This is a genomic window from Yersinia frederiksenii ATCC 33641, assembly GCF_000754805.1.
GTDB classification, from domain to species: domain Bacteria; phylum Pseudomonadota; class Gammaproteobacteria; order Enterobacterales; family Enterobacteriaceae; genus Yersinia; species Yersinia frederiksenii.
Genome location: NZ_KN150731.1, coordinates 113392 through 344077 on the forward strand (window position 1 = coordinate 113392; position 230686 = coordinate 344077).

Below are 230686 nucleotides of genomic sequence, written 5' to 3' on the forward strand. Positions count from 1 at the left end.
TATATCTTGGATGATCTAAATGGACTGTGGGGAATACGCAGGACTATAATTTAGCGGCAGCGATATTTTATCAAAACAGTACCCGGCTATTATTGCTGGGTATTTATATTCATTTTATTCTGGGGTATTTATTTTGTTAAAGAAAAGCATTTTTCTATTATTTGCAGCAGTGATTGTTCTGGCCGGTTGTTCTGATCCAGAACCGACGGGTACTAAAGTCTTTGGTGGCAAAGCTTACATTGATATGCCAGCTGAATTTACGTTGATGTCTAAAGAAATGTTAGCAATTAAGTATCCTCAAGCTAATGCACCGAAAGAAGCTTACTTTGTTGAAGATGGTAGTGTGTCCTTTGCATTTAGCGATACCAATAACGCAATACCTGAAGGTAAGCTTGGTGATGTCGTCAATATGATGAAAACACAATTCGCTGCATTTAAACCTACTCTGGAAGAGAAGGATATTGATGGGCGTAAAGCTTATCTCCTAACCATGGATACGCCAGCTATGGATGGAACTATCAAAAATGTCATGTTGCTGACGACAATCGATGGGAAGTTGGCTATTGCTACATTTAATAGTACCGAGGTATTAGCTGATAAATATATGGCTGCTGGCAATAATTCATTGCTTTCTTTGAAGTTTAAGAAATAGTCATAAAATAATACAGTCATCTTAAGCTTGGATCGATGAGTAGTCATAAAATTGCCATGAGGTTTATGGCAATTTTATCATTTCTAAACCAGTGTTAGTATACACCTAAAGAGAGGCATGCAGCCTATCTGCCTCTTTCTTACATAACCATAAATTGGCATTATGTCAGTATGTTAAGTTTTAGGGTATATAATGAAACAGTTTCCATTTGATAAGCGTTATGAGATTGAAGATGCTCAAGGCACCATTGGGTACTATATTGATGGCGATGAATATATTCGTGGACAGGATGGCATCCCTGGCTACCGCATCGCAGGTTATGAAGTGTACGAGCATAATGTCGGGGCCAAACTGGTCGGCTTCCTTGAGGGGAAACATATAACCACCCCAGATGCAGATATCTTGTTAACGATTTTAGATGATTAATAAGTAGCGGATTAATTTTCTCAATATACCCACGTGGAGCCCTAATGAGTCATCAAACTATTATTCTGTACAGTGATGCAGCATTTTTCAGCCCCTATGTGATGTCCGCATTTGTTTCACTGACAGAGAAAGCACTTCCTTTCTCATTAACACCCATCAATCTGTCTGCAGGTGAAAATTTACAGGCAGGCTATGGTCAGTTATCGGTGACTCGGCGGGTTCCTACACTGGTTATTGATGATTTTCAATTGTCTGAATCTTCAGCTATTTCCGAATATTTAGAAGAGCGTTTTTCTTCTCCTGAGTATGCACGAATTTACCCGCAAGACAGACAAGAACGAGCCAAAGCACGTGAAATTCAGGCGTGGTTGCGCAGTGATTTAGTGCCTATTCGTGCCGAACGTCCCACTGAAGTTGTTTTTGCCGGGCTAAAATTGCCGCCACTGTCTGAGCATGCCCAGCAGTCAGCGAATAGGCTCATTTCGGGGCTGGAGCGTTTACTTTCAGATGGTCGGAAAAACCTATTCAGCGAATGGTGTATTGCCGATACTGATTTGGCACTCATGCTTAACCGGTTGGTGCTAAATGGCGATGCACTACCAGAATATCTTCGTCAGTATGCAAGCTATCAATGGCAGCGACCGTCAGTGCAGCAATGGCGCGCATTGTCGCAAGATTAACAGCATATGAAGCATGTGATTGAAGTTGAGACCGAGCGTCTATGGCTACGGCAGTGGCTTCCTTCTGATAAGGACCTATTTGCTGCGTTAAATGCCGACCAACGGGTGATGGAGTTCTTTCCTGCAACCTTAACCCGTGAGGAAAGTGATGCAATGGCTGACAATTATCAGCTACTGATTGCGCAACGTGGTTGGGGAATGTGGGCGGTTGAACTCAAAGCATCCAGGCAGTTTGTTGGCGCTTTAGGGTTACATATCCCTACAGCTAAACTCCCTTTTTCACCTTGTATCGAAATAGGCTGGCGTTTTGCTTATCCATTTTGGCGGCAGGGATTGGCTACGGAGGCGGCATTAGCAGCTTTAGAAGTGGGTTTTAAGCAATTAAATTTGGCAGAGATTGTTTCATTTACTGCGCTAATTAATTTGCGTTCACAAGCACTAATGGCACGAATAGGTATGGAGCGAGCGCCCAAGATTTTTCTTCATCCTAATGTTAGCCCGGATAGTCCCCTCAGCCAACATTGTTGGTATCACATATCAAGTCATCAGTGGCATCGTCTACATGGCGCTTAACGACGCAGAGAACGTCTTACTCATTAAATCAAGTGTCTATCCGGCGGGTTATATCAGGTCGAATAGCGGTAGCGACCCATCAACGACGGCTGCAGTGATATAAATAATAAAAAGTGAATAAAGAAAGATATTGCTGATCATTTGATACCTCGGTTATCTACTTCGAGTAGAACTTTTGGTTATGACAGAGCAATAACAATATAGCACGACAATTGAATGAAAATCGCACAATAAATGAATAAATAATGAATGTTATGTTACTTGATTATGATGATAGAAGTTTTTTAAGAAAAGATGCTGATGTTTGGTCGCGTTTTTATGATCGACTAAAACTGAAATTAATCTGGCTCAAGCAACTAGCGGCTGATAAGTCACCCATGAATCTTTATTTTTATCAATCGGTTAGCGCGAATTGAAAACAATTTAGCCAGCATATGATCAGAGAGGCAGTAATTGTGCTACACTATGCGACCGATAATCAAGGATAAAACATGAAAAAAGTCTCAATCATTGCTCAGTGCTTAATAAACGCTAAGAGTTTCAGTGAGATGTCTGAAGCTGAATCCTCGATAAAAAAGGTTTTCAGTGACAGTTACGCTGATCACTCTTTTGATGAATGGAACACCGACGTTTCTACGTTGAGTGCTAACCGTATTATTAGCCTGGTTGCCGGTGCTTCCAAGGTTCGGGTCAGAGGGTTGATCCAAGAATTATGGAATCACTGATCCCCGACCAAGGGTTTCCAATAACCTGCCTACCATTTCACTACGCCAAGCATGCCAGCCATGCTGCGTGGTGAATGTTCTCCCTCGTATTTTTCTATTTTCCGCTTGTTTCTTTCCATTGTCTCCTGCAAAACCGGTTCTTTCCTGTAAACGAAATCTGATCCGGCACAGATAATCTGAGTAACGCTGACCACACCACGGTTTAGTGTTGTCGATTAACGTAATCTAATAGGGTTGTACAACTGAGAGGCGGGAATATGTCATTTCTTGATAACGTCAGAAAATGGGTTAGCAGTGCCAAAGTGAAAATTACGTGCCCAGACTGTGGTGCGACTTCGGAGCAGAGCACAGATAAAGTGCATAAAAATACGGCATTAGTTTGCCCAAAATGTGGTTGCTTATTTTTGCCTAAAGACAAACGCTAGCGGTGATAGGGTCAGCCAAAAATCATTGATGCCCACCGTAGCAGCATTAATGCGCCACAGATACAAAGTAACACCAAGAACATTTTCCAATGCTTTGTATGCAAGCGCTTGGTCACTATAAGGTCCTTATTTTTATCTGAATATTGTTGTTCGACTTGAAATGCTTCTGCGGAGTTTATTTGTTTGCCGCAACCTGAGTTATAGTAGCGAAAATTTATATTGATGCGAGAATTAGTTCGTAGCGATAAAGTGTAATATGCGCTGCATCAATAATATTACGAATAGGAATAATGAAACCATGGCTACCATTCCACAAAAATATGAAAACGCTGAGCGTTGGGCTTTTGGCGATACAGAGCAAGTCGCAGATGATTTATTGGCGCTGGTACTGGATGGCACTAAAACCGCGACCTGTGCGGCATTAGATGAAGATGGTGTCCCGCAAGTGGGGGATGTATTTGTTGTGGTTAATGGCCGCAATGAGCCGGTATGTGCTGTCGAGTTAACCGATGTTGAGTTGAAAACCTTTGATCAAGTGGATGAGGCTCACGCCTTAGCTGAAGGTGAGGGTGATCGGACGCTGGCTTACTGGCGTAAAACGCAGCAGCGTTTTTTCGAGGAGTACGATATGTTTTCCCCGGACATGATGCTGATTTGCATGCAGTTTAAAGTGTTAGAAAGGTTCTGATAACTAATTTTTGCTGATCGGTCTTCTGATTTATCATGGATTGAGTGGCACAACCGAATGGTAAAAGAAGAAACCGTCACTCATATATTTAGCTATGGGCTGACGGATCTTCCAATGATTCAATCAAGTTACCCTCATCACCCAGGCATCCTGATGTCGATCATAATGCTTCTTATATAGCAGTCGGTCTTTACCATCTAACGTTGCTGGAATACTGGTCTGCTCATCCCATCCATCTAGCTGCATACACAATTCAGGGTCCGACTTGCAGGGGATGCTGAGTGTATTTTCACCCTTCGCCAGGGGTGCGGATAACACGGCGTCATCAACTTCAAAGTCTCGGATTTTTACTACCGTTTTTCCCATAAAGGCTCCTTTCCACTTCCAGTGGTATGAGGTGTGACCAGATTGGTCGCCTTATTGAGAATAGCTGAGCTAAAAAAAAGTGCCAGAAGAAGCTACCAAAAAAAAGTCGCGCCACCCTTAGTAAGGAAGTTCGGCCAAATTAAATTGGTTGCGCCCGTTCTTTTTCGAATAATAAAGTGCTTGATCTGCAGTCAGCATCAGGTCGGCCTGATCAGTAATAGTGGTGTGCTGATGAGCTTGATACACGGTTACGCCAAGGCTGATGGTCACTTTGCGAAATTTACTGTCGCTGTGCTTGATCCCCATAGCGCGGATAGATTGTAAGATATGTTCGGCCACCAGACTGGCTCCTTTCTGGTCAGTGTCCGGCAAAATAGCCGCAAACTCTTCACCACCATAGCGGGCGACAATGTCAGTGCTGCGTTTTAATGATTTGCGCAAGGCTCTAGCGACCAGACGCAGACAGGCATCACCTGAAATATGACCATAACAATCATTGAAATTCTTGAAATAATCGATATCAATCATTAAGACTGATAATGGGGAGCCTGAGCGCTTAGCTCGCATAAATTCATGAGCCAACACTTTTTTGAACTCTCGGCGATTAGGCAATTTAGTCAACGAATCGGTTCTGGCTTGAATTTCCAGGCGTCGATTGGCCTTAATCAGTTTCAGTTCTAATAGCTTACGTTCATGGATATCTTCGGCAGTGCCATACCAACACTGCACATTACCCTGAGTATCTACACTAGGAACGGCGCGGATACGCATCCAGTTCCAGCCTTTTTCCACGTGACAAAAACGAATTTCAACGTCGAGAGGCTCCTGAGTTTGGAGAGAATGCTCCCAACTTATCAGGGTAGGATGGCGGTCATCAGTATGAATCGTGCGTAACCATCTATCTGCCAAAGCTTCTTCACGAGTCAATCCGGTAATTCTTTCAAAACGGGAACTGACATTGGTGATCATCCCGTCAGGGGATGCGGTCCAGGGAATCTGTGGGTTCAGTTCGACCATGTTGCGGTAATGCTGCTTGCTGCTGCGCAGTTTTTCTTCCATCTCTTTTAATGGCGTAATATTTATCATGGCAACAGACAAACCGCTAACTTGGCCACTGGGGTATCGGGCGGCTTTCATCCGCATGAAAAACACCCGCTTTTTATCCGGCATCTGAAACTCAGCATCAGGGATACTGTCGTTGCAATAGGCTTTTAATAGGGCACTTTGCAAAATAGGGACAATGCTGGGTAAGAAATCGGCCACTTTGCGGCCATTGATCTCTATCGTATTTTTACCTAATAACTTAGCAAGGTAATCATTTACCGTCAGGTAGCGCATGGTCGTGTCGATAAAGCACAGACCCGCGGGAGCATTGGAATAAATGGATTCGAGCTCAAATAAGCGTTTACCCGCATCATAAGGTAAGTCACTGAGATTACGGTCAATACCTCGGTAACCTTTGAACTCACCATTATCGTCAAACAGTGGGATACCACTGGTTTCAACTAATACTTCGCTGCCATCTGCACGAGTATTACGGTTTTGCAAACCAGCAAAAGGGATACGAGCAGCCACAATCTCGGCAAATATCTTTCCTACTCGATTAGCCTCATCTTTGGGCATAAAATCAAAGGGAGTTTTGCCGATAACTTCATGAGGAAGACGGCCCAACAGCTCGACAGACTTTGCCGATGAAAAGGTGTAACAGCCGGTAGCATCAACTTCCCAGATCCAGTCTGAATTATTTTCGATAATATCTCGCAAGCTGTTCATTTCTTTTAATAGAGCAATGCCAGCTGATTTTTCCCGATTATCATAATCAGTCATGATGTCCACTCCTGTTTAATCGCGGCTTTCCTTAGGTAGAATTCTGTCGGCTATTATTTAAGCCCGCAGATTGTATAACAGGGACAGATTTAGTACAGCTCAATCGGAATTTTCTTAACTACAAATTATTTTTTGATTTCTATTGCACTAATAAATAAGGTGAAAATAATAATTTAAAAATGTGTTTTTTACCCTCAGATAAAACTTGCATTTAATATACCAGCACCAAACTTACGTTATCCTGATAACTGCCTGGGGTGCGCTGACTCTGGTTGGGATTAACCAATGCATGGAAAGGGACCAGCTGTTGTGTGCCAGTGCCTGTTCCGGGCAGCATTGAGGTTGCATTCCACAGCGTAGTACCCGAGGTCCCTTGATAGAGCTGATATTGCAAATAGTCAGTGGCGGTTGAAGATGTCAGTTTCATTTGCTGCCAATTAGTTACCGGGTTATCGCCGGTCGTGACATAGGTATTAAAGGTCGAGCCTTTGGTGCAGGTGAGGGTAATAGTTTGGCTGATGGGATTGAACTGACCTACTAAGGCGAAGCTGCCGAAGTTAACATCTTGCGCACTATTAATGGCGCAATTCTTACTGACCACTAATGTGACCGTCACTGTGGAGATATCGGTTCCGGTTCCAGTTCCTTGCCAAGAACCGACACAAGCTCCCAAGACACTCAACACTTTGCAAATATTGTAGTTCCAGGCCAGATTAATCACATCGGTATAGGTACCGGCACTGATGTTCACATTAATTGCGCCATTATTGCCGGTGCGGATGTAGATAGGTAGATTAGCGTTTAAGTTTCCCAGGCTAATAGATAAAAGATTTGAGCCGCTATAATCCAATTTGCCCCCAATTCCCAAAGCGGTACCAAAAGCACCGGTGGCATAAATAGAATAAGGGATAAGATCGCCTGCCGCATTTTTGAGGTTTAGATTATTGGTTGTGCTAGTGATAGTTGCTGACAAGGTATATGAACCTAATAACCCAATAGTGATTAATGCACCGGGACAGGTCATTGCCGTTGTCCCTTGGGCATTTACGGGTGTGGTATTCGCGGCGACAGAAGAGCTGGGAGGTAAAGTCACTGTACCCGCGTTAAAAGTGCAGGAGTCAGCCTGAGCGGTTGACGTCATAAATACCGTCACTAATATCAGTAAAGTGGCTATAGCCAAGAAGATGCGGCTATGGTGTATCGCTATTTTATTCCGGCTCATTTTTTCTCCTGTTATTTTATGCCCATTCATTTGCAGGCCACGGTGCCGATATTTTGTATTCCACTGCTGGCTTTGAGCGCAAATTGCACATAACAATTAATGCCATTATCAGCTCGGGTTATTCTTAGTCTATTTTGTGACTTAATTTGTTCGATATATGCAATGCCATCCCAGCCAACATAACTGGCTGGTTTGGCCTCAGTGGCAAATATCGGGCTCCCTTTCGGTAAATCTTTACCTGACTCATCAACAATATGCAGTGTTGCTGCCGTAATTTGCTCTATTGGGAAGTCGATTAAATAACCGCTACGCTCACTGATGGCCAGACGGTGCTCAACTTCAGGCATGGAAACATCCGCAGGTAGACTCATCGGGTCAATCTGGAATTTCGCCTGATAATAGGAAGTGACATTCGGAATTAATAAATAGCCGTCATCGTTGGTAGTCCCTATGAGCTGATTTTCATAACTGACCGGGATTTGGCTGAAGCCATGGGTTGAAACCAGTGCAAAGGCATCATTGATAGTATTACTAGCATAGAGCCCACGGTTCATCATGACCAGTGAGCCACTCATTTCACCCCAAGTTCGATAGTCGCTATCATTGCCATAGATACCCACCCGACTCTCCATGACCCGCGTCCGCCATGTCAGGTCGGCCTGCTGATAGCTACTGCTGTCACCACTGCCATTGGCATAAGCTAAATTCCAACCCAGTCCACCATTGGTCGGAGTTGATCGGCTATAGTTGACCCTCTGGCTCCAGACATTATTGGTATCACGCACGCTGCTGATACTGCCAGCCCCCCAATCGCCGAGTGGGATACTGAAAACCATCTGCGCGTTATAGCCTTTGCTGCCAATTTCCCGATTTACTGAGAGATAAAAGCTAGTATTACCAAAAACAGAATTACTGTAACTAAGGTTGACCAATCGAGTCCGCTCCCCTAAAGCATCCAGAACATCAAAGTAACCGGAGCCAATAGACCCATAGGCCCCCAACCCCAAACTGCCGGTGATTTGGTCAGTACGCCGGCTGGGGCGGTATTCACTTTTATAATTTCCCAAATCGCCATAGTCAGTGCTGCGAGTAATGCGCTGCGCATTTAGACTGAAAAAAGCATTGCTATAGCTGTAACCGAATGAATACTGATTACCATTACCCCCGTATCGCGGTGAGGATGGCGCGATTGAAGCATCGATATTGATGTCTGGCGCAATGCCGCTGCCTAAAACATCATTACCTGCGTGACTGAGACTGTAGGAGCCATTCAGCACACCGTAATTTCCGGCACGTAGACTGATACCACCGCCAGCGACATTCAGCTGCTTGGCAATATCTGCCCGACCCTCCAGTGTTAGCCAAGGTGTCGTGCCATAACGGAGCACACCGGTGGCGACAGGATCACCATAGTCAGCAGACCGAATGCCATAGTTGCGACGTAGCATGCCGCTGGAAACACTGAAGTCCCATAGACCAGGCTTGAGTAGATCACTGGCAACATAGAAGGGAATTGAGGTGCTGACTTGCCGCCCTAAGGCATCGGTGGTGACAACGGTTGCTTGCCCCGCACCATTAATTCTTGGACCATTATCAATCACAAAAGGCCCTGGATTAACGGTTGCTGATTGCGTCCTAAAATTATCTATATACAGGTCTACGGTACTGGGGATTGCAGCCTGACCCGCAAACTGGGGGAGTGGATAGGTCACTAAGTCCGGGCGGATGGTAAAATTGCGGGATAACTGCAGCCCGCCAAGGCGCACTGAACTGCTCCAGGCCAGAGACCCCGTTATCAGGTCACCCGCCGTGGTGCTCAGCATATGATCTTCATCATTTGACCGCCACTGGGTATCGTAGCGGACATACCCTTTCTCTACGGTGACATCAGCGGTATCTGTCAGAGTCGAACGATACACACCGGTATTACTGATGACACCGAAGCGGTCAAAGAGGCGTTGCTCGGTCCAGGCTGAGAGATTACTGGGTTGACTACTATTGTTCCCCTGGCTGGCATAAACATCGTAATTGAATAACAAGCCAAGACTGCTTTGCGCCAAATTGTAGTCAGGTGCCGCGGCGGTATTAACCCGCTGTTGGGGGAGCCACTCGCTGGGGATATCAATGAGCAGTTGCTGGCTGTCGCCTTGATAGGTGACTTTGACTTTATCTATCGAATCAATGGCAACTTCCTGCGAGTGTGCTTCAGGCAGCGGCAAACCCACCGCTTTTAGTTGCTCAGGTGTCAGATAATAATGCCCACCGCGAAAGATCACCGGCACCGCTTCATCGAAGTTACGGCCATTAACCACCAGCTCAAGATATAGCGTGGCGTCAGGCATCACCGCGGCAGATGGCGGAGGCGGCAAATCCCCCCCCCTTGCCATTTGAGGCATTAATATGGGGGATACCATTGAGGCATACATCAATGTCAAAATTGGCGATAGCCTGAGTTTGATCATCATTCCAAACCTTATATTCCTGTTTATCAATGCATAGAGATGCATCAATCAATAGATATTCTTAGATAAGAACAATCTATTGATGAGGAATAACGATAGGCTTGGCATTGCTGTTTACTGATGCCATTAACTGCCCGGCGCGGGCCGATGGCGGAACTTGGAAGCGCATTTCACTGCCCGGCAGTACATAACCCATCAACCCACTATTGATATTATTATTCTGCAAGCTGACCCGAGAGATTCGTGCGTGAGTCTGGCCCTGATTGCGAATCGCTAGCCACTGTTTACCGCCATCCGAAATGAGCTTGTAGCTTAGGTTTAATGGGAAAAACGTTGCGGGATTATTGGCATCTTCCGATTTCAGACCTTCACCATAGATAAACAGTGGGACGGAGTAGCGCATTTGAAACTTTAACCCCATATTCAGGGCTGGGGTGGGCGCGTCATCATTAGGATCTTTGCGAGGAATTTCATCAATCAGTATCCGAAAAGCCTGCTCTTGGCCTGCCGGAACTTGCGTGTTTTTAATCAGGCGAACCAGTTGACGTTTACCCGGCAAGATAGTGGCAACCGGCGGGCTGGCAAGGATAGCTGTTTGGTTACTGTAATCTTCCTGTCCCTCTTTTTGCTGCCATCCTAATACCCTGATTTGCATATAAACCGGTTGGCTGTCTCTATTTTCCAACCACAAGGCGGTGGCTTTTTCATGACTGTTGATCACCGGATCAATCGGCCAAATAAGAACCGAAGACGCAGCGTAAAGTGGGCCGCTGGTTAATGCCATTGCCAGTACAACCATCGATGAGAGCGATGTTAATTTCGTCATAGTGAACTCCTTGTCGATAAAGTACCCACATTCAATAAAAGGTCGCTTAATAGGTGATAGTGACTAAAAGCGTATCTGTGTAATTCCCCGCAGTGGGTAGAGTGCTGCTGGCAAATAATTGTGCGTATAAAATAACTTGTTGCAGGGTGCTATTAGCGGTGATCACTTGCGCCGAACCACCATTGCTACCATTGCCCCAAACAACACTACGGGCGCTATCTTGAAATATTTGATAAAACAGATACTCGCCGGTGGCACTATTGAGTAGTCGCCTACCGGAGGCGATATTGCCTGAGGTGTTGGCTCCGCTATTGAGCGCTAAGCTGAGGCTGGGAGTGCCGCTACATTGAATAATGATTGAGCCAGCATTTTGGCTAGAGGCAACATTAATCGCCGTCGAGAGTGAAGACACATTGCCAAAATTCAACGTACCGAAACTGCTGCTATCAGCAGTACCGCTGCCCAAAATACAACCTGGCAAAATGGTGGCTTTAACCGCAAATGGCCTGCTCAATGTATCCCCATAACTGCTGGCTCCAGGCAAGCCCAGCAGGGCCAGCACCAGTAACTGAACACAGGCGGGATAGAAACAGTAATGCGCCATAGCCTCCTCCCTACCAATTGACCGTGACTTGCACGGTGTCTGTGTATATGCCGACCGGCGGTGTAGTTTGTGCGGGTATCAATCCATAGACGGGAAGGGTGACGGGCTGTCCTGTGGCTACTTGTGAAACCCCCACGGTGTTATCCCAAATATGGCTATGTGCCGCGTCGGTATACAGGTTGTAATTCACATGCTGGCTACTGGTCCCACTCGCCAAATAACGACTATTGACGCTACCGCTTTGCCCGGCACCGAGTAGTACGGTAAAGCTGGTGCTCTTGCTGCATTGCACGGAAATTGCTCCGGTGTTGGCCTGCCCGGTAACGGCAATCGGTGTGTTTAGTATGGTGGCAGAACCAAAATTCAGAATGCCAAAACTGGTGGCACCACCGACAACAGTGCCAGCAATACAGGTTGGCAATAAGGTGGCACTAACAGTGATGTTGGCATTTTTTGAATCGGCGTGGGCCGGATAAACTTGCAGTAATAACAACGCGACGAATAGCGATAAAAAAGCTATTTTATAAATCATTATCAGTGAGTTATCCGGCATGATGCCCTGCGCCATACCCACTACCAACTGACGGTTACGTTGACACTGTCGGTATAAGCACTGACGCTAGGGGTGCCCTGTGTCGGAACTTCACTATAAACCGTCAGTGGAATTGCTGTGGTGATGGTGGTTGCAGTACCAGTGAGAAGGTCAGAACCTGCTGTTCCCCATGGTTGGGCATATCCGGAGTCTTTATACAGGTTATAGGTGACATATTCTGAGGTGCCACCTAACAAACGGCGCTGGGTACCTGAAGCATGTAAGCCATTATCTATGGCAATACTGTAGGCTGTATTAGCGCTACAGTATAAATTCAATGCGCCACTGGACGTACTGCTGTAGGGCACTCTTATCCCGGTATTCAAGGTCGAGACGGTACCAAAGTTGATGGTGCCTAAATTCGTCAACCCACCAGTGGCGGTGCCATCATTAATATAACAGCCAGTTATAATCGTTAATGTGGCTCCTAGCGTCCCAGTTACAGAACCTGCACTTTCTGCTGGTGGAGCAGCGGCTAATAAAGTCAGCGAACCTATAATAAGTAAGGTTTTCTTCATTATTTCTTCCTTAATCATATAATTTGCAACCAGGTAATCTAGACAGAGGTTGAGCCAATAACGTGGCGCAACCGAGGTTCATGACCGTAATCATTAAAAAATCTAGACATTTAATTAATAGCAGCAAGATTCAGAAAGTCTCTAACATTAAGTAAAAAATCACTTATCCATCTCATATTTCTGACTTATTGCTGCTATGAGTGAAAAAGCAAGCAGGGCAGATTCACCCTTAGATTAAAGAGAAATTGATGATTAAGGGCCTGAAACCTTTAATTTGAATCCATTCAGCCGAATAATGAATGACAATCGCTGTTCCCCAAAAAATCTTTATTGGTAAGGTTTGTTTTTCAAATTAATTGCAGCTATTCCTAAAGCTATTAGCGCTAGTAGCGCAGCAACCTGATAAGTAAATTGCATGCCACGAGTGATATCCGCAACTGTGACTAACGTGGTGTTTTGAGCGGCGGAGGCGATGAAGAAGACCGTCCCCATAACTGATGCTCCCGTAATAAGTCCAAGGTTGCGGGAAAGATTCAACATGCCGGCAGTCACGCCTCGTTGATCGATGCCAACTGATTTAATTAATAGAGTGTTGTTGGCGGTTTGGAAGATGGCATAACCTGCAGTAATTAAGCAGACCGGTATGACGTAGCCGAAAACCCCCGCCGTCGGTGGGATGACTGCCAATGCTATGGCGCTGATGGTGATCCCCAATAACCCGAGAGCAACCATCATGTTAGCGCCCAGTTTATCTACCCAATAACCGGCTGGAAAACCACAGAGTGCCGCGACCATCGGGCCAGCAGACATGGCTAATCCAACCCATTGCGCAGGTAAACCGAGTGCAGATGAAAGATAGAATGGCCCAACAATGAGGGTGGACATCATGATGGTGGTGACTAATGCACTCATGATTAACCCATTACGTAGCACGGAATGCCGCAACATCGTCATTTGAATTAAGGGAAATGCAGCTCTCTTCTCTGCCCAGATAAATAATCCAATGCCAGCAGCGGCTCCCCCCAGTAAGATAAAATTGAAGGCATCGAAAGTGCCCTGTCCCAAGGTCATAGCGAGTGTATACAGTGCCAGGATTAGGCCCAGTAACAGCATCCCGAGTGGATCAAATCCAGACTGAGATTGACGTGGTGGCAGAGCGATTTTAGGTAAATAGCGCGATGCTAACCATAGAGCTAAAAGTCCCAAAGGAATATTGATGAGAAACATGGCTGACCAGCCAAAGCCTGAAATGAGCATGCCGCCGAGCGAAGGCCCAAGCGCGGTGCCAATAGCGGATACCGTGCCGAGCATCCCCATCGTTCGTCCGGTTTTTTCCTGGCTAATTGTTTCACTAACCAGCGCCAGAGCTAGAGTCATCATGGTGGCAGCCCCCAGCCCTTGTAGAACACGTGCGGCAATCAAAATCCCAATGGTTGGCGCAAGTGCGCACCCTAGGGATGCCAGAGTAAACAATCCAATTCCAGTTTTTAACAGTTGACGTTTGTCGGTGATATCCCCCAGGCGACCAATACTGATAGCTGATGTAGTCACTGCCAGTAAATAGGCTAAAACCACCCATTGCACATCTTGAAAAGAGGCGCTGAAAGCCTGTGTTAACGTGGGTAATCCGACATTAGCAATACTGGTGGCGAGTGAGGAAAGCAGCATTGGCAGTGAGAGGCTGATAATCTTTTGCCGCAGACTGCTGTTGTCAGCGCGGTGTAAATTAATGCTGCTAGTATCGATTTTCATTTATGAAGCACTCCTGAAAGACATTAACAGGAGACTATTTCATTGCCTCATAAGGCGGAAGACGCACCATTTGCAGTTTATGCATGCATCTAACGCCATGTCATGATCCTGTGCTAGAGTCAGAGCATGACAAAACCTGATCTCAACTTATTAATCACACTCAATGTGCTGTTGGCGGAAGGCAGTGTGGTTGGTGCTGCCCAGCGATTGGGACTGAGCCCGTCAGCAATGAGCCGGGCACTGGCCAGATTACGTAAGACCACTGGCGATCCTTTGCTGGTTAGGGCTGGGCGGGCATTAGTGCCAACACCAAGAGCGCTTGAATTACGTGAGCAGGTCAGTCAACTGGTGCAGGACGCAACATCTGTTCTGCGCCCTGCGGAGAAACTGGATCTTGCTCAATTGACCCGAATTTTCACCTTACGAACCAGTGATGGTTTTGTCGAAAACTTTGGTGCGGCACTGTTAAAAAGACTGAACCAAGACGCGGCAGGTGTACAGTTGCGTTTTATGCAAAAACTGAATAAAGACAGCCTGTTACTTCGTGATGGTAGTGTTGATCTGGAAACTGGAGTGGTCGGCTCTTCGGCCAGCCCAGAATTGCGTACGCGCGCGCTGTTTCGTGATAGTTTTATTGGTGTGGTCAGGGCGGGGCATCCCTTAAGCGAAGGGGCAATAACCCCTGGCCGTTATGCCACTCAGCAGCATATTATTATTTCACGGCGTCAGGGCCATAAAGGGCCGATGGATGATGCTTTGCAATTACTGGGGCTGGATAGAAATAGGGTCACTTACGTTGATAGCATTTCAACTGCACTAGCGTTGGTGAAAGATTCTGACTTAGTCGCCACCGTCCCCGAACGACACACTCTAAATTTACGTCAAGGCATGTATAGTTTCCCGCTACCCATAACCTCGCCATCCATTACCGTCTCTATGTTGTGGCACCCACGAATGGATGCCGATCCTGCACATCGTTGGTTGCGGCAATGTGTACTCGACGTTTGCCGTAATGGCTCTTAGGGCAGCCCATGACGGGCTACCCTGAAGATCAATATTAACTAGAAACGTGGTATCGCGGTGCCCCAATTGCGCCAGTCTTTCGGCTCTTCGGCGTTGAGTAAGAAGTGTTGATTCACATTGGCTTTCGGGGCCAGTGGGGTGGTTGGTGGGGTGGCAAAAGCAATACCACCGCGAATAAACTGTTGGAAAGTACCGCTTTTCACTACGCCACCGGTCAGGCCGAATTCAAGGTTATAACCCGATGCCAGCCAGAACACAGTATTTTGTCGCACCAATTGATGAAATTTTTGACTGATACGTAGCGAGACTTGCACCCGGTCAGACATCGCTCCCAGATTGAACCCTGTGACGGTACCCACCTCAAGGCCTCGGAACAGCACCGGAGTGCCAACTTGCAGCGATCCTGCTTCGGCGGTATCGAGAATAATGCTCAGCCCATCAAGATAACGAGAATCGGTGATCGTCGCAGTTTGTAGCTCAAAGGTGCGCAATATCCCGCCTTTGCCCGGCTCTACATTAATGTATGGCTGGAACAGTGTATCGAGGTTGTTCACCCCTGCGGCGGAAATCTCTGGTGAAACAATAGAGAAGCGGGTCCCTGCGCGAGCAAAGCTTTGCACATACTCAGGATAGAGCACGGCTTTGGCTAACACTTCATTGCGTTCTGGTGCCAGTTTCAGTGACTCAACCTGGCCAATATTGATGCCCAGATAGCGAATTGGCATACCTGTCGCCAGTTTGCTGGCATCAAAAGTACGTAAGATAATCTGGCTACCGACCGCACGAGCCGCGGTTTCATTGCTATAAAGTGTCCGCTTGGCCCCTTTATCTAGCGTCACTCCTTCAAGGTTATCAAAGCTGATAGCCCCTTTTAGCGCTCGATTGAGTGGCGAGGCTTGCACGGTCAGGCCACTGCCGTTCAATTGCACTTTCGCTCCGCCTTCAGCCCAGAAAATACTCTTATCAGTGAGTAGGTTACGGTATTCTGGCTGGATATAAACATCCACTTCGAACTCATTGGCTTTCGGCCTGACGCGGGTAATTTCACCAACCTGAAACTTGCGATACAACACTACGGAACCCGTTTGCACATCAGGCAAGCTGTTGGCGGTGAGTGTTAATGTGGTGGCCGGGCCATTACCTAAAATCCCGTCGGTGGCTTTTTCCACACTGCTATATAACGGATATTTACCCAGAGGTTCACCTTTACTGCCCGGTAGAATCAGAATGCCGCCATCAACCCACTCTTGCGCACTGGCACCTTGCACTTCAATCCCATCAATACCGAGTTTCACGTCGATGCGGCTATTTACTACGAATTTGCTGTCTTTATGTACTAAATCGCGGTATTTCGCTTCAATAGCTGCAGTGAAATTGACGCCATTGGCGGATAACTCACGGGTTAATACCTGGCCAATTTTAACGCCATGCAAGGCGATAGGCTGGCCGACATCAATGCCATAGCTTTGTGGTGCGGTTAATTGCACTTCCAGCACATTGGGCTGCTGTAACAGACTTTTGCTGCTGGGTAGGACGGTAAAACGTTGTTGCGGTTCACCTTCTCCGGGAATGAGCTCCAATGTATTGCCGGTCAAAAGCTCACTTAGGTTGGCATTATTAAGACTAATTCGTGGGCTATTCATTTCAATGCGGGTACCGGTACGCATTAAATCGACCACTGACGGATCAATGGTGAGCTCTCCGGTCACTTTGCTGTCCGGTTGGAGTATCATTTTAGTCAGGGTACCTACTTGTAACCCTTGGTAAATCAGTGGGGTGCGGCCTTCACTCAGGTTGTTCCCATTAGGAAGGTCCAAGGTAATGGCCACGCCACGCTGGCTGTGGGCTAAGTCGGCATAAAGCTGGAAAGGCTGGTCTGATTTGGCATTTTGACTGTTTGGTGGTGAATCAAAGGCAATGGCACCATTAACCAATGCCGCCAGACTTTCCATTTGCACCGATGCGCCACTCAGACTGAAATCTCCTTTGAAACCAGAGACGTTCCAGAAGCGAGTATCATTTTTAACCAGCTTGGCAAAACGTCGATCAATCAGCACATCAATTACAACGCCAGTATTATCAGATGCAATATTGTAATCATATACTTTACCGACTGGAATTTTACGATAGTAAACCAGTGAGCCGTTATTCAGAGATCCCAAATCAGGCGCATGCAAATGAACCATTAACTCGCCGGTATTCATCCGAAATTTAGGCTGGGTATCCAGTGCACTAAAGTGGTTCTGAGGTTTGCCTTCGCCCGGCATCATGCCGATATAGTTGCCCCCGACCAATGCATCCAGCCCGGAAACCCCGGCTAAGGATGCTTTGGGTGTCACTAACCAGAATTGAGTGCCTTCGCGTAGCGAGTCTTCCATATCATTTTTGATACTGGCAGTAACTTTAATATTACGCAGGTCATCATCCAGACTGATGGATTGCACCATCCCGACTTCAACACCTTGATAACGAATCGGGGTTCGCCCAGCCACAATCCCGGCCGCAGACTGAAAATCAATCGTGACCTCGGTGCCGCGCTCTTGCCAGTTGTTATAAACCAGCCACCCGGCAATCAGCAGGGCGATAAAAGGCAGCAACCAGAAAGGCGATATCCGGCGTTTATGCTTAATTTGTGCCTCAGTCGGTGTACTCGGCGTTTCCTGTTGCATGTGCATCCCAAATCAATCGGCTATCCAGCCATTCAACAGCAAGGATAGTCAAAATAACCGCAGACCCAAAATAAAAGGCTGCTGGCCCCATAGTGAAAGAAAGGAGCTGATCGCGATTAATCAGCGACATCATGAGCGCAATAACAAAGAGGTCCAGCATCGACCAGCGGCCAATCCAAGTAATCAACCGCAGCAATCGCATGCGAGTTTTCAGACTGTGCTGGGTCTTTAGATGAATACTGAGCAGCAATGTTATCAAGACAATGACTTTAGTAAATGGCACCAGCACGCTGGCGATAAACACCACGGCGGCTATCGGCAAATTGCCCGATGAGGCCAAAGAAACCACACCAGAGAAAATAGTATCTTCCATGCGAGTGCCGTTGGCATACACAATTGATATCGGCAGTAAGTTTGCGGGAAGCAACAATATTATAGAGGCGATTAGCGCCGCCCAGGTTTTTTGGATGCTATGACGCCGCCGGTGGCGCAATGGGGTATGGCAACGCGGGCAGCGCCCCAAAGCATCAGGATGCCCGGTATATTGGCAAGACAAGCAAACGCGCAGTGTTTCTCTTGGACCGGGAGGCTGCTCTTGTGGATAAAACCGTTCCCACAATTGTTCCAGATTCAGGTGTACCAGTGCCAAAATGCTGAGCAAGGTGAGTGTCAGGTAAGCGATTAATCCGCTGCCTGGCATGATGTCGGCGTATTCTTTGACTTTTATACAGGCCACTGCCATGCCGATAAGATAGATATCCAGCATGACCCACTCTTTTAAACGTTCCAGCATCAGCAATATTGGGCGTAGATTCATGCCAATCCGGCTGCCAATGCGCAGATAGAGGATAGAGACGGTCAGTGTAATGGGGGCACCAAGGGTACAAAATGCCACGATGCTTGCGGTGATAGGGTCACCTTGGCTGCTCATCTGCCAGATACCCTCTAATAAGCTGGCATCAATGCGGGTACCGAGCAGGCGGATAGTGATAAGCGGTTCGATAAAAGCAAATGGCATCAGTAACAGCATAGCGGCAGCTATTGCAGTCAGACGGGTGAGTGACCAATCGCGCCCACTGGTAATTTTCGCACTGCAACGCGGGCAATACGCCGTTTGCTGGCCATTGAGCGGCGGCAAGCTAAACAGGGCATCACACTGGCAGCATCGTTGAACCCGTGCCGTGGATAAGGGGCGTTGAATGGCATTTATCTTCATTATGTAAAACCCTGACACCGACACCGGTTTATAAAGAATAGCGCGGATGGTAGCAGAGCAATCACTCAAAACAAGGGGTAAAAAGGCTCAAACTGCCAATGTTGATAACTCTTTTGCTTTATTAGCGCGGAATAACCTTGTAGCTAAGAGCATTTAATGATTATTTTATATAAGCTACGCGTATCTATTGCCTCTGGCTATTCTTAGGTTTCTAACGGTCATTACATGAAAAAAGCAGAATTCTACGCGGAATTAAAACGTGATTTGAGTGCCCTGATTGCCGGTGAAACCAATTTCATCGCTACATTGGCTAATGCTAGCGCCTTACTTTATGAACGCCTTGATGGTTTAAATTGGGCTGGATTTTACTTGCTCGATGGTAAGCAATTGGTGCTGGGTCCTTTTCAGGGGAAAATTGCCTGCGTACGTATTCCTGTCGGGAAAGGCGTATGTGGAACCGCGGTCGCAGAAAACCGTGTTAAACGAGTCGGTGATGTGCATGCATTCCCCGGTCATATAGCCTGTGACGCTGCCAGTAATGCTGAAATTGTGCTGCCAATCACGGTTCAGGGGAAAGTTATCGGCGTTTTGGATATCGACAGCATAGTTTATGATCGCTTTGATGAAGACGACGAATTGGGCTTGATCTCAGTTGTGGCGGGGCTTTGCGAGCATCTGGAACTGTGTGACAGTTCAAAATATGTCATACAGACTGCAAGTTGATATACGGATAACGTGGCAATTGCTGATGGCGTCATTATAATGACGCCTGTTCATGCCTGCGCTGGTTGGCAAACCCGTTGTAATCAGGAAATTTCATGGAAAATCAACCTAAGTTGAACAGTAGTAAAGAAGTCATAGCCTTTTTGGCTGAGCGGTTCCCGCTTTGCTTCACCGCCGAAGGCGAAGCACGTCCACTGAAGATCGGTATTTTTCAAGATCTGGTCGAACGTGTTCAGGGGGAAGAGAATTTAAGCAAAACGCAATTGCGTTCTGCGCTGCGTCTCTACACCTCAAGCTGGCGTTATCTTTATGGGGTCAAAGTCGGTGCTGAACGTGTTGATTTGGATGGCAACCCTTGTGGTGTGCTGGAAGAGCAACATGTCGAACATGCCCGCAAACAGCTGGAAGAGGCGAAAGCCCGTGTTCAAGCACAACGTGCTGAACAACAAGCTAAAAAGCGCGAAGCTGCCATTGCTGCGGGTGAAACCCCAGAACCACGTCGCCCACGTCCGGCAGGTAAAAAACCTGCGCCGCGCCGTGAAGCGGGTGCTCCTGTGGAAAACCGCAAGCCTCGTCAGTCACCTCGCCCGCAACAAGCTCGGCCACCTCGTCCACAGGCTGAGGAAAACCAGCCACGCCCTGTGCCGGTCACAGATATCTCTAAACTGCAAATTGGTCAAGAAATCAAAGTCAGAGCAGGTAAGAGTGCGATGGACGCAACCGTATTAGAAATCGCTAAAGATGGCGTACGGGTGCAGCTATCTTCCGGTCTGGCGATGATTGTGCGCGCAGAACACTTGCAGTTCTGATACGGAGGCCAACCTAGGCATGAACAATTTTGTCAGACTAACAGCAATCGCAGGCTTGTTACTGGCGGGGGCGAGTTACGCGGCCGATACTACATATCGTATCGATCAACTTCCTCAATTACACCAGGAACCAGAGCATGCAACCGTGAGTGAGCGCGTAACATCGCGCTTCACTCGCTCTCACTATCGTCAATTTGCATTGGATGATCAGTTTTCAGCCAAGATATTTGATCGTTTTCTCAACATGCTGGATTACAGCCACAACGTGTTGTTGGCATCAGATGTGGCACAGTTCGCGGATAAAAAACATTCGTTGGACGATGAGTTAAAATCAGGTCAGCTAGATACACCTTATGCTTTGTTTAATTTGGCGCAAAAACGCCGCTTTGAACGTTATCAATATGCGCTGTCAGTATTAGACCGGCCGATGGTCTTTACCGGTAATGACACCATTGATATTGATCGCAGCAAAGCCCCATGGCCGACCAGCGAAGCCGAGCTGAATAAGCTTTGGGACGCAAAAGTAAAATACGATCAGCTTAATTTGAAGTTAACCGGTAAAACGGATAAAGAGATCAAAGAAACGCTGACGAAACGCTATCAGGCAGCCATTAAGCGTTTGACGCAGAGTAATAGCGAAGACGTCTTCCAGTTGATCATGAATGCGTTTGCTCACGAAATTGACCCACATACCAATTACCTCTCCCCACGCAATACTGAACAGTTCAATACCGAGATGAGCTTGTCTCTGGAAGGTATCGGTGCTGTCCTGCAAATGGATGATGATTACACGTTAATCAATTCTATGGTTCCTGGGGGCCCGGCGGCGAAAAGTAAAACTATCGCGGTGGGTGATAGGGTAATCGGCGTTGGTCAAACGGGTAAACCTATGGTTGACGTGATTGGCTGGCGTCTTGACGACGTCGTCGCGCTAATCAAAGGACCAAAGGGCAGTAAAGTCCGTTTGGAGATTTTACCTGCGGGTAAAGGAACTAAACCTCGTACTGTTACGCTGACCCGTGAACGTATTCGTTTAGAAGACCGTGCGGTGAAAATGTCGGTGAAAACCATCGGCAAAGAGCGTGTCGGTGTATTGGATATTCCCGGTTTCTATGTTGGCCTGACTGAAGACGTCAAGGTGCAATTACAGAAGTTGGAGAAACAGAACGTCAGCAGCATTATCATTGACTTGCGTAGCAATGGTGGTGGCGCACTGACTGAAGCAGTTTCGTTGTCCGGTTTGTTTATTCCGAGTGGTCCAGTGGTTCAAGTTCGGGATAATAATGGCAAAGTGCGCGAAGACAGTGATACTGACGGTGTGGTGTACTACAAAGGCCCGCTAGTGGTCTTGGTTGACCGCTACAGCGCATCCGCCTCTGAAATTTTTGCAGCGGCAATGCAGGATTATGGCCGAGCACTGATTGTCGGTGAACCGACTTTCGGTAAAGGTACGGTGCAACAGTATCGTTCGTTGAATCGTATTTACGATCAGATGCTGCGCCCTGAATGGCCTGCATTGGGTTCATTGCAATACACTATCCAGAAATTCTACCGGGTAGATGGCGGCAGTACTCAGCGCAAAGGTGTAACCCCGGATATTGTGATGCCAACAGGTGTCGATCCGGCGGAAACGGGTGAAAGTTTTGAAGACAATGCCTTGCCATGGGACAGCATCAATGCTGCCAGCTATATCAAGAGTGGTGATCTGAAGCCGTTGGAGCCCGAGTTACTCAAAGTTCACGCGGCACGTATCGCCGCTGATCCTGAGTTCCAACATATTCAGCAAGACATTGAACGATATAAGGCTTTGAAGGATAAGAAAAACATTGTTTCTCTCAATTATGCTCAACGCGAGAAAGAGAACCATGATGATGATGCCACTCGCCTGAACCGCTTAAATGAGCGTTTCAAACGTGAAGGTAAAAAGCCACTGAAGTCATTGGAAGATCTACCAAAAGACTATCAGGAGCCGGATCCTTATCTGGATGAAACTGTGCATATCGCCTTGGATTTAGCCCATAAAGAAAAAGTACAGCTACAGGTTGAGCCTCAACCCGCAACTGCGGCGGCAACAACTGCCAAATAATGGCGGCTGATATTAATAATCCGGGTTCTGTTGAGCCCGGATTTTTTTTTGCGTTCTGTCAGAGTGAAACTTATTAATTGGCGAAAAAATAACAAGATATGTAATGAAAAGTATCCAAATTTGTAAAGTTATGTTGATTTACTCTCTTAGAACTTAACAAGCCTTGAAAATTTATCAGATGCCCATACGATCAGCATATCTCAGCAGTAATTTGGCTAAGTCATCATCCAGATTTATGGCAATTATGACTTAATACCTATTTTGACTTAATGCAGTGTCGATTTAGTACGATCGCCAATTAACACAATAAGGAAATAAATTTTTATGATGCGTATCGCTCTGTTCCTTCTCACCAACCTGGCCGTTATGTTGGTGTTCGGGTTGGTACTTAGCCTGACAGGTATTCAGTCCAGCAGTGTGCAGGGGCTGATGATTATGGCCGGTCTGTTTGGTTTTGGCGGCGCATTCGTTTCGTTGCTGATGTCCAAATGGATGGCTTTGCGTTCAGTGGGTGGTGAAGTTATTGAACAGCCACGTAATGAGACTGAGCGTTGGTTGCTGGAGACCGTACGTCGCCAGTCTCAGCAGGCTGGCATTGCTATGCCACAAGTCGCTATTTATCAGGCCCCGGATATTAATGCCTTTGCGACGGGGGCTCGCCGTGATGCTTCACTGGTCGCCGTCAGTACTGGCCTACTACAAAATATGAGTCGTGATGAGGCTGAAGCCGTTATTGCCCATGAAATTAGTCATGTGGCTAACGGTGATATGGTCACCATGACCTTGATTCAAGGGATTGTGAATACATTTGTTATCTTCATTTCACGCCTGATTGCGCAAGTTGCCGCTGGCTTCTTGTCTGGCGACCGTGACAATGAGGGCAGCAGTTCCGGCAACCCAATGGTTTACTTTGCCGTATCAATGGTATTGGAGTTAGTGTTTGGTATTCTTGCCAGTATCATTACCATGTGGTTCTCGCGTCATCGTGAGTTCTACGCCGATGCGGGTTCAGCAAAATTGGTAGGGCGCGAGAAGATGATTGCCGCATTGCAGCGTTTGAAGACTAGCTATGAGCCCCAGGAAGCAGGCAGCATGATGGCTTTTTGCATTAACGGTAAATCTAAATCATTCAGCGAGTTGTTCATGTCACATCCACCGTTGGATAAACGTATTGAAGCGTTGCGCTCTGGGCAATATCTGAAATAGTCACAATAGCAGTGAAATAATAACGTTCGCATTTAAACCAGCGGAGAGTGTCGCAAGAGACTCTCCGCTAATGTTATATAAGGCAACGCTCACCTGGATACAGAGCCATTAGTTTAATCCCTCAGTAGCCATCTCCTCTCCTCACGCTAAAGACAGTATTGCCCGCCTTATCTGTAATGATAAATAAGGCATGAGTAATAGAAAACAGTATGAATACTATGTGATATGACTATCATAGAATTGAAAGTGACTTTTAATTAAATCAACTTTGTTAAATTAATTTGCTAGTGCTAGCAATAACACAGTCATGCATTAATTAAGGTTAAAACATGAGTTATTTATTTAATGAAAAGTGTAAAAATGTCAACTTTCAATACTCTTCTGTCGATAGCGCTAATCTTGCTATGACTCAATAAATTACATTATTTTATATGGATTAATTATGAAGAAACTTATGTCATCATCATTATTGTTATTTATGGGGGTTATAGGCAGTGGCATACCCCATTTTGCAACCGCTGATATGTGGCGAGAACCTACACCAGAAATTAAGGAAGGGAAGTATTACAGCCTGATTGTTGACCGTGGCGAATTGAAAAAAGCGGTCAAAGACTCCAATAATGAATATCTCTTTTCTGAGAAAGGGGCTGGGACTAAACCGCTGGTACTGGTGGGAACGGCCGTTGAGATCGCAGATTTCCTGCTTAGTAATGAAACCAGTGGGATTGAGAATCATATCTCTGATTTACCTGATATCTATATGGGTATTGCCCCTTACGTGGTCAAGGAACGGTTTACCGGATTGTTCCCTCTTAATGATCTATTAATACAGACCGTTGAACAGGCACAGAAATTTTTACCATTCAATACTATCATTACTGATGCCGCAGGTATTCCGAATGATCTTAAAAGTCTGCAGGATGCACTACATAAATTAGATGAAAAGCAAAGAGAAAGTGGCCCAATTCTGTATGTTAAATTCAGTTATTTACCGGAAGATGGCATGACTAAAATTGGAAGGAAAACGATTAGTTTTGGGAAAGTATTAAAAATTATGCAAAATAAATAATAGAGACATATTTAAATAAATGTTTATTGTAAAGATAATAATATGCTTGCGAGTCATTACTTAGCAATTAAGTAATTGACGGATAATAACTCGAGAATTTATGGTAGAAATAATTGATAGATATAAATAAAAACCCCCGCACCGGAGGGGGTTTTTATCGTGACGATTAGGTTAGCTTCGTTTTTGGCTTACGCGCAATAGACTCACTAACGCCGCGATAGTGGCAAAACATCCAGCCAGAACCAATGAAGCATGTGTTCCACTGGTTGAAAATAGATTAAACATCAGCGCAACCAATGCTGCGCCAGTGGTTTGCCCCAATAGTCTTGCGGTCCCCAACATACCACTGGCACCACCACTGCGCTGCTGGGGGGCGGCGGAAATAATCGTGTGGTTATTGGGTGACTGAAATAGACCAAAGCCTGCGCCACACAGCATCATCCGCCAGATAATATCGATGTCATTAGGATTGGCAGGTAATATAGCCAGCAGGAATAAACCACTGGCAAAGAGAGCCAAACCAATCCCACCTAGTAACCCAGCATGGTAACGTTCAACTAAGCGCCCTGCGATAGGTGCGACCACCATGGTGGCTAGTGGCCATGGCGTTAGCAGCAGCCCGGTGGCGACTTCATCACGGCCCAGCACGCTTTGTAAGTAAAAGGGCAGTGAAACCATCGCCAGCATCTGTGCTGCGAAAGAACAAATTGATGTGCCAATTGATAGTGCAAAAATAGGAATGCGCAGCAAATCGACTGGAAGCAAAGGGAAGGGCTGGCTAAGTTGACGACGCACAAAGAAGAAGCCGATAAACAGTAATGCGATAACTTCCGCAGCAATCAGTGTTGGGCTTTCCCCTTGAGCAAAACCGCTGATGGCGGTGATCAGCAGGCCAAATGTCAGTGCATTCATGATGCAACTGGTGATATCGAAACGATTGCCATTGCTCTTCATATTATTGGCAGGTAAGAACTTCATACCCAGCCCCCATGCCAGCAATCCGATTGGCACGTTAACCGCAAATAGCCATTGCCACGATGCAACCGATAATATAGCGGCAGCAATGGTGGGGCCAGCCGCGGCAGAAACCGCCACGATCAATGAGTTGATGCCAATACCCCGGCCCAACTGCGCTCGGGGATAAATAATACGAATCAGTGCGGTATTAACGCTCATCAACGCCGCAGCGCCAAGTCCTTGCAGCACTCGGGCAAATGTCAGTGTCCATAAAGAGTCCGATAGGGCACAAAACAGCGATGTGACACTAAATACCAGCAAACCGGCTTGATATACCCGGCGATAGCCAATGATATCGCCCAGCGAAGCCATAGAAAGCAACGATACGGTAATGGCTAACTGATAGGCATTTACCACCCAGATAGATGTGGCTGGGCTGGCATTCAGGTCACGGGCAATGGTCGGTAGCGCGACGTTAGCAATAGTGCCGTCCAGCACTGCTATCGTAATACCTAATGCGATAACCAGTATTGCCGCATAGCGCTGAGGAACCGGCATTCCATCTGTTGCTGATGGGTTCATAGGTTTTATCTGTAAAAATAATAAGGTAGGGGAATTTTTCTATGCTAACGATTATTGTGCTTGAATGCATCCCTACCAGCAGGGTTATTTGTAAAAGACAATTATTTTCAACAAAGAGTACACAAGTTGCGATCAAAGCAACATTAACAGTCTGATAATGACAGTAATTTGTGTAAATCAGTAAAAATAGAACCACGATCACGGAAAAATGAAACATCGTTTCTATAATGTGAGATAGTAATAGCCGAACAGGTTCCCCTGCGGGCAAATTTTAATTCTCTGATGATTTTAAGGACTTTCCGGATGGCCAAAGGTAAACAAATCCCCCTGACATTTGATACTTATCAGGATGCCTCTACCGGTGCACAAGTTACACGTCTGACGCCTCCTGATGTGACTTGCCACCGTAACTATTTCTATCAAAAATGTTTCACCCGTGATGGCAGTAAATTGTTGTTTGGCGGTGCTTTTGATGGCCCTTGGAACTACTATCTGCTGGATCTCAATACCCAGGTGGCAACACAGTTGACAGAAGGGCGTGGCGACAATACTTTTGGTGGTTTCTTATCACCGGATGACGATGCGCTATTTTATGTGAAAGATGGCCGCAATCTGATGCGTGTTGATCTGGCCTCTTTGGAAGAGAGTGTGGTTTATCAAGTACCGGAAGAGTGGGTGGGTTACGGCACTTGGGTGGCAAACTCTGATTGTACCAAGTTAGTGGGTATTGAAATTAAACGTGAAGATTGGCAACCACTGACTGACTGGAAAAAATTCCACGAGTTTTATTTCACTAAACCCTGCTGCCGTCTAATGCGTGTTGATTTAAAAACGGGCGAATCAGCTGTTATTTTGCAAGAAAATCAGTGGCTTGGTCATCCAATTTATCGTCCATATGATGACAATACAGTGGCGTTCTGCCATGAAGGCCCACACGACTTGGTTGACGCACGCATGTGGTTAATCAATGAAGATGGCAGCAATATGCGTAAGGTGAAAACCCACGCCGAAGGCGAAAGCTGCACTCATGAATTCTGGGTGCCAGATGGTTCTGCCTTGGTGTATGTCTCTTACATGAAAGGTAGCCCGGACCGCTTTATTTACAGTGCCGATCCAGAGACACTGGAAAACCGCCAGTTGACTTCAATGCCAGCCTGTTCTCACCTCATGAGTAACTATGATGGCACTCTGATGGTTGGCGATGGTTCTGATGCGCCAGTAGATGTCCAAGATGATAGCGGCTATAAGATCGAAAACGATCCTTTCCTCTATGTCTTTAATATGAAGAATGGTACCCAGCATCGTATTGCTCGCCACGACACTTCATGGAAAGTATTCGAAGGCGATCGCCAGGTAACACATCCGCATCCTTCCTTTACACCTGATGATAAACAAGTGCTGTTTACATCTGACGTTCACGGTAAGCCGGCATTATATTTGGCCACATTGCCTGAGTCGGTCTGGAAATAGTTGAATTTTGCACTAGCCTCTTTCATGGGAAGAGGCTAATTTGCTGTCTGCAAGGCTTTTATCCGATTATTCACATTGGTTTATTGCACAGTCTCGCGACTTCCCTTTATAATAAAACCACTGTTCTATTTTTTTTAAAACATATTGTTTTATGAAACACAGAAAACTGAGTAGGGTAACCAAAAAATGGCTATTGCAGATCTAGATAAACAACCCGACTCTGTTTCGTCGGTTCTGAAGGTTTTTGGCATCTTACAAGCATTGGGCGAAGAACGGGAAATTGGTATTACCGAACTTTCTCAACGTGTAATGATGCCTAAGAGTACAGTATACCGCTTCCTCCAGACCATGAAGTCCTTGGGCTATGTTGCACAGGAAGGCGAATCAGAGAAATATTCCTTAACTCTGAAGTTATTCGAGTTGGGGGCTAAAGCACTACAGAATGTCGATTTGATTCGTAGCGCTGATATACAAATGCGTGAATTATCCAATGAAACTCGTGAAACTATTCACTTGGGTGCTTTGGATGAAGACAGCATTGTTTATATACATAAAATTGATTCTATGTATAACTTGCGGATGCATTCTCGCATTGGGCGTCGTAATCCACTGCACAGTACTGCCATTGGTAAAGTGTTGCTGGCATGGCGTGACCGTGGCGAAGTAGAAGAAATCTTGTCTCATATCGAGTTCACCCGTAGCACCAAACATACTTTGGGAAGTGCCGCAGAACTGTTGCCTGTATTGGATAAGGTTCGTGAGCAAGGCTTCGGTGAAGATATTGAAGAGCAAGAAGAAGGTCTGCGTTGTATCGCGGTTCCTGTTTTTGATCGTTTCGGCGTGGTCATTGCCGGGTTAAGTATTTCCTATCCAACATTGCGCTTTTCTGAAGACAGTAAGAGCGATATTGTGAAATCTTTACATCGTGCCGCTCGCAATATTTCAGAGCAGATGGGCTATCGCGATTATCCTTTCTGAGGAATTCTTTAAAGGGTAAATACTGTATAATTATTGGATATTTCTAATCAGCTGTTAATTATAACTATTTATTCCTTTCCCTCTCAAACGGCTCCTATACTCAGGAGCCGTTTTTATTGACAATCATACCTCGTGACGGCAACGTCAGGCACTCAGTGCATAACTCTTATCAAATCTTAATGGTTATTATTTAGAGATATTGTTTATAGTCCATTTAGGTCGGTAGGGTCACTATAACCGTGCTTAAGCATATTATAGGGAGAAATATGATGAGGAAGTTATTAAGCGCGGGGCTGTTACTGCTGCTGGCGGGTTGTAGTAGTTCCTATCGTGACAATCAGCATAAATTGATCGACCGGGGTGAATATAAGGTTGATAGCAGCATGCCTTCGATTGCCCAGAATGAACGAGTGCGGTTCTTGGTGCTCCACTATACTGCGACAGATGATGCAGAATCACTGAAAATACTGACACAAGGTGAGGTTAGCGCCCATTATCTGGTAAAAACACACCCCGACAGTTTTGATGGTAAACCTGTTGTTTTACAATTAGTTCCTGAATCTCAACGTGCCTGGCATGCCGGAGTCAGTTCTTGGCATGGGCGTAGTAGCCTGAATGATACCTCGATAGGTATTGAAATCGTGAATAAGGGCTTCACTGAGAGGATGTTGAGTAGGGAATGGTATCCTTACAACGAATCACAGATTAAATTGATTGAGCGGCTAACTAAGGACATTGTTGAACGTTATAATATTGACCCAACTGATGTTGTTGCTCATAGCGATATTGCCCCGCTAAGAAAATCCGATCCCGGTCCACTCTTCCCATGGAAACGGCTGGCACAGCTTGGTGTCGGTGCGTGGCCAGATGACGCGACGGTCACAAAGTATATTGATGGTCGAAATAAGCAAGATATAGCCTCAGTAAGTGTTATTCAGCAGGCGCTGGCTCGATATGGTTACCAAATCCCGCAAAGCGGTGAGCTGGATGATGAAACACTGCAAGTGATTAAGGCCTTTCAGATGCATTTCAGAGCACAGGATTTTAGTGGCGTGCCTGATGTAGAGACGGAAGCTATTGCACTCGCGTTGGTGGAGAAATATCGTCCCCTGCGTTCTTGAAGCTACAGGGGGTTGGCTGCTTTCGTTACTCGTCCCATCCATGGGCCTCACCTCTACGAGGCCACGGCAAGCGGCGTTCAAATCTGCTCCCGGAATATTTGTCACCTGAATCACTGACTTGGGTAGCTCATCTGGACTGGTTCAATTGCCGCCTACCTGTCGCTCCAATGACTTTGCGGATGTATTTGAAGTTACAAGATGGGCGTGACTAGAAATAAAAAAGCCCGTCACTTATGACGGGCTTTCTCGGGTTACCACAACTCAGCACTAAAATGCTTATTGATGGGCTAAATCGCCATCATCATCACTATTAAGAATTTCTTTATCTGTTTGTTTCATCAATTGACTGGTAACAGTACCAGCAGTCATTGAACCGCTGACATTCAGTGCGGTGCGGCCCATATCAATCAATGGCTCAACAGAGATAAGCAGTGCAACCAATGTGACCGGTAAGCCCATCGCAGGTAGAACAATCAGTGCGGCGAAGGTCGCACCGCCACCAACTCCGGCAACACCGGCTGAGCTAATTGTGACAATCCCGACCAGTGTCGCAATCCATATTGGGTCCAGTGGGTTGATCCCAACCGTTGGCGCGACCATGACTGCCAGCATTGCAGGATAGAGCCCCGCACAACCATTTTGGCCAATAGTGGCACCAAAAGAGGCTGAGAAACTAGCAATAGATTCGGGTACACCCAGGCGACGAGTTTGAGCTTCCACATTCAGCGGAATGCTAGCAGCGCTAGAACGGCTGGTGAATGCAAAAGTCAGCACTGGCCATACTTTGCGGAAGAATCTCAGTGGGTTGACACCGGTGAAAGACAGCAGCACAGCATGCACCACAAACATAATGGCCAAGCCCAGGTAGGATGCAACAACAAAACTACCCAGCTTAATGATGTCTTGAATGTTAGAGCCTGCAACCACTTTGGTCATCAATGCCAGCACACCGTAAGGGGTCAGTTTCATGACCAGACGCACCAGTTTCATCACCCAGGCTTGCAGGGTATCGATAGCCACCTGCACACGTTGGCCTTTCGCGACGTCATCTTTTAGTAATTGCAGTGAAGCCACACCAAGGAAAGTCGCAAAAATCACTACACTGATGATTGATGTCGGGCTAGCACCGGTTAAATCGGCAAATGGATTTTTCGGAATAAAGGATAAAATCAACTGAGGTACTGACAGGTCAGTCACTTTGCCAAGATAATTACTCTCTATCGCACTCAATCGCGCTGATTCTTGTGTGCCTTGCACCAAACCTTCAGCAGTTAAGCCAAACAGATTAGTGACCAAGACCCCCACCAGTGCCGCAATTAATGTGGTAAACAATAATGTACCGATGGTCAGAAAACTGATTTTGCCAAGTGACGAAGCATTATGCAGCTTAGAAACTGCGCTTAAGATCGAGACAAATACCAGCGGCATAACAATCATTTGCAGCAATTGTACATAACCATTGCCAACAATGTTAAACCAAGTGATAGACTCTTTCAGTACCGGATTGTCTGCACCATAAATCCATTGCAGGCCCAGACCAAATAGCACACCCAGCCCCAGACCAATCAAAACTTTTTTAGCCAGACTCCATTGCTTATGCCGGGTTTGTGCCAACAGTAATAGCAGTGCCACAAATACCAGCACGTTAATCACAAGCGGTAGGTTCATCCCCAAATCTCCAAATTATTATTTTAAATACTGGCTACGCACTCTATTTCTATTTTTTATAGAACAGAGCCAGATACAGTCAATGGTGTAATTAGCCGTGTATGGTAGCAGTTACCCTATGGCTCACTTATATCCAAAAAGAATTGTTTATAAATTTTTGCCATAATTTGTATGGAATGTATTCAGATTGATTATGTTTTGCCCATTAAAGTGTGATCACAATCTAAAATTTTTCAATTGCTCCATATAGGATAGCAGTGGGATTGTCGTATCAGTCTGCCAATAGACGGAAAAACAAACTAATAACACACATAATACTCGCTCCAATTGATTGCCTTTCTGGGGCCGCAAGATTGGGATAGAAAAACGCCAACGGCAAGGCCACAGGAGCGGAACTCCGGCTGGCGTTATCATGTCTGCTAACAGGTGGCTGAAATAACCAATAATCATAGCGTGGAATACATCCGGGGGAACAATCCAATCCCGCGAAATATCCATTTGGAATAGCGTAATACCGCCAATCACCGCTAACAGGCTATGGGTGAAACCGCGATGTCCAAATGCACGGGCAATAGGTGTTGATATCCATTTTAATCGTTGGCCTAAGATAGACTTTGGATGATCAATATCTGGCAGCAGGGAAGTTAGCAGGGCGCCAGGTATGATATGCCACCAGTCGCCATGTGCCAGTTCAGGGGTAAGGCCGACTTTTTTGGCAAAAATAACGCAGGCGACAGAAAAAATAAGGTGTCCTTCCCCTGTCATACTTGAATTCCGATATCTGTAGCTGTTGATATATCCAGTGTATGAGATTTATCTCGCTTTAGATAGCCGTTACGCTGTAACTAAATGTCTCATTTTCTCTGACTGAGAGCGGTAAATCTCGCTTTGGTATTCAGATGGGTAATATCATTTCTTCGGCAAAAGCTGGGGGACGAAGTGTGGGGCTATTGACTGTATATCGGCGCTATTATTGTGAGGCAAAAAAAGGGGAAAAGCGACCGGGAGTCAACTTTTCCCCAAAATAATACGGGTATGGGCATAATTTAACAAATAATGATGAGGGTACTCATAACGACACGTCTATTTACAAGGTCAAAATTAGAAACTGTACTGGATACCTACACGGTAACGAGTTTGACGTTCGTCAGTTGTTTTGCTGCCAGCAACGTTGCCGATAGCAGCATAAGGTTTCCAGTTCTTATCCCATTTGTAAGCCACTTTCAGGTCATGGCTCCACTCTTCTTTCTCTTTATTTGCCAGAATTTCGTCTTCAGATTTCTTGTAGTTCAATTCATATTCAGCTGAATAGTTTTTCAAGAAGTTATAGGCGAACAGCATAGTAAATTCATGGCCTTTCTCGGTATCTTTGGTCTGAGCTGGCTGGTTACGTTTGTAATATGGGCGATAACGCAGTGATGTTGAGAAATCATCAGTGAAGGATACTTTGCCACGCAGGTAAGGGCGGTAGTTGTTAGAATCGGAAGAAGACTCTAATGAGAAACCTGGCTCCAATGAGAATGTTTTATTAAATTGGTAAACATAGCTGGCAACGACTTCAGTACCATTACTAACTTGCTCATTGAATGGCTTATTAGGTGTAGAGTCAGAGCTGTGCTGGCCCCATTTCCCTTCTAAAGACAGACCAAAACCATTAGCAAAGCGATTGGAGATCAGTAAACGGTCTTTATGATCGGATTTACTGGTGTCTTTCATTTCATGTCGGTAATCAATTGTTGTTGCCACAGAACTAAAGCTAATTACAGATGCCACTGCCAGAGTCAGTAATTTAAATTTCATTTTTTATATAATCCCAGGGTTATGGTTATTTAAATCAACAGTTATTAACAAGTTTATAAAGAATCAACATACGATTGAAAAACAATTTCACGAATAAAGAAACAATGTTTCATTTGTTGTGGATGTACATTCTATTTATATTTATAAATAATTGTGTGATCCAGATCTTTGTTGATGATTAATTTTTTAAACAAATATTAATTTGTGATGTCGGTCTAATTGGCTATTATTATTTTTTGTATAAAACAAAATAACCCCGCCAAATTAATGGCAGGGTTTATTAAAGGCTTAAGCTAAATTAAACTAATTCATTAACGCATTGCGCGTTTCAGAATACGGTCACCTTGTTTATTAAAGTATTCTGCAGTTTCTTGTACGGTCTTCTGACCATAATCGATATATTGAATTGCATCGCCGAACAGAGAAACAATTTGTGGGTCATCAAAGTATGGAGACGTTGTCATTTTATGTGGCAATTCCAACGCCATATTCAATCCAGCTACAGAAGGATCTTCATCTTTAATGACACCGCTAGCACGTAACTGGGTCACCGCAGCGGCACTTAATGGTACACCACGCTCCAGGCCTAATGCCTCAACCCCTTCTTTGCTGTTCAATAAGAAGTTGATTAACATTGCACTTTCTTTTGGATGCTTGGTTGATTTACCAATTGAAAGCATCTGTGCTGGTTTAAAGAATAGGCCGGCATCTTTCGCATCTGGCAACATTGGGTATGGGCCAAGATCCAGTTTTGCAGGCTTGGTCAAGTTATCGGAATACTTAGTTATAGTGGAGTTCCACATATAAGTACCCGCCCACTCACCATTAATCCACGGCTTCATTTCATACATATTACTTTTGCCAAATGAGGCATAGTATTTGGTGGATGGCATAACATGGCTATCTACCATGGTTTTATACATGGTAAAGAATTCAACCCACTGTTCAGGTGTATAGGCAAATTTCTTACCTGCTTCATCAATAGTAGGAATATTGTATTTCTGCGTCATATAAGAGCGGATTAATGCCAATGTATCCTGATGCTCTAATACGACAGGGTAATATTGGTCACCCAGTTTTTCTTTAAAGACTTTACCCGCAGCCAGTAATTCATCCCATGTCTTAGGATATTCTAAACCTGCTTTAGCCCAGGTTGCATCATTGAAATAGAAAACACGAGCAGTGACTGAAATTGGAATACCATTCAACTTGCCATTAACCGTGGTTTGTTGCAGTTCTTTAGGATCAAATTGTGCTAAATCTAATTGTTCTTTTACGTTAAACAGATTGTAGAAACCCGAACCGTCTTTAGAGAAAATAGGCAACCAGTTCCAGTTAGTCTGCATAACGTCTGGCTCAGTACCACCTGCAATCTGTGTCGTCAGACGAGATAAGTGACCATCCCAGCCGGTATACTCCGATTTAACATTAATATTCGGATGTTGTTTGTGGAATTCTTCAATCGCTTTCAATGTTACCTGGTGACGGCCATTACCCCCCCACCATGACATACGCAAATTTACTTCGTCCTGAGCGGCAAAAGCTTGGTGTGATAATACCGCCAGAGTGGATGCTATTAGCGTGTGTAAAATCGCTTTTTTCATTGGGTACTGCTCCTGTTAAAGAGAGATGTTTTTTTCTGTTTTTGCATCAAAGATATGGCATTTATCCATATCAAACTGGAAATACACGGTGCGATGCAGGCCATTTTCGATAATTGGCCGAGCTTCGTCGGACGGTAAGCGGCAGGTCAATTCAAAGTCGTCAACCTTGATATACATGAAGAATTCATGACCCATGTTTTCCACGCGCACCAATTCACCTTGTGAGTGATTTTCAACAAACGGCTGCATAGACATGCTGACAAATTCAGGACGTACACCAAAGAACACTTTTTCTCCGGCGTGGGCGGCCACTTTAGCCTGCTGTTTATCATTAAGTACTAGGGTGTATTGGCCGACGGTCAGGCCAATTTTCCCGTCTTTCTCTACCAGCATGCTCGGTTTGATATTCATTTCCGGCGCGCCAATAAAACCGGCAACAAACATATTGGTAGGGTAGTGATAGAGATTATCTGGCGTATCCACTTGCATTATGTGGCCCAGCTTCATCACACAAATACGGTCACCCATGGTCATTGCTTCGGTTTGGTCGTGGGTAACATAAACAGTGGTTGCTGCTTTGCCGCTTTTTTTCAGTTGCTTATGCAAATCTGAGATACGAATACGCATGGAGGCACGCAGTTTGGCATCCAGGTTTGATAACGGCTCATCGAATAAGAAAACATCGGGCTTTTTGACAATGGCGCGGCCCACGGCAACACGCTGTGCCTGACCACCGGACAGCTGACGCGGTAAGCGGTCCAGCAGGTCTTCCAATTCTAAAATCTTCGCAGCTTCAGCAACTTGCGCTTCAATTTGGTCTTTTGGCAGTTTGCTTAACTTCAGGCCAAATGCCAGGTTCTCTTTGACTGTCATATGTGGATATAGCGCATAGTTTTGGAACACCATGGCGATACCACGAGATTTCGGCGCCAGGTTATTGACCACCCGGTCACCAATGCGGACTTCGCCATCACTGATAGTTTCCAGGCCTGCCAACATGCGCAGGGTCGTGGATTTAGCACAGCCAGATGGGCCAACAATCACCATAAATTCGCCATCATGGATCTTCAAATCAATGCCATGAACCGCGCGGAAACCGTTGGAGTAAACTTTGCCTAATTTATTGAAAATGACTTCAGCCATGATAAATCCTCTATTAACCTTTAATTCCGCTGCTGGTTACGCCTTGAACGAAGTAGCGTTGAGCCAGGAAGAAAACAATGATGGACGGCAGAATGGAGATACTTGCCATTGCCAGAATTTCGTTCCAAGGTGCGCCTTCGGTCACGTCAATTGACATCTTCAGAGCCAGCGCTATCGGGTACTTATCCACGCTGTAGACATAAATCAGTGGGCCGATAAAGTCGTTCATTGACCACATGAACTGGAACAGCGCCACGGAGATAATGGCTGGCTTCAAGATTGGCACTACCACATACCACAACACTTGGAAGGAGTTGCATCCGTCGATTTGTGCTGCTTCTTCCATATCGCGAGGCACGCCACGTAAGAACTGGATAAGCATAAAGACGAAGAACCCTTGTGTAGCGAATGCCAGTGGCAGATACAGTGGCATGTAACTATTCAGCATGCCCATTTCACGGAACATGATGTATTGCGGAATCAATAACACAGTACTTGGCAGCAACATGGTGGTAATTAATGTTGCGAACCAGAATTTCTTCCATGGGATCTCAAAACGTGCAAATCCATAGGCCACGATTGTGGAAGAGATAATGGTCAAAATGACTTTCGGAATAACAAACTTAAAGGTGTTAAGCATGTAGTGACCGAAATTATATTCAGTACCTGTTTTCCAACCATTAACAAAACCATCCGATGTTGGGTGCTCCGGCCATAGCCCTAATGTGGTGAAAATTTCATTATTAGGTTTAAATGCCGCTGAGAACATCCACAGCAAAGGATAAAGCATCATCAGCCCGACAAATATCAGCACGACATAGCGGATAATGGCACTGACTTTAGCTTTACGTAATGTGCGGCTAATTTCCGCATCAGCAATATCCTGCGCCAGATCTAATTTCTTCTGGTTGGAGTTTTGTTGTACGTCAGTCATTTTTTCCTCCTTTATCGGCGGAGTAGAAGACCCAATATTTGGAAGATTTAAATGCAATTGAGGCGAAGAGGGCGACTACCACGAATAATACCCAGGCCAGTGCAGCACCATATCCCATGTCAAAATATTTAAACGCTGTATCGTATATATAGAGCGAGAATAAATAGGTGTAATGGGTTGGCCCACCACCGGTTATGACATAAGGCGCGGTAAACTCTTGGAATGCCTGTGTGGTTTGCATAATAAAGTTGAAGAAAATAACCGGCGTGATCAGTGGCACGGTGACTTTCATAAACATTTGCCATTTAGAGGCACCATCAATCATGGCGGCTTCATATTGTGACTGTGGTACGTTCTGCAAAGCGGCCAGGAAGATAACCATGGCAGAACCAAACTGCCAAACACGCAGTAATGTAACAGATGTCAATGCCAGTGCCGGCTCTCCCAGCCAGTTGACTGGGTCAAGCCCAAATACACCGATGAAACCATTCAGCAAACCATCAATAGCGAACAGAGCACGCCATAAAACCGCAATTGCTACGCTACTGCCCAGAATTGACGGAATATAGAAAGCGGTACGGAAGAAGCCGATACCACGTAATTTGAAGTTCAGTACAAAAGCGATCCCCAGAGCAAATGCTAATTTTAATGGAATAGTAAGAAACACATAAGCGAAAGTCACGCCCATGGATTTCCAGAATAAATCATCTTCAAGGAACATATGACGGTAATTCTCGATCCCGTTATAGACGGGAGGGTTCATTAAGTCATACTCAGTAAAACTGAGAAAGAAAGATGATACAAAGGGGAAGGCCGTAAATATTATCAACCCTAATATATAAGGTGATATATAGGCTAACCCCAGCATTCTGTTTTCATTCATAATGCTTACCTATTTTTAATAACATGAAAGATAAATAAAACTACTGATTCAAAAGCTTCGGATAAATAAAATTAATATCATATAGAGTGCGGCTTTCACCATTCACCCGATAATCTCCATGGATGTAACCACCATTGGTAATAAATTGAGGTATGGCCGCTAACTTATTTTGTTTGGCGGCAATTAAGGTTAATAACGCTAATGCAATTGGGTTATCGAGACGAAAATAACGATGATTTTCTGATTCGACAAACAGGCCGCGATGATAATGTTGCTTAAATAAGGTATTGCCAGTTTGCCAGGCCAATTCAAATAATTTGGCACATTGACAATGCTCAGCCAGTTCCACTAAGGCCAGCAGCAGGTAGGGGGTGGCGGCTGGTTTTTTGCCGATCATCAGTGTCGCACGGCGCTTTTGCTTATTTAATTCTGCCAACTGCCAGCGATGCAACAATACGCTAATCAGATCTAACAGCTCGTCATCTTCACTTAAGCGCCAGGCTCGCACCAGCGGCAGTAAATAATCAACCTCTAATGAGAAGGGTGAAATGACAGTGCCTTTGGCACCATAATAGCCATCACGTTGCAAGACATAGCCGCTCATGTCCTGGCCGTCGTTCCATAATGGGCGCAATGTATTACTTTCGACGTCATAGGCGAAACGGTAGTAATTCTTCAATCCATCAATCACCCATTGCATCACTTCAGCATCGGGTTGCTGACGCAAAATATCTAACATGGCTAATGGGTTATCAATCAGCAGCGGGCGCATATCGCGGAACAAGACATTCGCTTCGCGAGCAATTTCACCAAACTCAGGGCCAAACTGGCGCTTGGCGCGATCGCCATACCAGGATTGGGTCTGGTTATCATCGGCCGGTATCGGCCGGCGTTGTTGTGGTGAACTGAACTGATAAACCGGTAAGCCAGTGTCAGGATGACGGGCTAAAACGTATTGACGATATAAATGTTTACCCCAGGCCGCCGCCGCAATGTCACCGGTATACTCCGCATATTTATAAGCAGAATAAATGAGATCGGTTCCCGCATTCACAAAAGTCAGGCCTTTAGTTTCAGGTAGTTGTGGCCATTGCTCAGGCTTAACCACATCGTGACGCAGATGAGTGAAAACATGTGGGTCACGTTTTTTGTCATAGCTACCATGACGACCTAGATCCAGCGCTTGCCAGTCTTCTACATGGGCATGCCAGAACCCTTGCAGGAAATTAAGAGTTTTTTCCCGGTCAACATTAACCAGCAAGTTGTAATAGGGCAGATGGTGTTTGAGTTCATGCACTTGCGCTTTTGATTCTGGCCCTTCGGTTTGTAAGGTATCCAGATTCAGGAAACGATGCCCGCCCCAGTAAAACAACCCACTTTGCTCATGAACCCCCAGTTGCATGAAATAGTGTGTTTGCACTCGGGCTTGTTGGTGATATTGCGGGTCTTGCGTTACCAGACTGAGAGCATCTAATGTGCGCAACCAGTTTTGTTGACTGGCAAAGTTAGATATCGGAGTATTACGGCCATCAGGGAATGCCCAGACTACCGGTTGGTGGGTCTGGACATCAAAACCATCAGCCATCAGCGGGGTAGGGTTTTGATTGCTATGGCCAACAGACTGGACTAAATCAACATAGCTGCGGATAGCGCTGAGCCAGTTAATCATCATTGCGTCGCTGCCTTTAATGTTGCCTACAAAATCCATCACCATAACCCCATCATCTGAACGTCGGTACGGAACCGGATTTAGGTTCCTTATAAATAGAAACATCGTTTCAATCCATTATATTTGTATTTACTGGCGAGTCATTGAGCGAATGACAAAAGTGTGATCGGAGTCGGAACGTTGTTTTGAATTTTTTATTTTTGCATTTTTGGCAGGATTTTTAAGATGAGTTTATTTGTTAACTATTTGATAAATAACTAATAAAAAAGGCACAACTTCTGTTGTGCCTTAAGGTGGTGATGAGTCGGTTTATTGTCTATAGCCTTGAACAACAAACCTTAACTCAAATTAATCGTGATTATAGGTTTAGCGGGCCAACCAGCCGCCATCAACGGCGATAGTGTAGCCACTGATATAATCAGATGCTTTAGAGGCCAGGAAGACCACTGGACCTTTCAGATCATCAGGTAAGCCCCAACGGCCTGCCGGGATACGGTCCAGGATTTCTTTACTGCGCTCTTCATCTTTACGCAGCTGCTGGGTGTTATTCGTAGCCATGTAGCCAGGTGCTACCGCATTCACATTGATGCCGTGTTTCGCCCATTCGTTGGCTAACAGACGGGTAACACCCATGACTGCGCTTTTTGATGCAGTATAAGAGGGTACGCGGATACCGCCTTGGTAAGACAACATTGAGGCAACGTTGATGATTTTGCCGCCATGGCCTTGTTTGATGAATTGTTTGGCAACCGCTTGGGACATAAAGAACACGGTTTTGATGTTGACGTTCATCACATCATCCCAGTCCTTTTCGCTAAAGTTGATAGCATCTTCACGGCGAATAATACCGGCGTTGTTGACCAGAATATCGATTTGACCAAATTCCTTAACTGCACGTTCTAATAAGGAAGGGATACCATCAATTTTGCTCAGGTCAGCAGTCAGGCTCAAGAAACGGCGGCCCAATGCAGTCACTTTTTCGATAGTCTCTAGTGGCTCAACGATGTTTATGCCAACGATATCACAACCCGCTTCGGCCAAACCAATCGCCATACCTTGGCCTAAACCCGTGTCACAGCCGGTAACCAGAGCAACTTTACCCTTTAACTCAAAGGAATCTAAGATCATAGCTAACATCTCTCTCAAGGCGGTCAATGATTACCGCGATTATAATATTGGGGAGAAAACCGCCAAATGACGGCTTTGGTTGGTGACGCTTAACGCTGTTTGCAAACATTTAGCGCAGTTCGCTCACGGCGATGTGGTCCATATCACCGAAGACTTGGTTTTCACCAACCATGCCCCAGATGAAGGTGTAACGCTTAGTGCCCACACCCGAATGGATAGACCAACTCGGTGAAATAACAGCCTGTTCGTTGTGGACCAATAAATGGCGAGTCTCTTGTGCCTGGCCCATCATGTGAAAGACTGCTGTCTCTTCGTCCATATCAAAGTAGAAATAAACTTCCATGCGACGGTCATGGGTATGGCAAGGCATAGTGTTCCAAAGGTTGCCGGGTGCCAGCTTGGTCAAGCCCATAGTCAGTTGGCAGGTTGGTAACACATCGGGCACAATGTATTTATTGATAGTGCGGCGATTACTGGTAGCGTCATCACCCAATGTTTGCGGTGTGGCTTCTGCCAGTGTGATTTTTTTATTAGGATAACTGGTGTGTGCGGGCGCGCTGTTGTAGTAGAACTTGGCTGGCTGCGCACCATCGACACTGCTAAATAGCACTTCTTTTGCGCCTTTACCTACATACAAGGCTTCTTCATTACCGATTTGATAACTCTGCCCATCAACGCGGATAAGACCTGGACCACCAATATTGATCACCCCCAGTTCACGACGTTCAAGAAAGTAGCTGACCCCTAATTGCTGACCCACGTCATCACCAATACTGACGACTTTGTTGACCGGTAAAATGCCACCGACAATGATTCGGTCAATGTGGCTATAGGTCATGGTGTATTCATCTGCGACAAAAATATTCTCAATCAGAAATTCACGACGCAGACCCGCAGTATCAAGTTGTTTTGCGTGGTCGCTATGGATGCCTTGACGAACTTGCATGTCGGTGCCTCTCTTTCAGAACAATATCCAGGAGGGGGTGACCCCAGTCAGATAGCCCGTCAGATGAGAAAATTCGCATGAAGCCGGAAATGATGTTGACCGCTTACGAAGGTTTAACTTCTGACCGAGTGTTTCTTTAATGCGATGATGATAGTATTTGCGGGAAGTTAATTCAATAAAAATGAAATGATGTTTTATTATTTTTTGAGGGATGTCATGATTTTTGGATTAAATATGATCAAACTGTGGAATTTGGCCGTAGAATAGGCTGAATTCAACGTAAAACTGTGACTACGCTACAGACAATTCTGCATAATAATGAGGAGAAATGATGAAGATGTTCTTTATTAATGACGAAACGCCTTGGGAAGAGCTAGGTAATGGCATTAAGCGCAAAGTAATGACGTGGAGTGATGAACTGATGATGGTCTGCGTTCATTTTGACAAAGGCGCTATTGGTACGGCACATAAACATGACATTCATGACCAGATTGCTTATGTTGCTGCGGGTAGCTTTGAAGTCGAAATTGAAGGGCAGAAACGTATTTTGAAAGCTGGAGATGCCTATCGCGCCGTTAAGAATGAGATGCACGGAGCAGTATCCCTGGAAGACAACAGTATTTTAATTGATACCTTTACCCCTAAGCGGGATGATTTCCTCTAACCTATATTTTGGCGGCTGAGTGGCAACGTCAGCCGCCTTTATTGTCATTGCCTCGACAATTATTCATCTGTGATCAACGAGCAGTCAGCAAAGACTGTCGGTCATGAAATATCTTCTCTGCGTAATTGCTCTAGCGAATCTAACTGAATATCCGCCAATGCCCAGCGCGGGTCGGTACGATACTCTTCGGATGGAATAACAATAGAGCGCATGCGAGCGGCTTTAGTTGCAATCATCCCATTGACCGAATCTTCTAAAGTGACACATTGCAGCGGGTCAACACCCAAATCAGATGCGGCATTCAGATAGACTTCAGGATGCGGTTTGCTGTAGGGCAGGTATTCTGCAGAAACCAGGCGGTCGAAGTAGGTTTCGATACCTAACAGCGCCAATACACGTTTTTGCATATGCAATGGTGAGGCTGAAGCCAAACCAATTTTTAGCCCTTGTTGGCGGCAAAGATTCAACGCATATTCCACTCCCGGCAGTACCGGGCGTTTCTCTTCTACCAACTCTATCGCCCTGGCGATAATGAGTTTGCATACTTCTGCCTGGCTCGGTCCTTGCCATGGCATGGCCTGGAACCACATTTTTACCACTAAATCGATACGTAACCCCAGAGTATCGGGCAAGGTATCGCGTGAGGTGGTATCCAGCCCCAGTGAGGTGAAAATATCCAGTTCAGCCTGTAGCCATAGTGGCTCCGAATCAATCAGCAAGCCGTCCATATCGAAAATTGCGGCCTTAATTGTGTTAGGGATCGCCATTTGTCATCACTCCTGTTGGTGTCTAGCTACGGGCTTAACACTTTATCATTGGTTCATAATGATTAAACGGGGGGAGCGCAATTCTTTCTCTTTCTGATAATTTAATTTATCAACGTAATGATAATCCTCTGGATGAGCTAGGCTTGAATCGGAGTTAGTCGCAAGTATGGCAACAAAATTTTGCACAAAAGCGCGATGTAGCGGGTAAACTAAGGCCACATAAGTTGTGGTATTTACAAGGAGAAGTCATGACCTATCAACAGGCTGGGCGTGTCGCTGTTATCAAACGGATCGCCGGGTGGCTCGTTTTTATTCCAGCACTGCTGTCAACATTGATTTCAATTATCAATTTTGCCTATCAATATAGTCAAAAAAGCACTGGGGTGAATGCGGTCATGCTGGATTTTATCCACGTCATGACTGATATGATTCGTTTTAACACCACTTTTCTGGATATCTTCTGGTACAACTCACCGGTACCGAATTTCGAACAAGGTTTTTCGGCATCGAACATTATGTTCTTTATTATTTATATGCTGATTTTTGTTGGTTTGTCGTTACAGGCATCCGGTGCCCGTATGTCGCGGCAAGTACGGCATATTCGTGAAGGTATTGAAGATCAACTGATCTTAGAGCAGGCCAAGGGTAGCGAGGGGCGCACGCGGGAGCAGTTGGAAGAGAAGATTGTCCTACCGCACCACACGATATTTTTGCAGTTTTTTACCTTATACATTCTGCCATTTTTGATCGGCGTGGCATTCTATTTTGTTATTAAGCTATTGGGATTGATGGCTCAGGGATAGTGGTGGTATCTAACATAACAGTGTAATGCATAAATTGGCCCAGTTATCAGGGCCTTTTTATATTTATCGCAATGATAAATAACCAAATTAATCTCTTGAAAGAATTTTCTGACCACCGAGATATGAGACTCTTCTTGCACTCACAATTTTGTCTGCGCAATTCCCTTATGCTGTAGGTCTCTTTTCACTGCTATATCAGTAAAGTAATGAACGTTTTCATCTCGAAGAAAATGCGTAATTTTATTATTTTGGCTCAGACAAACAGCATGGCGAAAGCCGCCGAAAAATTACACATGACTGCCTCGCCTTTCGGTAAAAGCATTGCAGCTCTGGAAGAGTTGGTGGGATATTCGCTATTTACGCGTAATGAGAAAAACATCAGTCTTAACAAAGCGGGGCAAGAGCTTTATCAGGAGCTATTCCCTATTTATCAACGGCTTTCTGCCATTGATAATACTATTGTCTCGTTGTCCCAGCGGCAGAAAAATATTGTTATTGGCATTGATAACACGTACCCAACGATTATTTTTGATCAGTTATTCAGCCTCAGTGATAAATACGATGGTATTACCGCGCAGCCTTTTGAGTTTAGCGAAAACACGGTCATTGATGACTTACTGGATCGCCGTGTCGATTTTATTATCTCACCACAGCAAGCCTCGCCGCGTGTGACTCACATTGATAGCTTGCAGGTCACCGAGCTTCCTCCGTTACGGCTCGGTTTTTTAGTTTCGCGTCGCTTTGAAAATGGCCAGGCACTCGAGTTATTGAATACATTGCCGTGGTTACAAATGCGTTTTCAGAATCGGGCTAATTTTGAATCTTTACTAGATGCGCATTTTCGCTCAATTGGGATTAACCCAACCATCATTTATCGCCCTTACAGTTTTATGGCGAAAATCAGCGCAGTAGAGCAGGGGCAGTTTCTGACTGTCGTGCCTCACTTTGCCTACCGGCTGGTAAATCCGGCCAAGTTGAAATATTTTGATGCACCAAATCAGCCCATGTACATGCGAGAGTATCTTTATTCACTCAAAAATAATCACCATATTGAACAAGTCATGGGCTATATACATTCTGATCGTAATGGTGACTAAGGTACTAACATGGATCCATGCTCGAACAGATTTTGGTGAAGCTGAAAGGCTTGCGCCAGATTGTGATGCAAATGCCCCCCTTTAGCCTGCGCCAGATATTGATGCAGGTAATCACGATACATTGGGTGTGCGCAGTTATTGATGATGGCCGCAGCACGCTGCATGGGTGATAGCCCACGTAAATCAGCCACACCTTGCTCGGTGACGATAACTTTAACGCTGTGTTCACTGTGATCAACATGGGTGCACATTGGCACAATGGTAGAGACTTTGCCGCCCTTGACGATAGACGGGGCCATAAAAATAGATAAGTAGGCATTGCGTTCAAAATCGGCACTGCCGCCAATGCCATTGACCAACTCCGTGCCCGCAACATGGGTGGAGTTGGCGTGGCCGTAGATATCAAACTCAAGCCCGACATTCAGCGCAATGACACCCAAGCGACGAATGATTTCTGGATGGTTAGAAATCTCCTGTGGGCGCAGCACAATTCTGCTCGCGAAGAAATCCATATTGTCATAAATTTTTTTCAGTGACGTAGGTGAAATGGTCAAGCTGGAGGCACTGACACCCAGCACTTTTTCGGTTTCGACCAGCCGGATAACTGACTCCTGCAACACCTCGGAGTACATCATAAAAGGTGGAATGTGTGGGTTTTCACCCAGGCGCTTCATGACGGCATTATTGATATTCCCCACACCACTTTGAAGCGGAAGAAACTCTGGTGGAATACGGCCTAGCTTGAGTTCATTGAGTAAAAAGTTCACTACATTGTCAGCGATTTGTTCACATAGTGGGTTTTCCCGATCGAGGCTGTTACTGGCATCCGGTAACGCGGTTTCGACTACGCCAATAATCTTGCTGGAATCGACTTGTACATAAGGTTGCCCCACTTTATCCAGTGTATGGAATATCGGCAGAGTATTGCGCCGGGGCGGGGCACCCAGCATCACAATATCAGCTAATTCAGCCACGCGCGGGCTGTGATAATGATTCAGCTCAATAATGATTTTTTTAGCTTTATGCAAAAAAACCGGCGAATTACCAATACCACTGGTGAGGTAGACTTTGCCATCGGCACTGAGCGCCGAGGCTTCGATCACGGCCACGTCAATGTCACCAAAGAAACCATAGTTGACCATTTGGGCGACTTCGCTCAGATGCAGATCAACAAAACTGACCGCCCCTTGGTTGATTTTTTCACGAAGTAGCGAGGCGGTTTGATAAGGTGCTCGCCATGCAATGGCGTCCGCTTGTGCCAACTCATCATCGGCTTGGGCACTGATTGATGCGCCCGTCAGCAAGCGGATTTGAAACTCTTTTTGCTGCTCATGATGGGCCATGGCACGTCTGGCGATAGCACTGGGTAGCACTTTCGGCGCGCCAGCTGGGGTGAAACCGCTGAAGACCACCATATTTCCATGTTCAATACACTCGGCGGCATCATCCGCGCTCATGATGCGATATGACCGTTTCATCGCGAAATCCTCTGTCTGAGAAGGCTTAACGCCCAAGAAAATTAGGTTTGCGTTTCTCCATAAAGGCGCTCATACCCTCGAGATAGTCGTCGCTATCGTAGACTGCCCGCCGCATACCTTGGATGCGCTCAAATTCATCAGAATTCATGGTATGGGCTTCACCCAGCACGCGAAGTTCTTCTTTAATGACAGCAATGGCCAGTGGGGCTTTTTCGGAAATGACATGGGCCAATTTTAAGGTGAAATCTTCCAGTTCTTCAGGTTCAACCACATGATTGAGAATGCCCACTGACAGTGCACGCTGGGCGGTAATTGGGGCGGCGGTAAAAATCAGCTCTTTCACAATGTGAAAACCGGCATCACGAATCAGGTTATGAATACCGACTAAATTATAGGGAACCCCCAAATTTACCGGTGTCATTGAGAAGGTCGAATTACTGCAGGCGATGATAATATCTGAACTCATAATCATCTCGAATGCACCGCCCCAGACGCTACCTTCAACCATAGAAATGATGGGTTTCGGATACTTTTGAATGACACGCGTGATCTGGCGTAATGGGTCGTCATAGGACAGCGGATCCCGTCGGCCGGTGGGTAATTCGTGGATATCATGGCCGGCGGAGAACACTTTGGAACCTTCAGCCGCGCGCAAAATAATGCAGCGAATATCGGTGTTATTGAGGTCATGCAATGCCTGCATTAAATCATCCATAAATACTTTGCTTAAGGCATTGAGCTTGCGGGCATAATTGAACTCAATGATGCCAACCCGATTGGCAATCAACACTTTGACATACTCATAAGACATAATCATTTCCCTCTAATGGAAGATTTTTTGTGTAATGAAATCGGTGATGGTGCTAATTCCAGCCCGCGGTGAGATTTGGTTTTGATGCAGTAAGGTTGCAATGTGCTGATAGTGTTGATGTAAATCAGGGCGGGCAAACAGCGCCGCCAGCGCATTGGCCTCAATTTGTTGGCGAACCCAAGCCAAATTTTGCCGCTCGCGCAAGGCCGCCAATTGCCCACTGTTTGCCATAATCGGCCAGAAGGTTTGTACTGCTTGCCAAACGTCACGAATACCGCGTTTTTCAAGAGCACTACAGGTGAGAACTTGTGGCTGCCATAGCGGATATTTTCGTCGGATAATTTGCAGTGCGCTGTGGTACATATGGCGGGAAATTTCAACATTGACGTGATTCTCGCCATCATCTTTATTGATGATAACGAAGTCAGCCATTTCCATAATGCCTTTCTTGATGCCTTGCAAATCATCGCCAGCACCGGCAATTTGCAGCGATAGAAAGCAGTCCACCATGGCGGCAACTTCTGTCTCCGACTGACCAACACCGACAGTTTCTACAATAACGATGTCGTAGCCTGCCGCTTCGCACAGTAAAATCAGTTCTCGGGTGCTTTGGCTGATCCCGCCAAGATGACCTCTTGAGGGGACGGGCCGGACAAAAGCGTGCTCGGCACGAGACAAATTCAACATGCGCGTTTTGTCCCCTAAAATGCTGCCGCCACTGACTGGGCTGCTGGGGTCAACAGCAATTACCGCCACCTTATGTCCCTGCGACAATAACTCCTCACCCAGTGCCTCAAGAAAGGTACTTTTCCCTGCACCGGGTGTGCCAGTGACGCCTAATCGTTTGGCCTGTCCGGTATAGGGCATGATGCCATCCAGCATTTGGGCACTGAGCGCTCGATGCTGGGGGAGGCTGCTTTCCGCCAGTGTCATGGCCTGCGCCAGGGCAACGCGCTCACCTTGGCGCAAGCGGCAGATATAATCGTCCAGATTGTCGCGGCTAATCATGATGGCGACTGATGAGTTGTAAAACGTCACGCACGCTGGCGAGCATTGGGGTGCCCGGCCCATAAATGGCGGCAACGCCACGTTCACGCAAGAAAGCATAATCTTGTGGCGGAATAACACCGCCTGCGACCACACAAATATCCTGACGTTGGTAATGACGCAAAGCTTCAATCAATTCAGGAATCAATGTCTTGTGGCCTGCTGCTAATGAAGAAGCACCAATGACATGGACATCGTTCTCTACCGCCAGCCGGGCGATTTCATCCGGTGTCGAGAACATCGGGCTAAGGTCAACATCAAAACCAAGGTCAGAATAAGCGCTGGCAATCACCTTAGCGCCACGGTCGTGACCATCCTGCCCCATTTTGGCGATCAGAATTCGTGGGTGGCGGCCATTCTCGGCAAGGAAATGTTGGGTTTGAGCCAGTATCTGATCAAACTCTTGTGCATCTTTTTCACTCTGATGGTAACTGTGTGCAATCACCCCGGTAACACATTCGCTGGGGACCAGATAGCGATTAAACTCCACTTCCATGGCATCTGAAATTTCACCCAGAGTGGCACGCAGGCGAGCAGCCTGAACGGCGGCTTCCAACAGATTTTCATCATGCCCGGCGGCGTGGCGCAGATTAGCCAAGGCTTGCTGCACTGCCTCGTTATCACGTTCGGCACGAATGCGTTTTAATTGCGCAATTTGTTCATTGCGCACTTTAACGTTGTCAATTTCCAGTACTGGCGTTTCGCTTTCTTTCTCCAACTTGTATTTGTTGACGCCAACAATGACTCGCTTCCCTTGATCAATCAGCGACTGCGCACCGGCGGAGGCTTCTTCAATCATGCGTTTGGGCAGCCCGGCCTCAATGGCTTTTGCCATACCGCCAACATCATCAATCTGTTTGATAATGGTTCTGGCCTGTTTAACCATTTGATCTGTTAGTGACTCGACAAAATAGGAACCAGCCAGTGGGTCGATAGTGCGGCAAATTTCGGACTCTTCCTGAATAATGATTTGCGTATTACGAGCAATACGTGCTGAAAAGTCAGTGGGGAGACCGAGGGCTTCATCAAAGGCATTAGTATGTAAAGACTGCGTCCCGCCCAGGGTTGCGCCGAGTGCTTCGATAGTGGTGCGAATAATATTGTTGTAAGGGTCTTGCTCGGTCAGACTCCAGCCCGAAGTTTGGCAGTGAGTCCGCAGCGCTAATGATTTAGGGTCGGTAGCACCAAACTGGCTCACGGCCTCACTCCAGAGATAGCGAGCCGCGCGCAGCATGGCGATATTCATAAACAAGTCCATGCCAATGCCAAAGAAGAATGAGAGGCGAGGGGCAAAGTCATCGATATTTAAACCGGCACTCAGTGCCGCTTTGATGTACTCAATACCATCGGCAATAGTAAAGGCCACTTGCTGTACACAATTGGCCCCGGCTTCCCCCATGTGGTAGCCGCTGATGCTGATGGTGTTAAAACGCGGCATATTTTGGGAGCTCCAGGCGATGATGTCTGAAATGATACGCATGGAGGGTTTGGGCGGGTAAATATAGGTATTGCGGCACAGATACTCTTTCAGAATATCGTTCTGAATAGTGCCCGTGAGCAGGGCGGGAGCCACTCCTTGTTCTTCTGCTGCCACAATGTAAAACGCCATAATAGGCAGCACTGCACCATTCATCGTCATGGAGACAGACATTTTGTCCAGCGGGATTTGGTCGAACAGGACTTTCATATCTTCGACACTATCAATGGCGACGCCGGCTTTACCGACATCACCAGAAACTCTCGGGTTATCAGAGTCATAACCGCGGTGAGTCGCCAAATCAAATGCGACCGACAGGCCTTTTTGCCCGGCAGCCAGATTTCTGCGATAAAACGCATTTGATTCTTTTGCGGTTGAAAAACCGGCATATTGACGAATTGTCCAAGGCTGAGCGGCATACATGGTGGCACGCGGTCCTCGGACATAGGGAGCAATCCCAGGGAGCGAACCGGTTACCTCAAGTCCATCAAGATCTCTGGCGGTGTACAGTGGTTTTACTGCAATACCTTCCGAGGTTTTTGTCACTAAATCTTCGATACGCTTTCCGCGCCTGCTGAGTTCTTTATTAGCCAGGCTTTCCCACTCGCGAATATCCGCCATTTGTCTTACTCCCAATTTCTGGCAATAGAATTCCTATTGAGGAGAGTAAAAATTTCCTCAATGAAGGCTTTTGATTTTATTTAAGTAAGCGCTTTTTGACGGAAATTGTCGCGGGCAAAAAAGAACAGGGTTAACAGTCATTATTAGACGGCGGCAATACGTCTAATCTGTGGTTTTGTTCAAACTTTTTTAGACAAAGTTGATTTCATCGCTGAATATTCAGGCATAAAAAAGCACCCTGACTTGTTGGTTATCCAACTTTTGGGGTGCTGTTTACGATATTCTGATCAAAGCTTACTGTGGGTTAGCGAATTAGAACCGTTCTGGATGTAACAACTGTTCGACGGCTTTCTGTGCATTAAGCCAATGTTGCCCGCCAAATAAATTACTGCGGTTCAATAAATAATAAAGTTGATAAATGGGCTGGCGTTCAATAAACCCAGCAGGCAGCGGCCAGACACTCTGGTAGCCATCATAGATCTGCGCGGGTAATGCAGGGTAGAGCGGTAACATGGAAAGATCACATTCTCGGTCACCCCAATAACAGGCGGGATCAAAAATAACCGGCCCATTAGTACTGGCGGCACAGTTAGCAGGCCATAAATCGCCATGTAATAAAGAAGGTTGTGGCTGGTGGCTTTGTAACCGCTCTTGAACGAGGTGGGTGATATGGTCGATATCACCAAACGACATTCCTTTTTCAGCCGCCAATTGTAATTGCCAACCAATACGCTGTTCAGCAAAAAATTGTGCCCAGCGACGTTGCCAACTATTAGGTTGCGGCGTGGTGGCTAAATCATTATCAAAATCTAGCCCAAATTGCAGTTGCTCACTCCATTGATGTAAATGCGCTAATTGTTGCCCGAGGCAATAGGCATTATGGGCATCGAGTGGTTTGAGTGGAATATATTCAAGTAGCAGGAAACTATAATCACGGTCGCTACCGACACCATAAACTTCAGGTACCTGCACGGTTTTGCTGCGAGCTAATAAAGAGAGTTGGTCTGCCTCGGCAGTAAATATGGGCAGCATCTCACGAGTATCACATTTGACAAAAACCTCAGTTTCACCATAACTGAGACGCCAAGCTTCGTGAATATCGCCGCCAGGTAATTCGGTTCTTTCCCGAATTTCTGCGGGGCCAAGATATTCACCTAACAGACGATTCACTGCTTGCCACATGATTCACCCCCTATTAGCTACCTACCTGCAAATCTAGTTTCGTGGGTATAGATCATTAGGTTAGCGTCTTTATCCTGTAAATAACAAGAGCTGATGCACTGAGATACCCGTACGGGATCAAGTAAAAGACAGATTCTGCGCTTAATTCGCGACATATTTTCGATAACGTCAATGAGTTATGGCTACAGAAATAACACAGCGAAAAATATGCTAAGCAATATCTAGAGTAATAAATAAGCCGTAAAGTTTGAATGCTGTATGGCCTATATTTAATTGTAGCGAGTCTAATGACTCAATTGATTATAGCAGGTTACTCTTTGCGCTGTTTTCAGCGCCTTCATCTGATGTTTTAGTGGCTATTGTGCGGCCTTTCAGCGGTTTTATATGGTTATAAATCAGTGCGACGACAAAGAATAGAGCCTGAATAATCACAATACAGGGACCAGTGGCACCATCAATATGGAAGCTGATCAATGTCCCTAATACGCACGCACTGACAGAGACCAGTGTGGCTACCACCAACATTTGATCAAAACTGCGACAAACCAGAAAGGCGATAATACCGGGCGCTATCAACATGGCGATGACTAAAATAACCCCAACCGCCTGCAATGAAGCCACGATAGTCAATGCTAACAGGCAAAGTAAACCATAGTGCAATAACTTAACCGGCAAGCCAATTACACGGGCGTGGTTTGGGTCAAAGCAATACAGCATGAAATCTTTACGTTTTAACAGCACCACCAACAGAGTGAACCCGGCTATCCATAAAGTTTGTTTGAGCTCAGCCAGTGAAATACCCAGCATATTGCCGAACAGAATATGACTAAGATGCTGATCAGTATCCATACGGGAAAACAGCACCAGCCCGAATGCGAACATACCGGAGAACACAATTCCCATAACCGTATCTTCTTTGACTCTACTGTTTTCCTTCAAATAACCGGTCGCGACGGCACAAAAAATCCCTGAGACAAAAGCCCCAATAACCAGTGGGATGCCGAGCCAAAAAGCCAATACGATACCGGGTAATACAGCGTGAGAGATAGCATCTCCCATCAGTGACCAGCCTTTTAGCACCAGATAGCAAGATAATATTGCGCATACCACGCCGGTTACGATAGCGGCAACTATCGCCCGTTGCATAAAGGGATAGGCGAAAGGTTCACTGACCAGACTGAACAATGTATTCATACATTATCCTCCGGACGCGCCGTGGCAGGATGACGGCGCTTCTGGCGAGTTTGATAACGAGTTGCCAGTAAGCCGTGTTTAGGGGCAAAGAAAAAGGCTAACAAGAAAACCAGTGTTTGCAATGTCACAATCACGCCACCCGTGGCGCCATCAAGATAGAAACTGAGATAGGCACCAAAAGCACTGGTGAAAGCGCCGATGGCGATAGCTATCACTAATAAACGGCCGAAACGGTCAGTGAGTAAATAGGCGGTCGCACCCGGCGTCACCACCATGGCAATGACCAGAATTGCGCCAACGGTCTGTAAGGCCGCCACCGTGCAGGCACTTAACAAGGTGAAAAATAGAATTTTTAGCCGCAATGGCGATAATCCTATCGACATGGCATGGCTTTCATCAAAAAACACCGCCAGCAAGTCTTTCCAAATCAGACAGAGAATCACAAAGGAAACCAAAATAATAATTTCCACCTGCAACACATCTTCATCGGCTATCCCCAAAATATTACCGAAAATAATCGACTGCACATTTACTGACGTTGGATTGAGGGAAACAATTAATAGCCCGACGGCAAAAAAGGTAGAGAAAATAAAGCCGATGATGGCATCTTCACGCAGGCGGGTGATGTGGCGTACTAGTGTCATGGCCAATGCTGCCAGCATGCCGGTAAAGAATGCTCCTGCAGCATAAGGTAGCCCAAGGGCGTAAGCGCCGGCAACACCGGGAACGACTGAATGCGAAAGTGCATCGCCCATCAACGACCAGCCCTTCAGCATCAAATAAGCCGATAGGAACGCACACACAGCGCCGACAATCGCACTGACCCAAATGGCCTTGACCATGTAATTGTAATTAAAGGGTTGCAGTAAAATTTCCAGCATCAGGGATTTTTCTCCTTCGACTGGCTTTGTGCCGGCGGATCATTTTTAGTATGACCATAAAATACCGCAGGGCGCTCATCATCGGTGATGACCGTTACGGTACGCGGGTCGTTATCATCATGCAATGTATTGCCAGACAAGTTGATATGGCGCAGCACACCACCAAAGGTCATTTCAAGGTTCTTTTGGGTGAAGGTAGTTTCGGTTGGGCCTGCCGCCAACACCGTTTGATTAATTAGAATAACGTGATCACAAAACTCTGGCACACTGCCGAGGTTATGTGTTGAAACTAAAATCAGATGACCTTCATCGCGTAGCGCGCGCAACAGATCAATAATGGCATTTTCTGTTTTGACATCAACACCGGTAAACGGCTCATCCAGCAATAAAACCGAGCCTTGCTGGGCGAGCGCCCGCGCCAAAAACACTCGTTTTTTCTGCCCACCGGACAGTTCGCCTATCTGACGTGATCGTAATGCCGTTAAACCCACTCGCTCGATAGCTTTATCCACAATAGCTTTATCTTCACGGCTCGGAATACGCAGAAAATTCATTTTACCGTAACGGCCCATCATCACGACGTCTTCCACTAATACCGGGAAGTTCCAGTCCACATCTTCTGTTTGCGGCACGTAAGCGATAGTGTTTTGCTTCAGGGCATGGCTAATCGGTTTATTGCTTAACTCGACTTTGCCTACGCTGGGCTTGACTAAGCCCATAATGCTTTTGAACAGGGTCGATTTACCACTGCCATTGACACCGACTAGTGCGCAGATAGTCCCGCCAGTGAGTGAAAAACTGGCGTCATAAATAGCCGTATGCCCATTGTTGTAGGTGACAGTGACATTATCCACGATCAACTCTGGGCGGACAAAAACAGCAAGACTCATTGACCAAATCCTTTCGCGATAGTTTGCACTGTGGTGTTAATTAGGTCGATATAGGTAGGAACGGGTCCTTTCTCATTCGACAACGAATCAACATATAACACCCCACCGTATTGCGCACCGGTTTCTTTACTCACTTGTTTGGCCGGCTTATCAGAAATAGTGCTTTCACTAAATATCACCGGAATTTTATTCGCCCGCATAGTATCAATGACGTGCCGTACTTGTTGCGGAGAACCTTGTTCTTCGGCGTTGATTGGCCATAAATACACTTCTTTAAAACCATAATCTTTCGCCAGGTAACTGAATGCTCCTTCACTGGTCACCAACCAGCGCTGTTCTTCTGGAATACGGGATAAACGCTCACGTAATGGGGCATCCAAGGCGGCAATTTTTTCCGCATAAGTTTTGGCATTGCGGTTATAGGTTTCAGCATGAGCAGGATCATGTTCAACCAGTGCTTTGCGAATATTTTCAATATATATCAATGCATTTGATGGCGACATCCAGGCATGGGGATTAGGAATACCTTTATAAGGCCCTTCACGAATAGGCAATGGCGTAATGCCATCGGTGACGACGGCCGAAGGGACATCTTTAATATTTTCGAAGAATCGTTCAAACCAACGTTCCAGATTCATACCGTTCCAGAGTATCAAATCCGCAGATTGCGCTTTAACAATATCCCGCGGGGTAGGTTGATAGTCATGAATTTCAGCCCCTGGCTTGGTTATTGACTCAACGATGGCGGCATCACCGGCGACATTCTGTGCAATATCCTGAATAATTGTGAATGTCGTCACAATTTTGAATTTTTTATTGTGATCGCTGGGCTTATTTTCTGCCAACACCGAGGTGCTAATCAGTGATGCAATTGTCACGAGCATAAACAGGGTTACGGCGTGTAAAAAACGAGGTGTTAAGTGGCTAATGGGGTGCAGGTAGGGTATTTTTTGCTTAGTAAACATGGCGATGTTCCCTTTCTTTAAATGAAAATGATTATCAATATCATTAGCGATAATGTCAAGACCTGCCATACAATAAACTAAAACTTACCGATAGTTACCGAATATAGCCTGATCATTATCTTGATAATGGTCAAACTAGCCCAAAAAATCTATTTGGACGAGGTGACAACTTGTATATGCTACAAAACGGCTTATTAGCACGGGGAATACTGTGAATCCAAAAGTCGGTTGCCTAATGGCAATTTTATTGCTGGCGGGGTGTGCCAAACAAACCCCTCCACCGCAATCTAATAACGGGTGGCTGAAGAACGCGCCACAAGGTGGTTTCCTTAATGCACCGAAAAGCAGCGCCGGTTCAAGTACAGTTGCGTATAGCGATGTAATTAAACAAGCAGCCAGCCATTATGGTGTTGATGAAACTTTAATTAAAGCCATTATCCAAGTGGAGTCGGGTTATAATCCTGATGTGGTGAGCACCTCAAATGCAGTGGGTTTGATGCAAATTAAAGCTTCTACTGCAGGTCGTGATGCGTACCGAATGAAAGGGCGCAATGGTCAACCGAGTTCTGGTGAATTAAAAGATCCGGTGAAGAATATTGATATTGGGACGGCTTATATCAATATTTTGCAAAACCAGCAGTTAGCGGGAATTAGTGATCCGCAGACATTGCGTTATGCAACTATCGTTTCTTATGCCAACGGGGCGGGTGCGATGCTGCGGACTTTCTCATCAGATAAACGTCTGGCAGTGAATAAAATTAATAGTCTTAGCCCGAACGAATTTTATCAGCATATACAGAAGAAACATCCGGCCGCACAAGCGCCACGTTATTTGTGGAAAGTGGATACTGCTTACCGGGCGATGTCAGAGTAATATTAAAACGCTAACCGATGTAGTCGATAGATGCTGTAACTTGGTATTAATAAGTATCAACATCGGCTAGCGTTTCTCTCTTAACTCGCGTTATTTGTTATGCAATGGCGGAGGGGTAGTTTGCGATAATATCCAGAATGCCATTAATAATAAACTGCACGCCCATACACACTAGTAAAAAACCCATCAGACGTGAAATTGCTTCAATACCACTTTTACCGACCCAGCGCATAATGGCGCCAGAGCTGAGTAGCGATCCCCATAAAATTAGCGACACACTCAGGAAGATCAGTACCGGTGCAACCGTTACAACCCACGGACTGAACAGGGTATCGCCTTTTATTGACGCAGCGGAACTGATAATCATGGCAATAGTTCCCGGCCCCGCAGTACTAGGCATAGCTAATGGCACAAAAGCAATATTGATAGATTTACGCTTTTTTAAATCCTGCGATTTTGCTTCAAGCTGTGTGTCTTCCGCCGATTGTTGAGGAAAAAGCATCCGAAAGCCGATAAATGCGACAATCAACCCGCCCGCAATACGCAAACCTGGTATCGAAATACCAAAAGTATTCATGACGACTTGCCCAGCATAATAAGCAATAGTCATGATAAAGAAGACGTAGATTGATGCCATCTTTGACTGCTGATTGCGCTCTTCGCTGGTCATATTACCGGATAACCCGAGCAATAAGGCCACTGTCGTCAATGGGTTTGCCAAAGGCAGTAGCAATACTAAGCCTAAACCTATGGCTTTAAATAATTCAAGAATACTCTGCATCAATCTTGCTCCGAAAATAACATCAAACGTACCCGATAAAAGAAAAACATCTCAGGCAATTAATCGTATAGCGCGTAAATATACCCATATACGAAATTATCACTTTGCTACTCTACGCGATACGTTGGGCAAAAGGCCACACCCAAAGCCATTGGTGTTACAACAGGGTAGTGAACCAACCTATCCCAATGCATTCACTAAGGTTGGTGATTTGAGTGAGTTAGAACAGGGGTAACGATAAGGGATTGGGGGATATGTGATGCAGATCAAATCCCTGGCGAGCAACAGTTGGTTCAATACTGCAGATCCAGAATAATCATAGCAGCATCAATTTCAGCAAGGAATAGGGTTTTGTGTATTTGTGATATCAGCGTTGAAGATGAATATATTCGCCAGCCCTTATCGGCTTCAGCGGCATGGGTGTTAGATACACAAGCTGCGCGTACGCGTGGGCGTTTGCGTTTTTTAAAACCGAAACGCGAAGCTCGCCCGCGCTGGCGCTTAGCACCACTCAAAGATACCTACGAAATTCGCTTTTATCCGAATCGTTTACCCGAGCTTTGGTTTTTTAGTGCGGAAAACGCATCACGAAAGCGGCTCTGAATGATGTTCCATAACCGGGTATTCTCGCAGTTTTGTTTGACAGTAGAGTAAAGTGAATTTATTGAAACCACTTGGTTCTATTTTAAATAAATCGTCTTTTTATTCGCTATAGCGCTACTTTAACTGGGAGCCCAGCATGGCATTCTCTGATAATGAACGTAATATGTTGCTGGCTGTAAAAGGGGTAGGGCCAACGGTTATTACGCGGCTGGAGCAGCTCGGTTTTACTACTTTGGCTCAACTGAGTCAGGCCGATATGAATGAGATTGTTAGCAGCGCTGCAGCTATGGTGGGGTCAACATGTTGGAAAAACAGCCCGCAAGCGCGCTCGGCAATTCAGGCTGCAATAGATTTGGCTAAAAAACACCCACTTGGGTAAATATGTTTCAGCCATGATCATCTTCCTTAATTTCTCGTTTTTAAATCTTTGTTTTATCTCGTGCTACTTATTTCTTCTCTTGCGGTTTAGTGGAGTAGGGCATCAGTAGCTCATCTAATACCTGCATTCTTTCCTCTATTGGAATATACAGCCAGCGCGTAAACCATGATGTTTCTTCCGTGCATTGTTGATGCGTTTGGCGAAAGTAAACTTCGAGACCTGACAGAACCTCGGTGATTCTTTTCATCATATATCTCCCCTTGTTGACTAGTGAGTAAATCATAGGCAACAAAATGCGGAAGAAAAACGGATGGAATCTATTTTATTGTTCAGTATTTATCAGTGCTTGGTTGATATGAGTAGGTAAAAATATTTGTGGGGGGGAAAGTGAGGTGTAAGGTGCCGCGTATTGTACAGGGAATGACCAAATAAAACGCCCCGACTGCGTAAACAATCGGGGCGGCGTTCCAGTAACCATTGCTACACGGAAACGGAAATTGATTATGGGCACTTCCTGTAGAAATAGCAATACACCCAGTACTACTCAAAAGCAATAGATCATAATGTAAATCATTGTTGGTGATGATAAACACCTTTACACAACTGACACCAACAATATGTATGATAAAATCCATGTCATCTTGTCTGCAAAAATTGCCTTGGCGATTCAGTTGTTTGTGTTTAGCTATTATTGGTGAATTGCTAATTCTAAAACAAATACATTTTAACCCTTCAGAACGCGTTTTAGCGATTGGGAGCATGCTATGGTCGGCCCGTTTATTAACAGTGCTGGGATAATCCTCGGCGGTATTGTCGGTGTATTACTCGCTCGACATGTTCCCAAACGGTTGCAAGAGGGATTACCGGCCACATTTGCCTTGGCCTCAATTTGCATTGGTATTGTGATGGTGGTGAAAGTTCATTTTATGCCTGCAGTGATTTTGGCATTAATTATTGGAACAGCGGTGGGGGAGTTATTATCACTTGAGCAAGGCGTAAAATGGGGAGCAAATAAAACTCGCGGTTTGCTGGAGCGAGTTATCCCATCACGTAGTACCTTGCCACCGCAAGAGTTTGCCCAGAGCTTTACTGCCATGATTGTGTTGTTTTGCGCAAGTGGCTTGGGTGTTGTCGGTTCTTTGACAGAAGGTATTACTGGTGATTTTCAGCTGTTATTTGTTAAAGCGCTGATGGATTTTTTCACCGCGTTAATATTTTCTATTTCGCTGGGTATTGCGCTGGTGGCAATTGCTATTCCGCAATTACTCATTCAAATCGCATTGGTTTTACTGGCAAAGCTCATTATGCCCTTTATGGATGACATCGCCTTTGCCGATTTTTCTGCCTGCGGTGGGATTATTATGATCGCAGTGGGTTTACGGATTGCTCAGATTAAGATATTTGCTGTAGTGAATTTTCTGCCGGCCTTACTTTTCGTCGTGCCAATATCTTACTTATGGCGTTATTTAATGGCATGAGAATTTTAGGGAGTGATATTGCCAGTTTCTGAAACGGTGAACTTCGTTGCAAATACCTGTCATCGAAGTAACCGTTTCAGTGTGGTGTAATGATATGTTTTTATTTGATTATTTTTTATTTAACCAATTTTCCGGCACAAAAACTTACCTTTAATCACGCCATCAAAAAAACGACCTTTTGAAACCACAGACATAAAATTCTGGTGAACACGCTCAGGGACGCCAAGATATTGATAAATCCCTTGTTCACGGAATTGTATCTCCAGCATGCGATTTTCAGGATCATAACCAATCGACAAAATTCTGGAGGATGTAACAGGTTGTCGCTGCAATAGTTGACCCTCAGTTATACGGTGTTGATATTATGGTGATCATAAAGCATTTTAAGCATGATAACTTTGTCGGCGATCATTATCACTGTTTAGTGAAAATATCGCTGATGTATTTTCACGAGGCACTTCATTTTGATGTCAGGTGCTGGATAAATCACAGTGGCGGATAACCGTGATAGTGTTTGTCATTATATTGAGTAGTGATAATATGAATTCCCTTTGCGACATGATCTCTGTCACAAAGTAGATTGTGTACACAGTTGCGGACCAATATAACAAACGTGGGTTAAATTGATGTCGCAACTTTTTGAAATTAAACAATAATTACGTCTTGCATGTGATCTGTCGTGTGGGTCACCACTGTAGATAAGGAATTAGAATGCCTGTTATTACCCTTCCTGACGGCAGTCAGCGTCAATATGATCACGCCGTTTCTGTGCTTGATGTTGCTTTAGACATCGGTCCCGGCCTGGCAAAAGCCTGTATTGCTGGCCGTGTAAATGGCGAACTGGTGGATGCCAGTGACCTGATCGAATCTGACGCGCAACTGGCCATTATTACTACCAAAGATGCTGAAGGTTTGGAAATTCTCCGCCACTCGTGTGCCCACTTATTGGGGCATGCTATTAAGCAACTTTGGCCTGATACTAAAATGGCTATCGGCCCGGTTATCGACAACGGTTTCTATTACGATGTAGATATCGACCGCACTCTGACGCAGGAAGATTTGGATCTGCTGGAAAAGCGGATGCACGAGCTTGCCGATAAAGATTACGATGTCATCAAGAAAAAAGTGAGCTGGCAAGAAGCTCGCGATACTTTTGCTGCGCGTGGTGAAGATTATAAAGTGGCTATCTTGGATGAGAATATCAGCCGCGATGATCGCCCTGGTTTGTATCACCATGAAGAATACGTTGATATGTGCCGTGGTCCACATGTGCCCAATATGCGTTTCTGCCATCATTTTAAATTGCAGAAAACATCTGGTGCCTACTGGCGTGGCGACAGCAAGAATAAAATGCTGCAACGTATTTACGGCACGGCTTGGGGTGATAAAAAGCAACTAAATGCTTATCTGCAACGTCTGGAAGAAGCGGCCAAACGCGACCATCGCAAGATTGGTAAGCAATTGGACCTTTACCACATGCAGGAAGAAGCGCCTGGAATGGTGTTTTGGCATAACGACGGCTGGACTATCTTCCGTGAACTGGAAACTTTTGTGCGTACCAAGCTCAAAGAGTACCAATATCAGGAAGTAAAAGGGCCGTTTATGATGGACCGTGTATTGTGGGAAAAAACCGGACATTGGGAGAACTATGCTGAGCATATGTTCACTACATCGTCGGAAAACCGCGAGTACTGCATCAAGCCAATGAACTGCCCAGGACATGTGCAGATTTTCAACCAAGGGTTGAAGTCATACCGTGATCTGCCATTGCGTATGGCTGAATTTGGTAGCTGCCATCGTAATGAGCCATCAGGCGCGCTACACGGCTTAATGCGCGTCCGTGGTTTTACCCAGGATGATGCTCACGTCTTTTGTACTGAAGAGCAGGTTCGCGATGAAGTGAACAGCTGCATTAAGATGGTGTACGACATGTACAGCACCTTTGGCTTCGAAAAGATTGTGGTCAAGCTGTCTACTCGTCCTGAAAAACGTATTGGTAGTGACGATTTATGGACCCGTGCTGAAGACGATTTAGCGGCTGCGCTGACTGAAAATGGTATTCCATTTGATTATCAGCCGGGTGAAGGTGCCTTCTATGGCCCGAAAATTGAATTTACCTTGCATGATTGTTTGGATCGTGCGTGGCAGTGTGGTACCGTACAGCTCGATTTCTCATTACCGGGCCGCTTAAGTGCGTCTTACATCGGCGAAAATAACGATCGTCAGGTGCCAGTAATGATTCACCGGGCTATTTTAGGGTCAATGGAGCGCTTCATCGGTATTTTAACCGAAGAATATGCAGGCTTCTTCCCAACTTGGTTAGCTCCGGTACAAGTCGTGGTGATGAATATCACCGATAGCCAGTCTGATTATGTCCAACAAGTGACCAAAAAACTGCAAGATGCAGGGATTAGGGCAAAAGCGGACTTGAGAAATGAGAAGATTGGCTTTAAAATTCGTGAACATACGTTGCGTCGGGTTCCATATATGTTGGTCTGTGGCGATAAAGAGGTCGAATCAGGCAAGATTGCCGTTCGTACCCGCCGTGGTAAAGACTTAGGAAGCTTGGACGTCAACGTGGTCGTAGACCAGCTGCTAACAGAAATTCGCAGCCGTAGTCTTCATCAACTGGAGGAATAAAGTATTAAAGGCGGAAAACGAGTTCAACCGGCGCGTCCTAATCGCATCAACAAAGAGATTCGCGCCACAGAAGTTCGCTTAACAGGCGTCGATGGTGAGCAGATTGGCATTGTCAGTCTGAATGAAGCTCTTGAAAAAGCTGAGGAAGCTGGTGTTGATTTAGTAGAAATCAGTCCGAATGCCGAGCCGCCGGTTTGCCGTATTATGGATTACGGCAAATTCCTCTATGAGAAGAGCAAGTCGACAAAAGAACAGAAGAAGAAGCAAAAAGTCATTCAGGTCAAGGAAATCAAATTCCGTCCTGGTACCGATGATGGCGACTATCAGGTCAAACTACGCAACCTGATTCGCTTTCTGGAAGATGGCGATAAAGCCAAAATCACCCTGCGTTTCCGTGGGCGTGAAATGGCGCACCAACAGATCGGCATGGAAGTTCTTAACCGTGTCAAAAAAGATCTGACTGAGGATTCTGATCTGGCCGTTGTGGAGTCTTTCCCGACTCGTATCGAAGGTCGTCAGATGATCATGGTGCTCGCACCTAAGAAGAGACAGTAAGGCATACAAGTAGCAGGCTTCTCTGCGTTTACGCAGCAAGGAGTCTGTTCGCCTAGCTAGCTCGTTGTAATTAACAATGCGAAGTGGATATATTCAATGCCAAAAATTAAGACAGTACGCGGCGCCGCTAAGCGCTTCAAAAAGACCGCTAATGGTGGTTTTAAGCGTAAGCATGCTAACCTGCGTCATATTTTGACCAAAAAAGCTACTAAGCGTAAACGTCATTTACGTCCAAAAGGCCTGGTATCTAAGAACGATCTGGGTCTGGTCGTGGCATGTCTGCCGTACGCATAAGTAATTTTGGTTTGAATTAAGACGATAGGAGAAGTAAATGGCTCGCGTAAAACGTGGTGTGGTAGCACGTGCACGTCACAAAAAAATCTTAAAGCAGGCGAAAGGTTACTACGGTGCCCGTTCGCGCGTTTATCGTGTTGCTTTCCAGGCAGTAATCAAGGCAGGCCAATACGCCTACCGTGACCGCCGTCAACGGAAGCGTCAGTTCCGCCAATTGTGGATTGCACGTATCAACGCAGCTGCTCGTCAGAATGGTCTGTCTTACAGCCGTTTCATCAATGGTCTGAAAAAGGCTTCTGTTGAAATTGACCGTAAGATCCTGGCTGACATCGCAGTATTCGATAAAGTGGCATTCTCTGCACTGGTCGAAAAAGCGAAAGTAGCTCTGGCGTAAGTCAGAATTGAAGAGGGAGCTTGTCTCCCTCTTTTAATCTTTATCTTCTTGGAAAGAAGGTCGCTGTTATGATGCATGCCGTTACTTTTCGCTTCTTTTTTTACTTTAGCGCCTGATTTCAGGAGGCTTGCGCGTAAGAATAGAAACGAAAAATAGCGCCTAAGCCTCCCATCGTGGAGGCTTTTTTGTTTGTATTTCAGGGGCCTACTCGAGCCTTTGAGCTGGAACTACTTGCGGTGTTTTGCTTAAGCCAGCATTTTTAGGTAAACCGGTAGATTCTTATAAGAGTGTTGAGTATTAGATTTTTAGCTATTGAGCTTGTGTCAGCGGCTTTAAATGGCTGCATTTCTATATAGTTAACAAATTATATAACATTAATTTATATACCCAAAGGATGCGGAGTTGCAGCTAACAAGCTTGTGGCTTCAAGTTCTAAGGGGATAACTACAAGCGGGCCATACCGGCCAGAGGAAGAGGAAACAATGCCACATCTCGCAGAGCTGGTTGCCAAAGCTAAAGCAGCCATAGAAGATGCCCAGGATGTTGCCGCGTTGGATTTGGTACGCGTCGAATATTTAGGCAAAAAAGGCCACTTGACCCTTCAAATGACATCGTTACGTGAGCTGCCAGCTGAAGAGCGACCAGCAGCAGGCGCCGTCATTAATCAGGCTAAACAAGAAGTACAAGAAGCACTTAATGCTCGCAAAGATAAGCTGGAATCAGCCGTTCTGAATGCTAGATTATCAGCTGAAACTATTGATGTCTCTTTACCAGGGCGTCGTATGGAAAACGGCGGGTTACACCCGGTAACCCGCACTATCGATCGTATCGAAACCTTCTTTGGTGAATTGGGCTTTTCTGTTGAGTCCGGCCCAGAAATCGAAGATGACTATCATAACTTCGATGCATTAAATATCCCGGCTCATCACCCAGCTCGCGCAGACCACGATACTTTCTGGTTTGATGCTACCCGATTACTGCGTACGCAGACCTCTGGTGTACAGATTCGTACCATGCAAGGCCAACAGCCGCCGATTCGTATTATCGTGCCGGGCCGTGTTTATCGTAATGATTATGACCAAACACACACACCGATGTTCCATCAAATGGAAGGGCTGATTGTTGACCGTGATATCAGCTTTACTAATTTGAAAGGCACTTTGCACGACTTCTTGCGTAACTTCTTTGAGGAAGATCTGCAAATTCGCTTCCGCCCGTCTTATTTCCCGTTTACGGAACCCTCCGCTGAAGTGGATGTAATGGGTAAAAATGGCAAGTGGCTTGAAGTGCTAGGTTGCGGCATGGTGCATCCAAATGTATTGCGAAACGTTGGTATCGACCCTGAAGTTTATTCAGGTTTTGCATTCGGTATGGGGATGGAGCGCTTAACGATGTTGCGTTACGGTGTCACCGATCTGCGTGCATTCTTTGAAAATGATCTGCGTTTCCTCAAACAGTTTAAGTAAGGCGGGAATATCTCATGAAATTCAGTGAACTTTGGTTACGCGAATGGGTAAACCCAGCCATTAGCAGTGATGATTTAGCCCATAAAATTACTATGGCCGGTTTAGAGGTTGATGGCATAGACCCAGTAGCCGGCGAATTTAATGGTGTAGTTGTCGGCCACGTTGTTGAATGCGGCCAACATCCAAATGCCGATAAATTGCGCGTCACCAAAATTGATGTAGGCGGTGACCGTTTATTGGACATCGTTTGTGGTGCGCCTAACTGTCGCCAAGGCTTGAAAGTGGCTGTTGCCACTGTGGGTGCTGTGTTGCCGGGCGATTTCAAAATTAAAGCGGCAAAACTGCGCGGCGAGCCATCCGAGGGCATGCTGTGCTCTTTCTCTGAACTGGCTATTTCAGAAGATCACGATGGTATTATTGAGCTCCCAGCTGATGCGCCGATTGGTGTTGACCTGCGTGAATATCTGCACCTGGACGATAAAACCATCGAAATCAGTGTTACACCAAACCGTGCTGATTGTTTGGGTATTATCGGTGTAGCGCGTGATGTGGCGGTGGTAAACCAACTGCCATTGACCGAACCGGATATGAGCCCGGTTGCAGCCTCTATAAGTGACACTTTCCCTATCCGTGTAGATGCTCCACAAGCTTGTCCACGCTATCTGGGCCGTGTAGTTAAAGGGATTAATGTCACAGCGGCGACACCACTGTGGATGCGTGAGAAACTGCGCCGCTGCGGGATTCGTTCGATTGATCCGGTTGTCGACGTCACCAACTTCGTTTTGCTGGAATTAGGTCAACCGATGCATGCGTTTGACCTTGACCGTATTGATGGCGGGATTATTGTCCGCCTGGCGGCAGAGGGTGAAGAGCTCACGCTATTGGATGGTACTAAAGCTAAACTGAATGCCGATACTCTGGTTATTGCTGATCAGCAGAAGCCTTTGGCGATGGCCGGTATCTTCGGTGGTGAACATTCTGGTGTTAATGAAGAAACTCGCAATGTATTGCTGGAATCGGCATTTTTTAACCCACTTTCAATTACTGGGCGCGCGCGTCGACATGGCCTGCATACCGATGCTTCTCATCGCTATGAGCGTGGTGTGGATCCTGCGTTGCAACATAAAGCCATTGAACGTGCAACACGTTTGTTGATTGATATTTGTGGCGGTGAAGCGGGCCCGGTTATTGATGTGACAGCAACGGCTGAATTGCCAAAATGCGCCACTATTACTTTGCGTCGTGAAAAACTGGACCGCCTGATTGGTCACCATGTGCCGTCAGAGCAAGTCAGTGACATCCTGCGCCGTCTTGGTTGCCAGGTAACCGAACTGGGTTCTGACTGGCAGGCAGTAGCGCCAAGCTGGCGTTTCGATATGGAAATCGAAGAAGATCTGGTGGAAGAAGTTGCCCGCATCTATGGTTATAACAATATCCCGGATGTGCCTATCAAAGCTGATCTGGTGATGACGAAACATCGTGAAGCTGACTTACCACTTAAACGAGTGAAGACAGCTTTAGTCGATCGTGGCTATCAAGAAGCAATTACTTACAGTTTTGTTGACCCTAAAGTGCAGGCGTTACTGCACCCGCAACAAGACGCCTTAATCTTGCCAAGCCCGATCTCTGTTGATATGTCTGCAATGCGGTTGTCATTGTTGACAGGTTTACTGTCGGCGGTAGTGTATAACCAGAATCGTCAGCAATCTCGCTTGCGTTTATTTGAAAGTGGCTTACGCTTTGTACCTGATAGTAAAGCAGATCTTGGCGTTAGACAGGATCTCATGCTAGCCGGTGTGATTGCAGGGCATCGTTACGATGAACATTGGGATCTGGCGCGCCAACCGATCGACTTCTATGATTTGAAAGGTGATTTGGAAGCAATTCTGGAACTTACCGGCAAATTATCTGATGTTCAATTCCGTGCCGAAGCTCATCCGGCACTGCATCCTGGACAAAGTGCTGCAATTTATTTATCAGGGGAACACATTGGTTTCATTGGTGTAGTTCATCCTGAACTGGAACGTAAGCTTGATTTAAATGGTCGTACTGTGGTGTTTGAAGTGCAGTGGAACAAGCTTGCAGACCGCGCCGTGCCTCAGGCCAGCGAGATTTCGCGCTTCCCGGCAAACCGTCGTGATATTGCCGTTGTAGTGGCTGAAAACGTTCCCGCAGAAGATATTTTGGCGGAGTGTAAGAAAGTTGGCGCAAATCAGGTAGTTGGCGTAAACTTGTTTGATGTGTACCGTGGCAAGGGCGTAGCAGAAGGTTATAAGAGTCTGGCTATTAGTCTGGTGTTGCAGGATACCGCCCGTACACTGGAAGAAGAGGAGATCGCCGCTACTGTCGCAAGATGTGTAGAGGCGTTAAAACAGCGATTCCAAGCATCCTTGAGGGATTGAACCTATGGCGCTTACTAAAGCTGAAATGTCAGAACATCTATTTGAAAAGCTAGGGCTTAGCAAACGAGATGCCAAAGATCTGGTTGAGTTATTCTTTGAAGAGGTACGTCGTGCTCTTGAGAATGGCGAACAGGTCAAACTGTCTGGCTTTGGCAATTTTGATCTGCGAGACAAGAACCAACGTCCGGGCCGTAATCCGAAGACGGGTGAGGACATTCCTATTACGGCGCGCCGTGTGGTGACTTTCCGTCCAGGACAAAAGCTAAAAAGCCGGGTAGAGAGTGCCACTCCAAAAGAGTGAGTATTTTCAGAACAAAAGGCCGCGCAAGCGGCCTTTTTCTTTTTGGCCTTACTCCCTAGAAAGTTGAGGTCGTTATTGTTACTGGATCGGATTCTGTCTATCAGCAAACATTCGAGGTTCGGTTCAAGGTTCGAGAGAGTGCTATCTGAACACTGGCCTGATGCGCTTTGGCTATTTTCATAGAGGACTAGGGAGAGGATATATTATGGGTAAGTCACTGAGTGACGAACTAAATAAGGACTAATCTTAATTTTTAATAAAACAGGCAATCAACAATTATGAGAGATACATTATAAATAAACATGATGAAAGTGCCCATTATAATAAATTATTGATGCTAAAAGAGATAAGTTAACTTTTTATTGAAAATGATTTAATACGCTTTGGGTACATTTAGCCTGAAATAACTCGTTATTATAATGCATACTTGATCCCCCTCAATGACCAATACCGCCATGCTCGCGACCCGGTGGCGGGAAGATACAGCAAGCGGAAAGCACCGAGCTCAATAAAAGTACGGTTAGCATTAATGTCATTCGTCGCGTCATATCTGCCTCATCGTTCAATTATGTGGAAGTATAACCATTATTATTGTAATTCAATATGGATATAGCCACTGTCAACTCAGTGTTAAGAGGTGTTAGGAACAGTATTAAATAATAATATTAAGCATGAAATGATTGTATGGATATCGTCAGCGTTATGAAATGAAATAGAAAATGCGAAGTTATCTCATAGAAGAGGATTATTTTCGCTGATATAAATTTATTAACTGTTAATAATATATTCGGATTTATATGAAAAAATATCTCTTGCTACTGAGTGTTCTGTCATTAATGCCGCTGGTCGTGCAGGCAGATGTGTCACTTGATATCAATATACCCGGCATCAGCTTGCATTTAGGCGATCAAGATAACCGAGGCTATTACTGGGATGGCTATGATTGGCGTCCGCCACAATGGTGGCATGAACATCGTGGTGCTCATATTGGTGATCGTAATGAACGTGGCTATTATTGGGACGGAGGCCGCTGGCAGCGCCCATCAGTGCAAGATGGCCGCAATCCATTCCGTGGGCAAGAACATGGGGAACAACGGAATAATGACCGCAATGAGCATGGTAATCAGCCAAGGCGTAATGAAAATAATGGGCGTGGACAACCCGGCAAGAATGTTGGACAGGATAATAATGGCCCACAAGGTGGTTCAAATAATCATGGCAAGCACAATAATAGCGGTGGCGGCCAACTGGTTTATCCGCCACAGAATAAAGGCAACCGCTGATATATCTGGCCTCTTCTAGGATGCTGGTGGCCGTGTGCACAGACCCACAATTCAAAACCTTTTGGGCATAGCCAATAATAGATAAGCGCTAATTTTGCCGCTAAAATCGGTGGCAATATTAGTGACTTTTATCAAAAAAAGTCATATTTTTCATGCAAATCTTCCCCTTCTTACGTTAACACCCTAGTATATATCGCATCTTGCAAGTTGCAGATGTGTTGGCTGTAAACAATCACCCAAGTCACGGACTTGAGGTTCTCTTGTTGCCGCCTTCTATATACTGCAATCCATTGGGTCTCTCAGTGCCTAATGGGAATCTGATATCTTCAGGTAAATTCTGAGGTAATGGCCGAGGATGTAATGCAGACCAGTCAGTTATTTACCGTACTTCAACAGCGGCAACAGCAACGAGACCAACGTTACCTCAAAGGATTGGTTGTCACATTGATATTTGCGCTGGCTATCAGCTTGTGTGCCGGTGACATTTGGCTTTGGCCCACACAGTGGTTTAGTGAGAATGGACAATTATTTGTCTGGCAACTGCGTTTGCCCAGAGCCTTGGCTGTCATGATGGTGGGAGCCAGTCTTGCTGTATCTGGTGCGGTTATGCAGGCTTTATTTGAAAATCCGCTGGCAGAACCGGGTTTGTTAGGCGTCGCAAATGGCGCAGGTGTTGCGCTGGTTATGGCCGTATTACTGGGTCATGGATTGCTGCCTATCTGGTTTCTAAGTGCTTGTGCTATTGCCGGTGCTCTTTTAATGACAGCGCTGCTACTGGGTTTTGCACGGCGGCGTTTATTAACTAATGCTCGTCTGCTATTAGTTGGGGTCGCATTGGGGATCGTGTGCAGTGCCATTATGACTTGGGCCGTCTATTTCAGTACCAGTCTGGATTTACGCCAGCTAATGTACTGGATGATGGGGGGATTTAGCGGTATTGACTGGCGACAGCAAGGATTGGTGATAGCACTATTACCTATTGTGGTATGGCTCTGCTGTCAGGGCCGGGTACTTAATTTCATGTCGCTTGGTGAGCAGCAAGCAAGGCAATTAGGTATTTCTCTTCATCTGTGGCGTAATTTATTGGTGCTGGCCATTGGCCTATTGGTCGGTATCAGTGTTGCCTTGGCTGGCGTTATCAGTTTTATCGGACTGGTTATTCCACATATCCTGCGGTTAACGGGTTTAACTGATCAACGCCGATTATTGGTCGGATGTGCATTGGCGGGGGGAGGGATATTGCTACTGGCTGATGTTGTCGCGCGTATCGCGTTATTCTCTGCTGAATTACCTATTGGTGTTGTGACCGCCACATTAGGTTCGCCACTCTTTATCTGGTTGCTGACCAGAGTGAACCGTGTAAAGTGATCTGCTTAGCGCAGATTTATACCCTATAGGTTCATTTGTTTATCATTGCTGAATAAGGATTCTTCCTGATGAGTCATTCAATTTATTCCATTCCGGTAAAAACCATTGAAAGCCAATCAGTTAAACTGGAAAAATATAAAGGATCAGTGTTGTTAGTGGTTAATGTGGCCTCTCAGTGCGGCCTAACTAAACAATATGAAGGCTTGGAGAATCTGTATAAGACATACAAGCAGCAAGGGTTTGAAGTGTTGGGTTTCCCAAGTAATGAATTCGCCGGGCAAGAACCGGGGAGTGATGAAGAGATTCAGGCATTCTGCCGTGGTACGTTCGGCGTTGACTTCCCTATGTTTAGCAAGATTGAAGTTAATGGTCCGCAGCGTCATCCTTTATATCAGCAATTGATTGCGGCGAAACCGGTGGCAGTAAAACCGGAAGGCAGTGAGTTTTATCAACGGTTGGCGAGTAAAGGCCGCGAGCCGAAACAAGCAGGTGATATTCTGTGGAATTTTGAAAAATTCTTAATTGGCCGGGATGGTGTAGTACTTGAACGTTTTGCTCCAGATATGACGCCAGAAGATCCTATTTTGATTAGTGCGATCACTCAGGCATTGGCCGCTCACTAATCACCGATGGAAAAATTATTCTGATGCTATTGCAACTCAGCGATGTCAATGTAGGAACCCGCCTGGCACCTTTTTCTTCTCAGGTAAAAGCTGGGTTGCAAATTCATTTGATTGGCCCTAATGGAGCAGGGAAAAGTACTTTACTGGCTTCACTGGCTGGCCTGTTACCTGCAGGGGGCGATATTGTCTTGGCAGGAAAGCCGTTACCGCGCTATTCAGGCCATGAATTGGCTCGGTTGCGCGCATATTTATCTCAGCAGCAATCCGCTCTGACAATGATGCCGGTTTTCCAATATCTTTCTCTCTATCAGCCTGCGGGGGTTGCTGTGGAAGCCGTGGCAGAGACGATTGGCTATCTTTGTAACAGGTTACGATTAACGGATAAATTACCTCGAATGTTGTCACAACTTTCCGGTGGAGAGTGGCAACGAGTTCGTCTTGCTGCCGTGTTCTTGCAGGTTTGGCCGGATATTAACCCAGACAGTAAATTATTATTACTTGATGAGCCTTACACTGGTTTAGATGTGGCACAGAAAGTTGCGTTGGACAGCTTATTGCGCAAGTTTTGCTCCACCGGACGCAGTGCAATCATTAGTGCGCATGATCTGAATCATACCTTGCAACAGGCTGATCAAGTTTGGCTAATGGCGGGTGGAAAGGTGCTGACACAAGGGGGCACTAAGCAGGTTATGGCGGCGAATATATTATCTGAAGTGTTCGAAGTCGATTTTCAAATTCATAGTTTTAATCAACAGAATTGGATTATTACAAAAAGCGTTTAAAATTTACATTTACCTATTTATCTGAATTCAGTTTATCCAATAAATATTCTTTAATTATGATTTTCTCGTCAATTATTATAGTTCCGGCAGCTACCCACCTTAAACGATCAAATAGCACAACCCACCAATATAGTCGCAGATGTTAATTCCTGCCATTTGCTTGATTTTTCATGTGAAAAAAATAATTTCAATTTAAATTAATGACTGCAAATATATTTATAAAAAATCCTATCTTAAGGTTTGTTTAAGGTTAGTGGACTAAAGTTATTCCTAGAAAATGAAGAGTCTATCTGAGTAGCGTTTAGTTTTCGTTAACTTATGTAGGCATATAGTTGCCAAAAGCTCAAAGTGTATCCTAGGGATGTTTATCAATGCAGAATTTTATGCCTTTTTCTCGTCCAGCAATTGGTCCGGACGAAATTAATGCGGTAGTAAATGTGCTAGGTTCCGGTTGGATTACTACAGGCCCGCAGAATCAGCAGCTAGAAACTGATTTTTGTACAGCATTTGGATGCAAGCATGCTATCGCGGTCTGTTCTGCCACCGCAGGGATGCATATTACGCTGATGGCGTTAGGAATTGGCCCCGGTGATGAAGTTATTACACCGTCCCAAACCTGGGTTTCCACGCTCAATATGATTGTGCTGCTGGGAGCGGAACCCGTTATGGTTGATGTTGACCGTGATACTTTAATGGTCAGTGCGGCTAATGTTGAAGCGGCAATTACAGAGAAAACCAAAGCGATTATTCCAGTCCATTATGCCGGTGCACCTTGTGAGCTGGATGCTTTACGTATCATTGCCCAGAAATACGATATTCCATTGATTGAAGATGCGGCCCATGCTGTTGGCACCCGTTATGGTGATAAGTGGATTGGTGGGGAAGGCACCGCTATTTTCTCTTTCCACGCCATTAAAAATATCACTTGTGCTGAAGGGGGTTTAATTGCAACAGATGATGATGAATTAGCCGCCAGAGTTCGTCGCCTCAAGTTCCACGGTTTAGGTGTTGATGCCTTTGATCGCCAGATTCAAGGGCGTAGTCCGCAGGCTGAGGTTGTTGAGCCCGGCTATAAATATAATCTATCTGATATTCATGCCGCTATTGCCGTGGTTCAGCTTCGGCGTTTGCCTGAAATCAATGCTCGCCGGCAAGAATTGGTGGCTCGCTATCATTCGGCATTAACTGATTCTCCCTTACAGCCATTAGCTGTTCCTGATTATTCTCATCAACATGCATGGCACCTTTTCATGGTGCGTGTTGATGAAGCGCGCTGTGGTATTGACCGGGATGCCCTGATGGCTCGCCTGAAAGAGTTCGGTATTGGTACTGGTCTGCATTTTCGCGCAGCGCATACCCAAAAATACTATCGCCAACGCTACCCCTCTTTGCATTTACCTAATACCGAATGGAATTCTGCCAGATTATGCACATTGCCCCTGTTTCCCGACATGCTGAACAGCGATGTTGATCGGGTGGTTGATGCATTAACAACTATTATAGGGCCGCGCCGTGTTACAGAATGAACAAATCAAGAAAGTCTCAATCGTTATTCCTGTTTATAACGAGCAAGAAAGCCTGCCCGCATTAATACAGCGAACATCAGCTGCCTGTAAATTACTCAGCCAACCATACGAAATTATTCTGGTTGATGATGGCAGTAGCGATAATTCAGCCGAACTTTTGACGGCAGCCGCTAACGAACCAGACAGTGGCATTATTGCTGTTTTGCTTAATCGGAATTATGGTCAACATTCAGCCATTATGGCGGGATTCAATCAGGTTAGTGGTGATTTGGTTATTACTCTGGATGCTGACTTACAGAACCCGCCAGAGGAAATTCCACGGTTGGTGAGTGTCGCGGAAGAGGGTTATGACGTGGTGGGGACGGTACGTGCCAACCGGCAAGACTCGCTGTTTCGTAAAACCGCCTCTCGCGTAATCAACATGATGATTCAGCGCGCCACCGGGAAATCAATGGGTGACTATGGCTGTATGTTACGAGCCTATCGCCGGCACATTGTCGAAGCGATGTTACACTGTCACGAGCGCAGTACTTTTATTCCTATCTTGGCAAATACCTTTGCCCGCCGCACGACAGAAATTACCGTACATCACGCAGAGCGTGAATTCGGTGATTCGAAATACAGCCTGATGAAGCTCATCAATCTGATGTATGACCTGATTACTTGCCTGACAACAACACCATTACGTTTATTAAGTCTGGTTGGCAGTGTTATTGCACTTTCGGGTTTCACTCTTGCTGTGCTGTTAGTGGTTTTACGTTTGGTATTTGGTCCTGAATGGGCTGGCGGTGGTGTCTTTACCCTATTCGCCGTGTTGTTCATGTTCATTGGTGCCCAATTTGTTGGTATGGGGTTACTCGGTGAATATATCGGTCGTATTTATAACGATGTACGTGCGCGTCCACGTTATTTCATACAGAAAGTGGTCGGCGCTGAGCAGACCGAAAATAATCAGGAAGTAGAGAAATGAAAGCGATTGTATTTGCCTATCACGATATTGGCTGTGTTGGACTGAAAGCACTGGTTGAAGCTGGGTATGATATTCAGGCGGTATTTACCCATACAGATTCCCCCAATGAGAATCGCTTTTTCTCTTCAGTGGCCAGAGTTGCCGCTGAACTAGAACTCCCGGTATTTGCTCCAGAAGATGTTAATCATCCACTGTGGATTGAGCGGATCCAGCAAATGCAGCCTGATATCATTTTCTCTTTCTATTATCGCAATATGATTTGTGATGAGATTCTGTCATCAGCCCCACGTGGAGGATTTAATCTGCACGGTTCTTTATTACCAAAGTACCGTGGACGCGCACCTATTAATTGGGCGTTGGTCAATGGAGAGAAAGAAACCGGTGTCACTCTCCATAAAATGGTCAAAAAAGCTGATGCAGGCCCAATTGTTGGGCAACATAAAGTGATTATAAGTGAGGCAGACACAGCCTTAACATTGCATGCGAAAATGCGCGATGCCGCGCAAGAGTTACTGCATGACTTATTGCCTAAAATGAATAGTGCATCACTGCATTTAGTGCCGCAAAAAGAAGCCGATGCGAGCTATTTTGGCCGTCGCACTGCCGCTGATGGTGAAATACATTGGCAAAAATCCGCATTAGAGATTAATAACCTGGTGCGTGCGGTGACTGAGCCTTACCCTGGTGCTTTCAGTTACCTTGGGCAGCGCCAACTGATTATCTGGCGTTCACGTCCACTGGATATAGCACACGAGAAGTTGCCCGGTACGGTATTATCAACTTCTCCACTGATTATTGCTTGTGGCAAAGGGGCATTGGAGGTTGTTACCGGGCAGGGTGAGGCCGGCTTGTATGTTCAGGGCAGCCGTCTGGCACAAGATATGGGCATTGTCACGGATGTTCGTTTAGGCAACAAACCCAGCAAAGTCCAGAAAAGACGCACTCGCGTGTTGATCCTTGGAGTGAACGGTTTTATCGGTAATCATTTGACTGAGCGCTTGCTACGTGATGACCGTTACGAAGTTTATGGTTTAGATATTGGTTCTGATGCTATTAGCCGTTTCTTGGGTAACCCTTATTTCCATTTCGTAGAGGGTGATATCAGTATTCATTCCGAATGGATTGAGTATCACATAAAGAAATGTGACGTTATCCTGCCATTGGTTGCTATTGCGACGCCAATTGAATATACCCGTAATCCGCTGCGTGTTTTTGAACTGGACTTTGAAGAGAACCTCAAGATTGTCCGAGATTGTGTAAAATACAATAAACGCATTGTCTTCCCATCCACGTCTGAAGTTTATGGTATGTGTGATGATAAAGAGTTTGATGAAGACAGTTCTCGCTTGATTGTAGGGCCAATTAATAAACAGCGTTGGATTTACTCAGTATCTAAGCAATTACTGGACCGCGTTATTTGGGCTTACGGCGCAAAAGAAAACCTCAAATTCACTTTATTCCGTCCATTTAACTGGATGGGGCCGCGCTTAGATAACCTTGATGCCGCGCGTATTGGTAGTTCTCGTGCCATCACACAACTTATTTTAAACTTGGTTGAAGGTTCGCCAATTAAGTTAGTTGATGGCGGGGCGCAAAAACGCTGCTTTACTGATATTCATGATGGTATTGAAGCGTTATTCCGTATTATTGAAAACCGTGATGATGCTTGTGACGGTCAAATAATCAATATTGGTAACCCAACCAATGAAGCCAGTATTCGTGAACTGGCAGAAATACTGCTGAGCAGTTTTGAACAGCATGAATTACGTGACCATTTCCCGCCGTTTGCTGGCTTTAAAGATATTGAAAGCAGCGCATATTACGGCAAAGGATATCAGGATGTGGAATATCGCACGCCAAGTATCAAGAATGCGCGCCGTATTTTGCATTGGCAGCCGGAGATTGCGTTGCAACAGACGGTTACTGAAACATTGGATTTCTTCCTCCGTGGGGTGGTCCAGGAACAGCATCAAACCTCAAAGGATGACGGTCACGTATGAAGCAGGTTGGTTTAAGAATCGATGTGGACACCTACCGGGGAACCAAGGAAGGTGTGCCATCGTTGCTTGCAGTGCTTGAAAAGTATGATGTGAGTGCCAGCTTTTTCTTCAGTGTCGGGCCGGATAACATGGGGCGTCATTTATGGCGACTTTTCCGCCCTCGTTTCTTATGGAAAATGCTGCGCTCGAATGCCGCCTCACTGTATGGCTGGGATATTTTGCTGGCGGGCACCGCTTGGCCGGGTAAACAGATTGCGAAAGATTTCGGCCCTCTGATGAAAGAGACTTTACAGATGGGGCATGAAGTCGGCTTACACGCTTGGGATCATCAGGGGTGGCAAGCGAAAGTCGCATCATGGTCAAAACAGCAACTGGCTGAACAGGTACAACTGGGGGTCGATGCATTACAACATAGCATTCAGCAACCTGTTACTTGCTCGGCAGCCGCGGGCTGGCGGGCTGATGAGCGTGTTTTAGCCATAAAACAGCCGTTCTCTTTCCGCTATAACAGTGACTGTCGGGGTACTCATCCTTTCCGCCCATTATTACCTGATGGCAGCCTGGGGACAGTGCAAATTCCGGTGACGTTACCCACTTATGATGAAGTGGTGGGCAGCGAAGTTCGTGCTGAGGATTTTAATGATTTCATTATGAATGCCATATTGCATGACAATGGAACACCGGTTTATACCATCCATGCTGAGGTTGAAGGGATGTCGCAAGCTGGAATGTTTGAACAATTATTGGTCATGGCAAAAAAATACGACATTCAGTTTTGTCCCCTTGGCGCTCTATTACCTGAACACGCGGATTCACTGCCTATAGGTAAAGTTATTCGAGCCACCTTTCCGGGACGAGAGGGCTGGTTGGGATGTCAGTCAGATATAAAGGATGCGCAATGAGGCTGTTAAAAGAAAGCGGGGCAGCCCTATTGGCGTTGTTCTTTGCTTTGGTCTATTTATTACCTGTTAATAGCCGCCTCTTATGGCAACCCGATGAAACACGCTATGCGGAAATTAGCCGGGAAATGCTGCAACGTGGCGACTGGATTGTGCCCCATCTATTGGGTATCCGATATTTTGAAAAACCTATAGCGGGATATTGGTTTAATAATATTAGTCAGTGGATATTTGGCGACACTAATTTCGCCGTGCGATTTGGCTCAATTTTTAGCACGGCGTTGAGCGCAGTGTTAGTTTATTGGCTAGCAACCTTATTATGGCGTAACCGCTCGACGTCGGTATTGGCGACCTTAATTTATCTCTCGATGTTGTTGGTATTTAGTATTGGCTCTTATGCCGTGCTAGATCCGATGATTTCATTGTGGTTAACCGCGTCGATGTTCTGTTTCTACCTCACTTTGCGAGCTGAAACCACGAAACAGAAAATAGTAGCTTACCTTTTGCTCGGTTTAGCTTGCGGCATGGGCTTTATGACCAAAGGTTTTCTGGCTTTGGCCGTGCCGGTTATTTCGGTATTGCCGATTGTCATTCAGCACAAAAGAGTAAAAGAACTTATTATTTTTGGCCCGCTAGCGATAGTGAGTGCGGTGATAATAAGTTTGCCGTGGGCATTAGCCATTGCTCAGCGGGAGCCTGATTTCTGGCATTATTTTTTCTGGGTTGAGCATATTCAGCGATTTGCAGAAAAGGATGCTCAGCACAAAGCCCCTATTTGGTATTACCTGCCAATATTGTGTTTGGGTGTTTTGCCGTGGTTGGGGTTGTTACCCGGAGCATTACTCAAAGGGTGGCGCGAACGAGTGGCAAAACCTGAATTATTCTTTTTGCTCTGTTGGGTATTAATGCCATTGCTATTTTTTAGCGTGGCGAAAGGGAAGTTACCGACATATATACTGCCCTGCATGGCTCCTTTATCTTTATTGATGGCCGCCTATGCAACGGATTGCGCCAATAATATGCACATGCGCGCGTTGAAGATTAATGGTGCAATAAATCTTATTTTTGGTCTGGTCTGCGCATTAGCAGTGCTGGTTATTGGTATGGGCCTGGTAGCACATCTGGTCGCTTACGAACCGCACGAGCATCAGAAGGTTATTCTGGCGACGCTTGCTTTTGCTGGGTGGGGGCTGGTGGGCTTTGTCACCTTACGCAATAATGCTCATCATTGGCGCTGGGCAGCAGCGTGCCCACTACTGTTTATATTGCTGGTAGGTTATTTAATTCCACAACAGGTGATTGACTCTAAACAGCCGCAGAACTTTATCCAGAAGAATTTTGCTGAGCTTAATAGCAGCCGTTATGTCTTAGCTGATAGTGTAGGTATTGCGGCAGGGCTAGCGTGGGAATTGAAACGTAGCGATATTCTGATGTTCAGTGAAAAAGGCGAGTTGGCTTATGGTCTGAATTATGCAGACAATGCCACTAGCTATATTAATGGTAAAGATTTCGACCAATGGTTAGCTCATGCGAGGAAGCAAGGTGATGTATCGCTGGTGGTTCAATTATCTCGCAGCGAAGAGCTGCCAGCCCATTTACCGACAGCAGATAAGGTTAATCTGATGAATCGCCTGGCACTTTTGTGGTACCAAAAAATACCATGACAAGTTACCTGCTTTTGATAATGGTCAGTTTATTGACCTGTGCGGGGCAATTATGTCAGAAGCAAGCCGCACAATGTTGGCAAGGACCACAAGAAACACGACTGGCTCCGACACTGCGTTGGTTCGCTTTTGCGGTGCTGCTCCTCGGTTTAGGGATGTTGCTGTGGCTACGTTTATTGCAACATCTTCCGCTGAGTGTGGCTTATCCCATGCTCAGTTTTAATTTCGTCCTGGTAACCTTGGCAGCTCAACTATTTTATGGCGAGGAGACAACGTCTCGCCATTGGTGGGGTATTGCCGCTATTATGTTTGGTATCTTATTGATTAGTTGGCACTTATGAAAGGTTATGGCTGGGGGGTAGGGAGTGTTGTGTTGGTGACGATTGCCCAGTTAATGCTGAAATGGGGCATGATGAATATGCCATTAATATCTTTAGCTGATATTAATGGGCAATTTTTAATGAACCATCTAACACAGTTAATTGCCGTAATAGGCGGGCTGGTTGGTTATACTTTATCCATGTTGTGTTGGTTTTATGCGCTAAAATATTTACCGCTTAATCGAGCCTATCCTTTATTAAGCCTCAGTTACGCATTGGTCTATTTAGCCGCGGTATTACTGCCTTGGTACCATGAACCTGTCACTTTATTAAAAACAATGGGGTCAGGGTTTATTCTATTCGGCGTATGGTTGATACATACAAAACCGAAAAAAAGTAATTAAATTTATTATCTCATTCATATAACTTGTTTTTTCCAAACTCGATAGCTAAATTAACCACACAGATGTCTTTCATTAGCTTATTGTCTGGTGAACTGGCTAAGCCTTACCTTTGGTGAATTATCGATGCGGATACGTTTCTGGATCTTTCTGGTCAGTATGATCCTGGCAGGTTGTAGCAGCCATGCCCCGACACCAAGTGGTCACTTGTCTGATTCTATTGTGGTGGTCGCGAAACTGAATGAACAGCTACGCCAGTGGGAAGGCACGCCATATCGTAATGGTGGGCTGGATCAAAGTGGTGTGGATTGTTCTGGTTTTGTTTATCGCACCTTCCGCGACCGTTTTGATATGCAATTACCTCGAACAACCGTCGCGCAAACCACACTCGGTACTAAAGTGTCGCGTGATGAGCTGATGCCGGGGGATTTGCTCTTCTTTAAAACCGGCAGTGGTCAGAATGGATTACATGTCGGTATTTATGATACCAATGATGAATTCATTCATGCCTCCACCAGTAAAGGGGTTATTCGCTCGTCGCTGGACAATGTTTATTGGAAGCGTGTTTATTGGCAGGCTCGCAGAATTTAAATATGGTATTGAATCGATAGGCCGAAGCTAAAGTTATCTCTGCAGGTTATGTTATCTTAGTGGCTGCTTATTTTGGTTCGGAGCCGCGTTTATGTCATCCCTTCGCTTACTCATTTCTGATTCTTATGACCCTTGGTTTAATTTGGCAGTGGAAGAGTGTATTTTCCGCCAAATGTCGCCGGATCAGCGGGTACTATTTTTATGGCGTAATGCCAATACCGTGGTCATTGGCCGCGCTCAGAATCCGTGGAAAGAGTGTAATACCCGGCGTATGGAACAGGACGGCGTGAAACTGGCTCGACGCAGCAGTGGCGGCGGGGCTGTATTTCACGATTTGGGCAATACCTGCTTTACCTTTATGGCCGGTAAACCTGAATACGATAAAACCATATCAACTCAAATTATTCTGAATGCTCTGGCTTCTCTTGGCGTGCAAGCCACGGCCTCTGGTCGTAATGATTTGGTGGTGGCTAAAGATGATGGTGAGCGTAAGGTTTCTGGCTCGGCTTATAAAGAAACGAAAGATCGCGGTTTTCATCACGGTACGCTATTACTGAATGCTGACCTTAATCGTCTGGCGGATTACCTTAATCCTGACCCCAAAAAATTGCAGGCTAAAGGCATTACATCGGTACGTTCACGTGTCACCAATCTGGTGGAGTTATTGCCAGGAATAGACCACAAGAAAATTTGTGGTGCCATCGAACAGGCTTTTTTTGATTATTATAATGAAAAAGTTTCCGCCGAAGTTATCTCTCCTCAAGCCTTGCCGGATCTACCCGGTTTCACTGAGCAATTTGCCAAACAGAGTAGCTGGGAATGGAATTTTGGCCAGGCCCCCGCATTTAGTCATTTAGTGGATACCCGCTTTGTTTGGGGCGGAATTGAGCTACATTTTGATGTATTACACGGTGCAATTGATCGCTGTCAGATATTCACTGATAGCTTAAATCCAGCACCGCTGGAGGCACTGGCTGAGCGACTGCAAGGTGTAGTTTATCGCACCGACGCTATTAATGCTGTTTGCCAGCAGATCAGTGATGATTTTCCCGAGTCACAAGCTGAGTTATTGCAAGTTCGCCACTGGTTGTCGGAGGTATTACGTTAATGTCCCCTTTAAATACCGCTGAATCCGGTCAAGAGTCTGGTGCTGATAATACGCCTGAGTTTGATAACGCTCCTCAATTTGATAACAGCTATGGGCAGCAACTGAGCGGTTTTTATACCCATTTGCAGCCAACACCGTTAAAAGGGGCGCGATTGTTCTACCATAGTGAGCCGCTAGCACAGGAACTCGGGCTGGATGCCAGCTGGTTCAGTACGCCGAAATCAGCCGTATGGGCTGGGGAGCGATTATTACCCGGTATGGAGCCATTGGCACAAGTCTACAGTGGTCACCAATTTGGCGTCTGGGCGGGGCAGCTTGGTGATGGTCGAGGCATTTTACTGGGGGAGCAGCAACTCAGTGATGGTCGCAGTATGGATTGGCATTTGAAAGGTGCCGGACTCACGCCATATTCCCGTATGGGAGATGGGCGGGCGGTATTGCGCTCAGTGGTCCGAGAGTTTTTGGCCTCGGAAGCATTGCATCATTTAGGGGTTCCAACCAGTCGGGCGTTGACTATCGTGACCAGTGATCATCCGGTTTATCGTGAACAACCGGAACGTGGGGCCATGCTATTACGCGTCGCTGAAAGCCATGTGCGCTTTGGCCACTTTGAGCATTTCTACTATCGTCAGCAGCCCGCGCAAGTTAAGCAGTTAGCCGACTATGTTATTGCACGGCACTGGCCGCAGTTTGTCGGGCAAGAAGAGTGTTATTTGCTCTGGTTTACTGATGTGGTTAAGCGGACAGCCGGTTTGATGGCCCATTGGCAAACAAAAGGTTTTGCCCATGGTGTTATGAATACCGATAATATGTCGATATTGGGTATTACTATGGATTATGGCCCATTCGGTTTTCTGGATGACTATGCGCCAGGTTATATCTGTAACCATTCCGACCATCAAGGGCGATATGCTTTTGATAATCAACCGGCTGTTGCACTATGGAATTTGCATCGGTTGGGGCAAGCGCTGTCTGGTTTAATGTCTACGGAGCAATTGCAACTGGCGCTAGAAGCTTATGAGCCAGAATTGATGGCGGCCTATGGCCAGCAGATGCGTGCTAAATTAGGATTCTCGCACAGTGACAGTCAGGATAATGATCTATTGACTGGGTTATTGAGTTTGATGATTAAAGAAGGGCGAGATTATACTCGCACATTCCGCTTATTGAGTGAGGTTGAGATGCACTCAACACAATCACCATTGCGAGATGACTTTATCGATAGAGCCGCTTTTGACAGTTGGTTCAGCCGTTATCGCTTGCGTTTGCAACAAGAGTCTATTGATGATGTTCAGCGCCAGCAAGCCATGAAAGCGGCTAACCCGAAATATATATTACGCAATTATTTGGCTCAACTTGCCATTGATCATGCAGAAAAAGATGATATTGAATTTTTGCAGCGCTTACATCAAGCCCTACAGCAACCTTTTGCTGACCAACCTGAATTTAATGATTTGGCTGAGTTACCACCTGATTGGGGAAAACATCTGGAAATCTCCTGCTCCAGTTAATTTACTCTAACAAGATAGTATCAATTCAATAAAATAGCGGTGGCAGGGGGATTTCCCCACCACCGCCTTTCTATGATATCTCTTTCCTCTCAATTTGATTCTGCTGCCGAGCGCAGTTGCTTGAGGATATCCGGTGTTTGCAGGCCAAAACCGAGCAAGGCAATATCGTCAAGCACCAACAGCCGTTTTTGTTTACCTGCGGGCGTCAGTGCTATGCCGGGTAAACGCCAAACGTTGTCTACACCATTCAGTGATTTCACCCCGTGGGTGGTGACAACCAGCAAGTCTGGGGCGCTGGCGATAATTCCTTCTTGTGACAGTGGACGGTAGCCGCTAAATTCTTGAATGGCATTGTTAAGCCCAGCGGCTCTAAACATACTATCGGCGGCGGTATTTAAGCCCGCGGCTAGCGGCGGGATCCCAGCGTGACTCATGATAAATAACACTTTTACCGGCAGCGGGCTCGAAACCACCGTGGCTAACTGCTGTTGGTAATGTTGTATCAGCTGCTGGCCTTTCTCTTCTTGATTCAACGCAGTGGCAATCACCCCTATTTTATCTATCACCTTATGCGGTGATTTATCGGCTGGAACATAAATAAGCTTAATCCCAATATCGGTAGCCTGAATCAGTGCTCTTGACGGTGCCGCACGTGCAGTGCTCAGAATGAGAGTGGGCTTGATGGCCAGAATACTTTCAGCATTAAGCAGACGCATATAGCCAATATCGGGCAAGGATTTCAGTGCTTCAGGATTCAAACTGGTACTGTCCCGCGCCACCACGCTGTCACCTGCGCCGAGTGCGTAGATGATCTCAGAGACATCGCCACCAATGGTCACGATACGTTGGCTGGCAGTGGTATTCAGCGATATTGCGAATATGAATGCCGCAACCCATTTATACATCTAGAGAGAGCCTATCGCAGTCAGCTGATTTAATTGCTGATGCCATTGATTCTGTTCTGGTTGGCCTTCAGCACGTTGGCCAAAGACCTGCAAGATATGTTTACCCCGGCTATCGAGTAATTCCAGACTTGAGACAAAGCCATCTTTAGTGGGCTTACGTGTCACCCAACTTTCAGCGATAGCTTTCAGGTCCAAACGCAAACTAAAGCGCTGATTCAGAACATTTATCCAATGATTATCAGACGGCTGTTTATCTTGAATTAGGGTAAATTTCTCAATAACACCCGTGAATATTTGCATGCAGCCACTGTTGCCGACGAAGAGCATAATTTCATTCTGACAAGTTTGTGCGACGTCGAGTATTTGCTGTATTGACTGGTTATCTACTCGATAGGCTAAATCATCCCCGACAGCTCGGAAGGCTTGCTTGCGCGTGATTTTATTGCGTTTCAACAGCATAAAGAATTGGTGAATATCACTCATTTTGCGCCATTCGGCATCAATTGCAGCATTGTCGATGGGCAATTCTGGACTGGGCTCTTCATCCACCGGTTGCAGCACCAGAGGTTCATTATTAAGCGTGCGATATTTTGCCACCAATGCATGCCAGGCATTGGGGTCGGTCTTATGGGTATAATAAATTTGATGGATTAAATGTCCTTGAAGATCAAAACACTGAATGCTCAGTTGTTCACCTTGCGATGTTGTTTCGTGCAAACTGAAAATCGCATCCCATTGACGAAAGAAGAGTCTTAAGTCCAGCGCGCGAGGGTTGAGGATTAAGCCCAGATGCCCATGTAAACGTAAGTTCTGATATTCGCCCATGTGTTCGTGTACGGCATAGTGGTTGGCGGTGACTGAGCGGATCACACCCACACTCGCTAACTCGGTAAGCAATGTGCTGGCATTGATATCTAAGCGCTCTGTATCTTTGCCGACACGGGCATAGGCCAGCTCTGCCTCACTGATATTCATCTTCTGCGCGAGATCAGCCGCGAGAAGTGCCGGGTTTTCTTGCTTCATTGATAGGTAGCGTTGATACAATGGCATTTCCATAGATTTTTTCCTTTAATATTATGCCTTAAGCGGGTTAGTCGTTTACGGCAGAGTTCCATTAAGCCATTTGAGGATGGCTCGCTCATAAATAGGGGGCTATAGACAAAACGAGTGAAATATCACCACTGATAACTGATCAGGAATTTGGCATTACGTCCGTCTTGGGGGATCGCCTGTGGGGAGTAATATTCTTTATCAAAAGCATTACTCAGTACCGCAGTGGTGGTAACGTCCTTGAATGCACCTTGTCCACGGTAACTCAGATAAAAGTCATGTAAGGCATAGCCGGCTTGCGGTTTATGAGACGATTTTTGGGCATCATTATTTTTCATGAACTTGGTATTTTCGGCCATTGTCATGACCCAACCGGCACTAAACCCAGTGTTAGCAATAGGGATGTTTAGACTGCTGGTGACGGTATCTGGGTTGATGCTGTTTATAAATTGACGGGTAGCGAGATTGATGCCCCGGGTGCGGTTATAGGCCAGATTCCAACTAAACCCAGGGTTTTGATAATCCAATGAGGCATCCCAACCCCAAGTTTTACTCTGTGGAATATTGATATAAGTCGACGTTAGCATTGTAACTTTACTGGTAATGCGGTCTTTGGCATCGATATGGAAGTAGCTGGCTTTCAATTTTATCGTGTCGTTATCTGCCAGTAGGTCATCGAAATGCACACCCAAACCGGCTTCACGGGTGACGTTACTCTCGGGCTTTAAATCAGGATTGGGGTGCCAGCGATTAGTCATCTCCAGCCATGTACCTTTACCTATAATGAAATGCACCGAATCATTATAAAGCTCTGCCAGTGTCGGGGTGCGGAAAGCCTGACTATAAGCACCAAACATCATCAGCCAGTCGGTGGGATTAACTGTCATTGCACCACGTGTTGACCAACTTTTAGCTTCTCTATCGGCAAAGTCAGCACGGCTGTTTTCATAATGATCAAAGCGGGTACCTGCTAGTAAGGTTACGGGCAGGTCACGCAAAGTGATTTCATCTTGTAACCAACCCGAGCTAAATTTGATGGCCGCTGGTGGGAAACTGCGAGTAACCCCGGTGGGAATTTGCTGTTGGTGATAGGTTTCAGCACCATATGTGAATAAGTGTCCCGCCGGGCTTGAGGCTAATAACCGGCTGCGATTTTCCAGTTTTAAACCGCGAGTGATTTGTTTACGACTGCCGTACCCTTCGCTGCGTACATCATCGTTTACATTGATCTCGGAGGCGTAAAGCTGTGTGGTGACATCCAGCCAATTTAGCTGTTGTGGTTGCAGGCGGTAGATGAGTTCGGCATCACGCTGGATCGTCGAACGTTTCATCATCGGACTTCTATCATACATTAGGTCTGAGGCGCTCTGATGAGCCATCCTCGGTTCTAAGGCGCGATTATTGTAATAGCGCAGGGCAGTGGTTAATGATTGGCTGCCAGAAAGGTAGGCGGTGCTCTTAATCATCAGGTTATTAATGTCTTCATGATTTGGCGCTTCGAAACCATTACTTTGGCGTATATTACCGACCTTACGTGTATTTAAGGCAATGATTCCGTCCAGACTGTCAGTGCGACCAAAAACAGATATCCCGATACCTTGGCTATGATAAGCACTCGCGCCATAGCTACTGATGCGGAGACCGACGTTTTGATTATCATCCAATAAATCAGCTGGATTCACGGTTTGGTAGGCAATAACCCCCCCCATAGCGCCGCTGCCAAATAATGAGGTCGATGGGCTACGAATGATCTTAATTTGCTTGATTAAAACGGGGTCAAGAAAGGTGCCATTAAAATGTGCGCCATTAATCCCCTGGCGGATGCCATCAATTAATACCAATACACCATATTGGTCATAGCCTCTGATATTGACGTTCTGTCCATTAGTCCGTCCCACACCAGTAACATTAACACCGGGTACGTTTTTGAGCATTTCTGCTGCCGTGGTGGCTGTTTGTTTTGGGGGCTGTGAAACATCAATAACAGTCAGGGTTCCAGGGGTATTAAAGCTGTCTGTCGCTGCTTGAACCCCCTCAATAACCATCTTATCGTTTTTAGGTTTTGCACCCAGACTGGCCGTTGCTACCGAAGATAGGGCAAAGGTGACCGCCAAACAGCATGAGGATAAACGAAAGAAACGAGACATAAGCAACACTCCATATATTGTTTAATATAATCAATGGATTGCTGGCTGCCTTGGTGGTGAGTATTAGGTGGCTGGCGAAATAATATTTGATGAATGAAGGTGACTGAAATTATTTAGTCAGTATGAGTTTTCCGGCTTTGGTTTGGCGTAAATAGTAGAGTTGGCCTTGGTGATTGATCGCCACAACATCATGTTGCCCAAGCAATTGTTGACTGTTAACACACGGATATTTCCCCTGCGGCGGTGTTTGGTCTGTGGCGGCATTTAGCGTTTGAGTCAGATAAGTTGCAATATGCATAAGGTTTTTTACAGTTCATATCATCATTTATTTGATAATGATTATCATCTGCGTTTGTGTGTGACTACAAGGTAATCGCTATTAGTTACTATTCAAAAGTCTTGTTTTTCATTAATCGCTGGCACTATTAACGATTTTGGCAGGATTGGTCAGGTAAAAAGAGGTAAGTGCAGAGAGGATTAATTTAGTGATTGAATAGCAATAAAAGACCATTCAATCACTGTTTTTATTTTAGCAGAGCGGCGCGGTTAATTAAAACGGCTGCTAACAGCATCAGCTAGCAAACTTAATAGTTGCTCTGTATCTGCCCAGTTCAGGCAAGGGTCGGTAATGGACTGCCCGTAAGTCAAAGGAATACCGGCAACAATTTTTTGAGTACCTTCAACCAAGAAGCTCTCGGCCATGACTCCTACAATAGCAGTTGAACCGGCGCGGATTTGCTGACCGATATCAGCGGCAACTTCTAACTGACGGCGATGCATTTTCTGGCAATTACCGTGGCTAAAATCCACCACCAAATGTTCAGGTAAATCGAATTCACGCAGGCTATCGCAGGCAGCAGCGATATCAGAAGCACCGTAATTTGGCGTTTTCCCACCGCGCATAATGATGTGCCCGTATGGGTTGCCGCGCGTTTGATAAATGGTCATCTGGCCAGTTTTGTCCGGCGATAAGAACATATGACTGGCTTGCGCGGCACGGATAGCATCAATCGCAATACGGGTATTGCCGTCGGTCCCATTTTTGAAGCCGACCGGGCAGGAGAGGGCTGATGCCATTTCCCGATGAATCTGGCTTTCAGTGGTCCGGGCCCCAATTGCGCCCCAGCTAATCAGATCGGCAATATATTGACCGGTCACCATATCGAGAAATTCAGTGGCTGTCGGTAGCCCCAACTCATTGACGGCCAATAGCAACCTACGCGCCATCTCAATACCCAGGTTGACCTGACACGAGCCATCGAGTGCCGGGTCAGAAATCAATCCTTTCCAGCCCACTACGGTGCGGGGCTTCTCGAAGTAAGTGCGCATCACGATTTCAAGACGGTCTTGATAGCGCTCACGTAATACATTCAGCCGGGTTGCATAATCAATAGCAGCATCAAGATCGTGAATCGAGCAAGGGCCAACTATCACCAATAGGCGTGGGTCTTCACCGGTCAGTATTTTTTCAATTCGCTTGCGTGACGCTGTCACGTTGTCTGCTACCGCCTCTGAAATCGGTAACTTCTGCGCCAGTTGTTGCGGCGTGACTAAGCTATCGATGCGCGCGGTCCGCAGTTCATCAGTTTTGTGCATGAAGATTCTCTAAATCTGTTCTTCTCTACGGCAGGAATACCGGGAAGTGATGGCGATCACAATAAACCAAAATTAAATGAATTCAACCGCCACAGTCATGATTCATAGAAATTCTGATGAAATAAACCATAAATAATACCATTGGTGAATGCTTCCAATCAGAACATCCGACGACTCATCCCTAAAATATCCAGAATTTTGGTGGAGATCTCTTCAACCGAGTAGTTAGTGGAATTCAGATAGCGAATCTGATTTTTACGGAACAGCGCTTCGACTTCGCCTACCTCCATGCGGCATTGACGCAAGGAAGCATAACGACTGTTTTCACGTCGCTCTTCACGAATAGCGGCCAATCGTTCTGGGTTAATGGTTAACCCGAACAGTTTATGCTGAAAGGGTTTTAATGCGGCAGGGAGCTGTAAATTGTCCATATCGTCGGCAATAAAAGGATAGTTCGCGGCGCGGATACCAAACTGCATCGCCAGATAGAGGCTGGTGGGGGTTTTACCGCAGCGAGAAACGCCTAATAAAATTACCTGCGCCTGGTCCAAATTGCGCAGAGAAATACCGTCATCATGGGCCAGCGCATAGTCGATAGCGGCGATGCGCGCATCATATTTGCCCAGATTGCTTTCGGTTAAACCGTGAGTACGGTTGAGCACCGGTTGGGGAGGTAGGCCCAATTCACCCTGAAGTGGTGCAACCAGTGCTTGCACGATATCTTGGCAAAACCCTTCACTGTGCTGAATAAGTTCCCGCACTTCAGGACTGATTATTGAATAGAAAACCAATGGTCTGACGCCGGTTTCCCGGTATATTTCATTGATTTTCTCACAAACTTCTTGAGCGCGGGCAGCACTCTCCACAAAGGGTAGCGTAAAGGTGGTGGCTTTAATCGGAAACTGCGATAAGACGGCATGGCCGAGGACTTCTGCCGTAATTGCCGTGCCATCTGAAATATAAAACACACTTCTTTCCACACTAACTCCTGAGTATTTGCTGATTGAACCAGGCTACTGACTAACCGCTGGTGCCATAAGTGTAGCGTAGCCAGTGTGCCTTATTCGTCATAGCGGTAAAGCGTTTGCTGTCAGAATAGCCTGAAAAAAACTTTTCTTGTTGGGTTGATCGATTCACCTGTCCATGGGCTATGGATCAATGTGCTAGTCTGACACTGGTGCTGCTGATTCGTCAGCCCCGATAACCTCTAGCTGTACCCTACTGAATGTTCGTAATTAACGATAAGTCCGTCATTAACGATAATGTAAAAGGATTGTTTCGATGTCCAACAATGGCCTAAATCTGTGTAATGTGCTTTGGTACAACCAGCTTGGCATGCACGATGTTGATCGGGTTGGCGGCAAGAATGCCTCCCTGGGTGAAATGATAACCAATCTCTCTGAACTGGGTGTTTCGGTGCCTAATGGCTTCGCCACTACAGCTCAGGCGTTTAACGACTTTCTGGAGCAAAGCGGCGTTAACCAGCGTATCTATCAATTATTGGATCACACCAATGTGGATGATATTGCGGCGTTAGCCAAAGCCGGCGCGCAGATCCGTCAATGGGTGATTGAGACACCATTCCACCCTGAGTTCGAACAATCAATCCACGAGGCTTATAAGCAGTTGGCCGAGGGCGAGCCAGAGGCTTCTTTTGCGGTTCGATCTTCTGCAACTGCTGAAGATATGCCCGATGCTTCCTTTGCTGGTCAGCAGGAAACATTCCTTAATGTACAAGGCATTGATGCGGTGATGATCGCCATCAAACATGTCTTTGCTTCACTGTTCAACGATCGGGCCATTTCTTATCGGGTACATCAGGGCTATGACCACCGCGGTGTAGCGCTGTCGGCGGGTGTGCAGCGCATGGTGCGGTCAGATCTGGCCTCTTCCGGCGTGATGTTCACTATTGATACCGAATCGGGCTTTGATCAGGTGGTCTTCATCACCGCCGCCCATGGTTTGGGGGAAATGGTGGTGCAGGGCGCAGTAAACCCAGATGAGTTCTATGTGCATAAGCCCACTTTGCGTAATGGCAAACCCGCTATTGTGCGGCGTAATATGGGCTCGAAAAAGATTCGGATGGTTTATGCCGATAGCCAAGACCATGGCAAACAAGTCCAAATTGAAGATGTGCCAGAGGTGCAACGCAATCGTTTCGCTCTGAGTGATGATGAAGTTGAAGCGCTGGCCCACCAAGCTTTATTGATTGAAGAACATTATGGCCGCCCAATGGATATTGAGTGGGCAAAAGATGGTCATACCGGCAAGCTGTATATTGTGCAAGCCCGTCCAGAAACTGTGCGCTCCAACGAGCAGGTGATGGAGCGCTACCAGTTGAATACTCAAAGCAATGTGCTGGTTGAAGGCCGAGCTATCGGGCATCGCATTGGGTCGGGGCCGGTTAAGGTGATTCATGATATCAGCGAGATGGATCGCATTCAGCCCGGAGATGTACTGGTAACAGACATGACTGACCCTGATTGGGAGCCCATCATGAAAAAGGCTTCTGCCATTGTGACCAACCGGGGGGGGCGCACCTGCCATGCGGCCATTATTGCGCGTGAATTGGGGATCCCGGCGGTCGTAGGTTGTGGTAATGCCACTGATATTTTGCAAGAGGGACAAAACGTTACGGTTTCCTGCGCGGAAGGGGATACTGGCTACGTTTATCATGAACTCCTCGATTTCTCGATTCAAAGTTCACAAGTGACAGAATTACCAGACTTGCCGTTGAAAATCATGATGAATGTCGGTAACCCAGACCGGGCTTTCGACTTTGCTCGCCTGCCAAATGAAGGTGTCGGATTGGCTCGGCTGGAATTTATCATCAACCGCATGATTGGCGTGCATCCGAAAGCACTGCTGGAGTTCGAGACTCAGTCGCCGGCTATTCAGGCCGAAATCAAAGCACTGATGAACGGCTATGACGACCCCGTCGAGTTTTATGTGGGTCGTTTAACCGAGGGGATCTCTACATTGGGCGCGGCATTTTGGCCGAAACGGGTGATTGTGCGCTTGTCAGATTTTAAATCTAACGAGTATGCCAATTTAGTCGGTGGTGAAGCTTATGAACCACATGAAGAGAACCCAATGCTGGGCTTCCGTGGGGCGGGCCGTTATGTTGCAGACAGCTTCCGAGATTGCTTCGCACTGGAGTGTGAGGCAGTGAAACGGGTGCGTAATGTGATGGGGCTGACTAACGTTGAGGTGATGGTGCCCTTCGTGCGGACAGTGGCTCAGGCCGAGGCCGTGGTCGCTGAACTGGCGAAACAAGGCCTAAAACGCGGCGAGAATGGCTTGAAGATCATCATGATGTGTGAAATCCCGTCGAATGCGTTGCTGGCTGACCAGTTCCTGGCGCATTTTGATGGCTTCTCCATTGGTTCTAACGATATGACTCAGCTAACGTTGGGGCTGGATCGTGATTCTGGCGTGGTGTCTGAACTATTTGATGAGCGCAATGAGGCAGTAAAGGCCTTGTTATCAATGGCAATTACCGCGGCTAAACGGCAGGGGAAATACGTCGGTATTTGTGGTCAGGGCCCCTCAGACCATGAAGATTTTGCCTTATGGTTGATGGAGCAAGGGATCGACAGTTTATCTCTTAATCCAGATACAGTAGTGCAAACCTGGTTGAGTTTGGCACAACATACCCAGCACTGATTTTCCAATTTAGTCATTAATCCGCAGCGAAGGTTGCGGATTTTTTTCATCATTTTGTAATGGCAATCAATTGCATCAGGAAGATAAAGTCAGCGAGGATTTAATTGGGGGAAAAGGGAAATAAAAAGCCGGTTAAATGATAATTAAAAGTAATAGTAAAAAAAAAGCCCGTCTTAGGTGACAGGCAAAGACTACACACAGCAATACGTGTATTCGATTACAGATATTTAAATAAGTCATTATGAAATGATTTATTTAAATGTCTTAGGGGAGATCACTACTACGTCATAATAGTAAATAAATTCCGTAAGTTAGTCATTGAGATTTGTCTGAATAAAATAGATTAAATAAATATTTATGGCAGAAGTAATTTCATCTGGTTATTAATAATTACCTTATTTAATAACTGATATAATTGACCATCAAGAATATGAATATGGGAGTTTAAATGGATATTACTTATTTCTAATAGCGGATATTGCTGAATAATAGGGGTTCAGTAGCATAACTACCAAACCCGCTATCGCCGTTATTTTAAAATTGACCGAGTATAAATGTTAAAGTTCTTCTAAATGTTTAACGACTTCGGTAATGCTTTCTTCTGGCTCAGGCGCTTCGCTGACCCAGGCCGCGGTCAAGCGATAGGAAATAGCCAACACCACTGGGCCGATAAATAATCCAATCATACCGAATGATAGCAAGCCGCCAATAACACCGGAGAGGATTAGAATCATTGGCATATCGGCTTCCATACGGATCAGATAAGGGCGTAATACGTTGTCCATTGTTCCGACGATACAGCTCCACACTAACAAAATAGTGCCCCAGGTTGAATCGCCAGTCCAGTAGAGCCAAATGACCGCAGGAATAAGTATTAACAATGGTCCAAGCTGGGCGACGCAACAGACAAACATCAACACTGTAAATAATGTGGCATATTGCACTCCGGCAAGCGCTAAGCCAATACCGCCGAGCACCGACTGAACCAGCGCGGTCACCACCACCCCTAAAGCCACTGCGCGAATAGCTTTGGCTGCCAGTACCACTACGGCATCACCGCGTTTATCCGCCGCCCGCACGGCGAAATGTCGAATAGCCAAACCGACTTGCTCGCCATGGAAATAAAGCAAGATGCTGAACAACAACATCAGTGCCAGATGAATCAAGAAGTAGCCAACATGCGCGGCTTGCGCTACTAACCAAGTCACGGACGCACCAATATAAGGCTGAATTTTGGCGATTAATACATTGCCGCCACCGGCAATCAATGTATGCCAGCCGCTATACAGTTTGTTACCTACCATTGGGATAGTTTGCAGCCAGGTGACATCCGGCATGCGCAAATTAGAGGGACTGGAGGCCCACTGGATAAGCGGGCCACTATTCTCGACCAGACTACTGACCAGTAGCGCAATGGGGATAACGAACAGTAAAATCAGCAGAAGGGTCATCACCATCACGGCCAGCCAGCGCTTACCCCAGAGCAGTTTTTGTAATCTGACCAGCAGCGGCCAGGTGGCAATAACCACCATGCCTGCCCAGGCAAATCCCATCACGAAGGGCTGCACTACCCAAAAACTGGCGACAATCATTATCATAATGAATATCACCCCAAACATCAGTTTAGGTAAATCGAAACGACGTAGCTGCGGGTAATTCATCAGTGGGTTCTCACTTCGGAAATCATGGCAAGGTGGCCATCGCACTGTAACTCATTAGAGTTTGCACTAATGAGTCATTTGCACAATCTAATTAAGTATCAACAGTAATCATGGTGTATTTCCTCAGTTTTTAACAGATAAGCTGAAGTTTTACTGCCGCGTTTTTATCAGAAAAGGCTGATATTTCTGAAATAATAAGAATCCGATAGTTATAAATATGCGGAAATAATACGCAGTCGCCCTGTGTTGAACATTATTTGTGCAATATAAAATTTTGATACTCAAGAGTTTATAGTCGTATTTATCCTTGGTCGATACCCATCACTTTCCCATCATTCTGAATTGGCATAAATTATTCGACAAAGGTTGTCGCGACCAGATAATCTCTCAGGGAACAGTTCTTAAAACAAACACTCATATAGATAGGGTCACACTAATGATCCCACAGATTTCTCAGGCACCCGGTGTTGTTCAGTTGGTGCTGGATTTTTTGGATGCTTTGAAGCAAAACGGATTCACCGGCGATACTGCCACTCACTATGCTGACCGCCTGACCATGGCGACGGATAACAGCATTTATCAACTGTTGCCCGATGCTGTGGTCTTTCCGCGATCGACGGCAGATGTGGCATTGATTGGTCGTCTGGCCGGGCAGGATAATTTTAAAACCCTCGTCTTTACGCCACGCGGTGGCGGGACGGGGACCAATGGTCAGGCACTGAATACCGGTATTGTGGTGGACATGTCGCGCCATATGAATCGCATCTTGGACATTAACCCGGAACAAGGTTGGGTGCGGGTTGAGGCAGGGGTGATTAAAGACCAGCTTAATGAATACTTGCGGCCATTTGGCTATTTCTTCTCACCGGAATTATCAACCAGTAACCGCGCCACATTGGGTGGCATGATCAACACTGATGCCTCCGGTCAGGGTTCGTTGGTCTATGGCAAAACCTCCGACCATGTTCTGGGGCTGCGTGCCATTTTACTCGGCGGTGAGATGTTAGATACCCGCGCGATGCCGACGGCACTGGCGGAAACGATTGCGCAGGAGGATTCCGTCATTGGCCGAATCTACCAGACGGTACTGAATCGTTGTCGTGACCAACGGGTGTTGATCCTGGAGAAATTCCCTCAATTAAACCGTTTCCTCACCGGCTATGATTTGCGCCATGTTTTCAGTGATGATTTGCAAACTTTTGACCTCACGCGGATTTTAACCGGGGCCGAAGGGACTTTGGCGTTTATCACCGAAGCCACGCTGGATATCACGCCATTGCCTAAAGTTCGCCGTTTGGTGAATGTGAAGTATGACTCTTTTAATTCAGCACTGCGCAATGCCCCTTTTATGGTGAACGCTAAAGCGCTGTCCGTCGAAACGGTAGACTCAAAAGTCCTCAATCTGGCGAAAGAAGATATTGTTTGGCACTCGGTCAAAGAACTTATCACTGATGTCCCTGATAAAGAGATGCTGGGGCTGAATATTGTTGAGTTCGCGGGTGACGATAAAGCGCTGATCGATAGCCAAATGGAGGCACTTTGCCAACGTTTGGACGATTTGATGTCTAGCCAAGAGGGTGGGGTTATTGGTTATCAGATTTGCAGCGAATTAGCCGGTATTGAGCGTATTTATGGTATGCGCAAAAAAGCGGTGGGTTTGCTCGGTAACAGTAAGGGGCAGGCCAAGCCGATCCCCTTTGCCGAAGATACCTGTGTGCCGCCGCAACATTTAGCCGATTATATTGTTGAGTTCCGCCAACTGCTGGATAGCCATAATCTGGCTTATGGTATGTTTGGTCATGTGGATGCTGGTGTGCTGCATGTGCGCCCGGCGCTGGACATGTGCGACCCTCAGCAAGAGATGCTGATGAAGCAGATTTCTGACCAAGTGGTGCAGCTGACGGCGCGCTATGGTGGGTTGTTGTGGGGCGAGCATGGTAAAGGCTTCCGTGCCGAGTACAGTCCGGAATTCTTCGGTGAGGTGCTGTACAGTGAACTGCGCCGCATTAAATCCGCGTTCGATCCAGATAATCGTCTGAATCCAGGGAAAATTTGTTCGCCATTGGGCAGTGATGCTCCGATGATGAAAGTGGATACCTCGGATAAGCGCGGGACACTGGACCGACGCATTCCTTTGGCGGTCAGAACCTCATTCCGTGGTGCAATGGAATGTAATGGCAACGGTTTATGCTTTAATTTTGATGCTCGCAGCCCAATGTGCCCGTCAATGAAGATAACCGGCGACCGAATTCATTCACCGAAAGGCCGGGCAACGTTGGTGCGCGAGTGGCTACGGCTACTGTCCGACCAGGGTGTTGATCCTGTCGCGTTGGAAAAAGGGCTGGCTACTCAGCGCCCAAGTCTGCGTGGTTTGATTGAAAAGACCCGCAATACCTGGGCTGCTCGTCAAGGCGATTATGATTTCTCGCACGAAGTTAAAGAGGCGATGTCTGGCTGTCTGGCATGCAAAGCTTGCTCGACACAGTGCCCGATAAAGATTGATGTGCCGAGCTTCCGCTCCCGTTTCCTACAGCTATACCACACCCGTTATCATCGGCCACTGCGCGATTATGTGGTTGCTGGGGTTGAAAGTTATGCACCGCTAATGGCTAAGACGCCCAAACTGTTTAACTTCTTCCTGAAACAGCCTTGGGTCAGTGAGTTAAGCCGTAAAAGCATTGGTATGGTGGATTTACCCCTACTTTCCAGCCCCACACTAAAGCAGTCTCTGTCGGGTCATTATGCTAGCACCATGACACTGGAACAGTTGGAAAAACTGTCGGAAGCGGAGCGACGCCAACATGTGTTAGTCGTGCAAGACCCGTTCACTAGTTACTATGATGCTCAGGTGGTCGCCGACTTTGTCCGGCTGGTGGAAAAGCTGGGCTTTAATCCAGTATTACTACCATTCTCGCCGAATGGTAAAGCTCAGCATATCAAAGGGTTCCTGCAACAATTTGCGAAAACCGCGCGTAAAACAGCGGATTTCCTGAATCGCATCGCGCAATTGGGTATGCCAATGGTGGGTGTTGACCCGGCACTGGTGCTTTGTTATCGCGATGAATATAAAGAGATTCTGGGTGATAGCCGTGGCGACTTCAATGTGCAATTGGTCCATGAGTGGTTACAGGTAGCGCTGGCAGAACAGCCGGAGCATCCGGATCAACAGATGAGTGGCGAGTCCTGGTATCTATTTGGCCATTGCACGGAAAGCACGGCGTTGCCAGCCAGTAGTCAGCATTGGGCATCGATATTCTCCCGTTTCGGTGCCAAACTGGAAAATGTCAGTGTGGGATGCTGCGGTATGGCCGGGACCTATGGCCATGAAGCAAAAAACATCGATAATTCATTGGGTATCTATGCACTATCCTGGCAGCAAGCATTGCAAAAACTGCCGGGGAAACGTTGCTTAGCCACCGGTTATTCTTGCCGTAGCCAAGTAAAGCGTGTTGAAGGAAGTGGCTTACGACATCCATTACAGGCTTTGCTTGAGCTGGTTTAACGTGTGATTTCAAGTGAGTGAGAGCAGCTAACATCGCTGCAATTTCAAGAACGAAGGCTAAAGGGGAGACAGAATGCTCTGGAAACGCACCGCGACACTAGAACAGCTAAATCAGCAAAGTCAAAACTGCATGGTAGGACATTTGGGTATTGAGTTTACCCGATTCTCGGATGATGAACTCGAAGCCACTATGCCGGTCGACCATCGGACAACACAGCCTTTTGGTTTGCTGCATGGTGGGGCGTCGGTGGTGCTGGCTGAGTCGTTGGGTTCAATGGCTGGCTATCTGTGTACTGTTGAGGGACAACAAGTGGTGGGGCTGGAAATTAATGCTAACCATCTTAAGGCAGTCAGATCTGGCAAAGTCCGTGGTTGTTGCCGAGCGATTCATGTTGGCCGCAGCCATCAGGTTTGGCAGATTGAAATTTATGACGAGCAGAATAACCTGTGTTGTACTTCTCGCTTAACCACTGCGGTATTAACTCGTTAATAAGAAATAACCCTACACTATACAAGTTATTATCATGCTCAGGGTGATGTGCTAGCCTTGAGCAACTCAACTTCCTACCACTCCTTTTTCTCTCCATTGACTGACAATATTGTTTATCTGATAAATGCGGCGAATCTCTACGATAGGTTTCCCCTGCCGAGGTTTTCAGCTAAAGTTAATGGATAAATAGGTATTTTTTATGAATGTTTAAAAAACTCGGAGACTGATTGCTATTAGCCTCTGAGATAGCAAGGGATTCGAGTATCACTGTAGAAATTATTGTTTTATTTCATAGTGATGAAAGTGTATTTATTCCTCTTGACCTCTTCGGCCATCGCAGCATGCTCTCTTCGTTGCCGCCTCATTCGGGGTTTAAACGACACTTTTCTTAATATCCCTGCAAAACAAACGGTTGAAGTGATAATTATTATCACTACCATTGTGAGCAATCTGTGTTGATTTATCAATTATCAGCGAGAAAAGGTAGGCATATGCAACAGGAATCAGTCGGGACATTCTCACTCGACGATAATGTCTGGCAAGGCGTTACGATAACCGACAGCGCGGCTGCGCAAATTACACGGCTCATGGAGCAGGACCCGGAAATACAAGGGTTACAGCTTGGGGTTAAGCAATCCGGTTGTGCCGGGTTTGCCTATGTCTTGGATATGGCGAAAGAACCCGCCAGTGATGCTCTGGTTTTTGAGCATGGCAGGGCCAGACTTTACGTCCCCCTCAAGGCGATGCCATTTATCGATGGCACCGAGGTGGATTACGTCCGTGAAGGGCTCAATCAAATTTTCAAATTTAATAACCCTAAAGCTCAGCATTCCTGCGGATGTGGCGAGAGTTTTGGCGTTTGAGCGATGTAAACGAAATGACACGAAGCAATGTAGAAGTTCCAGATGATGTGCAGGCTTGGGTCAGCGACGGTCGCTACAAAGAAGGATTCTTTACTCAGCTTGCTACTGATGAGTTGGCGAAAGGCATCAATGAAGATGTCATTCGCGCCATTTCCGCGAAACGCAATGAGCCTGAGTGGATGTTGGAGTTTCGCCTTGGAGCTTATCGAAGTTGGCTGCAAATGGAAGAACCGCACTGGCTGAAAGCACACTATAAGAGCCTGGATTATCAGGATTATAGCTATTACTCTGCGCCATCCTGCGGCAGTTGTGATGATAACTGTGATTCACAGCCCGGTGCGGTGCAACAGTCGTCAGCCGATAGCACCACCTCTCAGGATATGTCGCAGCACAATATCAACGAGTACCTCACCGCTGAGGTCGAGTCCGCTTTTGCCCAATTAGGTGTTCCGGTACGTGAAGGGGCAGAAGTGGCGGTAGACGCGATTTTTGACTCAGTTTCTGTTGCAACCACCTATCGCGGGAAGCTGGCTGAACAGGGCATTATTTTCTGTTCATTTGGTGAAGCTATTCAGGAATATCCGGATCTGGTACGTAAATATCTGGGGTCGGTGGTGCCAGCAAAAGATAACTTTTTTGCTGCACTCAATGCGGCGGTTGCCTCTGACGGTACCTTTGTTTATGTGCCCAAAGGTGTGCGCTGTCCGATGGAGCTATCGACTTACTTTCGCATTAATGCCGCGAAGACCGGCCAGTTTGAGCGCACTATTCTGATTGCTGACGAAGACAGCTACGTCAGCTATATAGAAGGGTGCTCGGCACCGGTGCGTGATAGCTATCAGCTGCATGCGGCGGTGGTTGAGGTCATTTTGCATAAAAATGCAGAAGTAAAATACTCAACCGTGCAGAACTGGTTTGCTGGAGCTGACAGCACCGGCGGTATTCTCAACTTTGTCACCAAGCGCGCCTTGTGTGAAGGTGCGGGTTCGAAAATGTCCTGGACTCAATCTGAAACGGGCTCAGCCATTACCTGGAAATACCCCAGTGTGATCTTGCAAGGGGATAATTCAATTGGCGAGTTCTTCTCGGTAGCGCTGACCAATGGTCATCAACAGGCAGATACCGGCACCAAAATGATCCATATCGGCAAAAACACCAAATCAACCATTATTGCCAAAGGGATCTCTGCCGGTCATAGCCAAAATACCTATCGTGGTTTGGTGAAAATTCTACCCGGTGCAGATAATGCCCGTAATTTCACCCAATGCGACTCAATGCTAATTGGCCCAGATTCCGGCGCGCACACTTTCCCGTATGTGGAAGTGCGTAATAGCTCAGCGCAATTGGAGCATGAAGCAACTACCTCAAAAATTGGCGATGACCAACTGTTTTATTGCTTGCAGCGCGGTATTAGTGAAGATGATGCCATCTCAATGATTGTTAATGGCTTCTGTAAGGATGTGTTCTCCGAGTTGCCGCTTGAGTTTGCTGTCGAAGCACAGAAATTGCTGGCAATCAGCCTGGAACACAGTGTCGGTTAAGTGTTCGCTGCATAAGTAAAGTTTTGCGCTCAGGCGCACCAAGGAAACCTATGTTAAGCATCAAGAATTTGAAAGTCAGTGTCGAAGGTAACGAAATCCTTAAAGGGTTAGATCTGGAGATCAAACCCGGTGAAGTGCATGCCATCATGGGGCCGAATGGCTCAGGGAAAAGTACCTTGTCAGCGGCGTTGGCTGGGCGTGAAGAGTATGAAGTCACCGAGGGCAGTGTGACGTTCAAAGGCAAAGATTTACTCGAGTTGGACCCAGAAGATCGCGCTGGCGAAGGGGTGTTTCTGGCTTTCCAATATCCGGTGGAAATTCCTGGGGTGAGTAACCATTTCTTCCTGCAAACGGCGGTTAATGCCGTGCGTAAATATCGTCAACAGGAGCCTTTGGATCGCTTTGATTTTGCCGACTTTATTGAAGAGAAAATAGAGTTACTCAAAATGCCCGCCGATCTACTAACCCGGTCGGTTAACGTAGGTTTCTCGGGCGGTGAAAAGAAACGCAATGATATCTTGCAGATGGCGGCACTGGAACCTTCTTTATGTATCCTGGATGAAACAGACTCAGGTCTGGATATCGATGCACTTAAGATCGTTGCAAACGGTGTTAACTCGCTGCGTGATGAAAACCGCGCATTTATTATTGTGACTCACTATCAGCGCATCCTTGATTATGTCAAACCTGACTTTGTCCATGTGCTGTATCAGGGGAAAATCATCAAATCGGGTGATTTCACACTGGTAAAACAGTTGGAGGAGCAAGGTTATGGCTGGCTTACCGACCAACAGTAAAATGCAGGAACCGCAAAATATCCTGGAGCAACAGCGTATTGATGCATTAAAGCATTTCGGCCTACTGTTTAAGCAGCGCCAAAGTGGTTATTCCACAGCGGCGACCGCACATTGGCAACAGGTGCTGCAATTAGGCTTCCCCAGTGCTAAGCATGAAGACTGGAAATACACGCCGCTAGAGCGTTTATTGGCTCATAATTTTGATTTTGCCTGCGCCCCGGCGGTGACACCCGCCCAGCGCGATGCCCTGTCATTGGTGCAAGATGCTCATCGTCTCGTCTTCGTAGATGGGCGGTATTCTCCTGAATTAAGTGACAGTGAGTGTGGTCCGTATCAACTGACCTCAATGACAGAAAATACACAGTTTCCAGCAGCTATCCAGCCGGAGGTCTTTTTACATTTGACCGAAAGTTTGGCTCAAGAGGGTTTGCACATTCGTCTGCCTGCAGGGAAACAGAGTGATAAACCGCTTTATCTACTGCATATCAGTTCAGGTAATGATTCCGATGTGGTGAATACCAGCCACTATCGTCATCATTTAACGATTGAGGTTGCAGCGCAGGCCGAAGTGATTGAGCATTTTGTCAGCCTCAATGAGCAGCCGCATTTTACCGGTGCGCGGCTGACCATAGCTGTTGGTGATAATGCTGAATTGAGCCATTGCAAACTGGCGTTTGAAACAACTCAAAGTTACCATTTTGCACATAATGACTTAGTGCTAGAGCGCGATGCGCGAGCACGGAGTTATAGCTTCCTGCTTGGTGCCGGGTTAACCCGCCATAACACCAGTGCTCAGTTGAATGGCGAGGGCGCAACACTTGCCATTAACAGTCTGTTGTTACCCATAGGGCGTGAAATTTGCGATACCCGCACTTATCTGGAACATAACAAAGGCTACTGCGAAAGCCGCCAATTGCACAAAACCATCGTCCGTGAGCGGGGCAAAGCCATCTTTAATGGCATGATTAAAGTGGCTCAGCACGCACTGAAAACTGACGGCCAGATGACTAATAATAATTTGTTGCTGAGCAAGTTGGCGGAAGTGGATACCAAGCCACAGTTGGAAATCTATGCTGATGATGTGAAATGCAGCCATGGGGCCACGGTTGGGCGGATTGATGCAGAACAGCTATTTTACCTGCAATCACGCGGTATCAATCATGCTGATGCACAACAAATGATTATTTTTGCCTTTGCGGCTGAATTAACCGAAGCCATTCATGACGAAACTATTCGCAAAATAGTCTTGGCGCGTATTGCTGAGCGCCTGGCCGAGGCATCACTATGAGTATTCCTGTTGAATCATTTCCTATTGAGCAAGTAAGAGCTGATTTCCCACTGCTTAGCCGTCAGGTTAATGGGCAGCCTTTGGTGTATCTGGATAGCGCTGCTAGTGCGCAGAAGCCACAGATAGTCATTGATAGAGAACTTAATTTCTATCGTGAGGGTTATGCGGCAGTTCATCGGGGTATTCACACCCTGAGCGCACAAGCAACGGAACAGATGGAAGCGGTACGTAGCCAGGTTGCCGACTTTATTAATGCCGCATCTGCTGAAGAAATTGTCTTTGTTAAAGGTACCACGGAGGCCATCAATCTGGTGGCTAACAGCTATGGTCGCCATTGTCTGAAAGCGGGCGATAGCATTATCATTACCGAAATGGAGCATCATGCCAATATTGTGCCTTGGCAGATGCTGGCAACCGATCTCGGTGTTGAAATTCGGGTATGGCCGTTGACAGAAAGTGGGGAGTTGGCGCTAAGTGCATTGGCGGATTTGATTGATAATACCACCCGACTGCTGGCGGTCACCCAGGTTTCCAATGTGCTGGGAACGGTTAACCCCATCAAAGAGATCGTCGCGCAGGCCAAAGCGGCTGGCTTGGTGGTGCTGGTGGATGGTGCACAAGCTATCATGCATCAGAGCGTCGATGTGCAGGATTTGGACTGTGATTTCTATGTCTTCTCCGGCCACAAGCTGTATGGGCCGTCGGGTATTGGCATCTTGTATGGCAAGAGTGCGCTGTTACAGCAAATGCCACCTTGGGAAGGCGGCGGTTCGATGATCAAAACGGTCAGTCTGACTCAAGGCACCACTTTTGCCGATGCACCGTGGCGCTTTGAAGCCGGCTCCCCCAATACCGCAGGAATTATGGGGCTTGGTGCGGCTATTGGCTATGTGAATCAGTTGGGGCTTGCACATATCCAGCACTATGAGCAATCACTCATGCAGTATGCATTGGAGCAGTTGGGTAAAGTTCGGAGCCTGAAAATCTACGGACCGGCAAAACGGGCTGGGGTGATTGCCTTCAATCTTGGGTCGCATCATGCTTATGATGTCGGGAGCTTCCTCGATCAATACGGTATTGCTATTCGTACCGGCCACCATTGTGCTATGCCGCTGATGGCATTCTATCAGGTGCCCAGTATGTGCCGTGCATCACTGGCACTCTATAATACCCCTGAGGAAGTCGATAGGTTGGTCAGTGGGCTACAACGCATCGAAAAATTGCTGGGCTAAGCGCAGACAGTCCGCGACAGTGCCCCCTAAAGCCGACTATCATTTTAAACAGTCGGCTTTTATTTTGGCGTTTATTCAGTAATAGGAAGCATGTTATGGCAGGTTTGCCAGATAAAGATAAATTGATTCGTAACTTTTCCCGTTGCTTAAATTGGGAAGAGAAATACCTGTATGTGATCGAACTGGGTGCACAGTTGCCGCCGCTAACTGAGCAACAGCGCCAGCCAGAGAATGTTATTTCTGGTTGCCAAAGCCAGGTCTGGATCGCTATGACTCTTTCAACTGACGGGCAGGTGATTTTTGCCGGGGACAGTGATGCCGCTATTGTCAAAGGTTTGGTCGCGGTGGTCTTTATTCTCTATCAGGGTTTGACTCCGCAACAGATCGTGAGCCTGGATGTTCGGCCATTTTTCGCAGATTTAGCCCTCAGTCAGCACCTGACGCCTTCGCGCTCCCAAGGGCTTGAAGCCATGATCCGCGCTATTCGTGCTAAAGCAGCGGCGCTAAACGCCGGCTGATCCACGCCAACATTTTGTGCTTTATTCACTAGTGATGGGGCCATTTTGCGCCAGGAGTCACAGTATTAAAATGGTGAAATTTCAGCAGGTTAAATCGACCTCCCTGCTGGAATAAGCATAATAAATTACTTTGTAACACCTTGATTTTTAGAGATATAAATTGCCTTTATAATAATGGCTGTTACTATATGGTGGCCTTATTATTGGCTGCTAAAATTAACGTAGATAGCCGTGTAAACCGAATTTTAAGAAGTGATGTAGGAACTAAGCATGAAACGTGCATTAACTTTGATTGGTATGTTATTCGCAACTTGTATGGCGGGAAGTCTCACCGCTGCCAATGCGACCGAGTATCCTCTACCGCCAGCCAATAGCCGTCTGATTGGTGAAAATACTACTTATATCGTTCCAAATGATGGTCGTCCACTTGAGGCTATTGCTGCCGATTACAAAATCGGTTTGTTGGGGATGCTGGAAGCAAACCCAGGTGCTGATCCATATCTGCCATTACCGGGTTCAGTACTAACGATCCCGACCCAGATGTTGCTGCCAGATACTCCACGTGAAGGTATCGTCATCAACCTGGCGGAACTGCGTCTTTATTATTACCCTAAAGGCCAGAACAAAGTGATTGTGTACCCAATCGGTATCGGCCAGTTAGGGCGTAATACCCCAACTATGACAACGTCTGTCAGCCAGAAGATCCCGAACCCAACCTGGACCCCAACGGCGAACATCCGTAAGCACTACCTGGCGGAGGGCGTCACCTTGCCAGCAGTGGTTCCTGCGGGGCCGGAAAACCCTATGGGTCTGTTTGCCATGCGTTTGGCTGCGGGCGGTGGTGAGTACCTGATTCATGGTACTAACGCCAACTTTGGTATCGGCATGCGTGTTAGCTCGGGTTGTATTCGTTTACGCCCAGATGATATTGAAGCGCTGTTCAAATCAGTACCAAAAGGTACTCGCGTGCAGATTATCAATGAGCCGGTTAAATATTCTGTAGAGCCTGATGGCAAACGTTATGTGGAAGTTCATCAGCCGTTGTCTCGTGTAGACAGTGATGACCCACAAACGATGCCAATTGCTATCAGCAGCAGCTTGCAGAAGTTTATCAACGACAGCCAGACTGATGCCCAAGTGGTTCAGGATGCGATTGTGCGCCGTGCTGGCATGCCGGTTATCGTAACTGTGGGTGAGACTGCCCCTGTGCAAGCTCCGGCTGCTGTAGAGCCTCAGAACGAGCCTCAGGCACAACCGCAGGACGCAGAGCAACAACCGAGTGAAGAAGCGACTCCTAAGCTGGTTCAACCAGGCCCGGTTTACTCCGCTGCCAATTAAGTCTTAGCCGCACCTTTGCCATGGCAGCCAGATGTTTGCCATGGCAAAGTTTATCGTGCCACCGTATTCTTTATGGCCCCACGTTCACCTAAATGCGCCAGCCAACGCTAATTAACCGTCAGGGAGCCATCTGGCTACCTTTTCGCCAATCACAGTTCACTCCCTCCCTCGCTCTAGGTAGCAGCAATCGCTGGCCACTGGCGCATAAAGATATCCACCAGCCCGGAAAGTTCGTCGTAGGTTGCACCATTACGCGCTTGCACTGACATGCCCTGAATGACGTTAACGATGTACTTGCCTAATAAAGCACAATTCGTGTTGTCCGGAAGTTCTCCTTTGTCGACACGACATGCGAGGCATTCAATCACCTTTCTTTCGGCAGAATTTCGCTGTTGGCTAAGTTGATGGAATAAGACGTCATCTGCGGCAGACATACCAAAGGTTGCTGCTACCATAAAACAGCCGGGAGGCATCTCGGCGTCAGTGAACCATTCAACGCTCGTACGCAGCAGTTGTTCAATCACCTGCTGCAATGGCAGTTCGTCCTGATCGAGGATCGCATCTCTGGCTTGGCCATAAGTTGCCAGATATTTTTCTACCGCCGCACAAAATAACCCCTCTTTGCTGCCGAACTCCGCGTACAGCGAAGAGGGTTTGACTCCCGTGCCTGCAATCAATTCAGACATCGATGTAGGCTCATAGCCAAAGCGCCAAAATAGGTTCATGGCCTTTTCCAATACGTTATCGCGATCAAATTTTTTTGGTCTGCCACGCACGCTCATCTCTTTTAGATTTTTACTCATATCCACGGCTCTTGAACCCTTTATGTAACGATCATTATAAAACCTCATTTTGAGAGTAAACGCTATTTTAAATTAAAATAATGATCATTACAAAAAAACATTGCACAAGCCTAACTCTTCACGTAGGGTTTAAATAACAAACGTTTCAAAAATTGAAAGGTAACGCATCTTACTGTTTTAACGATTAAAAGGATATTTTACATGAAAAAAACCACTGTAAACCTAGCCATTGCCGCCAGCCTGTTCTCAGCATCGGCTTTGGCGGCACAGCCGCAACTGCAAAATATGCATTGCGCGGGTAGCGTAGCGGTTTCAGCGATGACAACGCTGAGCGAGGTTGAAAAGGGCATTGCGGAACAAGCCAAAGCGAAAAACGCCAGCCATTACAGAGTTATTTCTGTCTCCGGCAATAACAAATTTCCTGTCAGCGCAGTGATTTACCGCTGATTAATTGTAACGTGAGGAGTGGAATGATGAGACTACAGACATTACTAGGTATTGATACACCAGTTATTCAAGCTTCTATGGTGTGGCTAAATTCGGCTGAACTTGCTGCTGCGGTTTCCAACGCCGGCGGCTTGGGTGTATTAGGCCCGAATGCCGGGAGAAAAAAGGTCGGTGGTGGGATCGCTAAAACGACAGAAGACTTTCGTCAGGAAATCATAAAAACCCGAACATTAACGGATAAACCTTTTGCCGTTAACTACCTGCTACCGATTGAGGGTGTCGAGATCAGTTTTCAATATGCAGAACCGTTACTGGAAGTGATCCTGCAGGAAAAAATTAATATCGTCATTACCAGCGGTAAAGACATCACCAAAGGCGAGAGGTACATTCGCAGTCTGAAAGACGCCGGTATCATCGTGATCCACCGCGAAATTTCCCCTACGGTTGAGAACTCGATACGGGCAGAAAAAATGGGGGTAGACGCGATTATCATCACTGGACATGAGGCCGGGGGCCACCTGAGCGAACACCGCATCAGTACCCTGGCCCTGCTGCCTCAGGTCACCGATGTGGTCAAGATCCCGGTGATTGCCGCAGGCGGTATCTATAATCAGAAAACAGCAAAAGCCGCCACGGCAATGGGCGCTACTGGAGTTTATGTCGGCACGCGTTTTATCACCACCTTTGAATCACCTGCCAGCCTTAACACCAAACAGGCGATCGTTAATGTTTTGTCTGAGGAACTGATCGAGATTAATACTCCGGCAGGAGATGTGCGCGTTATTGCCACCGAGAGCATTCGCGCAGGGCGAGGAGACAGTGAAATTGGCGTCATCAAAAAAGGCATGCTGGACGGCGATCACCAACACGGTGTGATCACCGTTTCCGAATCGGCGGGAGGCATTGAAAATATCAGCAGCGCAAAAGACGTGGTTTGTGAGCTTTCTTATGCTTTTAATTAACAGTAAAACGCCCAAACCATAAGGAAGGGGGCGCAAACCGTCAATCCCGATATCCCTCACGTGGATGGTGCCTAGACACTTCCAGTAGGTTGTTAATGCGTAGTAAGGTGGTTTTACCGGAGTCACTCGGCCCGATAATCACCCCCTCTAGTAATAACATTCAGGTGGGTTCCGGCTTACAACGTCAAGGAAGGTAACAGTCAGAAACGGGTTTCAGCGAAGCAAAAAAAATGGCGCACAATGTGCGCCATTTTTCATTCAGGAAGTAATATTACTTCTTGTAAGCGTGAGCTTGGTTGTCAAGACGTTGGTTAGCACGTGCTGCATCGTCTTTAGCTGCTTGAACGTCAGAACGGATTGCGTTCACGTCGTTGCTCAGTTGGTCAACTTTAGCGTTCAGAGTCTGAACGTCAGAAGACAGTTGATCGATTTTAGCATTGCTTGAACAACCAGCCAGCATAGTAGAAGCCAGAATTACCGCGCCCAGTACAAGTTTAGTACGATTCATTATTAACACCCTCTAGATTAAGTTAATCTCCATGTAGCGTTACAAGTATTACACAAAGTTTTTTCGAAAGAGAATAAATTTTTAGTATTAGAGGGGTTTATTTTGATCGTTCGCTCAAAGAAGCATCTTGTTTTAAAAAAAAGTTAAAAAAACGAGGCAAAACAGCCGGATTCTTTCAGATAAGTCTTACTGAGAAAAAAACTTTCGAGCTCTTAGGATAAAGTGGATTTTTCAGAAAGTTTATTTTGCGGTGGTTTAAAAAGAAAACGCCGCTATTGAAAGCGGCGTTTTTAATTAAAGTTCTAGCGTGCGGTTTGGATTATAAGACGTGCACGGAAGAAGTGTTGGTCGTACCACTTGGAACCAAAGCACCAGAAACCATAACGACAACGTCGCCTTTCTGTGCCAGGCCGCTAGCCAGAGCTGCTTCTTTACCGATGCGATAGAAATCATCCGTTGAAGCAATCTCGTTGACCAACTGAGTGACAACGCCTTTGGTCAGAATTAACTGGCGAGCAGTGGTTTCATTGGTCGTCAGTGCCAGAATAGTGGCAGTTGGGAAGTATTTACGTACTGACTTAGCTGATTTACCGCCGCCAGTTGCCACGACAATCACTTTGGCTTCCAGTTTTTCTGCAGTTTCTACAGCACCACGGCAAACGGCTTCAGTGATACGCATTTTGCGATTGTCATTCAGCGTTTCGATGCGGCTAGGCATGATGCGGTCTGTGCGCTCACAGATGGTCGCCATGATGGTAACAGACTCTAATGGGTACTTACCCTTAGCACTCTCACCAGACAGCATCACGGCATCGGTACCGTCCAAAATGGCGTTAGCAACGTCGCCAGCTTCTGCGCGGGTAGGGCGTGGGTTCTTGATCATGGAATCGAGCATTTGAGTTGCAGTAATAACAACTTTACGGGCGCGGTTACATTTCTCAATCATCATCTTCTGCGCGAAGATAACTTCTTCTACTGGGATCTCAACACCCAAGTCACCACGGGCAACCATGATACCGTCAGAGGCTTCCAGGATTTCGTCGAAGTTATTCAGACCTTCCTGGTTTTCAATTTTGGAGATGATTTGGATGTGCTCGCCACCATGTGCTTTCAGGTGTTCGCGGATTTCCAGCACGTCAGAACGTTTACGAATAAAGGAAGCCGCAACGAAATCTACGCCTTGCTCACAACCGAAGATCAGGTCAGCTTTATCTTTTTCAGCTAACGCTGGCAGTTGGATAGACACACCTGGCAGGTTAACGCCTTTGTTTTCGCCCAAATCACCGTTGTTCAATACTTTACATACCACAGTATTCTCAGTGACTTCAGTAACTTCCATGCCGATCAGACCATCGTCAACCAGCACAGTGTTGCCAATTTTCAGGTCAGCAGCGAAGCCAGGGTAGGTCACAGCAACGATGGTGTTGTTGCCAATAACACTTTGATCAGTGGTGAAAGTGAAAGTCTGACCTGCAACCAGCGCAGCATCTTTGCCGCCATCCAGTTTCATGGTACGGATTTCAGGACCTTTGGTGTCTAACAAGATACCGGCTTTCAGGCCAGTTTCTGCCATAACAGCACGAATATTCTTAATACGTTGACCATGTTCTTCATAGTCACCGTGGGAGAAGTTTAAACGCATAACGTTCATGCCAGCATTCAGCAGTTTCGTCAGCATTTCTTTAGATTCGGTTTTTGGACCGATAGTACAAACAATTTTAGTCTTTTTCATGACGGATTTTTTCTACAAGTTGTGATGGATAAAAAGCGAAAGTTCCGTTACGTACCGCAACGGAGTGGGATCTGATTAGTGTCTGGTGTAGCGAAACGTGACCAAGAAGCAAAACATTACTAAGAATAGATGACAGTTGCGGAAGTTGAGCGGAAAACTTTAGCACGAGGCTAAACGCATGATCGGAGTACGATGGCGTAAATGCGAGTTGTATTTTTTTAGCGTATCTACAGATCAAGATGCTGAAACCATTCAACTGAAACGACGGTTCGTATTATAGGCGGTAAGTCGCCGGAAATGAAATAGAAAACAGGAACTCATTGCCGTTTTTTATAAAAAGGGGTGATTCGTCGCGCAAACAGTGAGAATAATTCCTAGTTTGTTGCGCAACTGCTATGCGTTTTAACATTTTTTGCGAACTTTTTATCATAAATAGCGAAAGTGACAGAAGGTAAAATATAACGATGTCATAGGGAGATGATGGCATTGGGAGATTGCAGAGTGGTGCGTTCTAATGGACTCGAACCATCGACCCCCACCATGTCAAGGTGGTGCTCTAACCAACTGAGCTAAGAACGCATAGAGAATCTGAAGCAAGAATAACTGAGGATTGCAAAGTGGTGCGTCCGAATGGACTCGAACCATCGACCCCCACCATGTCAAGGTGGTGCTCTAACCAACTGAGCTACGGACGCACATCATACTCTTCACAAATCATACTGCAGATAAAGCCAAAATAATGTTGGTGCGTCCGAATGGACTCGAACCATCGACCCCCACCATGTCAAGGTGGTGCTCTAACCAACTGAGCTACGGACGCATCCTTTATTACTTGCCATCAATGCTGACAGCGGGGACGAATATTAACGAGCTGCCCGTCTGCTGGCAAGGGGAAAAACATAATATTCACCGCAAACTCACGTAATTGCTGCGCTTTTGCCCATTGCGCTGTTTTTTTCTCCATCTTTTTGCTCTGGCAGGCGCTAATTGTCAGAGGTGATACCAACCATTAGCGCCGGAGACTTTAAGCCACTAGTGAGCCGCTTTTTGCAGGATAAAAGCGGGCGGTTGTTTTTGCAGCCAACGGATACGCAGCGCCATCAAAATGGCCGCCGATGTTAGGCCGATAACAAACCCTATCCAGAAACCACTTGGCCCCATGGCGGGAACAATATAGTCGGTCAGCCCCAGTAGATAGCCACTTGGCAACCCCAACAACCAATATGCGGTAAAAGTAATAAAGAAGATGGAGCGAGTATCTTTATAACCGCGCAACACACCACTGCCGATGACCTGAACCGCATCAGATAATTGATAGATAGCCGCCAACAACATTAAGTGCGAGGCCATCATCACCACTGCAGGGTTTTTGTTATACAGCAGAGCAATGTGTTCACGGAAAGTCACGGTAAATATCGCGGTGACACAGGCCAACATTAAACCGACCGCAATACTGGTATAGGCTGCGACTTTCGCTTGTTCAACCGACCCCTGACCAAGACGGAAGCCGACCCGAATCGTTGCCGCCACACTCAATGACATCGGCAGCATAAACATGAGTGAACTGAAGTTGAGGGCGATTTGGTGCCCAGCCACCGCGACGATGCCCAGCGGAGAAACCAACAAGGCGACGACAGCAAACAGTGTGACTTCAAAAAACAGCGCTAATGCTACAGGCAACCCCAGGCCACCAAGGCGTTTCATCACCTGCCAGTCGGGTGCAGCAAACCCTTTTTCTAGTTTGATATCTTGCTGAGAGCGGGCACGGTTGACGTACCAGCGCATCATCAGGAACATGACCCAGTAAACTGTCCCGGTTGCCACCCCGCAACCCACGCCCCCTAAGGCAGGCGCACCAAACTTACCGTAGATGAAGATATAGTTAACCGGAATATTCACCAGCAACCCAATAAAACCAATCACCATCCCAGGTTTGGTTTTGGATAATCCTTCGCACTGATTGCGCAGAACTTGGAAAAATAGGTAACCGGGCGCGCCCCACATAATGGCATGCAAGAAACCAACGGCTTTATCGGCCAGCACCGGATCAATATTATGCATCTGCTTAATGACGTGGTCGCTATTATAGAGAACCACCATAATGAGCAACGAAACAGATAATGCCAGCCAAAATCCTTGTCTGACTTGATGCGCGATCTGACTCCGCCGTCCAGAGCCGTTAAGTTGAGCCACTGTTGGGGTCAGAGCCAATAATAGCCCGTGACCGAATAAGATGGCGGGTAACCAAATTGAGGTACCAACAGCCACGGCGGCCATATCCGTTGCACTGACAGAACCGGCCATAATAGTGTCAACCACGCCCATGGCAGTTTGAGACAATTGCGCGATGACAACGGGAATAGCGAGAGCCAATAAGCTACGCGCTTCGACAATATACTTCTGCACGTATGCACCTTTCATCATTTTAATGGCGATTATTTATCGTGCAATTTACGATAAATAAAATAGCGGGAAATCAATATATAACCAAAGTAATTGGAGTTACAGGTAGACAGTAAACGAACGAATCCCGATGAGCTTACTCAAGTCAGTGAGCGTAGCTAACACCCCTGTAACTTCAAGTACAAAGGGTATAAAGATTGTACCTGCTCGCCAAGCTTAAGCAATCCTTGTAATTAAATATCAATGAAACACCACAGAAGTGCCTTTTTCGTTTAAGTGGTTTGGTTTTCCTCATTTTCTGAGGCAAAATCAAGGCATAGCATTTTTCTTTCTATAGATAACAGATAAGAGGCATGGCGTATGTTTACTGGTATTGTTCAAGGCACCGCGCCAGTGGTTGCCATCGAGGAAAAATCCAACTTCCGCACCCATGTGGTGGAAATGCCAGATGAGCTATTGCCAGAATTAGCTTTAGGCGCTTCTGTTGCCCACAATGGCTGCTGTCTAACAGTGACTGAAGTGAATGGAAATCGGGTCAGTTTTGATTTAATGAAAGAAACGCTGCGTATTACTAATCTGGGGGATATTAAGGTTGGTGACGTTGTTAATTTGGAGCGAGCCGCTAAATTCAGTGATGAAATTGGTGGGCATCTTATGTCCGGGCATATTATTTGTACTGCGGAAATCGCCAAGATATACACCTCAGAAAATAACCGTCAGATCTGGTTCCGCATGCCCAGCGACGATTTAATGAAATATGTACTGCATAAAGGTTTCATTGGTATTGACGGTATTAGCCTGACAATCGGTGAAGTCGTGGGTAATCGTTTCTGTGTACATTTGATCCCCGAAACGCTGGCGCGGACCACATTAGGTAAAAAGCGCTTAGGGCATCGGGTTAATATCGAGATAGATCCGCAGACACAAGCGGTGGTTGATACTGTTGAGCGGGTTTTGGCACAGCGCGATATTGTTTCTACGGCAGCTGCGGTAGAAAAAGTGGTGCGGAGCTAGTTAAAAGAGAGCAAAGCAGGGGGTTGATGACCCGCTGCCTTGCTAACTTAAGATAAGGGATTAACGAGGAACCCGAATACCGCCCTCGACACCATTGGGGCTGAATAATACTTGCCACAATTGAATGTCTCTGGCGCGGAATGCACCTGCGCAGGCATTCAGATAATAGCTAAACATCCGCTCAAAACGTGGTGAGTAATTCTCTGCCAGACTTGGCCATGCAGCTTGAAAACGTTCATACCATGCCATCAGTGTTCGGTCATAATCTGCACCGAAATTATGCCAGTCTTCCATAATGAAATAAGGTTCGCTGGCCTGCGCAATATGCTTCACTGACGGCAGGCAGCCATTGGGGAAAATATACTTATTAATCCACGGATCAATACTTAAATCAGTACGATTGGCCCCAATGGTATGTAACAGGAATAGTCCGTCAGGTTTTAAATTGTGATTTACCACATTAAAGTAGGTGTGATAATTTTTCGGCCCGACGTGCTCGAACATCCCGACAGAAACGATGCGGTCGAATTGTTCATTCAGGTCACGATAATCTTGCAGCAAAATAGTGACATCCAAACCTTCGCAGCGCTTTTGGGCCAATTTTTGCTGTTCAGCGGAAATGGTAACACCGGTGACAGACACCCCGAAGTGACGGGCAGCATAAGCAGCGAGCCCACCCCAACCACAACCAATATCAAGCAACTGCATACCCGGAGCCAATTGCAGTTTCTCGCAGATCATCTGCAATTTATTTTCCTGCGCTTGCTCAAGTGTCGTAGCATCTTTCCAGTAGCCACAAGAATATTGCATATTGGGGTCGAGCATTAAGCTGAATAGGTCATTGCCGAGATCATAATGTTCTTTACCGACAATCCAGGCTCTTTTCTTTGACTGCAAATTGATAATGCGTGCGGCGGCAATACGTAAAGTATCTTTGAGATGGTGTGGAAGTTGTTTTTCCAGGCCGGCTCTGAGGACACGCTGGAAGAAAATATCCAGGCGGTCACACTCCCACCAGCCATCCATATAACTCTCACCTAATGCCAAAGATCCTTCTTGTAATACCCGCTTAAAAAAGTCCGGGTTATTAACTCTAATGTCGAAGGGGCGTGAGCCATTGATTTCAATATCAGCCCGATTCAGCATTTCTTGCACAATGCGGAACCACGGATTTTCTTGAATACTCTGGTCTTCTATACAGGATGAACTCATAGCTTCTCCATCACTTTCTTCTGACTTATGACCCGCGCCATGGTCTATATACGCGAATACATACCAATTAGGTTATTGTGACCTTGGTGTCTGATGTCCTTTACGGACATACCCTAGTATTTGAAGTTGCAGTGGTATTGCAGCTTCCCTTACTTTGGGTTAAGAGGAAGATTAAGAAGAAACCCTAATAACTCTTTGAGTTAGGGCGACTCATCCATAAGAGTAAATGTGACACAATCCACGCGCACAGAAAATGTTTAAGATAATGCTTTTTTTTGATGCTATCGTAATTGGTTAAATTGAGTATAGGCTTGCCGGGGCGCTTTCTCAATAATAAATCTCTCCCGGCAAGCATGTACGTTAGTGACTATTTTTATTGGTAATTATGACTCTGCGCAATTATAGCTAGCACTATTCGTGTGGCCTTTTTGTTGGCGCAAAGCGTAGCAATGAATACCATAACCCAGGAATGCCAAAATAACCGTCGATAACATCACTGTCACTGTGGCGAGCAAGGGCTGGCTGATATAAGCCGAAACCGCCATGCTGGCGACAAAACACAAACCGAGTTGAAGCGTATTTTGCAGCGCTGCAGCTTTGCCTGTATTGGTCGGAAATGGGGTTAATGCATTTGCTACGATAATAGGGTAGCAGGCACCATTGACAAGCGCCATCAAGCAGAAGGGAATAAGTAAAGTCATCAGTGTTGGCGTGGTCAAAGTCGCTATCAGATAGAGAGCAACCATACTGACGGCATAACCGGCCAACAGCCAAGGCAACAGGGTATTACCTTTAATCCGAGTCAGCGCACTACGACAACCAAAGCCCCCTAGCAGGAAGGCCAGAGTCTGCGGGACGTAACTCAAGCCAATCACATTTGGGCTATAACCCATCTCCCCCAGAATAAAAGGCGAACCGGTTAACCAGGCGAAAAAACCGGCACTACATGCAGCAAATATCATCACGTTGCCGCTAAATACCGGTGATTTCAGTAGCTGCCAGAAACTAATGGCACTTTTGTTTTGACCGGCATTATCTGATGCCGTTTTCTTCCGCTCTTTCAAACACGCCGTTGGGATGAGCAGCAGCAGTGTCACGACCAACAGTACGACGAAAATTGAGCGCCAGCTAAAGTGGTTCAATAGCCAGGCACCCAGCAATGGGGCCAGCGCTGGAGATAACGCCACTAAAGGCATAATGGTGGCAAAAACCCGGTTAGCTTTACCATCGCGATAGCGGTCTACCACTAATGCTTGCCAACTCACTGCCGCTGAGCAGACCCCCACGGCTTGAATAAAGCGCAGCACCAAGAGCTGTGTTGCTGTTTCAACCCACAACACCCCCAAACAGCCGATGGCAAATAACCCCAACCCAGCTAATAGCACCGGTTTACGGCCTAATTTGTCGGAGATTGGCCCCCAAATAAGCTGGGCGATGGCGAAACCGGCGAGGAAGATACTCAGACTGGCGCTGATGGAACTGGCGGAGGTTTGTAATTCTTGTTGCATGGCACCAAAGGCGGGCAAATACATATCGGTGGCCAAGTACCCCAACATGCTCAAACCCGCCAGATAGAACATGAAACTTGCAGACGTCTTCATACTTTATTTCTCTTTATCATAATTTTGCAGGCAATTTACTGTCTTTAGACAGCTTTATAATTAGGGGATTGTAGCGGGGGCATTCTATCCGCTGCGATATTCAGTTGTGAAACGTTAATATTTGAGACAAGCTATCAAAAAAATTGATATCAAATAATTGAGTAAAAAGAGGCAAAGAATAATGTGGTCTGAATACTCATTGGATGTGGTTGATGCCGTGGCGCGCACAGGGAGCTTCAGCGCAGCTGCTCAAGAATTGCACCGTGTGCCGTCTGCCGTCAGTTATACTGTGCGCCAACTGGAAGAGTGGCTGGCAGTTCCACTGTTTGAACGGCGTCATCGGGATGTCGAGTTGACTCAGGCTGGGGTGGTTTTTATTAAAGAAGCTCGAGATGTTATCAAAAAAATGAATAACACTCGCCGTCAGTGTCAACAAGTGGCGAATGGCTGGCGTGGGCAATTAAATATTGTGATCGATAAAATTGTCAAACCGCAGCGAAGTCGCCGCTTAGTGTTGGATTTTTATCGTCATTTCCCTGATGTCGAGTTACGGGTGCGCTATGAAGTCTTTAATGGTGTCTGGGATGCCTTGGTCGATGGGCAAGCCGATATGGCGATTGGTGCCACCCGAGCCATCCCGGTACGAGGGCGCTTTGTCTTTCGCGACATGGGTTTTTTGACGTGGCACTGCGTGGTGAGTGTGGACCATCCTTTAGCCAGTTTAACCGGGCCACTTAACGACAATCAGCTACGACCCTATCCTTCACTGTGTCTGGAGGATACGGCACGAAACTTGCCTAAGCGTGATACCTGGACATTGGATAACCAGCAACGGTTAGTGGCACCGGACTGGACAACAGGGATCGACTGCCTATGTGAAGGGCTCTGTATTGGTATGGTACCGGCCCATATGGTGTCGCCCTTGATTGCCCAGGGGAAGTTGGTGGTATTGACGTTAGCTGAACCATTACCAGATAGCCTATGTTGCTTAACTTGGGAGCAGAATAACCACTCCCCAGCTTTGGCGTGGCTACTGGACTACCTAGGTGACAGTGTCACGCTAAATGACGAATGGCTGAAAGATGACAATGCCGTGGTTAATGCTGGTGTGCAGAATTAGCGGCCAGTCACGAGCAATGTAACTGGCTGAAGAGAATTAACGGCGGTAATCACGGAACGGGCCATCAGCGACAGAACGGCGCTCTACCAATTTCGGATGTACTTCAATAGTTTGTGGGTCTTCGCGCTTGCTGACAATGCGATCAAGTAACATGGCAAAGGCGGATTCACCTAATCGCTCTTTTGGCTGGTGGATGGTGGTCAGCGCGGGTGAGAAATAGCGAGCATTACGTACGTTATCATACCCGATCACCGAAATATCTTGCGGCACACGCAAACCCAGCTCATCAGCTGCACATATCGCACCCATCGCCATGATATCTCCGCCACAGAATACGGCGGTCGGGCGATGTTTTTGCGTCAAAATCTGATGCATGGCTTTATAACCAGACTCGGGCTCAAAATCGCCCTGAACCACCCATTCATCCCGTAATGTGATATTGGCTTCCTCTAAGGCTTTCAGGAAGCCTTGATGGCGACCGCCCCCAGTATTACGTGATAACTGGCCTGGAATGGCACCAATATCACGATGACCGCGCTCAATCAGATAACGGCCAGCTAAATAGCCACCCTCAAAGGCATTATCGATAATTGAATCGGTAAAATCGCCGCGGGCAGTGCCCCAATCCATGACCACCATTGGGATATTACGATAATCCTCCAGCATCCCTAGCAGTTGTTCGGGATATTCTGAACACATCACTAATAGCCCATCGACTCGTTTTTGCGCCAGCATGGCCAAATAAGCTTTTTGCTTATCCAGATTATTATGAGAGTTACATAAAATCAGAGTATAGCCTTTGCTATAGCAGCTATTTTCAACCGCTTCGATCACTTCAGCGAAATAAGGGGCTTCACTGGATGTCGCCAGCAAACCAATTGACTTAGTGTGATTCACTTTCAAACTGCGGGCCACAGCACTAGGCGAATAATGCAGTTCTTTGATGGCAGCCCACACGGCGGCCTTGGTATTTTCGGCGACGAAACGAGTTTTATTGATCACGTGTGAAACGGTGGTGGTGGACACACCCGCGTGTTTGGCCACATCTTTAATCGTTGCCATAAAAAGAATGACTCCTAAGCTTACCTGTTACAGCAGGTAAGCATGTTGTTAATCGTTTGCCTGCATTACTCGAAAACCGCTCAGACAGAAGCACGATAGTAGGCTGGATGGTTGAGTCAGCTGGTCGTCTGAGAGTATTTATTGGACGTTATTAGTCGGTATGCAGTTATGAACTGCGAATTTTGTCTGATCTGGAGGAAAAGTGGAAGAGCTAATCAATGTTATAAAGTGCGTAATGAGCACAAGATTTTTTTTCCTAACTGTGGGAAAATAATTTAACGCACTATTTATGTGCCTTTTCCCTACTAAAATTAACCGGCTGAGGAGTTTTTATGGATACCAATCTGAAAATGTCGCTGATTACGACTGTTGGTGCGCTGGCAATGATTATTGTCTTTAGCTTCGTGGCGGTAATGAATTAATTACGCCGCGTGCCGGTGATAATTAAGGGCGGTTTACCCGCCCTTAATTATTGTTATGCTATCAAGCTAAATTCTTCTCAACAAAAGACCAGTTAACCAGAGACCAGAAGTTCTCCAGATATTTTGGCCGAGCGTTGCGGTAATCAATATAATAAGCGTGTTCCCACACATCCACAGTTAACAAAGGTTTATCGCTGGTAGTCAGTGGTGTCGCCGCATTAGATGTACTGACAATTGCCAGAGTGCCATCCGCTTTTTTGACCAGCCACGTCCAACCTGCACCAAAGTTTTTCACTGCGGCATCGGTAAATTGCGCTTTAAATTCAGCAAAAGAACCAAAAGATTGATTAATGGCATCGGCAACTTTGCCCGTCGGTTCGCCACCGCCATTCGGCGACAGACAATGCCAGTAAAAAGTGTGGTTCCAGACTTGGGCTGCATTGTTAAAGATACCTCCGTTGGCGGTTTTTATAATCTCTTCCAAGGTCTTACCGGCAAACTCGGTATCTTTAATCAGGTTATTAAGATTCACGACATAAGTGTTGTGATGTTTGCCGTAATGATATTCCAGTGTTTCAGCCGAAATGTGCGGTTCCAGCGCATTTTGCGCATAGGGTAATGCAGGTAATTCAAAAGACATAGCTCTCTCCTTTCGGGGTTGCTCAGGGTGTTTGCTCCTCAAATCCGGTCATTGGTCGTAGCCATGATGCGGCGAAGAGCGGTTAAATCGTAATTGTTGAATTTTTGTTGTGGGTCATAATCTTAACAACTTTCAACAAGAATGACAGATATAACCACATTATTAGATGGGATATTGCGTGAAAGTTAAACAGATTGCGTCATGTATTTGATGAGAATGTGGTGATGTAGGCACCCAGTAGATTTACTGGGTGCTAGCGTAAAGATTAGCGGATGGTTTTTGGTGTCACTACGCGACGCGCGCCGACATAGTGATCTTGCCAGTAGTCATTATCCATCATGCTGATTCGGATTTCTTCGCCCGTTCGCGGGGACTGAATAAATTTGCCGTTACCTAAATAAACACCGACATGGTCGGCAACACCGCGATTAGCAATATTGAAGAACACCAGATCGCCACTTTCTAATTCAGCTCGTTTCACTGGCGCAGCATCGCGCAAATGATACATTTCGTTAGCCGTGCGGGGCATTTTTATTCTGATAACATCTTTATAGGCGTAATAAATAAGCCCGCTGCAATCAAAGCCGGTATTAGGGGAGGTACCACCCCAACGATAAGGCTTACCGACCTGTTTCATCAGTTTACTCATGGCAGTCTGCTTGGCGTGCTGGTAGCGTTTTTTATGGGCAGGGCTGAGTTTTATCTTATTATTTGCGGCTAACTCGGTGCTTGCTTTCCCTTGTGCTTTATTTCTATGTCGGCCATAAGCGACTTTTTCTGTTTTTTTAACTGCCGCTTTTTTATTGGCTGCAGTTTTAATAACGGTTTTTTTACTTTCTGTTGCTTTGCTACTGTTTGATTTTTTGCCGGTAGGTTTGCTGACTGCTTGTGCTTTCTTTTTAATAGTTTTGCTAGCCGTGGCGGCTGTTTTCTTTTTATCGTTATTAGTTGCTATTTTATTTGTGACGTTTTTACGCGAGGGGGTTTTATTGTTGTCGACTTTAACTTTCTTAATGCTTTTATCTGCTTTACGTTTCTTGCGGTCATCAGGACTGGCCTGACTAACCTGACCTTTCTTTTGCTCAGCAGAGACGTGAGCCTGCGGCGACGCATGCGCCAGGTTTAGAAATAGCTGGGTAAACAGCAGCACAAACAGCGTAAGAATTAAACGCATAATAACGCTACCAACCTTGGCCCTGAAATGAATATGAAGAGTCACAGTATTGCCGAAACTCCGGATATAAAAAAGCGCAGAGCTACAAGAATCTAATCGATATTGTGAGAAAACGTTAATGGCGTCGCAATTGTTGTTTTTTCACACGTCAAATGGCCTTAAATCAACCATACGTCAACGAGTTAATCACCCGCTATTTCCGGCATTCCTTGCAGAAGATAATAATGAAGTAATGGGATCAAAAATGTTATTATAAATGTATATATTTGTAGCTGACAATATAACCATTTGCTGACAGAGTAAAGCCCCTGCAAAAGATGGCGTTTTATTCCTGTCGTGACAGTCGCTACAATGGGCCGTACGCAATAATTAAATTGAGTAATAAGTATTGTAGCCACAGGGCTTGAGGAAGCAAGAAATGACGACGATTGATAAAATTCAGCGCCAGATAGCGGAAAACCCAATCCTGCTTTATATGAAGGGTTCACCTAAGCTGCCAAACTGCGGTTTCTCTGCTCAGGCTGTGCAGGCGCTGTCCGCTTGCGGCGAGCGTTTTGCTTATGTTGATATTCTGCAAAACCCAGATATTCGTGCCGAGCTGCCAAAATATGCCAACTGGCCAACTTTCCCACAGTTATGGGTTGATGGTGAATTGGTTGGTGGCTGCGATATCCTGATGGAGATGTATCAGCGCGGCGAACTGCAACAGTTGCTGAAAGAAACTGCCGATAAATACCGTGCAGAAGAAGAAAAACCCGCCGCAGAATAATGCGTTGGCTGGTGAGTGCAACAAACAAAAGGTGGCTTGCAGGCCACCTTTTTTAATCCTGAAATCTGATTATTCAGATTCAGATTCACCCGCCGGAACCGGCCAGCCACCCAGCTTTTTCCAACGATTAACCAGCTCACAGAATAATTTTGCGGTTTGCATCGTATCGTACAACGCGGAGTGAGCCTGGCTACTGTCAAATGGAATACCCGCAGTCAGACAAGCTTTAGCCAACACGGTTTGCCCTAGCACCAATCCGCTAAGCGCGGCGGTATCGAATGTGGCAAAAGGGTGGAATGGATTGCGCTTCAAACTGGCTCGCTCAGCTGCAGCCATCACAAAGCTGTGATCAAAGTGGGCATTGTGCGCGACAATAATTGCCCGGTTACAGCCTTGATCTTTCAGGCCTTTGCGCACCGCTTTAAAAATGGCATGTAAGGCGTCATATTCACTGACTGCACCACGCAAAGGGTTGGTCGGGTCTATGCCATTAAATGCCAAAGCTTCAGGTTGCAGATTGGCACCTTCAAAAGGGTCAACATGAAAATGCAGTGTTTCATCTGGCAACAGCCAACCTTCCTTGTTCATTTGCAAGGTAACGGCGGCAATTTCTAATAATGCGTCAGTTTGAGCATTAAAACCGGCGGTTTCAACATCAATTACTACCGGGTAATACCCACGAAAACGGCCACTCAGGGCGTTAAGGTCACTTTTATCTGCCATCAGTTTCTTATCTTCATCGAATTCAGCGCGCATTATGTCAAATTTTAGCGCGGGATGCAGGGGGATATCGCGATGAGAAAAAAGGCACCTTACCGGTGCCCTTGACGTTAATCAGTTTCCGAGGCCATGTCCGGCACTCTTATTCTCGATTAACTCGATTTTATAACCGTCGGGATCTTCGACAAAAGCAATAATCGTGTTACCGCCTTTGACTGGGCCGGCTTCACGAGTCACTTTACCCCCGGCCTGACGAATTTGGTCACAAGTGGCGGCAACATCATCGACACCCAACGCTAGGTGACCAAATGCGGTCCCCATTTCGTAGCTATCAACGCCCCAGTTATAAGTCAGCTCGATCACTGAGCCTTCACTCTCATCACTGTAACCGACGAATGCCAACGAGTATTTATACTCGGTATTTTCACTGGTGCGCAGCAAACGCATTCCTAATACCTTGGTATAAAAATCGATGGAACGTTGTAGGTCACCCACGCGGATCATGGTATGGAGTAAGCGCATTTACAAAGCCCCTTATAATCAATAAGTTAATTTACAAGTCATTATAAATCAAAACTAATTTATAATCATATAGCAATATTATCACACTCACTAGCTCGGTAATCCTCTACTACCCAAAAACAAAACAGCCAGTCAGAATTATCTTCTAACCGGCTGTTATTGAATGAATTACACTAAAGAGTCTTACAGTGTTGGGTAGTCAGTATAGCCTTTAGCACCACCGCCGTAGAAAGTTTCGCCATCGGGTTCGTTCAGTGGCGCTTTTTGTTGTAGACGAGCGACCAAATCCGGATTGGAGATGTAGCTGCGGCCAAAGGCGACAGCATCAATAAAGCCTTTCTCAATCAGATTTTCAGCTTTCTCTGCGGTATAGGCACCAGCACCGACAATCACACCGTTGAAGCGCGCGCGCACGGCGTCACGGAATGCATCGGAATAAGGTTTGCCGCCGGCCCAGTCTGGCTCGGAGATGTGCAAATAAGCAATCTGGCGTTTGTTTAGCTCATCAATCAGATACAGTGCTGCTTCTTCTTGATCTTCACCATTATCCAGTCCATTGAACGGCCCCAGTGGTGAAATACGAATACCAATATGCTCAGCACCCCATTCAGCGGCAGTAGCATCGACCACTTCCAGTGTCAGGCGCGTGCGGTTTTCAATGCTACCACCGTATTGGTCGGTACGTTGGTTTGATGCAGGAGACATGAATTGGTGCAACAGATAACCATGGGCGGCATGCAGTTCAACATAGTCGAAGCCAGCTTCACGGGCATTCGCTGTTGCCTGACGGAAATCATTGATAATGCCAGGGATCTCTTCGGTTTCCAGTGCTCGCGGAGTAGAGCAGGGAACACGCACCCAAGCACCGGTCTCGTCACGGATAGTGGTGCGGGTATCGGCTGCAATAGCAGAAGGCGCAACTGGCGCTTGTTGACCCGGTTGCAGGCTATTGTGCGAGATACGGCCTACGTGCCATAACTGCACGGCAATATGTCCACCTTCTTCATGTACTGCCTGAGTGATTTTTTTCCATGCGTTTAACTGCTCTTGGGTATGTAATCCTGGAGCACCGGCATAACCTTTCGCCTGGAAAGAAACCTGGGTCGCTTCCGTAATAATCAAACCTGCACTGGCTCGTTGGCGATAATATTCAGTCATCAGAGGGGTTGGGATATCTCCTGGCTCAATGCTACGTAAGCGAGTCAGTGGTGCCATAAATACGCGATTTGGCAAAGTGAGCGCGCCAACCTTCAAAGGGGAGAACAGTTTAGCAGTTGTCATGGTGCGTCCTATATTAATAGACCAGTCGACTAGTGACTGGGTAAATCCTGAAGATAAATAATATCAACTTCAGAATCATTGGATTATGAGATCATTAAGTGGGTTGTAAAATCAATTCAATACTTTCCAGCGCACAAGTCAGCGGAGTCACTGATCGTTTCACCTTGGCTCGCAATGAAGCACCCAGCCACAAGGCATAGAGTGTTTCTGCGGTTGCGGCGGGGGAAAGTGTGATACGCAGCGAACCCTCTTCAATACCGGCTTCGATGGCATCTTGTAAACGACCAATGACGCGAGCAGTGCCGATATCCAACGCGTGACGCATCGGTTCGGATAAATCACTCACTTCGGCTGATAGTTTAACCGCCAGACAAGCATTGTGGCATTCACTGCCACAATAGTTAGCAATAGATTGAGCAAAATAGTGCAGTAGATGGTGGCGTTTATCCCCTTGCGGCTGGGTTAATAAGCTTTCCATCGCAGCATCGTAACGATCAAAATAACGCTGTAGCATCGCCTCACCGAAAACTTCTTTTGAACGGAAGTAGTGATAAAACGACCCTTTCGGAATACCCGCAGTGGTAAGTAACTGGCTAAGGCCCATACCATTGAAGCCGAGGTGCAGGCTGAGACTCTCGCCCGTTGCCAATAGATGCTCGCGGGTATCTACATGTGCATGTTGTATTTTGTTCATGCCAAAGAGCGTAATAGACCGATCGGTCTAGGTCAAGAAAAAAAATGCCAGCGGAGGGGGGCTGGCATCAATATTTGGGTTATTGGTTTTCTAACAGCACTTTTTGTTTACTGGTTTGGGTTGCGACATTTCTGTAGCAAATCCATTTCAGTCTGATACTCAGTCGTTTGAATATTCATCATGCCCAACAGGGTGTGGAAAAGATTATCCTGAGAAACTTCATTCTGTTGCGCGCTGTCGGATAGACATTGATGGTCAATGCCATAGCTTTTTGTATATTCGGGAGACAACCACATTAAAAAAGGTATGTGTGTTTGCTGGCTAGGGGCGAACATATAAGGAGTGCCATGCAAATACATACCATTTTCCCCTAAAGACTCGCCATGATCGGAGAGATAGACCAGTGCGGTATTAAATTTACTGCTGTGCTGTTGCAGTAACTTAATGGTGCTATCCAGCATCGCATCAGTATAAAGAATAGAATTATCGTAAGTATTTACCAGCTCTTGCGGGGTGCAATCCTGAATTTGGTTGCTATCACAGGTTGGGGTGAACGGGCGCATTTCTGGGGAGGTGCGGCGGTAATATGCTGGGCCGTGGCTGCCCATCTGATGCAAGACAATGACAGCATCCCCTTGTAGCTCATTGATATGGTTATCTAATTTATAGAGCAATGCATTATCTAGACAGACACCATTCTCACAATCAGCGGTCAATTGCAGTTGCGTCACATCCTGATGAGGAATGCGATCACAGGCACCTTTGCAGCCACCATCATTTTCTCGCCACAAGACATTCAACCCCGCGCGCGCCAGGATATCCATCAGACCCTCCTGATGACTCGCCAGCGTAGCATCATAATTTTTGCGCGGCATATTCGAGAACATGCATGGCACCGACACCGCCGTTTCAGTGCCACAGGATGAGGCATTTTTGAAAAAAATAACGTTTTGTTTTTGCAAGCGAGGATTGGTTTCTCGCCCATAACCACCGAGTGAAAAATTCTCTGCTCTGGCGGTTTCGCCGACCACTAAAATGACTAATGTTTTCTTCTGTTGTCCACTAATGATAGGGCCTTTATGGGCATCTTCACCTATCGTCACCAATGCCATGTTACTGGCAAAATATTTATGTTTGGCAAACTGAAAACTGCCGCTGACAAAATTGGACGGTGTGAGCATCTTGACGATGCTTTTATTGTTACGAATCAATGAGGCGTAATCTTTATAAAAGAGAGCGGCCACCAATAGAATAACCACGGTGGAGAGCAAAATATTGGCGGCACGTAACCCCAGCATATACCACCACGGGCGGCTTGCCCGGATGTGTACAAAACAGATAATAATGGCAGGAAAAATACCTAACACCAACAGCCATAGAGCCATGCGAGGGGTGAAAAGGGCGGTGGCCTCTTGTGAATTGGTCTCAAAGGCATTTTGCATCATATTGGCATCGATAACGGCACCATAGCTGAACATAAAATAGTTAGCGACCGCACTGCCGAGCAGAAAAATAATGATAAGGGGCTTGCGCAATAAGGGTACCGCCAGCAAGCTAAAAATAATATTGAGGGCGCAGAAAATCACGAGCGGTATGGTTGCGGCAAAGAAATAGCTGTCACTGCTATCAAAGTGAATCAGCGACCAGGCTTTATATATAAAGAGTGCATTCTGGAATAGGGTAAAAAACAGCGCGCTGGCCAGAATAAAAACCAATCCGTTACACTGTAACTTGCATCGTACATTCATTATGAAAATCAAACTCTACAGTTCACTCATTGCCAGCAGAGTAACGAATGAAACTTAAGATAACCTTAGCGGTTGAGGCGCACACAGGGGGCCAATACCACCGAATTCTCTTACCGACAGAAATCGGGACTTGCCAGCGGCGATGAAGCAGTCTTCAATTAAGGGACCAGCATCAGGAGATTATGTGGCTCAGCAACTTGAGTTTTTTGACATTCCCAGCCCATGCCGCGGTATCTGCCAAACAGATGACCGTGGTTTTTGTCGTGGTTGTATGCGCAGCCGGGAAGAGCGCTTTAATTGGATGAAGCTGAGTGATCCGCAAAAGCGGGATGTATTGCGCTTGTGCCGCCAGCGGCTATTGCGTTTGCAGCGCGCTAACAAACCCCCCGATGAAACCTTGCCGGAACAGCCTTCGTTATTCTGATTTTTTGCGGGTTTTTTTAACGTTTATGGCGATTTTATTGCTCAGCCCCCAATTGACCCTCAATTCATTGAACAGGGAGGATGATCCTTTTTGTCGGTTGTGTATGCTTATGAGCAAATAAACAAATGAGGTAGCTAATAATGAATACACGTAGCCAACTTGCTCCGCAAGGGCCTGAATTTTCACGTATGATTTGCGGTTATTGGCGCCTAATGGAATGGGGCATGACGCCGGAGCAATTGCTGGTCTTTATTGAGCAACATATTGAATTGGGCATCACCACTGCCGATCACGCAGATATTTACGGTGGCTATCAATGCGAGCAGGCATTTGGGCAAGCATTACGTCTTAAACCCTCTCTGCGTAGCCAGCTTGAGTTGGTCAGTAAATGTGGTATTGCGACCACCGCAAAACCGGAACATGCACTGGGGCATTATATTACTGATCGCTCGCACATCATTGAAAGTGCTGAACAATCACTGACTCATCTGCACACCGACTATCTTGATTTATTGCTGATTCATCGCCCAGACCCATTGATGGATGCGGATGAAGTTGCAGAAGCATTCACTCAATTGCACAAAAGCGGCAAAGTAAAACATTTTGGTGTTTCAAACTTTACCCCGGCTCAATTTAGTTTACTGCAATCGCGCCTGCCATTCTCGCTGGTCACTAATCAGGTCGAGATTTCGCCACTACATCAGCCAGCGATTGTGGATGGTACGCTCGATGCTTGCCAACAACTGCGCATCAAGCCAATGGCGTGGTCTTGTTTGGGGGGCGGCCGCCTATTTAGTGATCCTGAGTGCCAGACATTGCGTGACGAATTGCACGCCGTTGCGGATGAAATTGGTGCTGAAAGTATTGAGCAAGTGGTTTATGCCTGGGTGCTGCGTCTACCGTCAGCGCCACTGCCAATCATCGGCTCTGGCAAGATTGAGCGGGTAAAAACCGCCTGGGCGTCGCTCTCTCTGACGATGACTCGCCAGCAGTGGTTCCGTATTCGCCGTGCTGCGTTGGGCTATGACGTGCCTTAAGGTTTTTCTTGGCGCCAGCTTTAGGTTGGCGCCGTTTTGCTTCCCTCGTCAGGTACCGCCAGTTGTAGCTGCGTTAGTGAGCAATATAGCCGCCAGATAAGCCCGGCCAGTTCTCGGCCTGAGGCATCCGGGTATTGCCCCAAGATAGCGCTCATCCGCTGCAATTCTTGCAACGTGGCTTGCAGCGACGTCGGTTGAATCCCTTTATCGGTCATACAGCCCTTCAAACAGTGAATACACACGTCACGCACTGCAGACAGGGGTGCTGACGTGGTTTGCCAATCACGGAGTTGCCAGACCACATGGCTGCAATTGAGCAGTACCATCCCCCAGCGCAGTAGCCACACCCGGGCGGGTTGGTCCTTGCTAAGATTAAGCTGACTAATACGGTGATAAATCAGAGATTCAAATTGATTCTGACTCTGTTGCGGATAACTGCTCAGTTGATCGATAAAGTCACGGCGCAACATGCGGATAATGCGGCGACTTTTACGTTTATCAGAGCTGGGGCGCAGAACCTGGAATGCGACACCGGCCAACATCACACCCACCAATTTACCGATATTATCATTCAGAAACTCCTGATAATTATAGCTGGGTGGGTTGGTTACACTCAAAAAAGACCCCATAAATACAATCAGTTGCCCCCACAGTGAAGCATAAGATGGATGTTGGAGCTTCATCATTTGCATAGTGATTAAAATCGGGAACAGCAACACGGCAAATTGCCAAAAATCATCTATTTGCACCATCACGCCAAATTTCAGAATAAAGCAGCCGATGGAGAGCAAAACAATGGCTTTCAATAGGGTGGCGATGCTGTCGGTTGGCGAGGGGGTGGCAGAGTAGAGCACGCAACTGACCGCCGCTAATGCTAATGCCGCACTGCCAGAACTCCATTGCGTATTTATCCAGAACGCGCAGCCGATAACGATACAAACGAAGGTTCTCAGCCCATTATAGGCCGCTTCATAGGTGTCGGTATGGCGGGCCAACGATGTCACTGGCGGCGGTGATAACATGCCACTTTCCGGCTCTTTATCCAACTGTGCCAACCAACGATTCACTTGCAAATATAGCCAGCAAAAATGACGTAATCGTAACCAGAAGGCCCGGTGACGATAGTCAAATTCATCATGAGGCGCGATTTGTTGCAGTATTTTGGCAAGCTGATATTTGTCACAATCCGGTTGTTGCAAAGCCGCCAATAGTTGCGCCAGCACCGTGGCCAAATTGTCCGGTGGGGAGGGCCAGTTAACCAACATACGGCGCAAACTGGTCATCACGCTGGTGATGCGTAGCTGGCGATGCAAAATAAAATTCAAAACGTTATTTTGTCGCCGCAGACGATAATGGCTCCAAAACGCCTGAATTCGCAGCAGATTCATGGTGAGGATCTGGCCAATCAGCCCCTCGTGTGAGGTACGAATCTGTGGCGTCAACTCGGTTTGCCACAATAATTCGGCATGTTCCAGTAGGCGCGCTTGCATCCGACGCAGGGATGTCAGCAATGTTTCACCGTCTGAAGTGCTGGGCAGCAGCATCATCATCAGACCACCACAGACAATACCGGTAATGACCTCACAAACCCTGGCTTGGGCAATATCGAAAATTTGTTGTGTATCAGTGGTGTTGACAGTAGAAAAGGCAATGATGGCGGTAGTGTAACCGGCTAATGCAAAAGCATAAGAAACGTTGTTCTGGTAATGATTTGAGACAAAAGTACATAAACCAATCCAGGCGGCAATGACAAAGGTAAATAGCCAAGGGTCATTGAGGCAATGGCCAGCAATAATCAACGATGCCGTAGCACCCATGAGGCTACCCATAACCCGGCCAATACTTTTACTGATGACACCACCGACAGTCGGGAAACTGACCACTGCGGCAGAGGTCATCGCCCAGTAGGGTTCATCCAGATTCAATGCAAAGGCGACCCACAGTGATAAACACATCGCCAGCGAATTGCGCAGTGCGTAGCGCCACTGACCTGCACTGGCCTTACCCCAAGGGGTTTGCTGCCACGAGGGGAAAGTAAGGCGCATGGTTTACTGCACCAAGGAAATGGTACAGGTGGTCCCGGCAATCAAGGTGACATCGGCAGGAACATCCAGCAATTTAATCCTCACCGGAACGCGTTGTGCCAAACGCACCCAAGGGACATTTGGCTTCACATCAACCAATAAATTGCCGCTGGTATCGACACTTTGGTCATAAATGGCACGACCAATACTTTCTACCACTCCCCGTAAAGGAATGTTGCCATTATACAGCACAATTTTGGCTTCATTACCTTCCCTAATGTGTCGCAGTTTGGTTTCCTCAAAATAGCCCATCACATAGAATGAGTCGGTATCTATTAGCGCGACTAAAGGAGTACCGGCGGTGGCATAGTTGCCTACGCGAGTCTGTAAGTTAGTGATATAGCCATTGGCTGGCGCATAAATACGGGTTTTGCTGAGATTCCATTTCGCTTGTTCAAGGTTGGCGAGTGCTCCTTGATAAGCCGCTTTCATACTCTCTGCGGTTAAATTGGCAATATCGAGATCTTCGCCAGAAATGATATTTTTAGGCAAGTTTCGGCGTCGTTCGGCCTCATGATTAGCTTTAGCTAATTCAGCCTGAGCCCTGACGACAGCCGCTTGGGCATTATCCAGCGCCAACTGATAGGGTTGTGGGTCAATCACAAATAATAAGCTCCCCGAGCTTACCAACTGGTTATCATGAACTAGTATTTTAACCAACCGGCCGGAGACCTCCGGGGTGATGCTGACTAATTCTGCCCGAACTTTGCCATCGCGAGTCCAGGGCGATTGCATGTAATAATTCCACATCCACCAGCCAGCACAAATTGCGAGGGCGAATACAATGACTGAGGTGAAGTATTTAAAAGACTGATGATTCATATCAATTTACCAACTGGCTAATATCCATAAAGAAATGCTGACTGCGATGACAAAAATTGACAGATCCATTAATATTGGATGCCAGATATCACCAGAGTAGATCCAATTCCGTAGCACATGATGGATCAATAGCCATAACACCAAACCTAGCATAACCGCCTTAAACATCGGCGGGAAATAGATTGAGGCACCTAAAACCAAGTCTGAAAGTGGTGCGTTAGTGGATAATATAGATACATACATAAGGTTAATCCTTAAGAGGTAATTTTAGTAAATACATCATTTTTTCTAAAGGATTCCCCGTATTTATTGCTATTGTCCTAGCATCGACGGTATATATACATTTGTGTTTTTAATGTTAATTACCCAAAATAGACGGGACTCTGGTAGTTATGCTAGCACGCTAAATAAAAGGAGGGGCAATTGGAATCGACATTAGGATCTGATTTAGCACGATTAGTTCGCGTCTGGCGCGCACTTATTGACCATCGGTTGAAACCGTTGGAGCTGACCCAAACGCATTGGGTTACCTTGCATAACATTAATCGTTTACCACCTGAGCAATCACAGATTCAACTGGCAAAAGCGATTGGTATCGAACAACCATCATTGGTTAGAACCTTAGATCAATTGGAGGAGAAAGGTTTAATCACACGGCATACCTGCGCAAATGACCGACGTGCAAAGAGGATAAAACTGACGGAACAGTCTTCACCGATAATAGAGCAGGTTGATGGAGTCATATGTTCCACCCGTAAAGAAATTCTTGGGGGAATTTCACCCGATGAAATTGAATTGCTGTCTGGTTTGATTGATAAACTCGAAAGAAACATTATTCAACTACAAAGCAAGTAATAATAAAGCGTTAGACTTCTATTCACAGCAGAAATATATTTTTGTTTAAAAAACAAGCCAGGGCTTACAACTAGCCCTGGCTTTTATTTAGGAATGACCAGAAGGGGGATTAGCGTGGGCTAACAGTCACAGTACTACCACTGCTGGCGAGCATGACGCGCTGACCAACGCTAAAGCGGGTTGGACCTTGTTTCTGAACCACCAGAATGGTCGTGCCATCATCTTTACGAACTTCAAGCTGTACACCGTCAGTGCGGTTCATTGCACCCTGAACACCTTGTCCTGCCATACCACCGGCCACGGCACCCGCTGCGGTTGCCAGACTGCGACCCGTACCACCACCGACAGTATTCCCAAGGAAACCACCTAATACGGCACCACCGATAGCGCCCATAACATTGTTATCATCGCCGCCCTGAATAGTCACCGGACGAACAGAGAGCAATGTGCCGTAAGTCACCGTTTGTACTTGTTTCGCTTGTGAGGCGCTGAATACATCGCCAGACAGCGTGCTGTTGTTAGCACAACCGGTCAGAGTGACTGCGGCAATAGCAACGGCGATTAATGGCTTGATCATAAAAACTCCTATTAAAAATGCATAACCGTATTACGGGTTTAGTATGCCGGGGATATTCAAATCCAGTCCATTGACGGCCTAGTATTTGAACAAAGTATGGCTTACCCCAATGTTTATTTCACTACTTAACTGATTTCCGACTGCGTGCTTAATCTTTTACCACTTCAATGGGCCGCAGCTTAGCGGTTTATACTTCAACCAATATTAAACGGCAGTTTAACTTTCTTAAAGAAAGAAATATCACTCCAATAAATGAAAGCGTAAGAACTAATGACTTTTATGTGACCTTTCCTACAAATAAAAAGCATACTTTAAGACATGCCCCTATGGCGGTATACACTTAAAAAAGTATATCTTTTCATGGTGTTAATTTTACTATTCCGACGTGGTTCACGGAAAGTCTTGTTGCTATTTTATCCCTTGAGGGGAAATAAGGTCATTGCTATGAAATCAGGCCGTTTTATTGGAGTGATGTCAGGAACCAGTCTGGATGGGATTGATGTCGTGCTGGCTGCTATTGACCAACGCATGGTGGCTCAGCAGGCCAGCTACAGCCATCCAATGCCAGTGCAATTGAAGAAAGACATTCTTGGCATGTGTCAGGGCCAGTCGACCACCTTATCGGCGGTCGGTAAGCTCGATGCCGAATTGGGGATATTATTTGCTGAGGCGGTACTGGGTTTGTTGGCCAAAGAGGGGTTGACGGCGCAGGACATCACAGCGATTGGCTGCCATGGGCAAACCGTGTGGCATGAACCGTTGGGGGAGCCCGCTTTTACGATGCAATTAGGGGATAATAACCGCATCGCAGCGATGACCCACATTGCCACCGTTGGGGATTTCCGCCGCCGTGATATGGCTTATGGCGGGCAGGGTGCGCCTTTAGTCCCGGCCTTCCACCATGCATTATTAGCCCACCCCACTGAACGGCGCATGGTATTGAACATTGGCGGCATCGCGAATTTATCGATGCTGCTACCTGATTTACCGGTGCGTGGCTTTGACACCGGCCCAGGAAATATGTTGCTGGATGCCTGGATTTGGCGCAACCGTTCCCTCCCTTATGACAAAGATGCCGCTTGGGCGCAGCAAGGGCAGGTCAATCAATCACTGCTTGAGCTTATGTACAGTGACCCCTATTTTGCGTTACCGGCCCCGAAAAGTACCGGGCGTGAGTATTTCAATGCGGGATGGCTGGATAAGCAATTGGCTAAAATTCCAGGAATAAAACCTGAAGATATCCAGGCGACGCTGGCTGAGTTAACTGCGCTATCAATAGCAGAGCAGGTTCAACTGGCTGGGGGCTGTGATCGTCTGTTGGTCTGCGGCGGCGGCGCGCGTAACCCGCTGGTGATGGCGCGGATGTCGGCTTTGCTACCAGGTACTGAAGTGTGTGTGACGGATGATTTCGGTGTTAGTGGCGATGATATGGAAGCATTAGCCTTCGCCTGGCTGGCATTTCGCACTTTATCAGGTAAATCGGGCAATTTACCCTCAGTGACTGGCGCGAGTTGCGAGACCATTTTAGGAGCAGTCTATCCTGTATCGTCACGATGACAGTGCTAAGCTGCCATAGATTAAGGCAGCTTATTCACTCAATAAGGACGACATCATAATGAAACGCTTTCTTTGTATAACAGCGGTAATGGCGCTGGCGGGATGTAGCTTGGTACAACCGAAGAACGAAACTTTGCATTATCAATGCGGAACGACCAAGCTGACGGTAATGCAGGACAATAAGCAAGATAAGGTCAGTTTTGTTTTAGACGGTGCACAGTTGACGTTGCCGCAAGTCCGTGCCGCATCTGGCAGCAAATACAGTGATGGGCATTACACTTTCTGGTCGAAAGGAAACAGTGCTTTTGTTGAGCGTGGCGATAAAGTCATTATCAATGATTGTGTTTTGATCAAGTAATCGGGCTATTGTCAGTTCAGGGTGATTGTGATTCTGTTGCTGCAAGGGCAGAATGATAATCACTGCTTTCCTGCGCGTTATAGAGTTTATATGACTGACAATAATGAATTTGATGTTGCAGATTTGCGCCGTGAATATATTCGTGGTGGTCTACGCCGTAGCGATTTAACCGAAAATCCATTGGAATTATTTGAGCGCTGGCTAAAACAGGCCTGTGATGCCCGGCTGCCCGACCCAACCGCCATGTGTGTGGCAACCGTTGATGCTAATGGTCAGCCTTATCAGCGCATTGTGCTACTCAAGCATTATGATGATCAAGGTATGGTGTTTTACACCAATTTAGGTAGCCGCAAAGCGCAGCAACTAGCTGAAAATCCACATATCAGCTTGTTATTCCCTTGGCATATGTTGGACCGACAAGTCATTTTCCTTGGCAAAGCTGAACGGCTTACCCCCCTCGAAGTGCTGAAATACTTCAGCTCCCGCCCGAAAGATAGCCAGATTGGTGCTTGGGTATCCCAGCAATCTTCACGGATTTCAGCCCGTGGAGTGCTGGAAAGTAAATTTCTCGAGCTAAAACAAAAATTCCAGCACGGTGAAGTCCCTCTGCCCAGTTTTTGGGGTGGGTTTCGCGTTAAGTTCGATTCTGTCGAGTTTTGGCAAGGCGGCGAACATCGTCTGCATGACCGCTTTATTTATCAGCGGGATGCAGATGCATGGAAAATTGACCGTTTAGCCCCTTGAGAATGATGAAATAATTGTGGTTAAACCTAGCGCTCGCGGGACGGGCGCTTTATTCTATACCTTCCTTGAGCACCTCTCGTAAAATACAATTTTTGTACCAGACAATGTTTGTCACAGAGAATTTTTGTAGCAGGCAATGTTTCGTAAAAGACAATGGAGTCGTTGATGACCAGCAGCAACCTGATTAAACAATTGCAAGAGCGGGGCCTCGTTGCCCAGGTTACGGATGAAGACGCGTTAGCAGAGAGACTGGCGCAAGGGCCAATTTCACTGTATTGCGGTTTCGATCCTACCGCAGACAGCTTGCATTTGGGCCATCTGGTTCCATTGTTATGCCTAAAGCGTTTCCAACTGGCAGGGCATCGCCCGGTGGCCTTGGTTGGCGGTGCTACCGGCATGATTGGCGATCCCAGCTTTAAAGCCAACGAACGTAAGCTCAATACCGAAGATACCGTGAATGAGTGGGTCGAAAAAATCCGCCGACAGGTTTCGCCATTCCTGGATTTTGATTGCGGTGAAAACAGTGCGATTGCCGCCAATAACTATGACTGGTTTGGTGGCATGAATGTGCTGACGTTCTTGCGTGATATTGGCAAGCACTTCTCTGTTAATCAGATGATTAATAAAGAAGCGGTGAAACAGCGCTTGAACCGCGATGACAGCGGTATTTCATTCACCGAGTTTTCATACAATCTGTTGCAAGCATACGATTTCGCCTGCTTGAACAAAGCTTACGGTGTTGCACTGCAAATCGGTGGCTCGGACCAGTGGGGTAACATTACCTCTGGTATCGACTTGACTCGCCGCCTTCACCAGCAGCAGGTTTATGGCCTGACCGTGCCGCTGATCACCAAAGCGGATGGCACCAAATTCGGTAAGACTGAAGGTGGTGCGGTATGGCTTGATCCGAAGAAAACCAGCCCTTACAAATTCTACCAGTTCTGGATAAATACTGCGGATGCTGACGTTTATCGCTTCCTGAAATTCTTTACTTTCATGAGCATGGAAGAGATTAATGCGCTGGAAGAAGAAGACAAAAACAGTGGTAAAGCACCACGGGCGCAGTATGTGCTGGCCGAAAATGTGACCGGCATGGTCCATGGCGCTGAAGGTCTGGCGGCGGCCAAGCGTATTACGGATAGCTTGTTCTCAGGCAACCTGCATGACATGACCGAGGCTGATTTTGCCCAGCTGGCACAAGATGGTATGCCGACCATTGAGCTGAGTCGCGATGCAGATTTGCAACAAGCACTGGTGAATGCCGAGCTGGTGCCATCCCGCGGTCAGGCGCGCACCATGATTAACTCTAATGCTGTTGCCATTAATGGTGAGAAGCAGTCAGACCCAGAATATACTTTCACTGATGCTGATCGCCTATTCGGCCGTTATACCTTATTGCGCCGTGGCAAAAAACATTATTGCCTGATTAGCTGGTTATAAGAATGAATTAAGATAAGGGGCAGAAATGTCCCTTATTTTTTTAAGCGCCCTTAACTTTAGGCCGTACCATGAAAAATATACTTTCGATTCAATCACACGTTGTTTTTGGCCATGCAGGGAATAGCGCTGCTGAGTTTCCTATGCGCCGGATGGGGGTTAATGTCTGGCCACTGAATACTGTCCAGTTTTCCAATCATACGCAATATGGTCACTGGACCGGATGTGTGATGCCCGCCAATCACCTGACTGAAATTGTACAAGGCATTGCCGATATTGATCGGCTGAAAGATTGTGATGCGGTACTGAGTGGTTATATTGGTTCCCCAGAACAAGGCGGTCATATTCTGGCAGCAGTGGCGCGAGTCAAACAGGCCAATCCAGCAGCCTGGTATTTCTGCGACCCTGTGATGGGGCACCCTGAGAAAGGCTGTATTGTTGCTCCCGGTGTAGCCGAGTTCTTCTGCAAAGAGGCATTACCCGCCAGTGACATTATTGCCCCCAATCTGCTTGAGCTAGAGCAACTTAGTGGTGTGCGGGTAGAAAATGTTGAGCAGGCGGTTAAGGTTGCCCGCGAACTTTGTGCTAAAGGGCCAAAAGTTGTCTTGGTTAAGCACCTGAGCCGTGCGGGGTATCATGCCGATTGCTTTGAAATGCTCCTGGTTACCCCTGATGAAGCATGGCACATTAGCCGCCCGCTGGTAGACTTTGGTGCACGTCAGCCGGTGGGTGTCGGTGATTTGACCAGTGGTTTATTGTTGGTCAATCTGCTTAAAGGCGAGCCACTGGATAAGGCACTTGAGCATGTGACGGCGGCAGTATATGAAGTGATGCTGAAAACTCAGGCGATGGGTGAGTATGAACTTCAGGTGGTTGCAGCACAGGATGCGATTGTTAATCCATCCTGCCAATTTACCGCCAATCCCCTTCGTATGTGAAGTTGCAGTGTTGCTCGCTGTGTTTACTCACTCCAGTGACTTAGTGAATTAAGCTGCCATTTATATCAAGCGCCCCCTTAAAGAGGGCGCTGCTATTAATCTCATATCTTATTTCTTTGCGTCTTCTGCGGCTAATGCTGCTTTTACTGCTGGGCGCTCAGCGACTCGCGCCATAAATTTGTCTAGATGGCTGCGTTGTGCAATTTCAAGCTTCAATGCATTGGCCCAGCGGGTAACGGTAAAGAGATAAGCGTCAGCGACACTGAATTTTTTGCCTAACAGATAATCATGCTGCGCTAATACGCTATCAACATAACTGAATTGCTTATCCAGCCGCTCACGGGCAATCACTTTATACTCTTCAGGTGTTTTGGCGTTAAACAGTGGGCTGAAACCTTTATGTAATTCAGTCGCCACGAAATTTAACCACTCAATGGCGTGGTAGCGGGAAAGGGTGCCTGATGGTGCAATCAGATGGCGATCGGGTACTTTATCTGCTAAATATTGCACGATAGCCACACCTTCAGTGAGCAGGCTACCATCATCTAGCAGCAGCGCGGGAACCTGTCCTTTGGGATTGATGCGTAAATAGTCTTCACCCGTTTCAGTCTTTTTGGTCGCCAGATCGACGCTTTCAATACTAAAATCCAATCCTGCTTCACGTAATACGATATGTGGAGATAAAGAACAGGCACCGGGTTTATAGAACAATTTCATCACAAACTCCTTAATAGAGCACTGAAAGAAAAAAGCTTCCTTAATCCTAAGACAGACGAGAGAAAAATGCAGCTAGCGATGTAATATAATTGTGCGGGAAATAAGCGAGGGGATAGAAATTAGTGTGGTGTAAGAAATAAAGTGCCCCGCAGCGGAGAGTATTTCCCCGCTGTAGGTCTTCCATGACAGTTATTTTCTGTCAGTGGAGTTTAATTACCGTGGTGGACGGGTGCTGATTGATGCAGACCAGCTAAAAGTGGTAGTGCTCGGTGCTGTTTTTTTGGTTTTTCTTTCGACGCGGGTTAATTTGGCGATTTGTTCTCTGGCGTTCATGATTTTTTCTATTGCTTCGTCTTTAACTTTATTTTGCTCTGAATTGGTTAATGCCCTTCCTAAATTGATCCTGGCTTTATCGAGTTGCGTTTTGACGTCACGTTGCTCACTTTCGGTCATTTCTTTTAATGTCAGCTTTTTCATTTTTTTTGCCTTGTTTGCATCAGTCCTACACAGTGTACAACCTTATGCTGTACGGGGATGTAAGAGATTGCGATCCAGGCGACATTAATTACGATAAAAGCCTGTTAACGGTTTCAAATAGGGAATAAAGCCCCCGCTTTACGAAGAATTTCGCAAAACGGGGTAGAACCAGCAAGACGAGGAGTGAAGAAATAGCGAGTGCAAAGCCATATTGGCTAGAGCAATCGAGAACCGTAGCCCCACAGCAAAACGGTTAGGCCAAGGAGTAACTCTAATACTAAAACGCCAATGGCAAAGGTGGAGCCGGAGAAGATAAATCCCTCTTGTCGGTCAATATTCAAGAAAGTTGGGATCCCCAGGTACATCAGATAACCTGCATAGCAAAGTGCCACAATCCCGACCAACAAACACAGCCAAATCATGGGGTAGAGGGCCACTACACCGGCTAAAAACATCGGTGTTGCGGCATAACCGGCGAACAGGGTACAACTTTGCCAACTGGGGCGGCTTGTATAGCGGCGCGCCATCCAGTAAATCACGCGGCCCATCAGGGCGACGGCGGCCAGGATCAAAACATAGAAAATAATGGCGGAATAGAGTGCGGTAAGGGGTGTCAGTTTTATGCTCTGGCCATCACCGAAACTCCAGCCTACTTGAGTGGTGCCGATAAACGCGCAAATCACCGGAATGGCTGCCATCAATAGGACGTGATGAGCATACAGGTGTTGGACACTTTCACCCTCATGCTTGATTTGCTGCAATTCCTGACTGGGATGGGTCAGAAGCCCCCATACATGGTTGATCATAAGTCACCTCCTTGCCCGCTACCGGCCGCGAATAACAGACAAATATCATCCTCATAGCGCGAGAGGATGGGGGTTAACGCCACACGACCTAACAACAGTATAGTTCGTTTTTTGCACACTAATAGTGTGATGCCGTTCACGTTGAAATCGAAGAGGGTGGCAGACATCAATAGTCTAAAAACATAAGATAGATGCATTATTAAGCGATTAACTATAGGAGCAGCTAATGGGTATTCAGGGAAATGATAGTCGGATCGACAACATAGAATTTGCTGTCAGTGATATTGCCCGGTCGAAAAGTTTTTATGGCACTGTTTTTAAATGGCAATTTACCGATTATGGGCCGGATTATTGTGAATTTACTGATGGTCGGTTGAAAGGGGGTTTTACAACCTTAAGTGCGGTTCAGCCTAATGGTGGGCCGTTAATTATTCTGTATGCCGATAATTTAGAACAGACACAAAAACGTCTGGAAGCTGCAGGAGCCGCAATTGTGGTCCCTATTTTTGCTTTTCCTGGTGGGCGGCGTTTCCAATTTACTGATCCGGATGGCTATCAGTTAGCGGTATGGTCAGATAACTGAGTGGCTAATAGTCAGACTGAAAAAAACCGCCGATAAATGGCGGTTTTTAACATCAGTGGGTTAAGCAGTATGGCCTTATTTTTTCTCAATCAATGGGCTGTATTCCACTGGCACCCAAGTGTACCCCACTTTATTCGCCCGGACATGGCCGAGTCCTGGGAACGGAAGATGAGCTCCAGCTACCCATAACTTATCTTTAGCAGCCTCAGCAAAGATGGCTTTACGAGTTGCAATAGCCTGTTTGCTATCAGAATCAAACTCTAAAGAGATATTCGGATGCGCGAATTGGATGGAATGGCTGTGCACGATATCCCCCCAAACCAACAAGTTGTCACCTTTTGAGGAGAAAAGGTATGAGGTGTGGCCCGGCGTATGGCCCGGAGTGGGCACCACGTTGACGCCCGGTAAGAGGGTTTCACCCGCCGTGTATATTTTTAACTTATCATTTGCCTGATAAGGAGCGACCGACTCCATTGACTTTTCAAACATCGGGCGGTGTTCTGGTGGTGCTTTACTGGCGATGTCTTTATTCAGCCAGAAGTCAGCATCCTCTTTTGACACATACACCGTGGCGTTAGGGAATACCGCTTTACCTTGATTATTGATGCCACAAGCATGATCGGGGTGCAGATGGGTCAGTAGCACGGTATCAATTTGTTCCGGCTGATAACCGGCGGCACGAATATTATCTACGACAACCCCCAGTGTTGGCCCGAAGCACTGCGCTGCGCCAGCATCCACTAACACCAAGTGGGTTCCAGTGTTAATCACAAAAGCATTTACCGCCGTCTGCACGCCGTTAGTGCTATCAATGAACATACTGGAGAGCAGCGTCTGGATATCTTTTTCGCTGATATCTTTCAGTAGATTAGTGCCCAGTTTTATATAGCCGTCATAGACAGCCGTGACTTCAAAATCACCTAATGCCATTCGGTAGTAGCCGGGAACCTGTGTTTGCTGCTGGGCGGGCACTGCGGCGGTACTGATCGTCGGGAGGCTGAGGGCCAGAGTACTGGCCCCAATAATTGACAGCGACAGTAATGTTTTGCGGAGTTTTGTTTTGCTAAGAAATGCGGTCTTCATAGATACCCTCAGAGGTGAGTAAAAGATCGTGTTATAGACCAAATGTATTTTCTAAATGGATAGTTGTCACTTAAAGGATTGAGTAGGGGTAGTGTTTAGGAAATATTAGACGGGGGGATGGAAATTTCCAGTTTGGCGTAGGAACGTCGCCGGCAAGAGTAAAAATAAAAAAGCACCCCCGGAGGGGCGCTCTCGTCAGTCAGATAATTACGCCGTTGCTACCGAGGTATTTTTTTTGCTGTCACTCGGTGCCAATGTCATGCGATACAGTTTTGGCGCAGTCAGCATCATCAATATGGCGATGATGGCGGTTACAATACCAATCTGCATAAACACGTGGCTGTAGATAGCCAGTGATGCATGGGCGTCGGTGATATCACTTGGTACGGCAGTCAATGCTGCCACTTTACCGGCGATCAGTGCGGCCGCTGCAGTGGTCAGGAACCATGACCCCATGATGAAGCCCATCAAGCGCTGCGGAACCAGCTGTGCAACCATCGCCAGACCCAGACCAGAAATCATCAGCTCACCGATACTTTGCAGTGCATAGCTCAGAATCAGCCAGTTAACGGAGACAATACCGTGCTCGTTCGCGAAACTTGCGCCCCATGGCAAGACCAGGAATGCCGCAGAACAAAGCACCATGCCGAAAGCAAACTTATGTGGCATGGGTAGGCGATCGCCCATTTTATTATAGATAGCGGCCAATATTGGGCTGGCAACCATAATCCAGAATGGATTCAATGCCTGATATTGTTCAGGTTCAAAAGCTATGCCAAAGATTGAATGCTCAACGTTGTGAATAGCAAAGAAGTTCAGTGAAGTTGGCATTTGGCTATACAGCACAAAGAACACCACCGCTTCCAGCATCAATAGGAATGCCACAATCATTCGGCGGCGGGCCGTTCCGTGCAGAGAAAATGTCTCTTTAGCAAAGATAAAGATAATGCCCAGAGAAACTAGCGCCAGTGCCCAGCGTGCCACAATTTGGTTATGCAACAACCAGCTGGAGAGGGTAACCAGTGCGACAACGCCAACCAGAACCATCAGTAATTTTTTAATCTGCAATGGGGCAAAGTCAGGTTTAGAACCTTGGTTTTTCACCCATTTACGGCAGAACCAGAAATTCACCAGCGTGATCAGCATCCCTACTACACTCAGAGAAAATGCAACGTTCCAACCATATTTAGCCGCTAACCAAGGTGTCGCTAGCATAGAGAAGAACGAACCGATGTTGACGGACATATAGTACATAGTGAATGCACCGTCCAAACGTGGGTCGTCTTTGTTATAGCAGGTTGAGAGCAGGGAGGATGGGTTGGCTTTAAATAAACCATTACCAACAGCAATAGTCGCCATGCCCAGATAAACCCAGAAAATATCATGGCCGGAGTAGGCGATCATGGCATAGCCCACTGCCAGTGTCAGTGCACCGAGCACGATGACACGTTTCGCGCCGAGAACCTTATCACCTAACCAACCACCGATGGCAACAAAGCCATATACCAGTGCGCTGAAGGAAGAGAATAACGTGATGGAGTCGGCTTCGCTCATCCCAAGCATTTTTACCAGATAAACGGCCATGATCCCTTGCAGGCCGTAATAACCAAAACGTTCCCAAAGCTCTATAGAAAAGATCAGATAAAACGCTTTCGGCTGTTTGAAAGCATTCATGCTGATGTTTTCGGGCTGATCGGTGTTTGGTGGTTGTTGATTGTTGTTTGCTGTTGACACGGAAAACCTCTGTTTTTCACTACCGGCCATAAATGACAGGAAATACAAAAGTGAATGCGCGAGATGGCATCCTTTTGCGTTGTTATAAGATATTTGGCGGCGGTTAATGTTCACTATCTTTGTCAGCGAGACAAGGCTTTTGTAATGTTCTGTTACATATATCTCCGTCAGTTCGATGTGACCATGTTACAAATGTTATGCAGTATTAACGTTTATGTTTTGGCTATTTGGCAAATTTTTGTTTTGATTAAAAGCTGAACTGATTTTATTTAGTGAAATATTCTGCTATTTGTCAATTTTATGGCTCATATGCTTTATATGTATGTGAATAACCAAGTCAATATTGTGCGTATTGAGTAAAGTCTGAAATTATCCAAATTCAGCTCGAATGTTAACCAGGCAAAGACCTGAGCTGAGAACTCAACTCAGATCGGGATCAGAGCGTTGTGTAAATTTTTTGTCGGAAAAATCCCCTAGGGCAAAACATGTGGCGCGAACGCAATGATATACTGCCGGTAATCGTAAAAATCTGAGTAGTGTATGGACATCAAACAGCTTATCTATCTCTGTAATTTAGAACGCGAAAGACATTTTGGTCGCGCGGCTGAAGCCAGTTTTGTCAGTCAGCCGACACTGTCGATGCGCTTGAAAAATCTGGAGCGGGAGCTGGGCGTTGCACTGATAAATCGTGGCAATAATTTTGAAGGATTTACGGCTGAAGGTGAGCGCGTTTTAGCCTGGGCGAGGGAGATTGTCTCGGTCTACCAAGGGTTAAAACTCGAAGTTGAGTCACTCAAAAATGGGTTGAATGGCACGTTACGCATTGGTGTTGTACCGCAATGCAGTATTTCATTGGCCCGACTGCTGAAAAGCGCCAGTGAGCACTATCCCCACTTGGACTATCGAGTTTCAGTATTAAGTGCTGATCAGTTGCTAGAAGCTTTAACCGGCCATTCAGTGGATGTTGGTATCGGTTTCTTTGAACTGAACACCTTGAAAAAATTGCATTTTCAAGTCCAGCCTTTAGTTGATAGTGGTGTTGATGTGGTGTTTCATCCCCAGCATTTCCCTGACTTGGTTGGTACTGAGCCGCTAACATTGGCGCAAACAGCCGCCTTACCGCTCTGTTTAACGGAGCCTAGCCGCTATTTTCGCCGCTATCTGGATAATAATTTCCGCGATGCAGGGCTGGCACTGCATGCCCGGCTGGAAAGCACCTCTATTTTCCAATTGCTGCAGGGTGTTTTTGTCGGGCTGGGCTGCGGGCTGTTCCCTCAAGGCAGCTTGTTGCCGGATATGTCGCCAGCACTACAGCGGCGGCCAGTGGATATACCCAAGATGAGTCGTCATGCTGCAGTGGTAGTCGCTGAACCAGAACGGATAACACCGCTGGCTCAGCATTTTTTTACTGTCGCCCAAGAGTGGCTAACTACTCATGAAGCTTGATTGTCGGTGGCATTGGTCAGTATTAAGCTGCGTGTCCTAAGGTGTGCCGCAGGCGGTTGGCCCATCCAGCCGTTGCGGTGTTAAATATAACACTGAGTAATTGCTCATTGCTGATGCCAAGGGTGAGCAATGGGCTAATGTGTTGCTGGCTAAAACGTTCCGGTGCACGAGTCAATTCGGCGCTAACATAAATAAGCTGGTGGGTGATTTGCTCATCTGTTTGGCTTGCCAGAGCACAATCAACCCCAATCTGTAGTGCTGCTAATAACGATGAACCCTCGGTCAATTGCTGCAAGTTGTGCTGATGATAGGCCTGACAGAAGAGGCTGCCGTTGATCCGGCTACTGACCAGTGATACCCACTCGTGCCAAACGGTGGGGGCTAAATCAGAGGTCACCAATTGAAGCTTATCGACCTGTGCGGTAATCGCATTATAAGCATGTGAACTGAGCGGATGGTATGCCAATAACTGGTTCAGCGTCAGCGCTGTATTGACCTGTGGTTCTGTAGGCGTTGCCACTAACTCAGGCAGCCAGCCTTGCCATCGGGACTCAATCTGAGGTAACTGATCTGCTGTGGCATCTTCCATGCGTGGGAAACCGGGCAACATGACGGTTGGATAGCCTGCTTGAGCCGATAAGCCGGCCACGACTCTCGCCTGATAACCGATAAAACCAATTATCTGTGTTAGAACAATAATATCAGCATGGGTTAAACCCACTTCTGCTAGTTGTTGCAGTGCGTGCCGGTCGATTAAGGTCGGCTGGCTGGCGAGTTGACGGGCATATTGGGTGATTTGAGTTAGCCGCATATTGCTTTCCCGCGATGCATCCGGGCTGGAAAGCGGGGTAAGACGCGCGGCATAGTGGCTGCACAGGCGTTGAACGCCAGTAACCTGTGCGACGGTCAATGCGCTACTGAGCCGATCATAGAGTGAAAATGTATTGTCATGAGCTGGCTCGACAATCACCGGGAAAAGCACCTGATACATGGCAACTGAAGCCCGTAAAATAGGGGCGTGATGCTGCAATGCATTATCTAATGTGACGGGAATGCCCTCGGCGAGACCCAACAGAAAAGCATCCTGCCCAGAGGTGTTTTCATCATGGCTTAGGTGATTGATATTAAAGCTATTGTCACTGCAATGCACATTAGTCATTGGCACCGCGAGGATCCCGCCGCTACGTTGAGTTTCATGATACCAATGGGCATTATCGTGGCGTCTAAATTGCACCATAGTGACCTCCGTTAGAGACAGCAACGTGTCAGTGTGAAAGGCAGCAGTGGGGTCATCACAACTGAATGACCGGCCGGATGTGAGTAGCGGATTAGTGCGGTATCTGACTGGGCGCAATGCAAAGTGCAAGGGTTCGACATCGGCAATATATCCTGTTGTTTTATGGAATGAACACAGTGGATATCATTGCTGATTGGGTTTGCGAGATAAAATAATGTTAAACCATAATCAATAACTAAAAGTAATAACATATTATTATATATAACAAAAATGTTGTTACGTTAGTCAGTAATTAACTAAAGGGATGAGGGGGATAGAAAAAATCCGCGCCGGATAGGTCGCGGATGAGAAAGCCGGGTGTCAAATTGCTTAGTCTGTAGCAGGCTGTTATTCCGGTTTTTTCAGGTTCAACTCATTCATTGCAGCAATACTGAAACCGCCATCAACGTGGAGGATTTCACCGGTGATACCTGCGGCTAAATCAGAGCACAGGAATGCGGCAGGATTACCGACATCTTCAATAGTGACCGTGCGACGAATGGGAGTTACAGCTTCGCAATGTGCCAGCATTTTACGGAAGCTATCAATCCCCGAAGCGGCTAGTGTGCGAATTGGCCCTGCAGAAATGCCATTGACGCGGATACCTTCTGGCCCCATTGCATTGGCCATATAGCGCACGTTAGCTTCCAGAGAGGCTTTTGCCAAGCCCATCACGTTATAGTTAGGAATAGCACGTTCAGCACCCAGATAGGTCAGGGTCAGCAGGGCCGCGTTCGGGTTGAGCATCGTCCGACAAGCTTTTGCCATGGCGACAAAACTGTATGAGCTGATGTCATGCGCAATGCCAAAACCTGCGCGGGTGACAGCATCAATATAGTCACCTTTTAACTGATCTGCTGGAGCAAAACCAATCGAATGCACGAAACCATCAAATTTCGGCCAAGCTTGGCTCAAGTCAGTAAACAGCTGCTCAATACTTTCATCCTGCGCGACGTCGCAAGGGAAAATCAATTTGGAACCGAGCGCTGCCGCAAACTCTTCAACGCGACCTTTTAATTTGTCATTCTGATAGGTGAAGGCCAGTTCAACCCCTTCGCGGTGCATGGCTTGTGCAATGCCATAAGCAATGGATAACTTGCTGGCGACACCGGTTATTAGAATGCGTTTGCCACTAAGAAAACCCATAGCAATAATCCTTTTAGGTACATTAACCGAGTGCAGTATTGCACCCGTACGGCATTGAGACCTCTCCACGCGCGATTCTTCGTGTGGCAGTATTAAAAATTACCGGAATCCCGACGCCAGGCATCGGCGGTTAATGCTTCACCAAAATGGCTGGCAATCAAGCGTTTGGTCAGGTCATGCAAAGGTGCCGCCAGCACTTCAGCGGTGCTACCCCGTTCGACCACTTCCCCTTCATGCATCACAATAACCTGGTCACTGATATGTTTCATCATGCCTAAATGCTGAGTCACATAAATATAAGATATGCCGTGCTTTTCCTGTAACTCCAGCATCAGATTAATAATTTGTGAGCGCATGGACATATCCAGTGATGCTAGTGCTTCATCGGCAACAATCACTTTTGGTTGCAGAATGAGTGCTCGTGCTAGCGCGATACGCTGCTTCTGGCCGGAAGCTAACATATGAGGATAGTAATTAGCGTGATCAGGTAACAGTCCTACCTGACGTAAAGTCTGATAAATGCGCTGCTCGCGGGCGGCGGAGTCTAAATCCGTGTTGAGCTTCAGTGGCGCATCCAACAGTTGGCCAATACGTTGGCGCGGATTCAGTGAAGTGCTGGGGTCTTGGAAAATCATACGGATACGTTGACTGCGATAGGCATAATCACCATAAACCAAACGATGATCGTCAATAAGTAACTCACCGTCAGTTGGTTCAATCATGCCCGACAGCATCTTCGCCAATGTGGATTTACCTGAGCCATTTTCACCAATAACCGCCAGTGTTTGCCCCTCACGTAAGGTAAAACTGACGGATTTAACCGCTTCGACATGCTGGCGGCGAAACAATCCGGTGCGATAGCGGAAGGTTTTGCTCAAGTTACGGACTTCGAGCAGCGTCTCGGCCATTATTGTTCCTCCAGATTCAAGGGGAAGTGGCAGGCAAAGGCGTGATTCTTGACCAATCGCAAGCGCGGCGTTTCAATGCAGGTTTTTTGTGCATAAGGGCAACGAGGCCCCAGACGACAGCCAATCGGCAAATGCTCCAGTGATGGAATCGCCCCCGGTAAAGTATTCAAGCGGCTTTTATGTGGCAAGGAGCGGCCAAAATCGGGCATTGCGCGGATCAAAGCTTGAGTATAAGGATGATGCGGGGCGGCCAGCAGATCTTCACAAACAGCACTTTCCACTGTTTGACCACAATACAGCACATTAACCCGGGTCGCCCATTTGCTCATCATCTGCAAATCATGGCTGATAAGCAAAATGGTGGTGTTGTTGTTTTGGTTCAGCCGTGCCAGCAGGCGGAAAATTTGCGCCTGTGTGGTGGGTTCCATGGCATTGGTTGGTTCATCGGCGATAAGCAGCCGTGGTTGATTTGCCAGGGCGATAGCAATCATCACCTTTTGGCATTCACCTTCGGTCAGTTCATAAGGGTAGCTGCGCATAATATCTTTGTGGTCTTTGATCCCCACTCGGTGCAATAACTCTATCGCGCGCCGTTGACGCCAATGAAATCGCTGCCACCAGCGGCCCTTATATGTCCAACCGGGGATGGCTTGCTGCAGTTGTCGGCCAATACTTTCGGAAGGGTCCAGACAAGATTGCGGCTCTTGGAAAATCATTGAAATATTATGGCCAATCACCTTACGCCGCTGGCGTGGGGTCAATTGCAGCAGGTCAATATCGTTAAAACGAAAACGGTCTGCAGTAATGCGCCAGTTATCTTTGCTGACTCCGCAAATGGCTTTGGCAATCAAACTCTTACCCGAGCCAGATTCCCCCACTAACCCACGAACTTCACCTTCGGTCAGTGTAATGCTAATGCGGTCAACCGCCTTTACCATACCCTCCGAGGTCATAAATTCAATGGTGAGGTTACGAATATCAAGTAGCGGCATTATTCTACCCCCGCATTAATTGCCCGGCGCATCCCATCACCCAACAGGTTGACCAACAGCACACTCACCAAAATGGCACCGCCGGGTAGCATAACCGTCCAAGGGGCGACATAGACTAAATCCAACGAATCACCCAGCATGGCGCCCCATTCCGGCGAGGGCAACTGTGCGCCCAAATCGAGAAAGCCCAGGGCGGCGATATCCAAAATAGCCATCGAAAGTGCGCGGGTAAACTCTGTTACTAGCACCGAGGCAATATTGGGCAAAATGGCATAGGCCAGAATATGTGGGGTGGAAGCGCCGTCCAGACGGGCCGCAATCACATACTCTTTATCCAATTCATCATGAACGGCGCTATAAATAGTCCGAACCATACGGGGCAACAATGCCAGCCATACTGCGAACATGGCATGTTCCAAACTCGGGCCGACAAAGGCCACAACAATGATAGCCAGCAGCAATGAAGGAATAGAGAGCAAGGTATCTAGAATATGATTCAGAATCGCGGAGCGAAAACCATGAGTAATACCGGCAAAGACGCCAAGCACCACACCACACAGTGCCGCGGCAACAGTAACGAGTAGCGCGGAGCCATAAGTCGAGGCAGTACCCGCCAATAAGCGGCTTAAAATATCGCGGCCCAAATCGTCAGTGCCGAGGAAGAAAGAGACATTGCCATAACGAGACCAGGAGGGCGGCAGTAACTGATACCCCAGAAACTGTTGGTCGAGGGCATAGGGGGCCAGTGTGCTGCCCAGTACACACAGTAATAACAGGCCAATAACCCCGTAAAAACCCACCATCGCTAGGCCATCAGAATAGAACAGCCGCCAGGTATACAGCAGCGGGCTGGGCATCTTCTTCTCGCGGTAGACATTATCGAAGGGCATACCATTCCTTATGCTTTAGCGGCGTCATCATCGCGCCCAAAATATCTGACAGTACGTTAATGACGATGACCAACGAACCCACCACCATCACACCGGCAGAAATAGCGGCGTAATCTTGCTGACGAATGGCGTTAATCAGCCAACGGCCCAATCCCGGCCAGTTGAAGACCACTTCAGTTATCATCGCCAGCGTCAGCATCGTTGAGAACTGTAACCCCAATTTAGGGATAATCGGCGGCAGCGCATTATGCAGCACATGGCGGCGAATAATGGTAAATCGTGATAAGCCACGGGTGGCCGCCGCTTTGATGTAATTTTGCCCGATAACATCATCGGTACTGGTGCGCATCAGGCGGATAACTTCGGTGGTGGGAGCTACAGCCAGTGCGGTGATGGGTAAGATCATATGCTGAATCGCGCTGAGCATCATCTCTTTACGATAAGGTGAGGGTGAGAGCCAGGCATCGACCAACGCCAGCCCGGTGACCGGTTTTACCTGATAGAGCAGATCAAAACGGCCCGATACCGGTAGCCACCCTAAATGCAGTGAAAAGAACAACATTAACAGCAGTGCCAGCCAGAAAACCGGGATTGAGAAGCCGATAAGTGCAATAGAACTGATGGCGATATCAGCAAACTTACCGCGCATCACACCGGCAATAATGCCCAACGGAATTCCGACAAACAGCGCTAGCGTAAAGGCTAAAACACACAGCTCCATGGTGGCCGGGAAAGCTTCGCGTAGCTGTTCACTGATGGGTTGGCCATTAATGCTGGAAACCCCAAAATCCCACTGCAACAGGCTACTGAAATAGAAACGATAGGCATCCAGCAGCGCTGCGCCATTTAAGGGCGCATGAGGGGTGAAGTAGCTCAAACTAAAGCTGACCAGCGACAACATAAACAGGGTTATCACTAGCAGCAATAAGCGCCGTAAGGTGAAGATGATCATGGCTTTTTGCCCTCATCGCTCTCGCGGAACACGCCAGCAAAAGAAGAATTGCCAAACGGGCTTAGTACCAAACCTTTAATATCATACCGATATGCTTGTAACCGTAAGGATGATGCCAATGGTAACAGCGGCAATTGTTGCTCCAGAATACGCTGGGCTTGCTGATAATATTCAATACGTGCCGATAATTGCTGGGAACGTAATGCTTTTTGCAGCAGTTCATCAAATTCCGGGTCACACCAGTGAGCATAGTTTGTTTGCGAACGGATTGCTGCACAGCTTAATAATGGGCGGAAGAAACTGTCTGGGTCATTGCTATCTGTTGACCAGCCCGACAGAGTCAGGTCGTGATTCATCTCCATCAGGCGTGCTTCCTGGAAACGCCCTTCGACTGGGACGATATTCACGGTAATTCCCACTTGCGCTAAATCGGCCTGGATCAGCTCCGCTGTTTTTAATGGGCTAGGGTTGTAGGATTGCGACGCCGTAGGCACCCATAAATTGAGCTCCAGCTTAGTGATACCCAGCTCTTTAAGTATTTCTTTGGCCTTTTCAGGATTATATTCAGTGACTTGAGCTTGGTTATCGTAAGCCCATGATGCACGGGGCAGGATGGATGCTGCTGTCTCGGCGGTGCCGTAATAGATGGACTGCATCAATCGTTGGTTATTAATAGATAGAGCAATAGCCTGCCGCACGCGCTGGTTATTGAGCGGCGGCTTATTGGTGTTGAAAGCCAGATAGGCCACATTCATCCCTGGGCGCAGTGTCAGCCGTAGGCGTGGGTCATCGCGTAAAATAGATAACTGGCTGGCAGCGGGATAAGCCAACACATCACATTCACCGGTCAGTAATTTGGAGAGACGACCCGTTCCCCCCGCGCCTAAGTCAATCACCACCTGAGGCATGCGTGGCAAACCTTTCCAATAGTCACTGTTACGGAATAAACGGATATATTGCCCAGAGCGATATTCATTTAATAAGAACGGGCCAGTACCCACAGGTTCGCGGTCGATCTGCTCTTGCCGCCCCTTTTGACTTAAGACATCGGCATATTCGGCTGACAGCACTGGCGCATAATGGGTCGCCAAATGCCAAAGGAAGGAGGCATCGGGTGCTTTCAGTTTAAATTCAACCGTATAGTCATCCAGTTTTTTGACGCTTTGTACTGCATCGGCAAATTGCAAACTGTCAAAATAGGGATATTCGCCCCCATTGACATCATGGTAAGGGTGCTGTGAATCAAATACTCGTTGAAAACTGAACACCACATCATCGGCATTCATCTTACGGGTGGGCGAGAACCAGTCAGTGGTCTGGAAAGGGACATCTTTACGTAGATGAAAACGGTAAGTCGCGCCGTTGTCCAACACTTGCCAGCTTTCTGCTAATTCCGGGATGAGTCGATAGGTATAGGGGTCAACATCCAATAGCCGGTCATAGAGCTGGGCGGCCAGCGTATCAATAGTTAATCCGCTGCTGGCCATCTGTGGGTTAAAGGTATTGAGTATCCCACTAACACAATAAACAAAACCACGCTGACGGATATCCGGCAGTGGTTGAGTGGGGTCGGCAGCCGCGGTAGGCTGCGCCAGCGCAGGAGTCGCCAGCGCAGGAGTCGCCAGCGCAGGAGTCGCCAGGCAAGCCAGCGACAGCATCCAAATAAGTAAAGCACGCATAAACGCTTTCGCAGTAAGTAAGCAATGCTCTTAGTGTACCGTAATCTGGCACGCCTCCCAATCCATTGAGCAAAACAACTATTTATTGAGCAAAACAAATACGCCATCTGCTGCTTATTGCAGCAATTAAGGGAAATAAACCGCACATTATTATTTCCTTAACAAGAAATCACAGATGCAAGCGAAGCAGATAGGGCGATTGAGGGTATTGTTTGCACATAATTCCATCAGAATCAGTATGGGAATGAGAAGAATTCTCAACAAAGTGTTTGCAAGTGCTATTGATAACTATTATCATCAATTTGCTCTTCGGGATAAAGCCAGTGATTTTAGGCTTTTGACAGAAAAGCACGACATTGCTCACATTGCTTCCAGTGTTTTTTAAGCCAGCTCGGGTGCTGGCTTTTTTTTTGCCTGTGATAAACCTATCCCACCAATCGCTTCATTATGGCTGATCATTTTCAGTTGCCAGCATAGCGTGTTTTTTTAGCATGCCACGTAATTGATGGTAGGTTAGCCCCAGCAGGCTCGCTGCCTTACGTTGATTAAATCGCGCCTGCTCCAAAGCGTGCTTCAACATCTGTTGCTCACTATTATGTAGCCACTGTTTAAGGTCGAGAGGAAGAGTTGGCAACGCTGATTGCGAGTTTGTCGCAACATGGATGTCACGATGCTCAATAACCCCATTTTCAGTGTTCAATCGGCTGGCAAAGGGGTTGATGATAATATTCCCCAGTGGCTGGTTGCTGTCACCGTGACGATATACCGAGCGTTCAACCACATTTTTAAGTTCACGTACATTGCCGGGCCAGTGATATGCCAATAACTCGGCTTTTGCCGACGGCGTAAATCCGGGGAAAAGGGGCAAACCTAATTCGCGGCACATCTGAATGGCAAAATGTTCGGCCAGCAACATAATATCTTGCTGGCGCTCGCGCAGCGGTGGCAACTGCACCACATCAAAGGCGAGACGGTCGAGCAAATCGGCGCGGAATCTACCCGCCGCAGCTAACGCAGGCAAATTGTCATTGGTGGCGCACACCAGCCGTACATCCACTTGCAGTGGTTGACTGCCGCCCACGCGCTCAAGATGACCATACTCAATCACGCGCAATAACTTCTCCTGCACTAACATCGGTGCCGTTGCCAATTCATCTAAAAATAGAGTGCCGCCGTCTGCACGTTCAAAACGGCCCAAATGGCGTTTTTGCGCGCCGGTAAAAGCTCCGGCCTCATGACCAAACAACTCAGAATCAAGTAAATTTTCATTAAGAGCCGCGCAGTTAAGTGAAATAAACGGCCCCTGCCAACGATTGGATAAGTAATGCAGACGGTGGGCTATAAGCTCTTTACCGGTTCCTCGTTCACCAATCACCAACACCGGCTTATTCAGCTTTGCCAGCCCAGAAACTTGCTCCAGCACCTCAACAAAAGAGTTTGCTTCGCCTAACAGGTTTTCTAATTGCTCACTCATGATGAAATTCGCCAATAGTTGGTTAAAATTATCAATCTACATTTTTTTCTCAAACAGTCAAAAATTTTTTGTGTTATTTTTCATGATATTAACTTCCATGAAAAGTTGGCACGACTCTTGATTATAGTTATCCCAAGAAAGATATGTGTTATTGCCAGGCAGCTATCTGCCAAGGCGTCACCAGACGCCACTATTTCAAAGAGCCAATAAGTTAAAAGAGGACGTAAATTATGGGTATTTTTTCTCGTTTCGCCGATATCGTGAACGCCAACATCAATACATTACTGGATAAAGCCGAAGATCCGCAGAAATTGGTACGGCTGATGATTCAGGAAATGGAAGATACGCTGGTTGAGATCCGCTCAACATCAGCCCGTGCGTTGGCAGAGAAGAAACAACTGCTGCGCCGTATTGATCATAGCGAAAGTCAGTTGCAAGAGTGGCAGAATAAAGCTGAACTGGCTTTGCGCAAAGATAAAGAAGATTTAGCCCGTGCAGCACTGATTGAAAAACAAAAAGTGGCGGCACTGATTGATACATTAACGCGTGAAGTGTCGACAGTGGATGAAACGCTGGAGCGCATGAAACATGAAATTACCGAGTTGGAGAGCAAACTGACCGAAACGCGCGCCAGACAGCAGGCATTAACCTTGCGTCATCAGGCGGCATCGTCATCTCGTGATGTGCGTCGTCAACTAGATAGCGGCAAACTTGATGAAGCAATGGCACGTTTTGAGCAGTTTGAGCGGCGCATTGACCATATGGAAGCAGAAGCTGAAACGGTGGGAATTGGCAAACAAAAATCTTTGCATAGCCAATTTGCGGAGCTGAAAGCCGATGACGAAATCAGCAACCAACTGGCCGCCATGAAAGCAAAAATGAATTCAGCTGAGTAATGTTGTTACTACAGTGCAGGCCGTCAGATGGGATAACGAACGACGGCCTGCCATGATAAAAATGCGGAAGCCCGCTATCAAAGATAATTAAGGGGAATGAATGAGTATCCTGTTTCTTGCCATACCGCTGACAATTTTTGTGCTGTTTGTCGCCCCGATTTGGTTATGGCTGCATTACAGCAACCGCCAGCAAAGCGGCGCTCAACTCAGTCATCAGGATATGCAGCGCTTATCACAGCTCACTGATGATGCTCGCCGGATGCGCGAACGTATCCAGACCTTAGAAGAAATTCTAGATGCGCAGCATCCAGACTGGAGGCAATCATAATGGCGAATGCATTAAGCAGTAAAAAACTGTACCGGGTGCCAGAAGAGGGCATGATCAAAGGCGTTTGTGCCGGCTTGGCGCACTATTTTGATATTCCGGTGCGCCTGATCCGAGTGATGGTGGTGTTATCACTATTCTTTGGTCTGTTCGTGTTTACCATTGTGGCCTATATCGTGCTGACTTTTATGTTGGAACCGGTACCTGCGGCCAGCTTCAGTGAGCATCGAGAAGCTACACCGAGGCAGCTTCTCGATCAGCTTGAGTATGAGTTGGGGGCGGGTGAACAGCGTTTGCGTCAGGTCGAGCGCTATGTTACATCCGAGACTTTTGTTGTGCGCAGCCGTTTTCGTCAGTTGTAATATAACCAGATGTATTGTCCCAATCTCGGCCTGCCAGAGGGTAAGAAAATGAATAATAACCTCGCCCGTACACGAGCAGGTGTAGTATTAACGATAATCGCTAAAATTATTTTTACTGTCGCACTGACCTATGGCCCCGCCGGTGCCGCTGGTTTGATAGTCAAAAATGTCAGCCGCAAACCCCTGCGTTGGTTGCTGTTGATGATGCTGGAACCGATGCTAAAACGTGCTATGGGGGCCGCTGCGGGCCAATTTGCCAAGGAGAAGCATGAAACGACTGCAAAATGAGATTACGTCATTGGTTAACCGTGGGATGGACCGTCATCTACGGTTAGCGGTAACCGGCCTGAGTCGCAGCGGGAAAACCGCATTTATCACTTCGTTAGTGAATCAATTACTTCATGTCCACAGCGGTGCTCGTTTGCCGCTGTTTTCTGCTGTCCGCGAAGAGCGGTTGCTCGGTGTGAAACGTGTGCCGCAACGTGATTTGGGTATTCAACGTTTTACTTATGATGAAGGGCTGGCCTCTTTATATGGCACACCGCCCAACTGGCCAACGCCAACGCGAGGTGTCAGCGAAATTCGTCTGGCGCTGCGTTTTCGCTCTGGCGACTCACTCTTGCGCCACTTTAAAGAGACTTCGACGCTGTATCTGGAAATTGTCGATTATCCGGGTGAATGGTTGTTAGATTTGCCGATGCTGGAGCAGGACTATTTAAGCTGGTCGCGTCAGATGGCGGGGTTGTTACAAGGTGATCGCGCGAAGTGGGCAGAGCCTTGGCTGACACTGTGTCAGCAGTGTGATCCGCTGGCCCCTGCAGATGAAAATCAACTGGCCGCCATTGCGCAAGCCTATACCGATTATCTGATTCGTTGCAAAAATGAAGGGCTGCATTTTATTCAGCCAGGGCGCTTTGTGTTACCCGGCGATATGGCGGGCGCACCTGCATTACAGTTTTTCCCGTGGCCGGATGTTAACAGCCTGGGTGAATCGCGTTTGGCTCAGGCGGATAAACATTCCAACTTGGGGATGTTACGTGCCCGTTTTAACTATTATTGCAACTCGGTAGTGAAAGGCTTCTATAAAGAGCACTTTGTTCGCTTTGACCGGCAAATTGTGCTGGTGGACTGCTTGCAACCCCTGAACAGTGGGCCGCAGGCGTTCAATGATATGCGTTTGGCGTTGACACAATTGATGCAGAGTTTCCATTACGGGAAACGCACTTTATTCCGCCGCTTATTCTCACCATGTATTGATAAACTGATGTTTGCTGCCACCAAAGCTGACCATGTTACGGCGGATCAACATGCTAATTTGGTCTCTTTGCTACAGCAACTGGTGCAAGAAGCTTGGCAGAATGCGGCTTTCGAAGGAATTAGCATGGATTGTGTCGGGTTGGCCTCGGTACAAGCAACGGAGAGTGGCATCGTCGAGCATCAAGGGCAGAAAATACCGGCGCTGCGGGGCCATCGCCTAAGTGATGGTATGCCGCTGACGGTCTTCCCCGGTGATGTTCCAGCCCGCTTACCAGGCCCGGCTTTTTGGCAGCAACAAGGCTTCCATTTTGATGAGTTTCGCCCGCAGGCGGTCAATGTGGACAGCCCACTGCCTCATATTCGTCTCGATGCGGTGATGGAATTTTTATTGGGAGATAAATTGCGATGAGCGAGCCGTTAAAACCACGAATTGATTTTGAACAGCCATTGCAACCCTTGGATGAACCGGTCTTAAAAGCTGCACAGGAGTTCAGCCAGCAAGCGGGCGAGAATTTCTATCCTGCCACCCCGGAATTAGATGCAGAAAATGAAGAAGGCCGGGTCGAAGGGTTAGTTAATGCAGCACTGAAACCCAAACGTAGTCTGTGGCGCAAAATGGTCACCGTCGGTGTGGCGCTATTTGGGGTCAGTGTGATTGCTCAGTCAGTGCAATGGGTCAATCAAGCTTGGCAGCAACAAGATTGGATAGCGCTAGGTGCCACAACCGCCGGAGGGCTGATTGTACTGGCGGGGGTTGGCTCAGTGGTGACTGAATGGCGGCGCTTATATCGGTTGCGTCAGCGGGCTGAAGAACGTGATATTGCACGCGAGCTGCTGGTTAGCCACGGAATTGGTCAGGGGCGGGTGTTTTGTGAAAAACTGGCGCGTCAGGCTGGGTTGGATCAAGGGCATCCAGCATTACAGCGTTGGCAAGCCTCGCTACATGAAACCCATAACGATCGCGAAGTGGTTGAACTCTATGCAAAACTGGTACAACCGGCGCTGGATAATCAGGCGCGAGCCGAAATCAGTCGCTATGCTGCTGAATCTGCATTAATGATTGCCGTCAGTCCATTAGCGCTAGTGGATATGGCCTTTATTGCCTGGCGCAATATCCGGCTAATTAACCGTATTGCTGCACTGTATGGTATTGAGCTAGGGTATTTCAGTCGCATTAGGCTGTTCCGCTTGGTGTTGCTGAACATTGCCTTTGCCGGCGCGTCGGAGTTGGTTCGCGAAGTGGGCATGGATTGGCTGTCACAAGATTTGGCTGCGCGCTTATCAGCCCGTGCAGCTCAGGGCATTGGGGCGGGTTTACTGACCGCCAGATTAGGTATCAAAGCCATGGAGTTATGCCGTCCGTTACCTTGGTTGGGGGAGGATAAACCTAAGTTGGGCGATTTCCGTCGCCAGTTGATTAGCCAACTGAAGAATACCTTGCCCAAAAAAGATAAGGCAAATCAGTCGTGATGAGGGCTAGCCCTTGGCTGTGGAGACTATTTTAGGCGCGAGTCAAAGGTAAAAGAGAGCGGTTTGACACTGCTCAGGCAAGCTTGAAAGTCTTTGTGGCGAGGGTTAACCAGCAGATTATTTTCTGATGGCACCAGACTAGAGGGAACCAGTAATCCAAGTGATGATTCTGATTCCAGCCATTCGGTGCCAATATCCATTGTGGCCACCGGTGCCGGATCACTGCGCCAATCACCAGGCCAGTCCTGTGGTTGTAGCAGCATGATATTATTGTCATCGATCTCAATCTGGAATAGTTCGAACTCACTCAGTGTCGAGCTGTCCTGAATATGTACTAAGGCTTCCAGCATCGCCAATGACACACTGCTGGCTAAGTAAATAGCCGCATGTCCCTTGTGATTCCAGCGGCCACCATAGATTTCCGCACCGTAGCCAGTCCAGGTTGACGCCAGATAATGGCGCATCACTATGCGGTAAAAAATCATAAATACCGGCCTATCGGGCTGTTTTTCATAGCAAAGCTACCTTTTAAAATACTTATCCATGTATTGATGCTTAAAGCTCGGTCCTCTTTGGCTATGAGAATACGCCGTGCTCCAGTCGCCCGATTAAATCACAGACTTCCAATGCACCGGTTTCTGTTTCCAGCAGAGAGTCAGGGCTGCGGTGCCCTAAGCCTTTAATTGGGGTAGACATCCAGGTGATAGCGCGGTTTTTATCACCGCCAAACAAATCGACTGCGGCATCCATTACGCGGACGAAACGCGCAATTCGCTCACTCTCTTCTGGTGTAAAACGGCCATCATGGGTGCGTCGACGAGTAAGACTACGGCTGGGAATACCGGTCGCACGCAATATTTCGGCTTTAGGCATCGATGCCCATAAATGAATACTGTCGATAACATCAACAGAAAACCCCATCTTGATGCTGTCTACCAATACGGTGCCGCGGCTGGCGGGCAAACCAATCTCACGCCATAGCGCGCCTGTTTTGGACGCTGGAGCTGGGTGATATGCTCTCATGTAACCTCCTCGGTCAGTTGGCTACATCCACTATAGCCAGTTGGCCGACACAAAGCAAAGTGTCACTGGAGCTTGACGAAGAGCTTGACGCAACTAAGCATTATTTTATTCTGAATTATTAGAATAAAAACCAATATGTCGCTATTTAGTGTGGCTATTGGCGCTGATGATATTTCCTTTCCGTGCTTTATCGAGCAAAAAAAACAACAAAAAGCCGATTCCTGTCAACTTTTGCTGACAGACTGCTTCATCAGCACGGGGGGACAGGGTATTATCATGGCAGATATTCCGCACCTGCCATAGATAAGGTCGATACTGATGCGCTTGGAAGTTTTTTGCGAGGACCGACTCGGTCTCACCAGAGAGTTACTTGATCTCTTGGTTTTACGCAGCATTGATTTACGGGGGATCGAAATTGATCCGATTGGCCGCATTTACCTGAACTTCTCCCAACTGGACTTCAGTGTATTTAGCGCATTGATGATGGATATTCGGCGCATTGAAGGCGTCACTGATGTCCGCACCGTCTCCTTTATGCCGTCTGAGCGCGAACACCGTTCACTGCGGGCATTGCTTGAATCCATGCCCGAGCCTGTATTTTCTATCGATTTGAAAGGTAATCTTGAATTAGCCAACCCCGCCGCTCGTGAGCTATTTTCTCTTAATGAAGAGAAGATTCGCCATAAAACAGCAGGTAGCTTGCTGGGTGGGTATAACTTTGCCCGCTGGTTTGAGGAGGGCGATACTGCCCCTCATACTGAACGCGTGTTGATCAATAATCAGGATTACCTGATGGAGATCACTCCCATTCAGCTCGATGATGAAAATCTGCAGAGTCAGACCGTGGGTGCCGTAGTGATGTTAAAATCCACCGCACGCATGGGTAAACAACTGCAAATTTTATCAGTTAACGATGATACTGAATTTAAACAGATTGTTGCGACCAGTACTAAAATGCGTCAGGTACTTGAGCAAGCGCGTAAATTAGCCATGCTGGACGCACCTTTACTGTTAGTGGGTGATACCGGCACCGGCAAGGACTTATTAGCTCGGGCCTGCCATTTACGCAGCCCTCGCGGGAAAATGCCATTCCTCGGTTTAAACTGTGCTTCTCTGCCCGATGATGTAGTAGAAAGTGAGCTCTTTGGCTATGCCGCCGGAGCCTACCCTAATGCCGTTGAGGGCAAGAAGGGCTTCTTCGAGCAGGCTAATGGTGGCTCTGTCCTGCTGGATGAAATCGGCGAAATGTCGCCTCGTATGCAAATCAAGTTGTTACGTTTTCTCAATGACGGCACTTTCCGCCGGGTTGGGGAAGAACACGAGGTGCATGTTGATGTGCGGGTTATTTGTGCGACGCAAAAGAATTTAGTGGAGTTAGTGCAGCGTGGTGAGTTCCGCGAGGACTTATATTACCGTCTCAATGTCTTGACCATCACTTTGCCACCATTGCGTGAGCGTCAGGCCGATATCATGCCGCTGACGGCGATGTTTGTCGCTCGCTTCTCCGACGAACAAGGTGTGCCCCGGCCGAAATTAGCCCCTGAACTGAGTAGTTTCCTGACTAATTATGGGTGGCCCGGTAACGTGCGGCAGTTAAAAAATGCTATTTACCGCGCCCTGACTCAGTTGGAAGGTTTTGAGCTGCGGCCGCAAGATATTATTTTACCGGAGTTCGAAGTTGAGGCTGCGCTGGGAGACGAAGTGCTCAATGGTTCACTTGATGATATCAGTAAACGTTTCGAACGCTCTGTTTTGACTCGTCTTTATCGCAATTACCCCAGTACTCGTAAGCTGGCCAAACGGTTGGGGGTTTCTCACACAGCCATTGCCAATAAATTGCGTGAGTATGGTTTGAGCAGTAAGCGGGTTGCTAGTGATGAAAGTGAAGAAGAATAAACCGCGGATTCACTGGCGATGAAGTAAAAGTGCATGACGTTAAGCCAGAAGATAATAGCCTCGGTGGCTATAAAAAACGGCTGTACCCAATGGGTCAGCCGTTTGCATCATGACTTTAGTTTTATTGAAACCAAAGGCTTGATGATTACTTCAGTGCCGCCAATGCAGCATCATAGTTTGGTTCGGTAGTGATTTCGTTAACTAACTCACTGTAGATCACGTTGTCCTGACCATCCAGAACCACTACAGCACGTGCGGTCAAACCCGCCAATGGGCCTTCAGTAATCGCCACACCGTAAGCTTGTTTGAACTCGGCACCACGCAAAGTTGACAGCGTAACGACGTTGCTCAGGCCTTCAGCACCGCAAAAACGTGATTGAGCAAATGGCAGGTCAGAGGAGATACAAAGAACGACAGTGTTCTCAAGTTCGCCCGCCAGTTGGTTGAATTTGCGTACGGATGCGGCACAAACACCGGTATCGATACTTGGGAAGATGTTCAGGACTTTACGTTTGCCAACGAAGCTGCTCAGTGCAACATCAGATAAATCTTTCGCTACCAAAGTAAAGTCTTTAGCTTTATCGCCCGGTTGTGGCAGTTGACCGGCAACGGTCACTGGATTGCCTTGGAAATGTACTGTCTGTGTCATTATTAGCTCCATTTTACAGATGTGTAACACGAAGTTCAGTTTAAGGTAACAATGGCAGCTTGGATATGAGAAATTTGCCAAATAATTGAGATTTTACTGGCGTTAGGTTCTCGCACCTGATGTCAAAGCCTGAATTTTGCCGAGGAACCCTAATGAGAACCATGCGTTGCTACCCTGAGGCTTGGCCTCTTCATTCCGCCTTTGTTATTTCGCGTGGAAGCCGTACTGAAGCCAAAGTCGTGGTTGTCGAGATTGAAGAAGGGGGTATCCGTGCATTGGGGGAATGTACGCCATATCCACATTATGGTGAAAGTGAATCTTCGGTGATGGCTCAGCTAGCGTTGGTGGTGAGTGCCATTGAATATGGTATCTCCCGCGAAGAGCTGCAACATCTCTTGCCTGCCGGGGCGGCAAGGAATGCGGTAGATTGCGCGTTATGGCAACTGGAATGTTTACAAAATCAGCAAAATTTATGGCAGCGTACTCAAACTCCTGCGGTCCCCGCAATTTCAATGGCCCAGACCGTCAGCATAGGGACGCCGGAAGCCATGGCATACAGTGCCAGCGCATTGACACATCTTGGTGCTAACCTGTTAAAAATCAAGCTTGATGACCATCTTATTGCTGAACGTTTAGTCGCCATCCGCAGTGCTGCACCTGACGTGACTTTAATCGTAGATGCCAATGAAGCCTGGCAGCCGGAAGGGTTGGCTGCTCGTTGCCAACTATTAGCCGATTTAGGGGTCGCCATGCTAGAACAGCCACTGCCGGCGGGTATGGATGGATCTTTGGCGAACTTTATCCACCCCCTGCCTATTTGTGCTGATGAAAGCTGCCATACGCGGGTGGACTTAGCCGGCCTGGTTGGCTGCTATGACATGGTTAACATCAAACTGGACAAAAGTGGTGGATTAACTGAAGCATTGTTATTGGCCGAGCAGGCAAAATCGATGGGATTTGCCATTATGCTCGGCTGCATGCTGTGTACGTCACGGGCGATTCGCGCGGCATTGCCACTGGCACCCGCAGCGCGTTTTGTCGATCTGGATGGTCCAACATGGTTGGAACGCGATGTTGATGACGGTTTGCATTTCTCTACCGGTGCTATCAACTTGTCGGTTTAATCCGTCAGTGTCAGTAAATCAATCAATGCGGCCAGATAACTTTCACTGGCTGCATCGGCTGAAATTGGCGGCAATTCCGCAGTGATACAGGGTAAGTTGCGTTCGGCGCACCAACTGCCAAATGAGCCCGGAGTGGCGTAGCCCACACTGGTGACCAGTGGCAATTCGAAATTGGCGGCGAGCTGTGCTCCCAGTTCTGAACTGTCTGGATCTTCAATGCAAGCCAACGGCTCATGAAATGAAACTACCCAGCGGGGCGCTAACTGGGTAATCAGTGCGCACAACGCTTGTGTCTCAGGCTCCGAACCTGCGTACTCTCCGGTCGATAACACCACATCACGGGCATCAGCTACGCTATTCCAGCGATAGACTGTCTCTCCTGCCTGCCAATTTTTCGCCGGGAAATTGCGATTAAGATCAACACCATTGGCATTTGCCCGCAGTCCCAACTGGCAGCCGTCGGGGTTCACCGCCAATACCACGTGATGGCGCTGCTGGAGTGGTGAGATGCTGCGTAATGCGCAGGAGAGGGCAACAATTGCCGCACTTTCATCGCCATGAGTACCGGCGATAATCAGACCGGTGTTAACTGATGGATTGAGAGCCGGGAAATATAGCAGTGGTGCTCCCAGTAAGGATGTGCCGTAGTGTTGTCCTGGCGTAATCAGATTTCCCCGTGCTGCGCGGGGGCGATGTTGGCTCATGATAATCTCTGTTATTTCGCATATATTTATATTACATTCAACATAGCATCTAACATTATTACTTTGAATCAATAAGATAAGATATTTGGTAATAAACAGGGTAATGATTTAAAAAAGATGAAAGTTAAATTTGGCTGATCATTGTAGTGCTGGGTTGTGGCTACATTCTATGGTCACTAAACAGAGTATTCTACGGTCGTTATGATGACGTTTAGTTTGCGGGTTTATGCTTATTAGACTTTTGTACTTTCGCTGAAATGGAACAACGAAAAGGTTATCAATTATGCGCTATTTCCGTTATGCATTGTGTGCCGCATTAGTTGGCACAGCGCTGGGCGCGGCAAATGCTGCTGATGTCCCTGCGGGCACCGTACTGGCTGAAAAACAAGAAATTGTTCGTCATATTAAAGATGAACCCGCCTCCCTCGATCCGATGAAAGCTGTTGGGTTAATCGAGGCCCAGGTTGCCCGAGATCTGTTCGAAGGGCTGGTTAATCAAGATGCACATGGCCAAATAATTCCAGGTGTGGCTGCAAAATGGCAAACAACAGATAACCAAACCTATCTATTTACCTTACGTAAAGATGCGAAATGGTCTAATGGCGAACCTGTGACGGCGCAAGATTTTGTTTATAGTTGGCGTCGTTTGGTTGACCCTAAAAGTTTATCTCCTTTTGCCTGGTTTGCTGAACTGGCCGGAATGGAAAATGCGCAGCAAATTATTGCGGGGAAAATGCCACCGGAGGCTCTTGGGGTCAGTGCGGTTGATAATTATACGCTTAAAGTTAAACTCAGCAAACCGGTGCCTTATTTCCCAAGCCTGACAGCAAATTTCAGTTTATTCCCGGTTCCATCCACCGTAATTGAAAAATATGGTAGTGACTGGACTAAGGTGGGAAATTTAGTTGGAAACGGCGCATTTAAATTGCAAGATAGAGTAGTGAATGAAAAGTTAGTACTGGTCCCCAATGAGTCTTATTGGGACCATGCCCATACTGTGCTAACTAAAGTGACGTTTATTCCCATTAATCAGGAAGCCAATGCCACTAAACGCTACCAAGCGGGTGATATTGATATTACAGAGTCATTTCCGAAAAATTTATATCAGAAGTTATTAAAAGATATTCCTGGGCAGGTTTATACTCCCGATCAGTTAGGCACTTATTATTACGCATTTAATACACAACGTGCGCCAACAAGTGATGTGCGAGTGCGTAAAGCACTATCTTATGCCATAGATCGCAAAATTATCGCTGAAAAAGTATTAGGTACCGGAGAAAAACCTGCCTACCACTTTACACCAGATGTTACCGCGGGCTATCACCCGGTGGCGAATTTATTACAGCAGCAAGACCAGGAAGAATTGAATACTCAAGCTAAAGCGCTGTTACACGCCGCAGGCTATGGTCCTGATAAACCTTTAAAATTATCTCTGTTGTATAATACCTCTGATAATAATCAGAAACTGGCCATTGCCATTGCCTCCATGTGGAAGAAGACCCTGGGCGTGGATGTCAATATGATTAACCAGGAGTGGAAGACATACATTGATAGCCGCAATACCGGTAATTTTGATGTAGTCCGTGCATCATGGGTCGGCGATTACAATGAGCCATCGACGTTCCTGTCACTGCTGACATCGACTCACAGTGGTAATATCGCCAAATTTAATAGTGCAGATTATGATCGTTTAATGAGTGAAGCGGGCAAGCAGACCAATTCTAAAGCATTAAGTGAAGATTATAATAAAGCCGAACAAATTATTGCAGAGCAAGTGCCGATTGCACCAATATACCAATTCACTAATGGGCGATTAATTAAACCTTGGGTGAAAGGTTATCCTATTACCAACCCTGAAGATGTGGCATATAGCCACACTATATACATTATCAAGCATTAATATTGATAGTAGCAAATAAGCCGCCGGTATTAACCGGTGGCTCTTTATATTCAATAGCTAATTAGAGATGTAAAGAATAGAGAGCTACTTTAGATTATGTCGCTTAGGCACAATTGCTGAGATGGAAATCATAAATCCAGTCAATGATGCTACGATTAACGGAAAAATAAAGGCATCTGAAGATCTCAATGGATTATTTATATCAATAATTATCACAAAAAAGAATGAGCTGGTTGCAAAGGTTGATGACGAATATAACTCATTAAGTTTGTATTGCAGATTTTCTAATGCAAATGGTGGTGTCTTTTTTGAAATGCCATCCCAAATAATATGTATTAGCATGTAAGAAATACAGATAATGCAATAAAACTTGGTCAACTCATCTGTCGTCTGTGGTGAGTACCAATGGGGGGAAAGTGGCTCCAATTTAGTTCACCAAAACTTTGCTCAGATAGGCACCAGCTATAAGTACGCCTCCAATTGCTGCAAATGTGAATGCAAGGGAAGCTGTAACGGTTAATGCGGGGACTAAAAATGATAAGCCTCCCGTCAGTGCAAACCCTGCTCCTGCGCCACCAATTAATGCTTTCATTAACGTAATGAAGCTGATTTCCATAATCAATATTCCTTGAGTATACAACGTGGTAACTAGAAAAATTGTACACCAAAGCCTGAGGGGCTCCCGCTGACTTTATTCTTATGTATCCTTAACTATATTGGTTTTTTGGCAATATTTTCATGTTACATGATCTGATGAATACATTAAGCACGGTTGCTTTTGATGATAATTCTTACAAAGCTGCGTGCTATTTTACTGGGGATAGCGGCTATCCGCGGACATCGACTTTAAAGATCAGGTTGCTAGCGCTACACTGAGCTAATTGCATGATAAATGCCGAAATAGAGGATGTTGTCGTGGATGTAGTCGAAGGAAAAGCACTTCAAGTCTCGGATGCCGTTTATGCTTATCAGCTTGATGGGAAAGGGGGAGTGGCATCAATCAGCACGGATGCCATTGCCACTGCTGAGCAACCTTGTTGGTTGCATTTGGATTACACCTACCCGGAAAGCGCCGCTTGGCTGCAAAATACCCCATTACTTCCAGAGGTGGTTCGTGATGGGCTGGCAGGCGAGAGTGTCCGCCCTAAAGTCACTCGTTTGGGTGATGGCACAATGATAACTTTGCGAGGTATCAATTTTAATAATGATGCCCGCCCAGATCAGTTAGTCACCATCCGGGTTTATATGACGGATAAGTTAATCGTCTCGACCCGGCACCGCAAAGTTTATTCCATTGATGATGTACTGAACGATTTACAAAGTGGTACTGGCCCTACAGACAGTGGTAATTGGCTGGTGGAGATTGTTGATGGCCTGACGGACCACACCAGTGAGTTTATCGAAGATCTGCATGACAAAATTATCGATCTTGAAGATGATTTGCTGGAACAAAAAATCCCCCAACGTGGTCAGATGGCATTGTTACGCAAGCAGTTGATTGTATTGCGCCGGTATATGGCTCCCCAGCGTGATGTTTTTTCCCGCCTGGCCAGCGAGCGTTTGCCGTGGATGAGTGATGATGATCGTCGCCGGATGCAGGAGATCTCCGAGCGTTTGGGGCGCGGCCTAGAGGATTTAGACTCTAGCATTGCACGTACTGCGGTATTGTCCGATGAAATTAGCTCTTTAATGGCGGATGCCATGAACCGACGGACCTACACCATGTCACTTCTGGCAATGGTGTTTTTGCCGACCACTTTTTTAACCGGACTATTTGGCGTCAACCTTGGGGGAATTCCCGGTAATACCTACTCCTTTGGTTTTGCCACATTCTGCATGATGTTAGTGGTTTTGGTGTTAGCTGTTGCTTGGTGGTTAAAACGCAGTAAATGGCTCTAGTTGGCATTAGATAGGTCAGTAAAATAGTATGCCAGATAGGGGGTTAATCACTGCAAAATTGAGCCATATCAAGATTAGGTGGTTATGACTCAGGCATTATCACTTTGCAGGTGAATGCAACGTCAAGCGATGGGCGTTGCGCTCCATATTTGTAATACTTTTATTTTGAATTACTGCATAGCACATAATTGTTACGATGCCGATGTTGTCTCAACATCGGCATTTTTTTATGCATTTTTTGGGCACTAAGCCGCCATGAGCGCTAGGAAGAGAACTCGCCTCTGAACCATGGGGGAGAGGCGATATCTATTAGCGATTTATTTGATTTCTAACACATCAAGACGAACCAGCGGCTGTTTTTCACTCTCTTCGTCATCTTCAGGTTGCCAGCCCACAGGTTGTAGTGGCAATTCTTCGCGATCAAAAGCCAAATCCCCACCATCCACAATTTCGCTGTTATGAGTAATACTTTTAAAATCAAACAGCTTATGGTCATTTAAGTGTGACGGCACCACATTTTGCATGGCACTAAACATGGTTTCGATACGTCCTGGATACTGTTTATCCCAGTCACGTAGCATATCTTTGATAACCTGACGTTGCAGGTTAGGTTGTGAGCCGCATAAGTTACAAGGAATAATAGGGTACTCTCTGGCAACAGCGAAACGTTCAATATCTTTTTCACGACAATAGGCCAGCGGGCGAATGACCACATGTTTACCATCATCACTCATCAGCTTTGGTGGCATGCCTTTTAATTTTCCGCCATAGAACATGTTCAGGAACAGGGTCTGCAAAATATCATCGCGATGATGACCAAGGGCTATCTTAGTCGCGCCTAACTCGCTGGCGGTACGGTATAAAATCCCACGACGCAGGCGTGAGCACAGTGAGCAGGTGGTTTTCCCTTCCGGAATAATCTCTTTAACGATCCCGTAGGTGTTCTCTTCAACAATCTTATACTCCACTCCCTGTTTATCCAGGTAAGCAGGCAAGATATCTTCAGGGAAACCCGGCTGTTTCTGATCCAGATTGACAGCAATCAGGGTGAAATTTATTGGGGCACTTTTTTGCAGATTTTGCAAAATATCCAGCATGGTATAGCTGTCTTTACCACCCGATAGGCAAACCATCACACGGTCGCCTTCTTCAATCATATTAAAATCAGCAATTGCCTGGCCGACATTGCGACGCAGACGTTTTTGCAATTTATTCAAATTGTAGTGTTCTTTTTGATTAACCACTTGTTTTTCTTGCATTTGTTCTTGACTCATATCCAATTGGGGCATCATGGGGCACTGTTGCTATGGCGTAAGTTTATCATTCAATAAGCGTATAGATTAGTTTTTTAATTTATGAATTAGTATTGTTATCGGGGGGCAGAATAGTTTCTTATACAAAAATATTTGAGTTTACAATGGTTTTAATAATGTCCCCATCGTCAACATCGACAAAGTCAGCAACAATAATGCCCATTACTTGTTTCTCACGATACTGTTTGCAGATCCAGACATTCATACCCTCAATTAAATGATGGCCTGCTGCACCGGTATAGGGCATTAATAACCCCGATACACTGAGAAAATTAATAAATAAATCCTGAGCACGTTTGTTTTTTGCCTCTGAGAGTAAAGCTGTAACAAACTTTCGTTTAAAATGTATATTTAATGCGTTATAGCCAGCATAGTGGTCTTGGACATGTATATTGAAGTGACTATTTTTAATTTTAAAGCTAGTGTCGTCTTTCCAAGGGGTGGCATTAATACCAATGTTATCACCGGAATAACGCCGTAGCAGAATTATTTTCCCTCTAACCTCATTGATTTTAGGTATTTTATTTTCCAAATAAAACACATTACCATAGTGTTTAAGATAGCGTTTCCGCATGACCTCATGAAATTTCTTAATGCTATTTTCTGTCGTATGCTCTTGTTTAACCGATAAAATGATAAATTCTGAAGGGTTGTGAATTAAAAAATCAACGCAAATCCTAAGAATATCGCCAAATTGTTGCTTTAGAAAGACCGCACCATGATGCATGGTGAATACATCCTCAATAAGACGGCATCTGGCATCCAAAAATCTTACTCCATTATCAAGCTGTTCTTCTATATTCCACGATTGTGTCTGAGTAAATCCACCGCCAGAAATATTTATATTAAATGATGCGGAATCATGCGTTCCAGGTATGGATATTTGGCTTAGTAGCGTTGAATCATTGAGGTGGGACATCCAAGTCTGCATAAATTACTCCTTATGATTGAAATGGTAATAAAGTTATATTACGTGATGTCATTAATAGCATCTGTGTATTAATTTGATAAATTAAATTTCGAACTGGCGATAAGTTATCACTTTATTTAATACGCTGGCATTTCAACTTTAAAATAGAGGGTAATAAAAACAGTCACTATGTAAAAAGCCAGTCAGTAGAAACCGACTGGCTTGTGGGGGGGCGCGAGAATTTATTACTCTGTTGGTGCTTTATCCGCCTTACCTGCCAATAAACTTAAAAAGTCATAGCGCTTTTTCAGGTCTTTTTCCGCTGCCGCGTACAGTTGTGCGGCCACTTCTGGCTCTTGGGTATTGAGTCGGCGGAAACGCTGTTCCTTCATCAGTGTGGTGCTCAGGTCACTGCTGGGTGGGCGAGAGTCTAGCGCTAGCGCCACTTTACCTTCATCAACGCGACGCGGATCAAAACGATATAGCGGCCAGAAACCGGTGGCAGTTAATTGCTTCATTTGATCATGGCTATAGGCCAAGTCGTAACCGTGCTCTTCACAAGGGCTGTAAGCAATAATCAGGGATGGGCCAGGATAAGCTTCGGCCTCTTGAATGGCTTTCACGGTCTGATTGAGCTGGGCACCTAACGAAATCTGCGCCACATAAACATGGCCATACATCATCATGCTGACACCTAAATCTTTGCGTGCCTTACGTTTACCGTGTTCGCCAAATTTGGTCACCGCCCCCATAGGGGTGGCTTTGGATTGCTGGCCACCGGTATTGGAGTAACACTGAGTATCCAACACCAGTACATTGACGTTTTCGGTCAAGCTGAGCACATGGTCAAGGCCACCAAAGCCGATGTCATAGGCCCAACCATCTCCACCAATCAGCCAAATAGATTTATCCACCAAATAGTCGGCGTCAGTGGCTAATTGCAGGGCATCATTCCCCGGAATTCCTCGCAAAACCTGCCGTAACTGTGTGACTTGCTCACGGCGAACTTCAGGTGTTGCCTCCTGTTCAAGCAGTTGGCTGACCAGTTCTGCCGGCAGTTGTGGTGCCAATTGATTGATTAAACGAATCACTCGCTGACGATGTTGATCGACAGTGAGGCGGAAGCCCAAACCGAACTCGGCGTTATCCTCGAACAGTGAGTTTGCCCAGGCTGGGCCACGGCCCTCAGCATTGGTGGTGTAAGGTGTGGTCGGCAGGTTGCCACCATAAATTGAAGAACAACCGGTGGCGTTCGCAATTAACAGACGGTCGCCATACAACTGGGTCAATAATTTAATATACGGCGTTTCACCACAGCCTGAACAAGCACCAGAGTACTCAAACAGCGGTGAAATCAGCTGAGAGGTGCGAATATCGATACGTTCCATCTGGGTTTTATCGATTTCTGGCAAGTTGAGGAAGAAATCATAGTGGGCCTTTTCTTCCACCAGATGTTCCAGCCGCGGTTTCATGTTAATGGCTCTAATTTCTGGGTTTTGACGATCTTTCGCCGGGCAGACCTCATAACACAGGTTACAGCCGGTGCAGTCTTCAGGTGCCACTTGCAAAACATACTTCTGCCCGCGCATATCGCGCGCTTTTACATCCAATGATTGCAAACTGTCTGGCGCGCCAGCCATGGCGGCCGGTGGTACCACTTTAGCGCGAATGGCTGAATGAGGGCAGGCGGCGACACAGTGGTTACATTGGGTACACAGGTCGGGCTGCCAGATAGGAATATCTTCAGCAATATTGCGTTTTTCCCACTGGGTGGTGCCCACCGGCCAGGTGCCATCAGGGGGGAAGGCGGAAACCGGTAAAGCATCCCCTAAACCTGCTAGCATGGTGGCGGTCACTGTTTTAACAAAGTCCGGTGCTTGGTCGGAGACGATCGGCGGGCGCATCGGGCTGTTTTCATTAATCGGTTGCAGTGGAATTTCCACCAATGCATCGAGGGTAGCATCAAGAGCTTGCCAGTTGCGGGTGACAATTTCTGGCCCTTTATTGCTGTAACTACGGTCAATTGCTGCCCGTAATTGCTCCAGTGCCATTGCCGTTGGCAATATTTGTGTCAGATGGAAGAAAGCCATCTGCATGACGGTATTGATGCGCGCGCCCAGTTTGCATTCGCGCGCAATTTTCGCGGCATTAATGACAAACAGACGGGCATTGCGCTGGTGCAATACGGCTTGAACTTCCTGAGGCAAACGCTGCCACATTTCCTCTGCCCTGAAAGGGGTATTAATCAGGAAGATACCGCCAGGTTTTAGTCGCTCGGCCATCTGGTAAGTATCAATAAACTGCAACTGATGGCAGCCGACAAAATCGGCCTGACTGACCAGATAGGCTGAATTAATTGGCGTTTCACTGACACGCAAGTGCGAGACCGTCAAGCCTCCGGCCTTTTTGGAGTCATAAACAAAGTAACCCTGCGCATAGAGCGCGGTACTGTTGCCGATAATCTTAATATTGTTTTTGGTGGCGGAAACCGAACCGTCACTGCCAAGGCCGTAGAACAAGGCCTCGAGTGTGGCGCGCTGCTCGATTTTCTCATCTGTTAGCGGCAGTGAAAGGCCGGTAACATCATCAAAAATGCCCACGGTAAAGCGCGGGCGCGGCAAGTCTAATGACAACTCGTTGAATATCGCCAGAACACAATCGGGGCCAAATTCTTTAGAAGACAAACCATAGCGGCCCCCAATCACTTTCGGCAAGGTTGCTCGTTCACCACGACTATAAGCTTCTGCCAGTGCGGTCATCACATCCAGATAGAGTGGTTCAGCCAATGCGCCGGGCTCTTTGGTGCGATCCAGTACCGCAATTTTGCTCACTGATGGCGGCAAAACACTCAACAAATGCTCCGCGGAGAAGGGGCGGAATAACCGCACTTTTAGCACACCGACTTTCTCACCACGAGTCAGCAAGCTATCAATCACTTCTTCGCAGGTGCCAATCGCTGACCCCATTAAGATAATGACACGCTCTGCTTGCGGGTGGCCGTAATATTCAAATGGTTTATATTCGCGCCCGGTGGCTGCGGCAAATGCTTGCATGGCATCAGCAACATGCTGATAGGTATTGTTATACCAAGGATTGGTCGCTTCACGAGACTGGAAATAGGTATCAGGGTTGGCTGAGGTGCCGCGCACCACCGGATGATCTGGTGACAAGGCGCGGCTACGATGGTCGTCGATCCCTTTTTGCGGCAATAACTGACGCAGAGTGTCATCGCTAAGAGGCACGATTTTATTGATTTCATGTGAGGTCCGAAAACCATCAAAGAAATGAATAAATGGAATGCGGCTATTAAGGGTTGCCACCTGCGCAATCAAGGCGAAATCTTGAGCTTCCTGAACACTGCTGGCGCATAACATCGCACAACCGGTCTGGCGTACCGCCATCACATCGGAGTGGTCACCAAAGATAGACAGCGCGTGGGTTGCAATGGTTCGGGCCGCAACATGCAGGACAAAAGGTGTCAGTTCGCCCGCCAGCTTATATAGCGTGGGGATCATCAACAACAAGCCCTGCGAAGAGGTAAATGAGGTCGACAGCGCTCCGGTTTGCAATGCGCCATGCACCGTGGCAATGGCACCGCCTTCCGACTGCATTTCAACCACTCGGGGAACGTCACCCCAAATATTAACTTTACCGTCACCAGACCAGGCATCGGCTTGTTCGGCCATGGTGGAGCTTGGCGTAATGGGGTAGATGGCGATAACTTCACTGGCGCGATAGGCCACCGAAGCTACTGCACTGTTACCGTCAGTCGTAATCATTAATGGATACCTTCACATTGCTTGTCATGCAGAGAATCAACCTTTCTGCATATTGAAAATTTTTGGGTATATCGGGCTATTTGAACTAATAGATAAATTCTAGCAGAGAGTATTTTTGCCAGTTATCGCATTTGTGTGGCGATGATTATGCTGGGAATGAGGAATTCGGTAGGGATGGGCTATATCGTGACTATCAGATAATAATTATTACAATTAGAAAACTATTTATGGCTGTAATTATATTTCACTTGCCATGATGGCGAGCAAATATTGCGCTGAGTGTAAGTGAGTTTGTGAAATACTTGTAAAGTACAAATAGATTTAATGAACATTTAATGATGGGTGGGCATAATGTCGCCTCAATACTGAAAGGTGAGAGTGATAATGAATGGTTTCATGTATTTAATGATGGCAATTGTTGCTGAAGTGGTGGCAACAACAATGCTAAAAGCCTCGGATGGCTTTACTCGCTTGGTGCCTTCGGTGGTGGTGGTTATTGGTTATGGGATTGCCTTTTGGGGTTTATCACAGGTGGTAAAAACCATGCCATTAGGCATTGCTTATGCCATCTGGTCGGGGTTAGGCATTGTTTTAGTCTCAGTTGCCGCCACCTTTATGTATCAGCAAAAATTGGATTGGGCCGCCATTGCGGGTATGACATTAATTATTGCTGGTGTATTGGTAATTAACTTGCTTTCCAAAACACCAATGCATTAATCATTGGTCGCGGATGCGGGGAGCACGCATCCGCGCTCCGCGTTAGCACCACGGAAGAATAACGCGGAGTCGTGAGCCCATTTAACCCTTTTGCTGACTTGCTGGACTCAACTATTGGATCCCGTTATTTAATATCTAACGGATGTATTCCCTCAATAGCCAATAACATGGCATACACCTTATCCAGACTCTTTCTTAGTGACAGTGTCACTTCCATCATCAACTCACTGTTTGTATCACTCTTTATGGGGCGTAATTCCGCTTCTTTAGAACGTAATTGGCGCTCAATACCAATTAACCCGCCAAGACAATTCGCAGGAGTAAATCAGTGATTATGACTATTCCCATTGTATTTCGTTCAGACGGTAGGTGTTTGATTTACACCCGGATTAATATTGTGTTGAATATTTTTATTTAACTTGAACGCTAAGATAACGTGATAATTCGGCGGCTGACTGTGATCTGCGCTAAATTAAATTAGTGCATTTTTGCTTATTTATGTTGTGTTTTAATTATAACAGATATTATATAAACCAAATATAACGCTATATACTTCTCATGCCGGAGCAAAAGAATGAAAGTATTATCTTGGTTAGTGGGCGGCGCTGTGCTCTTTTTAGCCGCCTGCAGCAGCAATGACCCCACTGATACCGCCATAAATAATAATGATGCCTATGAACCGGTACAACAAGCTACCAGTGCCAATGTTCACCATAATCTTAATATGTCAAATCCTGCAGCAGTGAATTGTGCCAATGCCGGGGGGATATTGACGATTGCTAAGCAACTGAATGGCGGCAGTGTCGGGATGTGCCAGTTACCTGACGGTAAACGTTGTGAAGAGTGGGCATTAATGCGTGGCGCTTGCCCGGCACGTTAATCGCTTTTGGCCTTGAAGTTGCAGGCTTTTTTCACTAACTGCCTACCTGCAACTCCAGGCTCTTTGGGTATTATCGTGCGGTTATTTTACGCTCAGGCCGAAATGATATTCGGGCAATGCTCACCTTTGATCAATTGGTCAATATTCTGCATGGTTGTTGCAGAAATACTGGTCAGTGCTTCTTCTGTCAAGAATGCCTGGTGCCCGGTAAATAATACGTTGTGGCAAGAAGATAGGCGGCGGAAAACGTCATCCTGAATCACGTCATTGGATTTGTCTTCGAAGAACAAATCCCGTTCGTTTTCATAGACGTCCATACCGAGTGAGCCAATTTTTTGTTGTTTCAGCGCTTCAATTGCCGCAGTCGAATCAATCAAGCCACCACGACTGGTATTGATGATCATCACGCCATTTTTCATTTGGTCAAAAGCTTGTTTATTGAGCAAATGATGGTTTTCCGGTGTCATTGGGCAATGCAGCGAGATAACATCAGATTCTGCATATAAGGTTTTCAAATCAACATATTCCGCGCCCAACTCCAATGCTTGTTCACTTGGATAGGGATCAAAGGCCAGTAGGCGCATACCAAAGCCTTTCAAAATTCGCATGGTTGCCACGCCAATTTTACCGGTACCGATAATGCCCGCCGTACGGTTGTGCATGTTAAAGCCAATCAAACCTTCGAGCGAGAAATTGGCATCACGGGTGCGCTGATAGGCACGGTGAATGCGACGATTAAGGCTCATCATCATACCGACAGTATGTTCCGCAACCGCTTCAGGGGAGTAGGCCGGAACGCGGACGACCTGCATGCCAAGTTCTTTCGCAGCCTCCAAATCCACATTATTAAAGCCAGCACAGCGCAATGCCAAAATTTTAACACCAGCTTCTTTCAACTCTTCTAATGTCGCGCGACAGCCATCATCGTTGACGAAAAGACAGACAGCATCACAACCCACAGCCATTTTTGCTGTTTTTGGGTTCAACAGAAAATCGAAAAACTCTAATTCAAAGCCAAAATCTTTGTTGACCAATTCGAGGTATTTGCGGTCATACTGTTTAGTACTGTAAACGGCTAATTTCATCATGATTACTCCGCCAAAATATTGTGATCAATTTAACAGATTTGAATAAATCATACAATTTGCGACAATAATAAGTGAGTGGAGCGCTTGTAACATTCTCATGCCAATGAGGTAAGGTTTTTATTCCGCATTTCAAGGGCAGCAAGTTCTCATCGTGTCACAAGGGCAGAGTTATATATTATGGTATCTTGCAGTACATTAAGCTGCATAGATTAAAGCACATTGGATGTTGTGTAGGGTATAAAACAAGGCATGTCATGGCTAAATGCGCAAAAATAGTGGGTTGGTTGTTATTAATCAGCGCAGTTTCTCTGATGATATTATGGAAAACTTTGCCGCAGTGGTTACCAAAAATCGCACATTATTGGCTGCCAGCAGGTAGCCAGCTTATTTTATCCAGCCCGCCAGTTTGGCATGATGGCGCATTGCGTGTTCCCCAACTGCGCTATCAGGTACAAGATTGTACCCTCGCCAATATTGATCAATTGAGTGTGGGTTTCCATCAGGGCCGCTGGCAATTAGGGGCTAATCGAGTTGCCTTGGATACTGCCTGCCTAAGCCAACTCCCCAACAGTGGCGAGAGCGCTCCGCAAGATTTGGCCTACTGGCAACAGCAGTTATCCGTATTGGACCTGAACATCGCCAATTTGCAAATTATCCCGTGGCAGCAATATGCTGGCAAACTAACGCTGACCTCGCCCGACACGAAGAAACTTGTCCAACAGTTACATTATCAGGGGCCGCAATTAAGTTTTGTTGCAATGTTGGATGAGCAGCAGCAACTGAGCCTACACCAATTCTCCATTGCGGTTCCTGGTACTACACAACCTTTTGAATTGAGTGGGAAAATTAAGTTCCCCCTGTCGCTGGATGAGTGGCCTGAGCAAGGGACGCTCGACGGTGTTTTGACCACCGGTTATCTGTCTAAGCCGCTATTATTGAACTTGAGCTGGGCGCAGCAGCAGGGGGTTTTGACGTTCACTGAACGTGGTGATGACACTCCGCTGGCTCGGCTGCCATGGCGTATCGAACCCAATCAAATTCAGATTACTCAGGGTCAATGGCAGTGGCCATATGCCCAGCAGCCGTTAAGTGGCGGTATTAATCTCACCTTGCATGATTGGGACCAAGGGCTGGATCAAGCCTCAATTGATGCCCGAATCAACGTAATAACGTCAGGGAAAAGTGGCAAAGGCAATGCTGTTCTGACACTCGGGCCGGGTAATCTGAGTATGATTAACAGCAATTTAAATTTTCAGATCAGTGGGCAAGCTAATCTGGACAGTATGATTCTCAATGCCACTATTCCCGGAGTGCTCAGTGGTTCAGTTTTGAACCCCACCTGGGTTTTACGCCCTGGGGCATTATTGCGTGCTCATGGCAATGTGACACCGGAATTACGCGTAAGAGATGCCCGTTGGCCGTTGGCTGGCATTAAGGTAACCGCCGCAGGTGTGACGGGGCGGCTACAAGCTATAGTCGATGCGCAGGATAGCTACTGGGGTAATTTTAATGTGCATCTTGACGGGCAGGCGCAAGAATTTTGGCCAGATAAAGGTCACTGGCAGTGGCGATATTGGGGCAATGGCCGTCTGCCACCACTGGCTGCGCGTTGGGATATGGCCGGTAAAGGGAATTGGCGAGGCTCCCTGATCACACTGGAGAAGCTGTCGACCGGTTTTGACCACTTGGAGTATGGGCTAGTCAAGGTTGAGGCCCCACGGTTGACCTTGGTAAAGCCACTGACCTGGCAGCGAGATAACCATCATCCAGCCTTTATCGCCGGATTTGAACTCGGTGCTAAAAAAGTGGCGTTCAGTGATGGTGGGGGGTATTTGCCTCCCGCGGTATTGTCATTGCAGCTCAATGGCCGAGACCCTGACAGTTTTCTGTGGCAGGGGAAATTACAGGCTCAGGATATCGGGCCCATTCCACTGCGAGGTCGTTGGGATGGAGAGCGTTTACGTGGTGAGGGCTGGTGGCCGAAACAGTCATTGACGGTATTCCAGCCGCTGATTTCGCAAGAGCTTGGGATTAAGCTACGTGATGGGCAGCTTTATGCCCAAGCTGCCTTCTCGGCGGCCCGTGAACAAGGATTTACTGCAGGTGGGCATTGGGTGGTGAAGAATGGCGGGATGTGGCTAAAAGAGGGTGAGCTCAGTGGGCTGGATTTTGTCATGTCGTATCGTTTACAGAATCACCATTGGCAGTTAGGGGCAAAAGAGCCGGTTATGCTGCGCATTGCCTCAGTCACTAATTTGTTCGAAATGCAGAATATCACCGCCGATCTTCAAGGCACTTATCCGTATTCAGAGGATGCCCCATTGACCTTAAGTCACGTTGGCATGGATATTCTGAAAGGTCATTTGAGTTTATCTGCCTTACGTTTACCACAACATGATGCGGCAGTGCTGAAATTAACCTCTATCGACTTAAGTGAGCTATTTACCGTGCTGCAACCTAAGCAGCTTGCTATGTCGGGCAAAGTGAACGGTGAATTACCTTTGTATTTGAATAACCCACAGTGGTTGGTGCGTAATGGCTGGTTTGCCAATGATGGTATGGTGACACTGCGTTTAGATCAGGATCTGGCTAATTCAATCAGTGAAAGTAATTTTGTCGCCGGTGCGGCGATTGACTGGTTACGCTATATGGAAATTTATCAATCTTATGCCACAGTGGATCTGGATAATTTGGGCCAATTAACGTTACGCTCGAAGATCCATGGGGTGAATACGCAGAAAAACTCAAAACGAGAGATAGTATTGAATTATCAGCATGAGGAAAATGTGTTCCAACTCTGGCGTAGCCTGCGTTTTGGTGACAATTTACAAGAGTGGTTACAGCAAACTATCTCGTTACAACCAACAGCAATACCGGTGAGGGCGAAGGAATGAAAATCTTAACATGGGAACGTGTGGCAATTGTGCTGGGTATTTTCCTGCTCAGTGGTTGTTTACGCCTTGAGGTAGCGACTCCAGAAAAACCTATCACCATCAATATGAATGTCAAAATTGAGCATGAAATCCAGATCCGAGTAGATAAAGATGTGGAAAATTTGCTTAAAAATCAATCCAATCTATTCTAAGGAGCCACGATGAAAAAGCTAATTTCAGGCTGGATTGGTGGCAAGCAACGGTTGATTAATGTGATTCTGGCTTTTGTGGTCCTGAGTGGCAGTTTGTTGTTTAGTACGGGGGTGTTTGCGCTGACCTTAGAGCAGGCCAAACAGCAAGGCCGGGTAGGCGAAACCTTAAGTGGCTATTTGGCCCCGGTGAAAAAAGACGCTGAAACGCTGGCGCTGGTGGAGCAAATTAATATCGCCAGAGCGGAAAAATACCAGGAAGTGGCGCAAAAAAATCATATTTCGACTGAGGATGTGGCCAAGCTGGCAGGGCAAAAGCTGGTTAACCGTGCGGCTGCGGGTGAATATGTGCGCGGCATTAATGGCCAATGGATGCAGCGCTGACAATTATTATGCCGACTTAATTCGAACTAAAAAAAGCGCCCGTGTTAAACGGGCGTTTTTTTATATTTAACTCTATGAATTCCAATCAAGAAAATAGTGCGGTTAGCGCTCGGCCTGTAAGTTGACCGCCACAGGATGAGCATCAAGGCTGTTAAGTGATTCTTTACGATAATAAGTATCGACGTGGCCCGGTTGCTCCACTTTGACAATCAGGGTTAGCACCGCTGCAATCAGATAGAGGGCGGTATAAACCCACACCACACCGACAATATCGAAAAATGGCAGAACCAAGGAGGCTATCGCGGGAGCGACAAAGTTACTCAGGCCCGCAGAAAGATTATAAATCGAAATAGCCGCCCCTTTGTGTTCCGGCTCCAACACCGGGAAAACGGCGGTCATTGGAACAAAGGCCGCTACGGTAATTCCTAGCATTACCGCCGGAATCAAGGCCGCCCAGAAATTATGGCCGAAGTGAACGGGAATATAGTAAAACGCCAGGCTGGAAAGGGCGCAGCCAATGCAACCAAACCAGCGAACTTGCCGCATCCAGCCAATTTTTTCGCCCAATATTCCCCACATAATATTGGTGAAAATGGTCACGAAGAAGAATACAGCCCAGATTTGTAGCCATTCTGACATGCTAAAACCGAGCCTGCCAACAAACAGGATCGGCATTATAACGGCAAAGCCAAACAGCGATAACGTGTTGATGATGCGGATCAGGCAAGATAAGAAAATATTCTTATTGGTAAATAAAATTGTCACTGCGCGCGACAACTCTTTTATTTTTTCTTTGTTAGAGAGCGAGGCCTTTGGGCTCGCGGTACCCACATTGCGCAGCAGTATCAGCGCCATCATGCCGCCAACAGTGACCCACACAATGGCAAACCACAAAGTACCGGTTTCGCCAATCATCGGGATGGTAAAACTTGGCAAATAACTGCCGACCACGCCAATCCCGATGGAGTACATTGCCCAAAACCAACCCATGGCAGAAGAGAGTTGCTGTTTCGGTACGTTTTGTACGATAAGCATCACAAACGAATAGATAAATAATGGATATGCCAGACCACGGATACCGTAGAACAGCAGCATCAGCGGATAACTTTTGATGCCTAAACCAAATACCATAAACAGGCAATGCATAACCACCCAGAGGATGAAACCAATCCGCATGGCGCGTTGTGGCGTAATAATTTCAGCGACAACACCTGAACTCCAGGCGGCTATCGCGGCCGCCAATCCATAGAGGGTAAACACAAAGGCGGATTGTGCTGGGGAAAAGCCCATATCCGTGATGTGTTTAGATAAAAAGGCCATTTCAAAGCCATCGCCGCTCATAAAAATGGCAATGGCAACGTAACCCCAGAACAAATTCATTGGCAAACCAAACCAGTGGGTAGGTTTTTTTTGCATGGCAAGTTCCTTTGGCGCATAAGCGCTATCTTATTGTTTATAGGGACATGTTTGTAGGGACAGCTAACTTGTCTTTATCGTGTTAATGATTGGCGCAGTTGCCTTTGTTGTTGATAAAGCAATCGGTAGTGCTCAAGGCGGGAAAATAAGGCATCCTGCCGGTTAACATCAGGGATAAACCGTTGGTCGATTTGCGGTTTAGTGCAAACACGCAGCTCATCTCCACCTGCCGCCAGCCACCCTAAGCGGGCTGCGCCTAAAGCCCCTCCAGCTTCTCCTCCACTGTGTGTGACGATAGGCAAATTAAGAGTGTCAGCCATCAGTTGCCCCCACCACACGCTACGCGCACCACCACCAATCAGCGAGGCTTGAGTAAGTTGGGTTCCTGCTTCTTGCAATACTCTTAAGCCATCTGTAATACCGAAAGTGACACCTTCCAGCACCGCATAGCCTAATGCTGCCCGGTCGGTCGCGTGGGTCATGCCGTGGAAGGCACCCGTGGCCAAGGGATCGTTATGCGGGGTACGCTCTCCAGAGAGATACGGCAGGAAAATGGGCGCTAGCCGTTGCTCTGCGCGGCTAAGTTGGGCCACTTCTGACAGTAAGGTGGTCTCATTGGTGCCCAGCAGTTGGCATAACCAGCGCAAGGCACTGGCGGCTGTTAGCATCACACTCATTTGATGCCAGCGATGCGGCAGAGCATGGCAAAAGGCGTGAACGGCTGATTGTGGATTGGGTCGGTAGCAATCATTGACGGCGAATAAGACGCCGGATGTCCCCAAAGAGATAAAACCATCACCAGGATTGATAGCGCCAATCCCGACGGCACTGGCGGCATTATCACCACCACCGCCCGCAATCACCACTTTATCGGACAAGCCCCATTCGCGGGCAATATCCGCTTTCAGATAACCACTGGGTTCATTACCTTCAATCAACCTTGGCATCATATCGCGCGATAACCCACAGGCGGCAAGCAGGGAGTCGGACCAATCGCGCTTTGCTACATCCAGCCACAGTGTTCCGGCGGAGTCAGACATGTCGCTGACCTTATCGCCACTCATCATCCAGCGAAGATAGTCTTTTGGCAGCAACACCGTTGCCAACTGCGAGAAAATCTCCGGCTCATGGCGAGCCACCCACAACAGCTTAGGTGCAGTAAAACCGGGCATCGCCAGATTTCCGGCAATCTGATGTAGCTGTGGCGCATTGCGCGTCAGTTCCTCACACTCCTCGGCGCAACGGGCATCATTCCATAAAATGGCTGGGCGTAAGATGCGGTCTTCTCGGTTGAGCAAGACTGCGCCGTGCATTTGACCCGACAGACCGATGGCGAGAATTTCCCCCCAATGCTGTGGGATTTTATGGCGCAGGCGACCCATTACGCGCTGAGTGGCCTGCCACCAATCGGTTGGATTTTGTTCTGACCACAATGGGTGTGGGCGTTGAACAGTGAGCGGCTCGCCTTCACTGGCCAGAATCTGCCCCCGATCATCAATTACCACGGCCTTAATTTCTGATGTGCCTAAGTCAAGTCCAAGATACATAGCCAATCCTCGTCGATGATTAATGGTTCGCTATCAGCCAGGCATTTACCCGGTCAATGGACTGACGTAATAACTGTTCAAACTGATGGTCACTGGCGAGAGGACCAAACAGTTTGCTATCGCGGGCAAACAGGCCGACCGGGTCTGTTGATTGGAACATGGCGTGAACGGCTGCAGCATCCAGGATCCCATCTTGGTATTCATACGGCAGGGTGCCCTGATGCCAGCTCTCCATAAAGACAAAGAACAGGGCGGGCAGCATGGCTGTTGCTGCTGGCGTATCGCCTCGTTGGTAGCACTCCATTAATGTTGGGGTGATAAATCCGGGGATTTTGGAAAAACCATCGGCGGCGACCCGTTGATTGGTGTCACGGATATACGGATTACTAAAGCGGTCCAACACCACATCACGATACTGGGCTAAATCTAATGGGCTGGGTGACAGTGACGGGATGACGTCCTGAGTGACATAGTCATAAGCCATCTGGCGAATAGCATCAGTTTGAGTACTTTCATGAATATAGCTTTGCCCAATTAAGGTTCCGGCCCAGGCAATACAGCTGTGACTGGCATTGAGAATACGGATCTTCGCTTCTTCATACGGTAATACTGACTCCACCATCTCTACGCCAACTGTCTCGAGCGCCGGACGGCCAGCAATAAAATCATCTTCAATCACCCATTGAATAAATGATTCACCCATTACTGGTGCTTGGTCGGCAAAGCCGGTTTGCTCCAGCACCCGCGGGGCAATGTCGTCAGAGGGGCGCGGGGTAATACGATCGACCATGGTATTTGGGCTGCGAGTCTGGCTGGTGGCCCAACTCAGTAGACTTTGCTGGTCGCGCAGGGCAAGAAATTCCAGCAGGCAATGACGGAAGCGTTCGCCATTGTGACGCAGGTTATCGCAATTTAGCAGTGTCACCGGGCCGCTCTGCATTTGTTGTCTTTGCAATAAAATACGGCTGATAGCGCCGTAAATTGTCCGGCAATCACCCTTAAGATCCGCCTGAATGTCGGCGTTATCTTGTTGCAGGTTAAATTGGTTATCCAGATAGTAGCCGCCTTCGGTGACGGTAAAGGAGATCACGCGGGTTTCTGGCCGGCTACCTTGTTCCACGAGATGGCTCAGTTCTTTATCCCAAGGGATGATGTTACGCAGCGAGGTAATTTTCTCGTACTGGCGCTCACCTGCTGGGGTGACCGTTTCCAGCATGTATTCGCCATGTTGTGCGGCGAGTGCCGCCAACAATGGGGCCGCATCGTCACGAATATTGGCCAGTGCAATTGACCAGCGGTTATCTCCCATGGCCCGCAAACGGTGCAGATACCAGGCCTGATGGGCACGGTGGAAAGAGCCAGCGCCAATATGTAGCCATACAGCAGGGGTTGAGTTCAGCTCAGTGTTCATTATGTTCTCCACAATCACAGTAGGCGTTAAGATAAATCTTGGGCGTAAGCCCTTTTATTGGGCATTTGCTCTGATTGCGCTAGATTAGTGTAACTTCTGCCCTTTAGTTGGGCTTTAGCTCACATAAATGACAGCAGAGATAAAAATCTGCCAAAGTGCGGCGTAAAATGATTAACATGGTGACTTCACACGCAGATATCCACGCAGATAATCCCATGCATAAGAGTGATAAAAAATTGGATCAGGCGGCCAGAGCGGCCTGGATGTATTACGTTGCCGGGCAGACTCAGCATGAAATTGCTGATGCATTGGGCGTGTCGCGTCAGGTTGCGCAACGACTGGTGGCTTGTGCCATTGATAACGGGCTAGTCAGCGTCAATATTGCTCATCCGGTTGGCCGCTGTATGGCATTAGCGGATCAATTGCAAAAACAGTATGGTTTGTATCAGTGTCAGGTTGTGCCCAGTTTGGCAATGGACAGTGCCGGTATTCAGCGGGCCATTGCCGTGGCTGGCGCAGAGGTGATGGCACTATTTTTACGCCAAGAACAGCCACTGATTATTGGCGTCGGTTCTGGCCGTAGCCTGAAAGCGGCTATTGACGAGCTCCCTGATTTTGAGCGCCCGCAACACAGCTGCGTTTCACTTATCGGGGCGATTGCTGCTGATGGTTCTTGTACTCGCTATGACGTTCCGCTATGGATGGCCGAGAAAACCCAAGGGCGTTATTTTATTTTGCCCGCACCGCTATTTGCTGACAGCGCCGCAGATCGTGATCTGTGGTGCAATCACCGTATTTATCGCACGGTAACAGAGAAAGCCGCACAAGCGGATGTCACGTTTATCGGTATCGGTTCAATGGGATACCACTGTCCACTGCATCAGGACGGTTTTATCTCAGAGCGTGATGTTGATGCATTGCTGGAATTGAATGTGGTCGCAGAAATGCTGGGTAACTTTATCGATATTAATGGTCAACGGGTGAGTTACGAATTAGATAAGCGTTTGACTAGCGCCAGTCTGCGTATTCAGCCAGAGAAACCGGTTATTGCCATTGCGGGTGGCAAAGAGAAACATCAGGCTATCAAAGCTGTGCTCAGCGGCCATTGGGTGAATGGATTAGTGACGGATGAAGAGAGCGCCATGGCGTTGTTAGCGCAGGAGTCAGATGTCGGGGCATAAAAAAGCGCACCCGAAGGTGCGCTGACATTACCTTGAAAACAGACACTATCTTGAATAAATGAACTATTGGGTAAAACGAGGGTAATACAAGGTCATTTCTGTCGCGCATTAACGGAGACACCCGCCAGTGCGCGAAAGTTAAGTGTTTATTTACATTCGCTAATTAAGCGCTAACCACTTGAGTCAGTAACTCTTTGGCATCCGCCTGTGCTTTGGTCGCCATTTCAGGACCATAAGCAATACCTTCTGCGAACACGAACTCAACATCGGTAATCCCGATAAAGCCCAGGAACAGACGCAGGTAAGGCACAACCAGGTCAGTAGGCGTGTCTTTATGGATCCCGCCACGGCTGGTCAGAATAATGGCACGTTTGCCAGTTACTAAGCCTTCAGGGCCTTTCTCGGTGTAACGGAAAGTCACGCCAGCACGGGCAATCAGGTCAAAGTAGTTCTTCAACTGAGTTGGGATGTTGAAGTTGTACATTGGTGCAGCCATGACAATCACATCATTTGCCTGCAATTCGGCAATCAGTTCATCAGAGAGTGCCAGCGCTTCTTGTTGACGCGGCGTCAGTGCTGCGTCTGAAGGGCGTAAAGCGCCAACTAGTTCGCCATCTAATACCGGAATCGGTTGAGCGGCCAAGTCGCGAACAGTGATTTCATCATTAGCGTGGGCAGCTTGCCATTGTTCGACAAAAAAATCAGCCAGTTGGTTAGATTGTGAATAATTTGCCAGGATGCTTGATTTCAGGACCAGTACTTTGCTCATCGTAATTCCTTAAAAGCTAACAGAGACTTAGGCGATACGCCCTTTCAATGGAATACACTTTATTCAACTTTTTCTATCAGTGATAGCGCAATATTTTGCGTTCTTTGTTCGATTTTATTGAATGAGGATAATCAGCTAGCCAATATCGGTTGGGTTACGGCGTAAACACTGACTGTGTTACCATATCCGGCAAGATATATATCATTAAAAGCTATGGGTTTCTTTCAGAGAGTTAGCCGGTAAAAATCAGCATCTATTAATAAAAAACAGCTGCTAATCAAATGCATAGCATCAAATCATTGGGCTGATACCTTGAGTGGCAGCCGCATCGTAACAAGGAACACTGAACGTGAAATCTTCACTCGCAGCATTATCTTCCCAACTCGGTGAGTTGATGCTCCGTGACCAACAGCGGATGCGGCGTCGGCTGCAAGGCGCACGAAAAATCAATAATCCTGAGGCTATAGAGGCCATTACCCGTGAAATAGAGGCTGAAATCGCCGCGGCTAAGCTGCGGGTTGCTAGCCGTCGGGCGGCTTGTCCGGCTATCACTTATCCTGAAAATCTGCCGGTTAGTCAGAAGAAACAAGATATTTATGATGCTATCCGCGACCACCAAGTGGTTATCGTCGCCGGTGAGACGGGATCGGGTAAAACCACACAGTTGCCGAAAATCTGTCTGGAACTGGGGCGAGGTGTTAAAGGGGTCATCGGTCATACCCAGCCGCGGCGTCTGGCGGCTCGGACGGTAGCGAACCGTATTGCTGATGAGCTAGACACCTCTCTGGGGGGATGTGTCGGTTATAAAGTCCGTTTTAACGATCAGGTTGGTGAGAATACGCTGGTTAAGTTAATGACCGACGGTATTTTACTGGCTGAAATCCAGCAAGATCGGCTGTTGATGCAATATGACACCTTAATTATCGATGAGGCGCATGAACGCAGCCTGAACATTGATTTTATGTTGGGTTATTTACGCGAATTATTACCAAAACGCCCTGATCTTAAAGTCATTATCACTTCGGCCACCATTGATCCCGAGCGCTTCTCCAAGCATTTCAATAATGCACCGATTATTGAAGTATCTGGCCGTACTTATCCGGTGGAAGTCCGTTATCGCCCAATAGTGGACGATGCCGACGACGTTGAACGGGATCAATTGCAGGCGATTTTTGATGCTGTCGATGAACTGAGCCATGAAAGCCCCGGTGATATTCTGATATTTATGAGCGGTGAACGTGAAATTCGTGATACCGCGGACGCACTGACAAAACAGAATCTGCCGCACACCGAAGTGCTGCCGCTCTATGCTCGCCTGTCAAATAGTGAGCAGAATCGGGTGTTTCAGTCACATCATGGGCGGCGAATTGTGCTGGCGACGAACGTTGCAGAAACATCGCTGACAGTGCCAGGGATCAAGTATGTTATCGATCCCGGCACGGCGCGTATCAGCCGTTATAGTTTCCGCACCAAAGTTCAGCGTCTGCCAATTGAGCCTATTTCTCAAGCCTCGGCTAATCAACGTAAAGGCCGCTGTGGTCGTGTGTCTGACGGTATTTGTATCCGTCTGTATTCTGAGCAGGATTTCCTCTCACGCCCTGAATTTACCGATCCTGAAATCCTACGTACCAACTTGGCGTCCGTTATTCTGCAAATGACCTCACTGGGCCTGGGGGATATTGCCGCATTTCCGTTTGTGGAAGCGCCGGACAAACGCAATATTCAAGATGGTGTGCGGCTGCTAGAAGAGTTAGGGGCGATACAAACCGGCGATAATGGTCATCAGCAATTAACAGCTTTGGGTCGTCAGTTGGCGCAATTGCCCGTCGATCCACGTCTGGCTCGGATGGTGCTTGAAGCACAGAAAAGCGGCAGTGTGCGGGAATTGATGATTATCACCTCGGCATTGTCTATTCAGGATCCGCGTGAGCGCCCAATGGATAAGCAACAGGCCTCTGATGAGAAACATCGCCGTTTTGCCGATAAAGACTCTGATTTCCTTGCATTTGTTAACTTGTGGGACTACCTGAAAGAGCAGCAAAAAGAGCTGTCATCAGCACAATTTCGTAAGTTATGCCGCAGCGATTTCCTGAACTATCTGCGGGTACGCGAATGGCAGGATATCTATACTCAGCTGCGTCAGGTCGTGAAAGAACTGGGGATCCCAGTCAACAGTGTCGCTGCGGATTATCGCAGTGTGCATACCGCAATCCTGACCGGCTTGCTATCTCATATCGGTCAGAAAGATGTTGATAAGCAAGAATATACTGGTGCGCGCAATGCTCGGTTTGCCATCTTCCCCGGTTCAGGTTTATTTAAAAAACCACCTAAATGGAGCATGGTCGCCGAATTAGTTGAGACCAGCCGCTTGTGGGGCCGCATTGCTGCTCGCATCGAGCCTGAGTGGATTGAACCTTTAGCGCAGCATCTGGTTAAACACCATTATAGCGATCCACATTGGGAGAAAGCGCAAGGGGCCGTGATGGCCAGCGAGAAAGTGACCTTATTTGGTTTACCGATCGTGGCTGAGCGCAAAATAAATTATGGCCTGATTGACCCACCGCTATGTCGCGAGCTGTTTATTCGTCACGGCTTGGTCGAAGGCGATTGGCAAACGCGCCATGCTTTCTTCCGGGCCAATTTGAAGTTACTGGCCGAAGTGGAAGAACTGGAGCACAAATCCCGTCGGCGCGACATTCTGGTCGATGATGAGACACTGTTTAATTTCTATGATCAGCGAATTGGTCGTGATGTTATTTCTGCTCGTCATTTTGATAGCTGGTGGAAGAAAACCAGCCAGACCCAGCCAGACTTGCTCAACTTTGAAAAAACCATGCTTATCAAGGATGGCGCGAATAAAGTTAACCCGCTAGATTACCCAAACTTTTGGTATCAAGGCACCCTTAAGTTACGGCTTTCCTATCAATTTGAGCCGGGCACTGATGCCGATGGGGTTACGGTCCATATCCCATTGCCTATTCTGAATCAGGTTCAGGAGCAGGGTTTTGATTGGCAAATCCCTGGGATTCGCCGCGAGTTAGTGGTGGCACTGATCAAATCATTACCCAAACCGATTCGCCGTAATTTTGTCCCGGCACCTAATTATGCTGAAGCTTTTCTGGCACGGGCAACGCCGCTGGAAACAGGGCTGCTAGATGCCTTAGAGCGTGAGCTCCGCCGCATGACTGGTGTGACAGTGTCACGTGAAAGTTGGCAATGGGAGCAGGTACCAGACCATCTGAAGATGACATTCCGTGTGCTAGATGACAAAAATCGCACCCTGCGTGAAGGCAAAGATCTTGCCGCCTTGAAATTGCAGCTACAAGAGAAAGTACAGGAGACGCTCTCTGCGGTTGCTGATGATGGTATCGAACAAAATGGCTTACATATCTGGAGCTTTGGCTCCCTTCCTGAATGTTATGAACAGCGCCGTGGCGGATATGAAGTTAAAGCGTATCCGGCACTGGTGGATGAAAAAGACAGTGTAGCCATTCGTTTGTTCGATACAGAATCCCAGCAACAACAGGCAATGTGGCAGGGAACCCGGCGTTTATTACTGCTGAACATTCCTTCTCCGATCAAGTATTTGCATGAAAAGCTACCGAACAAGTCTAAGCTTGGCCTCTATTTTAATACTTATGGCAAAGTGATGGATTTGATTGATGATTGCATCGCTTGTGGGGTGGATAAACTGGTGGCCCAAAATGGCGGCCCAGTGTGGCAAGAGGCTGATTTTGCTCAGCTACAGGAAAAGGTTCGCGCTGAGCTGAATGAAACGGTGGTGGATATTGCCAAGCAAGTTGAGCAGATCCTTACCACGGTGTTCAGTATTAATAAGCGACTGAAAGGTCGGGTAGATATCTCGCAGGCTTTAGCGCTTTCAGACATCAAAGCGCAACTTGGGGGCCTGATTTATCGGGGTTTTGTGACCAATAATGGCTGGAAACGTTTGCCGGATACACTACGTTATTTACAAGCGATTGAGCGCCGGATGGAGAAACTGGCAGTGGATCCTCATCGTGATCGCGCACAAATGCAACGAGTTGAACATGTGCAGCAGATGTGGCAGCAATGGCTCAGTAAGCTGCCGCCAAAACGCCAGCAAGATGAAGACGTTAAAGAGGTCCGCTGGATGATTGAAGAGTTGCGTGTCAGCTTGTTTGCCCAGCAATTAGGGACGCCATATCCGATTTCCGACAAGCGTATTTTACAAACGATGGAACAACTCTCCGCTTAGTTAATACCATTCCGCGCTTAGACATCACTGTTTTTGCGCGGAATTCTTCGTCAATGCCCTTTCATTTTAATTATTGTCTTCGTATCATCCATTTGATTTACCAATTGTTATTTATATTTCTGATATGTAATCGATGACGAATCTCAACTCTATTGCGAAGCCGATCGCGAGCCACTAATTAACTACAGTATTCAATCCCTTCATTATTGCCTGGCACCTTTGACTACAGGTATATCTGTCTTGGCAATTAGGCGGTTTGTTCAAAGTTTGTCTGATTGTAGGTCACCATGTTTGATTACATTAGGTGAGTTTGATAGAGTTTTTTCAGAGCAAGGATTGCTTATGTATAAGATTAATTTGTTGCGGTTGTCGCAGCGAGAGTTATTCAAATTACCGGCAGGTATACAGGCGGCTTTGATTAAGGCTATGGATGAGCTTGAAGCATATGGACATGAGCTGAGAGAGCCAGTAGTTCGCGATATCGGGCGGGGCCTAAAAGAACTGCGGGTCAGTGCCAAGGAGGGGCTAGGGCGCGGTTTTTTCTTTTACCAAGCTGAACGACAGGTCTATGTCATTCATATTTTGCAAAAGAAAACGCAAAAGACCCCAAGAAGGACACTGATGTTGGCCTATCAGCGTATGAAGGAACTTAAACGGAGATTGCAGCCATGAAGAAACAAGACGATTTTGACATTATTCCTTTTGCTGAAGTTAAAGCTGTGGCTTTAAATCATCCTCAGGTCAGTGAAGCGTATTCAGATATACAAATCCGGCAAGCAATGATGACGGAGCTGAAAGCGGCCCGTCAGCAATGTCATCTCACTCAGGAAGAAGTCGCTCAACGCGCGGGGCTGAAGAAGCAAAATATCAGCCGCATGGAGAAAGGTATCATTTCACCGAACCTGACAACATTAAGTCGATACGCCGCCGCACTCGGTGGGACTTTTGTTTTTAAATTTAATCAAAAGCCCCAGAGTGTTAATAAAGAATAATCAGGCGTTAAATAGCCTAACCGCCTAATATTTTATTTGGCTTTCTTGGTTACTTTATTTGCCAATGTTTTTAACCGGTCTCTAATAGCCGTGACAGCTAAAGCACGATTATCCGCAAGATAGCGGTCCTTAGCGGCGGGTGCTGAACTTTGAATGGCAATCAAAGACCAGCTCTCGCCATCTTTCAGCAGTAAGGGCGAGCCACTATCTCCTGGTAAAGTATCGCACTGGTGGGAAAGTACACCTTGCTGCGCCCAGCCAGTAATTAGGCAATTCTCATGGCTGTAGAGTATGTCTAAGTGGTCAAGCGGATAACCTGCCTGCGTTATTTTGCGACCAACTTGCTTCAGTGCTTGTGTCAGCTCATTAGCGGTGCCATCCCATAATGGCAGTGGCTTGATTGGAATGTTCTTGGTATTGGTTAATCGAATAAGAGCAAAATCATAAGCTGCAGCAGCGGGCGGAACTATCCAGCCGTCACCATCGGGTTTTAGTTTTTTACCTAACTTAGCATCCACCAACGTTTCCAGATGAGACGTTTGATATTTCCAATGACCATTATGGGAAATAAATCGTAAGGCAATGGCGCGGTCAATCTTACCTGGAGGGGCTAATACGCAATGGCCAGCAGTGAGCGCAAGACGAGGGGAGATTAACGTTGCGGTACAAAGATTGCCACTGGCGGTTTCCACTTGCCCGATAGCCTGCCATGGCCATTCGTTACTGTCTGTTATTGCTGTACGGTCATCTTTACCAAAAAATAGAACAGTTTGATCCGCAATACTACTATCTGCTGCTGGCGTATCAGTCGGGGAAGGGGTGGCAATAGCGGTAGAGAGAGGTAATAAACTTAGTAGCAATAATGAAGATAAACGCATAAATAGTTAGCCTTGCCTTTATTTACCGACCAAGAGGTTATCTATGAACACATAGCTGATAACTATTGATTAAACTGCCGATCATCAGTTTCACTACCGCTAACTATAGACATAATTAGCCATGTGGAAAGTTGTCGATAATTGATTTTTCAATAATTTTAGTGTGGTACAAGCAACTTGTACTATAAATAAAAAAATAATGTGATCACCCCGCAAATAACTAATGTGGCGAAAGTGATTTCAAATAAGTAGCGACGCAGCATTCTCAACACTCCTGATAAAAAACACCCGGAAAACCGGGTGTTGAGTGAATCAGCTGTTACAGTCATTCATGGAGAGCTGGATCCAGCTTTATTTAGCTAGAGGCTGCTACTTTAGGGCAGGGACGACTGCCGGGGCAGATTGACTGTGTGTTGCCTTTTTATGGTGTTTTTTGGCTGCTTGAGCTTTTTGCATCGGTGCGGCTTTATCCATTTTTTTCATCGAATCAGACTTCATCGACTTTTCAGCTTTTTTGTGGTGCATAGTTTTAGCTGGAGCACTATGTGCAGCAGGTGCCGCCACCATCGGTGCTGCTGGCGGTGCAACCGTGTCTGCGGCGAAGGCGGCAGATGACATCCCCAAAGTAGCAGCAACAATCAGAGCTAATACTGTTTTCATGATTTATTCCTCAGTGTTCTGTTTGTATATCGGCCCCGTTGGGTCGTTGTAATGAGAATAGAGGAAATGAAGCTTAGCTTCCGTGAGTCATTGGTTTCGGCTTGTAACCGATTGTACAAGGCTGATGGCTATCAGTAATCGGTAATGCAATATATTCAGCAGCCTATTTAAATATCAATTTTTAGTTACAACATCCAGTATGATGTCAGTTAAAAAGCTGCTCTCTTTGATAATGTGCACATTTTTTATTACGTTGGTATCTAAGCTTTGCAGAGAAATACTGCCACTCAAGCTGAGGGCAGTATTTTGCGGTAAGGATTGTTGGTGAAAACTGATTATAAATAACGACGTTCTAAATGTTGGCGGAAAAAGCGGGGGTTAAGTGGTTCACCCGTCGCTTTTGTGATCAGCTCGGCGGTTGAATAGCGACTGCCATGTTGCCAGATATTTTGCTGCAGCCAAGTGAATAGGGCACTAAGGTCGCCGTTGGCGATACTTTTATCCAGGTTAGGAATTGAGTTACGGGCGGTTTGGAATAATTGAGCAGCGTACATAGCGCCTAGTGTATAAGTTGGAAAATAACCAAAAGCGCCATCCGTCCAGTGAATATCTTGCATACACCCATTACGGTAATTACCCTCGGTGCTAATCCCTAGATATTGCTGCATTTTCTCATTCCATAATGCGGGTATATCTTCCACCTCTATTTCACCGCTGATGAGTGCCTTTTCAATCTCATAGCGCAAAATAACATGGGCAGGATAACTGACTTCATCAGCATCTACCCGAATAAAACCGGTTTTGACGCGCTGATTGAGTGCCACAAAATTTTGCTCATCAAAGGCGAGTTGCTCGCCAAATTGCTGGATAACCAGCGGGCGCACAACTTGCAGAAATTCTTTGCTACGCGCTAATTGCATCTCGAACAGTAAGCTTTGCGATTCATGAATCGCCGTCGAGCGAGCATGAGATATGGGTTGGCCGAGCCATTCGCGAGGGAGGTTTTGCTCATAACGGGCGTGGCCGGTTTCATGCACAATGCCCATTAATGAACTGAGAAATTCCTGCTCATTATAACGGGTAGTAATGCGTACATCTTGGGGGACACCACCACAGAATGGATGCACGCTGACATCAACGCGCCCGCCATCAAAGTCAAAGCCTAGTACTTTCATTACATTCAAGCCAAGCTGACGCTGTTTTTCCCGATCAAAGGGTCCTTGTGGGATCAGGCAACGCTCATTGGCTTGTTTGGCGATGACTTGCTGTAATAACTGAGGTAACCATTGCTTAAGATCGCCAAAAATACGCTCCAGATCGGCGCTGGTTGTCCCCGGTTCATATAAATTCAATAAGGCATCATAGCGGGATGTGCCAGCGGCTTGAGCACGAATTGATGCTTCTTCACGACTGAGTTTGACCACTTCACGCAGATTTTCTGCAAAACCACGCCAATCATTAGCAATGCGTTGCTGCCGCCAGGCATGTTCGCACCGAGCGCCTGCCAATGATTTAGCTTCAACCAATTCTTCTGGCAGTAACACCGCATTATTGTAATGGCGGCGCATTTCTCGCACATTTGCCCGTTCAATATCATTGAGTGTCTCTTGCTCGGCTTGTTGCAGCCATTCACCGACTTGTTTGGCCGTTAGAATCTGGTGTTGCAGTACATTTAACTCAGCCATAGCCTCTGAGCGAGCAAGATTCCCTTTTGTTGGCATCATGGTTTGCATATCCCATCCCGCGATAGCTGATAAATGCTCAAAGCGAGAAAGGCGAGTGAAAGTGGTGCGCAGGTGCTGATAAGCGTTAGTCATAGAACACTCCATAAATCTGAAATGCCAACTTATTTCATTCGTGGCAATTATTTAAGACCATCTGGGTCAGTAGACAGTGAGGAAAGATTTTTTACCGGCCAACAGAATCGGAAGCTAGCGCCCCCTAATGAGCTGGCATCAACCGAGATACTGCCTTGATAAGCCAGTGCAATGGAGTGAACAATAGCCAATCCCAGGCCACATCCTCCTGTCGCGCGATCTCGGCTTGGGTCTAGGCGAACAAAGGGTTCGAAAACCCGCGATCTTTCTTCCAGTGGGATACCTGGCCCGTCATCTTCAACTTGTAAACAGGCATTATCGCCATCAAACCACAAGCCAATCCGCAGCCGTTTCGTAGAATAGCGTAGGGCATTATTGACTAAGTTATCCAGGACGCGCTCCATGAGGCGCAGATCAACGACACCAAAATCTCCGTGATGAGGAATATCCAGCTCAATTTCGCGCTCACTATGAATTAAGCGCATATCCATGACCTTGGTGGTTAACCAGCCCGGCAGATCTATGGGTTCCAGATTAAGAGAGACTTGCGGTCGGTCCAGACGTGCATAAGTGAGAAGTTCGTCGATCAATGCTTCCAACTGGCCAATATCATGATTCAAAGCCTGTTGTTCACTGTCCGTCAGGTTATCACTCATTGCTAAACGATAGCGTAGGCGAACCAGTGGCGTGCGCAGCTCATGTGCAATGCCATCAATCAGCAGTTTTTTGCTGATAATTAACGTGCTGATATTGTCAGCCATCTGGTTAAAGGCAACCCCTAAGCGACTTAAGCTGGATGTAGGATCAAAATGTGTTCGCTCATCAAGGTGGCCAGCCCCCAAGCGCTGGGCAGCATTCTCCAGTTTAAGTAAATCTTTCCAGTGAGGGCGCATCCAGAGAAATACAGGTAAAGCTAAAGACATACCAATCAGAATGAGTAAGGCTAAATCAAGCAAACGCATCTGATGCAGATAAAATAGGTAGGGGACCGGGCCTACTGCAAGGACATAGTGGCTGCGAGGAATGCGTTGTAGGAATGTATATTCATCATCCAGCGCAATGATTTCGCCTGCTCGCAGACGTTTATTCAGCCTTTCACCAAGGTCACGTTTATCGAGTGGCTCGATATGCAATTGAAAAGAAAGATTTAAATCTAATGTCGCGATGGTTTTGTTCCAGTCTTTCAGCGGGATCTCACGTAACTCACTACGCATTAAAGATAGCGAGCTTTTCATCAAGTCATCAAGCGATTGACGTCCAGCGCGCTCGGCCGTGACTTTATAAACCAGCCCGACTAACATTGCCATCACCAAAAAACAGACGAAGAGCAATAAGAAAAACTGAATAAATAGCTTCCTCATTGCTGCACAAACTCCCATGCATTGGGGGCAAACAAGTAGCCTTTATTGCGCACTGTTTTGATACGGAAAGGCTCAAGAGCATTGTCATAGAGTTTACGGCGCAAACGCGAGATAGCGACATCGATGCTGCGGTCCATCCCGTCATAACTGACACCGCGTAAGTTTTTCAGTAGCGCCTCACGATCCATTATGATTCCAGCATGTGTTGCCAGTTCCCATAGCAGGTCAAAATCAGAGGTTGATAACGTAATCTCTTCATCACTGAGATTGACCTGCCGATTGACCGGGTCAATACACAGCAAACCAAAATGAATTGCATTATGGCCAGTGAGTGGGGGGCTGATAGTCTCTTTGGTCTGCTGCTGATTGTGCTGACGTAGATGCAGACGTAAGCGGGCTAACAATACCGCTGGCGGCGTAGTTTTCAGAATATAGTCATTAGCCCCCATCTCCAGAGAGAGGATATGGTTCATATCACTGTCCAGTGAGGTCAACAGCACGATTGGGCCTTCATAGCTTGGCCGAAGATCGCGACACAGTGTCATCCCATCTTTTCCGGGTAACATGATATCAAGCAGCACCAGGTCAGGTTGTTGAGCTTCAATAACCGCTTGTGCAGTATCACCGCGAGGTTCTACATGTACATCAATATCATGCTTGCCCAGATAGGCGGCGATCAGCTTTCCGACCTCCGGGTCGTCTTCTACAAAAACTATTTTGGTCATGTTTTTCAGTTTATAAAAGTGCCGGAATTCAGCATAGCGCGCTGTTGGCAGCAATACTATGCACGTTACTTATTCTACTTGTTATTAATGCTAGTGAGTGATTGCTAGACAACGGGCAAATTATTTCATTATATTAATGTAAGTGATTATATCGTCATCTCTATCTAGTTGCGCCCATCGTTTATATATCAATATCTAAGTTTAATGAATAGCTGTATCGATCAGCTAAGGACTGAGGGATGAGTGGCGAACGTATTGGTGTGCCAGTGCACAGTGAAAAAGTCTGCTTCGATTACACGGAATTTCTGGCTGTTTCTTGCAAAAAACGTTGGAGTTTTATTGATGCCATTTATGGTGTTATGCCGATTTTCGGGATGGTCGTAAAATCGCAAACTGAATTGGAGAGAACACCCCAAGAGCGGCTCACGGCCTTGGCTCTACAGGTTTTATCAACCCAACTTAGCGATGAAACTAATATTGTTCGCTTGATTCGACTAGCGGAACAGCAGGGCATAACCGCGCTGGACATTCAGTTGCCTTATGCTTTGGAAACCGCTCAACTTGGTGAGATTAAGCAAAGATTTCCACAATCGATGGGGCTGAGTCAGAAAGATGAATGTTTATCGGTGGACATAGTGGGAACGGAAAATTATTAGTGTCTTTAACAGGATATTCAAATGGACAAACTCGTTTAACTGGCCTGTCCATTTGAGATATTGATTTCGGCACACTTTTTTAACTCAGTGCATTGCGAGCCAGGTTGCCGGGATAGTGGCGACCAATACCAGACCGATGGCCGCACGCTCCAACGTATTGAGTAACCGGAGTCCCTCATGCCCTTTACGTGCATAAATAAACACCGCTAATCCTGGTGCGTAGAGTAGGGCAGAGAGCAGCAGATACAGTAATCCCGCAGCATAGATCAGCCACAAACCATATAAGCAAGCACCAGTGGCAACCACAATCAGCCGCCAATCCTGACGTTTTAGCGCCACTTTAAATAGAAATGCGCCAACCAAAAAATAGGGTACCAGAATCATTTCTGATGCGATCGTCAGCAAGGTATTGTAATTACTGCCAGTCAGCCAGATAAGGATCAGTGCGACCTGTACCGCACAGTTGGTCAGCCACAGTGATTTGGCTGGGGCGTTGTGTTGATTTTGTTGGCGGAATATTTTCGGAAATGCGCCGTGGTTAGCGGCAACCATCGGCACTTCAGCCGCCATAATGGTCCAGCTAAGATAAGCGCCGCAAACAGAAATAATCAGCCCGGTGGCAATAATCACCTCCCCCCAAGGGCCTATCATCTCAACCATAATGCCTGCCATCGAAGGGTTACGCATACCCGCCAATTCAGCGCGAGGCACGACACCGAGGGACAATAACGTAATTAACAGGTAAACGCTGAGCGCGGAGATAACCGCCAACATGGTGGCCCGACCGACATCTTTTTTATTCCGTGCTCTGGCAGAAACCACCACCGCGCCTTCTACACCAATAAAGACCCATAAGGTGATCAGCATGGTGTCTTTCACTTGCTGCCAAACCGGGGTGTGCAGCGCAATGCCGGTAAAATCAAAACTGAATGTATCAAGGCTGAAGGCGAAACCTGCCAGAACAATAAAGCCACCAATAGGGAGCATTTTCGCCAGGGTAGCGGCTAGATTGATGCTGGCGGCAGTTTGCACCCCGCGTAATACCAGAGCATGCACCAGCCACAATAAGAAAGATGCACCCAATAATGCCTGCCAGGTATTTCCCTCACCAAAGATAATATTGCCTGATTTATCGGTAAAGAAACTCAAGGCGGCAAAAACAATCACTAAGTAAGAGACGTTGGCAATCACGGCGCACAGCCAGTAACCCCAAGCGGAGAAAAAACCAATAAGGTCGCCAAAACCCTCTTTGGCATAGGTGAATATTCCACCATCCAGATCAGGCCGTAGGCGGGTTAATAGCAACATCGCAAATGCCAGGAAAATGATCCCCACGCCGGTAATACTCCAGCCAATAAGCAAAGCTGCCGGGCTGGCAACTTCAGCCATATTTTGCGGCAAGCTGAAGACACCTGCACCCAGCATAGAGCTGAGGACCAGCGCGGTTAGCGCAGTCAGGCCGAGTTTTTTTTCCAATTGTGGATCCTGGTTTTTAGAGTATTAATGAATGGCTACTGGCTATTAAGCAGTATTATATGAGGCAAACATATCAAGACCTGACAGATAATAGCCTCAAAATTTTTGGAGGATTTTACGGAGTGGAAAGCTAACATGCAATGATTGGTTATGCGATTTCGGCAAAAAATTATTCAATCAGTTGTCATCAAAGGCTTGTGTATTGTTAATACATAACAAAAGGGCAGCCCATGGCCGCCCTTTTGATGATGATTCAAACAATCTTATTTGAACAGGTCAGCACTCACACTCAAGTTACCACCGCTTTTGTTCTGCCATTGGCGGGTAACGTGGTAGTACTTAGCCCCTTTTGCCGCTGCACGTTTAGCGACTTCGTGAGAGACATCGGTCATGCTGTTAAAGTGACCTGTAAAGCTAACAGAATCAAACGGTACCATCTGCGCGGCAGTCGTATTATTCAATTCTTGAATCTGAGTGCCATCTGGCAGAGTTACAGTGTAACGCTTACCTGTTGATGATTGGGTTTCAAAGAAACGACCCACATCGGCACTCGGTGTACCGGAAGAGGCAACACCCGGAATTTCAACATTCGCCGCAGCTGCACCGCCGGCTGCCAGAGCAGCACGACCAGCATCTGAATCCGCAGGAATCACATCCGGGCTCTGTACCACACGTTTGGCTGCATCTTCTTTATAGATATAGGCCGTCACGAACTGGTTGCCACCTTGGTTGGCATCAACCTGACGCACGATGAAGAAGGAGTATGCACCTTTCTCTTTTGCTGCTTTAGAAATGGCGTCACTGATATCAGGTTGGCTACGGAAGAAACCGCTGACAGAAACGGTGTCATAAGGTTGCAAAACATAGGCTTCTGTTTTTGGTAATTCTTTAATGCCATTAAAGACGCGATACTGGGTCTGTTTGCTCACTTCCGGTGCATCATTATGATAAACATCGGCCGTTACACGCCAGTTGCCGCCATTGTTGTTACTGTTAATATCTTGGATATAGAAAGAGTCTGCGCCCAATTTATCAGCACGGCGGGATACCGCATCAGCTGCCTCATTGATTGCATTAAACCGGCCAGTAATAGTAATGCGATCAAAGGGCTTGATGGCTGCTGCTTGCTCTGGAGCGAGTTCTTTTGCCGCATGTGCAGCAGAAAGCGCGGTGAGTGATAGCAATGCCGATGCGATGATCGTGTATTTCAGCTTCATAAAAAATCCTTTCGCCTTGCGCATTAACGTTGATACGTGCGGAACAATTGATGTGTAACAGAATAGCAGATGATTATTACATGTAATAATGGCAAGTGTCTCCGCAATTTATATGACTTAGTCTATGAATTATGAAGTTCAGCCCAGAGGTACTTTACATTAAGAATCGGTATAAGCTTTACGAATAATGGCTTTAACGTCATAAGTGCTGATTATTTACATTTTTCTAACTTAATCCCGCGCCATGACTGGGTTATAGCACATTGAGAAAACTTGTTATTTTGGCGCAAAGTTGCAGGACAAGCCGCTAGTAATTATTATTTCTATAGTGAATTATACAGAGTTCTTTCCGCCTGCCAGTTTTAGTGCGAAAACTGCATCTTAAGCGCACACAGATATGGATCATCGGTCACATTTTCAGTAGGTTATAGGGAGCTATAGCGAAGCAGATTTTTATCATCGGGTAATTACCCAAAGTATTTGGAACCGCAGGTAGTCAGCAAACGAATAAATCCTTGGATCAGTGATTCGGGTGCAAGAGAGCAGCTAACCCCCTGCAGTTTCAAATAGGCAGGATGACAATACTCATCATCAAAGACAGGTAAAAAGGGAACATTATGCGTATTGGTGTACCAAGAGAGCGGTTGGCCAATGAAGCCCGAGTTGCAGCAACGCCGAAAACGGTAGAACAATTGCTGAAATTAGGTTTCACCGTGGCGATTGAAAGCGGAGCTGGCCATTTAGCCAGTTTTGACGATGCGGCGTACCAGGAAGCGGGTGCCACCATTACGGATACCACCGATGTGTGGCAATCCGATCTTATCCTTAAAGTGAATGCTCCTTTTGAGGAAGAAATTGCCCTGATGCGTGAGGGGAGCACTTTGGTCAGCTTTATCTGGCCGGCTCAGAACCCTGAATTGCTGCAAAAGCTGGCAGAGCGACAGGTCACTGTATTGGCAATGGACTCGGTGCCGCGAATTTCTCGCGCCCAATCCATGGATGCGCTGAGCTCAATGGCTAACATTGCGGGCTATCGCGCCATTGTGGAAGCCGCTCATGAATTTGGCCGCTTTTTCACTGGGCAAATTACCGCTGCAGGTAAGGTTCCACCGGCAAAAGTTGTGATTATTGGCGCCGGTGTTGCAGGGTTGGCCGCCATTGGTGCCGCAGGGAGCTTAGGGGCGATTGTCCGTGCTTTTGATACTCGCCCGGAAGTCAAAGAGCAAGTCCAAAGTATGGGAGCTGAATTCCTCGAACTGGACTTTGAAGAAGAAGCGGGCAGTGGTGACGGCTATGCCAAGGTGATGTCTGAAGCCTTTATCAAAGCTGAAATGGAACTGTTTGCCGCACAAGCGGCTGAAGTAGATATCATCGTCACCACGGCATTGATTCCCGGCAAACCAGCACCACGTCTGATCACCAAAGAGATGGTGGCGTCGATGAAATCGGGCAGCGTGATTGTCGACCTGGCAGCGCAGACCGGGGGTAACTGTGAACTGACCGTAGCAGATAAAGTCACGGTCACTGAAAATGGCGTGAAAATCATTGGTTATACTGATTTACCCAGCCGTTTGCCGACCCAGTCATCCCAGCTTTACGGTACAAACTTAGTTAACTTGCTCAAATTACTCTGTAAAGAGAAAAACGGCGAGATCGACATTGATTTTGAAGATACCGTTATCCGTGGTGTTACCGTGGTTAAAACCGGTGAAGTGACTTGGCCTGCACCGCCAATTCAGGTTTCAGCACAGCCTCAGGCGGCAAAAGCAGCGCCATTGGTGAAAGAAGAGGTTAAACCGTCATCACCATGGCCTAAATACATCATTATGGCTTTGGCCATTGTGTTGTTTGGCTGGTTGGCAAATGTCGCACCGAAAGAGTTTTTATCTCACTTTACGGTCTTTGCGTTGGCCTGTGTTGTGGGTTATTACGTGGTATGGAATGTCAGCCACGCACTGCATACACCGCTAATGTCAGTCACTAATGCAATCTCGGGCATTATTGTGGTGGGCGCATTGTTGCAGATTGGTCACGGTGGCTGGGTAAGTTTCTTATCCTTTATTGCCGTATTGATTGCTAGCATCAACATTTTTGGTGGCTTTACCGTCACCCAGCGCATGCTGAAAATGTTCCGTAAAAACTAGTTTTATATAAAGCCGGGCTTGCCAAATGTGCAAGTGGGCAAAGCTGAGTTGATGAAAATGTTGATAAAAACAATTTTGCTAATAAAAGCAATGTTATACAAAAATAAAGGGGTAACTGATGTCTAGTGGTCTTGTTACAGCTGCGTACATAGTTGCTGCGATTCTATTTATTTTCAGTTTGGCTGGGCTGTCGCGCCACGAAACATCCAAACAAGGTAACAGCTTTGGTGTGGCTGGTATGGCCATCGCGCTTATCGCGACCATTCTTGGGCCGGACTCAGGTAATGTTGCCTGGATTATCATTGCTATGGTGATTGGTGGGGCAATCGGTATTTATCTGGCGAAGAAAGTCGAAATGACTGAAATGCCGGAACTGGTGGCTATCTTACACAGCTTCGTGGGTCTGGCTGCGGTTCTGGTTGGCTTTAACAGCTATCTGGACCATGGTTCAGCAGTCATGGATGCTGTGATGGTGAATATCCACCTGACCGAAGTGTTCTTGGGGATCTTTATCGGTGCGGTGACATTCACAGGTTCTATTGTTGCCTTCGGTAAATTACGTGGGATTATCTCTTCCAAGCCGCTGATGCTGCCACAACGCCATAAGTTGAACTTGGTCGCACTGGTTGTTTCATTCTTGCTGATGATTCTGTTCGTCAAAACCGATAGCGTCGCCTTGCAAGTGGTCGCGTTATTATTGATGACCTTGATTGCTCTGGGCTTCGGTTGGCACTTGGTTGCATCCATCGGTGGTGCGGATATGCCGGTGGTGGTTTCGATGCTGAACTCTTACTCCGGTTGGGCCGCTGCGGCAGCAGGTTTCATGCTGAGCAACGACCTGCTGATTGTGACAGGGGCATTAGTCGGTTCTTCCGGTGCGATACTGTCGTACATTATGTGTAAAGCGATGAACCGTTCGTTTCTTAGCGTGATCGCTGGCGGCTTTGGTACGGATGGCTCTTCTACCGGTGATGCCGAAGAGATGGGCGAATACCGCGAAACTACAGCTGAAGAAGTGGCTGATCTGCTGAAAAACGCCAGCTCGGTTATCATCACCCCAGGCTATGGTATGGCGGTTGCACAAGCACAATATCCGGTTGCGGAAATTACTGCAAAACTGCAAGCCCGTGGCATCAAAGTGCGCTTTGGTATTCACCCGGTAGCAGGGCGTTTGCCTGGTCATATGAACGTGCTATTGGCGGAAGCTAAAGTACCTTATGACGTGGTACTGGAGATGGACGAAATCAATGATGATTTCCCAAGCACCGATGTCGTATTGGTGATTGGTGCTAACGACACTGTAAACCCTGCCGCACTGGAAGACCCGCGCAGCCCGATTGCCGGTATGCCGGTGTTGGAAGTGTGGAAAGCGCAAAGTGTCATTGCCTTTAAACGTTCAATGAATACCGGCTATGCTGGGGTACAGAATCCATTGTTCTTCAAAGACAATACTCAGATGTTGTTCGGCGATGCAAAAGATAGCGTGGAAGCAATTTTACGTGCGTTGTAATCGTCAGCGTTGTAGCTGAAGAAGGGCCACTGATGTGGCCCTTCTTTTTTGGCATTAAATTTGAAAATCAGATGAGAGGGCGATTATTCATCATCTTCGTGGTCTTCATCACTTTCAATCGGGCAAGTAAAGCCTTCCGGTTTAATGGCCAATAAATCACATTTAAGATGGTCGATCACATGTTCGGTGGTATTACCAATAAAGGCGGCAGATAGCCCGGTGCGGCCCAAGGTACCCAATACCACCACCCCAGCCCGTAAATGTTCAGCCAGATCCGGGATAACCTCTTCAGGTAATCCTTTCTCCACATGAGTGAACTTTTCGTCAATACCAAACTGCTGACGCAGGGCTTTCATCGCCACCAAATGCTGGCCGCGAATAGCATCGTTGTAGACACTTGGGTCAAAATCTGGCAATTCAATAGCGATATTGATAGGGGTGACCGGATAAGCACTAATCAAATGCACCTGAGTTTGGTTAACATGCTCAGCCAGTTCTCTGGTTTCTTTCACTAAACGTAGATTGAGAGGGTCGTGCAGCGGGTCTTCACTGGATAGATTGACAGCCACCAAGGCGGTACCGCCTTCCGGCCAAGGTTGGTCTTTTACCATCCACACCGGACATGGACATTTACGTAATAAGTGCCAGTCGGTAGGGGTGAAAATAATGGATTCCAATCGATCGTGCTGATGCGCCATTTTTAGCAACAAATCGTGCTTATATTTCAGGACTTCCTGAATAATGGCTTCATAGGGGCGATTGTGCCATACCACTTTGATTTCAATGGGAATGCCAGCATCAAGATAAAAGCGGCACTGTTCGCTTATCCATGCTGAACGTTGACTAATAACCCCTTTGCGCATCGCTGTACGTTCATCGGGTGACAGCAAAGTGGTCATGTCATAAGACAAGTCATAAATAGCTAAAAATGCTTTGATTGTGCCGCCATTGCGCTGCACTAGATAAACTGCACGTCTTAATGCAGGCTGATCATCCTGATTGGGGTCAATAGCAACCAGAATATTCTGATACTTTGCCATAGTGTCTCCTTACTACCGTGAATTAACCGTATGTTAGTTAAAGAGTAAACCATGAAAGTGAAAGAGGGTAGGGAGAGAACAAATCAGACCAACAAATAAGAGTTATCCTCTTGGGCATTTATTGATCTGATTTCTTGACTTAAAGACTCGGTCTTGGATTACCAGCCAACAGGGCCAGAGCTTCGGTATTCTCAATGGTGATGTACTTACCTTTCACACTCAGAATATCGCTTTTCTGGAAACGCCCCAACAAGCGGCTAATCGTTTCTACCGTCAACCCCAAATAGTTACCAATATCGCCGCGCGTCATGGTCAGACGAAACTCACGTGGGGAGAAGCCACGCTGAGCAAAACGACGCGAAAGGTTATAAATAAAGGCAGCCAGGCGTTCTTCTGCATTCTTTTTAGACAGCAGCAAAATCATGTCTTGATCACTTTTTATCTCACCACTCATCAGGCGCATCATCTGCTGACGCAGATTTGGCATTTTGCCGGATAAGTCATCCAGTGTATCAAACGGGATTTCACAGACCATTGAGGTTTCCAATGCCTGAGCAAAGCTTGGATGTTGCAAGTTACTGATAGCATCAAAACCGACTAAATCGCCCGCCAGATGGAAACCGGTAATTTGTTCATCGCCTTCTTCAGTAATGGTATAACTTTTAATGGTCCCGGAACGGATGGCATACAGGGATTTGAGTTCATCACCTGCTTTAAACAGCGCCTGTCCTTTCTGAATAGGTTTTTTCCTTTCAATGATATTGTCGAGCTGGTCCAGCTCGTTTTCATTTAAGGTAAACGGAATACAGAGCTGGCTGATACTGCAATCCTGACAGTGGATTGCACAACCACCAGACTGAATACGTCGGATTACGCGTTTTTCCGGGATCATAGGGTATTCCCATTAATATTGATATGCGTCAATTTTAACATCTTTTCTTGCGTCTGATAAGAGCAACAATAGTTAGCGTGCTAAAAGATAACCCTCATGCATTAATAACCAGCGTTTTCGCTCCACGCCACCGGCATAACCGGTCAATGCGCCTTGTTGCCCAATCACTCGATGGCAAGGGACAACAATGGAAATTGGATTCAGGCCATTTGCCATGCCAACCGCTCTGGACGCGGTCGGGCGGTTAATGCGTTTAGCTAACTCGCCATAGGTAATTGTTTCACCGCAGGGGATCTTGCGTAATTGATCCCAGACTTGGCGCTGAAAATCAGTCCCGGCGGTCTTGATCGGTAAATTATCAATAATATTGAGCTCGCCGGCAAAATAACGCTGCATACTCTCGCTCAATCCACCAGGATTGCGTTTTTCAACCAACGTAAAACTATTTTTGCCATAATGATTGTGCAGCAACTTTATCAGCCGCTCGTAATGGTCCGTCCAATCAATGGCACGTAACCGGTTCTCTTCATCTGCAATGAGCAACAGTTCGCCTTGAGGCGTCGTCATCCTATCAATCAAAAACGTTTCCATAAGTCCCCACTATCTTGCGGTCATTGGTTGATGAAAATTTGGGCCGGTGAAAATTTTAGTGGCAATTATTACATGAAAAATAGCTTCGATAGATCACTATCCGGATGTGAAAGCAAAAAGCTGTTCTTATTGCGGCATTAATCGCATAACACAGAAAGTTTAATTATAAGCTCGGGGTGGGCGAAGTGGGTTTTAGCCGCTAGGATGAGAAGTTACGAAAGCAGTCTACAACCCTACTGTTGGCGAAATCCCTCTAATGTCAGGTACCCAATTCATGTCCAATGCCCTGTTGTATCCTTTATTACGTGATGGTGAACCGCTGGCTGCTGCCATTGAACGTCCGGAAAGTCGCTCACCTTTTATTTTACTGGCAGACCATGCCGGGCAGCGCATCCCGGCTCAGTTAGGTGATTTGAGATTACCCGCCGGAGAGATTGATCGGCATATTGGCTGGGACATTGGCTCGTTAGCCACTGCACAGTTGCTTAGCCAGTATCTCGATGCCACATTGATTCACCAGCGCTATTCGCGTTTAGTGATTGATTGCAACCGCACTCCGGGTATCGCCAGTTCTATTCCTGAAATCTCGGAACACACGCGGATTGTACGTAATATCGGCGTGACAATAGAAGAGGCCGAAGCCCGTCGAGTCGAGGTATTTCAGCCCTACCATGACCTGATTACACAAACACTTAATCGGCGTCGTGATAGTGGCCAGCCCAGTGTCATTATCTCGATGCATAGCTTTACGCCGTCATTTAAAAATAGTGAGCGCCCGTGGCAGATTGGGACCTTATTTAATCGTAACCCTGCGTTTGCTTTGCAATTAATTACGCTTTTACAACAAGATAGCTCGCTGAATGTTGGGATTAACCAACCTTATGCCATGACAGATGCAACAGACTTCACGCTGCCATTCCATGCTGAACGTCGGCAATTACCTTATGTGGGTATCGAGATTCGCCAGGACCTTATTACTCAACAAGCCGGGCAAGAGCAGTGGGCTCTGCGTCTGGCAAAATTATTGCCGCAGGTATTAGCGGCATTAAATCGGGCAAAATAAGTGGCGGAATATTTATTATCCGAGAAATATCTGTTTTGCGTTAATGATCAAACGGGATTTATGACTCGCAGCAATTAATTGGCTATTATCGATGCTAACCGTCACATTTTATTCATAACATCATAGTAAGGTTGGTTATCACGTGGAATCCAAGCCTGCGCGTATCCTGATCAGTGCCTGTCTAATGGGAAAATCAGTTCGTTATAACGGCAGTGCTCTGTCTGTTCATGATGAAATAATTCAACGCTGGCAGGATGAAGGTCGACTGGTGCTGGTTTGTCCTGAGTTGGCCGCCGGTATGCCGGTACCACGCCCTCCGGCTGAAATTCAACAAGGCAATGGTGAGGCCGTACTACAAGGGCTGGCGCGGGTGATTGAACAATGGGGTAATGATGTTAGCCGGGAGTTTCTGCAAGGCGCTTATCAGGCTTTGGAAGTGGCACAACAACACCATTGTAAGCTAGCGATTCTGACCGAAGGTAGCCCATCTTGTGGGAGTAGCCATATCTATGATGGTCATTTTAGTGGCACTCAACGCACCGGTCAGGGGGTCACTACTGCATTATTACGTCGCCACGGGATCACGGTTTTCAGCCATCTTCAACTTGAACAGGCAGATGATTTTTTGCGAAGTTGTTCACAAATCAAGGTTGAAAATTAATCAAATGTCATAAAATCGCGATACACTGTATAAATAAACAGTGGTTGCTGGCGTTCGTATCTTTAGCCACTTAATTTTGCTTGAAACCATTAAGTCGAGGTAGCGATATGACATTTAAGATAGCTGAAAAAAAACCGCAACAAATCGTAAGCATCCGGTTAGTCGGCCCTTATCATGAGACCATCCCGCGAGGCTTTGACCAACTTTCATCGCTCTATGCTCAGCACCAAATTCCAGGTAAAGACTGGTTAGCGTTGTACTGGGACAACCCAGAAACCAATCCTCCGGCCCAACTGCGGGCTGATGTGTCGCTCTCTGTTGCAGATGACTATGTCTTGCCTGAAGAACTCAGCGATCAACTGCAATTACAAGTGATACCCGGTGGCTTGTATGCAGTGTATAGCACTCGAGTAACCGATGATGATTACGCCAAAGCATGGGGTGAATTGTATCACCAACATTTGCCGCAAAGTGGCTATCGCCCCGCGGATGGCGCATGTTATGAGGTTTACCTTAATGACGGCAGGACTGATGGTTATTTTGATATCGATATTTATCAATCAGTCGAGAAAGCGTAATAAGGTGTAGCAGCAGCCGGACTAGCCTGTTCGGCTGCTGATATAACCCGCCTTTGTATTAAATTGAAGCCGCTTATAGTAGCCAATGCCCTTCATCTTGCGGGTGCCGACTGATATTTTTTGTCTGTCCGTTTTTTGCCTCTCGGTCGTCAGGAATAATTGGTTAACCCGTCACTGAAAATTCGGACTCGCGGTGAAAGTTGACGATGATACGGATACAGAAAAGAGACTGGCATCGCGGGCGGAACATATTCCGGCAGTATCTCAATCCGTGTTCCAGCCATTAAATCAAGTTCAATGTGATAGCGCGGCGGCAGTGGCCTTTTTAGTCGGTAAAAATAGTGGCTGGATTGATGGACAAGTTTTGCAGGCCAATGGGGGCTGATTTAACGTTACCGAGTAGTGTGGTGGCAATAGGTCAGAAAATAATCTTTAAATATAAGGATTAATAATTAATTACGATTGTCATAAAAGCGTCATTGGTCTGTTCTAGTATCCGTTGTAACCAATAAATACAATTTGTATTACTGTTTTACAACAAGGAATTCTACTGATGCACAATCGCGTATCCACTTTGTCCGCTATAGCGTTATCCACCCTGATGTTAAGTAGCACTTTGTTCGCACCTAATGCAGTTGCCGCCGCTACAGGGTTATATGACCGCAGCGCGCATGGCGATGTCACCCAATTTGGTGGCGCTCGCCGCTTGGCAGGTGACCAGACTCAAGCTCTTCGTGACTCGCTGTCCAATAAGACCGTAAAAAATGTCATTTTACTGATTGGTGACGGCATGGGTGATTCAGAAATCACTTCTGCACGTAACTATGCGATGGGGGCCGGTGGCTTCTTTAAAGGCATTGATGCTCTGCCGCTGACCGGGCAATACACGCACTATTCATTAGATAAAAAAACGCAAAAGCCAGACTATGTTACCGATTCGGCCGCCTCAGCGACCGCATGGTCTTCGGGTGTAAAAACCTATAATGGCGCGCTGGGTGTGGATGTGCTTGGCAAAGACCATGTCACTATTTTAGAACTGGCTAAAAAAGCGGGTAAAGCCACCGGTAACGTGTCAACCGCTGAACTGCAAGATGCCACACCCGCGGCACAGTTTGCTCATGTCACCGGGCGTAAATGTTACGGTCCAGAAGAAACCAGTGAGAAGTGTGGCACTAATGCATTGGAAAATGGGGGCCGGGGCTCTATTACTGAGCAAATGATTGAAGGGCGCGCCGATGTCACTTTGGGCGGCGGCTCAAAGTCATTCAGCCAGTTGGCTAAAGCGGGTGAGTGGAAAGATAAATCCCTGCGTGACCAGGCACTGGCTCGTGGTTATGTGATTGTCGAAAATCTTGATGACTTGAATGCCATCAAGCAGGCAGACCAGAAGAAACCGCTGTTAGGGCTATTCAGCTCTGGCAATATGCCGGTGCGCTGGCAGGGGCCAAAAGCCTCTTACCACGGCAATATAGATAAACCACCGGTTGTTTGTGAAAACAATGCCGAACGGACCAAGGATATTCCAACGCTGGCGGCCATGACTGAAAAGGCCATTGACCTGCTGAAAACCAATGAAAATGGCTTCTTCTTGCAAGTCGAGGGGGCATCGATTGATAAGCAAGACCACGCCGCTAACCCCTGTGGCCAGTTTGGCGAAACCGTCGATCTGGATGAAGCCGTACAGAAAGCACTGGAGTTCGCCCGTGCTGATGGTAACACCTTGGTTATTGTGACGGCAGACCATGCGCATTCCAGCCAAATTATCGAAGCCGACGCTAAAGCTCCTGGTTTGACGCAAGCATTAACCACCAAAGATGGTGCGGTAATGGCGATCAGCTATGGCAACTCTGAAGATGACTCCCAAGGGCACACCGGTACACAATTGCGCATAGCCGCTTACGGCCCTCATGCAGCCAACGTTGTTGGTTTGACTGATCAAACGGACCTGTTCTTTACTATGCGTGATGCGATGGCAATTAAATAAACTGCCTTTCTTTTTGTTGAATAATCCCGGTGCAGTTATGGCCGGGATTTTTATTGTTGTCATCCCACCCTGGCTTTTATTTCTGCCGAAATTTCCTATTTACATCATCACTGCTTAACAATTGTTATAATAATAACATTTAAAACTGTCGGATTAAGGCGAAAAACCTAATTATCTTCCTTTCATTGCTGCGATCGTTGTCACACACATAACATTTATAGCCTGATAATGTTATTGCATTAACATTGAATGATAAAAAAATAGCATAGAGGAAGGGACAATGGATATTGCAGTCATTGGTTCGAACATGGTTGATCTGATCACCTACATTGATGAAATGCCACAAATTGGGGAAACATTAGAAGCACCGGATTTTGAAATCGGGTGTGGCGGTAAAGGGGCGAATCAGGCAGTGGCTGCTGCCAGATTAGGTGCCAATGTCATGATGGTGACTCGCGTGGGTGATGATCTGTTTGCAGAGAACACGATTCGCAATTTACAACAAGCGGGTATTGATACCCAATATGTGAAAACAGTCGCCGGAACCTCCAGCGGTGTCGCGCCCATTTTTGTCGATAAGTCATCACAAAATCGCATTCTCATTATCAAAGGCGCGAATAACCATCTATCACCGGCAGATATAGACGCTGCTGCTGATACCTTAAAAACCTGTCAATTGATCATACTGCAACTCGAAATACCACTAGAAACGGTCTATGCCGCCATTGATTTTGCTCGTCAGCATCAGATTAAAGTCATTCTCAATCCCGCTCCGGCGTCTAAAGCGCTTGATATTGGCTATGCCTGTCAGTGCGAGTTCTTCATGCCAAATGAAACAGAACTTGCCATTCTGACCGGAATGCCAGTGGACAGTCTGGACAATATTTATCGGGCAGGGCGTAGCTTGCTGGATAAAGGCCTACATAACCTGATTATTACGCTGGGGCATCGCGGTTCTTTATGGATGCAGGGCGATGAAATACACCATGTGCCGCCGGTCAGTGTCCATGCCATTGATACCAGTGGCGCCGGTGATGCATTTATTGGTTGTTTTGCTCACGAATATGTTCAACACGGAAATGTATTAAAAGCTATGGAAATGGCTTCTGCTTTCGCTGCATACAGTGTCACTGGCAAAGGAACACAACGTTCTTACCCTGACGCGTCGCAATTTATTGATTTTTTAAATACCCTACACCAAGGAAAATAAAATGCGCCTGAATACCGTTCAACTGCCAGATGGCTATTTAAATAAAACCCCTTTATTTCAATTTATTTTGCTTTCCTGCTTATTTCCACTCTGGGGGTGTGCAGCCAGCCTGAATGATATTTTAATTACGCAATTTAAAAGTGTTTTTGCACTCAGTGATTTTGCCAGTGCATTGGTACAAAGTGCCTTTTATGGTGGCTACTTCCTGATTGCCATTCCGGCATCATTGGTCATTAAGAAAAGCAGTTATAAAGTGGCTATCTTGATCGGGCTAACTCTTTATATTGTCGGTTGTACACTGTTTTACCCCGCATCCCACATGGCAACTTACACCATGTTTCTGGCGGCTATTTTCGCCATTGCCATTGGCTTGAGCTTCCTCGAAACGGCTGCAAATACCTACAGCTCAATGATTGGGCATAAGGATTACGCCACTCTGCGCCTTAATATCAGCCAGACGTTTTATCCGATTGGCGCATTGATGGGAATTGTATTAGGCAAATATTTGGTATTCCAGGAAGGTGACAGTTTACAGAGCCAAATGGCCTCTATGACGCCAGAGCAGGTCCATGAGTTTCGCCTTAGTATGCTAGAACATACATTAGAGCCTTATAAGTATCTGATCTTTGTTCTCTTACTGGTGATGCTGCTGTTTGTTATTACCCGTTATCCACATTGCAAGCCTCAAGGTGACAGTAATAAGAAACTGGCTCAACCATCATTAAAAGAAACACTGAAATACTTGGCAGCCAACAGCCGCTTCAAAAAAGGAATTGCGGCACAGTTCCTGTATGTTGGTATGCAAGTCGCAGTGTGGTCTTTCACTATTCGCCTGGCGTTGAATCTTGGCGCATCTAATGAACGAGATGCTTCCAACTTTATGATCTACAGCTTTATTTGCTTCTTTATTGGTAAGTTTGTTGCCAACTTCCTGATGACCCGTTTTAAAGCAGAGAAAGTGCTAATTGCCTATTCCATTTTGGGGGCCTTAACCCTGCTATATGTGGTCTGCGTGCCTAACTTTACTGCGGTTTATGCCGCCGTATTTGTCAGTGTATTGTTCGGGCCGTGCTGGGCCACTATTTATGCTGGCACGTTGGATACGGTAGACAATAAATATACCGAGGTGGCTGGGGCGATTATTGTCATGTCAATTGTCGGTGCGGCGGTCATTCCTGCCTTACAGGGCTTTGTCTCTGACCATTTAGGCTCAATGCAGCATGCTTTTGTTGTCTCTTTATTGTGCTTCGCCTATGTAGGTTTCTATTTCTGGGGTGAACTGCGCAACAAACAACGAGTCAATGCGGCAACATTGGCAAATAACGAATCCTAGCTAAACGGGGAGTATCATAATGACCGCTAAAATAGCGCTGTTCCGTGAGCAATTCAGCCGCCATGAGCAGGAAATTTTTCACAGCGATAACTTTACTGTGACCAGTTTTAAATATGCATCGGGTATTGAAGCCTTAAAAATCAGCAACTCTCGTGGCTATGTGACTCTGTTACCTTATTACGGTCAGATGATTTGGGATGCTGAATTTGATGGTCACAATCTGAAGATGGATAACATGTTCTCTCAGCCCAAACGAGGCGAGAATATTGTCGATACCTACGGTTGTTTCGCTTTCCATTCAGGTTTGCGTCGCAACGGTTGTCCATCACCGGAGGATGACCATGTTCTTCATGGTGAAATGCCTTGTGCTGAAATGGATCATGCCTGGTTAGTTATTGATGGTGACAAGTTAGCACTGGCAGGAAGCGTCGAATATGTGAAAGGGTTTGGTGATCATTATTGTGCTCAACCGCTCGTGAGATTAACGGCGGGGAGTGCACAGTTTGATATTGAAATGAATGTCACCAACCTGGCTAGTGTCCCAATGCCTCTCCAATATATGTGCCATATGAATTACACCTATATTCCTGGGGCCACTTTCCGCCAAAACTTACCCGGTTCAGCATTAAAACTCCGTGAAACCGTACCGGCACACGTACAGCCAACACCACAGTGGTTGCAATATACCCGGCAATTACAGGACCGACCTGCGGGTTTAACTGATTTAAATGAACCGGAGTTTTATGATCCAGAGATCGTTTTCTTTGCCGATGATTTATCACAATACGTTGATGAAGCTGAGTTCTTTATGTTGGCACCACAAGGGCATCGTTTTGTGACTCGTTTTTCAACCGCACAGTTTAATTATGGTACTCGCTGGATACTGTATAACGGCGATCAGAAAGTGGCTGCTTTTATTCTACCGGCAACCTGCCGTCCAGAAGGGTATTTAGCGGCAAAAGAAAAGGGGACTTTACTGCTACTTTCACCGGGAGAAACGCGTCATTTTAGCGTGACGACTGGAGTGGTCTAAATACAGGATATTTCTTTTATCGTGGGCAAGGAGGCCCGCCAATTATCGACAGACCTATTCTTGAATAAGCTTGGATGATATAAAAACTAAATTCGGCCATAAAAAGTCATTCTGGCGGTTTCTGATAGCGAAATGTCAGGTTGAGCATTATAAGCTAAGACCACCAGCATGCGGGTAATGTCCCCCTGAGTCGGAGTGACACGGTGAATAGCATTTCGACCTCGGAATAAGACTAAATCACCGGGTTCAATCTGTAATGTTTTGGGCGTGATTTGTTGATTTAATAGTTTTTCTACCCCGGCATAATTCATTTCTCCTTGGTCGGCATCTCTCATCTCTTCGATATATTCAAAAACACCCCCCGCTTGAGGTTTTTGCACCAATAAAGTAATGGCAAATGATGAGTTATCGAAGTGCCAACCGAGTTCTTGGCCATGGCTCGCATAGTGCAAATTAATGGAAGAAAGTGAATCAGCATAAGGGTAAAGCTGTTCTTCATTTAATACGGCGCACAGGAAGTCTTGAAAATCTGCTGCGGTATATAAAGTTCTCAGGGCCGAGTCTGCGGGGATTTCTTCGTCAGTAATACAGCCTTTTGATGAGGTTACCAAACGATTTCTGGGATGATCAACGGCAAAATCTACATCCGTCTTAGTCAGATATACATTGTGTTGAGTCGCGGCATAATAAGCCCGATGCTGATGCTCAATACCCTCTTGCTTAATACTATTCAGCGCTTGAGGTAATAAAAAGTTGGATAAGACTAATGCGCCGTAGGTTTCTAAGGTGCTTTTACATTGTGCGATAAAGGCTGAGTCGTTGACGGGATTTGCCTTCATATTAATAATTTCATCGAGTTTCTGCATATATCCCCACAGTCATGCTAAATGTTGCTTGGTTTCTATGACTAACTGTATAGGATTAGTTGTAACTAGAATAACAATAAAACGTTACTGATAGGTTAAGTTTGGCTATCGATATCAGCAGCATAAATAGTGGGTCAGGGAGCGAGTAATGGATAGTTTAAAAGCAGTTCGCTTACCAAAGCTGACTGCCATTTTAGCATTTGAAACCGCGGCAAAAATGGGGAGTTTGGCCCGCGCAGCCACATGCCTATCATTAACACCCGCAGCGGTCAGCCAGCAAATTCGCCAATTAGAGCAGCATTTGGGCATTCAACTCTTTGCCCGGTCAAAGTCAGGTGTTGAATTGACCAGGCAAGGCAGCGCTTATTTGGCTTATGTGCAACAAGCGTTTGAAACATTACGGGTGGCACAACAGAGTATGGCGCGGGATAAAGGCGATTTGTCGCTCAATATCTTTGCATTGCCCGCGCTGGCTAGCCGTTGGCTTAATCCGTCACTCAACCAATGGCTGACACAACATCCTGATATCGACATCCGTATTCATGCAACACATTCAGCGGTGGATTTTAATCGTACTGCGGCTGACTTTTATTTAGCCTTTGGTGAAGAACATTATCCTCAGCAAGAGAAAGAGGTTTTATTCCAAGACTGGGTTTTTCCGGTTGCCAGCCCCCATTTATTAACTGCACCTTGGTCAGAGGGGAAGCGCAAGATTAATTACCCGATGATTCATGTTGACTGGGGCAAAGAAGGGCAATTCTTACCTGACTGGCATGAGTGGCTGTTGTCGGCAAAATGGCTACAATGTCCCCCTAATCGTGGGCCAATCTATAATCTAACCTCAATGGCGATCGATTCTGCGATAGCGGGCAACGGCATTTTGCTGGGGCAGCAACATTTGATTAAAAAAGAGTTAGCGGAAGGTAGCTTAATTCAATTATCTGACCATAGACTGCCGGTCACAAAACCTTATTATTTAATTTATCCTAAACGTACGTTGGACAAACCGAAGGCGGCGGAATTTATCCAATGGTTGCATAGTCTTTGCTAGCTGAATGCATAATCAACTGGCATAATTGCTTTATTGTCTGCTTAGATTTGTGACGAAGCTGAGCACATACTATTTAAAATAAAACAGTTACTTATTATTTAACCGATAAATTGCACTTAAGTCTAATTTATTGGTTTCCTCTGTGGTTTTTACCGTGCTTATTTATGTGAAAGTATGCGTAAAAGAACTATTTATTAAAAATTGCCATTAAAGGCAGAATAAAAATCACTATTTTAAGATAGGGGCATATAAACCATCGTGGCGAAGAGAAAATCTACTGGTACCGGCTGGGTTATCCTACTGATTGTGGTTTTAGGTTTGATCACCGGTATCCCAAGAGAGGCATGGATTGCAGTAAGTGCAGCTATCTTGTGTATGTATTTTGTCTGGCAAAACCTCAAAGGTGCTCAGACCCACGCCCGCCCGGCGATCAACCGCGACATGCAAAAAACCGCGGCGATCCCCGACATGGGCGATTACCAGATGGCGCCGTCGCAGTTAGAAACAGAATATTCTGCGGCAGCTGATGAGTCGGCCCAAAAACCATCAGTTGATGAGGATAAGAAACCAAAATCAAAGCAGCCAGACGTTTCTCGAGGTTCTTTAGCGAGAGCCTCTTGGCTGCGCCCTGGTGAACTGGCCGTGGTGGCAGGCATAAATTTGCCGGATGGCATGATTTACATCGGTAATAAATACAAAAGTAATCGTACCGGAGCGGAGCCAGCATTTATTAATCCATCGATGGAGGTCGCGACAGAAGATGTCGATATTTCGTTACCTCTGATAGACAGTGCTCCTGATTACTCGACTTGTTCACCTGAGGCGAGGAAGGGATATTTACAGTGGTTATCTGAAGGCCGTAAATCACCTACTGCAGATATTGGTTATGTTTTCTTATTTTTCTATGGTTTAGAGCATCGGGTACTCATTGATGCAGCAATAGATCCCGTGGCGAAAAAAGAACTTCCTATAATTGAATCTGAAATTAGTCGCTTACTAAATATTTATGGCAAAAATAATGCCTTTAATCATTATGCGCAGAATCTATTGGTTTATATCTCGCGGGTCAATATAGATGAGAAACTATATCTTTCCCCCCCTCCCGTAGCACGCGAAGCCTCGACAGAGCTGCCGCTGGCATTGTTGGTGGGATTAGGGCAGTTAGCGGTTGATCAAAAACCCTTACCTGCGGCGTGGGCGCTAGCTTGGGGTGAAGCCGACCCCGCGATCAATCAGAACATTTCAATGGCCCATTGTGCTGAAGCTTTTGCCACACTATTTCAGCAGCGTTATCAAGAACAATACGGCGAAGGTTTTCTCTTGCCGGTCAATAAAACCAAATTACAAATATTTTATCGTCCAGCCTCTGCGGGTCTCATGGGGCAAGAGTTTTTCCAACAGATTGCCGACTTGCCAAATGTTGCTGTATGCAAAGCACATCGCGATAAGCTGCGGGCAATATTTGAAACATGTCAGCAAGATCTTGATATCTATAACCGTTTTGCCAGTGTCAATCCTAAGAAGAAGATGTCGCTGGAAGGTCAGTTATTGATGCCAATGATATTGTGGTCCAAAGAATTAAAGACTGAGCTCGAAAGTATCAAAGCCAGAGTGGGATACGGTTTACTGATGGTCACACTCGCTGAGCTGTTTACTCAACTCAGTACTGCCTGTGGTACCAAGCCATTAGAGCGTTTGGCTCGCAGCCATGTTATGGCATTGACTTATGCATTGGCATCTTTGCAAGTGGGGATCGAGCCTGATGTAAGGGCCGATAACCGCACGCCAGTATTACAAGATATGGTGGCGCTGTTCCCGATTGAGTCGCTGGTCGCTGAGTCGGCAACTTTTGATATCTACCGCGTCACCATGCTGGCTGTTGAACTGGCTTGTGCCGCAGTGATGATCGATGGGCGCATTGGTGAACCTGAATCCATAATATTGACTCGGCATATTGATGCCTGGGGCTTCTTGAGTCCGGGTCAACGTATGCGCTTAAAAGCCTATCTTCAGCCGGGCATTCGTAAAAGTAATACTTTGCTCGCGTTAAAGAACAATTTGGAGCCTCTCTCTGTGGAAAACCGCCGGAGTATTGCGCGTTTCCTGGCTCATTTGATTCAAGTTGAGGGGACAATTACCCCGCAAGAAGTTAAATTCCTTGAGCGGGTCTATCAGCGTTTTGCTCTGGACAGTAAATTGGTTTATGCCGATCTTGATAGCCGTGCAACACCTATGACCTTGAGTTTGCCGTCACCCGCAGCCGAGATGATTACGGATACCGACCGGATCAATCTGCTGAAAAAAGAGAGTCAGGAGTTAGTTACATTACTCGAAAATCTCTTTGTGACTGAAACCGTCGTGGTACCAAACCCGGAAGAGATTAACCCGCAATCAATGGCGGCGATCAGTGCTAATTTACCTGATGGTACTGTGACGTTCTTAAAATTGCTCATTTCTCGTGATACTTGGGAGCGGGAGAAATTGGTCGATATTGCATCTGATATGGAAATTAAGCTTGAAGATGCATTGGTGGAAATTAACCGAAAAGTATTAGCTGTGTTTGAAGTGCCATTGATCACCGGAGAAGAGACTATCACTATCAACCGTGAGATATCAGCGGCACTCCTTGCTTGAGCCAGCCCACAATAATCGCTACCATACGCGCCTAATAATGTTTGAGAGATAAGCGTAATGAAATACCAATGGATACTGTTCGATGCGGATGAAACTCTATTTCACTTTGATGCCTATGAAGGGTTAAAGCTGATGTTTTCACGTTTTAACGTGGATTTCTCCGTGCAGGATTTCGACCATTATCAATTGGTGAATAAGCCACTGTGGGTTGACTACCAAGACGGAAAAATATCGGCGACTGAATTACAAAATACCCGTTTTGAGATGTGGGCTGCAAAGTTGGGTGTAGCGGCAACGCGCTTGAATAGTGAGTTTTTAACCGCCATGGCCGATATCTGTTCACTGTTACCCGGTGCCCGCGAGTTAGTTGAGGCCTTGAGCGGTAAAGTTAATATGGGCATCATTACCAATGGCTTTACTGAGTTGCAAACTGTACGTTTGGAACGCACGGGTTTAAAGAATGTTTTTTCTCCGCTGATTATTTCTGAAGAAGTGGGTGCGGCTAAGCCAGATGTCGCTATCTTCGAGCATGCTTTTAATTTAATGAATAATCCCGCGAAAGAAAATATTCTGATGGTGGGCGATAATCTCCATTCAGATATTCAGGGCGGTATTAATGCCGGAATTGATACCTGTTGGCTTAATATGCATGGCGCCGTCGCCGATAATAATATCGCCCCTCGCTATCAAGTCAGCTCATTGGCAGAGTTACAGTTGTTACTGCTGGCATAGTTCCGTTATCTTTCATCAAAGAAAAGCCGTTAACGAGACATTCTCGATAACGGCCTTTTTATTTGCCTAATAGCCGCTTCATTACCACTCGCTGGCGACTTAACTCAGCGTCTTCAGCAAGCGGGTATTCACGCTGAGATCAGATTTCTTTTACTGTGACTAAAATGAAATCATCAACGCTGATTAGCGACCAAATCTTCTACTTGGTCAAAAATGGGCATTTCAGCACCAAAACGGCGAACCTGAAGCACATCCTCTAATTTTTCTAATTGGCTTATCATTTGTAACAGTCGCTGATCATCTAAGACCTGCAGCCAAATGCGGCTTTCTTCACCGCCCGCCAGCGGCATACATAAAATCCCTTCCACGTTGAATGCCCGACGGGCAAATAAACCGCAGATGTGGGACATAACTCCGGGATGGTTGCGGACAGTAAGCAATAGCGTCACCCGCGCGGCAATGGGTAAGTCTGCTGTTTGTTGAGTTGTGATGTGCTGATTTGTCATATTACTCACCTCCAATCATGTCGATATTAGCCGCGCCCGGAGGCACCATCGGATACACTTTTTCATCTACATCAATTAGCGCGTGGATCAACACCGGCCCTGGACGATTCAATGCTTCATGTAATGCAGTATAAGGGTCACTCGCAGTATTAAGGTCACAGGTTGAGAAACCAAACCCTTCGGCAATATGAATGAAATTAGTCCGATAAGGGTAGTCGGCGGCAAAAATTCGTTTACCGAAGAACAATTCCTGTTGCTGATGAACCAAACCTAACGATTGGTTGTTCATCAAAATAATCTTCACGTTCAGTTGCTCTTCAGCGGCGGTTGCCATCTCCTGAATATTCATCATCAAGCTGCCATCACCGGAAAAACACACCACTTTAGCTTGCGGTTTAGCCAGTGCTGCGCCAATCGCGGCGGGCAAGCCAAAGCCCATGGTGCCTAGTCCGCCAGAGGTTAACCATTGGCGCGGACGGTGCAGAGGATAAGCTTGAGCCACCCACATCTGATGCTGACCCACATCCGTGGTAATAATAGTCTCATCATCCAGCGCTTCTGCGGCGGCACGAATCAAACCATAGTGGCACAGCGGATTTCCACTATTAGGCTGATTAAATGGGAATTCGCGTTGTATATCACTGACAGTGGTACGCCACTCACTGCGAGTGTTGCTCTCTACTAACGGCAGTAACTGGGTCAAGACCTGTTTAATATCTGCATTCATCGCCAGATGCGGACGGCGAATTTTACCCAGCTCAGCTGGATCGATATCAATGTGAATAATGCTAGCATCAGGGCAAAACTGTTCGGCTTTTCCGATGGCGCGGTCATCAAATCTGGCCCCCAACACAATCAATAAGTCAGCTTGCTGCATGATGAAATTGGTTGAGCGTGCCGCATGCATCCCTAACATTCCTAAGGATAATGAGTGGTCAACGGGCATAGTCCCTAGCGCCATTAATGTCATGGTGGTAGGTAAACCGGCTTTCTCTGCAAGTTGTATCGCTTGCTGATGAGCTTCAGAACTGACAATTCCACCGCCCAGATAGAGCACTGGCCGAGCCGCACGATTAATCATTTGAGCGGCTTGCTCAATAGCAATGGGGTCAATCGGGCAGGGCGCATCAGCTATCCCAGGCTCAGGTAGATTATCAAGCTCAATAGTGGCCGTTTGCACATCTTTAGGAATATCAATCCATACCGGACCAGGGCGACCTGACTGCGCAATGCGGAATGCGGCAGGGATCACACGCGTCAGTTCGCTGATATCCCGGACCAGATAATTATGTTTGGTTATAGGAATCGACATGCCGTAGGTATCAACTTCTTGAAAAGCATCAGTGCCAATCATGGAAGAAGCAACCTGACCGGTAATACAAACCAGTGGAATGGAATCAAGCTTGGCATCAGCAATTGCCGTCACCAGATTCGTAGCACCGGGGCCACTGGAGGCCAAACAGACAGCCGTTTGTCCACTGGCTCTGGCCATGCCCTGCGCCATAAAACCGGCACCTTGCTCATGTCGCGCCAATACATGGCGAATAATGCGGCTTTGCCCCAGCGCATCATACAGCGGTAGCGCAGCACCGCCGGGGATCCCTGCAACGGTGGTAATACCTTGCTGCTCCAGCAAACGAACTATCAATTGGGCGCCTGTATAACGCATGGTTATATCCTTCATCAGGGCCGGCGGCTAACAGAGTAGGGCTAAAAAGAAACCCCGCTCGGCTGGCGCCGGCGGGGTTTGGGAATCTTTCTGGATTCGGTACCCGTTACGGCGCGCTGCCGACCACCACCACCACCACGCGCACGACGACTACCGCGTCAACATGCGCGGTGTTTAGTAGGGCGAAATTGGCAGTGGAATAGTTCACGGGATATCTCATCAATAAGTGGAATAAGCCTTAAAAGATAAACACGATTAGCCCAAAGGCACAAGAGTGCAGAACAATAAGAATGCAAAAACACAAGATTGATCACAGAGTGGCTGAGAACGGTATCATCCTTATCATCAGACGTTAATTTCACTGAATGCTTTCTTGTTGATGCCTTGTTTAAATTTTAAACATTAAAGTGACATTTCGTGGTTTGAATGGAATAACGCAGAAGGGATTTATGCATAAATCATTGTCGTTGGTTTTAATTGCAGTTCTAGCGGGGTGTGGTGCGAAATATAGCCCACATGAAACAACCGATATTGATAATTACACGACAACACGTATTGCGCAGATTATAGCAACTCAAGTAGACACCGCTCAGAGTGAATCTCCGGGTGAGGTTATCAACAATGTATCCGCCGAATTTCTAGGAACTCCCTATAAAGCCAATATGCTTATTGGATCTTCAACAGAACCTGAAAAATTGGTGATAGATTTCAGAGGGCTAGATTGTTTTACTTACCTTGATTATGTTAATTCGTTACGTAAGTCTACAGATAGCAATATATTCGTTCAGCGGCTTATTGAAACACGCTATATCAATGGTGATGTTAGCTATAAAAATCGGAAGCATTTCTTCACCGACTGGTCACAACGACAACCGTTAAATGCCCAAGATGTGACTGCAACAATAAGTTCGCATGCTGTTACTGTCACTAAGTATCTGAATAAAAAAGAGGATGGCGGTGAGTTTATTCCAACGTTGGGGGTAACAAAACGCGATGTGGTTTATATTCCTGCCGAGTTTGTTGATGATACGGTTGTGCATAATTTAAAAACAGGTGATTACATTGGTATTTATACCAAAATTAAAGGTCTAGATGTTACTCATACCGGTATTTATATCATGACGCCAAATGGACCCATGTTGCGTAACGCCTCTTCAATGAAAAAGAATATGAAAGTTGTTGATTCACCTTTTATTGAGTATGTAAAAAACACACCTGGAATTATTGTGCTTAGAGCATTGTAAAGTACCTATAATTCTGACGTTCTAGACAATGTGGGCAAAGTAAAAATAGGGATGTATTGATTGACACATATTAAATGATGTTAATACCACAAGGAGTTCACTATGTATCAGATTGATTATAATAGTTATCGCTCTGTTAAGGGGTTTAATTTCCGCGTCAGATTTTTAGTTTTACATTACACTTCGGAGAATTTTGCAGATTCGATAGCTTCCCTGACAGGGAGTAAGGTCAGTGTCCAATATCTGGTGCCAGATAAGACTGATGAAAGCTATATCCAAGCTGGATTTAAAGATATGCGAATATTTAATCTAGTGGATGAACAGGCGCGCGCCTGGCATGCTGGCGAAAGTGGTTGGGCAGGGCGTACTCAAATTAATGATAGCTCGATTGGTATTGAAATTGTCAACTTGGCAACGGAAAGTGAGGGTATTTTTAATTTCCCACCTTATCCGGCTGAACAAATTGTTGCCGTCAAACAGTTGGCCTCAAATATTTTACAGCGTTACCCCGATATCACCCCGGTGAATGTGGTGGCTCACTCTGATATTGCGCCAACCCGGAAAAGTGATCCAGGTCCGGCTTTCCCATGGCAAGAGTTATATGAGGCGGGAATTGGGGCTTGGTATGATAATGATACCAAACAAAAATATGCCCAACACTTTGTTTCCCATGGTTTACCGACCAGAGCAGAACTTCTCAGTCGTTTCAGTATTTATGGTTATGATATTACCTGTGCTAACAGTGACGACGGTTATCACTATCTGGTGCGTGCCTTCCAGCTACACTTTCGCCCCGAAAATTACAGTGGTTCCATTGATATTGAAACTGCCGCTATTTTATATGCCTTAGTCGAGAAGTATTTTCATTCGATTTAGTGGATATTGGGTGATACGTAGCGAGAGAAACTTCACTGAATAACGGTCACTCACTCCCAGCGTCTTGCTAAGAGTGAGTGATTCTTCTTATGCTTTAATGAATTTTAATATGGCGGCCAGTTGTTCACGATGCTGCGCACTAATTTCATTGCTAGCCGAGTAACCTTGATTGTGAATAATCATTTCACCTAAACCAACCAGCCAGTCATAAATATAAAATGCCGTATTATTGGTTGGCGTGAGCGCCAATTTTGTCAGCCGATGTGATGCCCCCAAAGGAGAGGCTGATTTAGCTGGCTGAACAAAAATCTTATAATCACGGTTAATGCGGCTGTCAGGGCGTTGATCTTCACTGATTTGCAAGAAACCAAGCCAGGCAACAAAATCGCCTAATACCGTGAGGGCGCGCGAGACTTGACGATCGGCTTTGGTTTCACGATGCAAACCCACTTGCTCGCTGTCTGCCAGTGTCCTGACCAATTGCTCTACCATCTTTAAGCGGATACTGGCGGTGATTAATTCCGCAACCAGCAGCTCAACAGTCGGCTTATTAATGCCCAGTAACGCGATCAGCGGCCCATTTTCCGGCAGTTGCCGTAAGTGATTGACCCAGTAACGGTGTACTTTTGCCGCGTATTCCGCTTCATAATCACTTCCTAGCGCTGCTGCTGGTAATTCAAGTGCTACGGGTTGGTCGCTGAATAAGTCAATATCAATACCAATGCTGAAGGGGTCGGAATTGGTATTGGGGGTGGTTAATTCAGCGCTGTGGTTTTGCTGTTGCAAATACAAACCACGTAATTCATCACGAGATGGCAATAAACGTTCTAGTAACTCGCCATGTAGGCCAGTTCGAGTTTGCAGTGCTTTAAGCAATGTCTCAGCAATTAGTTGTTTTTGCTGTGATTCATTAGCTTCAGGTTGATACCAACCTGCCAGTAAATTCTCTGCCAGTTCCCGTTGCAGCTCATGAAGCTGCTCGGTAATACGCTCAGTTTTTATATCCCGGCGAACTTCTTGCGCCAAATAGGTGACCATGCGTTCAATGCCACGGGTATCCAGTGCCAGCATAGTGCCCCAGCTATCGCCGGGGTTACCTACGTAACGCTGAACCGCGGCGTCATGGTTTTTTGCCGCCTCCGCAGCCGTGCGCTGATCAAAGGGAGTTAATGCCCAAATAAGCCCCGGATTTCGACGCGAACGGACTTGGCTATTCTCCCCTTGAGTCTGCTTAACCCAATACTCCAATGTCTTTCCAACCACTTTTATTTCGTCGCGTTGACCGACAGCATTGCAGACCAGTAATAGATTGATTTGCTGCTTATCCGTGTAACGTTCAAGCAAGTAGGTATTTTTCGCTTGTGACAGCCAAGAAGCCAGTGGGTAAGTGTTATGTTCAGGGGATGCACTATCAAGAGCGGCATTAAAGTCAGGAAAATCTAATAAGTCGATTGATTCGAATACATTTTCTGGTGCTGACTTGGGTAGGGAAATCTGTAGCTCAACCGACAATAAGGTTAATTCAGCAAGTGACAGCGTCACGAAATCAGTGGTGATATTATCTATTAACGGCAGCACTTGGATGTGGCTATCTGCCGGGGTGTGCAGATCGGCAAGAGTGGCGACATTCATGATGCCATTGGCTGGCAACAGCATATCGTCAACTAATACGCTCAGCGGGGCCAGTAATTGCGATGCACCTCCCAGATGCTGCAATGTATAGGCAAAATGGCGATAGGCATCTGTCAGTGGCTGAGATTCGGCCCACAGCAGTGAGAATAGACGCGCACGGTCGTCAATACTCAAGTAAGGAGCCAGTTCAATGGCAGTCGGCCAAAAATGGGCTGCCAATATTTTTTGGCGTGATACATCATGGCGAACCAGATAATCCCAGAGGCTAATGACATCATCACGGGTGATGCCAGCCACGGCTGAGGGCTGTTTGCGCATCACCAACTGCTGCAGATGGTGGCTAATATGCTGTTCATCCACAGTATTGGCGTGAATGTCTTGGCGTTGATTTTTTGTTTGCTGTTGCAGCAAAAAAGCACCGGTGACTATTTTGACCATATCCGCTTCATTGAGCAGAGAAAGTTGTACTGGATGAGTTTCATGCTGGGCTATCGCTGGGTTAACGCCCGCTTGGTGACTAAAACGGGTGACCAGGCCGCTGGCTTGATATCCCGGTTTGATTTGCTGCCAAAAATCGAGCGTTTTCCCGGCAAGAGTGGAGGCTAATCGGCCATGTTCATTCGGCATCAGCGCGGTAATGAGGTGTCGTTTACCGGCGGATGACTGGCCAAAAAAGCCAATACTCATGGCGGTTAATGAGGTCTCGGATAAATGGCGTGCTTTATTGCGATGGCGACGTAGTGTGATGGCCAGTTGGTCAGCTTCAATATCCAGACGAATAGCGTGCTGGCGCGTATTGTTAATCCAATCAATTGCCTGATCAATGCCTTGAGTGACCTGCTGAAGCTGGCTATTGAGCTGTCGGTGGGTTAATGATTTCATTTTCTAAATACGCTCCCACTATCAATCCAATAATGGGTTGATGCTGAACCATTGCTGGCTAAGGTGTTTAGTTTGAGGCGCAGATGCTGCAATGGAACACGGCTACCATCTTGCAATACCGCATCGGCTATCTCAACACGTTCAGGGCTACTGTTTTTATCCATCCGGTCTTTATCAACCAATGACTTATCGACTTTTGCCAGTTTCAATCTGACATGTAGCACACTGTCCCCAGCGACTTTGCGCGCCAACTCTTGGTCAACAATCGACAAACTGTAAAGTGGCGAAGCAGGCCAGCGGTCGTTATCGAGCTGACGGAATCCAAGACACAATGTGCCTCTTACCTGGAAATGCACCTCAGACGGCAAGATATAATCGGTGCTATCGAGGTCAAGATCGCGATAGTAGACATTTTCATCAATCAGAGCATCGCTGCTATCTAGCATGCCAAGGTAGCGAATAGTCGAATAAGGTTGGAAATCGCCAGCTTTGAAGTAAAAACCGGCCAGCCGCAAGTCGAGCGCCAATAAACACAGCATGGCTCCCACTGCGGCCGTGGATTTCGGGTTATCAATACGACCTTGTTTACTAAATGGATACCAATCACTGGTATGGTATCCATCCAGTGAAAGAATACGGTTGTTCGGAAGCGGTTGTAGATGGCGGAACAGCGCTTGGATACCGGGGAAGCGCGAAGGGCGGCCGGTCAGTAGCAACACATCACAGCTATAGAGTGACACCACTTCAGCCAGTGACCGCAGATTTTGCGTAATGCTCATCCGGTTAGATAAAAATTCGCCGTGCAGTTGACTTAATTTCAATACCAGCGGCACCTGCAAGATATCAAATTCCCCGGCATCGGCGGGCAGCTCGCGCTGAACTTCACTGTTGATATACTCCAGTACTTTCGTGGTCGGCGGCTGAGACAATAGCTCAGCGAAGCTGGCCTCGATTTCAGCATTAGTCTCTAGCGGGTCAAAGCTTTCATAAGCTTCCAGAATTGCTCGGCCTACGGGCATAAATATTTGTAATGTAGCTTGCTGACGCAGCGCTGATTGTCCGTCCATGCGGCCATCATTACCGAACAATTTATCCATCAGCACATCAGTATTGGCGACAGTGGCCTGCTTCAGCCGCGCCTGAAGTGCAGGCAAAATATAGAGCTGAATAACATCCAGCAAAATATCGTCGCCAGCCACTTTAAATCCTTCACGAAACAGTAGCCGAGGGCTGATTTTGACATTATTGCCTATGCCATCATCCAACCAATATTGTGTGATGGCCAAGTCGGTCGTGCCACCGCCAATATCAATTGAGGCAATGCGTAAGGTTTTTCCTGCGCTTTCTCCAGCTTCCAGTTGCTTATCTGGCCGGGCCATACTGGCAAAGAAAGCGGCGGTTCTCCCACCGAAGTTAACCTGCGTTTCGTTATACAGATACACCATTTGGCCACAGGTGGCTTCATCCCACTCCATCTGGACACTGGGGACTGGCACTGAGCTTTTAGCGCGGTCGGCGGCAGAAACAAAATTATCATCTGCCGGATGCCAGCCCATGGATTTCCATACCAGCGCAATAGCTTCATTCATCCGGCGGCGGAAAATCTCGCGTTCTGGTTTCGGCATGGCGGAAGGCAACGTCAGAATAATGGCGCGTAATTGACGCGGAGCATTGGCATGGGTCATTTTCAGCCGCTGGGCGGCACTGTTTATTTGCATCAGTGCCTGGGCCAATAACTCCGATAGCATGAATGTCATCAATGAACTGCGGCTATAGTGCGGCGAAAATACCGGCATCCGTTCATCCAGTGGCAGGCTATATAAGGGTTGTCCGTCATCATTGACCAAATGAGTCAACGGTGGTGCGGTCGCCAGCGGTTCATCGGTTTGAGTGGATTGCGTTTCATTAAATCGCCAACCTGGGGTATAGGTTTCCTCATCCCATAAATAGCGGCGGGGACTGGAAATGCCGGTGGAGCCCTCGGTTCCTAAGCGGTGTAGCGCCATTCGACTCGCTTCGCGACCTACCCGGGTTATTGCGGGCCAAATAAAGGCATCATCGCGACCACTTTCCACTGAGAAATTCTGCTTGCCGAATTTGGCTTGCGCGAATTCCACCCGGCTTTCGAATAACTCATTGTATAGATAATGGGGTTCGCTTAAGTCGCGTATTTGCAATTCGTAAGTCTGTTTTAGGCCATGACTTTCATCGGCATGGTCTTCAACTAAAATACCGCAAGTATGTGAGTTACCGACATCAAGAATAAGGTCAACATTCACGGCCGGTTCTTGCAGGGTGCTGGTATTTATTTTAATTTCCGGCACACTAACTTGGCTGCCCAGTAATTCGAGCAAGTTAAGGTAGTGGGCCTGATATTCAAATTCACGCAGTGAGGCACTGATATGCCGCGCAGTACGTTCCTCTTGCTCAGACGCTTGTTGTATAAAAACTTCGCGTAGCCAACCATCAACCCAGGTTAAATCAAGAAACTCAGCTAACTCTTCATTATGGTAGGCAAGGGCAAAACTCAATCCGGTTTTGATATCGTTTTCATTCGGCGCCAGATATTCGTTAGCATGGCCTTCAGGATAGACTTTGGTATCAAAGGCCAGTGTCACTCGCAAAGTGTTGCCATCTTGATCCGGTGTATCCAAGACTAAAATTTGCATTCTGGCCCAGTTATCTGGCCCATTGATGAAAGTACGTGGCGGATTAAAACGCAAGAAAGGCAAGGGGAGCCAAATTTTATTCAGCAACTTCAGCGATTGTTCTAGCGGGAAACTAAATTCAGGTTTAACAATCTCAGGCGCTGCCCCCGGCACCATCAGGGAATATTTGCCATTATGTTCATTGTAATTTAGCCGCAGCAGTGGGCCGTTGGCACTTTTACGGACGAATTTATTGGGCAGTTCAATCTCTAATTCAGGCTGTAAAGCGAAGTCCAAAAACTGGATGCCACTATTCTGAATCAGCGTAATTTTCTGTTTATAGTCAGTGATCGTTGCCAGCATAATATTATTTAGTCTCACGCTTCATCGTCATTGGAAGGGTCGTATTGGCATCATAACGGCCTTTACAATCGGCAATACCGCTAGCACCTTGCTTACAGACCAGCTCAGGCATTTGATATTTTGACCCATCGCTACACTGCGCTCTGTAACGGCTATTGATCACCAAATTGCCCGATTTCATCAGCCCGGCAGTAATATTGGCGCGACAAGTGACATTATCGCCGTGGGTTATTTTGGCGGTGCCTTTGCCATTTTTAAGCTGATATCTCAAGCTTGGTGCTTTACCCGTATGCGCGGTTTTAATGTCTGGGCTAACACGCCAGTTGCCATTAAGGAATGTTGTTGAACCAATTTTGACGGCATCAGGCGGTAATATCAGCGCGCTTTTGCTCTGTGCCTCAGTCAATACCGGTGCGACGACAGACTCGGTAATAACGGGGGCTGGAGTGACGATGGTGGCATTTGCCAATGGCAGTTGTGGCTCAATGGCGGGTTGCACAATCTTGGTGACAGGCGCCATTACTGGCGGCGCAATTTCCTGAATTTTCGGCGCTTTATCTTCAGCAGTGACCGCTTTAACCGTGGGTGCCGCAGAGGCGCTTTCTGGCATGCCGCCACTAAATTGCACGATTAATGCGACCATTAACGCCAACACCGGCAATATCCAGCTGAAACGCAGCCAGCGAGGCGATTTTTTTACCTCGCTGACAGGCGGTGCGAGTTCACTCTCCGGCATGGGCGCTATCACTGGCGCAATATCGGCTTGAGGTGGTAATTCAATCGCAGTGGCCGTGGCTAGGGCCACAGGGGGAATTGGCGCAGGCGCACTGGCACTCAGGGGCGAGGGAATGGGGTCGCTGCTTTCTGCCGTCTCGCGTAAACAATCCAGCGGATCAATGCGTGTTTTTTTATCCTGACTGACAAATCCCCAAAAAGTTAGCACGGGTTTGCCAGCCACTAAATACACGTGGTTCTGATCAGGAAACTGTATAGCTTTAGCCAGCAACACGCCAAATAGTCGTTGAGCGGCTTTATCTGATTTCTGTGCTCGCTGGCATAGGTCATTGACACTTGACCAGCACGCTGACAGTTGTTTAATCGCGGCTTTGCGCTCGGTGGTGCTGGCGGCTATCCATGAGGTGACTTTACCGTCAATGGGGGAATACCAGTCAATGCGGTCACCTTGTTCGTTGAGCTGGGGAATGGCCAGGCAATCAGCAATAGGCTGCTGTTTTTTAAGGCGCAATGCTTCTCTTATCTGCAGTGCAGAAGCATAAACCGGCTGCCCGTTTTCGCCCAACGCCAGAATATCGTCCAAACTACCACTGCGTAAAAATGATTTTGCCACGCAAAAAAGACCTTTGTAATGAAACCTAAGGCAGAAAATAATGTGTTATCTGCGACAGCCTATACTTTAGTGCGCATGAGAAGGAATCAAACGGCGGAATAAGTGGCAAAATGCCCCGTTGTTTACCGAAAAGTGTTTGGCAGACCTGACCGGATAATAGGACGAAACTATCGGATAGCTTCGTACCTTGGTGCTATTTGCGCTCATACACCTATTGCTGTCTGGATTTATTGCGTAAGCTCTAGCCATCGTCATGGGAATGTGTATTGCAAGGAGATACTTTGAATCAATCATCCGCTACAACTCATCTCTCGGCCCTTGAGGCCATAGAGAGACTGGAGACGTTATACGAGTCGGCGCTGACGGCATTGCGTGATGCTATCAGCGACTATATTCGTGATGGTTCTTTGCCGGATGTCGGCGAGAGGGCCAAAGGTTTATTCTCATATCCACAGATCAGTGTCCGCTGGGACGGGCGGTTTCGTGATCGGCAACGCACCCGTGCTTATGGGCGTTTCTCGCGCACCGGTCAATACAGCACCACCGTCACGCGGCCAGCCTTGTTCAAGCCCTATTTGACTGAGCAACTGACTTTGCTTGAACACGAGTATGGTGCTGTTTTTGAAGTGACACCGTCACAACAAGAGATGCCATATCCG

At 46.8% G+C, this 230686-nt stretch carries 214 protein-coding genes, 3 tRNA genes, 1 other RNA gene and 1 other annotated feature (1 of these 219 cut by a window edge); of the genes, 109 read left to right on the forward strand and 109 right to left on the reverse strand.

Features of this window, described 5'->3' with window-relative positions; genetic code table 11:
* Positions 1-133 precede the first annotated feature (133 nt).
* The 6 genes from DJ58_RS20795 to DJ58_RS23770 all read left to right on the forward strand — a co-directional run bounded on the left by DJ58_RS20795 (position 134) and on the right by DJ58_RS23770 (position 3481).
* Positions 134-652 (forward strand): hypothetical protein, encoded by a 519-nt coding sequence (locus DJ58_RS20795; RefSeq protein WP_032910140.1) that lies wholly within the window; start codon positions 134-136, stop codon positions 650-652.
* 192 nt (positions 653-844) lie between these two features.
* The gene (locus DJ58_RS20790; RefSeq protein ID WP_004706495.1) at positions 845-1078 is read left to right on the forward strand and encodes a hypothetical protein; all 234 of its coding nucleotides are present in this window, start codon (positions 845-847) and stop codon (positions 1076-1078) included.
* Between the two features lie 44 nt (positions 1079-1122).
* Positions 1123-1758 carry a glutathione transferase gene (gene yfcF, locus DJ58_RS20785; RefSeq protein WP_004706496.1) on the forward strand — a complete coding sequence of 212 codons (636 nt, stop codon included), beginning with the start codon at positions 1123-1125 and terminating at the stop codon, positions 1756-1758.
* Between the two features lie 6 nt (positions 1759-1764).
* Complete coding sequence (locus tag DJ58_RS20780; protein WP_004706497.1) at positions 1765-2331, forward strand: GNAT family N-acetyltransferase; 567 nt, start codon at positions 1765-1767, stop codon at positions 2329-2331.
* 491 nt (positions 2332-2822) lie between these two features.
* Positions 2823-3056, forward strand: a complete 234-nt coding sequence (locus DJ58_RS20775; protein ID WP_032910141.1) for a hypothetical protein — start codon at positions 2823-2825, stop codon at positions 3054-3056.
* Positions 3057-3313: 257 nt separating this feature from the next.
* Entirely contained in the window at positions 3314-3481 is a 168-nt protein-coding gene (locus tag DJ58_RS23770) for a YnfU family zinc-binding protein (RefSeq protein WP_004706500.1), read from the forward strand.
* Between the two features lie 11 nt (positions 3482-3492).
* On the opposite strand, the gene yniD is transcribed toward DJ58_RS23770, so the two are convergent.
* Positions 3493-3600, reverse strand: a complete 108-nt coding sequence (gene yniD, locus DJ58_RS23775; protein WP_086019094.1) for a small membrane protein YniD — start codon at positions 3598-3600, stop codon at positions 3493-3495.
* Between the two features lie 179 nt (positions 3601-3779).
* Here yniD and DJ58_RS20770 point away from each other — a divergent pair, with 179 nt between their 5' ends.
* Positions 3780-4169: an ASCH domain-containing protein gene (locus DJ58_RS20770; RefSeq protein WP_032910142.1), complete on the forward strand. Its 390-nt coding sequence runs from the start codon at positions 3780-3782 to the stop codon at positions 4167-4169.
* Positions 4170-4292: 123 nt separating this feature from the next.
* On the opposite strand, the gene DJ58_RS20765 is transcribed toward DJ58_RS20770, so the two are convergent.
* The 9 genes from DJ58_RS20765 to DJ58_RS20725 all read right to left on the reverse strand — a co-directional run bounded on the left by DJ58_RS20765 (position 4293) and on the right by DJ58_RS20725 (position 14338).
* Positions 4293-4535 (reverse strand): DUF1480 family protein, encoded by a 243-nt coding sequence (locus DJ58_RS20765; protein ID WP_032910143.1) that lies wholly within the window; start codon positions 4533-4535, stop codon positions 4293-4295.
* Positions 4536-4652: 117 nt separating this feature from the next.
* Positions 4653-6362, reverse strand: a complete 1710-nt coding sequence (locus tag DJ58_RS20760; protein ID WP_032910144.1) for a sensor domain-containing diguanylate cyclase — start codon at positions 6360-6362, stop codon at positions 4653-4655.
* 211 nt (positions 6363-6573) lie between these two features.
* On the reverse strand, positions 6574-7584 hold the full coding sequence (locus tag DJ58_RS20755) for a Csu type fimbrial protein (protein WP_032910145.1): 1011 nt from the start codon (positions 7582-7584) through the stop codon (positions 6574-6576).
* Positions 7585-7610: 26 nt separating this feature from the next.
* Positions 7611-10049, reverse strand: coding sequence for a fimbria/pilus outer membrane usher protein (locus tag DJ58_RS20750; RefSeq protein WP_032910146.1), 2439 nt, complete (start codon positions 10047-10049; stop codon positions 7611-7613).
* A gap of 73 nt (positions 10050-10122) precedes the next feature.
* On the reverse strand, positions 10123-10872 hold the full coding sequence (locus DJ58_RS20745; RefSeq protein ID WP_032910147.1) for a fimbrial biogenesis chaperone: 750 nt from the start codon (positions 10870-10872) through the stop codon (positions 10123-10125).
* Between the two features lie 46 nt (positions 10873-10918).
* Entirely contained in the window at positions 10919-11476 is a 558-nt protein-coding gene (locus tag DJ58_RS20740; RefSeq protein ID WP_004706508.1) for a Csu type fimbrial protein, read from the reverse strand.
* 10 nt (positions 11477-11486) lie between these two features.
* Positions 11487-12044 carry a Csu type fimbrial protein gene (locus tag DJ58_RS20735; RefSeq protein ID WP_032910148.1) on the reverse strand — a complete coding sequence of 186 codons (558 nt, stop codon included), beginning with the start codon at positions 12042-12044 and terminating at the stop codon, positions 11487-11489.
* 5 nt (positions 12045-12049) lie between these two features.
* Positions 12050-12586, reverse strand: coding sequence for a Csu type fimbrial protein (locus DJ58_RS20730; protein WP_032910149.1), 537 nt, complete (start codon positions 12584-12586; stop codon positions 12050-12052).
* A 327-nt stretch (positions 12587-12913) separates the two neighbouring features.
* Entirely contained in the window at positions 12914-14338 is a 1425-nt protein-coding gene (locus tag DJ58_RS20725) for an MFS transporter (protein ID WP_004706510.1), read from the reverse strand.
* Between the two features lie 126 nt (positions 14339-14464).
* Between DJ58_RS20725 and DJ58_RS20720 the strand changes: the two genes are divergently transcribed.
* Positions 14465-15361: a LysR family transcriptional regulator gene (locus DJ58_RS20720; protein WP_004706511.1), complete on the forward strand. Its 897-nt coding sequence runs from the start codon at positions 14465-14467 to the stop codon at positions 15359-15361.
* A gap of 38 nt (positions 15362-15399) precedes the next feature.
* Here DJ58_RS20720 and DJ58_RS20715 read toward each other — a convergent pair whose 3' ends face one another.
* Complete coding sequence (locus tag DJ58_RS20715; protein WP_032910150.1) at positions 15400-18030, reverse strand: PqiB family protein; 2631 nt, start codon at positions 18028-18030, stop codon at positions 15400-15402.
* A complete protein-coding gene (yebS, locus tag DJ58_RS20710) occupies positions 17999-19246 on the reverse strand; it encodes a membrane integrity lipid transport subunit YebS (RefSeq protein ID WP_032910151.1) in 1248 nt (415 codons plus the stop codon). Before yebS ends, DJ58_RS20715 begins: the two co-directional genes overlap by 32 nt.
* A 225-nt stretch (positions 19247-19471) precedes the next feature.
* On the opposite strand from yebS, the gene DJ58_RS20705 reads away from it, so the two are divergent.
* From DJ58_RS20705 to DJ58_RS20685, 5 genes are all read left to right on the forward strand, one after another.
* A complete protein-coding gene (locus DJ58_RS20705) occupies positions 19472-19969 on the forward strand; it encodes a GAF domain-containing protein (RefSeq protein ID WP_004706515.1) in 498 nt (165 codons plus the stop codon).
* A gap of 95 nt (positions 19970-20064) precedes the next feature.
* Complete coding sequence (gene proQ, locus DJ58_RS20700) at positions 20065-20778, forward strand: RNA chaperone ProQ (protein ID WP_004706516.1); 714 nt, start codon at positions 20065-20067, stop codon at positions 20776-20778.
* 19 nt (positions 20779-20797) lie between these two features.
* Positions 20798-22864 (forward strand): carboxy terminal-processing peptidase, encoded by a 2067-nt coding sequence (prc, locus tag DJ58_RS20695; RefSeq protein WP_004706517.1) that lies wholly within the window; start codon positions 20798-20800, stop codon positions 22862-22864.
* Between the two features lie 324 nt (positions 22865-23188).
* The gene (gene htpX / locus DJ58_RS20690; RefSeq protein WP_004706518.1) at positions 23189-24070 is read left to right on the forward strand and encodes a protease HtpX; all 882 of its coding nucleotides are present in this window, start codon (positions 23189-23191) and stop codon (positions 24068-24070) included.
* A gap of 442 nt (positions 24071-24512) precedes the next feature.
* Positions 24513-25139, forward strand: coding sequence for a hypothetical protein (locus tag DJ58_RS20685; RefSeq protein WP_032910152.1), 627 nt, complete (start codon positions 24513-24515; stop codon positions 25137-25139).
* A gap of 171 nt (positions 25140-25310) precedes the next feature.
* Here the strand turns inward: DJ58_RS20685 and DJ58_RS20680 are convergent, their stop codons facing one another.
* The gene (locus DJ58_RS20680; protein ID WP_004706520.1) at positions 25311-26678 is read right to left on the reverse strand and encodes an MFS transporter; all 1368 of its coding nucleotides are present in this window, start codon (positions 26676-26678) and stop codon (positions 25311-25313) included.
* Positions 26679-26981: 303 nt separating this feature from the next.
* On the opposite strand from DJ58_RS20680, the gene ogl reads away from it, so the two are divergent.
* From ogl to DJ58_RS20665, 3 genes are all read left to right on the forward strand, one after another.
* Positions 26982-28148: an oligogalacturonate lyase gene (gene ogl, locus DJ58_RS20675; protein ID WP_004706521.1), complete on the forward strand. Its 1167-nt coding sequence runs from the start codon at positions 26982-26984 to the stop codon at positions 28146-28148.
* Between the two features lie 186 nt (positions 28149-28334).
* Positions 28335-29126, forward strand: coding sequence for a DNA-binding transcriptional regulator KdgR (gene kdgR, locus DJ58_RS20670; RefSeq protein WP_004706522.1), 792 nt, complete (start codon positions 28335-28337; stop codon positions 29124-29126).
* A 269-nt stretch (positions 29127-29395) separates the two neighbouring features.
* A complete protein-coding gene (locus tag DJ58_RS20665) occupies positions 29396-30247 on the forward strand; it encodes an N-acetylmuramoyl-L-alanine amidase (protein WP_032910154.1) in 852 nt (283 codons plus the stop codon).
* A gap of 276 nt (positions 30248-30523) precedes the next feature.
* On the opposite strand, the gene DJ58_RS20660 is transcribed toward DJ58_RS20665, so the two are convergent.
* The 10 genes from DJ58_RS20660 to kduI all read right to left on the reverse strand — a co-directional run bounded on the left by DJ58_RS20660 (position 30524) and on the right by kduI (position 42022).
* On the reverse strand, positions 30524-31915 hold the full coding sequence (locus DJ58_RS20660; RefSeq protein WP_032913166.1) for an L-cystine transporter: 1392 nt from the start codon (positions 31913-31915) through the stop codon (positions 30524-30526).
* Positions 31916-32131: 216 nt separating this feature from the next.
* Positions 32132-32680, reverse strand: coding sequence for a metal-dependent hydrolase (locus DJ58_RS20655; RefSeq protein WP_004706526.1), 549 nt, complete (start codon positions 32678-32680; stop codon positions 32132-32134).
* A gap of 336 nt (positions 32681-33016) precedes the next feature.
* On the reverse strand, positions 33017-33715 hold the full coding sequence (locus DJ58_RS20650; protein ID WP_004706527.1) for an oligogalacturonate-specific porin KdgM family protein: 699 nt from the start codon (positions 33713-33715) through the stop codon (positions 33017-33019).
* 311 nt (positions 33716-34026) lie between these two features.
* Positions 34027-35319, reverse strand: coding sequence for an ABC transporter substrate-binding protein (locus DJ58_RS20645; protein WP_004706528.1), 1293 nt, complete (start codon positions 35317-35319; stop codon positions 34027-34029).
* Between the two features lie 15 nt (positions 35320-35334).
* Positions 35335-36462 (reverse strand): ABC transporter ATP-binding protein, encoded by a 1128-nt coding sequence (locus tag DJ58_RS20640; RefSeq protein ID WP_004706529.1) that lies wholly within the window; start codon positions 36460-36462, stop codon positions 35335-35337.
* A gap of 13 nt (positions 36463-36475) precedes the next feature.
* Complete coding sequence (locus tag DJ58_RS20635) at positions 36476-37396, reverse strand: carbohydrate ABC transporter permease (RefSeq protein WP_032910155.1); 921 nt, start codon at positions 37394-37396, stop codon at positions 36476-36478.
* Entirely contained in the window at positions 37389-38279 is an 891-nt protein-coding gene (locus tag DJ58_RS20630) for a carbohydrate ABC transporter permease (RefSeq protein WP_032910156.1), read from the reverse strand. The genes DJ58_RS20635 and DJ58_RS20630 overlap by 8 nt, the downstream gene beginning before the upstream one ends.
* Before the next feature lie 40 nt (positions 38280-38319).
* Positions 38320-39987, reverse strand: coding sequence for a pectate lyase (locus DJ58_RS20625; protein ID WP_032913167.1), 1668 nt, complete (start codon positions 39985-39987; stop codon positions 38320-38322).
* A gap of 327 nt (positions 39988-40314) precedes the next feature.
* Positions 40315-41076 carry a 2-dehydro-3-deoxy-D-gluconate 5-dehydrogenase KduD gene (kduD, locus tag DJ58_RS20620; protein WP_004706534.1) on the reverse strand — a complete coding sequence of 254 codons (762 nt, stop codon included), beginning with the start codon at positions 41074-41076 and terminating at the stop codon, positions 40315-40317.
* 109 nt (positions 41077-41185) lie between these two features.
* The gene (gene kduI, locus DJ58_RS20615) at positions 41186-42022 is read right to left on the reverse strand and encodes a 5-dehydro-4-deoxy-D-glucuronate isomerase (RefSeq protein ID WP_004706535.1); all 837 of its coding nucleotides are present in this window, start codon (positions 42020-42022) and stop codon (positions 41186-41188) included.
* 331 nt (positions 42023-42353) lie between these two features.
* Here kduI and DJ58_RS20610 point away from each other — a divergent pair, with 331 nt between their 5' ends.
* On the forward strand, positions 42354-42686 hold the full coding sequence (locus DJ58_RS20610; protein ID WP_019210190.1) for a cupin domain-containing protein: 333 nt from the start codon (positions 42354-42356) through the stop codon (positions 42684-42686).
* A 101-nt stretch (positions 42687-42787) separates the two neighbouring features.
* On the opposite strand, the gene hxpB is transcribed toward DJ58_RS20610, so the two are convergent.
* Positions 42788-43453 (reverse strand): hexitol phosphatase HxpB, encoded by a 666-nt coding sequence (gene hxpB / locus DJ58_RS20605; protein ID WP_004706537.1) that lies wholly within the window; start codon positions 43451-43453, stop codon positions 42788-42790.
* A 248-nt stretch (positions 43454-43701) separates the two neighbouring features.
* Here hxpB and DJ58_RS20600 point away from each other — a divergent pair, with 248 nt between their 5' ends.
* Positions 43702-44256, forward strand: a complete 555-nt coding sequence (locus DJ58_RS20600) for a YniB family protein (protein WP_004706538.1) — start codon at positions 43702-43704, stop codon at positions 44254-44256.
* Between the two features lie 206 nt (positions 44257-44462).
* Positions 44463-45353 (forward strand): LysR family transcriptional regulator SrsR, encoded by an 891-nt coding sequence (gene srsR, locus DJ58_RS20595; RefSeq protein ID WP_032910157.1) that lies wholly within the window; start codon positions 44463-44465, stop codon positions 45351-45353.
* Here srsR and DJ58_RS20590 read toward each other — a convergent pair.
* The 9 genes from DJ58_RS20590 to yfeA form a co-directional block, all read right to left on the reverse strand.
* Positions 45350-46831, reverse strand: a complete 1482-nt coding sequence (locus tag DJ58_RS20590; RefSeq protein ID WP_032910158.1) for a succinyl-CoA:acetate CoA-transferase ScpC — start codon at positions 46829-46831, stop codon at positions 45350-45352. The genes srsR and DJ58_RS20590 overlap by 4 nt on opposite strands.
* A 25-nt stretch (positions 46832-46856) precedes the next feature.
* Complete coding sequence (scpB, locus tag DJ58_RS23575) at positions 46857-47642, reverse strand: methylmalonyl-CoA decarboxylase (protein WP_032910159.1); 786 nt, start codon at positions 47640-47642, stop codon at positions 46857-46859.
* Positions 47643-47654: 12 nt separating this feature from the next.
* Positions 47655-48650, reverse strand: a complete 996-nt coding sequence (gene meaB, locus DJ58_RS23580) for a methylmalonyl Co-A mutase-associated GTPase MeaB (RefSeq protein WP_032910160.1) — start codon at positions 48648-48650, stop codon at positions 47655-47657.
* The gene (scpA, locus tag DJ58_RS20575; RefSeq protein WP_004706542.1) at positions 48643-50787 is read right to left on the reverse strand and encodes a methylmalonyl-CoA mutase; all 2145 of its coding nucleotides are present in this window, start codon (positions 50785-50787) and stop codon (positions 48643-48645) included. The genes meaB and scpA overlap by 8 nt, the downstream gene beginning before the upstream one ends.
* A gap of 312 nt (positions 50788-51099) precedes the next feature.
* The gene (locus DJ58_RS20570) at positions 51100-51969 is read right to left on the reverse strand and encodes a fructosamine kinase family protein (RefSeq protein WP_004706543.1); all 870 of its coding nucleotides are present in this window, start codon (positions 51967-51969) and stop codon (positions 51100-51102) included.
* Between the two features lie 300 nt (positions 51970-52269).
* Positions 52270-53163 carry an iron/manganese ABC transporter permease subunit YfeD gene (gene yfeD, locus DJ58_RS20565; RefSeq protein WP_032910161.1) on the reverse strand — a complete coding sequence of 298 codons (894 nt, stop codon included), beginning with the start codon at positions 53161-53163 and terminating at the stop codon, positions 52270-52272.
* Complete coding sequence (gene yfeC / locus DJ58_RS20560; RefSeq protein WP_004706545.1) at positions 53160-54044, reverse strand: iron/manganese ABC transporter permease subunit YfeC; 885 nt, start codon at positions 54042-54044, stop codon at positions 53160-53162. The genes yfeD and yfeC overlap by 4 nt, the downstream gene beginning before the upstream one ends.
* On the reverse strand, positions 54044-54934 hold the full coding sequence (yfeB, locus tag DJ58_RS20555; protein WP_032910162.1) for an iron/manganese ABC transporter ATP-binding protein YfeB: 891 nt from the start codon (positions 54932-54934) through the stop codon (positions 54044-54046). Before yfeB ends, yfeC begins: the two co-directional genes overlap by 1 nt.
* Positions 54931-55899, reverse strand: a complete 969-nt coding sequence (gene yfeA / locus DJ58_RS20550; RefSeq protein WP_032910218.1) for an iron/manganese ABC transporter substrate-binding protein YfeA — start codon at positions 55897-55899, stop codon at positions 54931-54933. The genes yfeB and yfeA overlap by 4 nt, the downstream gene beginning before the upstream one ends.
* A 211-nt stretch (positions 55900-56110) precedes the next feature.
* Between yfeA and DJ58_RS20545 the strand changes: the two genes are divergently transcribed.
* Positions 56111-56773 (forward strand): transglycosylase SLT domain-containing protein, encoded by a 663-nt coding sequence (locus DJ58_RS20545; RefSeq protein WP_004706547.1) that lies wholly within the window; start codon positions 56111-56113, stop codon positions 56771-56773.
* Between the two features lie 97 nt (positions 56774-56870).
* Here DJ58_RS20545 and DJ58_RS20540 read toward each other — a convergent pair whose 3' ends face one another.
* Entirely contained in the window at positions 56871-57554 is a 684-nt protein-coding gene (locus DJ58_RS20540) for a MarC family NAAT transporter (protein ID WP_004706548.1), read from the reverse strand.
* 351 nt (positions 57555-57905) lie between these two features.
* On the opposite strand from DJ58_RS20540, the gene DJ58_RS20535 reads away from it, so the two are divergent.
* Both DJ58_RS20535 and DJ58_RS20530 read left to right on the forward strand, forming a co-directional pair.
* The gene (locus tag DJ58_RS20535; protein WP_032910164.1) at positions 57906-58157 is read left to right on the forward strand and encodes a hypothetical protein; all 252 of its coding nucleotides are present in this window, start codon (positions 57906-57908) and stop codon (positions 58155-58157) included.
* Positions 58158-58293: 136 nt separating this feature from the next.
* Positions 58294-58536: a hypothetical protein gene (locus tag DJ58_RS20530; RefSeq protein ID WP_004706550.1), complete on the forward strand. Its 243-nt coding sequence runs from the start codon at positions 58294-58296 to the stop codon at positions 58534-58536.
* 67 nt (positions 58537-58603) lie between these two features.
* Here DJ58_RS20530 and DJ58_RS20525 read toward each other — a convergent pair whose 3' ends face one another.
* Positions 58604-58786: a hypothetical protein gene (locus DJ58_RS20525; RefSeq protein ID WP_004706551.1), complete on the reverse strand. Its 183-nt coding sequence runs from the start codon at positions 58784-58786 to the stop codon at positions 58604-58606.
* A gap of 514 nt (positions 58787-59300) precedes the next feature.
* Between DJ58_RS20525 and DJ58_RS20520 the strand changes: the two genes are divergently transcribed.
* On the forward strand, positions 59301-60014 hold the full coding sequence (locus tag DJ58_RS20520) for a DUF554 domain-containing protein (protein WP_004706553.1): 714 nt from the start codon (positions 59301-59303) through the stop codon (positions 60012-60014).
* A 119-nt stretch (positions 60015-60133) separates the two neighbouring features.
* Here DJ58_RS20520 and DJ58_RS20515 read toward each other — a convergent pair whose 3' ends face one another.
* A complete protein-coding gene (locus DJ58_RS20515) occupies positions 60134-60346 on the reverse strand; it encodes a KTSC domain-containing protein (protein ID WP_005161573.1) in 213 nt (70 codons plus the stop codon).
* Between the two features lie 379 nt (positions 60347-60725).
* Here DJ58_RS20515 and thrS point away from each other — a divergent pair, with 379 nt between their 5' ends.
* The 22 genes from thrS (at position 60726) to DJ58_RS20410 (ending at position 83112) form a co-directional block, all read left to right on the forward strand.
* A complete protein-coding gene (gene thrS / locus DJ58_RS20510; RefSeq protein WP_004706555.1) occupies positions 60726-62654 on the forward strand; it encodes a threonine--tRNA ligase in 1929 nt (642 codons plus the stop codon).
* A gap of 3 nt (positions 62655-62657) precedes the next feature.
* Complete coding sequence (gene infC / locus DJ58_RS22300) at positions 62658-63209, forward strand: translation initiation factor IF-3 (protein WP_011816226.1); 552 nt, start codon at positions 62658-62660, stop codon at positions 63207-63209.
* Between the two features lie 96 nt (positions 63210-63305).
* The gene (gene rpmI / locus DJ58_RS20500) at positions 63306-63503 is read left to right on the forward strand and encodes a 50S ribosomal protein L35 (RefSeq protein ID WP_002211834.1); all 198 of its coding nucleotides are present in this window, start codon (positions 63306-63308) and stop codon (positions 63501-63503) included.
* 37 nt (positions 63504-63540) lie between these two features.
* Complete coding sequence (gene rplT, locus DJ58_RS20495) at positions 63541-63897, forward strand: 50S ribosomal protein L20 (protein ID WP_004706556.1); 357 nt, start codon at positions 63541-63543, stop codon at positions 63895-63897.
* Between the two features lie 67 nt (positions 63898-63964).
* Positions 63965-64087: a sequence feature (Phe leader region), on the forward strand.
* On the forward strand, positions 63969-64013 hold the full coding sequence (gene pheM / locus DJ58_RS24060) for a pheST operon leader peptide PheM (RefSeq protein ID WP_223300610.1): 45 nt from the start codon (positions 63969-63971) through the stop codon (positions 64011-64013). Its footprint overlaps the feature before it by 45 nt.
* A gap of 292 nt (positions 64088-64379) precedes the next feature.
* Positions 64380-65363: a phenylalanine--tRNA ligase subunit alpha gene (pheS, locus tag DJ58_RS20490; RefSeq protein ID WP_004706557.1), complete on the forward strand. Its 984-nt coding sequence runs from the start codon at positions 64380-64382 to the stop codon at positions 65361-65363.
* Positions 65364-65377: 14 nt separating this feature from the next.
* Positions 65378-67765, forward strand: coding sequence for a phenylalanine--tRNA ligase subunit beta (pheT, locus tag DJ58_RS20485; protein ID WP_004706558.1), 2388 nt, complete (start codon positions 65378-65380; stop codon positions 67763-67765).
* Between the two features lie 4 nt (positions 67766-67769).
* Entirely contained in the window at positions 67770-68066 is a 297-nt protein-coding gene (gene ihfA / locus DJ58_RS20480) for an integration host factor subunit alpha (protein ID WP_002211830.1), read from the forward strand.
* Positions 68067-68863: 797 nt separating this feature from the next.
* On the forward strand, positions 68864-69349 hold the full coding sequence (locus DJ58_RS20475) for a DUF2502 domain-containing protein (RefSeq protein WP_004706560.1): 486 nt from the start codon (positions 68864-68866) through the stop codon (positions 69347-69349).
* Between the two features lie 360 nt (positions 69350-69709).
* A complete protein-coding gene (gene btuC / locus DJ58_RS20470) occupies positions 69710-70717 on the forward strand; it encodes a vitamin B12 ABC transporter permease BtuC (protein ID WP_032910220.1) in 1008 nt (335 codons plus the stop codon).
* Between the two features lie 68 nt (positions 70718-70785).
* A complete protein-coding gene (locus DJ58_RS20465) occupies positions 70786-71340 on the forward strand; it encodes a glutathione peroxidase (RefSeq protein ID WP_004706562.1) in 555 nt (184 codons plus the stop codon).
* A 23-nt stretch (positions 71341-71363) separates the two neighbouring features.
* Positions 71364-72122, forward strand: coding sequence for a vitamin B12 ABC transporter ATP-binding protein BtuD (btuD, locus tag DJ58_RS20460; protein ID WP_004706563.1), 759 nt, complete (start codon positions 71364-71366; stop codon positions 72120-72122).
* Positions 72123-72493: 371 nt separating this feature from the next.
* Positions 72494-73648, forward strand: a complete 1155-nt coding sequence (gene arnB, locus DJ58_RS20455; RefSeq protein WP_004706564.1) for a UDP-4-amino-4-deoxy-L-arabinose aminotransferase — start codon at positions 72494-72496, stop codon at positions 73646-73648.
* The gene (arnC, locus tag DJ58_RS20450) at positions 73635-74618 is read left to right on the forward strand and encodes an undecaprenyl-phosphate 4-deoxy-4-formamido-L-arabinose transferase (protein WP_032910166.1); all 984 of its coding nucleotides are present in this window, start codon (positions 73635-73637) and stop codon (positions 74616-74618) included. Before arnB ends, arnC begins: the two co-directional genes overlap by 14 nt.
* Positions 74615-76618: a bifunctional UDP-4-amino-4-deoxy-L-arabinose formyltransferase/UDP-glucuronic acid oxidase ArnA gene (arnA, locus tag DJ58_RS20445; RefSeq protein ID WP_032910167.1), complete on the forward strand. Its 2004-nt coding sequence runs from the start codon at positions 74615-74617 to the stop codon at positions 76616-76618. The genes arnC and arnA overlap by 4 nt, the downstream gene beginning before the upstream one ends.
* Positions 76615-77520, forward strand: coding sequence for a 4-deoxy-4-formamido-L-arabinose-phosphoundecaprenol deformylase (gene arnD / locus DJ58_RS20440; protein ID WP_032910168.1), 906 nt, complete (start codon positions 76615-76617; stop codon positions 77518-77520). Before arnA ends, arnD begins: the two co-directional genes overlap by 4 nt.
* On the forward strand, positions 77517-79181 hold the full coding sequence (arnT, locus tag DJ58_RS20435) for a lipid IV(A) 4-amino-4-deoxy-L-arabinosyltransferase (RefSeq protein ID WP_032910169.1): 1665 nt from the start codon (positions 77517-77519) through the stop codon (positions 79179-79181). Before arnD ends, arnT begins: the two co-directional genes overlap by 4 nt.
* Entirely contained in the window at positions 79178-79522 is a 345-nt protein-coding gene (gene arnE / locus DJ58_RS20430) for a 4-amino-4-deoxy-L-arabinose-phosphoundecaprenol flippase subunit ArnE (protein WP_032910170.1), read from the forward strand. Before arnT ends, arnE begins: the two co-directional genes overlap by 4 nt.
* Complete coding sequence (gene arnF / locus DJ58_RS20425) at positions 79519-79905, forward strand: 4-amino-4-deoxy-L-arabinose-phosphoundecaprenol flippase subunit ArnF (RefSeq protein WP_032910171.1); 387 nt, start codon at positions 79519-79521, stop codon at positions 79903-79905. Before arnE ends, arnF begins: the two co-directional genes overlap by 4 nt.
* A 123-nt stretch (positions 79906-80028) precedes the next feature.
* Entirely contained in the window at positions 80029-80493 is a 465-nt protein-coding gene (locus DJ58_RS20420; protein WP_032910172.1) for an NlpC/P60 family protein, read from the forward strand.
* A gap of 91 nt (positions 80494-80584) precedes the next feature.
* On the forward strand, positions 80585-81601 hold the full coding sequence (gene lplA, locus DJ58_RS20415; RefSeq protein WP_032910173.1) for a lipoate--protein ligase: 1017 nt from the start codon (positions 80585-80587) through the stop codon (positions 81599-81601).
* Positions 81601-83112: a protein adenylyltransferase SelO gene (locus DJ58_RS20410; protein ID WP_004706572.1), complete on the forward strand. Its 1512-nt coding sequence runs from the start codon at positions 81601-81603 to the stop codon at positions 83110-83112. Before lplA ends, DJ58_RS20410 begins: the two co-directional genes overlap by 1 nt.
* A gap of 89 nt (positions 83113-83201) precedes the next feature.
* Here DJ58_RS20410 and DJ58_RS20405 read toward each other — a convergent pair whose 3' ends face one another.
* The 6 genes from DJ58_RS20405 to ppsR all read right to left on the reverse strand — a co-directional run bounded on the left by DJ58_RS20405 (position 83202) and on the right by ppsR (position 89790).
* Positions 83202-84017, reverse strand: coding sequence for a heme/hemin ABC transporter substrate-binding protein (locus DJ58_RS20405; protein ID WP_004706573.1), 816 nt, complete (start codon positions 84015-84017; stop codon positions 83202-83204).
* Positions 84018-85073 carry a hemin-degrading factor gene (locus DJ58_RS20400; protein ID WP_004706574.1) on the reverse strand — a complete coding sequence of 352 codons (1056 nt, stop codon included), beginning with the start codon at positions 85071-85073 and terminating at the stop codon, positions 84018-84020.
* A gap of 119 nt (positions 85074-85192) precedes the next feature.
* Entirely contained in the window at positions 85193-87214 is a 2022-nt protein-coding gene (locus tag DJ58_RS20395) for a TonB-dependent hemoglobin/transferrin/lactoferrin family receptor (RefSeq protein ID WP_004706575.1), read from the reverse strand.
* 109 nt (positions 87215-87323) lie between these two features.
* On the reverse strand, positions 87324-87512 hold the full coding sequence (gene hemP / locus DJ58_RS0121385; protein ID WP_004706576.1) for a hemin uptake protein HemP: 189 nt from the start codon (positions 87510-87512) through the stop codon (positions 87324-87326).
* A gap of 248 nt (positions 87513-87760) precedes the next feature.
* Positions 87761-88810, reverse strand: coding sequence for a 3-deoxy-7-phosphoheptulonate synthase (locus tag DJ58_RS20390; RefSeq protein WP_004706577.1), 1050 nt, complete (start codon positions 88808-88810; stop codon positions 87761-87763).
* 158 nt (positions 88811-88968) lie between these two features.
* Positions 88969-89790, reverse strand: coding sequence for a posphoenolpyruvate synthetase regulatory kinase/phosphorylase PpsR (gene ppsR / locus DJ58_RS20385; protein ID WP_032910174.1), 822 nt, complete (start codon positions 89788-89790; stop codon positions 88969-88971).
* A 301-nt stretch (positions 89791-90091) separates the two neighbouring features.
* On the opposite strand from ppsR, the gene ppsA reads away from it, so the two are divergent.
* A complete protein-coding gene (gene ppsA, locus DJ58_RS20380) occupies positions 90092-92476 on the forward strand; it encodes a phosphoenolpyruvate synthase (protein ID WP_004706580.1) in 2385 nt (794 codons plus the stop codon).
* A 156-nt stretch (positions 92477-92632) separates the two neighbouring features.
* Here the strand turns inward: ppsA and rprA are convergent.
* An RNA gene (rprA, locus tag DJ58_RS22310) (antisense sRNA RprA) lies at positions 92633-92741 on the reverse strand.
* Between the two features lie 292 nt (positions 92742-93033).
* A complete protein-coding gene (gene ydiK / locus DJ58_RS20375) occupies positions 93034-94137 on the reverse strand; it encodes an AI-2E family transporter YdiK (RefSeq protein ID WP_004706581.1) in 1104 nt (367 codons plus the stop codon).
* A gap of 436 nt (positions 94138-94573) precedes the next feature.
* On the opposite strand from ydiK, the gene ydiJ reads away from it, so the two are divergent.
* From ydiJ to DJ58_RS20330, 9 genes are all read left to right on the forward strand, one after another.
* On the forward strand, positions 94574-97639 hold the full coding sequence (ydiJ, locus tag DJ58_RS20370; RefSeq protein WP_004706582.1) for a D-2-hydroxyglutarate dehydrogenase YdiJ: 3066 nt from the start codon (positions 94574-94576) through the stop codon (positions 97637-97639).
* 73 nt (positions 97640-97712) lie between these two features.
* On the forward strand, positions 97713-98129 hold the full coding sequence (locus DJ58_RS20365; protein WP_004706583.1) for a hotdog fold thioesterase: 417 nt from the start codon (positions 97713-97715) through the stop codon (positions 98127-98129).
* 491 nt (positions 98130-98620) lie between these two features.
* The gene (sufA, locus tag DJ58_RS20360) at positions 98621-98992 is read left to right on the forward strand and encodes a Fe-S cluster assembly scaffold SufA (RefSeq protein WP_004706584.1); all 372 of its coding nucleotides are present in this window, start codon (positions 98621-98623) and stop codon (positions 98990-98992) included.
* Positions 98993-99006: 14 nt separating this feature from the next.
* Complete coding sequence (gene sufB / locus DJ58_RS20355; protein WP_032910175.1) at positions 99007-100533, forward strand: Fe-S cluster assembly protein SufB; 1527 nt, start codon at positions 99007-99009, stop codon at positions 100531-100533.
* Between the two features lie 50 nt (positions 100534-100583).
* A complete protein-coding gene (gene sufC, locus DJ58_RS20350) occupies positions 100584-101330 on the forward strand; it encodes a Fe-S cluster assembly ATPase SufC (RefSeq protein ID WP_004706586.1) in 747 nt (248 codons plus the stop codon).
* Entirely contained in the window at positions 101305-102618 is a 1314-nt protein-coding gene (gene sufD, locus DJ58_RS20345; RefSeq protein WP_032910176.1) for a Fe-S cluster assembly protein SufD, read from the forward strand. The genes sufC and sufD overlap by 26 nt, the downstream gene beginning before the upstream one ends.
* Complete coding sequence (gene sufS, locus DJ58_RS20340) at positions 102615-103850, forward strand: cysteine desulfurase SufS (RefSeq protein ID WP_032910177.1); 1236 nt, start codon at positions 102615-102617, stop codon at positions 103848-103850. Before sufD ends, sufS begins: the two co-directional genes overlap by 4 nt.
* 95 nt (positions 103851-103945) lie before the next feature.
* Positions 103946-104368, forward strand: a complete 423-nt coding sequence (gene sufE, locus DJ58_RS20335; RefSeq protein WP_004706589.1) for a cysteine desulfuration protein SufE — start codon at positions 103946-103948, stop codon at positions 104366-104368.
* A gap of 270 nt (positions 104369-104638) precedes the next feature.
* Positions 104639-105706, forward strand: coding sequence for a L,D-transpeptidase family protein (locus tag DJ58_RS20330; protein ID WP_004706590.1), 1068 nt, complete (start codon positions 104639-104641; stop codon positions 105704-105706).
* A gap of 173 nt (positions 105707-105879) precedes the next feature.
* On the opposite strand, the gene DJ58_RS20325 is transcribed toward DJ58_RS20330, so the two are convergent.
* The gene (locus DJ58_RS20325) at positions 105880-106509 is read right to left on the reverse strand and encodes a TetR/AcrR family transcriptional regulator (RefSeq protein ID WP_161598497.1); all 630 of its coding nucleotides are present in this window, start codon (positions 106507-106509) and stop codon (positions 105880-105882) included.
* Positions 106510-106710: 201 nt separating this feature from the next.
* Here DJ58_RS20325 and DJ58_RS20320 point away from each other — a divergent pair, with 201 nt between their 5' ends.
* Positions 106711-106956 carry a YdgH/BhsA/McbA-like domain containing protein gene (locus DJ58_RS20320; protein ID WP_004706592.1) on the forward strand — a complete coding sequence of 82 codons (246 nt, stop codon included), beginning with the start codon at positions 106711-106713 and terminating at the stop codon, positions 106954-106956.
* Between the two features lie 23 nt (positions 106957-106979).
* Positions 106980-107918 carry an NAD(P)H-dependent flavin oxidoreductase gene (locus DJ58_RS20315; protein WP_032913169.1) on the forward strand — a complete coding sequence of 313 codons (939 nt, stop codon included), beginning with the start codon at positions 106980-106982 and terminating at the stop codon, positions 107916-107918.
* A gap of 271 nt (positions 107919-108189) precedes the next feature.
* Here DJ58_RS20315 and DJ58_RS20310 read toward each other — a convergent pair whose 3' ends face one another.
* The 7 genes from DJ58_RS20310 to DJ58_RS20285 form a co-directional block, all read right to left on the reverse strand.
* Positions 108190-108426, reverse strand: coding sequence for a major outer membrane lipoprotein (locus DJ58_RS20310; protein ID WP_005165631.1), 237 nt, complete (start codon positions 108424-108426; stop codon positions 108190-108192).
* Between the two features lie 319 nt (positions 108427-108745).
* Positions 108746-110158: a pyruvate kinase PykF gene (gene pykF, locus DJ58_RS20305; RefSeq protein ID WP_004706595.1), complete on the reverse strand. Its 1413-nt coding sequence runs from the start codon at positions 110156-110158 to the stop codon at positions 108746-108748.
* Positions 110159-110660: 502 nt separating this feature from the next.
* Positions 110661-110737 (reverse strand) — tRNA-Val (locus DJ58_RS20300).
* Positions 110738-110776: 39 nt separating this feature from the next.
* Positions 110777-110853: transfer RNA gene (locus DJ58_RS20295), tRNA-Val, on the reverse strand.
* 48 nt (positions 110854-110901) lie between these two features.
* Positions 110902-110978: transfer RNA gene (locus DJ58_RS20290), tRNA-Val, on the reverse strand.
* 18 nt (positions 110979-110996) lie between these two features.
* Positions 110997-111122, reverse strand: coding sequence for a hypothetical protein (locus tag DJ58_RS23975; protein ID WP_004706596.1), 126 nt, complete (start codon positions 111120-111122; stop codon positions 110997-110999).
* 68 nt (positions 111123-111190) lie between these two features.
* A complete protein-coding gene (locus DJ58_RS20285) occupies positions 111191-112564 on the reverse strand; it encodes an MATE family efflux transporter (protein ID WP_032910178.1) in 1374 nt (457 codons plus the stop codon).
* Between the two features lie 357 nt (positions 112565-112921).
* On the opposite strand from DJ58_RS20285, the gene DJ58_RS20280 reads away from it, so the two are divergent.
* Complete coding sequence (locus DJ58_RS20280) at positions 112922-113575, forward strand: riboflavin synthase (RefSeq protein ID WP_004706598.1); 654 nt, start codon at positions 112922-112924, stop codon at positions 113573-113575.
* 60 nt (positions 113576-113635) lie between these two features.
* On the opposite strand, the gene cfa is transcribed toward DJ58_RS20280, so the two are convergent.
* Both cfa and punC read right to left on the reverse strand, forming a co-directional pair.
* Positions 113636-114787 carry a cyclopropane fatty acyl phospholipid synthase gene (gene cfa / locus DJ58_RS20275; protein WP_004706599.1) on the reverse strand — a complete coding sequence of 384 codons (1152 nt, stop codon included), beginning with the start codon at positions 114785-114787 and terminating at the stop codon, positions 113636-113638.
* 383 nt (positions 114788-115170) lie between these two features.
* Positions 115171-116388: a purine nucleoside transporter PunC gene (gene punC, locus DJ58_RS20270; RefSeq protein ID WP_032910179.1), complete on the reverse strand. Its 1218-nt coding sequence runs from the start codon at positions 116386-116388 to the stop codon at positions 115171-115173.
* Between the two features lie 181 nt (positions 116389-116569).
* On the opposite strand from punC, the gene punR reads away from it, so the two are divergent.
* Positions 116570-117508, forward strand: coding sequence for a DNA-binding transcriptional activator PunR (punR, locus tag DJ58_RS20265; protein ID WP_004706601.1), 939 nt, complete (start codon positions 116570-116572; stop codon positions 117506-117508).
* A 36-nt stretch (positions 117509-117544) separates the two neighbouring features.
* Here punR and purR read toward each other — a convergent pair whose 3' ends face one another.
* A complete protein-coding gene (purR, locus tag DJ58_RS20260; protein WP_004706602.1) occupies positions 117545-118570 on the reverse strand; it encodes an HTH-type transcriptional repressor PurR in 1026 nt (341 codons plus the stop codon).
* Positions 118571-118902: 332 nt separating this feature from the next.
* Between purR and cydH the strand changes: the two genes are divergently transcribed.
* Entirely contained in the window at positions 118903-118992 is a 90-nt protein-coding gene (gene cydH, locus DJ58_RS23275; RefSeq protein ID WP_019079325.1) for a cytochrome bd-I oxidase subunit CydH, read from the forward strand.
* Between the two features lie 61 nt (positions 118993-119053).
* Here cydH and sodB read toward each other — a convergent pair whose 3' ends face one another.
* Together sodB and DJ58_RS20250 are read right to left on the reverse strand one after the other, a co-directional pair.
* The gene (gene sodB, locus DJ58_RS20255) at positions 119054-119632 is read right to left on the reverse strand and encodes a superoxide dismutase [Fe] (RefSeq protein ID WP_004706603.1); all 579 of its coding nucleotides are present in this window, start codon (positions 119630-119632) and stop codon (positions 119054-119056) included.
* 265 nt (positions 119633-119897) lie between these two features.
* A complete protein-coding gene (locus DJ58_RS20250) occupies positions 119898-120806 on the reverse strand; it encodes a C40 family peptidase (protein ID WP_032913171.1) in 909 nt (302 codons plus the stop codon).
* A 418-nt stretch (positions 120807-121224) separates the two neighbouring features.
* Here DJ58_RS20250 and DJ58_RS20245 point away from each other — a divergent pair, with 418 nt between their 5' ends.
* Complete coding sequence (locus DJ58_RS20245; protein ID WP_004706606.1) at positions 121225-121575, forward strand: Grx4 family monothiol glutaredoxin; 351 nt, start codon at positions 121225-121227, stop codon at positions 121573-121575.
* Between the two features lie 69 nt (positions 121576-121644).
* On the opposite strand, the gene rnt is transcribed toward DJ58_RS20245, so the two are convergent.
* The 5 genes from rnt to eptA form a co-directional block, all read right to left on the reverse strand.
* Positions 121645-122331 carry a ribonuclease T gene (rnt, locus tag DJ58_RS20240; RefSeq protein ID WP_004706607.1) on the reverse strand — a complete coding sequence of 229 codons (687 nt, stop codon included), beginning with the start codon at positions 122329-122331 and terminating at the stop codon, positions 121645-121647.
* A gap of 78 nt (positions 122332-122409) precedes the next feature.
* Positions 122410-122817: a lactoylglutathione lyase gene (gene gloA / locus DJ58_RS20235; RefSeq protein ID WP_032910182.1), complete on the reverse strand. Its 408-nt coding sequence runs from the start codon at positions 122815-122817 to the stop codon at positions 122410-122412.
* A gap of 183 nt (positions 122818-123000) precedes the next feature.
* Positions 123001-124098, reverse strand: a complete 1098-nt coding sequence (gene nemA / locus DJ58_RS20230; protein WP_004706609.1) for an alkene reductase — start codon at positions 124096-124098, stop codon at positions 123001-123003.
* 94 nt (positions 124099-124192) lie between these two features.
* Positions 124193-124792: a TetR/AcrR family transcriptional regulator gene (locus DJ58_RS20225; protein ID WP_004706610.1), complete on the reverse strand. Its 600-nt coding sequence runs from the start codon at positions 124790-124792 to the stop codon at positions 124193-124195.
* A gap of 107 nt (positions 124793-124899) precedes the next feature.
* Positions 124900-126540: a phosphoethanolamine transferase EptA gene (gene eptA, locus DJ58_RS20220; protein ID WP_032910184.1), complete on the reverse strand. Its 1641-nt coding sequence runs from the start codon at positions 126538-126540 to the stop codon at positions 124900-124902.
* Between the two features lie 184 nt (positions 126541-126724).
* Here eptA and DJ58_RS20215 point away from each other — a divergent pair, with 184 nt between their 5' ends.
* Both DJ58_RS20215 and DJ58_RS20210 read left to right on the forward strand, forming a co-directional pair.
* Entirely contained in the window at positions 126725-126964 is a 240-nt protein-coding gene (locus tag DJ58_RS20215) for a DUF1289 domain-containing protein (protein WP_004706612.1), read from the forward strand.
* 140 nt (positions 126965-127104) lie between these two features.
* Positions 127105-128001, forward strand: coding sequence for an aldo/keto reductase (locus DJ58_RS20210; RefSeq protein ID WP_004706613.1), 897 nt, complete (start codon positions 127105-127107; stop codon positions 127999-128001).
* A gap of 20 nt (positions 128002-128021) precedes the next feature.
* Here DJ58_RS20210 and DJ58_RS20205 read toward each other — a convergent pair whose 3' ends face one another.
* Genes DJ58_RS20205 through DJ58_RS20195 form a run of 3 tightly spaced genes read right to left on the reverse strand, consistent with a single transcriptional unit; the run spans position 128022 to position 131150 of the window.
* Positions 128022-130046, reverse strand: coding sequence for an FUSC family protein (locus DJ58_RS20205; protein WP_004706614.1), 2025 nt, complete (start codon positions 130044-130046; stop codon positions 128022-128024).
* Positions 130047-130049: 3 nt separating this feature from the next.
* The gene (locus tag DJ58_RS20200; RefSeq protein ID WP_004706615.1) at positions 130050-130907 is read right to left on the reverse strand and encodes an efflux RND transporter periplasmic adaptor subunit; all 858 of its coding nucleotides are present in this window, start codon (positions 130905-130907) and stop codon (positions 130050-130052) included.
* A gap of 6 nt (positions 130908-130913) precedes the next feature.
* Positions 130914-131150: a DUF1656 domain-containing protein gene (locus DJ58_RS20195; protein ID WP_032910186.1), complete on the reverse strand. Its 237-nt coding sequence runs from the start codon at positions 131148-131150 to the stop codon at positions 130914-130916.
* A 180-nt stretch (positions 131151-131330) separates the two neighbouring features.
* Here DJ58_RS20195 and rovA point away from each other — a divergent pair, with 180 nt between their 5' ends.
* Positions 131331-131762: a virulence master transcriptional regulator RovA gene (gene rovA, locus DJ58_RS20190; RefSeq protein ID WP_004706617.1), complete on the forward strand. Its 432-nt coding sequence runs from the start codon at positions 131331-131333 to the stop codon at positions 131760-131762.
* Positions 131763-131871: 109 nt separating this feature from the next.
* Here rovA and DJ58_RS20185 read toward each other — a convergent pair whose 3' ends face one another.
* Entirely contained in the window at positions 131872-132339 is a 468-nt protein-coding gene (locus DJ58_RS20185; protein WP_004706618.1) for an outer membrane lipoprotein, read from the reverse strand.
* 444 nt (positions 132340-132783) lie between these two features.
* On the opposite strand from DJ58_RS20185, the gene anmK reads away from it, so the two are divergent.
* The 5 genes from anmK (at position 132784) to pdxY (ending at position 137373) form a co-directional block, all read left to right on the forward strand.
* Positions 132784-133896, forward strand: coding sequence for an anhydro-N-acetylmuramic acid kinase (gene anmK / locus DJ58_RS20180; RefSeq protein ID WP_004706619.1), 1113 nt, complete (start codon positions 132784-132786; stop codon positions 133894-133896).
* Positions 133897-133954: 58 nt separating this feature from the next.
* Positions 133955-134254 (forward strand): MliC family protein, encoded by a 300-nt coding sequence (locus DJ58_RS20175; RefSeq protein WP_032910187.1) that lies wholly within the window; start codon positions 133955-133957, stop codon positions 134252-134254.
* A 90-nt stretch (positions 134255-134344) separates the two neighbouring features.
* Positions 134345-134998 (forward strand): pyridoxamine 5'-phosphate oxidase, encoded by a 654-nt coding sequence (gene pdxH, locus DJ58_RS20170; protein ID WP_032913287.1) that lies wholly within the window; start codon positions 134345-134347, stop codon positions 134996-134998.
* 165 nt (positions 134999-135163) lie between these two features.
* Positions 135164-136438: a tyrosine--tRNA ligase gene (gene tyrS / locus DJ58_RS20165; RefSeq protein ID WP_032910188.1), complete on the forward strand. Its 1275-nt coding sequence runs from the start codon at positions 135164-135166 to the stop codon at positions 136436-136438.
* Positions 136439-136506: 68 nt separating this feature from the next.
* Positions 136507-137373 carry a pyridoxal kinase PdxY gene (pdxY, locus tag DJ58_RS20160; RefSeq protein ID WP_004706623.1) on the forward strand — a complete coding sequence of 289 codons (867 nt, stop codon included), beginning with the start codon at positions 136507-136509 and terminating at the stop codon, positions 137371-137373.
* A 108-nt stretch (positions 137374-137481) separates the two neighbouring features.
* Here pdxY and gstA read toward each other — a convergent pair whose 3' ends face one another.
* From gstA to DJ58_RS20145, 3 genes are all read right to left on the reverse strand, one after another.
* Positions 137482-138090 (reverse strand): glutathione transferase GstA, encoded by a 609-nt coding sequence (gene gstA / locus DJ58_RS20155; RefSeq protein WP_004706624.1) that lies wholly within the window; start codon positions 138088-138090, stop codon positions 137482-137484.
* A 213-nt stretch (positions 138091-138303) separates the two neighbouring features.
* Positions 138304-138567 (reverse strand): YjbD family protein, encoded by a 264-nt coding sequence (locus DJ58_RS20150; RefSeq protein WP_004706625.1) that lies wholly within the window; start codon positions 138565-138567, stop codon positions 138304-138306.
* A 215-nt stretch (positions 138568-138782) separates the two neighbouring features.
* The gene (locus tag DJ58_RS20145; protein WP_004706626.1) at positions 138783-139373 is read right to left on the reverse strand and encodes a Yip1 family protein; all 591 of its coding nucleotides are present in this window, start codon (positions 139371-139373) and stop codon (positions 138783-138785) included.
* Between the two features lie 226 nt (positions 139374-139599).
* Here DJ58_RS20145 and DJ58_RS20140 point away from each other — a divergent pair, with 226 nt between their 5' ends.
* Positions 139600-139956 (forward strand): VOC family protein, encoded by a 357-nt coding sequence (locus DJ58_RS20140; RefSeq protein ID WP_004706627.1) that lies wholly within the window; start codon positions 139600-139602, stop codon positions 139954-139956.
* Between the two features lie 75 nt (positions 139957-140031).
* On the opposite strand, the gene DJ58_RS20135 is transcribed toward DJ58_RS20140, so the two are convergent.
* On the reverse strand, positions 140032-141039 hold the full coding sequence (locus DJ58_RS20135; RefSeq protein ID WP_004706628.1) for an MBL fold metallo-hydrolase: 1008 nt from the start codon (positions 141037-141039) through the stop codon (positions 140032-140034).
* 207 nt (positions 141040-141246) lie between these two features.
* Positions 141247-142773 carry a dipeptide/tripeptide permease DtpA gene (dtpA, locus tag DJ58_RS20130; protein WP_004706629.1) on the reverse strand — a complete coding sequence of 509 codons (1527 nt, stop codon included), beginning with the start codon at positions 142771-142773 and terminating at the stop codon, positions 141247-141249.
* A gap of 540 nt (positions 142774-143313) precedes the next feature.
* Here dtpA and DJ58_RS20125 point away from each other — a divergent pair.
* Positions 143314-144219, forward strand: a complete 906-nt coding sequence (locus DJ58_RS20125; RefSeq protein WP_004706630.1) for a LysR family transcriptional regulator — start codon at positions 143314-143316, stop codon at positions 144217-144219.
* A gap of 22 nt (positions 144220-144241) precedes the next feature.
* Here the strand turns inward: DJ58_RS20125 and DJ58_RS20120 are convergent, their stop codons facing one another.
* From DJ58_RS20120 to sapA, 7 genes are all read right to left on the reverse strand, one after another.
* The gene (locus DJ58_RS20120; RefSeq protein WP_004706631.1) at positions 144242-145456 is read right to left on the reverse strand and encodes a CMD domain-containing protein; all 1215 of its coding nucleotides are present in this window, start codon (positions 145454-145456) and stop codon (positions 144242-144244) included.
* A 387-nt stretch (positions 145457-145843) separates the two neighbouring features.
* Positions 145844-146641, reverse strand: a complete 798-nt coding sequence (gene fabI / locus DJ58_RS20115) for an enoyl-ACP reductase FabI (RefSeq protein ID WP_004706633.1) — start codon at positions 146639-146641, stop codon at positions 145844-145846.
* Positions 146642-146733: 92 nt separating this feature from the next.
* Positions 146734-147549, reverse strand: a complete 816-nt coding sequence (gene sapF, locus DJ58_RS20110; protein ID WP_032910189.1) for a putrescine export ABC transporter ATP-binding protein SapF — start codon at positions 147547-147549, stop codon at positions 146734-146736.
* On the reverse strand, positions 147549-148541 hold the full coding sequence (sapD, locus tag DJ58_RS20105; protein ID WP_004706634.1) for a putrescine export ABC transporter ATP-binding protein SapD: 993 nt from the start codon (positions 148539-148541) through the stop codon (positions 147549-147551). The genes sapF and sapD overlap by 1 nt, the downstream gene beginning before the upstream one ends.
* Entirely contained in the window at positions 148541-149431 is an 891-nt protein-coding gene (gene sapC / locus DJ58_RS20100; RefSeq protein WP_032910190.1) for a putrescine export ABC transporter permease SapC, read from the reverse strand. Before sapC ends, sapD begins: the two co-directional genes overlap by 1 nt.
* Complete coding sequence (sapB, locus tag DJ58_RS20095) at positions 149418-150383, reverse strand: putrescine export ABC transporter permease SapB (protein WP_032910191.1); 966 nt, start codon at positions 150381-150383, stop codon at positions 149418-149420. The genes sapC and sapB overlap by 14 nt, the downstream gene beginning before the upstream one ends.
* On the reverse strand, positions 150380-152062 hold the full coding sequence (sapA, locus tag DJ58_RS20090) for an ABC transporter substrate-binding protein SapA (protein WP_004706636.1): 1683 nt from the start codon (positions 152060-152062) through the stop codon (positions 150380-150382). The genes sapB and sapA overlap by 4 nt, the downstream gene beginning before the upstream one ends.
* Positions 152063-152237: 175 nt before the next feature.
* On the opposite strand from sapA, the gene DJ58_RS23280 reads away from it, so the two are divergent.
* Positions 152238-152447: a hypothetical protein gene (locus tag DJ58_RS23280; RefSeq protein ID WP_032910192.1), complete on the forward strand. Its 210-nt coding sequence runs from the start codon at positions 152238-152240 to the stop codon at positions 152445-152447.
* 60 nt (positions 152448-152507) lie between these two features.
* Here DJ58_RS23280 and pspF read toward each other — a convergent pair whose 3' ends face one another.
* The gene (gene pspF, locus DJ58_RS20085) at positions 152508-153536 is read right to left on the reverse strand and encodes a phage shock protein operon transcriptional activator (RefSeq protein WP_004706638.1); all 1029 of its coding nucleotides are present in this window, start codon (positions 153534-153536) and stop codon (positions 152508-152510) included.
* Between the two features lie 230 nt (positions 153537-153766).
* Between pspF and pspA the strand changes: the two genes are divergently transcribed.
* From pspA to DJ58_RS20055, 6 genes are all read left to right on the forward strand, one after another.
* Positions 153767-154432, forward strand: a complete 666-nt coding sequence (gene pspA / locus DJ58_RS20080) for a phage shock protein PspA (RefSeq protein WP_004706639.1) — start codon at positions 153767-153769, stop codon at positions 154430-154432.
* A gap of 100 nt (positions 154433-154532) precedes the next feature.
* Positions 154533-154760 (forward strand): envelope stress response membrane protein PspB, encoded by a 228-nt coding sequence (gene pspB / locus DJ58_RS20075; RefSeq protein WP_032910193.1) that lies wholly within the window; start codon positions 154533-154535, stop codon positions 154758-154760.
* Entirely contained in the window at positions 154760-155119 is a 360-nt protein-coding gene (gene pspC, locus DJ58_RS20070; protein WP_004706642.1) for an envelope stress response membrane protein PspC, read from the forward strand. The genes pspB and pspC overlap by 1 nt, the downstream gene beginning before the upstream one ends.
* Before the next feature lie 48 nt (positions 155120-155167).
* A complete protein-coding gene (gene pspD, locus DJ58_RS20065; protein ID WP_032910194.1) occupies positions 155168-155407 on the forward strand; it encodes a phage shock protein PspD in 240 nt (79 codons plus the stop codon).
* Positions 155388-156785 carry a YcjX family GTP-binding protein gene (locus tag DJ58_RS20060; RefSeq protein WP_032910196.1) on the forward strand — a complete coding sequence of 466 codons (1398 nt, stop codon included), beginning with the start codon at positions 155388-155390 and terminating at the stop codon, positions 156783-156785. The genes pspD and DJ58_RS20060 overlap by 20 nt, the downstream gene beginning before the upstream one ends.
* Positions 156782-157846: a YcjF family protein gene (locus DJ58_RS20055; RefSeq protein WP_032910198.1), complete on the forward strand. Its 1065-nt coding sequence runs from the start codon at positions 156782-156784 to the stop codon at positions 157844-157846. The genes DJ58_RS20060 and DJ58_RS20055 overlap by 4 nt, the downstream gene beginning before the upstream one ends.
* Before the next feature lie 26 nt (positions 157847-157872).
* Here the strand turns inward: DJ58_RS20055 and DJ58_RS20050 are convergent, their stop codons facing one another.
* Complete coding sequence (locus tag DJ58_RS20050; RefSeq protein ID WP_004706649.1) at positions 157873-158331, reverse strand: RES family NAD+ phosphorylase; 459 nt, start codon at positions 158329-158331, stop codon at positions 157873-157875.
* Positions 158332-158422: 91 nt separating this feature from the next.
* Entirely contained in the window at positions 158423-158869 is a 447-nt protein-coding gene (gene xre, locus DJ58_RS20045) for a type II toxin-antitoxin system antitoxin Xre (protein ID WP_004706650.1), read from the reverse strand.
* A 318-nt stretch (positions 158870-159187) separates the two neighbouring features.
* On the opposite strand from xre, the gene tyrR reads away from it, so the two are divergent.
* On the forward strand, positions 159188-160765 hold the full coding sequence (gene tyrR, locus DJ58_RS20040) for a transcriptional regulator TyrR (RefSeq protein ID WP_032910200.1): 1578 nt from the start codon (positions 159188-159190) through the stop codon (positions 160763-160765).
* A gap of 145 nt (positions 160766-160910) precedes the next feature.
* Here tyrR and tpx read toward each other — a convergent pair whose 3' ends face one another.
* Entirely contained in the window at positions 160911-161414 is a 504-nt protein-coding gene (tpx, locus tag DJ58_RS20035) for a thiol peroxidase (RefSeq protein ID WP_032910201.1), read from the reverse strand.
* 152 nt (positions 161415-161566) lie between these two features.
* Here tpx and ycjG point away from each other — a divergent pair, with 152 nt between their 5' ends.
* Positions 161567-162538, forward strand: coding sequence for an L-Ala-D/L-Glu epimerase (gene ycjG, locus DJ58_RS20030; RefSeq protein ID WP_032910202.1), 972 nt, complete (start codon positions 161567-161569; stop codon positions 162536-162538).
* Here the strand turns inward: ycjG and mpaA are convergent.
* Positions 162535-163242: a murein tripeptide amidase MpaA gene (mpaA, locus tag DJ58_RS20025; RefSeq protein WP_032910203.1), complete on the reverse strand. Its 708-nt coding sequence runs from the start codon at positions 163240-163242 to the stop codon at positions 162535-162537. The genes ycjG and mpaA overlap by 4 nt on opposite strands.
* Positions 163243-163525: 283 nt before the next feature.
* Here mpaA and DJ58_RS20020 point away from each other — a divergent pair, with 283 nt between their 5' ends.
* Positions 163526-165142 (forward strand): peptide ABC transporter substrate-binding protein, encoded by a 1617-nt coding sequence (locus tag DJ58_RS20020; RefSeq protein WP_004706655.1) that lies wholly within the window; start codon positions 163526-163528, stop codon positions 165140-165142.
* Positions 165143-165263: 121 nt separating this feature from the next.
* Positions 165264-165488, forward strand: a complete 225-nt coding sequence (locus DJ58_RS0121400; RefSeq protein WP_226977627.1) for a hypothetical protein — start codon at positions 165264-165266, stop codon at positions 165486-165488.
* A gap of 81 nt (positions 165489-165569) precedes the next feature.
* Here the strand turns inward: DJ58_RS0121400 and DJ58_RS20015 are convergent, their stop codons facing one another.
* Positions 165570-165758, reverse strand: a complete 189-nt coding sequence (locus tag DJ58_RS20015) for a hypothetical protein (protein ID WP_004706656.1) — start codon at positions 165756-165758, stop codon at positions 165570-165572.
* A gap of 299 nt (positions 165759-166057) precedes the next feature.
* Between DJ58_RS20015 and zntB the strand changes: the two genes are divergently transcribed.
* A complete protein-coding gene (gene zntB / locus DJ58_RS20010; RefSeq protein WP_032910222.1) occupies positions 166058-167041 on the forward strand; it encodes a zinc transporter ZntB in 984 nt (327 codons plus the stop codon).
* A gap of 317 nt (positions 167042-167358) precedes the next feature.
* Here the strand turns inward: zntB and ttcA are convergent, their stop codons facing one another.
* The 3 genes from ttcA to nifJ all read right to left on the reverse strand — a co-directional run bounded on the left by ttcA (position 167359) and on the right by nifJ (position 173043).
* Positions 167359-168300: a tRNA 2-thiocytidine(32) synthetase TtcA gene (gene ttcA, locus DJ58_RS20005; protein WP_032913288.1), complete on the reverse strand. Its 942-nt coding sequence runs from the start codon at positions 168298-168300 to the stop codon at positions 167359-167361.
* A gap of 133 nt (positions 168301-168433) precedes the next feature.
* The gene (locus tag DJ58_RS20000; protein WP_032910205.1) at positions 168434-169285 is read right to left on the reverse strand and encodes a phosphatidylinositol-specific phospholipase C; all 852 of its coding nucleotides are present in this window, start codon (positions 169283-169285) and stop codon (positions 168434-168436) included.
* A gap of 224 nt (positions 169286-169509) precedes the next feature.
* Positions 169510-173043, reverse strand: a complete 3534-nt coding sequence (gene nifJ, locus DJ58_RS19995; protein ID WP_004706661.1) for a pyruvate:ferredoxin (flavodoxin) oxidoreductase — start codon at positions 173041-173043, stop codon at positions 169510-169512.
* Between the two features lie 384 nt (positions 173044-173427).
* Between nifJ and DJ58_RS19990 the strand changes: the two genes are divergently transcribed.
* Both DJ58_RS19990 and DJ58_RS19985 read left to right on the forward strand, forming a co-directional pair.
* Positions 173428-173760 (forward strand): DMT family transporter, encoded by a 333-nt coding sequence (locus DJ58_RS19990; protein WP_004706662.1) that lies wholly within the window; start codon positions 173428-173430, stop codon positions 173758-173760.
* A gap of 574 nt (positions 173761-174334) precedes the next feature.
* Positions 174335-174640 carry a putative hemolysin gene (locus DJ58_RS19985; RefSeq protein ID WP_004706663.1) on the forward strand — a complete coding sequence of 102 codons (306 nt, stop codon included), beginning with the start codon at positions 174335-174337 and terminating at the stop codon, positions 174638-174640.
* Positions 174641-174732: 92 nt separating this feature from the next.
* On the opposite strand, the gene DJ58_RS19980 is transcribed toward DJ58_RS19985, so the two are convergent.
* Positions 174733-175725, reverse strand: coding sequence for a 2-hydroxyacid dehydrogenase (locus DJ58_RS19980; protein WP_032910223.1), 993 nt, complete (start codon positions 175723-175725; stop codon positions 174733-174735).
* Between the two features lie 257 nt (positions 175726-175982).
* Between DJ58_RS19980 and DJ58_RS19975 the strand changes: the two genes are divergently transcribed.
* From DJ58_RS19975 to DJ58_RS19965, 3 genes are read left to right on the forward strand one after another with little or no spacing between them, the layout of a single operon-like run.
* Positions 175983-178622: a YdbH family protein gene (locus DJ58_RS19975; RefSeq protein WP_004706665.1), complete on the forward strand. Its 2640-nt coding sequence runs from the start codon at positions 175983-175985 to the stop codon at positions 178620-178622.
* Entirely contained in the window at positions 178619-178813 is a 195-nt protein-coding gene (locus DJ58_RS19970) for a YnbE family lipoprotein (RefSeq protein ID WP_032910206.1), read from the forward strand. Before DJ58_RS19975 ends, DJ58_RS19970 begins: the two co-directional genes overlap by 4 nt.
* 9 nt (positions 178814-178822) lie before the next feature.
* Positions 178823-179194: a YdbL family probable chaperone protein gene (locus DJ58_RS19965; protein WP_004706667.1), complete on the forward strand. Its 372-nt coding sequence runs from the start codon at positions 178823-178825 to the stop codon at positions 179192-179194.
* Between the two features lie 102 nt (positions 179195-179296).
* On the opposite strand, the gene DJ58_RS19960 is transcribed toward DJ58_RS19965, so the two are convergent.
* From DJ58_RS19960 to dalD, 3 genes are all read right to left on the reverse strand, one after another.
* Complete coding sequence (locus DJ58_RS19960) at positions 179297-180610, reverse strand: MFS transporter (RefSeq protein WP_032913173.1); 1314 nt, start codon at positions 180608-180610, stop codon at positions 179297-179299.
* 74 nt (positions 180611-180684) lie between these two features.
* A complete protein-coding gene (gene xylB, locus DJ58_RS19955; protein WP_004706669.1) occupies positions 180685-182157 on the reverse strand; it encodes a xylulokinase in 1473 nt (490 codons plus the stop codon).
* A gap of 19 nt (positions 182158-182176) precedes the next feature.
* On the reverse strand, positions 182177-183568 hold the full coding sequence (dalD, locus tag DJ58_RS19950; protein ID WP_032913174.1) for a D-arabinitol 4-dehydrogenase: 1392 nt from the start codon (positions 183566-183568) through the stop codon (positions 182177-182179).
* A 215-nt stretch (positions 183569-183783) separates the two neighbouring features.
* On the opposite strand from dalD, the gene DJ58_RS19945 reads away from it, so the two are divergent.
* On the forward strand, positions 183784-184749 hold the full coding sequence (locus DJ58_RS19945) for a sugar-binding transcriptional regulator (protein ID WP_004712026.1): 966 nt from the start codon (positions 183784-183786) through the stop codon (positions 184747-184749).
* 163 nt (positions 184750-184912) lie between these two features.
* Here DJ58_RS19945 and azoR read toward each other — a convergent pair whose 3' ends face one another.
* Positions 184913-185518, reverse strand: a complete 606-nt coding sequence (gene azoR / locus DJ58_RS19940) for an FMN-dependent NADH-azoreductase (RefSeq protein ID WP_004712029.1) — start codon at positions 185516-185518, stop codon at positions 184913-184915.
* A gap of 349 nt (positions 185519-185867) precedes the next feature.
* Between azoR and hrpA the strand changes: the two genes are divergently transcribed.
* The 3 genes from hrpA to DJ58_RS19925 all read left to right on the forward strand — a co-directional run bounded on the left by hrpA (position 185868) and on the right by DJ58_RS19925 (position 190747).
* Complete coding sequence (hrpA, locus tag DJ58_RS19935; RefSeq protein WP_004712031.1) at positions 185868-189755, forward strand: ATP-dependent RNA helicase HrpA; 3888 nt, start codon at positions 185868-185870, stop codon at positions 189753-189755.
* 342 nt (positions 189756-190097) lie between these two features.
* The gene (locus tag DJ58_RS19930) at positions 190098-190427 is read left to right on the forward strand and encodes a type II toxin-antitoxin system RelE/ParE family toxin (protein WP_032911846.1); all 330 of its coding nucleotides are present in this window, start codon (positions 190098-190100) and stop codon (positions 190425-190427) included.
* Positions 190424-190747: a helix-turn-helix domain-containing protein gene (locus DJ58_RS19925; RefSeq protein WP_032911847.1), complete on the forward strand. Its 324-nt coding sequence runs from the start codon at positions 190424-190426 to the stop codon at positions 190745-190747. Before DJ58_RS19930 ends, DJ58_RS19925 begins: the two co-directional genes overlap by 4 nt.
* 32 nt (positions 190748-190779) lie before the next feature.
* On the opposite strand, the gene DJ58_RS19920 is transcribed toward DJ58_RS19925, so the two are convergent.
* The 5 genes from DJ58_RS19920 to rstA form a co-directional block, all read right to left on the reverse strand.
* A complete protein-coding gene (locus tag DJ58_RS19920) occupies positions 190780-191625 on the reverse strand; it encodes a trypsin-like serine peptidase (RefSeq protein ID WP_004712035.1) in 846 nt (281 codons plus the stop codon).
* Between the two features lie 369 nt (positions 191626-191994).
* Positions 191995-192285 carry an acid resistance repetitive basic protein Asr gene (gene asr / locus DJ58_RS19915; RefSeq protein WP_004712036.1) on the reverse strand — a complete coding sequence of 97 codons (291 nt, stop codon included), beginning with the start codon at positions 192283-192285 and terminating at the stop codon, positions 191995-191997.
* A 335-nt stretch (positions 192286-192620) separates the two neighbouring features.
* Positions 192621-194102 (reverse strand): carboxypeptidase M32, encoded by a 1482-nt coding sequence (locus tag DJ58_RS19910; RefSeq protein ID WP_004712039.1) that lies wholly within the window; start codon positions 194100-194102, stop codon positions 192621-192623.
* A gap of 47 nt (positions 194103-194149) precedes the next feature.
* Positions 194150-195463, reverse strand: coding sequence for a two-component system sensor histidine kinase RstB (gene rstB / locus DJ58_RS19905; protein WP_032911849.1), 1314 nt, complete (start codon positions 195461-195463; stop codon positions 194150-194152).
* On the reverse strand, positions 195460-196188 hold the full coding sequence (gene rstA / locus DJ58_RS19900) for a two-component system response regulator RstA (RefSeq protein ID WP_032911863.1): 729 nt from the start codon (positions 196186-196188) through the stop codon (positions 195460-195462). Before rstA ends, rstB begins: the two co-directional genes overlap by 4 nt.
* 239 nt (positions 196189-196427) lie before the next feature.
* Here rstA and DJ58_RS19895 point away from each other — a divergent pair, with 239 nt between their 5' ends.
* Entirely contained in the window at positions 196428-196844 is a 417-nt protein-coding gene (locus DJ58_RS19895; RefSeq protein ID WP_004712045.1) for a hypothetical protein, read from the forward strand.
* Between the two features lie 84 nt (positions 196845-196928).
* Here the strand turns inward: DJ58_RS19895 and DJ58_RS19890 are convergent, their stop codons facing one another.
* Both DJ58_RS19890 and ydgH read right to left on the reverse strand, forming a co-directional pair.
* The gene (locus DJ58_RS19890) at positions 196929-198320 is read right to left on the reverse strand and encodes an amino acid permease (protein WP_004712048.1); all 1392 of its coding nucleotides are present in this window, start codon (positions 198318-198320) and stop codon (positions 196929-196931) included.
* Positions 198321-198583: 263 nt separating this feature from the next.
* Complete coding sequence (gene ydgH, locus DJ58_RS19885) at positions 198584-199537, reverse strand: DUF1471 family protein YdgH (RefSeq protein WP_004712049.1); 954 nt, start codon at positions 199535-199537, stop codon at positions 198584-198586.
* Positions 199538-200154: 617 nt separating this feature from the next.
* Between ydgH and pntA the strand changes: the two genes are divergently transcribed.
* Together pntA and pntB are read left to right on the forward strand one after the other, a co-directional pair.
* Positions 200155-201681, forward strand: a complete 1527-nt coding sequence (gene pntA / locus DJ58_RS19880) for a Re/Si-specific NAD(P)(+) transhydrogenase subunit alpha (RefSeq protein WP_004712051.1) — start codon at positions 200155-200157, stop codon at positions 201679-201681.
* 118 nt (positions 201682-201799) lie between these two features.
* Positions 201800-203191, forward strand: a complete 1392-nt coding sequence (gene pntB / locus DJ58_RS19875; RefSeq protein WP_032911851.1) for a Re/Si-specific NAD(P)(+) transhydrogenase subunit beta — start codon at positions 201800-201802, stop codon at positions 203189-203191.
* A gap of 83 nt (positions 203192-203274) precedes the next feature.
* Here pntB and uspE read toward each other — a convergent pair whose 3' ends face one another.
* The 3 genes from uspE to ogt form a co-directional block, all read right to left on the reverse strand.
* The gene (gene uspE, locus DJ58_RS19870) at positions 203275-204231 is read right to left on the reverse strand and encodes a universal stress protein UspE (RefSeq protein WP_004712054.1); all 957 of its coding nucleotides are present in this window, start codon (positions 204229-204231) and stop codon (positions 203275-203277) included.
* A gap of 139 nt (positions 204232-204370) precedes the next feature.
* Positions 204371-205123, reverse strand: coding sequence for a fumarate/nitrate reduction transcriptional regulator Fnr (locus tag DJ58_RS19865; protein ID WP_004712055.1), 753 nt, complete (start codon positions 205121-205123; stop codon positions 204371-204373).
* A gap of 72 nt (positions 205124-205195) precedes the next feature.
* Positions 205196-205714, reverse strand: a complete 519-nt coding sequence (gene ogt / locus DJ58_RS19860) for a methylated-DNA--[protein]-cysteine S-methyltransferase (RefSeq protein ID WP_032911852.1) — start codon at positions 205712-205714, stop codon at positions 205196-205198.
* A 274-nt stretch (positions 205715-205988) separates the two neighbouring features.
* On the opposite strand from ogt, the gene DJ58_RS19855 reads away from it, so the two are divergent.
* From DJ58_RS19855 to DJ58_RS19820, 8 genes are all read left to right on the forward strand, one after another.
* Positions 205989-206777: an N-formylglutamate amidohydrolase gene (locus DJ58_RS19855; protein ID WP_032911854.1), complete on the forward strand. Its 789-nt coding sequence runs from the start codon at positions 205989-205991 to the stop codon at positions 206775-206777.
* Positions 206778-206919: 142 nt separating this feature from the next.
* Complete coding sequence (locus DJ58_RS19850; protein WP_004712062.1) at positions 206920-207438, forward strand: 2-thiouracil desulfurase family protein; 519 nt, start codon at positions 206920-206922, stop codon at positions 207436-207438.
* Between the two features lie 107 nt (positions 207439-207545).
* Positions 207546-208016, forward strand: a complete 471-nt coding sequence (gene sbmC / locus DJ58_RS19845) for a DNA gyrase inhibitor SbmC (protein ID WP_004712064.1) — start codon at positions 207546-207548, stop codon at positions 208014-208016.
* Positions 208017-208209: 193 nt separating this feature from the next.
* The gene (locus DJ58_RS23785) at positions 208210-208401 is read left to right on the forward strand and encodes a Rossmann-fold NAD(P)-binding domain-containing protein (protein WP_004712066.1); all 192 of its coding nucleotides are present in this window, start codon (positions 208210-208212) and stop codon (positions 208399-208401) included.
* A gap of 168 nt (positions 208402-208569) precedes the next feature.
* Positions 208570-210000: an alkaline phosphatase gene (phoA, locus tag DJ58_RS19835; protein ID WP_032911856.1), complete on the forward strand. Its 1431-nt coding sequence runs from the start codon at positions 208570-208572 to the stop codon at positions 209998-210000.
* Between the two features lie 280 nt (positions 210001-210280).
* The gene (gene rbsK, locus DJ58_RS19830) at positions 210281-211210 is read left to right on the forward strand and encodes a ribokinase (protein WP_004712070.1); all 930 of its coding nucleotides are present in this window, start codon (positions 210281-210283) and stop codon (positions 211208-211210) included.
* A 1-nt stretch (position 211211) separates the two neighbouring features.
* The gene (gene fucP, locus DJ58_RS19825; RefSeq protein ID WP_004712072.1) at positions 211212-212543 is read left to right on the forward strand and encodes an L-fucose:H+ symporter permease; all 1332 of its coding nucleotides are present in this window, start codon (positions 211212-211214) and stop codon (positions 212541-212543) included.
* 19 nt (positions 212544-212562) lie between these two features.
* Entirely contained in the window at positions 212563-213576 is a 1014-nt protein-coding gene (locus DJ58_RS19820) for an aldose 1-epimerase family protein (RefSeq protein ID WP_004712074.1), read from the forward strand.
* Between the two features lie 86 nt (positions 213577-213662).
* Here the strand turns inward: DJ58_RS19820 and DJ58_RS19815 are convergent, their stop codons facing one another.
* Positions 213663-214442 carry a HalD/BesD family halogenase gene (locus DJ58_RS19815; RefSeq protein WP_004712075.1) on the reverse strand — a complete coding sequence of 260 codons (780 nt, stop codon included), beginning with the start codon at positions 214440-214442 and terminating at the stop codon, positions 213663-213665.
* Positions 214443-214590: 148 nt separating this feature from the next.
* On the opposite strand from DJ58_RS19815, the gene DJ58_RS19810 reads away from it, so the two are divergent.
* The 3 genes from DJ58_RS19810 to yjjG all read left to right on the forward strand — a co-directional run bounded on the left by DJ58_RS19810 (position 214591) and on the right by yjjG (position 218859).
* The gene (locus DJ58_RS19810; RefSeq protein ID WP_004712077.1) at positions 214591-215493 is read left to right on the forward strand and encodes a LysR substrate-binding domain-containing protein; all 903 of its coding nucleotides are present in this window, start codon (positions 214591-214593) and stop codon (positions 215491-215493) included.
* Between the two features lie 258 nt (positions 215494-215751).
* The gene (locus DJ58_RS19805; protein WP_004712079.1) at positions 215752-218127 is read left to right on the forward strand and encodes a tellurite resistance TerB family protein; all 2376 of its coding nucleotides are present in this window, start codon (positions 215752-215754) and stop codon (positions 218125-218127) included.
* Between the two features lie 57 nt (positions 218128-218184).
* Positions 218185-218859 carry a pyrimidine 5'-nucleotidase gene (gene yjjG, locus DJ58_RS19800; protein ID WP_004712080.1) on the forward strand — a complete coding sequence of 225 codons (675 nt, stop codon included), beginning with the start codon at positions 218185-218187 and terminating at the stop codon, positions 218857-218859.
* A 173-nt stretch (positions 218860-219032) separates the two neighbouring features.
* Here yjjG and ilvN read toward each other — a convergent pair whose 3' ends face one another.
* From ilvN to ivbL, 3 genes are all read right to left on the reverse strand, one after another.
* A complete protein-coding gene (gene ilvN, locus DJ58_RS19795) occupies positions 219033-219365 on the reverse strand; it encodes an acetolactate synthase small subunit (RefSeq protein WP_086019120.1) in 333 nt (110 codons plus the stop codon).
* A gap of 1 nt (position 219366) precedes the next feature.
* A complete protein-coding gene (gene ilvB, locus DJ58_RS19790; RefSeq protein ID WP_004712086.1) occupies positions 219367-221034 on the reverse strand; it encodes an acetolactate synthase large subunit in 1668 nt (555 codons plus the stop codon).
* Positions 221035-221140: 106 nt separating this feature from the next.
* Positions 221141-221254: an ilvB operon leader peptide IvbL gene (ivbL, locus tag DJ58_RS22325; RefSeq protein WP_004712088.1), complete on the reverse strand. Its 114-nt coding sequence runs from the start codon at positions 221252-221254 to the stop codon at positions 221141-221143.
* 229 nt (positions 221255-221483) lie between these two features.
* Between ivbL and DJ58_RS19785 the strand changes: the two genes are divergently transcribed.
* Together DJ58_RS19785 and DJ58_RS19780 are read left to right on the forward strand one after the other, a co-directional pair.
* On the forward strand, positions 221484-222278 hold the full coding sequence (locus DJ58_RS19785) for a DUF1460 domain-containing protein (protein ID WP_004712091.1): 795 nt from the start codon (positions 221484-221486) through the stop codon (positions 222276-222278).
* Between the two features lie 102 nt (positions 222279-222380).
* Positions 222381-223154 (forward strand): N-acetylmuramoyl-L-alanine amidase, encoded by a 774-nt coding sequence (locus DJ58_RS19780; protein WP_004712092.1) that lies wholly within the window; start codon positions 222381-222383, stop codon positions 223152-223154.
* Positions 223155-223241: 87 nt separating this feature from the next.
* Here the strand turns inward: DJ58_RS19780 and DJ58_RS19775 are convergent, their stop codons facing one another.
* From DJ58_RS19775 to DJ58_RS19765, 3 genes are read right to left on the reverse strand one after another with little or no spacing between them, the layout of a single operon-like run.
* Entirely contained in the window at positions 223242-225668 is a 2427-nt protein-coding gene (locus tag DJ58_RS19775; protein ID WP_032911858.1) for a putative virulence factor, read from the reverse strand.
* On the reverse strand, positions 225665-228679 hold the full coding sequence (locus DJ58_RS19770) for a virulence factor SrfB (RefSeq protein WP_032913176.1): 3015 nt from the start codon (positions 228677-228679) through the stop codon (positions 225665-225667). The genes DJ58_RS19775 and DJ58_RS19770 overlap by 4 nt, the downstream gene beginning before the upstream one ends.
* Before the next feature lie 4 nt (positions 228680-228683).
* Positions 228684-230027, reverse strand: a complete 1344-nt coding sequence (locus DJ58_RS19765) for an SrfA family protein (RefSeq protein ID WP_004712601.1) — start codon at positions 230025-230027, stop codon at positions 228684-228686.
* A gap of 281 nt (positions 230028-230308) precedes the next feature.
* On the opposite strand from DJ58_RS19765, the gene DJ58_RS19760 reads away from it, so the two are divergent.
* On the forward strand, positions 230309-230686 hold the beginning of the coding sequence (locus tag DJ58_RS19760) for an AMP nucleosidase (RefSeq protein ID WP_004712602.1). It continues 1083 nt past the right edge of the window; the window shows 378 of its 1461 coding nt (coding positions 1-378); its start codon is at positions 230309-230311; its stop codon lies beyond the right edge, outside the window.

Bases quoted from the DNA above. Each gene is read 5' to 3' on its own strand.
- DJ58_RS20790 (WP_004706495.1), top strand. From the start codon at position 845: ATGAAACAGTTTCCATTTGATAAGCGTTATGAGATTGAAGATGCTCAA.
- yfcF (WP_004706496.1), top strand. From the start codon at position 1,123: ATGAGTCATCAAACTATTATTCTGTACAGTGATGCAGCATTTTTCAGC.
- DJ58_RS20780 (WP_004706497.1), top strand. From the start codon at position 1,765: ATGAAGCATGTGATTGAAGTTGAGACCGAGCGTCTATGGCTACGGCAG.
- DJ58_RS20775 (WP_032910141.1), top strand. From the start codon at position 2,823: ATGAAAAAAGTCTCAATCATTGCTCAGTGCTTAATAAACGCTAAGAGT.
- DJ58_RS23770 (WP_004706500.1), top strand. From the start codon at position 3,314: ATGTCATTTCTTGATAACGTCAGAAAATGGGTTAGCAGTGCCAAAGTG.
- DJ58_RS20770 (WP_032910142.1), top strand. From the start codon at position 3,780: ATGGCTACCATTCCACAAAAATATGAAAACGCTGAGCGTTGGGCTTTT.
- DJ58_RS20765 (WP_032910143.1), bottom strand. From the start codon at position 4,535: ATGGGAAAAACGGTAGTAAAAATCCGAGACTTTGAAGTTGATGACGCC.
- DJ58_RS20760 (WP_032910144.1), bottom strand. From the start codon at position 6,362: ATGACTGATTATGATAATCGGGAAAAATCAGCTGGCATTGCTCTATTA.
- DJ58_RS20755 (WP_032910145.1), bottom strand. From the start codon at position 7,584: ATGAGCCGGAATAAAATAGCGATACACCATAGCCGCATCTTCTTGGCT.
- DJ58_RS20750 (WP_032910146.1), bottom strand. From the start codon at position 10,049: ATGATGATCAAACTCAGGCTATCGCCAATTTTGACATTGATGTATGCC.
- DJ58_RS20745 (WP_032910147.1), bottom strand. From the start codon at position 10,872: ATGACGAAATTAACATCGCTCTCATCGATGGTTGTACTGGCAATGGCA.
- DJ58_RS20740 (WP_004706508.1), bottom strand. From the start codon at position 11,476: ATGGCGCATTACTGTTTCTATCCCGCCTGTGTTCAGTTACTGGTGCTG.
- DJ58_RS20735 (WP_032910148.1), bottom strand. From the start codon at position 12,044: ATGGCGCAGGGCATCATGCCGGATAACTCACTGATAATGATTTATAAA.
- DJ58_RS20730 (WP_032910149.1), bottom strand. From the start codon at position 12,586: ATGAAGAAAACCTTACTTATTATAGGTTCGCTGACTTTATTAGCCGCT.
- DJ58_RS20725 (WP_004706510.1), bottom strand. From the start codon at position 14,338: ATGAAAATCGATACTAGCAGCATTAATTTACACCGCGCTGACAACAGC.
- DJ58_RS20720 (WP_004706511.1), top strand. From the start codon at position 14,465: ATGACAAAACCTGATCTCAACTTATTAATCACACTCAATGTGCTGTTG.
- DJ58_RS20715 (WP_032910150.1), bottom strand. From the start codon at position 18,030: ATGCAACAGGAAACGCCGAGTACACCGACTGAGGCACAAATTAAGCAT.
- yebS (WP_032910151.1), bottom strand. From the start codon at position 19,246: ATGAAGATAAATGCCATTCAACGCCCCTTATCCACGGCACGGGTTCAA.
- DJ58_RS20705 (WP_004706515.1), top strand. From the start codon at position 19,472: ATGAAAAAAGCAGAATTCTACGCGGAATTAAAACGTGATTTGAGTGCC.
- proQ (WP_004706516.1), top strand. From the start codon at position 20,065: ATGGAAAATCAACCTAAGTTGAACAGTAGTAAAGAAGTCATAGCCTTT.
- prc (WP_004706517.1), top strand. From the start codon at position 20,798: ATGAACAATTTTGTCAGACTAACAGCAATCGCAGGCTTGTTACTGGCG.
- htpX (WP_004706518.1), top strand. From the start codon at position 23,189: ATGATGCGTATCGCTCTGTTCCTTCTCACCAACCTGGCCGTTATGTTG.
- DJ58_RS20685 (WP_032910152.1), top strand. From the start codon at position 24,513: ATGAAGAAACTTATGTCATCATCATTATTGTTATTTATGGGGGTTATA.
- DJ58_RS20680 (WP_004706520.1), bottom strand. From the start codon at position 26,678: ATGAACCCATCAGCAACAGATGGAATGCCGGTTCCTCAGCGCTATGCG.
- ogl (WP_004706521.1), top strand. From the start codon at position 26,982: ATGGCCAAAGGTAAACAAATCCCCCTGACATTTGATACTTATCAGGAT.
- kdgR (WP_004706522.1), top strand. From the start codon at position 28,335: ATGGCTATTGCAGATCTAGATAAACAACCCGACTCTGTTTCGTCGGTT.
- DJ58_RS20665 (WP_032910154.1), top strand. From the start codon at position 29,396: ATGAGGAAGTTATTAAGCGCGGGGCTGTTACTGCTGCTGGCGGGTTGT.
- DJ58_RS20660 (WP_032913166.1), bottom strand. From the start codon at position 31,915: ATGAACCTACCGCTTGTGATTAACGTGCTGGTATTTGTGGCACTGCTA.
- DJ58_RS20655 (WP_004706526.1), bottom strand. From the start codon at position 32,680: ATGACAGGGGAAGGACACCTTATTTTTTCTGTCGCCTGCGTTATTTTT.
- DJ58_RS20650 (WP_004706527.1), bottom strand. From the start codon at position 33,715: ATGAAATTTAAATTACTGACTCTGGCAGTGGCATCTGTAATTAGCTTT.
- DJ58_RS20645 (WP_004706528.1), bottom strand. From the start codon at position 35,319: ATGAAAAAAGCGATTTTACACACGCTAATAGCATCCACTCTGGCGGTA.
- DJ58_RS20640 (WP_004706529.1), bottom strand. From the start codon at position 36,462: ATGGCTGAAGTCATTTTCAATAAATTAGGCAAAGTTTACTCCAACGGT.
- DJ58_RS20635 (WP_032910155.1), bottom strand. From the start codon at position 37,396: ATGACTGACGTACAACAAAACTCCAACCAGAAGAAATTAGATCTGGCG.
- DJ58_RS20630 (WP_032910156.1), bottom strand. From the start codon at position 38,279: ATGAATGAAAACAGAATGCTGGGGTTAGCCTATATATCACCTTATATA.
- DJ58_RS20625 (WP_032913167.1), bottom strand. From the start codon at position 39,987: ATGGATTTTGTAGGCAACATTAAAGGCAGCGACGCAATGATGATTAAC.
- kduD (WP_004706534.1), bottom strand. From the start codon at position 41,076: ATGATCTTAGATTCCTTTGAGTTAAAGGGTAAAGTTGCTCTGGTTACC.
- kduI (WP_004706535.1), bottom strand. From the start codon at position 42,022: ATGCAAGTTCGTCAAGGCATCCATAGCGACCACGCAAAACAACTTGAT.
- DJ58_RS20610 (WP_019210190.1), top strand. From the start codon at position 42,354: ATGAAGATGTTCTTTATTAATGACGAAACGCCTTGGGAAGAGCTAGGT.
- hxpB (WP_004706537.1), bottom strand. From the start codon at position 43,453: ATGGCGATCCCTAACACAATTAAGGCCGCAATTTTCGATATGGACGGC.
- DJ58_RS20600 (WP_004706538.1), top strand. From the start codon at position 43,702: ATGACCTATCAACAGGCTGGGCGTGTCGCTGTTATCAAACGGATCGCC.
- srsR (WP_032910157.1), top strand. From the start codon at position 44,463: ATGAACGTTTTCATCTCGAAGAAAATGCGTAATTTTATTATTTTGGCT.
- DJ58_RS20590 (WP_032910158.1), bottom strand. From the start codon at position 46,831: ATGAAACGGTCATATCGCATCATGAGCGCGGATGATGCCGCCGAGTGT.
- scpB (WP_032910159.1), bottom strand. From the start codon at position 47,642: ATGTCTTATGAGTATGTCAAAGTGTTGATTGCCAATCGGGTTGGCATC.
- meaB (WP_032910160.1), bottom strand. From the start codon at position 48,650: ATGATTAGCCGCGACAATCTGGACGATTATATCTGCCGCTTGCGCCAA.
- scpA (WP_004706542.1), bottom strand. From the start codon at position 50,787: ATGGCGGATATTCGCGAGTGGGAAAGCCTGGCTAATAAAGAACTCAGC.
- DJ58_RS20570 (WP_004706543.1), bottom strand. From the start codon at position 51,969: ATGTGGCAAGCAGTGAATCGTCTGTTAGGTGAATATCTTGGCCCCGCA.
- yfeD (WP_032910161.1), bottom strand. From the start codon at position 53,163: ATGAATACATTGTTCAGTCTGGTCAGTGAACCTTTCGCCTATCCCTTT.
- yfeC (WP_004706545.1), bottom strand. From the start codon at position 54,044: ATGCTGGAAATTTTACTGCAACCCTTTAATTACAATTACATGGTCAAG.
- yfeB (WP_032910162.1), bottom strand. From the start codon at position 54,934: ATGAGTCTTGCTGTTTTTGTCCGCCCAGAGTTGATCGTGGATAATGTC.
- yfeA (WP_032910218.1), bottom strand. From the start codon at position 55,899: ATGTTTACTAAGCAAAAAATACCCTACCTGCACCCCATTAGCCACTTA.
- DJ58_RS20540 (WP_004706548.1), bottom strand. From the start codon at position 57,554: ATGCAGAGTATTCTTGAATTATTTAAAGCCATAGGTTTAGGCTTAGTA.
- DJ58_RS20530 (WP_004706550.1), top strand. From the start codon at position 58,294: ATGGCATTCTCTGATAATGAACGTAATATGTTGCTGGCTGTAAAAGGG.
- DJ58_RS20525 (WP_004706551.1), bottom strand. From the start codon at position 58,786: ATGATGAAAAGAATCACCGAGGTTCTGTCAGGTCTCGAAGTTTACTTT.
- DJ58_RS20520 (WP_004706553.1), top strand. From the start codon at position 59,301: ATGGTCGGCCCGTTTATTAACAGTGCTGGGATAATCCTCGGCGGTATT.
- thrS (WP_004706555.1), top strand. From the start codon at position 60,726: ATGCCTGTTATTACCCTTCCTGACGGCAGTCAGCGTCAATATGATCAC.
- rpmI (WP_002211834.1), top strand. From the start codon at position 63,306: ATGCCAAAAATTAAGACAGTACGCGGCGCCGCTAAGCGCTTCAAAAAG.
- rplT (WP_004706556.1), top strand. From the start codon at position 63,541: ATGGCTCGCGTAAAACGTGGTGTGGTAGCACGTGCACGTCACAAAAAA.
- pheS (WP_004706557.1), top strand. From the start codon at position 64,380: ATGCCACATCTCGCAGAGCTGGTTGCCAAAGCTAAAGCAGCCATAGAA.
- pheT (WP_004706558.1), top strand. From the start codon at position 65,378: ATGAAATTCAGTGAACTTTGGTTACGCGAATGGGTAAACCCAGCCATT.
- ihfA (WP_002211830.1), top strand. From the start codon at position 67,770: ATGGCGCTTACTAAAGCTGAAATGTCAGAACATCTATTTGAAAAGCTA.
- DJ58_RS20475 (WP_004706560.1), top strand. From the start codon at position 68,864: ATGAAAAAATATCTCTTGCTACTGAGTGTTCTGTCATTAATGCCGCTG.
- btuC (WP_032910220.1), top strand. From the start codon at position 69,710: ATGCAGACCAGTCAGTTATTTACCGTACTTCAACAGCGGCAACAGCAA.
- DJ58_RS20465 (WP_004706562.1), top strand. From the start codon at position 70,786: ATGAGTCATTCAATTTATTCCATTCCGGTAAAAACCATTGAAAGCCAA.
- btuD (WP_004706563.1), top strand. From the start codon at position 71,364: ATGCTATTGCAACTCAGCGATGTCAATGTAGGAACCCGCCTGGCACCT.
- arnB (WP_004706564.1), top strand. From the start codon at position 72,494: ATGCAGAATTTTATGCCTTTTTCTCGTCCAGCAATTGGTCCGGACGAA.
- arnA (WP_032910167.1), top strand. From the start codon at position 74,615: ATGAAAGCGATTGTATTTGCCTATCACGATATTGGCTGTGTTGGACTG.
- arnD (WP_032910168.1), top strand. From the start codon at position 76,615: ATGAAGCAGGTTGGTTTAAGAATCGATGTGGACACCTACCGGGGAACC.
- arnT (WP_032910169.1), top strand. From the start codon at position 77,517: ATGAGGCTGTTAAAAGAAAGCGGGGCAGCCCTATTGGCGTTGTTCTTT.
- arnE (WP_032910170.1), top strand. From the start codon at position 79,178: ATGACAAGTTACCTGCTTTTGATAATGGTCAGTTTATTGACCTGTGCG.
- arnF (WP_032910171.1), top strand. From the start codon at position 79,519: ATGAAAGGTTATGGCTGGGGGGTAGGGAGTGTTGTGTTGGTGACGATT.
- DJ58_RS20420 (WP_032910172.1), top strand. From the start codon at position 80,029: ATGCGGATACGTTTCTGGATCTTTCTGGTCAGTATGATCCTGGCAGGT.
- lplA (WP_032910173.1), top strand. From the start codon at position 80,585: ATGTCATCCCTTCGCTTACTCATTTCTGATTCTTATGACCCTTGGTTT.
- DJ58_RS20410 (WP_004706572.1), top strand. From the start codon at position 81,601: ATGTCCCCTTTAAATACCGCTGAATCCGGTCAAGAGTCTGGTGCTGAT.
- DJ58_RS20405 (WP_004706573.1), bottom strand. From the start codon at position 84,017: ATGTATAAATGGGTTGCGGCATTCATATTCGCAATATCGCTGAATACC.
- DJ58_RS20400 (WP_004706574.1), bottom strand. From the start codon at position 85,073: ATGGAAATGCCATTGTATCAACGCTACCTATCAATGAAGCAAGAAAAC.
- DJ58_RS20395 (WP_004706575.1), bottom strand. From the start codon at position 87,214: ATGTCTCGTTTCTTTCGTTTATCCTCATGCTGTTTGGCGGTCACCTTT.
- hemP (WP_004706576.1), bottom strand. From the start codon at position 87,512: ATGCATATTGCAACTTATCTGACTCAAACGCTAAATGCCGCCACAGAC.
- DJ58_RS20390 (WP_004706577.1), bottom strand. From the start codon at position 88,810: ATGCACAAAACTGATGAACTGCGGACCGCGCGCATCGATAGCTTAGTC.
- ppsA (WP_004706580.1), top strand. From the start codon at position 90,092: ATGTCCAACAATGGCCTAAATCTGTGTAATGTGCTTTGGTACAACCAG.
- ydiK (WP_004706581.1), bottom strand. From the start codon at position 94,137: ATGAATTACCCGCAGCTACGTCGTTTCGATTTACCTAAACTGATGTTT.
- ydiJ (WP_004706582.1), top strand. From the start codon at position 94,574: ATGATCCCACAGATTTCTCAGGCACCCGGTGTTGTTCAGTTGGTGCTG.
- DJ58_RS20365 (WP_004706583.1), top strand. From the start codon at position 97,713: ATGCTCTGGAAACGCACCGCGACACTAGAACAGCTAAATCAGCAAAGT.
- sufA (WP_004706584.1), top strand. From the start codon at position 98,621: ATGCAACAGGAATCAGTCGGGACATTCTCACTCGACGATAATGTCTGG.
- sufB (WP_032910175.1), top strand. From the start codon at position 99,007: ATGACACGAAGCAATGTAGAAGTTCCAGATGATGTGCAGGCTTGGGTC.
- sufC (WP_004706586.1), top strand. From the start codon at position 100,584: ATGTTAAGCATCAAGAATTTGAAAGTCAGTGTCGAAGGTAACGAAATC.
- sufD (WP_032910176.1), top strand. From the start codon at position 101,305: ATGGCTGGCTTACCGACCAACAGTAAAATGCAGGAACCGCAAAATATC.
- sufS (WP_032910177.1), top strand. From the start codon at position 102,615: ATGAGTATTCCTGTTGAATCATTTCCTATTGAGCAAGTAAGAGCTGAT.
- sufE (WP_004706589.1), top strand. From the start codon at position 103,946: ATGGCAGGTTTGCCAGATAAAGATAAATTGATTCGTAACTTTTCCCGT.
- DJ58_RS20330 (WP_004706590.1), top strand. From the start codon at position 104,639: ATGAAACGTGCATTAACTTTGATTGGTATGTTATTCGCAACTTGTATG.
- DJ58_RS20325 (WP_161598497.1), bottom strand. From the start codon at position 106,509: ATGAGTAAAAATCTAAAAGAGATGAGCGTGCGTGGCAGACCAAAAAAA.
- DJ58_RS20320 (WP_004706592.1), top strand. From the start codon at position 106,711: ATGAAAAAAACCACTGTAAACCTAGCCATTGCCGCCAGCCTGTTCTCA.
- DJ58_RS20315 (WP_032913169.1), top strand. From the start codon at position 106,980: ATGATGAGACTACAGACATTACTAGGTATTGATACACCAGTTATTCAA.
- DJ58_RS20310 (WP_005165631.1), bottom strand. From the start codon at position 108,426: ATGAATCGTACTAAACTTGTACTGGGCGCGGTAATTCTGGCTTCTACT.
- pykF (WP_004706595.1), bottom strand. From the start codon at position 110,158: ATGAAAAAGACTAAAATTGTTTGTACTATCGGTCCAAAAACCGAATCT.
- DJ58_RS23975 (WP_004706596.1), bottom strand. From the start codon at position 111,122: ATGGAGAAAAAAACAGCGCAATGGGCAAAAGCGCAGCAATTACGTGAG.
- DJ58_RS20280 (WP_004706598.1), top strand. From the start codon at position 112,922: ATGTTTACTGGTATTGTTCAAGGCACCGCGCCAGTGGTTGCCATCGAG.
- cfa (WP_004706599.1), bottom strand. From the start codon at position 114,787: ATGAGTTCATCCTGTATAGAAGACCAGAGTATTCAAGAAAATCCGTGG.
- punC (WP_032910179.1), bottom strand. From the start codon at position 116,388: ATGAAGACGTCTGCAAGTTTCATGTTCTATCTGGCGGGTTTGAGCATG.
- punR (WP_004706601.1), top strand. From the start codon at position 116,570: ATGTGGTCTGAATACTCATTGGATGTGGTTGATGCCGTGGCGCGCACA.
- purR (WP_004706602.1), bottom strand. From the start codon at position 118,570: ATGGCAACGATTAAAGATGTGGCCAAACACGCGGGTGTGTCCACCACC.
- cydH (WP_019079325.1), top strand. From the start codon at position 118,903: ATGGATACCAATCTGAAAATGTCGCTGATTACGACTGTTGGTGCGCTG.
- sodB (WP_004706603.1), bottom strand. From the start codon at position 119,632: ATGTCTTTTGAATTACCTGCATTACCCTATGCGCAAAATGCGCTGGAA.
- DJ58_RS20250 (WP_032913171.1), bottom strand. From the start codon at position 120,806: ATGCGTTTAATTCTTACGCTGTTTGTGCTGCTGTTTACCCAGCTATTT.
- DJ58_RS20245 (WP_004706606.1), top strand. From the start codon at position 121,225: ATGACGACGATTGATAAAATTCAGCGCCAGATAGCGGAAAACCCAATC.
- rnt (WP_004706607.1), bottom strand. From the start codon at position 122,331: ATGCGCGCTGAATTCGATGAAGATAAGAAACTGATGGCAGATAAAAGT.
- gloA (WP_032910182.1), bottom strand. From the start codon at position 122,817: ATGCGCTTACTCCATACCATGATCCGCGTGGGTGACCTACAACGTTCC.
- nemA (WP_004706609.1), bottom strand. From the start codon at position 124,098: ATGACAACTGCTAAACTGTTCTCCCCTTTGAAGGTTGGCGCGCTCACT.
- DJ58_RS20225 (WP_004706610.1), bottom strand. From the start codon at position 124,792: ATGAACAAAATACAACATGCACATGTAGATACCCGCGAGCATCTATTG.
- eptA (WP_032910184.1), bottom strand. From the start codon at position 126,540: ATGAATGTACGATGCAAGTTACAGTGTAACGGATTGGTTTTTATTCTG.
- DJ58_RS20210 (WP_004706613.1), top strand. From the start codon at position 127,105: ATGAATACACGTAGCCAACTTGCTCCGCAAGGGCCTGAATTTTCACGT.
- DJ58_RS20205 (WP_004706614.1), bottom strand. From the start codon at position 130,046: ATGCGCCTTACTTTCCCCTCGTGGCAGCAAACCCCTTGGGGTAAGGCC.
- DJ58_RS20200 (WP_004706615.1), bottom strand. From the start codon at position 130,907: ATGAATCATCAGTCTTTTAAATACTTCACCTCAGTCATTGTATTCGCC.
- DJ58_RS20195 (WP_032910186.1), bottom strand. From the start codon at position 131,150: ATGTATGTATCTATATTATCCACTAACGCACCACTTTCAGACTTGGTT.
- DJ58_RS20185 (WP_004706618.1), bottom strand. From the start codon at position 132,339: ATGATCAAGCCATTAATCGCCGTTGCTATTGCCGCAGTCACTCTGACC.
- anmK (WP_004706619.1), top strand. From the start codon at position 132,784: ATGAAATCAGGCCGTTTTATTGGAGTGATGTCAGGAACCAGTCTGGAT.
- DJ58_RS20175 (WP_032910187.1), top strand. From the start codon at position 133,955: ATGAAACGCTTTCTTTGTATAACAGCGGTAATGGCGCTGGCGGGATGT.
- pdxH (WP_032913287.1), top strand. From the start codon at position 134,345: ATGACTGACAATAATGAATTTGATGTTGCAGATTTGCGCCGTGAATAT.
- tyrS (WP_032910188.1), top strand. From the start codon at position 135,164: ATGACCAGCAGCAACCTGATTAAACAATTGCAAGAGCGGGGCCTCGTT.
- pdxY (WP_004706623.1), top strand. From the start codon at position 136,507: ATGAAAAATATACTTTCGATTCAATCACACGTTGTTTTTGGCCATGCA.
- gstA (WP_004706624.1), bottom strand. From the start codon at position 138,090: ATGAAATTGTTCTATAAACCCGGTGCCTGTTCTTTATCTCCACATATC.
- DJ58_RS20150 (WP_004706625.1), bottom strand. From the start codon at position 138,567: ATGAAAAAGCTGACATTAAAAGAAATGACCGAAAGTGAGCAACGTGAC.
- DJ58_RS20145 (WP_004706626.1), bottom strand. From the start codon at position 139,373: ATGATCAACCATGTATGGGGGCTTCTGACCCATCCCAGTCAGGAATTG.
- DJ58_RS20140 (WP_004706627.1), top strand. From the start codon at position 139,600: ATGGGTATTCAGGGAAATGATAGTCGGATCGACAACATAGAATTTGCT.
- DJ58_RS20135 (WP_004706628.1), bottom strand. From the start codon at position 141,039: ATGAAGACCGCATTTCTTAGCAAAACAAAACTCCGCAAAACATTACTG.
- DJ58_RS20125 (WP_004706630.1), top strand. From the start codon at position 143,314: ATGGACATCAAACAGCTTATCTATCTCTGTAATTTAGAACGCGAAAGA.
- DJ58_RS20120 (WP_004706631.1), bottom strand. From the start codon at position 145,456: ATGGTGCAATTTAGACGCCACGATAATGCCCATTGGTATCATGAAACT.
- fabI (WP_004706633.1), bottom strand. From the start codon at position 146,641: ATGGGTTTTCTTAGTGGCAAACGCATTCTAATAACCGGTGTCGCCAGC.
- sapF (WP_032910189.1), bottom strand. From the start codon at position 147,549: ATGGCCGAGACGCTGCTCGAAGTCCGTAACTTGAGCAAAACCTTCCGC.
- sapD (WP_004706634.1), bottom strand. From the start codon at position 148,541: ATGCCGCTACTTGATATTCGTAACCTCACCATTGAATTTATGACCTCG.
- sapC (WP_032910190.1), bottom strand. From the start codon at position 149,431: ATGCCCTTCGATAATGTCTACCGCGAGAAGAAGATGCCCAGCCCGCTG.
- sapB (WP_032910191.1), bottom strand. From the start codon at position 150,383: ATGATCATCTTCACCTTACGGCGCTTATTGCTGCTAGTGATAACCCTG.
- sapA (WP_004706636.1), bottom strand. From the start codon at position 152,062: ATGCGTGCTTTACTTATTTGGATGCTGTCGCTGGCTTGCCTGGCGACT.
- DJ58_RS23280 (WP_032910192.1), top strand. From the start codon at position 152,238: ATGCAAGCGAAGCAGATAGGGCGATTGAGGGTATTGTTTGCACATAAT.
- pspF (WP_004706638.1), bottom strand. From the start codon at position 153,536: ATGAGTGAGCAATTAGAAAACCTGTTAGGCGAAGCAAACTCTTTTGTT.
- pspA (WP_004706639.1), top strand. From the start codon at position 153,767: ATGGGTATTTTTTCTCGTTTCGCCGATATCGTGAACGCCAACATCAAT.
- pspB (WP_032910193.1), top strand. From the start codon at position 154,533: ATGAGTATCCTGTTTCTTGCCATACCGCTGACAATTTTTGTGCTGTTT.
- pspC (WP_004706642.1), top strand. From the start codon at position 154,760: ATGGCGAATGCATTAAGCAGTAAAAAACTGTACCGGGTGCCAGAAGAG.
- pspD (WP_032910194.1), top strand. From the start codon at position 155,168: ATGAATAATAACCTCGCCCGTACACGAGCAGGTGTAGTATTAACGATA.
- DJ58_RS20060 (WP_032910196.1), top strand. From the start codon at position 155,388: ATGAAACGACTGCAAAATGAGATTACGTCATTGGTTAACCGTGGGATG.
- DJ58_RS20055 (WP_032910198.1), top strand. From the start codon at position 156,782: ATGAGCGAGCCGTTAAAACCACGAATTGATTTTGAACAGCCATTGCAA.
- DJ58_RS20050 (WP_004706649.1), bottom strand. From the start codon at position 158,331: ATGATTTTTTACCGCATAGTGATGCGCCATTATCTGGCGTCAACCTGG.
- xre (WP_004706650.1), bottom strand. From the start codon at position 158,869: ATGAGAGCATATCACCCAGCTCCAGCGTCCAAAACAGGCGCGCTATGG.
- tyrR (WP_032910200.1), top strand. From the start codon at position 159,188: ATGCGCTTGGAAGTTTTTTGCGAGGACCGACTCGGTCTCACCAGAGAG.
- tpx (WP_032910201.1), bottom strand. From the start codon at position 161,414: ATGACACAGACAGTACATTTCCAAGGCAATCCAGTGACCGTTGCCGGT.
- ycjG (WP_032910202.1), top strand. From the start codon at position 161,567: ATGAGAACCATGCGTTGCTACCCTGAGGCTTGGCCTCTTCATTCCGCC.
- mpaA (WP_032910203.1), bottom strand. From the start codon at position 163,242: ATGAGCCAACATCGCCCCCGCGCAGCACGGGGAAATCTGATTACGCCA.
- DJ58_RS20020 (WP_004706655.1), top strand. From the start codon at position 163,526: ATGCGCTATTTCCGTTATGCATTGTGTGCCGCATTAGTTGGCACAGCG.
- DJ58_RS0121400 (WP_226977627.1), top strand. From the start codon at position 165,264: ATGGAAATCATAAATCCAGTCAATGATGCTACGATTAACGGAAAAATA.
- DJ58_RS20015 (WP_004706656.1), bottom strand. From the start codon at position 165,758: ATGGAAATCAGCTTCATTACGTTAATGAAAGCATTAATTGGTGGCGCA.
- ttcA (WP_032913288.1), bottom strand. From the start codon at position 168,300: ATGCAAGAAAAACAAGTGGTTAATCAAAAAGAACACTACAATTTGAAT.
- DJ58_RS20000 (WP_032910205.1), bottom strand. From the start codon at position 169,285: ATGCAGACTTGGATGTCCCACCTCAATGATTCAACGCTACTAAGCCAA.
- nifJ (WP_004706661.1), bottom strand. From the start codon at position 173,043: ATGATTACGACTGACGGTAACAGTGCAGTAGCTTCGGTGGCCTATCGC.
- DJ58_RS19990 (WP_004706662.1), top strand. From the start codon at position 173,428: ATGAATGGTTTCATGTATTTAATGATGGCAATTGTTGCTGAAGTGGTG.
- DJ58_RS19985 (WP_004706663.1), top strand. From the start codon at position 174,335: ATGAAAGTATTATCTTGGTTAGTGGGCGGCGCTGTGCTCTTTTTAGCC.
- DJ58_RS19980 (WP_032910223.1), bottom strand. From the start codon at position 175,725: ATGAAATTAGCCGTTTACAGTACTAAACAGTATGACCGCAAATACCTC.
- DJ58_RS19975 (WP_004706665.1), top strand. From the start codon at position 175,983: ATGGCTAAATGCGCAAAAATAGTGGGTTGGTTGTTATTAATCAGCGCA.
- DJ58_RS19970 (WP_032910206.1), top strand. From the start codon at position 178,619: ATGAAAATCTTAACATGGGAACGTGTGGCAATTGTGCTGGGTATTTTC.
- DJ58_RS19965 (WP_004706667.1), top strand. From the start codon at position 178,823: ATGAAAAAGCTAATTTCAGGCTGGATTGGTGGCAAGCAACGGTTGATT.
- DJ58_RS19960 (WP_032913173.1), bottom strand. From the start codon at position 180,610: ATGCAAAAAAAACCTACCCACTGGTTTGGTTTGCCAATGAATTTGTTC.
- xylB (WP_004706669.1), bottom strand. From the start codon at position 182,157: ATGTATCTTGGACTTGACTTAGGCACATCAGAAATTAAGGCCGTGGTA.
- dalD (WP_032913174.1), bottom strand. From the start codon at position 183,568: ATGAACACTGAGCTGAACTCAACCCCTGCTGTATGGCTACATATTGGC.
- DJ58_RS19945 (WP_004712026.1), top strand. From the start codon at position 183,784: ATGCATAAGAGTGATAAAAAATTGGATCAGGCGGCCAGAGCGGCCTGG.
- azoR (WP_004712029.1), bottom strand. From the start codon at position 185,518: ATGAGCAAAGTACTGGTCCTGAAATCAAGCATCCTGGCAAATTATTCA.
- DJ58_RS19930 (WP_032911846.1), top strand. From the start codon at position 190,098: ATGTATAAGATTAATTTGTTGCGGTTGTCGCAGCGAGAGTTATTCAAA.
- DJ58_RS19925 (WP_032911847.1), top strand. From the start codon at position 190,424: ATGAAGAAACAAGACGATTTTGACATTATTCCTTTTGCTGAAGTTAAA.
- DJ58_RS19920 (WP_004712035.1), bottom strand. From the start codon at position 191,625: ATGCGTTTATCTTCATTATTGCTACTAAGTTTATTACCTCTCTCTACC.
- asr (WP_004712036.1), bottom strand. From the start codon at position 192,285: ATGAAAACAGTATTAGCTCTGATTGTTGCTGCTACTTTGGGGATGTCA.
- DJ58_RS19910 (WP_004712039.1), bottom strand. From the start codon at position 194,102: ATGACTAACGCTTATCAGCACCTGCGCACCACTTTCACTCGCCTTTCT.
- rstB (WP_032911849.1), bottom strand. From the start codon at position 195,463: ATGAGGAAGCTATTTATTCAGTTTTTCTTATTGCTCTTCGTCTGTTTT.
- rstA (WP_032911863.1), bottom strand. From the start codon at position 196,188: ATGACCAAAATAGTTTTTGTAGAAGACGACCCGGAGGTCGGAAAGCTG.
- DJ58_RS19895 (WP_004712045.1), top strand. From the start codon at position 196,428: ATGAGTGGCGAACGTATTGGTGTGCCAGTGCACAGTGAAAAAGTCTGC.
- ydgH (WP_004712049.1), bottom strand. From the start codon at position 199,537: ATGAAGCTGAAATACACGATCATCGCATCGGCATTGCTATCACTCACC.
- pntA (WP_004712051.1), top strand. From the start codon at position 200,155: ATGCGTATTGGTGTACCAAGAGAGCGGTTGGCCAATGAAGCCCGAGTT.
- pntB (WP_032911851.1), top strand. From the start codon at position 201,800: ATGTCTAGTGGTCTTGTTACAGCTGCGTACATAGTTGCTGCGATTCTA.
- uspE (WP_004712054.1), bottom strand. From the start codon at position 204,231: ATGGCAAAGTATCAGAATATTCTGGTTGCTATTGACCCCAATCAGGAT.
- DJ58_RS19865 (WP_004712055.1), bottom strand. From the start codon at position 205,123: ATGATCCCGGAAAAACGCGTAATCCGACGTATTCAGTCTGGTGGTTGT.
- ogt (WP_032911852.1), bottom strand. From the start codon at position 205,714: ATGGAAACGTTTTTGATTGATAGGATGACGACGCCTCAAGGCGAACTG.
- DJ58_RS19855 (WP_032911854.1), top strand. From the start codon at position 205,989: ATGTCCAATGCCCTGTTGTATCCTTTATTACGTGATGGTGAACCGCTG.
- sbmC (WP_004712064.1), top strand. From the start codon at position 207,546: ATGACATTTAAGATAGCTGAAAAAAAACCGCAACAAATCGTAAGCATC.
- phoA (WP_032911856.1), top strand. From the start codon at position 208,570: ATGCACAATCGCGTATCCACTTTGTCCGCTATAGCGTTATCCACCCTG.
- rbsK (WP_004712070.1), top strand. From the start codon at position 210,281: ATGGATATTGCAGTCATTGGTTCGAACATGGTTGATCTGATCACCTAC.
- fucP (WP_004712072.1), top strand. From the start codon at position 211,212: ATGCGCCTGAATACCGTTCAACTGCCAGATGGCTATTTAAATAAAACC.
- DJ58_RS19820 (WP_004712074.1), top strand. From the start codon at position 212,563: ATGACCGCTAAAATAGCGCTGTTCCGTGAGCAATTCAGCCGCCATGAG.
- DJ58_RS19815 (WP_004712075.1), bottom strand. From the start codon at position 214,442: ATGCAGAAACTCGATGAAATTATTAATATGAAGGCAAATCCCGTCAAC.
- DJ58_RS19810 (WP_004712077.1), top strand. From the start codon at position 214,591: ATGGATAGTTTAAAAGCAGTTCGCTTACCAAAGCTGACTGCCATTTTA.
- yjjG (WP_004712080.1), top strand. From the start codon at position 218,185: ATGAAATACCAATGGATACTGTTCGATGCGGATGAAACTCTATTTCAC.
- ilvN (WP_086019120.1), bottom strand. From the start codon at position 219,365: ATGACAAATCAGCACATCACAACTCAACAAACAGCAGACTTACCCATT.
- ilvB (WP_004712086.1), bottom strand. From the start codon at position 221,034: ATGCGTTATACAGGCGCCCAATTGATAGTTCGTTTGCTGGAGCAGCAA.
- ivbL (WP_004712088.1), bottom strand. From the start codon at position 221,254: ATGAGATATCCCGTGAACTATTCCACTGCCAATTTCGCCCTACTAAAC.
- DJ58_RS19785 (WP_004712091.1), top strand. From the start codon at position 221,484: ATGCATAAATCATTGTCGTTGGTTTTAATTGCAGTTCTAGCGGGGTGT.
- DJ58_RS19780 (WP_004712092.1), top strand. From the start codon at position 222,381: ATGTATCAGATTGATTATAATAGTTATCGCTCTGTTAAGGGGTTTAAT.
- DJ58_RS19775 (WP_032911858.1), bottom strand. From the start codon at position 225,668: ATGAAATCATTAACCCACCGACAGCTCAATAGCCAGCTTCAGCAGGTC.
- DJ58_RS19770 (WP_032913176.1), bottom strand. From the start codon at position 228,679: ATGCTGGCAACGATCACTGACTATAAACAGAAAATTACGCTGATTCAG.